Genomic DNA, 228,755 nt, shown 5'->3' on the forward strand with positions numbered 1-228,755 from the left:
TCACCATCATGCAAGGCATCCCGTGCATCCGCATTGACGACAGCCGCGAAGGTCAGAAACTCAAGAACCAGAGCAGTCGCCGAATCCTGCCGATACATCCAGAGCTGCTGAAGTTCGGACTACTGGAGCACGTCGAAGCTGTCAGAGTTGCCGGCCACTTTCGGTTGTTCCCCGATCTGGAAGCAACACGAGGAAAGTATGGCCATGCCCCGTCGAAGTGGTTCAGCCGCTACAAGACCAAGCTGGGGATCAACGATCCGCGGAAGACTTTCCACAGCTTCCGACACACCTTCATCGATGACTTACGGGAGGCCGGAGTTCAAGACTCACTGATCAAGCGGATGGCTGGGCATGAGGACAGCTCAGTCACCTTTGGAGTTTATGGAAGTCGCTTACCACTGAAAGCGATGCTGGAGGCGGTACAGAACTTACAGCCGATACATTCAACCCAAACTGCAGTCCACCCCTTGACATTTTCGAATTCACAGATTGACAAAGAGTCCCAACTTGCAATAGTATCTCCTCCGTTGTCAGCGACCTGACAACACTCCCCAAATCGAAGCCTCCAACGCGACCATTGCGGAAACGCAGTGCATTGCATGGAGGCTTTTTGTTTCTGGGATTCAGCATCAATCCAAACACCGGCAACCAACCGAGGAATTGCCTATGAACTGAACTTGAAGAAGGAGAAAGATATGGACAACTGCGTCACCCCCGCCTGCGATACGCCCAGCGCCACCCCCCACAATACCGCACTCAGTCACGCTGAAATCCACGATGCACTCGTTGAGAAGCGAGCCGTTATAGTTGGCTGCTTCGTCGTTGACAACGAGACTGGCGAGATCATCGGTGAGTACGCCCAGACCCTAGCTTCCCATGCACTCTCTCGCCCGAGTCCCCACAGGGCGCCTGACGAAGTCCTGAGCGTCGATGAATGGGAAGACTACCTGAGACAACACGTCGACCGTCGCAAGCTCCCTCCCCACACCACTCATGCGCTGTACTACGTACAGGACACGGCACTGGGTGAGCACTTCCGAAAGAGCGGAGACTACCGAGTCAGCAAACCGATGATGATGCTGTTACTCCAGCTCCACGAACTTGTGCTGTACCGCAATGTGATTGTTATGTCGCAGACCGACCTGTCGACACATCTTGCGGTGGCCGAATCGAACCTGTCTGCAAAACTGGCCAAGCTTGTCGAAGCTGGGTTACTCAAGGTATTCACCTCCCGCAATGGCGACATGCGGAAAGGTGAAATCAAGCTCTTGATCAATCCGTGGCTAGTGTTCCGTGGCTCAGACGCACTCCGGGATAATGCAGTTAAAACTTGGTATCGCCACCAGATGCGACGGGACAGCCAAGCAAGAGATCATGACCACGTTGCTGCCGTGCCAATTGCTGCATAAGCTTTCGTAGCTTTTCTGAATAACTTAGGGAAAAGTCGGGCTACAGCCCCCTAGAATCAAGGGGGTTGCAAATTTCCTTATATAAAAGAGAGAGCGAAGCGAGCGAATCCTTGAGCGAACGACGACAGTCGGGAGGCGAAGCCTCATAGCTCAACTGGCATTCCCCATTTAGTTGAAAGTTGAAATAGATTTCAACAAATTAAAAGAAGTACACCAATGACTCGTCGATGAGTCACCTGTATTACGCCCCAACCTTCGGTCAAGAGTTATCGCACCAAAGAATATAGACATATTTATAAAAACAAAATTATTGAATTAATTCAAGAGTGAAAATACCAGTCGTCAACGACTGGTAGTCATATCGCACGGAAAGCGAAGCTTTGCACAGGTTAGTCTAAAGACTGACTACACCATGAATAATAGGGGATTTGTTAATTAACAAATAAATCCCCCAAACTTCAATAGTGTTACTACCGTAAATTTTACCATCCTGCCGGCAACGACAGGGGAATATCCCCTTGACCTACGGTCAATGGTCGACTCCTTCGTTGTCTCCTTTCGCACAATAGAAAAAGAGCAAGAGCAGACGGGGATTGATTTCATCAATTTATTATTCCCCGTCATCACTTTAAGTTGGATCAGCCTTGAGGAGTAGTCAGCCCCAAGCTGGCGCTTGAAGTGTCATCGCCCTAGAAGAGGTCACCACTTGGACTTCGTCCGCCATGGGATAGCTATCCCACGTGGGTTAGTGATCCAGCCTACCGGCTGATAGGGGGAGATAATAAATTGAGAATCAATCTCCCCCGCTCCTATCTCTTGATCTTCGATCTTACTGTGCAAAAACATCGGCTGAAGGCCGGGGTGTAGTCTGTACCTCAGGTTTTCCTGAGGTAGTTAGTACCCTTACGTTAGTACCCCTTAAACCCCGAAAAACCATACATAAATTGTACGCTTACAGCGAGCCTGTTAAGGCGATCCAATCTGTGGCACGTCTGTAGCCCTGATTCTACGGGCCTCCCTTCTCAAGTTGGTTGAGCAAAACGCTTTTTCTTTCTTCTGAGTCAGTTTTTCAAAATTGAAGAATAGTGCGAGGGAAGTTGGACAGATTCACGCCAGCATCATGAAACCTCACACCACGTCAATAGGTTGTGAATACCATTAGTCATAATTAGGTGGCAATGTCATATCTGTGTCGGTCGTAATAGGATTGTCATTTCAGTGGAGAGTCGATAGAGTGCTATCCACACACACAAATATTGTTGGAGCGCCAGACCATGAACGTAGTGGCGTATTATCGGGTATCCACTCGTGGGCAGGGTGAATCAGGGTTAGGTCTGGAAGCTCAACGGCAGTACATCGAACAGGCCGCTAAGGCGAATGGCTGGACTGTAGTGGCTGAGTATGTGGAAGTGGTCTCCGGGGGAGTGCCACCACTCCAGCGTCCAGAGTGGTCTAGGGCTGTCGCCCATAACCTTACCGTGATAGCAGCGAAGTTAGACCGGATCAGCCGTGACGTTGAACACATCGCCTCCCTGATGAAGCGTGTTCAGTTCAAAGTTGCCACCATGCCGCATGCTGATAGTTTCCAGCTCCATCTGTTCGCGGCTCTTGCAGAACAGGAACGCCAGTTCATCCGAGCTCGGACTAAAGAGGCCCTAGCAGCCCTTCAGGAGCGTGCAGACTCTGGCGATGTGGAATCCCAACAGAAGATCGAACGTCGCAATACAGCAGGCTCCAAGACGCTCTCTGGTGCTACACGTGCAAAGGCTCGTGAGTCCGTAGCCGGTCGAGTGGCTGGCTTCCATTCTGATGTTCAACACCATATCGAAGCGTGCCTGTTCCGTGGAGTGTCCACGTTCGCCGCTGTTGCTGAGTGCCTGAATAGCAAGGGTGTGAATGCTTCACGTGGTGGCCAGTGGAACGCTACACAAGTTCGTCGTGTGATGACTCGCCTTCAGCTTTCGCTCTGACGTGCAATGGCTTGCAAACGGCTAACGTTGAGGTCGAGAGTGCCACAACTTATTTATTATTTACAAAGCTTCAGCGAGGCCACCCGGTCGCGTTGTTGAATGGTGCTCGCAAAAATCAGCATTTGCGAAATGCCGTCCGGGGTTATTATTTGTACCCCCACCCCCTTTTTAAAACACCCCACCCCCATATGCGATTCCCTGGCGACGGCGGGTGGGTTATTCTTTTTCACCTTCACTACAGGGAGTTCCCATGAGTCGTCGATTTGTGTGGGTTGTTGCTGTTCTCGCTCTTTCCTTTGTCGCCGTGCTGATCTTCACCTACATCAGTACCTTTGGAGTCCACCGATCCCTCGATCAAGGGGTTTGGGGCGCCTTTGGAGATTACTTCGGGGGTATCCTGAATCCCATCTTTGCCCTCTTTGCGTTCCTCGGGGTGCTGTCATCACTTGATCTTCAAACAAGGCAGATCAAACAGCTTGCTCGGGATAAGCATGCAGACGAAATCTTGCAGGTAATCAAGGATATCGATGCACGTCTTACTAAACTACAAGAGACGTATGTTGGGCATACTTCTGGAATCGAACTGCATATTACGCATATGGTTGCGGAGTCTGAAAGAGTGGCTAAAGGAGGTGCGGCGTCTTCCACTTACAAAAGCTTCGTGCAGATTTCAAATGAGCCGGGAGCGGTTCTTGAGGCCGCTGTACGAGAGATGGCAATGCAGATCGATACAATGTGCCGATTTATGCAGAGTTATCCTCGCTCAGAAGAGAATAGTTACGCTCCTATGATTGATTACTACGCAACTAAAGCTTCTCGCCTGACTCCAATGCTCAAAGACATAGGAATCCTCTCAGATTCCGCTTCAAAATTTTTCGAAGCAAGAGCAGCAGGTACGTCAAGGAACAAGTGCGATGTAGCTCTTAATCCCGTGCAGGGTTAAAGCGCCAAACAGTGAGTGGCATCACTCCGCTTTCTATTATGCGACCGAATAGAATTCGAGCTGTAAAGCGCTTAGGAGGTATTTTTCGTGCGATTGGCTACGATGGCAGTCCTGACGTAAGAGAAACGAGTCTAGGCCCCTTCCAGCTCGTTATACAGCCCTATGTGCTGACGTAGAGCCCCACCGCTGCAAGGACTTCTATTTCAGCAGGAAGAAGGCCGCAACTGCCAGCACAATTACAGTGATTATGAAAATCTGGTCACTACGTTTCTTGCGAGCAGATTCATCAGCGTTCACCTTCTTGTAAGTCTCAACGTCACTCAATCCCTGCATCTTGTAGCCAAGAACCTGATCAATTTGTTTCTGAATCTTTTGGTTGTGGCTGGCGTTGCTGTTGGCTACGAGCCCCCAGACGATCAACCATAGGCCGAATGTTGGAATGCACAGCAGTAGGTGCAGGATGTGGTTTGTGGCCTTCTTCTGGCTTGCAAGTACAAAAATTTGCTCGTTCATGGCAGCTCCAAATCTGACAAGTGATGAACCTGGATAATCGCCTACCAGCCCGTTACATGACCATCATAATGTCACGATTAGTGTGTTCACGATTAGAGCACATGCCATGACCATTGGGAAATGCCATCCCCACCCAAATCCCCATCGCTACGCCGCCAGTTTGGCCACCGAATCCGTGAGCTTCGCGAAGGTAAAGGCATGAATCAGGAAGCCTTCGCGGACAAATGCGGTTTTGCCCGTACATACATGTCTCGGATTGAGACAGGCGGAGCCAATCCAAGCCTAGATGCAATTAAAGTCTTAGCCGACGCATTAGAGGTTGACCTATCAACATTGCTTGCGGGCCTCTGACCTCTACTATGCTGCTCAGTGCAACTCTCCAACAGGTTTCGCGTCAGCCTTTCCATCGATAAGCGGAACAATAATAAAACTCTCATGTTTCCATGGAGCCCCTGACACTTTCGAACCAGCTTCGTTACTTGGATTTTTAGCTATTCCTGGCTGCTGCCTATCGCCACTGAAAGTGAAGATAAACACAAGCACTGTAAGTATCAATATCACTGTCATTCCAAAACTAGAGACACGAAAGAGTACTCGTTCCGCAGATCCAATTGGGACAGTAACCATTCTACTGTACTCAGCCATCGGCAAGAATCGATACAAACGTGAATGCCATTCACTTCGAAGCCTTCTCTGAAGACGCAAGAAGTGAATACCTGAAGCAATTACCATTGCAACATATATTGCTACCATTACCGACAACGACACCAACAGCCAGCTCTGTGTAGATGTTGTTGCTTTTGCTGCAAGCAGGCCAAGTCCAACAGCAAATGCACCTGCGACTGCTGTAACCACCTGCCTAGTAGAGTCTGCTAGCTTGGCAGTTTCATCCGAAACAGACTTTCTCAGCTCAGCCAAACTCTTTAGCGTCTCCTTGCTTATCTCAGATACCGCCAATCTGTATGCGATCTTCGCAGCAGAAAGAGCAGATAAAATATTCTCTCTCACGCATTCAACAGCAGGCGCTTCCTTACTCGAAGACCTTGCAACTTCAGCGGACAACAATATCTGTCTTGACTCTACCTCTCTATCACTGTCAAAAACCCACGATACCGCACGCTGCAGACCAACAAAGGACGCCTCAGATAGCTTTTTTAACAATTCCGGCTCATCAGCAGAGAAAGAAAGCTTTAGCCTTGGCGGCCCATTAAATTTCAACTCATCCCCACTCTCATTGATTTCATTCGGCAGAATAGCCAGAAGTTTACAGATAGACATATTAGCCCAAACTTCGAAAGCGGGGTTATCAAACTCAACATCATAATCAGCTAGCAACCAAGAACCAATATCCCTAGGAACAAGATCCTCGGCCCCATAATTCTTCAGAAGCGTCCTTGGATTTTTCTTGATTGCCTCAGGCAAAAAGTAGCCATTGTTATTCCAAGGAGTAAATATCCTAGACTTTGTCGCAAAGGCTTTTTTTAGATAGGAGATCTCCCATCGCACTGCCTCCAAGTCACTCTCGAGGCTTTGCCTAAACCCTTCCAATGTCAAAAGCCGAATGCAATTAACTCTTGAAGCAGGTTTGTTTATAACTACTCGAAAGGGCGCCAGCTCTGCCGCTAACTCATCCCTTCCCCAAACATTTTGTTCCGAGTCACTTATCGAGAACCCCCATGACAACAACTCTAATTCAGAAATTATCGCTCGCACATCATCAAGCGTTAACTCTGAAACAGAAACCGTGCTCTCGGACTCAAATAGAATCGCACGACGTTCCGTGTGCAGCTCATCAAGGAGCTCAGCTAGAGCTATCACGGAGAATCCTATCCTCAGTCACTTTTCGAGTAGTAACTGTAATTTTCTCTCCGCCGCCCTTCTGTGGAACTCGCTCCACTGTTGCCCCTGCGTCGTCTGGATAGGTGATCGTGACCCCTTCTGTGGTCTTAACCTTCCGCATTGGAGGCTTAGTTAACACTCGACGATCTGGCTTAAATCTAAGACCATCCAATCGCATCTTCTTTATGGTCTTCCTGGCCTGATTCTGCAGACGTACACGTGTCTCTTCTTCTTCAGGAAAACCAGCTGCGGAAATTACCGCATCAACTATAGCGTCCTCATCAACTTCCTGTCTCTCACGCAACAACCCAACAGCATGTGCTATTGCACGAGGAACGTTTTCCTCTGGGAGCAAATTTTTGCATGCATTGAATGTTTGCCTAACCGCCTCCTTCACTGCCGAACTAAGCTCTTCATCACTACGAGTTCTGGTTACATCCAGAAAACCCGCGAAGTAATCACTTAACTCTGGCGAAGGCCTTGCTCTATCTAGCGTGGATATTTGAAGTTCGGCAACTCCGTTGCTAATCCTAACAATTGCGGCCTTTTGAATGGCCCTTTTATCACCAATGAAGGCCTGAACAATTTTCCTCAGAAGACTTCCATCTTTTCCATTGGCTTGCTCAATAACCTCCCGATAATCATACTTAATTAAGCTATAGATCCTCTTCCCTTCATCACCGCACGTGAGTTCAAATACAAAAAATGCACCATCCCGACTTCCACCAACATGCTGTAAGGAAAATGCACGAGAGAGTTCTTGTGCCCCCCGCTCAAAATCCACCTCCCCGACAGCTATTTTTTCTAGCCTCAGCTTTGTAAAAGAATCTTCAGAAAAACTATAAACAGCGTCTTTATCAGTATCTCTGATCCTTTCAATAAAAAACTCTTCATGCTCTATTGTTCTTTTCTTCTCAGCAACAAAATTCCCATCACCCACTACATGAAGAATCATGTTGCTAATCTTTAAATCCTGATACTCCTCATCAGTCAAAAAAGACATAAACCCCTCCTTGATCGGCAGACTAACAATCCAAACAGTACGCGCTAATGTGCCAATCTTTAATAGCGAACGCAGACGCGAGCACTGCCATTAGGATTCCACCATACCGCGACACAAAAAATATTAAACCATACTAAAAAGCGTGATCCGTGCAGCAGCACGCCTTACATATCACTTTCCGAATTCCTTACCTACCATTAAGTTACGAATACCTTTCGACCAGAACTCCCTCATACGGAAAATATATTCAGCGGCCGCTTGTTTCGCCTCCTTCTTTGAAAAGCCAGAATTCACCAACCTCGAGAAAACAACATCAAGATAGATCGACTCCCATCTAGGCAACTCCGCTGGCAACTCGATCAACACCTTAGGATTGGCCAGCCCTTCACTTACTTTAATTCCACTTGATGCAGGCTGAAGGTAGACGCCTTTTGCCTTCACAATTCCATCCATCAAAGCAAACTGCTTTCTCGCATCAAACCTAAACATCACGCTTAGCTCTAGCGGACGACTGAAGTCGAGATGCAAATTCACAGACCAATTCTTGAATCTCTTGATAGCCCAAGTAGACACAACATCCCCTGGCGGCAACCCTTGATGCAGTAATATTAGATCCTGCAATGCTGGGCAATTTTCGCAATCAACTATCAAGACAGGAATAAGCCTTCCATCTCCAAAGAAAGGAGCAGCAATGGCACCATCACCAACAATTGGAATCAGTTGTGCCTTCTTCATTTTTGCTCAACTGCCCCCACTACTTCAGGAATAATATAAGCCGTAACTGTAATCCTTGAATCTGAGGAATGAGCATCCACTGAATAGCTATCTATAATTTTTTCTCGATCAAAGCTATCTGGAAGCATGAAGGTAACCCAGCCTGAAATAGAAGATTTTGCCGATATATTCAGCGGCGGCTCCAATCTAGAAAGCCCATCTTTTTCGCTGCTCCGCACTCGTAAATCAGGGGAAAGAATAATAGATCTAACCTCATCCGAATCATCGACATACGAAACCCGCAAGTCTATTCGTTGAATTGTGCAGGGCATACTTGCTGAGTTGTTATATAGCACAGCGAACGACGCGAACTTCCCTTCCAACCCGTCAGTCCACTTATAGCAGCTAATGAGGTAAGGCTTTATCTCTCTGAACTTCTCAGAGTGATCACTCAGGCTAATTCTCAAGGACCTCTTGGATACTGCAAAGCCTCTCCAAGATACCACCAGCGAAGCGAACGAGAAAAGTAAAGCAGCCAATGCAATGGCTGTCTCTGTCTCCGACTTGCTCCAGTCAATAAGCGGGTTGATCATTCGAAATGCAGCTCCATAAGGCCCACCCAGAGATAGGCCTCATACGGGGACAAAGAATCAGCCCAGCAGTCACTCGTAGTACGCAACAGCCCCTTTGAGCTGCTCTGCGAAGCTGTAGATGTCATCTAGGGAAGTAATGGGATGTCGAGTTTCGTTCTTCTCGTGATCAAAGATCCCTATGTACTTCTGACTGCGGTTGAAGTGGAGGCGGCAAATCGGCTTCCGATTGTTATCGTCCAGCAACACGCCGAAATAGCTTTGCGTGTCGCGGTGAACAATTCGCTTTGCATCAACTACTGCCCGGACAATCGCCTTGACGATGTGGAAGCCTTCCAGTTCATCCAGTGTCGTCTGAACCCGATCTTCTTCCTGCTCGTTCGCTGCTTCGTTAGTTACGGTTGTCTCTGCCGGGGCTACCGCAAACGATGGTTGGAGGGCTCCGCTCATAGCGGACTTGAGGCGATCATTCACCTGATCCCCGAGGAACTGGGCCGCTGCTTTTCGGGTGAGCGTGGCGAACTGCTCCCTCACCTTCTGCGTGATGATCCCGTCGTAAACACGGGCCGCGAAGAACTTCACAAAGTCGTCGTCAGGCTGGTTGAACTGAGCAGCCATCTCCCGCTTGATCTGACTGACGTACTTCAGCTCGCCAGCAGCATTGATGATCGAGTCAACATCAAACGCTGCCTTGGTGATCTTCTGAAGCTCCGGCAGAATGTGTTCATCAACGTCCAGTAGATCGAGCTCCAGAAACGGCTTCTCGTCCATCTTGTTGGGTGCATCGAGGTCCGTGAAGAACTTGTAGACCTGGCCATTGGTGAGGATAGAAATTCGGGCGCTGGTGACGTGGAAGTATCGGAACAACTGGCTTGCATGGTTGATGTGCAGCGGCTCACCGATCTTCTTGCATTCGATCAGAATCTGAATCTCGCCATTTTTCAGAATGGCGTAATCGATCTTCTCGCCTTTCTTGGTGCCGATGTCGCAGACGTACTCAGGCGTCACCTCAGACGGGTCGAACACATCGTAACCAAGCACTGAGTTGATGAAGGGCATTACCAACGCCGTCTTGGTGGCCTCTTCGGTTTGAATCGCCCCGCCTTGCTGCCGGACCTTGGCAGATAACGCATTCAGTCGCTCTATGAATTCCATGTCACGCTCCTTGCTGAGGACGACTTCATCGTAGTGACAGGCGGCATTACTGGCAATTGGCAAGTACTGCTCCGAGCCAAGCCATGCGAGAAGCTCAGGACGGGCGAACAGACTTGAGCCGTGGCGATCACTGACGATCAATTACTATTCGTCTTCCTCTTCGTCATCGTCATCTTCATCTTCATCTTCAGTGAACCCGCCTCCCCCGTCCACGAAGGATTGGCAACCCTCGTTGAATGAAGGTGAATCCGTACTACAGGCAGAGTCATCGTCAATATCATTTGACTCTGCCCATTCATAGCCTGCTTGGTGACCCGAACAATCATCAAGGCAATCGTTGCCGTCGAAGGTGGCGCCATGGGCCACTCCGAACGCTGCCAACAGCACAAGAACGGATAACGCACGCATACGGCTTCCTCCCTGAACGTCACGCTTACCAAGAAAGCATGAGGCATTGCACGAAGATAGCTGCCAGTCGAGGGGTACTGAATTGAGCTTTGAAGATACAGACGAAGCGGATACGATGCGCTGCACGGTGCACCACTTAGGTGTACCAAAACGCTGTCACACACTTCGATTTTTGGCGAGAAAAGTCTTTTAGAATTAAAGACTTAGGAATTGGAGGTGACCCCACCAGCCACACCCCGGCACACGATTTCACCGCTGCGGCTGCTCCCTTCCGGGCCTGACCGGGTTCACGGCTGATCGTTGCGGGGGGACCGGCAGGGCCACCATCACACAGCTCGCCAGATCGGCGAGCCGCGCCATTGTACCGGCTCTTCGCCAACTTACAACCGCTAAAAACGGTTTCCTTACAAGCACTTGCGAATCAGACCTGGAAGCGCCCCACCAACTGGGCCAGGCCGCTGGAAAGCTGGGAAAGGTGCTGGCTGGCCTGGGTGCTCTGTTCCGAGGTTTGCGCAGCCTCGTTGGAGAGGTCGCGGATATCGCTGATATTGCGGGCGATCTCTTCGGTAACGCTGCTCTGCTCTTCGCAGGCAGTGGCGATCTGAGCCGCCATGTCGTTGATCCGCTGAACCGAGTCGCCAGTATCCGTCAGCGCCTGGTCGACACCAGCCGCGCGCTCTACGCTGTCCCTCGCTTTCAGGCTACCCGTGCGCATGGCCTTGACCGCTTCCTGCACGCCAGCCTGAAGACGCTCGATCATCAATTGGATGTCCTTGGTTGAATCCTGCGTCCGGGCCGCCAGGGCTCGCACCTCGTCTGCAACCACGGCGAACCCCCGTCCTTGCTCGCCAGCCCGCGCGGCTTCAATGGCGGCATTCAGCGCTAGCAGGTTGGTCTGGTCAGCGATGCCCTTGATTACCGCGAGTACGGCACCGATGTTGGCAGTTTCCTGCTCCAACGTGCTGATGGTTGCAGATGCGTTCTCCACCTCCATCGCCAGTTGGCGGATGACGGCGACAGTAGCCCCTACCACCTGCGCTCCCTCCCGGGACTGCTCCTCGGCGAAATGCGCCGCATCCGCCGCGTTCTGCGCATTGCGCGCCACTTCGTGAACGGCCGCGCTCATTTCAGTGGCGGCGGTGCTTACCTGATCCACGGCAGCATGCTCGCTGCTGATCAGGCGATCGTTCGCCGCCGCGAGCCCGGCCAGGCTGCGCGCCGAATCGGCTACTTCTCCAGTCACACGGCTGACTTCACGGATCAGCGGTTGAAGCTTGTCGAGGAAACGGTTGAAGGCTTGGCTGAGCTTGCCCAGCTCGTCCCGCGACAAGACCTCCAGGCGCACACGAAGGTCGCCGTCCCCATCGGCAATCTGCTCGATGCGCTCCAGCAAGTTGTGTAACGGCCGGGTCACCAGCATCGGGAAGCCGATGACTAACACGACGCAAAGAACCAGGCCGAAGGCGATGGCCAGCCCCTGCTGCCAGGTGCGGGCCTCCCCCTGCAAGATAGCCGCCTGCCCTTCGACGTTGGCGGCCTTGTCTTCCAACTCTCCGAGTTTGTCGATGGCATCGCGCATGGACGCGAACTGACGCTCGCTGTCACCGAAACTGAGAGCACTGGCCGCAAACGGGTCCTGGGCAGACAGGCTCACCACCTGCTGCGAAGTCGCCTTCCACTGGGAGTAGCCACGATCGAAGTGGGCCACCAATTGCTGGGCTTCGGGGCTGGAATCCATCGCGGCGTACTTGTGCACCCGGTCATAGGCCTGCTGCAGATTTTCGGCATGGCCGGCCTTGAGTGCCTGTGCGTGTTCACCGGCCGCCTCGTCCAGTAAGCTGCGCTCGGCGATGAAGGCCTGGTAGAGATCGCGGTCGGCATTGAGCAGCAGACTGATGGCAGGCAGGTAACGATTGGTCAGTCGCTTGCTCGAGTCGGCCACCTTGCCAATTCCCTGCATACCGAGACCGCCTACCAGCACCATGAGAAGGGCCAGCACCAGGATCGGCAAGGCGACTTTCCAGCGGAAACCCAGGTTGGCAAAGGCACGTAGCATGGCGGCTCTCCTTAGCGCTTGTTACATCTAGGGCAAGCGTAGTCGCTCAAGAGAGTTCAGGGCCCACGAGCGACGCTGCGGACTTCGAGATTTGGAGACGTTGGTCCAGAGATGCCAGTGACGACCTGTCGTCGGCTGCCGAGACCGACGGCAGGTTGCGTCAAATCGACGCAAAGCCGGGCATCGAGCACAGGCTCACTGGCCCTTTTGTGCTAGCTTGCCCAGCGGTCGCGGCTCGCAGCTACAACCCGTGCCGCACTTCCAGTCGCTCCGCTGGTCTCATCAGGGCCGGCGCGACCGGCCCGGCCACAAGCCAGACACTTATTGAATGGAGCAACACCATGGCACTCACCAAAGACCAGCTGATCTCTGACATCGCAGAAGCCACCGACACCACCAAGGCCGCCGTGCGCGCCATGCTGGAACAGCTCAGCGAGATCGTCAGCGATTCCCTGGAGAACAGCGATGAGATCACCCTGCCGGGCATCGGCAAGCTGAAGGTAGGCGAGCGTCCGGCCCGCACCGGCCGCAACCCGCAAACCGGCAAGGCCATCGAGATCGCCGCGAAGAAGGTGGTCAAGTTCGTTCCGGCCAAGGCCCTGACTGACGCGGTCAACAAGTAAATAAAAAAGGGGCGGACCATCTGGCCCGCCCCTTCTCATGCCCAGAAGTACGGATCAGCTCAAACTGGCCAGTTCTGCCAGGAATTGTTCCTCATCCAGCACCCGGACCCCCAGCTCATTGGCCTTGGCCAGCTTGGAGCCGGCACCGGGACCGGCCACCACGCAGTGGGTACGCGCCGACACCGAACCCGCCACCTTGGCGCCCAGCGCCTCCAGCTTTTCCTTGGCCACATCCCGGCTCATGACTTCCAGGGTGCCGGTGAGCACCCAGGTCTGCCCGGCAAGAGGCAGTCCTTCCACCGCTTTCCTCTCGCTATCCCAGTGCATGCCGAATTCACGTAACTGGGCTTCGATTGCCTGGGCGCGAAGGACATTCTCGTCGACGGCAAAGTACTCGCGCAGCGCCTGCTTGGCCTTTTCGTTCAGGCCCTTCATCACACTCAGGTCCAGCCAGTCGCGACTAAGGACTATGAGGCCTTCCAGGCTGCCGGTCTTATCCGCAAGGTTCTTCGCGCCAGTGCTGGCAATGCCGGAGACATTGAGCTTTTCGATGAAGCCGGCAAAGGTGGCACAGGCGGCAAATTCTGGGCTGAGACCGCCCTCTTCCTGCAACTCGACGCCACGCTCCAGCAAGCTGCGAATCACCTTCTGGTTGTGGTCATCGGAGAAGAACGCGTGGATTTCGTGGGCAACTTCCAACCCCACGTCCGGCAAGTAGGTGAGTACGTCCGGCAGGGCCTGCTGGATACGCGCAAGGGACCCCAGGGCGCGAGCCAGCAGCTTGGCAGTTTCCTCACCCACATCAGGAATACCCAGTGCATAGATGAAGCGCGCTAGCGGCGGCTTGCGACTGTCGGCAATTGCGGCCAGCAGATTGCGGGTAGAAAGGTCGGCAAAACCTTCCAGCTCCACCACCTGCTCGTACTTGAGGGTGTAGAGATCAGCCGGCGAGGCAACCAGGCCAACGTCCACCAGTTGCTCGACGATCTTGTCACCCAGCCCCTCGATGTCCAGGGCTCGGCGCGAGGCGAAGTGGATGATCGCCTGCTTCAACTGGGCGCCACAGGCCAGACGACCGACGCAGCGATACACAGAACCTTCGCTGGTCGTCTCCTTGCCCTTGCCACGCTTGATGAGCTGCGTGCGTTCCACCGCCGAACCGCAGACCGGGCATTGCTCAGGGATATGCACCGGACGCGCATCGGCCGGGCGCCGCTCCAGTACCACCTGCATCACTTGCGGGATCACGTCGCCCGCGCGACGGATGATCACGGTGTCGCCGATCATCAGGCCCAGGCGCTCGACTTCATCCATGTTGTGCAAAGTGGCATTGGACACGGTGACACCGGCCACCTGCACCGGCTTCAGGCGCGCGACCGGCGTTACGGCGCCGGTACGGCCAACCTGGAATTCCACGCCCAGCAGTTCAGTGAGCTCTTCGCGCGCCGGGAACTTGTGGGCCAGCGCCCAGCGCGGCTCGCGGGCGCGGAAACCCAACTCCCGCTGCCAGGCCAGGTTGTTTAGCTTGTAGACCACGCCATCTATCTCATAGGCCAGGCCGTCACGGCGCTCGCCGATGTCGCGGTAGTAATCCAGGCAACCCTGAGCACCTTTCACCAGCTTCAGCTCACGACTGATGGGCAATCCCCAACCCTTGAGCGCCTGGAGAACGGCGTACTGATCGTCCGGCAGCTCACCCTCGACCCGCCCAAACCCATAGGTGCAGAACTCCAGGGGGCGACTCGCGGTGATCTTCGAGTCCAGCTGACGCAGGCTGCCCGCCGCAGCATTGCGCGGGTTGGCAAAGGTCTTGGCACCCAGTTCGAGGTTGCGTGCGTTGAGCGCATCGAAGCCGGCCTTGGACATGTAGACCTCGCCACGCACCTCCAGGACGGCCGGCCAGCCAGTTCCCTGCAGCTTTAGCGGCACATTGCGGATGGTGCGCACGTTGCTGCTGATGTCTTCTCCCGTGGTGCCATCGCCACGGGTCGCGCCACGCACCAGCACGCCGTTCTCGTAGAGCAGGCTCACCGCCAGGCCATCCAGCTTGGGTTCGCAGGTGTACTCCACTTGCGGACCATCCCCGAACAGGTCGCCACCCGGCAGGAGCTCACCCAGCCCCTCGCGCACGCGGCGATCGAAATCCTGCAGATCCTGCTCTTCAAATGCGTTGCCCAGGCTGAGCATGGGCACCTCATGGCGCACTTCACCGAAGGCCGACAAGGCCGCGCCGCTGACCCGCTGGGTCGGGGAATCCGGCGTCACCAGCTCGGGATGTTCAGCCTCCAGGGCTTGCAGTTCGCGGAACAGACGGTCGTACTCGGCATCGGGCACGCTCGGCTCGTCCAGCACGTAGTAACGGTAGTTGTGCGCATCCAGCTCGGCGCGCAGCGCGAGGATGCGTTCGGCGGCGGTTTGGGCATCGGTCATGGTTCTAGCTCTTTCTCTTGAAACAAAAAGAGCAGCCGGGGCTGCTCTTTCGTTGACTGCGCGACGGATCAGCGCTTCTGGGTCAGGTGCTTGCGCTCGAATTCGACGATGCGCTGGCGGTAATGCTCAATCGTTTGCGCAGTCATCACACTGCGCTGGTCATCCTTCAGCTCGCCATTCAGCTCCTGGGAGAGCTTGCGCGCGGCGGCAACCATTACATCGAAGGCCTGCTTCGGATGCCGTGGACCCGGCAGGCCGAGGAAGAAGCTCACGGCGCGAGTGCTGAAGTGGTCGATGTCATCCAGGTCGAACGTGCCGGGCTTGACGCCGTTAGCCATGGAGAACAGCACCTCGCCATTACCGGCCATGCTTTCGTGGCGATGGAAGATGTCCATGGAGCCGAAGCGCAGGCCACTTTCCAGAATGTTCTGCAGCAGGGCCGGGCCTTTGAAGCCAGCTTCGTCGCGGGCAACGACGTTTATGACCAGGACTTCCTCGACCGGAACTTCCTGAGCCTGCATCTGCGGATGGGCCTTGCCGTTCTTCTTGCCTTCATCGACGGGGTTGAGCAGGGTCGGCACCGGCTCGTCGAGGTTCAGGTCGCCCTGCTGCGGCTCGCCGCGGCGTTTCCCGGCCTCGCGGGCGCTCAGGGAAGGCAGGTCTTCCTCATCCAGGGAAGGCTCCTGATGTGAGCGATCCTTGACCCGTGACGGGCCGAGGAGGTTCGGATCTTCATCGTCATCCGCGGCATTGGAGAAGCTGCGATCCAGCTTGAACTTGAGTTTCCCCTTACCACCACTCATGCGGCGCCAGCCATCGAACAGAATGCCGGCAATTACGATGATGCCAATGACGATCAGCCACTCGCGCAGACCGATATCCATGTAGTCCTGTGTCCCCTAGTGAAAATGCAAACAAACGATGGTGAAGAAAGGACATCCCGTCCCCTGAAACGTGGCGCCCAACTCCATGTTCTGAATGGCGTTTTCCACGTGCGACAAAATTGGGCATAAAGCTAGCACGACCAGCCCAGCAGAGAAACCTCTGATAGAGGCTTACTCCGAAGCCAACGCGAATTTGATCTCCGGTCGTACCCGGAGTTCGCATCCGCCGGGCAACTAGGCCTCTACCATCGACATTGCCTCCTCCACATCCACCGCCACCAGGCGCGAGCAACCGGGCTCGTGCATGGTCACACCCATCAGCTGATCGGCCATTTCCATGGCGATCTTGTTGTGGGTGATATAAATGAACTGCACTTTCTCGGACATTTCCTTCACCAGACGCGCGTAACGACCCACGTTGGCGTCATCCAGTGGCGCATCCACCTCGTCCAGCATGCAGAAGGGGGCGGGATTGAGCTGGAAGATAGCGAACACCAGCGCCAGCGCGGTGAGCGCTTTCTCGCCGCCGGACAGCAGATGGATGGTGCTGTTCTTCTTGCCGGGTGGACGCGCCATGATCGCCACCCCGGTATCCAGCAGGTCCTCGCCCGTCAGCTCCAGGTAGGCATGGCCGCCGCCAAATACCTTCGGGAAAAGCGCCTGCAGCCCGGCGTTGATCTGGTCAAAGGTTTCCTTGAAGCGGTTACGGGTTTCCTTGTCGATCTTGCGAATGACGTTTTCCAGCGTTTCCAGGGCCTCTACCAGGTCATCGTTCTGCGCGTCCAGGTAGCGTTTGCGCTCGGATTGCTGCTGGTATTCGTCGATGGCGGCGAGGTTGATCGGGCCGAGACGCTGGATACGCGCGGCAAGTCGCTCGAGCTCCTCTTCCCAGGCGCTTTCGCTGGCATCGGCAACCAAGGTCGCGAGCACCCCATGCAGGTCGTAGCCATCCTCATGGAGCTGGTCCTGCAAAGTCTTGCGACGGACCGTCAGCGCCTGCCACTCCAAACGCTGCTGTTCCAGTTGGCCGCGCAGCAGCTGAGACTGCTGCTCGGCCTGAGTACGGCGCTTCTCGGCGTCGCGCAGTTCGCGATCCGCATCTTCCAGGGCCAGCCGGGCCAGCTTCAGTTCTTCCTCAACGCCCAGCCGCTTCTCCAGCAGCTCCTCCAGTTTCAGACGCAGCTCCTCCAGCGGCGCGGCGCCCTCCTCAAGATTGAGGCTGAGTTGCTCGCGACGCTCATTGAGGCGCTCGAACTGCAGGCTGAGGCGCTCGAGGGCCTGACGCGTGGAGTCGTGTTGTGCCTTGAGCGAGCCGACGCGCACTGCCAACTGGTGAGCGTGATCCTTGTGCTGACGCGCCTCCTGGCGGATACGGTCGAGGCGTTCACGCAGGCCATCGCGCTCGGCCAGCAATTTTTCCCGCTGTTCCGTGTCGCTGGCCATGGCGTCCAGCGCATCCTGCAAGGTGAGGCGAGCCTCACCCAGTTGCTCGTGCTCCAGGGCGCGCTGTTCACCCAGCTCGCGAAGTTCTTCCTCCAGGCGGCGGCGACGCAGCGCCAACTGCTCGACTTTCGCCTGCTGAGCGGACAGTCGAGCCTTGAGCTCACCCAGACTGCGAGATTCGTCTTGCAACTGGCGGCGCTGCTGCTCGCGGGACTCTTCCTGTTGGCGCTGGCCGTCGCGAAGCTGCTGCAGGCGCTCGTCCAATTGTTCCAGGGCGGCTTCACGCTCTTCGCGCTCGGCGTGCAGACGCTCGAGTTCCTGGCCACGCGCCAGCAGGCCACTCTCTGCCTCACTGGCTCGGCGTACCCGAAGGAAGTTGCGCCCGACCCAGTAACCATCGCGGCTGATCAGGCTTTCGCCGTCTCCCAGACTGCCGCGACGGGCGAGTGCCTGCTCCAGAGTTTCCACCGGCAGGACCTTTGCCAGCCAAGGCGCCAGGTCCACCGACGTCTCGACCTTGTCCAGCAAGCTGCCAGGCACTCGTGCCCCGCCCTTGCCAGCGCTGGCCAGACGCAACTCGCCCTGACTGAAGCCGGACAGGTCGAGGTCATTGAAATCATCCAGCAGCACTGCCTGTAGATCGGCGCCGAGTACGGTTTCCACCGCCAGCTCCCAGCCCTGCTCCACCCGCAGGCCCTCAGCCAGTCGCGGGCGCTCTGCCAGTTGCTGCTCGCGCAACCATTCGGCGGCGCCCTTTCCCGGGTTGAGCGCGGCTTGCTGCAGGGCTTCCAGCGACGCGATACGGCCATTCAGGCGCTGTAGTTCACCCTGGGCCTGCTGCTGGGCCTGGCTGGCCTGCTGCAATTCTTCGCGCAGAGCCTCCAGGCGCTCCATCAAACCTTGCTCGGCAGCCTGGAGCTCCTCCAGGCGCATCTCGCCTACCGCGAGCTCCTCGAGCATCTCCTGGATTGCGGCATCTTCCGGGTCGGCCGCCAGTTGGGAAGCTTCGTCATTCAGGCGACGTTCGCGATCCAGCAGGCGCTCCAGGCTGTGCTCCAGTTGCTGGATGCGCGACTGCTGGACCTCCGCCTGGCGACGCGGCTCCGCGCTGCGCTGGTTGAAGCCATCCCACTGCTCCTGCCAGGCGTGCATGCCGGTCTCGGACTCTTCGAGCTGGGCCGCAGCCTCTTCGGCCGCGGCAGCGCTCATTTCCTGCTCAGGGCCAAGCATGTCCAGCTCTTCGCCCAGCGTGGCGAGCAGCGTGCGGTCGTGGCCCAGATGGGATTCGGTTTCCTGGCGGGCGCGCTCGGCCTCACGCAGGTCGTCCTGCAACTGCCGCAGGCGCTGCTGGCCGTGCTGGATGCTTTGCTCCACACGGGCGATATCGCCGCCCACGGAATAGAAGCGCCCCTGCACCAGGTTGAAGCGTTCGGACAGTTCGTGGTGTCCATCGCGCAGGCGCTCGATGCTGGCGTCTGCGTTGCGCTGCTCGGCCACCAAGGCCTCGAAGCTGATTTCCTGGTTGCCGATTACCGCTTCGCGCTGGCCAACCTGCTCGTTCAGCGCCCGCCATTTCAAGGCGGCGAGCTGGGCCTTGAGCTGGCGCTCTTCGGCCTTGTACTCCTGGTACTTCTCGGCGGACTGGGCCTGCCGGTGCAGGCGCTCCAGCTGGCGCTCCAGCTCCTCGCGCAGGTCGGTCAGGCGAGCGAGGTTTTCCTGGGTGCGGCGAATTCGGCTTTCTGTCTCGCGACGGCGCTCCTTGTATTTGGAAATGCCGGCGGCTTCTTCGATGAAATTGCGCAGGTCCTCAGGCTTGGCTTCGATCAGCTTGGAGATCATCCCCTGCTCGATGATCGAGTAGCTGCGGGGGCCGAGACCTGTGCCGAGGAAGATATCGGTGATATCCCGGCGGCGGCACTTTGTACCATTGAGAAAGTAGGTGTTCTGGCCGTCGCGGCTGACGCGGCGGCGAATGGAAATCTCGGCGAAGGCGGCGTATTCGCCCACCAGGGTGTTGTCGGAGTTGTCGAAGATCAGCTCGATGCTGGCCTGGGCGACGGGCTTGCGCGTATTGGAGCCATTGAAGATGACGTCGGTCATCGATTCGCCACGAAGGTTCTTCGCCGAACTCTCACCCATTACCCAGCGAACAGCATCGATGATGTTCGACTTGCCGCAACCATTGGGCCCCACCACGGCGGCCATATTGCTGGGGAAGCTGACGGTGGTCGGGTCCACGAAGGACTTGAATCCGGCTAGCTTGATGCACTTCAGCCGCATCGGTGTGCTCCGCTCAACGTTCGGCCAGGGCTGCGAGCACCAGCTCACAGTTCTGCTTGCCGTAACCCAGCAGCACTTCACGGATCTTCGCCTGGTCGCGGGCGATCACTGCCAGCAGCAGGTCATCGAACACCGCGCCGAGGTTGCCCATCTGGCCGCGACGACGCTCCAGGGCCATGTAGTAGGTGCGGGCGATGGCCGGCTGCAGGTTGTCCAGGGTCTGTTGCAGGTACGGGTTGTCGGCGAAGGGATAAGCCGCCTGCATGATGGCGAAGCTGGAGTCGACGAACGCGAGGATGTCTTCCCGCTGACGCGCTTCGACAAGGCGCTGCTGGATCGCTCGGAACGGCGCGAGGTCTTCCTCGCTACGCCAGTGCTCGGCAACCGCGTAGCCCAGGAGGATGTAAAGCTCCATCACCAGGGTATAGAGGCTGCGCACATGCTGCTGGGTCAACTCGGACACCTGGGCGCCACGACGCGGCAGGATGGTGATCAGGTGACGGCGCTCCAGGATCAGCAGCGCTTCGCGTACCGACCCTCGGCTGACATTCATGGCCAGGGTGACTTTCTGTTCCTGGATGCGCTCACGTTCTTTCAGCTCGCCGCGAATGATGCGCTCGGCCAAATGCTGGGCAATCTGCTCGGAGAGGCTGTCCGGTGCCTTGAACGTCATGGTTTTCCTTTGAACTGGGGAACATTGTGCGCTGCGCTGGAGCTTTCCCGCGCCAAAGCTCAGGCGCTGACAGTACTACGGGTACGGGCAGTGGGTGCAAGAGCGAACAGGGGAAATTTCCGACTCTGCCGCAGGACGCGGACAGGGCCCGCAGTCTATCACAAGGAGACAGCAGCTCTCGCAGCGGCGAATTCACTCACCAATCGCCACCGACCGGCCCCACCCGACTCAAGGGCGGGCCTCCCGCCTGTATGGCGAACGAATTCGCCCCTACGAAAAGCACCCTGCCGGCCCTTACCTACACTTAAGACAGGTGGCACGAAATGCGCCTGCGCCCTGAGACAGAGCGGACGCAGCGTGCTAATAACCGAAACAGATGAAGATTTCCTGACTTTCGAGTCAAATATTTATTGACCCAAAAGTCAGACCTCTCTAAATTTGCCGTCATACGAGCCCTCGTAAAAACAATAAAGTGCCTGGAGGTCGTCCTTGATCCAGTTTTTACTCAATCGGGAGCTGCGCACCGAGCATGCCCTCGATCCTAATGTCACGGTGCTCAACTACCTGCGTGAGCATGTCGGCAAACCCGGTACCAAAGAAGGCTGCGCCTCGGGCGACTGCGGCGCCTGCACCGTGGTTGTCGGTGAGCTTGACGGTGATCGCGTCCGTTACCGCACGCTCAACTCCTGCCTGACTTTCGTATCCTCGCTGCACGGCAAGCAACTCATTACCGTCGAAGACCTCAAGCACCGTGGTCAACTGCACTCCGTGCAGCAGGCAATGGTGGATTGCCACGGTTCCCAGTGCGGTTTCTGCACCCCTGGCTTCGTCATGTCGCTGTTCGCCCTGCAGAAGAACAGTGATGGCTTCGACAAGGCCCAGACCATGGAAGCCCTGGCCGGCAACCTGTGCCGCTGCACTGGCTACCGCCCGATCATCGACGCCGCCGAACAGGCCTGCTGCCAGAAGCAGCCCGACCAGTTCGATGCCGCCGAAGCCCAGACCGTTGCCCAGCTGAAGTCCATTGCACCGCGCGATACCGCTGAACTGAACAGCGGTGACAAGCGCTGCCTGGTTCCGCTGACGGTCGCCGACCTGGCCGACTTCTACGTCTCCAACCCGCAGGCCCGCCTGCTGGCCGGCGGCACCGACCTGGCCCTGGAAGTCACCCAGTTCCACCGTGAACTGCCGGTGATGATCTACGTCGGCCATATCGAGTCCATGAAGCGCATCGAGGAGAACGGCAACTTCATCGAGATCGGCGCCGCTACCCCGCTGTCCGACTGCTACGAAACGCTCTCCCGCGAGTACCCGGACTTCGGCGAACTGCTGCACCGCTTCGCCTCCCTGCAGATCCGCAACCAGGGCACCCTGGGCGGCAACATCGGTAACGCCTCGCCCATTGGTGATGCCCCGCCGCTGCTGATCGCCATAGGCGCCGAGATCGTCCTGCGCAAGGGCAACCAGACCCGCATCCTGCCGCTGGACGAGTACTTCCTCGATTACAAGGTCACCGCCCGCCAGGAGTCCGAATTCATCGAGAAAGTGCGCGTGCCGCGCGCCCGCAATAACCAGGCCTTCCGCGCCTACAAGGTGTCCAAGCGCCTGGACGACGACATTTCCGCCGTCTGCGCAGCCTTCAACCTAGTGATCGAAAACGGTGTCGTGCGTAAGGCCCGCGTCGCCTTTGGTGGCATGGCCGGCATTCCCAAGCGCGCCAGCGCCTGTGAGCAGGCCCTGATCGGCGCCGCCTGGTACCCGGGTACCGTCGAGCGCGCCTGCGAGGCCCTGGCCAAGGACTTCACCCCGCTCTCTGACTTCCGCGCCAGCAAGGAATACCGCCTGCTGACCGCCCAGAACCTGCTGCGCAAGTTCTTCCTCGAGCTGCAATCCCCAGAAGTCGAAACCCGGGTGACCGCTTATGTCTAACCATTTCCATCACAAGACCCAGGAAGAACTGGCGGAACTGTTCCGTGCCGACATCACCACCGGCGTGGGCCGCAGCGTCAAGCACGAGAGCGCGCCCAAGCACGTCTCGGGTGAAGCCGTGTACGTCGACGACCGCCTGGAATTCCCCAACCAGCTGCACGTTTATGCACGCATGAGCGATCGCGCCCATGCGCGCATTACCCGCATCGATACCAGCCCTTGCTACCAGTTCCCGGGCGTGGCCATCGCTATCACTGCCGAAGATGTGCCCGGCCAGTTGGACATCGGCCCGGTGGTCGCCGGCGACCCGCTGCTGGCGGACGACAAGGTCGAGTACGTTGGCCAGGTAGTACTGGCCGTAGGCGCCGACAGCCTGGAAACCGCCCGCAAGGCGGCCATGGCCGCGATTGTCGAGTACGAGGACCTGGAACCCGTACTGGACGTAGTCGACGCGCTGCGCAAAAAGCATTTCGTGCTGGACAGCCACCAACACAAGCGTGGTGATTCCGCCACCGCGCTTGCCGGGGCGAAGAACCGCATCCAGGGCACCTTGCACATCGGTGGCCAGGAACACTTCTACCTCGAGACCCAGATCTCCTCCGTCATGCCCACCGAAGACGGCGGCATGATCGTCTACACGTCCACCCAGAACGCCACCGAAGTGCAAAAGCTGGTGGCCGAGGTACTGGGCGTGCCGATGAACAAGATCGTCATCGACATGCGCCGCATGGGCGGTGGCTTTGGCGGCAAAGAGACCCAAGCTGCCGGCCCAGCCTGCCTGTGCGCAGTGATCGCACACCTGACCGGTCGCCCGACCAAGATGCGCCTGCCACGCATGGAAGACATGACCATTACCGGCAAGCGTCACCCCTTCTATGTCGAATACGACGTGGGCTTCGACGACAACGGTCTGCTCAGCGGCATCCAGCTGGAACTGGCGGGCAACTGCGGCTATTCGCCCGACCTGTCCGGCTCCATCGTCGACCGCGCGATGTTCCATTCGGACAACGCCTATTTCCTCGAAAACGCCACTATCAATGGTCACCGTTGCAAGACCAACACCGCCTCGAACACCGCTTATCGCGGGTTTGGCGGCCCGCAGGGGATGGTCGCGATCGAAGAGATCATGGATGCGATCTCGCGCCATCTGGGCAAGGATCCGCTCGAAGTCCGCAAGCTGAACTACTACGGCAAGGACGAGCGCAACGTCACCCACTATTACCAGACCGTTGAGCACAACATGCTCGCCGAGATGACCGAGGAGCTGGAGGCCAGCAGCGAGTACGCCAAGCGCCGCGAAGAAATCCGCGCCTTCAACGCCAAGAGCCCGGTGTTGAAGAAAGGCCTGGCGATGACCCCGGTGAAATTCGGCATCAGCTTCACCGCCACCTTCCTCAACCAGGCCGGTGCGTTGGTGCACATCTACACCGATGGCAGCATCCACCTGAACCACGGCGGGACCGAGATGGGCCAAGGCCTGAACACCAAGGTCGCCCAGGTGGTGGCCGAAGTCTTCCAGGTGGATATCTCGCGCATCCAGATCACCGCGACCAACACCGACAAAGTGCCTAACACTTCGCCGACCGCCGCTTCCAGCGGCACTGACTTGAATGGCAAGGCCGCGCAGAACGCCGCTGAAACCATCAAGGGTCGTCTGGTGGAGTTCCTCGCCAATCACTTCAAGGCGACCACCGAGGACGTGCAGTTCAAGAACGACCAGGTACGCGTTCGCGACCACTTCCTCTCCTTCGAGGAAATGATCCAGCTCGCCTACTTCAACCAGATTTCGCTCTCCAGCACCGGGTTCTATCGCACGCCGAAGATTTTCTACGACCGCGATAAAGCTTCCGGCCGCCCCTTCTATTACTTCGCCTATGGCATGGCCTGTGCCGAGGTCATCGTCGACACCCTGACCGGCGAGTACAAGATGCTGCGCACCGACATCCTGCATGACGTGGGCGCCTCGCTGAACCCGGCCATCGACATCGGCCAGGTTGAAGGTGCCTTCGTCCAGGGCATGGGCTGGCTGACCATGGAAGAGCTGGTGTGGAACGCCAAGGGCAAGCTGATGACCAGCGGCCCGGCGAGCTACAAGATCCCGGCCATCGCCGACATGCCCATCGACCTGCGGGTGAAACTGGTGGAAAACCGCAAGAACCCCGAACAGACGGTGTTCCACTCCAAGGCCGTGGGCGAGCCGCCCTTCATGCTCGGCATTGCCGTCTGGTGCGCCATCAAGGACGCCGTGGCGAGCCTGGGGGACTACAAGGTGCAGCCGAACATCGATGCGCCGGCCACTCCCGAGCGGGTTCTCTGGGGCGTCGAGCAGATGCGCAAACTCCAACAGCCGGCTCAGGCCGCCGCCCAGGCGGAGACCGAGCTCGCGTAACCCGCAGGAGCCGGCTTTCTGGCGAAAGCGATTCGCCAGCAAGCTGGCTCCTACATAGAAAAAACGGTGCAGAACAATGACAACATCCACCGATCAAACGAAGACCAAACAGCAGGACGGCGATGCCGTGCTGCTGGAAACGCTGCCGGCCCCGGTTCGTCCCAAGGACGACTGGAGGCTGTCGCGGACCACCAGGCCACTGCGTAGCTGGAGACTGAGCAAATGAGCTGGATCAGCGCCCTCGCCGACCTTCAGCACCGTGGTGAACCCTGCGTGCTGGTGACCATCATCGAAGAGCGTGGCTCGACTCCGCGCAACGCCGGCTCGAAGATGGTCGTCACCGCCGAGCGGATCTTCGAGACCATCGGTGGCGGTCATCTCGAGTTCAAGGCGATGGAGATCGCCCGCGAGATGCTCGAGAATCGCAGCCAGGACACGCGCCTGGAGCGCTTCAGCCTGGGCGCCAGCCTCGGCCAATGCTGCGGTGGCGCCACCGTACTGTTGTTCGAACCCATGGGCCAGCCCCAGGCACATATCGCCGTATTCGGCGCCGGCCATGTCGGCCGTGCGCTGGTTCCGCTGCTTGCCAGCCTGCCCTGCAAAGTGCGCTGGATCGACTCGCGGGAAAACGAATTCCCCGAGCAGATTCCGTCTGGCGTGGAGAAAGTGGTCAACGAGGAAGTGATCGACGAGATCGACGAGATGCCCAAGGGCAGCTACTTCATCGTCATGACACACAACCACCAACTGGACCTTGAACTGACCGCCGAGATCCTCAAGCGCGATGACTTCGCCTACTTCGGCCTGATCGGCTCGAAGACCAAGCGCGTCAAGTTCGAGCATCGGCTGCGCGAACGCGGCTTCGCCGCCGAAACCATGCAACGCATGCGCTGCCCGATGGGCATACAAGAGGTCAAAGGCAAACTGCCGGTGGAGATCGCCATATCGATCGCCGGAGAAGTCGTCGCCACCTATAACGCCAACTTCGGTGCCGAAGTGAAGAAAGGCGAAACGGTCGCCAAGCTGGTCCCCGCCTCGCGCCGGGAACAGGCCTGAAATTTTCCTTCGCCCATCGGGAGAAGGTGACGCGTAATGCCGGGTAGGGGGAGCCGCGTGACAGGGCGCCCCCTACTCCGGCCCCTCCCTCAGGCGAGAACGCAAGAATCGCAACGCTAACGAACGAGACTGACATGACCAGCCACGTAACCGCCTACCGCTCCGCCATCCTGCACAGCATCGCCGACCCCGCCCTGGTCGGCGTCGAGCAGTCCTATCAGTATTTCGAGGACGGCCTGCTGGTGGTGGAAGACGGCCGCATCAAGGCCCTGGGCGACGCCAAGTCCATGCTGCCGGGCCTGGACGCCGGCGTCGAGGTGCACGAGTACCGCGATGCCCTGATCACTCCCGGCTTTATCGATACCCACATCCACTTCCCGCAGACCGGCATGATCGCCTCCTACGGCGAGCAACTGCTGGACTGGCTGAACACCTACACCTTCCCCACCGAGAAACAGTTCGCCGACAAGGCCCATGCCGCTGACGTCGCCGGCATTTTCATCAAGGAACTGCTGCGCAACGGCACTACCACTGCGCTGGTGTTCGGCACCGTGCACAAGGAATCGGTGGACGCCTTCTTCGAGGCTGCGCAAGCGCTCGACCTGCGGATGATCGCCGGCAAGGTGCTGATGGACCGCAATGCCCCGGACTACCTCACCGACACCGCCGAGTCCGGCTACGCCGACAGCAAGGAGCTGATCGAGCGCTGGCACGGCAAGGGCCGACTGCACTATGCGGTAACCCCGCGCTTCGCCCCCACCAGCACCCCGGAGCAATTGGAGCTGGCCGGCAAGCTGTACGCTGAGTACCCGGGCCTGTACATGCACACCCACTTGTCCGAGAACCGCAAGGAAATCGAATGGGTCAAGGAGCTGTTCCCCGAGCGCAAGGGCTACCTCGATGTATATGACCATTACAAGCTGATAGGCCAGCGCTCGGTGTTCGCCCACGGCGTGCATCTCTGCGACGACGAGTGCAAACGATTGGCGGAAACCGGCTCAGCAGTAGCTTTCTGCCCCACCTCCAACATGTTCCTCGGCAGCGGCTTGTTCGACCTGCAGAAACTCGAAGAGCACGGCGTACGTGTGGGACTGGGCACCGATGTCGGCGCCGGCACCAGCTTCTCCCAGCTGCAGTCACTGAACGAGGCCTACAAGGTTATGCAGCTCCAGGGCAAGAAGCTCGACCCGTTCAAATCCCTCTACCTGGCCACTCTGGGTGGCGCCCGCTCGCTCTACCTGGACGACAAGATCGGCAACTTCCAGGCCGGCAAGGACGCGGATTTCGTGGTCCTCGACTACAAGGCCACCCCGCTGCTGGATTACCGCATGCAGCAGGCCCGGAGCCTTCCGGAAAAGCTGTTTGCCCTGACCATCCTCGGTGACGACCGTACCGTGAAGGAAACCTTTGCAGCCGGCCGCAGCGTGCATCAACGCAGCTGAGGGGCAGCGCGATGAGAGAACCTCGCTTCGGCGGGGTTTTCTTTTGGGCTCCGGATTCGCGAATGAATTCGCTCTCCAACAGCGTGGCATTGGCGCGTAATCCTGTAGCGAATTCATTCGCGACGAAAACGGCACAATTCATTGCCCGCCAGCCCCCAAAACAAAAAGCCCCGCATCTGCGGGGCTTTCTTTTCCGAGCCGGAATCAGGCGCTGCGGGGCGTGCCGCGACCGGGCTTCTTCTTGGTCTGCAACAGGTGCGAGAACACCGCGTGCAGGTCGTCCGAAGCACCGCTTTCGTCCAGGTTCAGCTTGTCGTCGATGTGATCCATGTGATGCATCATCAGCATCACGGCGCGCTCTGCGTCGCGGGACTCGATAGCGTCGATCAGGCGATTGTGTTCATCAAAGGAACAGTGCGAACGACTGCCACTTTCGTACTGGGCAATGATGAGCGAGGTCTGGGACACGAGGCTGCGCTGGAAGCTCACCAGCGGGGCGTTCTTCGCCGCCTCGGCCAGTTTCAGGTGGAACTCGCCGGAAAGACGGATACCGGCGCCACGATCACCACGGGAGAAGCAGGCCTGCTCCTCGAGGACCATTTGCCGCAGTTCCTGCAATTGCTCGGCAGTGGCGTGCTCTACCGCGAGCTCGGTGATGGCACGCTCCACCAGACGGCGGGCGTAGAAAATCTGCCGGGCTTCCTCGACGCTGGGACTGGCCACTACGGCGCCACGATTCGGCCGCAGCAGCACTACGCCTTCATGGGCGAGTCGCGAGAGGGCACGACGAATGATCGTGCGGCTGACGCCGAAAATCTCTCCCAAGGCTTCTTCGCTCAGCTTGGTACCGGGCGCGAGGCGCTGCTCGAGAATGGCATCGAAAATATGTGCGTAGACGATGTCGTCCTGGGTGCCGCTGCGGGTGCTTTTGGCGGTGCGCGGCTGCTTCTTGAGTGGCTGCAACTGTTCGTTCATGGGGGCTCGCGTCAAAGGGGGTCGGCGGTCTTCCAGGGCCCTTTTTGCCCCTTTCCGCCGGGCTGAACGGGTGGATCAGCGAGGGAAATCAGGGAAAAAGCGAATGATATTGTACACAATCATCGCACCTTGAACAGTTTCGCCGCAGCTCGAACCCCATTCCTGACCGGTTGCACAGGTTTTTCCAGCAGTTCTCGATTTGCGTGTCGAGGATCGGCTAGAGCCTCAATACAGCGGTTTCCCTACATTTTTTTGTCATAAGCGCGTCTCGCACGGTGCCATTTCGTGCTTTCGACGCCATCGTCAGGCAGCCATCCCTCATTCGCAAATTCTCATAACTCTTTGTTTTTAAACGACTTGATTAGTTCGTTAGGCTGCAAATTGTCGCAACAAAACCTAACCAATGAGTCAGCTTTACGGATTGGTGCGTTTTTTCGAACATTGAAAACATTATTTGTTTTTTTTGTATACAAAGGCATAATCGCGCCGTGACTTCCTGACCCAGCGGTCAAGTATTGGAGGAAGTGCACCACTCACGCCATCCGCCTCAGTTAGTCCGGAGCCAACTCCAGGCTCTGGGTGAACAAAACAAAAGAGATGAGGAGTACCACGCTGTGGAAAGCATCAAACAACAAGAACAAGGAACGTACGCCGCAACACCGCCCGCCAACGGTCTGCTTGAACGTCTATTCAAGCTCAGCCTTCACGGCACCACCGTGAAGACCGAACTGGCTGCCGGACTGACCACCTTTATCACCATGGCCTACATCATTTTCGTCAACCCGAACATCATGGCCGATGCCGGGATCGATCATGGCGCAGCCTTCGTTGCCACCTGCCTTGCCGCAGCCTTCGGTTGCCTCCTCATGGGCCTCTATGCCAACTGGCCGGTAGGCCTCGCCCCGGGCATGGGCCTGAACGCCTTCTTCACCTACACCGTCGTCAACACCATGGGCTACAGCTGGCAAATCGCCCTCGGGGCGGTGTTCCTCTCCGGCGTGCTGTTCATGATCCTGACCTTCTCGCGCATTCGTGAATGGCTGCTGAACAGCATTCCGAGCAGCCTGCGATTTGCCATGGGCGCGGGTGTCGGCCTGTTCCTCGGGCTGATCGGCCTGAAGACTGCCGGCATCGTCGTCGCCCATCCGGCGACCCTGGTGCACATCGGCGACCTGACCTCCCCCGGTCCGCTGCTGGCCGCCATCTGCTTCCTGATGATCGCCGTACTGGAGTACCGCCGCGTGTTCGGCGGCATCCTGATCAGCATCCTCACCGTTACCCTGATCGGTGTTGGCCTGGGCATCGTCAAGTTCGGCGGCGTGTTCTCCATGCCCCCGAGCCTGGCCCCGACCTTCATGGCCATGGACATCACCGGCGCGTTCAATGTGACCATGGTGAGCGTGATCCTCGCCTTCCTCTTCGTACACATGTTCGACACCGCCGGCACCCTGATGGGTGTGGCCCAACGTGCCAACCTGGTGCAGGAAGACGGGCGCATCGAGAACCTCTCCCGGGCCATGAAGGCGGACAGTGCCTCCAGCGTGTTCGGTGGCGTGCTCGGTGTGCCGCCGGTGACCAGCTACGTGGAAAGTGCCGCAGGCGTGGCCGCTGGTGGCCGCACCGGCCTGACCGCCGTGACAGTGGGCATCCTGTTCGTCGCCGCCATGTTCTTCGCGCCCCTGGCCGGCATGATCCCCGCCTACGCCACCGCGGGTGCCCTGATCTACGTTGCGATGCTGATGATGGGCGGCATGGCCCACATCGACTGGAAGGAACACACCGAGACCATCCCGGCCATCGTCACTGTGATCATGATGCCGCTGACCTTCTCGGTCGCCGACGGCATCGCCCTGGGCTTCGTGACCTACGTGGCAATGAAGGCCTTCACCGGCAAGTACAAGGATGTGTCGGTGAGCCTGTATGCGCTGTGCGCCATCTTCGTGGCCAAGTTCATCTTCCTGTAATCACAGGCACCGCTTCACCAGGCCCTGTCGCTCTGCGCCAGGGCCTTTTCATTTGTATAGAGAAGGCGCAGTCATGTGCCAGCTACCCTACTCGCTACCCCCCGATACTTCCCGTAGGAGCGAGCTCTGCTCGCGAACAGTTCGAGCGCGAGCCGTGTATGACGAGCGCGCTCCTGCAGGGCAATCGATAGCGCGACCAAAGGGGACTCATGCAGCGCCATCCCGGAGTGCTGGCTTCCAGAGCTCGACGCGGGACCGCCGCGTTGTCTGACGGCGACGGAGCGAAGCGATTTACGACCACTGGCCAACAACATGCCAGTTGCCGCCTAGACTCTTCCCTGATCCGACATTCGCCCATGCACCTGCGCAGCCCCTTCGGGGCTGGCGCACCGCTTCTGTCTTGTCGTTTATTGCTCCCTTGCGCATCTCCCCGTGATGCGCTTAAGCCCGGCCTTGTGCTGGGCTTTTTTTTACGCCGCAGTTTCTTGCAGGCATAAAAAAGGCCCGCAGTGTGAACGGGCCGTAAAGACTCCAGTGAGTCGAGGGTAACGAGAAAGGTGAACTAGCTACCGCGGTAGGTGGAGTAGCTATAGGGGGAGATCAGCAGCGGGACGTGGTAGTGATCCTGCTCGGAGGAAATGCCGAAGCGCAGGACGACCACATCCAGGAAAGCCGGCTCGGCCAGCTTCACGCCACGGGCGCGGTAATAGTCGCCAGCGTGAAAATGGATCTGGTAGACGCCGCTCTGGTAATCGGCACCCTGCAGCAGGGGCGCGTCGCAGCGGCCATCATCGTTGGTAGTGGTAGTGGCAACCAGCTCCAGGCCTGCGCTCTCGACGCGGTAGAGCTCGATCTTGATGTCACGGCCAGGGCAGCCGTGGGCGGCATCCAGTACATGCGTGGTCAAACGTCCCATTGCTCGCTGGGCGTCCACCGGGCCGTTGCTCTGGCCGCGATCGGAACGCCACACCTCCTCTGTTTGTTCATATAGGTGCGTGGTCAGGGGCCTAGGCCCCTGTACGGTGCGCAGAATAACATGCGCCCCACAGAATGTAAGACATAAATCAAAAAAATTGTACACAATAATAACATCAAATTCGGATCAACCATTGCCGATCCGCGCTAGCAGGGGATTTTCATGTAGCCACCGTCCTCCGGGCCTTTGCTCCTCGACACCTGACCATATGGGCAGGTTTCTTGCTACCACCCCGGTTGACGAATTCAGCGAATTTTTGATTTACAAAACGCATGACAGTTTGTATACAATCACCCCATCCACGGTCGCGCACCACTTTCCCGGGCTGTCGCTGATCGATTCAACAGACGAGAAGGAAGACTGCAGTGAGCGCTGAGTACCCACGCGACCTGATCGGTTACGGCAACAACCCACCCCATCCGCACTGGCCTGGCGAAGCCCGCATCGCCCTGTCCTTCGTTCTCAACTACGAAGAAGGCGGTGAGCGCAACGTGCTCCATGGCGACAAGGAATCCGAAGCCTTCCTGTCCGAAATGGTGGCAGCCCAACCGTTGCAGGGCGTGCGCAACATGAGCATGGAATCCCTCTACGAGTACGGCAGCCGCACTGGCGTCTGGCGCCTGCTTAACCTGTTCAAGAAACACGACATCCCGCTGACCATCTTCGCCGTGGCGATGGCTGCCCAGCGTCATCCGGATGTGATCCGCGCCATGGTCGAGGCCGGCCACGAGATCTGCAGCCACGGCTATCGCTGGATCGACTACCAGTACATGGACGAGGCCCAGGAGCGCGAACACATGCTCGAGGCCATCCGCATTCTCACCGAACTGACCGGTGAACGCCCGGTAGGCTGGTACACCGGCCGCACTGGCCCGAACACCCGTCGCCTGGTGATGGAGGAAGGCGGCTTCCTCTACGACTCCGACACCTACGACGACGACCTGCCCTACTGGGACGCCGCCAGCACCGCGGAAAAACCGCACCTGGTCATTCCCTACACCCTGGACACCAACGACATGCGATTCACCCAGGTGCAGGGTTTCAACAAGGGCGATGACTTCTTCGAATACCTCAAGGATGCCTTCGACGTGCTCTACGCAGAAGGTGCCGCCGGCGCGCCGAAGATGCTGTCCATCGGCATGCACTGCCGCCTGCTGGGCCGTCCGGCGCGCCTCGCGTCCCTGGCACGCTTCATCGACTACGTGAAAGGCTTCGATCAAGTCTGGTTCGCCCGCCGCGCCGACATCGCACGCCACTGGCACGCCACCCACCCTTTCAAAGAGCAAGCGAAATGAGCCGCTTCCAGACCCTGACTCCATCCAGCCTGTCCCGCGATGCCTTCGTAGAAGCCTTCGCCGACATCTATGAGCACTCGCCCTGGGTCGCCGAGAAAGCCTTCGACCTCGGCCGGGACGACCGCATCAACGAAATCGATGGCCTGCACCAGCGCATGGCCGACCTGTTGCTCAGTGCCAGCCATGAAGCCCAGCTGGCGCTGATCAACGCTCACCCGGACCTGGCCGGCAAGGCAGCGGTCCGAGGCGAGCTGACCGAAGCCAGCACCAGCGAACAGGCCGGTGCCGGAATCCACGAATGCACGGCTGAAGAGTTCGCACGCTTCACCGAGCTGAACGACGCCTACAAGGCCAAGTTCGGGTTTCCTTTCATCATGGCGGTGAAAGGCAGCAATCGGCACCAGATCCTGGCGGCCTTCGAGGAGCGAATCCACAACTCTCCCGAAGCCGAATTCTCCAGGGCGCTGGCCGAGATCAACAAGATCGCGCTGTTCCGCCTGCAGCAAATGTAAGCCGCAGTCGCACCGCCCCTATTCAAGACCGGGCGGGCCACGGCCCGCCCATCGGCTCTCCGCCGCAGAGTAGAGCCAGGGGGGAGGATGGAATCACCACCTCCCCTACCGGCCCCTCCCTCTCGGGGGATGGGAACCAGCAACGAACAAGTAGAACAGCCATGCGAACCCTGAAGATCGAGCCCCTGACCAAAGAAGCCTTCGCCCCGTTCGGAGATGTGATCGAAACCGATGGCAGCGAGTACTTCATGATCAACAACGGCTCCACCCGCCGTTATCACAAGCTGGCGACGGTCGAAACCGCCCAGCCGGAAGACAAGGCAATCATCAGCATCTTCAGTGCCGAATCCCTTGAGATGCCTCTGCGCATCCGCATGCTGGAACGACATCCGCAGGGCAGCCAGGCCTTCATTCCGCTGCTCGGCAACTCCTTTCTGGTCGTGGTCGCGCCACTTGGCGATGTACCTGTACCGGGTTTGGTCCGTGCCTTCCTCTCCAATGGCAGGCAGGGCGTTAATTACCATCGCGGCGTCTGGCACCACCCGGTGCTGACGATCGAAAAGCGGGATGACTTCCTGGTGGTTGATCGCAGCGGTTCTGGCAACAACTGCGATGAGCATTTCTTCACTGAGGACGAGCAGCTCCTCCTCGACCCCCACCACTAATAAGAGAAGCCCAATGATCGGCGTGCTGGTCAGCGGGAAAAGAGGTAAACACTGTGGAAGCACATTTGACCGAATGGCTGAACCTGAGCATTCGCTGGGTTCACATGATCACCGGTATCGCCTGGATCGGCGCATCCTTCTATTTCGTCTGGCTGGAGAACAACCTGAATCGCGCCAATCCGCGCGACGGTCTGTCGGGTGACCTCTGGGCCATCCACGGTGGCGGCATCTACCACCTGGAGAAATACAAGCTCGCTCCGCCGAAAATGCCGGACAACCTGCACTGGTTCAAATGGGAAGCCTATTTCACCTGGTTGTCGGGCGTCGCCCTGCTGACCGTGGTGTTCTATATGAACCCGACCCTGTACCTGATCGCACCCGGCGTGGACATCGCCCCGGCTGCCGCCGTCGCCATCGGCATCGGCTCGCTGATCGCTGGCTGGTTCATCTACGACTTCCTCTGCGACTCGCCGCTGGGCAAGACCCCTGCCCTGCTCGGCCTCGTCCTGTTCCTGCTGGTGATCGGCGCTGCCTGGGGCTTCACCCATGTGTTCAGCGGCCGTGGTTCCTACATCCATGTCGGCGCCCTGATCGGCACCATCATGGTCGGCAACGTGTTCCGCATCATCATGCCGGCACAGCGCGCCCTGGTTAAGGCCATCGAAGAAAACCGCACCCCGGACCCGGTCCTGCCGGCCAAGGGCCTGTTGCGTTCGCGCCACAACAACTACTTCACCCTGCCGGTGCTGTTCATCATGATCAGCAACCACTTCCCGAGCACCTACGGCAGCCAGTACAACTGGCTGATCCTGGCCGGGATCGCAGTGATCGCGGTACTGGTGCGCCACTACTTCAACACCCGCCACGACAGCAACAAGTTCGCCTGGACCCTGCCGGCCGGTGCCCTGGGCATGATCTGCCTGGCGTTCGTCACCGCGCCGAACTACAAGGCCGCCGAACCGAGCCTGGCTGTTGAGCCGGCCCATCAGGAACAAGCCGCTCCCACCACCAGCACCGCCGCCGCTCCTGCACAACCGGCTGAAAAACCGGCCCAGGCCAGCACTACCGGCAATGACTTCGGCAAGGTCCACAGCGTGATCCAGGAACGTTGCGCCGTCTGCCACTCCGCCAAGCCCAGCAGCCCGATGTTCACCTCGGCGCCGGGCGGCGTGATGCTCGACACCCCGCAACAGATCCAGATGCTCGCACCGAAGATCCAGGCTCAGGCAGTCGCCAGCCAGATCATGCCGCTGGGCAACATCACTCAGATGACCCAGGAAGAGCGTGACTTGATCGGCCGCTGGATCGCCCAGGGCGCCAAGACCAACTGAGCAACGGCGAGGCTCCTGATAACCCGGGACCTCGCGCACGACCACGGCGGGTGATGCCCCAAGCTTTACCCGCTTTCAAGCCTGCCCCCAGGCGGGCTTTTTTTCTTCCTCGCAGTACCCGCATGACCCCGGCCGGGAGTCACCCTCCCGGCTTGCAACATGAATACCCCGGCAGGCCGCCCCCACGAGGTGCGGCATTGCCAAGCGACTTACAAGAACAAAAGCGCCCGAGGTGTTGCATGACCACTCCGACAGAGCGAGAAATCGCCCTTTCGCCCGCTGACCAGCGCCTGCCCCTGATGCAATTGCTGCTTGTCGGCTTCCAGCATGTCCTGCTTATGTACGGTGGCGCCGTTGCCGTGCCCCTGATCGTCGGCCAGGCCGCCGGCCTCTCCCGTGAAGAAATCGCCTTCCTGATCAACGCCGACCTGCTGGTCGCCGGTATCGCCACCATCGTCCAGTCCATCGGCATCGGCCCGGTCGGTATCCGCATGCCGGTGATGATGGGCGCCAGCTTCGCTGCCGTCGGCAGCATGGTGGTGATGGCCGGAATGCCCGGCGTCGGTATCCAGGGGATTTTCGGTGCCACCATCGCTGCGGGTTTCTTCGGCCTGCTGCTCGCCCCCTTCATGTCACGCATCGTGCGTTTCTTTCCGCCCCTGGTGACCGGCACCGTGATCACCTCCATCGGCCTCACGCTCTTCCCGGTAGCAGTCAACTGGGCCGGCGGCGGTAACGCGGCAACCCATTTCGGTGCCCTGGAATACCTCTCCATCGCCGCTCTGGTGCTGGGGACGATCCTGCTGGTAAACCGTTTCCTCAAGGGCTTCTGGGTCAATGTCTCGGTACTGATCGGCATGGCCCTGGGTTATGCCCTTGCCGGCGCCTGCGGGATGGTCGACCTGAACGGGCTGGAGGAAACGCCCTGGTTCCAGCTCGTGGAACCCATGCACTTCGGCATGCCGAAGTTCGAGCTGGCCTCAGTGCTGTCGATGTGTCTGGTGGTGGTGATCATCTTCGTCGAGTCCACCGGCATGTTCCTGGCCCTGGGCAAGATCACCGGTCGCGAAGTCTGTCCCAATGCCCTGCGCCGTGGCCTGATGTGCGACGCCGGCGCCTCCTTCCTGGCGGGCTTCTTCAACACCTTCACCCATTCTTCGTTCGCCCAGAACATCGGCCTGGTGCAGATGACGGGTGTACGCAGTCGCTACGTGACGGTCGCCGCCGGTGCCTTCCTGATCGGCCTCAGCCTGCTGCCGAAAGCCGCCTTCCTGGTCGCATCGATCCCGCCTGCGGTACTGGGTGGTGCCGGTCTGGCGATGTTCGGCATGGTGGCCGCTACCGGCATCAAGATCCTTCACGAGGCGGACATCAGCGACCGGAGAAACCAACTGCTCGTCGCGGTGAGCATGGGCATGGGCATGGCACCGGTGGTACGCCCCGAGCTCTTCGCCCAACTTCCCCACTGGATGGAGCCCATCACGCACAGCGGCATCGCCATGGCCACTGTCAGTGCCCTCACCCTGAACCTGCTGTTCAACATCCTGGGTGAAAAGGAACGTAGCCGGCACTGCGCTGCGCACTGAATTTGCTCCCATCCGGCTGTCCCCATGAGGTGCAGCCGGAACTCCAAAGCCCGCCTACCCGGCGGGCTCTTTTAACCCTAACCCCGGTGACGGCCGCGTTCGCGCGCTGCCGTTAAGGACAGGTCTTTTCCGCTTTCAGCTCAACAACAAAAAGAAGGAGTACCCGAATGCGTCGTTACACCAGCCTGGCGCTTGGCGCCGCCTTGTTGGCCACTGGCCAGACCGGCTTCGCCGCCGAGGACGGCAAGATCTTCGAATGGATGAACAACAGCGTTGGTTTCCGCTATGGCCAGCAGTTCACCAACCCGAACAACCCGAACAAGTTCGCCAAACGCATCTACAGCTTTACCCACGCCGATGGTTACAAATACGGCAGCAACTTCTTCAACCTGGATGTGTTTCTCTCCGACAGCCGCGACCCGCGCAAAGGCACTGATCATGGCGGCAGTGAGGTCTACGCGGTTTATCGTCACCAGCTATACGTTTCACGGGTGTTCGACCAGCCGCTGGGCACGGGTCTGATCAAGGACTACGCCTTCACCTTCGGCTTCGACGCCAACCGCAACAACAACCTGGCCTCGGCCAATAAGCGAGCCCTGGTGTTCGGCCCGACGCTCAAGTTCAACGGCGCCGCCGTTCTCGACCTGAGCCTGATGTACTACCGCGAGAAGAACCACTCGGGCATCCCCAGCGCCAAGCATCCTGACCACACTTTCGACGCCACCTACATGGTCAACCTGACCTGGCTCAAGCCTTTCCAGCTCGGCGACCACGACGCCAAGTTCCAGGGATTCGTCAACTACGTCGGCGAAAAGGGCGAAGACTACTTCGACAAGGACACGGCCCCGGAGACCCTTATGCGTACCTCGCTCATGGTCGCCGCGATGCCCGGCGCCAAGCGCAAGCCGAACCTGTGGCTGGGTGTCGGCTACGAGTATTGGCACAACAAGTTCGGCGTCGACGGTGGGCGTGGCAGCCGCACCTCGACGCCGACGGTGAATCTGGAATTCACCTTCTGAACCGAGTCTCGCCGTAAGGCGTTCAATCCCCTTTGCGACCCGGAGGGAGGCCAGTCGCCGTGAGGGCCAGTTGATTCGCGACGGGCTGTACAGCGGCTCCCGGTCCGTTACACCGGGAAATCCGCAGACCCGCATCGCGATCGATCCGGCTCCCACACTGCTGCGAAAGGCTTGTGCCATGGATTGGCTCTCCTCCCCTTTCAACCGCGGGGATGGCGCATTGCGCCTCCCCCGGTCTTTTTCCCGGTGAATCAGAAGTGCGCCTTGACCAGCAGGCTGGCGGTGTTCTGGTCGGTGCCATCGAGGATGACGTCACCCAGGAAGCTGTCGTTGTCGATACCGTACTTGTCCTTCCAGTAGTCGTACTCGAAACCGACGTACAGCTGCTTCTCACCCCAGCCCATGGCCTTGCCCAGGTCGTATTTCACCTGCGGATTGAAGTGCAGGTTCGCGTGGTAAGTGCCGCGGCTGTTTTCGTCGTTGTCCACGACCCAGTCCATGAAACCGTCGATCAGGATGTCGGAGTTGCCCACCGGAATGGTGTAGCTCCAGACCGGAGTGATCTGCCAGACGTTGTCGCCGGGACGGCTGCCATCGGTGGTGCGGTTGTAGAAGTTGACCTGGAAGTAATCGAAGCCGGGAATGGCGAGGTCGAAGCCTGGGCCGATCAGGTAGGACTCGACATCGCCTTCGCCGAACTCGTAGGTCATGGCGAGCAGTACGTCGGTTACAGGACCGAACTGGATCTTCTGATCGAAGATCTTGCCAAGGGAAAGGCGCGGCTGGAATTCGCCGTAGTAGGTGTTGTCACCCACCTGCGCATCCTTTTCGCCGTTGTAGAAGATCTTGTCCACGAAGAAGAAGTTATCGCCGTACTTCCAGCCATCCGCGTGCTCGAAGGTGACGGTTTGCTGGATTTCCGGATTGACCTTGAAGTTCTGACCGTAGAGGTAGGTCAGGCTGTTGTTCTGCCAGAACAGAAGGTCACCGGCGATAGCCTGGCCGCCCCCGAGCAGGCCGGTCGAGAGGGCGAGGCAGTGCGGCAGATACTTGGCATTCATGGTTTTTCCCTTGTTTTAGTGGGTTTCAGGTTTTTCCGCCCCGCACCCACCCGTAGCCCGCCCCGGTTTCCGGGCAGGCTGCAGGCAGGTTCGGGATTGGAGGGAGTTGCGCGCGCCGTGCGTCAGCCGATCAGGCCGAGGCGGTATTGGCGGGCGATGCCGGACGGGCTGTCTTCAGCGTTGCGCTGTTTGGCTACGTCCAGGGAGTTCCGTCTGGCCTCGGCAATCGAGGACAGGAGTGCGAGTTCGTCTACGCCCGCATACGTGGGCGACTGGCCGACACCGAACAGGCTGCCAAGGTCAGCTGCCAGGGCACTGATAGCGGACGGATGCGCAAGCAAAGGGTGTGGACTTGAAAAACGGGATCGCCACGCCTGCGGCTGGCGGTCGGGACCGCATCTGAGGTTGTAGCGAACCTCGCGGAGGTCGAATGAACTCATGGGTAAAGCCTGCCTATTGTTTTTGTCGGTCGTGGGCTTACAGGGTGGCGGTGAGCCCCCTCATGCAGTTGCTTCATCAGGAAAAGCTGATCTGGCGGTCAGGTTTTCCGAATTATATACACTCTGTGAACATCCCAAACAACAGTTTCTTTCAGAATTGTGTACAAAACTTCAGGCGATCTTCGCGCAGAAGACACGGAGCGCCTCTGGAATGGTGCTTCCGGTTCGGAAGGCGTCAGGGGTTTCCCTTCTCTTTCTGGCGCTTCAGGAAATCGATCTTCCACTGCTCCATCCCGAGGTATTCGGAGTCCAGGTTGGCTTCCACCTGATAGCGGGCCTTGAGTGCATCCACTTCCTGGCGGTGCTCTGCGAGAAAGCGATCGAAGCGTGCGATCAGTTCCGGGTACTTGAGACTGGAGAGATTGAACGTGCCGCGGGTATGGGGAAGTTTCGGGTCGAACACCAATGCCCCGGGTCGGGCACGTATGTTGTCCAGGTAGTAGGTGGCCACCACCACGTTGTAATAGGCACCGTCAGCTTCCTGCTTCATGGCCTGCTTGATCATCTGCCCCAGGTCCGTACTGCGAACCACCTGGGTCTGCCCCGCGCCTATGCGGTCCTGATAGGTCCAGGGCGTCCAGCCGTCCACCACCGCCAGCCTGGCCAGATGGTCCACACTCTGCCCCTGGCGTTTGGGCGCAACCAGAACACCGTCCACGTACTCCACCACTGGCTGGCTGTAGCTGATGCTCTTGCCGTTCTTCAGATCGCCCGCCCAGTTGGGGTTGTCGGGGTACTTCAGATCGATGCTGCCATTGAGCAAATGCTTGGTGAGTTGATTGACCGGCAGCGCCTGATACTGGATATCCAGCCCGGCACTGCGCGCGAACAGATCCAGCAAGTCGCGGGCAAAGCCCTGGTACTCACCCTGGTCGCTGACCCAGTAGTGGGGTTGGAAGGACTGCTGCTCGACCCCGATCACGTAGGTCTGCGCCAGGGCGCCATTCGCGGACAGAAGGCCGGCAGCCAGCCAGCCGAAAACCCGAGGTTTCATGACCTCCTCCTTGTTTTCCATTGCGCGGGAAAGACAGGAGCGGGATGGCCCGCTCCCGGTTGTGGGTTACTCGCCGAGCACCAGTTGGCGCGCCAGTTCGTTGTGGCGCTCCAATACGCGCGGCAGGTCCACGGTCACCACCTGGCCATCACGCACGACCACCTTGCCGTTGATCACACTGGTGGACACATGGGTCGGGGTGCAGAACACGAGCGCCGCCAGCGGATCGTGGAGCGCGCCTGCATAGGCGATGTGATTGAGGTCGAAGGCGACGAAGTCGGCCGCCATGCCCGGCGCCAGGGCACCGATGTCATCTCGGTTGAGCACTTTCGCGCCACCCAGGGTTGCGATTTCCAGGGCCTCGCGCGCAGTCATGGCGTCCGGACCGAAACCGACCCGCTGCAGCAGCAGGGCCTGACGTACCTCGCCGATCATGCTGGCACCGTCGTTGGAGGCGGAACCGTCCACACCCAGACCAACCGGCACGCCGGCATCACGCATACGGCGCACCGGGGCGATACCGGAGGCCAGGCGCATGTTCGAGCAGGGGCAGTGGGCAACGCCGGTACCGGTCCGCGCGAACAACTCGATGCCGTGTTCGTCCAGCTGCACGCAGTGGGCGTGCCAAACGTCGTGACCAACCCAGCCCAGATCCTCGGCGTACTCGGCCGGAGTCATACCGAACTTCTCGCGGCTGTAGGCGATGTCGTTGACGTTCTCGGCCAGGTGGGTGTGCAGCGAGACACCGTAGTGGCGTGCCAGCACGGCGGCTTCACGCATCAGGTCGCGGCTCACGGAGAATGGCGAGCACGGCGCCACCACGACCCGCAACATCGAGCCGTGGGAGGCGTCGTGGTAATCCTCGATCAGGCGTTGGGACTCCTTGAGGATGTCCGCTTCCTTCTCCACCACGGAGTCCGGCGGCAAACCGCCCTGGCTGCGACCGACGCTCATGCTGCCGCGAGCCGCGTGGAAGCGCATGCCGATCTCCCCGGCGGCGTGGATGCTGTCATCCAGCTTGCAGCCGTTGGGGTAGATATAGAGATGGTCGCTGGAGGTGGTGCAGCCGGAAAGAATCAGCTCGGCCATGGCGGTCTGGGTAGAAACGCCGATCATTTCCGGGGTCAGTCGCGCCCAGATCGGATAGAGGTTGGTCAGCCAGTTGAACAGCTCGCCATCCTGAGCTGCCGGTACCACACGAGTCAGGCTCTGGTACATGTGGTGGTGCGTGTTGACCAGGCCGGGAATGACGATCTTGCCCTTCATATCCAGCACTTCGTCGGCGGACTGCGGCAGTTCGCTGCTCGGCCCGACCTGCACGATGCGGTTGTCCTCGATGAACATCCCGCCCTGCCGGATTTCCCGGCGCTGGCCATCCATGGTCACCAGCAGGTCGGCGTTCTTGATCAAGAGTGTCTTTGCCATTCGGCTCTCCTTGTAGGGTGCGCCATGCGCACCGTTATACGGACAGAGGGGTTTCGGTGCGCACGGCGCACCCTACGCGCGGCGTACATAAAGCTTGGAGCTTGGGAAAGGGTTCCGGTCAGCCGCCGGTCATGCTCATGAAGCGAACGACTTGCACTTGCTCGGCGGCGTCGAAGTGATGCCGTTCGGGCTTGAGCCTGAGGGCATCGATCAGCGCCACACGCAGCCTTTCCCGGTCTCCGGGATGGCGACGGATCAGTGCCTTGAGGTCCAGGGCGCCTTCGTGGCCCAGGCAAAGCACCAGCTTGCCTTCGGCTGTAACGCGCACACGGTTGCAGTCGCCGCAGAAGTTGCGGCTATGGGGCGAAATGAAACCGACCTGGGTTTCAGTGCCGATTACCTGGTAGTAGCGCGACGGGCCGCCGGTGCGATAGCTGCTGGGCAGCAACTGGAAGCGCTCGCCAACGCGCTCACGCACTTCTTCCGAGGTGCACAGGGTGACCTTGCGCTCGTGGCTGGAGATGCTGCCCAGGGGCATCTCCTCGATGAAACTGATGTCCAGCCCATGCTCGACCGCGAAGGCGACGAGGTCCTGTACCTCATCATCGTTGCGGCCTTTTTGCACCACCGTGTTCAGCTTGATCCGGCGAAAGCCCGCCTTGCGCGCCGCTTCAATCCCTGCCAACACCTGGTCGAGGCGGTCACGCCGGGTAAAAGCGGCAAAGCGCTCGCGCTGCAGGGAGTCGAGGCTGATATTCAGACGGGTGACACCGCTTCGACGAAGGTCGGCGGCCATGTGTGCGAGCTGGGAGCCATTGCTGGTGATGGCCAGGTCTTCCAGTTCCTCGCGGGCACCGAGCCGCGCCAGAAGAGATGTCAGCCCCTTGCGCACCAGCGGCTCGCCGCCAGTGATTCGGATGCGTTTCACACCGAGGCCGATGAAGGCATCGGCGACCGCATAGAGCTCTTCGAGGCTGAGAATCTGCGCGCGGGGAGCGAAGACCATGTCCTCGCTCATGCAGTAGGTGCACCGGAAGTCGCATCGGTCAGTGACCGAGAGGCGCAGATAGGAAATTCGACGCCCGAAGGGGTCGAGCAAGTGGTTGTCTTGCATGGGTGAAGTCTGCCGCAACACGCACCGGACAGGGTACCGATGACATGGACGGATGCAGAATGGAAACAGAATCAAGTTATTTTGTATACAGGAAATTCATCCAGTGGCTCGCTTGAGAGCCCTTTGATGCCGGTGATACCATGCGCGACCTCTCTCCGACCGGCCTTCCTGGCGCTTCGGTGAGCCAATAAAGGAGCCGATGTGAGTAGCATTCGCGAGCGCAACAGAGACCTCATCCTGCGCGCGGCCAGCGAGGAATTCGCCGATAAAGGGTTCGCCGCCACCAAGACGAGCGACATCGCGGCCAAGGCCGGCCTGCCCAAGCCCAACGTCTACTACTACTTCAAGTCGAAAGAGAACCTCTACCGCGAAGTTCTCGAGAGCATCGTCGAGCCGCTCCTGCAGGCGTCCGCGCCCTTCAACCAGGCCGGCCATCCACACGAAGTACTCACGGCCTACATCCGCTCGAAGATCCGCATCTCCCGCGACCTGCCCTACGCATCCAAGGTGTTCGCCAGCGAAATCATGCATGGCGCGCCGCACCTCTCGCCGGAACAGACCGAGCAGCTTAACCTGCAGGCCAAGCACAACATCGATTGCATCCAAGGTTGGATCGACCAAGGCCTGATGGCCAAGGTCGACCCCCACCACTTGCTGTTCAGCATCTGGGCCGCAACCCAGACCTACGCTGACTTCGACTGGCAGATTTCCACTGTCACCGGTAAATCCAGCCTCAGCGACGCCGACTACGACGCCGCCGCGGAAACCATCATCCGCCTGGTGATAAAGGGCTGCGAAGTGGAAGAGAAGGTTCAGGCGAAGAGCGCCTGATACCGACACCACCGGAACCCTGTAGGGGCGAATTCATTCGCCAAGGGCTGCGCAGCGGCCCCCTACCCCTCTCCGCTCCACACCGATAATCCGGATATGGCAGTCCTTCGGACTGCTTGGCGAATGAATTCGCCCCCACAAAAAGCATTTCGCCCCCACAGGACAGGTACCGGTTGGCACCAACCCTGTGAGGGCGAACTCATTCGCCGAGGGCTGCGCCGCAGCCCCCTGCTGACGGTCAGGCCGCGCCGGCGTCCGCCTTCAGGCCGGCCGATTCCACGGCACTGACTGCGCATTGCTCGTCGATATCCGACGTATCGCCGCTGATGCCAATGGCGCCGATCACGGTCCCTTGGCCGTCGCGAATCAGTACACCGCCCGGCGCTGGAACCAGATTGCCATCGGCCAGGTTGTTCACCGCACCAATGAAGGCCGGGCGCTGCTGAGCGTCCGCAGCGATCAGGCGCGAGCCCTTGCCCAGGGCCACAGCACCCCAGGCCTTGCCGATGGCGATCTGCGGACGAAGCATGCTGGCGCCGTCCTGGCGCTGCAGGGTGATCAGGTGGCCGCCAGCATCCAGCACGGCAATCGTCAGCGGCGCGGTGCGCAGCTCCCGACCAACGGCCAGGGCGTGATTGGAAATGCTCACAGCGGTTTCCAGGGTCAGGGTGGTCATTTTCAAGCGTTCCTCGTGAGTGGTTGAACCTTGTGCGGCGTCGTCCGGGCCAGGGTTGGCGCACTCCTGTATCCACGCGGGCATTTTCCAGCCCGTCCTGCGACGCATCCGAAAGCTGTATCTCACTATCCCACCGAACACAAAAAAATCAATAGATAGATACAATCACAACATTTTTTGTATACAGTATTTCCATCAGCGTTCTGACTATGGCTGGAGACGCCCATGAAACGGGCGTTTTAAAAGAGTCGTCGCCCTGCGACCTTTAGCCTCACAAATGGCCTTGACCCTTCAGTCAGACGATGAATAGAATCGAGCCACGTCGCTTGTATACAATTTTCACAAGAAAGAGGCACAAAACATGGCCAAAATGAGAGCAATCGAGGCTGCCGTCCTGGTGATGCGTCGCGAAGGCATCGACACCGCGTTCGGCATCCCCGGCGCCGCCATCAACCCGCTGTACGCAGCCCTGAACAAGATCGGCGGCATTGACCATGTACTGGCCCGTCACGTCGAAGGCGCCTCGCACATGGCTGAGGGTTACACCCGCACCAACGCGGGTAATATCGGCGTCTGCATCGGCACTTCCGGCCCTGCCGGCACCGACATGGTCACCGGTCTGTACTCGGCATCCGCCGACTCCATCCCGATCCTCTGCATCACCGGCCAGGCTCCGCGTGCCCGTCTGCACAAGGAAGACTTCCAGGCCGTCGATATCACCAGCATCGTCAAGCCGGTCACCAAGTGGGCAACCACCGTTCTCGAGCCGGGCCAGGTTCCCTATGCGTTCCAGAAGGCCTTCTACGAGATGCGCAGCGGCCGTCCGGGCCCGGTGCTGATCGACCTGCCGTTCGACGTGCAGATGGCCGAGATCGAATTCGACATCGACGCCTATCAGCCGCTGCAGGTGCTGAAGCCGTCCGCCAGCCGCATCCAGGCCGAGAAGGCCCTGGCCATGCTGAACGACGCTGACCGCCCGCTGCTCGTAGCGGGTGGCGGCATCATCAATGCCGACGCCTCTGCCAAGCTGGTCGAGTTCGCCGAACTGACCGGCGTACCGGTCATCCCGACCCTGATGGGCTGGGGCACCATCCCTGATGACCACCCGCTGATGGCTGGCATGTGTGGTCTGCAGACCTCGCACCGTTACGGCAACGCCACCGTGCTGGAATCCGACCTGGTGTTCGGCATCGGCAACCGTTGGGCCAACCGCCACACCGGTTCCGTCGACGTCTACACCCAGGGCCGCCGCTTCATCCACGTGGACATCGAACCTACCCAGATCGGCCGCGTGTTCACCCCGGACCTCGGCATCGTTTCCGACGCGGGCTCCGCACTCGACGCATTCCTGGAAGTCGCCCGTGAGTGGAAAGCCGCTGGCAAGCTGAAGGACCGCAGCGCCTGGGTCGAATCCTGCCGTGAGCGCAAGCGCACCATGCAGCGCAAGACCCACTTCGACAACGTGCCGGTCAAGCCGCAGCGCGTGTACGAAGAGATGAACGAGTTCTTCGGCAAGGACACCTGCTACGTCAGCACCATCGGCCTGTCGCAGATCGCCGGTGCCCAGTTCCTGCACGTCTACAAGCCGCGCCACTGGATCAACTGTGGCCAGGCGGGCCCGCTGGGCTGGACCGTTCCGGCCGCCCTGGGCGTGGTCAAGGCCGACCCGACCCGCCCGGTCGTGGCGCTGTCCGGCGACTATGACTTCCAGTTCATGATCGAAGAGCTGGCCGTGGGTGCGCAGTTCAACCTGCCCTACATCCACGTACTGGTGAACAACTCCTACCTGGGCCTGATCCGTCAGGCGCAACGCGGCTTCGAGATCGACTTCTGCGTGCAGCTGTCCTTCGAGAACGTCAACGCTCCGGAACTCAACGGCTACGGCGTGGACCACGTCGCAGTGGTCGAGGGTCTGGGCTGCAAGGCGATTCGCGTGTTCGACGCCAACGATTTGCAGGCAGCCTTCGCCAAGGCCAAGCAACTGATGGAAGAGTTCCGCGTGCCGGTCGTGGTCGAGGTCATCCTGGAGCGTGTCACCAACATCTCCATGGGTACCGAGATCAACGCCATCAACGAGTTCGAGGAGCTGGCCCAGTCTGGCGCCGACGCTCCGACCGCCATCTCGCTGCTGGATTGATTGCCGTCTTCCCCTCTCCTATTCGTGGTGGGAGAGGGGCTTTCACCTCCCCTCCTCCCGTCTACGGGAGAGGGGAACCAGAAGGAGACATTCATGCCCCGTTTTGCCGCCAACCTGTCCATGCTGTTCACCGAAGTGGACTTCCTGGATCGTTTCGCCGCTGCCGCCGAAGCCGGCTTCAGCGGTGTCGAATACCTCTTCCCCTACGACTTCCCGGTAGAGGAAATCCGCGCACGTCTGGACGCCAACAAGCTGGAACAGGTGCTGTTCAACCTGCCCGCCGGTGATTGGGGCAAAGGCGAGCGTGGCATCGCCTGCCACCCTGACCGCGTGGAAGAGTTCCGCGCTGGCGTGGACAGGGCCATCGCTTACGCCAAGGTACTGGGCAATACCCAGATCAACTGCCTGGCCGGCATCCGTCCGCAGGGTTACGACTGCGCGACCGTCGAGAACACCTTCGTTGAAAACCTCAAGTTCGCCGCGGAGAAGCTCCAGGCAGCCGGCATCAAGCTGGTGATGGAAGCCATCAACACTCGCGACATCCCCGGCTTCTACCTGAACAACACCAAGCAGGCGCTGGCCATTCGCGAGAAGGTCGGCAGCGCCAACCTGTTCCTGCAGTACGACATCTACCACATGCAGATCATGGAAGGAGACCTGGCGCGTACCGTCGAGTCCAACCTCGCCGCGATCAACCATGTGCAGCTTGCCGACAACCCTGGCCGCAACGAGCCGGGCACCGGCGAGATCAACTACCGCTTCCTCTTCGCGCACCTGGACCGCATCGGCTACCAGGGCTGGATCGGCTGTGAATACAAGCCGGCCACCACCACCGCTGCCGGCCTGGGCTGGCTGAAAACCCATAACGCCATCTAAAAAAGAGGTAATCCACATGGCCAAGATCGGATTCATCGGCACCGGCATCATGGGCAAGCCCATGGCTCAGAACCTGCAGAAAGCCGGCCACACCCTGTTCTTCTCCGAGCACTTCGACAAGGCTCCGGCCGACCTGCTGGGTGACAACGGCGTCGCCCTGGCCAACCCGAAAGAGGTTGCCCAGGAAGCCGAATTCATCATCGTCATGGTGCCGGACACCCCCCAGGTCGACGACGTCCTGTTCCGTAAGGACGGCGTGGCTGAAGGCGTTGGCGCCGGCAAGGTCGTGATCGACATGAGCTCCATCTCCCCCACCGCCACCAAGGTCTTCGCCGAGAAAATCAAGGCGACTGGCGCCGCTTACCTGGACGCCCCGGTATCCGGCGGTGAGGTAGGTGCCAAGGCCGCGACCCTGAGCATCATGGTCGGTGGCTGCCCGAATGCCTTCGAACGCGCCCTGCCGCTGTTCCAGGCCATGGGCAAGAACATCACCCGCGTGGGTGGCAACGGTGACGGCCAGACCGCCAAGGTGGCCAACCAGATCATCGTTGCCCTGAACATCCAGGCCGTAGCCGAAGCCCTGCTGTTCGCCGCCAAAAATGGCGCCGATCCGGCCAAGGTACGTGAAGCCCTGATGGGTGGCTTCGCTGGCTCCAAGATCCTGGAAGTCCACGGCGAGCGCATGATCAAGGGTACCTTCGATCCGGGCTTCCGCATCAGCCTGCACCAGAAGGACCTGAACCTGGCACTGTCCGGCGCCCGCGAACTGGGCCTGAACCTGCCGAACACCGCCAATGCCCAGCAAGTGTTCAGCACCTGCGCGGCCCTTGGTGGTAGCAACTGGGACCACTCCGGCCTGATCAAGGGCCTGGAGCACATGTCCAACTTCTCGATTCGCGAGGAGTGATGTTTCGTAGGACGGGTTGAGCGTCAGCGCCGCCCATCGAGCCGGCAGCTCCCGCGATGGCCAGCGCCCGCTTTCCCCGTCCTACGACCCCCTTTCGACCCTCCTGGTCCGCGGTGACACGGCGCCAACGACCAGGAAGGTCGATTCCAGTCCCGAACCGCTGCGTGCGGCGGTTCGGGACTGTAATCGGCCTGAAGGCCAGGTATGCAGATGCCTGGCAGACAGACTACAAAGGACCTGTTCAAGATCGAGCGAGCTAGAGAAGAACAAGGCGAGAATGGCTGGAGACGCGGAGTTTACGAGCCGTAAATGAGCAGTCCGGAGTCATCTCTCAACGCAGTTATTCCGACGCGCAGCCGATCTTGAGCAAGTTCCAACAAGAATCCAGCGCCACGGAGCCTGCCATGTCCCTCGATCCCAAAGCCTTCCTGCGCGACCTGTTCGCCACTGCCATCGCCGCCGCACATCCACGCCAGGTCCTGGCCGACCACTTGCCCGCCGACCGTTCCAGTCGCGTAATCGTCATCGGCGCCGGCAAGGCAGCCGCGGCCATGGCAGAGGTTATCGAGCAGGAATGGCGGGGTGAAATCTCCGGCCTGGTGGTAACCCGCTACGGCCATGGCGCGAACTGCAAGAAGATCGAAGTGGTCGAAGCCGCCCACCCAGTACCTGACGCCGCCGGCCTGGAAACCGCCAAGCGTGTGCTCGAACTGGTGAGCAACCTCAACGAATCCGACCGGGTGATCTTCCTGCTCTCCGGCGGCGGTTCCTCGCTGCTCGCCCTGCCCGCCGAGGGCCTGACCCTCAAGGACAAGCAGGCCATCAACAAAGCCCTGCTGAGGTCCGGCGCCTCCATCTCCGAGATGAACTGCGTGCGCAAACACCTCTCGGCGATCAAGGGGGGCCGCCTGGCGAAGGCTTGCTGGCCGGCAACCGTCTATACCTATGCGATTTCCGACGTACCGGGCGACGAGGCCACCGTGATCGCCTCCGGCCCCACCGTAGCCGACCCGACCACTTCAGCCGAAGCCCTGGCGATCCTCGCCCGCTATGAAATCGACGTACCACGCCACGTGCACGCCTGGCTGCAGGACCCTCGCTCGGAAACCGTCAAACCGGGTGATCCCTGCCTGTCCCGCAGTCACTTCCAGTTGATCGCTACCCCCCAGCAGTCCCTCGATGCCGCCGCCGAGAAAGTCCGCGCCGCCGGCCTCACCCCGCTGATCCTCGGCGATCTGGAAGGCGAATCCCGCGAAGTCGCCAAGGTGCATGCCGGCATCGCCCGCCAGGTCGTACTGCATGGCCAGCCGATCAAGCCGCCGTGCGTGATCCTCTCTGGCGGCGAAACGACTGTGACCGTACGCGGCAGTGGCCGGGGCGGGCGTAACGCCGAGTTCCTGCTGAGCCTGACCAATGCCCTGAAGGGCCTGCCGGGCGTCTACGCCCTGGCCGGCGACACCGACGGCATCGACGGTTCCGAAGACAATGCCGGCGCCATCATGACTCCCTGCAGCTACGCCCGCGCCGCCAGGCAGGAGCTGTCCGCCAGCGACGAACTGGACAACAACAACGGATACGGGTATTTCGCCGCACTCGGTGACCTCATCGTCACTGAACCGACCCGTACCAACGTGAACGACTTCCGCGCCATCCTGATTCTCGAGAGCCCTGAAAATGACGCCTGACAAGAAAGTAAAAATCCTCGCCACCCTCGGTCCGGCGATCAAAGGCATCGACGACATCCGCCAACTGGTGGAAGCCGGCGTCAACCTGTTCCGCCTGAACTTCAGCCACGGCGAGCACGCCGATCACGCCCAGCGCTATCAGTGGGTGCGTGAGGTCGAGCGCCAACTGAACTACCCGATCGGCATCCTGATGGACCTGCAAGGCCCGAAACTGCGCGTCGGCCGCTTCGCCGACGGCAAGGTCAACCTTGAGCGTGGTCAGGCCTTCCGCCTGGATCTGGACAGCACTCCCGGCGACGCTCGCCGAGTCAACCTGCCTCATCCGGAGATCATCGAAGCCCTGGAGCCCGGCATGAACCTGCTGCTGGACGACGGTCGCCTGCGCCTGCAAGTGACCGCCAGTCACGCCGATGCAGTGGAAACCACTGTGATCGCCGGTGGCGAACTGTCCGATCGCAAGGGCGTCAACGTGCCGGAAGCAGTGCTGCAGCTCTCGCCGCTGACCGCCAAGGACCGTCGCGACCTGGACTTCGGTCTGGACCTGGGTGTGGACTGGGTCGCCCTGTCCTTCGTACAGCGCCCTGAAGACATCATCGAAGCTCGTGAGCTGATCAAGGGCCGCGCCTTCCTCATGGCCAAGATCGAGAAGCCCTCGGCCGTCGTGCATCTGGAAGAGATCGCGCGCCTCTGTGACGCCATCATGGTCGCCCGTGGTGACCTGGGCGTCGAAGTGCCGGCAGAGAATGTGCCGCGCATTCAGAAAGACATCATCCGCACCTGCCGCCAACTGGGCCGTCCGGTTGTAGTCGCCACCCAGATGCTGGAATCCATGCGCTTCTCCCCTGCCCCGACCCGCGCCGAGGTGACCGACGTCGCCAACGCCGTGGCCGAGGGCGCCGACGCTGTGATGCTGTCCGCTGAAACCGCTTCCGGCGACTACCCGCTGGAGACCGTGCAGATGATGAGCAAGATCATTCGCCAGGTGGAGAACGGCCCGGACTTCCAGAACCAGCTCGATGTCAGCCGCCCGCAGGCCGAAGCTACCGCGTCCGACGCCATCAGCTGCGCCATCCGCCGAATCAGCAGCATCCTGCCGGTAGTCGCACTGGTGAACTACACCGAGTCCGGCAGTTCCAGCCTGCGCGCTTCCCGCGAGCGGCCCAAGGCGCCGATCCTCAGCCTGACGCCGAATCTCCATACCGCACGTCGCCTGACCGTGGCCTGGGGTATCTACTCGGTCGTCAACGAACGCCTGCACAAGGTCGAAGAAGTCACCAGCACTGCACTGGAGATTGCCCAGGCCCAAGGCATGGCCAAGCGTGGCGATACCGTGGTGATCACCGCGGGCGTGCCTTTCGGCCAGCCGGGCAGCACCAACAGCCTGCGGATCGAGACCTTGAATTGATGTGAAACATCCGGAGCGACGGTTTCCGAAGAGAACCCGCGCTCCACGCACCGGCTTCGATGCCGGGCGATAACAGAAATCCCATCTGGCTACTGCCAGTTAATCGGCGCCTACTCACCGGGGCGCCTCATTTTTTTGCAAGCTGCCATGTACCGACTGCCCCTACGACCCGAAGTCCGTAGCTGGGCTTCTGCCCAGTTGAACGGTTTCAGCCAGATATTCCTCCAGCGCCACCCCGGTTGCGGCGCGCTGATACTGCTTGCCATCGCGGTGGGCGCTCCCAACTTGCTGGGCGGCGCCCTGCTCGGCGGAGCTGCTTCCTGGCTCACCGCAGTACGCCGCCGCTATGCCCCCGACGACATCGAGGCCGGGCTCTACGGCTACAACGGTGTGCTGCTTGGCCTGCTACTGAGTGCGCGCTTCGAACCCTCGCTCTACCTGGCGCTGCTGATCCTCTGCGCCAGCGGCTTGTCCAGCCTGCTGCTCAACGCCCTGCTCAAGGCAGTCCGCCAGCACAACTGGCTTCCCGCCTATACCGCACCCTTCGTCGGTCTCGGCTGGATACTGCTGGCCCTGGGAGGACCGCTGGAACTGACACCCACTACCACCGCTGGCACTACGCTGCATTCCGGGTGGATAGACACGCCTATGGCGATCATCCGGGGCATCGGCCAGGTGATATTTCTCGACCAGCCAACAGCCGGCGCGCTGGTACTGGGAGCTCTTTTCCTAGCGGGATGGCGAGTGGGGCTCTGGGCGCTGCTGGGATCCAGTACTGCGCTGGTCCTGGCGCTTCTCCAGGGAATGCCGATGCAGGCGGTGCTGGTTGGACTGTTCAGCCTCAACGGAGCGCTGATCGCCCTTGCACTGGGCAAAGATCTGCGTCGCCCCTGGTGCGCACTGGCCGGCATCCTACTGGGCATTGCCCTTCAACCCGGTTTCGCCGCCCTTGGCCTGCCAGCCATGACCGCTCCCTTTATCCTTGCATGCTGGCTGGTGCTGGTGGCCAAGCGAATGATGGGGCTGGCACAACCTGCGCCGTCGCGAACCTTGTAGCTGGAACCTGGCTGGATGAGCCGGCCGCAAAAAGAAAAAGCCCGGCTTGTGGCCGGGCTTTTTCATTGGTTCTGAAACGCTTCAGGCGATCTTCGCCAGCAAGTCACGCGCTTCCTGTTTCTGCTGGTCGTCACCTTCACTGATGACCTCGTTGAGGATGCTGCAGGCCGCCTCAATATTGCCTTGCTTGATGTACGCAAGCGCCAGGTTCAGCTTGGTGAGGTTCTCCTGACGGGCATCCAGCATGTCCAGTTCTTCCAGGCTGACCATCGGATCGACGAACTCGGCCGTGAGCTCGTCCAGGTTCTCGGCCTGTGGCAGCTCTGGCAGCTCGCCGAAGGGGCTCAGGGTATCGGCGTCCAGGGTCAACTCGAAGACTTCCGGCAGCTCCTGGAGATTGGTCGGGAAGCCCAGGTCGTCCTCCACGGTCGCGAAGGCCTGGACCACAGTTGCCTTGCGCTTGGGCTCGGCCGTCTTGAACGGGCTGACCTGCTCCCAATCGGCATCCAGCGGATAGCCATCGAAATCGGATTGCGCGCTCTCGATGTGCTCGTTGCTGGCCTCGGCCAGAGCCGGAGCTGCTTCATCCAGTACGAACACCGGCTCGCTCGGAGCCACCGCACCCAAGTCTGCATAACGGGCACAAATAGCAGCCAGGCGCCCTGCATCGGCATGCAGATCTCGCAGGGCAGCTTCTTCGAGGGTGAAGGCAACCGTGTCACGCAACTCGCCCAGCACTTCCAGCAGGCGGTAGCGCAGATCCAGGCGCTGGGGTTCCAGCGCAACGGCCGGACGCAGCACGGCGAGGGCTTCGCGCCAGCGGCCATAGGCGATATAGATGTTGGCGCCTTCCAGTGCATCGGGATTGAGCTTGGCAGCGGGCATCGCGACGACCATCGGCGATGCTGCGACGGCTGCGACCGGCACCAGTTTCGGCATTACCGGGGCAACTGGCTGTACCTCTTCGTGGCGATGCTGGAAGGCCACCTTGGCCTTTCCGGTGGTCTGGGCTTCTTCCAGCTCCTGCTCCTGGGCCTCGCGACGGGAGCGGCGCAGCAGCACCCAATCCAGAAGGAACAACAGCACCAGCCCGGACACCATGATCGCCCACCAGACTGGACTGATACCGGAACTGCCTGTTTGCACCGGCGCCAGCACAGTCCGTTCCGTGGCCTGGGCGGCAGGAATGATCGCAGGAGCGGGTACTGGCTGAGCTTGCGGAGCCTCACCTGCCACCGGGGCAGTAGTGATCTGCTGGACTTGCTGCTGCAGCGAGGTCATCTGCTGGTCGCTGCCGCTCAATTGCTGCTGCATAGCATCCAGCTTGGCCTGGAGTTCGGCGATGTGCTGGCGCAGTTCTGCGCGTTCGGCTTCGCCCTGGGCGATGCTGGAATCCACTCGTTGCTGGGCCTGGGTCAGTTCGTCCAGTGTCGATCCGGACGGAGCGGCGACCACCGGTTCCGGTGCCTGAGCCTGGTTCGGCACAGCGACCGGCGCTGCTGCAACAGGAACGCTGGCCTGCACAACGCTATCCGGCAGCAGCAAGGACTGGCCGGCATGCAGGCGATTAAGATCACCATCCGGGAATGCCTGAGGATTGAGGGAGTAGATGCCATCCAGCATTTGCTGTTGGCTCATGCCACTGCCCGCACTGAGGCGTTTGGAGATCGCCCAGAGACTGTCACCCCGTACAACCTTGTATTGCCTGCCTTGGGTGGCGGCGGGTGCTGGCTTGGGTTGTACCTTTGCGACCGGAGCAGTTGCGAAAACTGCCTCACGGACCGGTGTAACCGGTGCGCTGCTTGCAGTGTAGGCCGAACCGGGCGGATCCAGCAGCAGGGTGTATTCGCGCAGCAACTTGCCATTGGGGCGAGCCACTTCGACGATGAAATTCAGGTAGGGCTCGCGAACCGGCTGGTTGGAAACCACGCGGATGCGGCTGCCCGAGCCACGGATCACCGGGCTGAAGCGAAGGTCGTTGAGAAAGATGAAGCGGTCGACACCGGCACGCTCGAAGTCATCGGCCGAGGCCAGTCTGACTTTGATTTCGCTGTCGTTGAGATCGCCGACTTCGAGCAATTCGATTTCGGCATCCAGTGGCTGGTTCAGGGCGGAATGCAAGGTGATTTCGCCTAGCCCCAGTGCTGGCACCAGGCCTGAATAAAGTGCAGAGCCTGAAGCAAGTGTCAGCAGGAGCTTGTGAACCCTCGCCATACGTCCTCCCCGGTCACGCACATCCGCGAAATGCACCTCTGATGTCCCGCCCGGGCATCCTCGAAGTGACGCGAAAACTCGTTGACCTCAAACCACAATGATAGCGGGATGCCACTCCTTATCCATCCCACGCAACACCAGACATGACGGGCGTCCTGCTCCCTCACCCAGCATAATGGCAGCTGGCCACAAACTTATTCTGTAGCTTACTCCACTATAGGAAAGAATTCGCGAGGGTCTTGACAAAAATTTTATCGTGCGATTTGCACGCTCATACCCTTGCAGAGCGCACGCCCCAGGCAGGCACCACCGCCAACAGGAAGAGTAGCGCAACCAGCCAGAAGCTCTGTTCAAACGCCAGTGCCTCAGCCGCGGCATTCCCCCCCTCGGCAGCATGGCGCCACTCCAGGAAGAAGGTAAGCAGGTTGACCCCGAAGGCGCCACCCAGTTGGCGGACGAAGGTGATCGCGCCGGCGCCCAGCGCCAGCTCTTCTGCATTCAGGACATCCAACGCTCCCGTGCTCATGGCGGGCAGGAGCAACCCGAGGCCGAGGCGGCCGACACAGGCCCACCCGCACAGCTCCAGGAATGCAGCACCTTGCCCAGCCAGTCCCAAGGCAGCTGACGAAACCGCGAACACCAATAGGCCGAATACCAGCATGGAGGCTGCCGAGAGGCGGTCGCTGGCCCAGCCACCGACGAAAGACGCCAGCCCCAGCACCACGCCGGTCGGTAGCAGGAGCAGACCCGCCTTGCCGGCACTGTACCCTTCCACCGTCTGCAGGAAGAGAGGAATCAGGTAGGTGGAGCCGTACAACCCCAGCCCGAGCACCAGTGCGACCCAGCTTGCCTTGCGGAACGCGGCATGACGCCAAAGCTGCAATGGCAGCAGCGGCCGCTCGCAGGCACGACTGCGCCGCAGGAAGGCCACAGCGCATCCCAGGCCTAGAAGTCCTGGCACCCAGGCGCTAGGCGCCATCCAGCCGAAACGCTGAGCCTCGGCCAAGGCTCCAAGCAGGGCGAAGAGCGCAACGCTGAGCAAGATGAAGGCGCGGAGATCCACGCCAGGCGTATTGCGGTCGCGCACGCTGGGCATCAGCCACTGGGCCCCGAGTAAGGCCAACAGGCACAGCGGCAAGGGAAGCCAGAACACCGCCCCCCAGCCGAAGTGATCGATCAGATAGCCACCGACGGTTGGTCCGAGGGTTGGCGCCACCATGATGCCCAAGCCATAGATACCCAGCGCCAGGCCACGACCGCCTTCGGAGTAGACGCGAAAGATGAGTACCATCGCCAACGGCTGGATGATGCCGGCACAGGCGCCCATGACAATGCGCAGGGCAATCAGCTGCCAGGCCGCATCCGCAACCAGCGCCAGCAATGACGCTACGCTGAACAGACCAAGCCCGAGCTGCACGGTACGCCGCGCGCCCAGCCGAGACTGGCACCAGGCGGCCAGTAGCAAACCAGCCGTCATCGCGGCGAGGAACCCGGTTGAAAGCCATTGAGCCAGCGGCCGTCCGACGTTGAAGTCGAACATGATCGCCGGCAGTGCGACGTTGATGCTGGTGGAAGCGAGAATCATCGCCATGCTGCCGAGCATCAACAGGCCCAACAGCCATTGCGGATAGCGTGCGCCGAAGCGCTGGTGCAGCGCTTCCAGATCCTGCCCCATCAGAGGCGGTCCAGGTTCGCCAGAATCCGTGCGTGAACCTGCTGGCAATGGCGCAGCTCTTCATCGTCGATGCCGTCGAAGAGCTCCTGGCGCAATTGGCTGGAGATGGCTTCGATCTTCTCGATCAGGGGGCGGGCCGGTGGGCACAAGGCGATCTTCTTCGCCCGCCGGTCTTCGACGACGGCCATGCGCTGGATCAGGCCCTGGGCCTCAAGGCTGTCCAGCAGACGGGCCAGGGTCGGGCCTTCGACGCCGACGCTCTTGGCCAGCTCGCGCTGGGTCGGGGACTCTTCAAAACGGGATAAGTGAAGCAGCACAAGCCAGCGCGCCTGGGATAGGCCCATGCCAGCCAGACGGCGGTCGAGTTCTGCGCGCCATGCGCGGGACATCTGCGCGAGCTGCATGGCGAAACGGTGTTGATCGGGGTAGGACATCGATTATGACTCGGACTTCTTATACTAATAATTAGCCAGCTAACCATAGCCGAAAGCCGCGAGCAAGCCCCCCGCCCCTACCACTTCACATACTGGTCCTCGACGAATCCCCACATTCTTTCGATCTGGACTGGCGCGCGCCCCGCCGGGCGCAGGGTGCCGCTGAAGCGACCGAAGACCTGCTTGAAATTGCTTGCAATGAAACCCAGATTCAAGCGCTCCTCGTGCAGCCCCTCGCCCTCGAAAGTCAGCTCGACCTGACCATCGTGAGAGGTCATGCTCCAGGTCCCTAGCGGCCGCTCGCGATCGAAGCTGAAGCGCACCGTATCGACCTTGAGCATTTCCCCGTCCAACCAGAAGCAATTCTCGGTGAAGCTGGTCTCGTTCACCCCACAGGAGAGGTTCAGACCGACCCGCACCCCATCGGCCAGCCCGGACAGGCAGGCCCAGTTCCAATTGGTTTCCGGGCGCATGTAGCCCGCCGACCAGTCGTGATGGGCAAAGGCGCCGATCTGCGCAAGATCGAAGGTGCCCAGGGTGCTGCTCACCTGACCCTGGCAGGCGACACCCGCCACCTTCTGCGCATAGACCCAACCATTCGCAGCGGTCGGCGTGCAGATGCACATGGGCTGGAAGCCAGGCTCCCGCTCACTGAACCAGGCGTCGATGCGGGTGCCGTCGTCGAGCTCCACCAGCAGGCGCTTCTGTGCCGAATCCGCGCGGTTCTCCAGGCGCAGCAAGTTGCGTCCCTGGCGCAGTTCGCACACGCCGTCATCCGGCGTTTGGGAAAAGGTGGTCCCGAACCCCAGCGGCAACTTGAACTGCCGCTCGATCATGCGGCCGCTGGCCGGGTGGAAGAGATAGACGAAACCAACGCCCACCAGGCTCAGATTGGCCAGGGCACACCCGCCGATCAGCTCGTCGCTGAGCAACCCGAAGTACTGGAACTGGTGGAAGCGCCGCCATTTCGCCAGAGCCCCCAGGCGACGCCCCATGGGCGAGCGGAAGTCGAAATCGCGGTAGTTGATGAGGTCCGGTGCAGCGGGAAAGATGCCGTAGTGCGGTTGGCCGTCGGCCTGGATCAGCTTGTCCATGCGGATCGCTCGAAGCGGGAGGAGCGGCGATGCTAGCACCGGCCGCCGCGCCGGACAGTCACGACGCGCGCCATCGGAAGCGACTATCTATGCCACGACCCGATTACGGCCGAATGCCTTGCCCTCGTACAGTGCCCGATCGGCATACTCATACAGCTCGTAGAGCTTGCCTAATGGCATACCCGGCAGCGGATGAATGCAGGCCACGCCAATGGACATGGTCAGCACCGGCGCGGTAGGAGAGGCTTCATGCCGGATGGACTGACCCTCCAGGGCCGCACGCAGCTTTTCGGCGCAGCGACGCGCGTCCTGTTCGTCGATGTCGTAGAGCAGCACGGCGAATTCCTCTCCCCCCAGGCGCACCGCCATATCGAGCGGACGACGCGCGGTTTCTTCAAGTACGCGCGCCACCTGTTGCAGCACCTGGTCGCCAGCCTGGTGGCCGTAGCGATCGTTGTAGGCCTTGAAGTGATCGACGTCGCAGAGCAGCAGCGCCAACCCGTGCTGCTCCCGCTGGGCCTGCCGCCACAACCGTTCGAGCTGGCGATTGAAGCTACGGCGGTTGTACAGGCCGGTGAGGCTGTCGTGGTCGGCCAACACCCGCATCAGGCGGCTGATGAGAAAATGCTCGCGAGATTTGAACTCCAGCAGGTAGCAACCGACGGCGCCGGCCAGATTGCCGAACAGCAGGAACAGCAGATTGTTCACCAGTCTTGGCCAGGGCAACCCGGCCCAGAGCTCCAGCCCGACATAGGCCAGCAGCATCACCAGGGAAACCCCCAGCGCCTCCACGAGACGTAGCCCCACGAGGAAATAGGCCGCCATGCAAACCAGCAGCAAGCCCTCATAAGGAAAGGACGGATCGCTGCGATGGGCGATGGCCACCACCGCCGCCGCACCTATGCCAAGGGAGCCGATGCAGACCAGGCTGAGTGGCGCCAGCAGGTGGCGCTGGCGACGCTGGAGCATCAGCACGCCGCAGACCAGAAGCAATCCCAGCACACCCAGGCGAACCGCCAGCATCCACCAGCGTTCCTCGCTGCTGATCAGGTAGAAATCGAGCACGGCGAACGCCAGCCAGATCAACAGTCCGACGCTGAGGGCAATGCGTTTGAGATCGAAATTCTCTTCGAGGAAATAGTCGCGATACTCGCGCTCCAATGAGCGCGTGAAGCGCAGATGCCGAAACCCCAGCTCGAGCTGATCGGCATAGGGATTGGGGCGAACGTCATTTAGCCAGGCAGTATTGCTGTAGGACACAACTACCTCTTCTGTCGGAGGCCTCTGACGCACATTAGCCGGTCGTGCACTGCGTCACAAGTTCGTCGTTTTGCACCGCCAGTTTTTCGGCGCACCGTGACCGGCCCCACGGTTCGCCTTGCCCGCTCGACTCAGTTCTCGAATTCCGCCTGCAAGGCTGCCCGCACGCAATGCAGCACGCCGTCGGGCACGCGACCGGCGAACACCTGTGCCACTTCCGCGACTGGCGGCAGCTCGCCCTCGCCGTCGAGGAAGGCGTCCTGGATCTCACCCAGCAGGTCCTCCGGCAGGTCCAGCGCCTGCTCCAGGCTCAATTGCTGGTTGCCGATGGTCTCTGCCAGCAGGCTGTAGACATTCTTTTCGCTGCAATTGAGTTGGCGGGCGATCTGCGCCGGGGTCATGCCCGCACGCGCCAGGCTCACCAGCTCATGCCGCAGGTCGGTGACAGCCCGCGGGGCTTCGGCGACACCGTTCAGCACTTCGAGGAAAGCCTCCCCGTAGCGCTCCAGCTTACGCGCGCCAACGCCGCTGACCTGTGCCATGTCGGACAGGCTGCGCGGCTTGCTGCGGAGCATTTCCAGCAGGGTCGCATCAGGGAAGATGACGTAGGGCGGCACACTGTGCTCTTCCGCCAGCTTGCGACGCAGCGCACGCAGGGCTTCCCACTGCTCGCGCTCTTCGCCACGCACCAGTTGGCTGGCGGCACTGGCAGCCGGCTTGGGAGCTTTGGTCGACAGGTCGCGGCGCAGTTCCAGTTGTACTTCACCGCGCAGCAGCGGGCGGCATGCCTCGGTCAGACGCAAGCCACCGAAGCCCTCCAGATCCACATCCGCCAAACCACGGGCGACCAACTGACGGTAAAGGGTGCGCCATTCGCCTTCGGAGAGGTTCTTGCCCATGCCGAACACGGACAGATGCTGATGGCCGGAGGAGCGCACTTTCTCGTTGTCACGCCCCAGCAACAGGTCCACCAGGTGGCCGACGCCATAGCGCTGGCCGCTGCGGTGAATGGCCGACAGGGCCATGCGTGCCGGCTCGGTAGCATCCCAGGTCTGTACGCCGTCCGTGCAGATGTCGCAGTGGCCGCAGGGCTGTGGCAGCACTTCATCGAAGTAGGTCAGCAGCGCCTGGCGGCGGCAGCGGGTTTCCTCGCACAGGGACAGCATGGCATCCAGCTTGTGCTGCTCGATGCGCTTGTGACGTTCGTCGCCCTCGGAGTTGCTCAGCATCTGCTTGAGCAACAGCACGTCCTGCAGGCCATAAGCCATCCAGGCGTCAGCCGGCAGGCCATCGCGACCGGCGCGGCCGGTTTCCTGGTAATAGGCCTCCAGGGACTTGGGCAGGTCCAGGTGGGCGACGAAACGCACGTTGGGTTTGTCGATGCCCATGCCGAAGGCGATGGTAGCGACCATGATCAGCCCTTCCTCATTGAGGAAGCGTTTCTGATGATAAGCCCGCAGGTCGTTGGACAGCCCCGCGTGATAAGGAAGCGCAGGGAAGCCCTGCTCGGAGAGGAAGGAGGCCACCTCCTCCACCTTCTTGCGCGACATGCAGTAGACGATGCCGGCATCGCCGCGACGTTCGGCGAGGAATCCCAGCAACTGCTTGCGCGGCTGATCCTTGGCGACGATGCGATAGAAGATGTTCGGCCGGTCGAAGCTGGAGAGAAAACGCTCGGCGTTCTGCAGGTGCAGCCGCTGGACCATCTCCTCACGGGTACGCATGTCGGCCGTCGCGGTCAGCGCCATGCGCGGGACATTGGGGAAGAGTTCGGCCAACTGGCCCAGTTGCAGGTATTCCGGACGGAAGTCATGCCCCCACTGGGACACGCAGTGAGCTTCGTCGATGGCGAACAGGCCGATCTGCAGGCGCTGCAGGAACGCCAGCATGCGCGGCTGCACCAGGCGCTCGGGGGCGAGATAGAGCAGCTTGATCTCGCCGCGGCGAATACGCTCGGCAATATCCCGCTGGGCCTCGGCCGACAACATGGAGTTCAGCGCCACGGCCGGCACGCCCAGTTCGTCGAGGGTGGCGACCTGGTCCTCCATCAGCGCGATGAGCGGCGACACCACCACCGTCAGGCCTTCGCGCAGCAGTGCCGGCACCTGGAAGCAGAGCGACTTGCCACCGCCGGTCGGCATCAGCACCAGGGCATCGCCACCCGAGGCCACACGTTCGATGATCGCGGCCTGGTTGCCGCGGAATGCGTCGTAGCCGAATACGTCTTTGAGTATGCGCAGTGCCTGGTCGAGCATGGGGGTCTCCGGAACAAGCCGCGCATTATACGTCAGCCACGCCGGCAAGATGGCCACGCCCATCGCCCACGCCTTTTGCCGCCAACCTCGCACTAGACTAGAATCCAGCGTCGTTTATTCCTCAAGGTAGTCCCACGATGTCCTTCGCTGAGCAACTGTCCCGCCTGCAAGCTTTTCTCGACGCCGATGACCTGCACGAGGAGGCTCTGGACTATGTGGCCACCCATGGCTACCTGACCGCCCTGTGTATCTGCCCGGACCAGGTGCCCGAGCGCGAGTGGATCGACGCCCTGTTCGCCGAGCCGCCGCACTACCGCAGCGACGCCGAGCGCGAAGAGATCGAATCCACCCTGCTGGCCCTCAAGGCCCACATCGCCCGTCAACTGGCCAGCGATGAAGACCCCGAGATGCCCTGCGACCTGGACCTGGGCGAGGACCCGGACGACTCCGACCTGCGCGGCTGGTGCATCGGCTTCATGGAAGGTGTGTTCCTGCGCGAGGAAACCTGGTTCGAAAGCGCCGAGGAAGAAGTCAGCGAACTGCTGCTGCCGATCATGGTGGGTTCCGGCCTGTTCGACGAGCAGCCCGAATTTGCCGACATCGCCAAGGATCGCGACCTGGTGGACGAGATGATCGAGCAGATTCCTGAACTGCTGACCGCCCTGTTCCTGCTCTGCAACGCCCCGGAAGAAAAGCCTGCCCTGCTCAAGCCCCGCCACCACTAAGGCCGCGCGGATGGCGCATAGCGATATCCAGCAGCAGCGCCACCCGGCGCTGCGCATGATCCTCCTGATCATCGGCTGGCTCAGCGTCGTCCTGGGCGTGATCGGCATCTTCCTGCCCGTACTGCCCACTACGCCTTTCCTGCTGCTCGCCGCTGCCTGCTTTGTACGCAGCTCGCGGCGGTTTTACCTCTGGCTCGTGGAACACCCGAAGCTCGGCCCCTGGATACGCGACTACCTGGAAGGCCAGGGCATACCCCTCAAGGGCAAGGTCTATGCCCTGCTTCTGATGTGGGTCAGCATCACCCTCTCCTGCCTCCTCGTGCCCCTGCCCTGGGCGCGCGGCTTCATGCTCACCAGCGCAGTGCTGGTGAGCATCTACATCCTTCGCCAGAAAACCCTGCGCAGCCACTGACACCAGCCCCGGCAAATCATCGATTCCCGCCTAGACTCTGAGCATCCTGGGCGGAGAGACGGCTGATGCGGCAACGGTGGGCGGCAATCGGACTGCGGCACCCCTCGTGGCTGGCATGGCAAGGCAGCTGCCTGCTCGTTGGCCTGCTGCTCTGCCTGGCCAGCGTGCTGGCCAACTGGGACTTCGAGCTGATCCTGCAGAACGCCACCAAACGCTATGGCGACCTGGGCCCGGCGAAAGCCCGCATCGTCGCCTGGAGCGAGCTGATCCAGGCCAGCGTCGACTTGCCCGAGGCCGAGAAGCTCACGGCCACGAACCGCTTCTTCAACCGCCAGCTCCGCTTCAGCGACGACATCCGCACCTGGCGCGAGAACGACTACTGGGCCACCCCTGTCGAGGCGCTGGTCAAGGGTGCCGGCGACTGTGAGGACTACTCCATCGCCAAGTACTTCACCCTGCGCCGCCTCGGCATACCCGCCGAAAAGTTACGCATCACCTACGTCAAGGCATTGCGCCAGAACCAGGCGCACATGGTGCTGACCTATTACAAGACCCCCACCGCCGATCCCCTGGTACTGGACAACCTGATCGGCGAGATACGTCCAGCGTCCCAGCGCACCGACCTGCTGCCGGTGTACGCCTTCAACGCCGAAGGCCTCTACACCGGAGCCAAGCGTGCCGGCGACACCAAGAAACTGTCGCGCTGGCAGGACCTGCTGAAAAAAATGAGAGCCGAAGGCTTCGCCATAGGAGAGGGTTAGCCCATGTCGTTACTCAAGCAACTGTTCCTGGCCATCTGCCTGCTGCTGGCACTGGCCTTCGCCGGCAGTTTCCTCGCGGGAGTCGAAAGCTCCCGCGAACAGCTGCTCAGCCAGTTGCGCTCCCATGCCCAGGACGCTGCCACCGCGCTCGGCCTGTCGATGACGCCCCATGTAGACGATCCGGCGATGATCGAGCTGATGGTCAGTTCGATTTTCGATAGCGGCTACTTCGCCAGCATTCGCGTGGTGCGTATTCCCGATGGAGGTGTGATCGCCGAGCGCCGTACCACCACCAGCAGCGATCAGGTACCCAACTGGTTCGCCCATCTGGTCAACCTGCGACCGCAGGGTGGCGACGCGCTGATCATGCGTGGCTGGCAGCAGGCGGCGCGGGTCGAAGTGCTGAGCCACCCGCAATTCGCCCTGGCCAAACTCTGGGACAGCGCCATTGGCAGCCTGGCCTGGCTGCTGCTCTGCGGCCTGGTCAGCGCATTGGCCGGTGGCTGGCTGCTGCGCACCCAGTTGCGGCCGCTGGACAACATGGTGCAGCAGGCCGAAGCCATCAGCCGTCGCGAATTCCTCGCCCTGCCCAAGGTGCCCCGTACGCCGGAACTGCGCCGCGTAGTGCTGGCGATGAACCAGATGGTGGACAAGCTGCGCAACCTTTTCGCCGAAGAAGCCGCGCGCAGTGAACGCCTTCGCGAAGAAGCCTATCAGGACAGCCTCACGGGCCTGGCCAACCGTCGGCAGTTCGATATCCGCCTGGCCAACCAACTGGTCCCCAATGACCAGAACGCCGCTGGCTACCTGCTATTGCTGCGGGTCAACGACCTTGGTGGGCTCAACCAGCGCCTCGGTGGCCAGCGTACTGACGCGCTTATCCGCGATGTCGGGGAAATCCTCGAGAACCTGGTGCAACAGCGAGGCAATCCGGAATGGCTGGCCTCGCGCAGCCGGGGCGGCGAATTCGCCCTGCTCTCTCCCGGCGTCACCGGCGAAGACACCGAGCAACTGGCCGCAACACTCGCCGCCCAGCTGGAAAACCTGCATGCGATCGGCGCCAGTGACCGCAGCCCGGTCGCCCTGCTCGGCATCGCCGCCTACCGGCCGGGAGAAGACATCCAGCGCGTCATGGGCCGCGCGGACCAGGCCCTGGCCCAGGCAGCGCAGAGCACGGAACGCCCCTGGGTGCGCCTGGACGATTTCGACGTCACGCCGGGACAGAGCCTTCACGACTGGCGGGCGTGGATCGACGAGGCGCTGAACAAGGGCAAGCTGCGCCTATACTTCCAACCCGTGAGCCTGTGCGCCAATACCGCTGAAAGCCTGCACCACAAAGTGCTGGCGCGACTGCTCGACCCTCAGGGTGAAGCGGTGCCCGCAGGTCGTTTCCTGCCCTGGATCGAACGCCTCGGCTGGGCCGCGCGCTTCGACCTGGCGATGCTGGAGCATTGCCTGGCACACCTTCAGCAAACGCAATCGCCCATCGCCCTGAGCCTGTCCGCTGTCAGCCTGCAGCCGGGAGAACACCGCGAACGCCTGCTCGCCTTGCTCAAGGCCCACCCACAACAGGCGACACTGCTCACCCTGGAGCTGGACGAACGCCACCTACCACCGGCCAACGAACTCGGCCAGGTCTGCCAGGCGATCCGTGAAACCGGCTACAGCGTCGGTCTGCAGCATTTCGGCGGACGCTTCAGCCTGATCGGCAACCTCGCCCACCTGGGCCTGGCTTACCTGAAGATCGACGGCACCTACATCCGCGCCATCGATCAGGAAAGCGACAAGCGCCTGTTCATCGAAGCCCTGTTCCGCGCCACCAACAGCATCGACCTGCCGCTGATAGCGGAGATGGTGGAAACGCAGGGCGAACTGGATGTGCTGCGGGAACTGGGAATCCAGGGCGCCATGGGCCGCCTGATCGGCGCACCGGCTCCATGGCATGAGTGAGTGGGTGTTTCTGTAGGAGCGAGCTTGCTCGCGAAAGATCGCGCTCGGACTGTTCGCGAGCAAGCTCGCTCCTACAAATTCGGCGGCGACCGCTCAATACGGCAATAGCGAATCGTCCGGCACCAGCGCCCCCAGATCCACCACCTGCGAACGGGCGTATGCACGTTGCTGGAGTTTGCGACGCGCGGCTTCGGGCAAGTCGATATAACTCATCACCCCGCGGGTCACCAGCACCTGCACAAGGTCCTCGACCACCCGTACCAGTTCCAGGTCGGAGTGCTGCAAGGACAGCAGATGGTCGTGCAGGCTGCGGCTGGCGAACCAGCTCTGCACTTCCGGATCGTTCGCCGGCATGCTCTGGGTCATGTTGTCGAAGGGTTCGTGCTCCACCCGCAGCACCCGGCCCTTCTCATCACGCTGTACGAAAACCATAGGTCCCTCCCCTGTTCCACTCCAGATTCAGGCCCGCCCCGAGACGGGCCCCGATTACATTCAGGCGTCCACCTTCAGCGAGCCATCATCGAGCATGTGCGAGATCACCGACGCAGCATCCGGCGCCCCATAGGCCGCCATCAGGTTCACGCCTTGCAACACGACGGTCTGGCCGGTGCCGCCTGCGGCTGCGGCAGTGTTGCTGTCCACCGTGATGGTGGTGTTGGCACCGAAGGCCATGGTCAGGTAGTCGTCCAGGCTACCCACATTGCTGTGTTCACCGGTCAGCAGCTGCGACAGGTCCAGCTTGTCCACCCCCGGCGTGAAATCGTTGATGGTGGTGATGCCGGTTTCGCCAGGCAGCCACTTGAAGGTGTCCGCCCCGGCGCCACCACTCAGTTGGTCATTGCCGCCGTTCCCCGCAAGCACGTTGTTGCCGCTGTTCCCGGCTAGCACGTCATCGAAGCGCGAGCCGAGCAGGTTCTCGACATCGATCAGCGTATCCAGGCCACCGCCGCCGGTGTTCTGCTGGCCGGTCAGAGCCAGGTTCACCGCTACACTGGAGGCCGCATTGAAGTACGACGCGGTGTCGGTACCCAAGCCGCCATCGAGGATGTCATTGCCGGCACCTCCAACCAGCACGTCGTTCCCTGCCAGCCCAGTCAGATGGTCATTACCACTCGTACCCTGGATCACATCGTCGCTGGCCGTACCGACGAAGTTTGTACTGGCCTCGAGGTCCACCTGCAGTGCCTGGGTTGGCGAAGTGTCACCGTCGGCATCGCGAACGCCCACCTGGAAGTTCAGGCTGGTATCCAGCGTATTGGCTTCCGCCGTGATGAAGCCCACGTCGGACACCTTGAGCACATCGTTGTCAGTTGCCGACGAGGTGAACGTCACCCGGTCGCTCACATCCGACGCACCACCCGCGCCGATGGTGGAGTTGAAGTTGATGGCGGCCGACGAGCTGATGCCTTCGACACTGGTGAGGATTTGCGCGCCGTAGATCTGCCAGTTTTCGCCCGGAGCATTGAAGTCGCTCTTCTCGATGACGATGGCACCGTCATTGTTGTCCAGCACGATGCCATAGGCCGCCAGCGCCACACTGTTGGCCGTCATGATGTCAGCACTGCTCACCACCAGCGCGCGGGTAGTTTTCGCACCACCGGCACCGACCAGTTTGAGCACCACGACCAGGTCTTCTCCGTTCACCCCATCGAACTTGAGGAACATACCTTCGGCCCGGGCGCTGGGTTCCACACCCAGGTTCCCTTTCGGGTTGCTGGTGTAGAAGTTGAGGTCCAGGACTTCACCCTTGCCCAGCGTGTCCCCGGCCACGCCGTTGTCCGAATTGCTCACGCTGACCCAGGAAGCGGCCTGGCTGAAGAGCTCACCATCGGTGAAGGTCGAGGTGGTGGATGTCCCGGCAAGCAGATTGTTGCTGCCGGTACCGCCGCCAGGTTCGGCATAGCTGGTGTACTGCACGAAGAAGTCGTTATCCAGCTCCACCACCGCGACCGCCGGCTGCGTCGAATCCGGAACCGTGCTGTTGACCTCATAGCCCGTAATGCTCAATGAGGTGCTGGTCTTGAAGATGGTGAACCCCTGGATCGGTTCATCCATCGCGACACTGTAGGTGCCGTTGACCTTGTCGAAAGTCAGCGTGCCATTGGCCTGTTCCAGCGTTCCCGGACTGGCCGGGTTCGGAGCGTAGTTGAAGGTAATGTCGAAGGATGCACTGGTGGCCGACTCGGACACCCAAGTCACTGCGCTGGACGAAATCGCCACGCCCCCAACGGTGCCGCTCAGACTGATGGCTGTGAAGTCCGAGTCAGATGCCGAGAAGGGCCCACTGCCACGGGTGTCTCCACCAGTGCTGTAGACGAACACACCCGAAGCACCGGCTACGCTGTCGCCGTTGGAGAACACCAGATTCGAGGTCTGCAGGATGGCGGGGATGTCGTCCTCCACCTGAATCAGCAGGTCGCCGGCCAACGGCAGGTTGCCGCTGCCGTTGCTGGCCTGCAGCGCCCCCGTCAGGTTGAGAGTCAGTATCTGGTCATCGCCACCTGCGCCGCTGGGATGATCGAGCGCACCCAACAGGGAGAAGGTGTAAACACCATTGCTGGCCACCTGCAACGTGAACACGGTATCGGCACCCGCCTTGGCAACCAAGGTGTCATCCACGCGTGAGTAAGTGATCGCAACACCATCGGACGTCAGCACGGGCATTGCTTGCGGGGTCGCGGCCACGCTGAACTGCGCACCAACCGGAGTGCCGACCAGCAGTTCGCCGAGGTTTCCGGTGACCACCGTGGCCTGGGCGTCACCGTCGGTGATGCCACTGGGCAGCTCATCCTCGTCTACTCGACCGATTACCGGCGAAGCGTCTTCGATCCGCACCGTCAGCGAGGCGCTCGACGGGTCGCCGTCCTTGTCGATGATGTTGTAGGTGAAGCTCTCACTGGTGTCGGCGGCCACGTTCTTCGGTGCGACGTAGGTCCACGCACCCGTGGTGAAATCGAAACTCAGCTTGCCGCCACCGGGTGTGGTGATTGCATTCAGCAGACTGCCGGAAAGCGTACCTCCCGTACTCAGGCTGATCGTACTGGCCCCATTCCAGGTGTAGGTGGTGGCGCCGATCTGGATGGACTGGATACGGCCCGCGCCATCAGCACCGAAGGCATCGTCATCACCGCCACCCACTGCGTTGTCGCTACCCAGCAGGACGTTGCCGGACACCACCCCGCCGACGATCTGGCTGGCCAGGGTTTCGACCAGGTCCTCGAAGGCGCTCACCATGATGGGAGCGCCGGAGCCATCGACGTCCACATCCTGCAGTCGCGGGGTATTGATACCGTTGCCCACACCGATGGTCGTGACGTTGATGCCGTTGTTATCGACGAAGCTGTTCCACTGGGTCGCCACCGCCGAGGTCAGGGATGTGTCGCCCGGACCGGTCTGCTCGTTCGGATTGCCATCACTGATGAAGAAGACCTGGTTGCTCCAGCTCGACAAGGGCGTATAGACCGCCATGGTCTGCTGGATGGCCGCAGTGAAGTCGGTGTTGCCGGAGAACGGACGTGCACCGCCTTCCGCCGGATTCAGGCTGTTCACCAGATTAGTGAAGGCAGTGACATCAGTCACCACCGGGTAGGACGCGGCGGTACCGGAGAACGCCACCAGCTGGATACGCACATCGCCATCGGTGGTGCCGAACAGCGCCTGCCCGGCATTGCGCACCGCATTCAGCATGGTGTTCAGCTCGGTGTTGTCGATGCTGCCGCTGAAGTCCAGCACGAATACCACGTTGAAGTCCTGGCCACTGCCCTCGGCCACATCGGCGCTGTCGCTCTTACCCTGCGGCGTATCGTCGTCGACCTTGATGTCCAGGGTGCCGTTGGTGGAGTCGCCGTCCTTGTCAGTGACCTTGTAGGTCAGGGTGAACAGTTGGTCGTTCTCCTCACCAGCCAGTGCATGCTGTATCGGCGCGAGCTGGGTCACACCATATGCACCAGTGGAGCTGTTCAGGGTCACCTCGATGACCGTGGTGGTGCCCTGCTTTATCAGCAACGTGGTGCCGGACTTCAGATAGGTGAAGCCGTCGGGAGCCCCCATGGTCAGCCACTGAACATCGCCGGCACCATCGGCACCGAAGTCGAACCCGACACTGCCTGTGGTATTCGCCGAATCCGGGTCGTCGCCGGAGCCATCTGCGATGCCGCCAGGAAGGGCGTCGTCGTCCAGTTGGACCACGACGTTGCTGGACACGGCTGGTGCGTCGTCGCGGAAACTGATGGCGCTGCCAAGATCGAGGGTCGCGCTGTCCTTGTCGCCGTCCCCATCGGTGATGGTGGCGGTCAGGGTAATCAGGTCGGCACTGGACAGGCCAGCCACCTGGTCAGGGCCGCTGTCCGGCGAATGAACGATTGCGCGCTGCTGGTCCAGGGTTACCGTGCCGTCGGCGGCAACGCTCAGGCGGAAGGCGACCTGTCCTCCGCCGCTGACCACGCCGACGATGTCCGAGCCAACCTTGGACAGCAGGATGCTGTTGCCCGTCGCGGTGTCCCGCAGGCCGCTGTCCACGCCAGGCAACTTAACGTCCAGGCTATAGGTGGTGGCGTTGCTGGCGGCCGCACCGTCAGCGCCGAATACCGCCGTGAAGGCCCCGGCGAAGCTGGTGCTGGCATTGAGGTTCAGGACGGTCTCGTCCACCTGCACGCCCAGCGCACCCAGCCCTTCCACGCTGATATCAGGTACATCGTCGACAATGCTGACAGTCAGGATGCCAGTGCCGGTGTTGCCGTTGGCGTCGGTCACCTGGAAGGTGAAGGTCTCGGTGAACTGCAGGTTGTTGCCGTTATCGCCCGGATTGACCTTGGGCGCGGAGAGCAGGCTATAGGTGTACGAGCCGTTGCTGTCGAGCACCAACTGGCCGTACTGCCCGGTGCCCGCCCCGACACCCAGGCTAAAACTGTAGGGCCCGTTGCCGCCACTGCCCACCAGAGTGCCACTGGCAAATTCGTCATTGCTCGACGGCGTGCTGCCAAAGCTCAGAGCGGCTTCACGCACATCCTGATCCGAGCCGGCCTGAACACTACCGACCACTGTGTAGTTGGACACATTGATGGTCAGAGTCGTGGTGCTGAGATCGCCATCGGCATCGACGATGGTGTAGGTGAAGGTATCCACTGCGCCAGCCTGGCCCACCGAGTTGGCATGGCTGGTGTAGGTGTAACTGCCGTCAGCATGCAGCACCAGGGTACCCAGGCCAGTATCGATGGGCACGCCGACACTGCCGGAGGCCGCGGTCGTCGTATCGCCACCGGTACGCACCCCCACTACGCCCGTGGTCGGCGACGGACGCCCATCGGCACCGAACACATCGGCCACCGATCCCAGACCGGCACCACTGACGACATTGCCATTGACGCTGCCGCCCTCGCTGACCGATGCACTGTCAGCCTTAGCCTTGGACAGATCGTCGACGATCTCGATAGTCGCGGTGGCGGAGGCGCTGGCCAGACCATCGTTCACGCTGACCTGGAAGCCATCCGTCTCCGGACCAGCTGCATCGGTGGTGGCTTCGGTCAGGGTGTAGCTGAAGCTGTAAGTGCCGTTGCTGTAACTGGTGATCTGCACCGTGCCGTGGTCGGTACTGAAGCTCTGACCGACCAGGCTGCTGAAGCTGCTGGTGGTGAGGTCCACGGTCAGGCTGCCGACACTGAGAGTCTTCAGGTTGGCCAGGCCATCGGCGTCGCCCACGGTGAAGCTGCCGGTGGTAATGTTGCTGCCATCCCCGGCGCTGGAACCATCCGGCAGACCTTTCTCATAGACCTTGGCCAGGTCGCCGCCAGCGTTGGGCGTGCTGACATCGACCGTCGGGATGTCGTTGCTACCGGTGATGATGATGGTCAGCGTCGAGCTGCTCGGGTCTTGGTCGGCGTCCCGCATGGAGTAGGCGTACTGCAGGGTCACTTGCTCGCCCTGGTCGAGACCCTCCACCGCGGCCGAGCCGTTGGCCAGCGCGAAGCTGTAGCTGCCATCGGCATGCAGGGTGACCACGCCATAGGGGGTGTTCACCAGCAGGCTGCCGTTATCCTCAGGTGTGGCACCTACCACGCCGTTCCAGCTGGTGAAGGACTTCGGCTGGTCGGCACCGCCGACGTCGTTGTCCAGCACATTACCGCTGACACTCGCGGGGCTGCCGTTTTCGGTCAGGCCACGGCTGTCCGGGGTGGCGTTGGGTACGTCATCGACGATCTCGATGCTGACATTGGCCGAATCATTGGCCAGGCCATCGTTCACCGTGACCTGGAAGCCGTCCGTCTCCGGACCAGCCGCATCGGTGGTGGCTTCGGTCAGGGTGTAGCTGAAGCTGTAAGTGCCGTTGCTGTAACTGGTGATCTGCACCGTGCCGTGGTCGGTACTGAAGCTCTGACCGACCAGGCTGCTGAAGCTGCTGGTGGTGAGGTCGACGTTGAGGCTGCCGACACTGAGGGTCTTCAGGTTGGCCAGGCCATCGGAGTCGGCGACGGTGAAGCTGCCGATGGTGATGTTGCTGCCATCCCCGGCGCTGGAACCATCCGGCAAGCCCTTCTCGTATACCTTGGCCAGGTCGCCGCCAGCGTTGGGCGTGCTGACATCGACCGTCGGGATGTCGTTGCTACCGGTGATGATGATGGTCAGCGTCGAGCTGCTCGGGTCTTGGTCGGCGTCCCGCATGGAGTAGGCGTACTGCAGGGTCACCTGCTCGCCCTGGTCGAGACCCTCCACCGCGGCCGAGCCGTTGGCCAACGCGAAGCTGTAGCTGCCATCGGCATGCAGGGTGACCACGCCATAGGGCGTGTTCACCAGCAGGCTGCCGTTATCCCCCGGCGTGGCACCGGCCACGCCGTTCCAGCTGGTGAAGGACTTCGGCTGGTCGGCACCGCCGACGTCGTTGTCCAGCACATTGCCGCTGACACTCGCGGGGCTGCCGTTTTCGGTCAGGCCACGGCTGTCCGGGGTGGCGTTGGGTACGTCGTCGACGATCTCGATTGTCGCGGTAGCGGAGGCGCTAGCCACACCATCGTTCACCGTAACCTGGAAGCCATCCGTCTCCGGACCGGCCGCATCGGTGGTGGCTTCGGTCAGGGTGTAGCTGAAGCTGTAAGTGCCGCTGCTGTAGCCGGTGATCTGCACCGTGCCGTGGTCGGTCGTGAAGCCCTGCCCCACCAGGCTGCTGAAGCTGCTGGTGGTGAGGTCGACATTGAGACTGCCGACGCTCATGGACTTCAGATCGCCCAATCCATCCGGATCGCCAACGCTGAATGTGCCATTGACCTGGGAGCTGCCATCCCCGGCGCTGGAACCATCCGGTAGGCCCCTCTCGTAAACCTGGGCCATGCCCCCCTGGACTTCCGGGAAAGCGACTTCAACCGTGGGTGTGTCGTTGCTACCAATGATCGTGAGGGTAAGGGTCGAATCGCTGGCGTCACCATCGGCATCACGCATGCTGTAAGCGTAGTGCAGGACTACCTGCTCACCCGGGGCCAGTGCTTCCACCGCCGCCGAGCCATTGGCCAGCGCGAAGCTGTAGCTGCCATCGGCATTCAGGGTGACCACGCCATAGGGGGTGTTCACCAGCAGGCTGCCGTTATCCCCCGGTGTGGCACCGGCCACGCCGTTCCAGCTGGTGAAGGCCTTCGGCTGGTCGGCACCGCCGGCATCGTTGTCCAACACATTGCCGCCCAGCGTAGCGGAGACGCTGCCTTCAACGATGCTGGCGCTGTCGGCATAAGCCTTGGGTGTATCGTCGTCCACATTGATGATCAGGCTACCCGTGGCGCTATCGCCGTCGGCATCCGTCACCTTGTAGGCAATGCTGAAGCTCAGATCGTTTTCGTCATACCCGTCCGGATGCATGATCGGGTTGTTCTGAACGACGCTGTACGCACCGGTCGCCCAGTTCAGGGCCAGGGTGATGACGGTCAGGCCGCCCTGCTTGATCAACAGATTGTCGCCGCTCTTCTCATAGCTGAACCCAGCGGGCGCGCCGCTGGTGAGCAGCGTGACCGAACCGGGGCCATCCGCGCCAAAGCTGTGCCCCAGTGTGCCGGTGACATTCGCGGTATCCGGCGAGACGTCGCCAATGCCATAAGCGTTGCCACCTGGAAGGGCATCGTCATCCAGTTGCACCACGGGACTGGTGCTGACCACAGGCGAGTCGTCATCCACCTTGATGTAGAGCGAACCACCAGCACGGTCGCCATCGCGGTCGACGATCTTGTACTCGACCTCGAAGGTCAGGTCGTTCTCGTCATCTCCCTCGGGATGCATGATCGGTGCGTTCTGGGTAACGCTGTAGGCGCCAGTGAGCTTATCCAGGGTGATGGTGATGACGGTCACGTCGCCCTGTTTGATCACCAGGCCACCTGCGACTTCCACGTAGGTGAAGCCGTAGGGCGCGCCGCTGGCCTGCAGTTCGATCCCACCGGGGCCATCAGCGCCGAAGTCATGGGCGATGATGCCGCTGGTATTGCTGGTATCCGGCGAATTGTCGCCCACACCATAGGGGTTGCCGTGAGGCAGGGCGTCGTCGTCGAGGCTGACCTTCACATAGGGATCGATATTGGGTGCGTCATCCCTGAAGCTGATGGCGTTGCCCAGGTCGAGGGAGGCGCTGTTCTTGTCGCCGTCACCGTCGGTGATGGTGGCGGTCAGGGTGATCAGGTCGCTATCAGACAGGCCGACGGCCTGGTCCGGGCCGGTATTGGGGGTATGGAAGATTGCCCGCGACTGTTCCAGGGTAACCGTGCCGTCCGCAGCCACGCTGAGGCGGAAGGCCAGTTGCCCACCGCCGACCACGCGCCCGACGATATCCGTGCCCTCCTTGAACAGCAGGATGCTGTTACCCGTCGCGGTGTCCCGCAGGCCACTGTCCACACCTGGTGACTTCACTTCCAGGCTGTAGGTGATGGGATTACTGAGGGCTGCACCGTCGGCACCAAAGACCGGCAGGAAGGCACCAGCAAAGTTGCTGCTGTCGGCGACACCGAGCGTGGTTTCGTCCACCTGCAGATCGAATCCTTCCGTCCCCTTCACGCTGATACTGGGCACATCGTCGACGATGTCGATGGTGAGCGTTCCGGTGCCGGTGTTGCCGTTGGCGTCGACCACCTGGAAGGTGAAGGTTTCGGTGAACTGCAGGTTGTTGCCGTTGTTACCGGGGTTGACCTTGGGTGCGGAGAGCAAGGTGTAGGTGTAAGAGCCGTTGCTGTTGACCACCAACTGGCCGTACTGGCCGTTGCCGGCGCCAACACCCAGGCTGAAGCTGTAGGGCCCGTTTCCACCATTGGCGACCAGGCTGCCACTGGCGAATTCGTCATTGCTGGCCGGCTCGCTGCCGAAGCCAAGCGCGGCTTCTCGCACATCATCGTCCGAGCCAGCCTGTACGCCGCCCACCACGGTGATGTTGGACACATCGATGGTCAGGGTCGTGGTGCTGAAGTCGCCGTCGCCGTCGACGATGGTGTAGGTGAAAGTATCCACCGTGCCGGCCTGAGCCAGGCTATTGGCGTGGCTGGTGTAGGTGTAACTGCCGTCGGCATGCAGCACCAGGGTGCCGAAGGCGGAGGTGATGCTGTCGCCCACACCGCCGGCAATCGGTGTCGAAGTGTCACCACCGGCACGCACGCCCACCACACCGGTGGTCGGCGACGGGCGCCCATCGGCACCAAAGGCATCGGCCACCGACCCCAGCCCTGCGCCCGTAACCACATTGCCGGTCACGCTTGCGCCTTCGCTGACCGAGGCGCTATCGGCCTTGGCTTGCGGTACATCGTCGACGATCTCGATAGTCACCGTGGCCGAGGCGGTAGCCAGGCCATCGCCCAGATTAATAAGGAAGCCGTCCGTCTCCGGACCAGAGGCATCGATTGTCGTGCCGGTCAGGGTGTAGCTGAAGCTGTAGGCGCCATCGCTGTAGCCGGTGATCAATACGGTGCCATGAGCGGTGGTGAAGCTTTGTCCCACCAGGCTGGCGAAACCGCTGGTGGTGAGGTCCACGGTCAAGCTGCCGACGCTGAGGGTCTTGAGGTTGGCCAGGCCGTCGGAGTCGGCCACGGTGAAGCTGCCGGTGGTGACTGTGCTGCCGTCACCCGCGCTGCTGCCGTCCGCAAGGCCCTTCTCGAATACCTGGGCGAGGTCGCCTTCCGCATTGGGGCTGCTGACTTCGATGGTGGGAATGTCGTTGCTGCCGACGATGGTGATGGTCAGCGTCGAACTGCTCGGGTCACCGTCGCCGTCCTGCATCGAGTAGGCGTATTGCAGGGTGACCTGTTGGCCTTCGGTCAGGGCCTCCACTGCCGCCGAGCCGTTGGCCAGCACGAAGCTGTAGCTGCCGTCGGCGTTCAGGCTGACCACGCCGTAGGGGGTGTTCACCAGCAGGCTGCCGCCTTCGCCGGGCGTAGCACCGGCCACGCCGTTCCAGCTGGTGAAGGCCTTCGGCTGGTCGGCACCGCCGGTGTCGTTGTCCAGCACATTGCCGGACAGGCTCGACGGCTCGCCATTCTCGGTGAGGCTGCCGCTGTCCGGGGTGGCGGTTGGTACATCGTCGACGATCTCGATGCTCACGCTGGCCGAGGCAGTAGCCAGCCCATCGCCCACATTAATAAGGAAGCCGTCCGTCTCCGGACCGGCGGCATCGGCCGTCGCGCCGGTCAGGGTGTAGCTGAAGCTGTAGCTGCCATCGCTGTAGCCGGTGATCAATACGGTGCCATGAGCGGTGGTGAAGCTTTGTCCCACCAGGCTGGCGAAACCGCTGGTGGTGAGGTCCACGGTCAAGCTGCCGACGCTGAGGGTCTTGAGGTTGGCCAGGCCGTCGGAGTCGGCCACGGTGAAGCTGCCGGTGGTGACTGTGCTGCCGTCACCCGCGCTGCTGCCGTCCGCAAGGCCCTTCTCGAATACCTGGGCGAGGTCGCCTTCCGCATTGGGGCTGCTGACTTCGATGGTGGGAATGTCGTTGCTGCCGGTGATGGTGATGGTCAGCGTCGAACTGCTCGGGTCACCGTCGCCGTCCTGCATCGAGTAGGCGTATTGCAGGGTGACCTGTTGGCCTTCGGTCAGGGCCTCCACTGCCGCCGAGCCGTTGGCCAGCACGAAGCTGTAGCTGCCGTCGGCGTTCAGGCTGACCACGCCGTAGGGGGTGTTCACCAGCAGGCTGCCGCCTTCGCCGGGCGTAGCACCGGCCACGCCGTTCCAGCTGGTGAAGGCCTTCGGCTGGTCGGCACCGCCGGTGTCGTTGTCCAGCACATTGCCGGACAGGCTCGACGGCTCGCCATTCTCGGTGAGGCTGCCGCTGTCCGGGGTGGCGGTTGGTACATCGTCGACGATCTCGATGCTCACGCTGGCCGAGGCGGTAGCCAGGCCATCGCCCACATTAATAAGGAAGCCGTCCGTCTCCGGACCGGCGGCATCGGCCGTCGCGCCGGTCAGGGTGTAGCTGAAGCTGTAGGCGCCATCGCTGTAGCCGGTGATCAATACGGTGCCATGAGCGGTGGTGAAGCTTTGTCCCACCAGGCTGGCGAAACCGCTGGTGGTGAGGTCCACGGTCAGGCTGCCGACGCTGAGGGTCTTGAGGTTGGCCAGGCCGTCGGAGTCGGCCACGGTGAAGCTGCCGGTGGTGACCGTGCTGCCGTCACCCGCGCTGCTGCCGTCCGCAAGGCCCTTCTCGAATACCTGGGCGAGGTCGCCTTCCGCATTGGGGCTGCTGACTTCGATGGTGGGAATGTCGTTGCTGCCGGTGATGGTGATGGTCAGCGTCGAACTGCTCGGGTCACCGTCGCCGTCCTGCATCGAGTAGGCGTATTGCAGGGTGACCTGTTGGCCTTCGGTCAGGGCCTCCACTGCCGCCGAGCCGTTGGCCAGCACGAAGCTGTAGCTGCCGTCGGCGTTCAGGCTGACCACGCCGTAGGGGGTGTTCACCAGCAGGCTGCCGCCTTCGCCGGGCGTAGCACCGGCCACGCCGTTCCAGCTGGTGAAGGCCTTCGGCTGGTCGGCACCGCCGGTGTCGTTGTCCAGCACATTGCCGGACAGGCTCGACGGCTCGCCATTCTCGGTGAGGCTGCCGCTGTCCGGGGTGGCGGTTGGCACATCGTCGACGATCTCGATGGTCACCGTGGCCGAGGCAGTAGCCAGCCCATCGTCCACATTAATAAGGAAGCCGTCCGTCTCCGGACCGGCGGCATCGGCCGTCGCGCCGGTCAGGGTGTAGCTGAAGCTGTAGGTGCCATCGCTGTAGCCGGTGATCAATACGGTGCCGTGAGCGGTGGTGAAGCTTTGTCCCACCAGGCTGGCAAAACCGCTGGTGGTGAGGTCCACGGTCAGGCTGCCGACGCTGAGGGTCTTGAGGTTGGCCAGGCCGTCGGAGTCGGCCACGTTGAAGCTGCCGGTGGTGACCGTGCTGCCGTCACCCGCGCTGCTGCCGTCCGCAAGGCCCTTCTCGAATACCTGGGCGAGGTCGCCTTCCGCATTGGGGCTGCTGACTTCGATGGTGGGAATGTCGTTGCTGCCGGTGATGGTGATGGTCAGCGTCGAACTGCTCGGGTCACCGTCGCCGTCCTGCATCGAGTAGGCGTATTGCAGGGTGACCTGTTGGCCTTCGGTCAGGGCCTCCACTGCCGCCGAGCCGTTGGCCAGCACGAAGCTGTAGCTGCCGTCGGCGTTCAGGCTGACCACGCCGTAGGGGGTGTTCACCAGCAGGCTGCCGCCTTCGCCGGGCGTAGCACCGGCCACGCCGTTCCAGCTGGTGAAGGCCTTCGGCTGGTCGGCACCGCCGGTGTCGTTGTCCAGCACATTGCCGGACAGGCTCGACGGCTCGCCATTCTCGGTGAGGCTGCCGCTGTCCGGGGTGGCGGTTGGCACATCGTCGACGATCTCGATGGTCACCGTGGCCGAGGCAGTAGCCAGCCCATCGTCCACATTAATAAGGAAGCCGTCCGTCTCCGGACCGGCGGCATCGGCCGTCGCGCCGGTCAGGGTGTAGCTGAAGCTGTAGGTGCCATCGCTGTAGCCGGTGATCAATACGGTGCCGTGAGCGGTGGTGAAGCTTTGTCCCACCAGGCTGGCAAAACCGCTGGTGGTGAGGTCCACGGTCAGGCTGCCGACGCTGAGGGTCTTGAGGTTGGCCAGGCCGTCGGAGTCGGCCACGTTGAAGCTGCCGGTGGTGACCGTGCTGCCGTCACCCGCGCTGCTGCCGTCCGCAAGGCCTTTCTCGAATACCTGGGCGAGGTCGCCTTCCGCATTGGGGCTGCTGACTTCGATGGTGGGAATGTCGTTGCTGCCGGTGATGGTGATGGTCAGCGTCGAACTGCTCGGGTCACCGTCGCCGTCCTGCATCGAGTAGGCGTATTGCAGGGTGACCTGTTGGCCTTCGGTCAGGGCCTCCACTGCCGCCGAGCCGTTGGCCAGCACGAAGCTGTAGCTGCCGTCGGCGTTCAGGCTGACCACGCCGTAGGGGGTGTTCACCAGCAGGCTGCCGCCTTCGCCGGGCGTAGCACCGGCCACGCCGTTCCAGCTGGTGAAGGCCTTCGGCTGGTCGGCACCGCCGGTGTCGTTGTCCAGCACATTGCCGGACAGGCTCGACGGCTCGCCATTCTCGGTGAGGCTGCCGCTGTCGGGGTGGCGGTTGGCACATCGTCGACGATCTCGATGGTCACCGTGGCCGAGGCAGTAGCCAGCCCATCGTCCACATTAATAAGGAAGCCGTCCGTCTCCGGACCGGCGGCATCGGCCGTCGCGCCGGTCAGGGTGTAGCTGAAGCTGTAGGTGCCATCGCTGTAGCCGGTGATCAATACGGTGCCGTGAGCGGTGGTGAAGCTTTGTCCCACCAGGCTGGCAAAACCGCTGGTGGTGAGGTCCACGGTCAGGCTGCCGACGCTGAGGGTCTTGAGGTTGGCCAGGCCGTCGGAGTCGGCCACGTTGAAGCTGCCGGTGGTGACCGTGCTGCCGTCACCCGCGCTGCTGCCGTCCGCAAGGCCTTTCTCGAAGACCTGGGCCAAACCGCCCTGGGCATCCGGGCTGCTGACTTCGATGGTGGGAATGTCGTTGCTGCCGACGATGGTGATGATCAGGTTCGCGGTGCTCTGGTCACCGTTGCTGTCCTGTATGCCGTAGCCAACGCTGATGTTGACGCTCTGCCCTTCCGCGAGCCCCTCCACCGCCGGGGTGCCGTTGTTCAGTACGAAGCTGTAGCTGCCGTCGGGGTTCAGGGTCACTACCCCATAGGGAGTGTTCAGCAACAAGCTGCCACCGGGGCCTCCAATGGCGCCGGGGGCCTGCCAGGACATGAAGGTGGTGGGCAGGTCCGGACCGCCATCGTCATTGTCCAGCACATTGCCCTGCACACCGTCCTGGTCTTCGCTGACGCTCTGGGTGTCAACCACGGCAGTGGGTACGCCGTTGACCGGCACAACTGCTGGAACCACCAGCGGGATGTCAGGTATTCCGGTATCCGGTTGCGGGAACTCCACGGCGAAGGCGATGGGACCTGTGGGGAAACCGATGTTGGGGTCGACGCTGCCGGCCGTTTCCCCTAGCAGCACAAAGGAGTGGCCGCCACCAGCGTTACCACCGCCAGCGCCGCCACCGGGACCAGCTGCAGTGGCCTCGGCGGCCTTGGTCGGGTCGACGCCTGCTTCGATAGCGGCCTGGAGTTTCTCGACGTCGGTCAGGTCCTGCTGGCTGGGAGTGGCCGGTGCGCTGTCAGTGCCGGGCTGGGTCGCATCGGGTGCTCCGGCCAGCAGCGCGTTGTTCAGCGGCATGCTGCTGTCGCGGCCGAGCACCAGTTCCTGGCCGTTGGCCAGAGCCACGGCCACCGCGCCTTGGGCGCCAGTGACCAGTTGCTCACCCGCGAAAACCCGGTCGCCTTCGGTGAGCAAGCGGCGCGAACCGTCCGCAGCGACTGCGAAGACTTCCCCTACGACCTGCCGAACGACCCCGATTGATCCAGCCATGACTCCTTCCTCCCGCACCGCGTGCTGCCAGACGGACAGCGCCGTTCCCAGTCAATGAGGGGTCACAGCACGTCCGAACCAAAACTACGGGAACGAGAAGAAGCATCAGAGGAAGCGGGAAAAGCCAAAAAAACCACGCAATGTCAATAAAACGTCACGCAGCCCGCCGACGGCCATTTACGCCGGACTTACCCCGCCCTGAGTTTCTTGATTTGTGCTTGACCGCATTACGCAACCGCAGGTGGGTCCGGAAAGGCCCAAAACATGCGATCTGCTGGCAAAAAGATGTCTTGGATTTCCGACGAGTGCATAAGAATTTTTCCTGATAAAGGTTGTGAAAAATTCTTCTTAGCCAAACGGAAAGTTGTTCTTAGCTCTGATGTTACAAGCCTGAAACGGTTTCATATGGATTTTCGCCAATTTTTCGGCGCCAGGACGCAATGTATTAACAAGGAGAACGACAAGAAATGCGCACTCTCACCCCCCTGTGGTCCGGCATCCTGCTTGCCATGGCAACCACGCAAATCCACGCCATGACGCTCACGGACGCCATCCAGAGCACTCTGGACAAGCACCCCGAGCTTCTCGCCAGCGCCCAGAATCGACTGGTCGCCGATGAAGAAGCCAAAGTCGCCAAAGGTGGGTACTTACCGACCGTCGACCTGATAACCGGTGTGGGGCGGGAGCAAACCGACAACCCGACAACCCGTGCCCTCGGCGATCACAACAAGGAAACCCTGAATTTCCGCGATGCCGAGTTGAGGCTGCGGCAAATGCTGTTCGACGGTTTCAACACGCCCAACGAGGTGGCGCGCACCAAGTCCGTGGTCAACTCCCGTGCCTACTTCACCTTGGGTACCGCCGAAAGCCTGGCGCTGCGCACCGTGGAGGTTTACCTGGAGGTGCTCAAGCGCCGCGAGATGGTGATCCTGGCAAAGAACAACTTGATGGCCCACGAGCGCATCCACGACCAGATCGGCTTGCGCAGCGAACGCGGCGTGGGCAGCACAGCCGACTTCGACCAGGCTGAAGCGCGCCTGGCCCTGGCCAAGAACAACCTCTACACGGAGGAAGTGAACCTGGCCGATGCGGAAGCCAATTTCTACAGCGCCGTCGGCGTTCCCGCCGACGAGTTGGTGGAACCAACCAGCATCAAGGGCGAAATGCCGACCGACCTGCTGGCCGCGCGCCAGGGCGTAATGGATAGCAACCCTTTGCTGAAATCGGCCCAGGCCGATGTGCAGGCTGCCGAGAGCCAGTACGAATCGGCCAAGGCGCCCTTCTACCCGCGTCTCGATGCCGAGCTGGCCACCACCGCCGACGACAACGTGCAAGGCGACGAGGGCCACTACAACACCTGGCGGGCCGGCGTCGTGATGAATTACAACCTGTTCAACGGCATGCGTGACAAGTCCCGTCTGCAGGCAGCAGCGCACCAGATCAACCAGTCCATGGATATCCGCAACAACGCCCTGCGGGTGCTCAACGAGAACCTCTCGCTGGCCTGGAACGCCATGGAAAACGCCCGTAAGCAGACCCCGGAAGCCCGCGCCTACGCCGACTACACCGCCCGTGTCCGCGAGGCCTACCAGCAGCAGTTCGGACTTGGCCAGCGCACCCTGCTGGACCTGCTGGACAGCGAGAACGAACTCTTCACCGCCAACCGCCGTTACGTGGAAGTGCGCTACACCGAAGAGTTCTCCATGTACCGGGTGATCTCGGCCATGGGCGACCTGCTGCGTCGCCAGAAAGTCGTTGTCCCGGCCGAAGCCGTCGCCCTTTCCGAAGTGAAGAGCGAAGCCCGGCTGCCGGACATGAAGTGAGCCAGCATGGGAGTTCAGGACCATGACCACCATGGAGCGGACTGACAGTCCCCGCGACCCGCGCCAGGGTCATGACGATCCGCTGCTCGACGGCCTGCTGATCCTCTGTCGCCTGCACGGCCGCCCGGCCAGCCGCTCCAGTCTGAGCAGTGGCTTGCCCCTGCCGGGCCAGCGCCTGTCCGCCGAATTGCTGCCTCGCGCGGCTGCTCGCGCTGGCCTGCAAGGGCGCCTGCTGCGTCGCGAACTTGCATCCATCTCGCCACTCAACCTGCCGCTACTGTTGCTGCTCAAGGGCGGCCGAAGTGCAGTGCTGACCCGGCTCGATGACCAGCGCGCACTGATCCTGCCATGCGAAGCCGACGGCGGTGAGCAATGGGTGCCGCGCGAGATCCTGGCGCTGGAGTACGGCGGCCAGGCCCTGTTCGCGCGTCCGCGCCACGAACTGGAGGAAGCCCATGCACCGCTGGTGCCACGGGTGAAATCCTGGTTCCGCGACACTCTTCGCCTGTCCCGCTGGCTCTATGCCGACGCCATGCTGGCGAGCCTGTTGATCAACCTGCTGGGCATGCTGGTGCCGCTTTTCGTGATGCAGACCTACGACCGCGTGGTACCCAACCAGGCCACCGCAACCCTCTGGGTGCTGACCATCGGCCTGCTGATCGGTACCGGCTTTGACCTTCTGTTGAGGGTGCTGCGCGCCAACCTGCTGGACAGCGCCGGCAAGAAGACCGACGTGGTGCTCTCGGCCACGCTGTTCGAGCGCATCATCGGCATGTCGATGAAGGCACGGCCCGCCACCATCGGCGGGTTCGCCCAGAGCATCCATGACTTCCAGGGGCTGCGGGAATTTCTTACCGCGGTGACGCTCACCAGCCTGATCGACCTGCCGTTCTCGGTGCTGATGCTGCTGGTGATCGGCCTGCTCGGTGGGCCACTGGTGGTGATCCCGATTCTCGCCTTTCCGCTCACCGCGATCTTCGCCTGGATCATCCAGACGCGTCTGCGCGACACGGTGCAACGCAGCCTCACCCTGGGCGCCGAACGCCAGGCGCTGCTGATCGAAACCCTTTCCGGCCTGGAAACCCTCAAGGCCTGCGGCGCCGAAAGCGAGCGCCAGCACCGCTGGGAGCACACTCACGGCGCCCTGACCCGACTCGACAGCCACGCCCGCTTCCTGTCCGCACTGGCCACCAACGGCACCCTGTGCATGCAGCAGTTCGCCGGCCTGGCGATGATCGTCGCCGGTGTCTACAGCATCATCGCCGGCAACCTCAGCGTCGGCGCCCTGGTGGCCTGCTACATGCTCAACAGCCGCGTGCTCTCGCCCCTCGGGCAAATCGCCGGACTGATCACCCGCTACCAGCAGGCGCAACTGACCATGAAGTCCACGGACGCGCTTATGGCCCTGCCACAGGAGCGCGAGGCCACCCAACAGCCGCTGGAACACCAGACGTTCAAGGGCAACCTGGAAGTGCGCCATGTCGAGTTCCGCTATCCGGGGCAGGCCGCGTCGGCGTTGAACAAGATCAGTCTGCGCATTGCCGCTGGCGAACGTGTCGGCATCATCGGCCGCAGCGGTTCGGGCAAAAGCACCCTGGCGCGCCTGGTCCTCGGTTTCTATGCGCCGGACGAAGGCCAATTGCTGCTGGATGGCATCGACCTGCGGCAGACCGATATTGGCGACCTGCGCCAGCAGATAGGCTACGTCAGCCATGACCTGCCGCTGCTGGCTGGCAGCCTGCGCGACAACCTGACCCTGGGTGCACGCCACGTCCATGACGAGCGCATGCTGGAAGTGGCGGAAGTGACCGGCGTCGCCGAGCTCGCCCGGCAACACCCGCAAGGGTATGACCGGCCGGTGGGCGAACGCGGCCAACTGCTCTCCAGCGGCCAGCGCCAGGCCGTACTGCTGGCTCGCGCGCTGCTGCTCGACCCGTCGCTGCTGGTGCTCGACGAGCCTACCAGCGCGATGGACAACTCGAGCGAGGAACAACTGCGCCAGCGCCTGTCGACCTGGTCGGCTGGCAAGACGCTGGTCCTCATCACCCATCGCAGTTCGATGCTGGCTCTGGTGGATCGCCTGGTAGTGCTCGACAACGGCCAGATCGTTGCCGACGGGGCCAAGGACACGGTGATCGAAGCCCTGCGCAAGGGCCACATCGGTCAGGGCAACGCCTGAGGAGACACAGCATGGCCAGCGCAGAATCACCCAACCGCTACTTCGGCCGCCGCGATCGCAGCGACGCCGAGTTCATGCCGGAAGTGGCCGGCGCCATGGCGGAGGATTCGCCGCGGGCGACCCGCGTCACCGTCTGGGTGGCCTGCACCCTGCTGCTGGTGGCGCTGGTCTGGGCCTATTTCGCCGTGCTCGATGAAGTCACCACGGGCGAAGGCAAGGCCATCCCCTCCAGCAAGGTCCAGATCATCCAGAACCTCGAGGGCGGCATCGTCTCCGAGATTCTCGTGCGCGAAGGCCAGGTAGTGGACAAGGGCACCGTGTTGCTGCGTCTGGACGACACCCGCTTCAGGTCCAACAAGGGTGAGAGCGAAGCGGACCGCCTTGCGCTAATGGCCAAGGTGGAACGTCTCTCAGCGGAGGCCGAAAGTCGTGAGATGGCACTACCCGAAGAGATTACCCGCGACGCACCGCAACTGGCCGAGGACGAGACGTCCCTCTACCGGGCACGCACCGATCGCCTGGAAAGCGAACAGCGCATCCTCAGCGAACAACTCAGGCAGAAGAAACAGGAACTGGCCGAATTCCGTTCCAAGAGCCAGCAATACCGCTCCAGCCTCGGGCTGATTCAGCAGGAGCTGAACATGTCCCAGCCGCTGGTGAAGGCCGGTGCCATCTCCCAGGTGGAAATCCTTCGCCTGCAGCGCAGCGCCGTGGAAACCCGTGGCGAACTGGAAGCCACCAACCTGGCCATTCCCCGCGCCGAATCGGCCGTGTCGGAGATCGAGCGGAAGATGGAAGAAAGCCGGCTGTCCTTCCGTTCCGACGCCTTCAAGGAACTCAACGAAGCCCGCACCGAACTGTCGAAGATCACGTCCAACAGCAAAGCCATCGACGACCGCGTCAGTCGCACCACCGTGGTATCGCCGGTGCATGGCGTGATCAAGCAGTTAAAGGTCAACACCATCGGCGGCGTGGTCCAGCCCGGCAGCGATCTGGTGGAAGTGGTGCCGCTGGAGGACAGCCTGCTGATCGAGGCGCGCATCCGCCCGCAAGACGTGGCCTTCCTGCACCCTGGCCAGAAAGCCATGGTCAAGTTCACCGCCTACGACTACACCATCTACGGCGGCCTCAAGGCTGGGCTGGAGCTGATCAGCGCCGACACCATCCAGGATGAGGAAGGCAAGAGCTTCTACCTGATCCAGGTGCGCACAGAGAAGAATCATCTGGGCAAGGACGATCACCCGCTGCTGATCATCCCTGGCATGGTCGCCACGGTGGACATCATCACCGGCCAGAAGAGCGTGCTGGACTACCTGCTCAAGCCGGTGCTGAAAGCCCGTCAGGAAGCGATGCGCGAGCGCTAGGCCGTGAACGAACTGTAGCGTGGAAGTCGCTTTTCATTTCCACCATTCGACGCTGAGCTGAACACCGCTGGTGGATGAAAAGAGCGTCATCCACCGTACGAATTTCCTGTGGTAGCCAATTCATTCGCGATGCGGAACCACGGACCGCTGCGCGGCCCTTCGCGAATAAATTCGCTCCTACATGAAGCAGGCCGTGCCAATGACCGGGATCGGCGCTCGTCATGAGCCGTGATTCTTCCTGAAGGTCTCTTCCCCCATCGCCTCGATCTGCCCCTGGATCAGCGCATCGAACGGTCGCAGCAGGTTGTCGTAACGCGCCGGCGCTTCGAGGATGTCGAGGGCGGCAACGATGGCTTCGATCGTGGACAGCGCCCCGGCCATCGGTGCCTTGCGCAAGCGGTAGCGGGAGGTCAGCCCGGCCGGCAACGTCACACGCGGCAGCGCTTCGAGTTCGGGGTTGAGGTAGAGCAATTTGCGCGCCTTGCGCCAGGTTCCGTCGGGCACCACGAGGAGCAGCGGACGCGGATCGTCGTCGGCCACTTCGGCCACAGGGCGGGCATCATCGCCGGGGAACAGCAGGCAGGCGCGGTACCGGGTATCGGCGAGTGTCTCGGCCAGATCAATGAATCGCTCGCCCACGCGCAGCTCCGCATTCGCCAATCCAAGGGCCGCCAGGCGCGCGGTGTTCAGGGCATGGTTCACCTCGCTCGGGTGCTGCAACAACAGCACCCGGGTGCGGCTGGGCAGATGCGGAATCAGCGGGCACAGGCAATGGGTTTCGGGGCGCTGGCAGCGGGGGCAGTGCGGGCGGGGCATGAAGGATCTCCTGAGAGGAGCATTCTGCCACAGGGCATCCGGACGACATGCTGTAAGGGCCATATCAATTGCCGACCGGACCGCAGGGCCGGCCTGCGGAATTGCAGAGGATGCTGTGCATCCCTTGGCGAATGAATTCGCCCCTACAAGGAACCCACCTGCACCGGCCTACCGATTGAACCGCTCCGCCAGGCTGTGCAGGTAGTCAGCCATGCGCTCCAGATCCTGACTGATGGCGGCGCCTTCCTGGGCCTGTCCCGCGCTGTGGTCGGAGAGCTGCGCGATGCGGGTGATCTGCCGACTGATGTCCTCGGCCACATGGCTCTGCTGCTCGGAAGCGGCGGCCATCTGCTGGCTCATTCCGGTGATTCGGGTCACCGCCTGGCTGATGCCTTCCAGGGCTTCGCGCACAGCCTGCACGCTGTTCACGCTGTCGCGGGAGATGACCTCACCACGACTGGCGGTGGCGACCGCACGATCGGCACCGGCACGCAGTGACGCGATGATCTCGTGGATCTGCTCGGTGGACTGGCGGGTGCGTGAGGCCAGGGTACGTACCTCGTCCGCCACCACGGCGAACCCCCTGCCCTGCTCACCCGCCCGCGCCGCCTCGATGGCGGCATTGAGCGCCAGCAGGTTGGTCTGTTCGGCAATGGCGGTAATCACGTCTGCCACACTGCCGATGGACTGGGTGGACTCGGCCAGATCATGCACTGCACGGCCGATCTCACTCACCGCTTCGGCCATGTGGCGCATGGCATCCAGGCTTTCGCCGGCAAGGTCGTTGCCCTGACGGGCCAGCCGCTCGGCTTCCTCGGCGGCGTGGGCGGTGTGACTGACGTTGTGGGAAACCTCCTGGATAGTCGCTGCCATCTCGTTGATGGCCGTGGCCGACTGATCCGTCTCACTACGCTGCTGCTCCAGCAACTCGGCTTCCGAGCGGGACAGGCGCGCGGCCTCGGCAGCTCGCTGCTTGACGCTCTCGCCGGCATCTTCAAGGCGCGTCAGGGCCGTCTGCAGGCGCGCCTCTTCACTGATCATGGCCATGTCCAGCAATGCCTGGGCACCCCGGCTATCGGTGTAGGTCAGGGCCACCAGGCCGCTGGTGAAGGCCTTGGGATGCCCGGCCAACGTGCGGCGGATGGTCTGCCGATAGCGATACAACTGGAAGGAGCCGAGCACGAGCATTGTCACCAGGGTCAACAGCAGCGACGGCCAACCCTGCAGCGACAGGTTGCCGCCCAAGAGCACCAGGGTGGCCAGTATCACCGGCCAGGAGCGCATGAAGTCGTAGCTCCAGTATTCCAGTTGCGGCACCGGCGACTTGCCAGCCCGCAAACGGGCATAGAGCGCATCGGCCCGAGCGATCTGCTCGCGGCTGGGCACCGAGCGAACGGACTCGAAACCGATCATCCGGCCCTCTTCGTAGACAGGTGTGACGTAGGCGCTGACCCAGTAGAAGTCGCCGTTTTTCGAACGGTTCTTCACCAGCCCCATCCAGGGCTTGCCCTGCTTGAGGGTCTCCCACATATGGGCAAACACCGGCGGCGGCATGTCTGGGTGGCGAACGATGTTGTGAGGCTGGCCGATCAGTTCTTCGCGGGTGAAACCGCTGATGGCGACGAAGGCATCGTTGCAGTAGGTGATCTTGCTGTTGAGGTCCGTGGTGGATATCAGCCTTTCATCGGCGCTGAACGTACGCTCCCGCTGGCTCACGGGCAGATTCTGACGCATGGCTGACATCTCCTTGTGAATGGGCGCTTTGCCACTCGTCCCGGTAAAAGAGGTCTAGCACGGCGAACACGAAAACCCACAAGAACTGTGAGGTCACCCCCACGACAATGTGATGCGCGTCGCAATAAATCCGTGAAACTCAACGCAGGTTCAACTGCGCCCGCAGCAGGTCGCGGAAGGTGAGGATCAGCGGCTCCTTGGCCCGCCCCCGGCGCAGGATCATGGAGAACGGCGCCTGGTAGCCGAAGGTCGCCGGCAGCAGTGCTCGCAGACTCTTCTGTTCGACCCAGGGTTGCGCGTAGTGCTCCGGCAGGTAACCGATGTAGGCGCCGGAAAGCACCAGGATCAATTGCGCCTCCATCGACTCCACGGTCGCCGCACTGTGCTTGAAACCATGGCGCGCCAGTTCCGCCTGGCTCCAGTAGCCGCGCCCGACCATACGCTGCTGGGTGATGAGCTCAGCGGGAATGCGCCGCTCGTTGTACAGCGGGTGGCGTTCACTGCAGTAGAGCCAGTGCTGTTCGCGATAGAGCGGCTGGTAGACCAGGCCGTTCATTCGCGTGGAGAAGGCGCCGATGGCCAGGTCCAGGCGGTTATCCAGCACGCCGAGTTGCAGGTCATAGGGGCTCATCACCGAGAGGTGCAAGTGCACCGCCGCGTGTTCCTGGCTGTAGGCGCCGATCACTTCGGCCAGTGGCAATGCCGGATCGCTCACTGTGGAGTCGAGTACCCCGAGGTTCAGCGTGCCGCGCAGCTCGCCCTTGAGGGACGCGGAATAGCGCTCGAAGCTTTCCAGTTCTCCCAACAGACGCAGGGTTTCCTGATAGTACAGCTCGCCTTTGCTGGTCAGGCTGAACCCACCGCGCCCGCGATGGCAGAGGGTCAGGCCCACCTGCCCTTCCAACTGGCTCATGTAGGTGCTGATGGCCGAAGTCGAGAGGTTCAGCTCCTGCTGCGCGGCGGCGAAGCCCTGGTTACGCACCACGCTGGCGAAGATGCGCAGGAGTTTCAGGTCGGGCATGGCGGTGGACATGGGGGGCACTCTCGGTTCCAGGTGCAAACGAACGATGTAGGGGCGAATTCATTCGCCAAGCAGGACGCAGTCCTGCCCCTTCCCTGGAGCCGATCGGGGCAGCTGCGCAGCCCTTGGCGAATGAATTCGCCCCTACAAGGAACCACGCCCCTGTCGGCAAGCGGCCATCTTACCCGCTCCCGATAGTTTAGAAATCCTTGAAGTAATTATTTGCCGCCAGCGATTTTTCCCTGATGGCACTGTCACCAGAATCCGCCCACTACCTACAACCACAACAACCGTGAGGCCACCCCGTGGACAAAAAACTCCATCAGCCCCTGGGCGGCAATGAGATGCCCCGTTTCGGCGGTATCGCCACCATGATGCGCCTGCCGCACATCCAATCCTCTGAAGAACTCAATGCCCTGGATGCCGCTTTCGTCGGCGTTCCGCTGGACATCGGTACTTCCCTGCGTTCCGGTACCCGTTTCGGTCCGCGTGAAATCCGCGCCGAATCGGTGATGATCCGCCCGTACAACATGGCGACCGGCGCTGCCCCCTTCGATTCGCTCAACGTGGCCGACATCGGCGACGTGGCCATCAACACCTTCAACCTGCTCGAAGCCGTGCGCATCATCGAGCAGGAATATGACCGCATCCTCGGCCACGGCATAGTTCCGCTGACCCTGGGCGGCGACCACACCATCACCCTGCCGATCCTGCGTGCCATCAACAAGGTGCACGGCAAGGTGGGCCTGGTACACATCGACGCCCACGCCGACGTCAACGACCACATGTTCGGCGAGAAGATCGCCCATGGCACCACCTTCCGCCGTGCCGTGGAAGAAGGCCTGCTGGATTGCGATCGTGTTGTGCAGATCGGCCTGCGTGCCCAGGGTTACACCGCCGAAGACTTCAACTGGAGCCGCAAGCAGGGCTTCCGCGTGGTGCAGGCCGAAGAGTGCTGGCACCAGTCGCTGGCTCCGCTGATGGCTGAAGTCCGCGAGAAAGTTGGCGGCGGCCCGGTTTACCTCTCCTTCGACATCGACGGCATCGACCCAGCCTGGGCGCCCGGTACCGGCACCCCGGAAATCGGTGGCCTGACCACCATCCAGGCGATGGAAATCATCCGTGGCTGCCAGGGCCTGGACGTCATCGGCTGCGACCTAGTCGAGGTCTCCCCGCCTTACGACACCACCGGCAATACCTCGCTGCTGGGCGCCAACCTGCTCTACGAAATGCTCTGCATCCTGCCGGGCGTAGAGCGTCGTTGAGTCCGGCCATGAGCGAAAAGCAACACGTCCTGGAGGCCGCCAGCATGCTGGTGGCCGCCTTCGCCGCGAACGATACCGAAGCCTACTTCGCCGCCTTCAGCGAAGACGCCAGCTTCGTCTTCCACACCTGCGACAAGCCGCTGCCGACCCGCGCCGCCTATCGCGAGCTGTGGGAAAGCTGGCAGCGCGAAGATTTCGAGGTGCTGGCGTGCGAATCCATCAACCCCGTGGTGAGCCTGCAGGGCGACGTGGCGATTTTCTACCACGACGTCGCCACACGCCTGCGCATCCAGGGTGAAGAAATAGAAAGCCGCGAGCGGGAAACCATCGTTTTCCGTCGGCAACAAGAAAGCGGCCGCTGGTTGGCCTGTCACGAGCACTTGTCGGCTATGCCGGAGCATCTGCCCCCGACCTGACGAGGTTCCCTGGGAGAGTAAGAAATGCATAACAACAAAAACGATCACGCAGTCACCCGAATAGAAACACATGGTGTCGAGCAGATTCCCGATCATGAACGGGATGCCGGCCCCCTGGACCTGTTCCGCCTCATCTTCGGCGGCGCGAACACCTTCGCCACCGCTGTGCTCGGCAGCTTCCCGGTGCTCTTCGGCCTGTCTTTCGAGGCCGGCTTCTGGGCCATCCTGCTGGGCGTGCTGGTAGGTTCGCTGATCCTCGCTCCCATGGGCGTATTCGGCGCGCTGAACGGCACCAACAACGCGGTGTCCTCGGGCGCTCACTTCGGCGTGCATGGTCGTATCGTTGGTTCCTTCCTCTCCCTGCTCACCGCCATCGCATTCTTCTCGCTGTCGGTCTGGAGCTCCGGTGACGCCCTGGTGGGCGGCGCCAAGCGCCTGTTCGACCTTCCGGAAACCGACCTGACCCTCGGCCTGGCCTATGGCTTGTTCGCCGTGCTGGTGCTGGTGGTGTGCATCTACGGTTTCCGTTTCATGCTGCTGGTGAACAAGGTTGCCGTGTGGGCCGCCAGCGTCATGTTCCTGCTGGGCATCTTCGCCTTCGCCGGTCCATTCGACGCTGCCTACGCCGGTTCCGTGAACCTCGGCCAGGAAGGCTTCTGGGCCGCCTTCATCGGCGCCGCCCTGCTGGCCATGAGCAACCCGGTCTCGTTCGGCGCCTTCCTGGGCGACTGGTCGCGCTACATCCCGCGAGAAACCTCGAAGCAGCGCATCATGCTGGCGGTTGTCGCCGCGCAGTTCGCCACCCTGATCCCCTTCCTGTTCGGCCTGGTCACCGCGACCATCGTTGCCGTGCAGGCCCCGGACTACATCGCCCAGAACAACTACGTCGGCGGCCTGCTGGCCGTTTCCCCGGCCTGGTTCTTCCTGCCGGTGTGCCTGATTGCGGTGATCGGCGGCATGTCCACCGGCACCACCTCGCTCTACGGCACCGGCCTGGATATGTCCTCGGTCTTCCCGCGCCTGCTCAACCGCGTGCAGGCCACCGTGATGATCGGCGTGCTGTCCATCGGCTTCATTTTCGTCGGCCGCTTCGCCTTCAACCTGGTGCAGAGCGTGTCCACCTTCGCCGTGCTGATCATCACCTGCACCAGCCCCTGGATGGTGATCATGATCCTCGGCCTGATCATCCGCCGCGGTTTCTACTGCCCGGACGACCTGCAAGTCTTCACCCGTGGCCAGTCCGGTGGCCGCTACTGGTTCACCAACGGCTGGAACTGGCGCGGCATGGGCGCCTGGGTCCCGAGCGCCGTGGTCGGCCTATGCTTTGTGAACCTCCCGGGCCAGTTCGTCGGCCCGCTTGGCGAGCTGGCCGGTGGCATCGATATCAGCCTGCCGGTCACTCTGGGCACGGCCGCCCTGCTGTACCTGGTACTGCTGGCGATCTTCCCGGAACCGGCCGCCGTCTACGGTCCCAAAGGTCCGCGTTGGGTCCCCTCGGGCAAGACTTCCCAAGTATCCGCTCAGGTTTCCCCTGAAGCCGCGTAACAACGAAGAAACAGCTCCATCTTTTTTGCGACTGCCTAACAACAACAACCACTGCAAAACGCCTTGAAGGAGTTACACGATGACCAATCGTCCGCTGAAACTGTTTGCCCTCGCGGGCCTCTTCGCCGCCACCCTGAGCGGTGGCGCGATGGCCGCTGACGGCAAACCTTCGTTCGTGAGTTCGGGAAGCTTCCAGGTCTGTTCCGACCCGACCTTCCCGCCGCTGGAGTTTTTCGAGAAGACCGGTGACCGCGAGCCCAGCGGTTTCGACGCGGATTTGATCCGCGCGCTGGCCAAGCACTGGGGCGTCAAGCCGCGGTTCATCGTCACCGAGTTCACCGGCCTGCTTCCGGGCCTGGATGCCAAGCGCTGCGACGCGGTCATCAGCGGTACGCTGATCACTCCGGAGCGAGTCCAGAAGCTGAACGCCGTGCCTTACCTGGCCAGTGCCACCATCGTCTTCGGCAGTGGCAAGGGTGACCTCAAGCTGAACAGTCTGGACGACCTGTCCGGCAAGGTGGTGGCCGTTCAATCCGGCACCCGCTACGTGACCATCATGGAGAAGCTCAACGCCGACCTGAAGGCCGCCGGCAAGACCCCGGCCGTGCTGCAGACCTACCCGAAAGGCAGTGACGTCGCCCAGCAAGTCCTGGTCGGCCGCGCCGCCGCCGGCCTGTCCCAGGACACCGAGCTTGCGTATCGCGAACTGCAGACCCCGGGCCAGTTCAAGACCCTCTACGCATTCCCCGAGAAGGACATCTTCGGCGCCTACATGCGCCCCAACCCGGAAGACAAGCAGGCCGTTCAGGACGCCGTGTCTGCACTGAAGGCCGATGGAACCCTCAAGGCCATCGCCGAGAAATGGAAGCTCGATCCAGCCAACCTGGAAACCGCCGCGCAGTAAGCAAGGCCAACCGCCCGCCCCTCTCCCGTATGCGGGAGAGGGTGCGAAGGCACGCTTCCATTCACGCAGGACACGTACATGAACTTCGATGTGACTGTCTTCTGGGACGCCCTGACGTCCTGGCACTTCTTCCGCGGCGCCTGCATCACCCTGATCCTGGCGCTGGTGTCCCATTCGGTGGGCATCCTGATTTCCATTCCCTGCGCCCTGGCCCTGGACGGTCCGCCGAGCGTCTGGCGCAGCACCCTGCGCGGGGTTCTCAGCGTCTTCCGTGGCGCGCCGACCCTTCTGCAACTGCTGTTCGTGTGGAACGCACTGCCGCAATTCTTCCCGGTGTTCCGTGAAGAGTGGTTCACCCCCTTCATCGCCGCCTGGATCGCGCTGTCCCTCAACGAAGCCGCCTACCAGGTGGAAATCAACCGCGCTGCACTGAAGGCCGTCGACAAGGGGCAGTACGCCGCCGGCCACGCCCTGGGCCTGTCGCGCTGGCACACCTTCCGCTACGTCATCATGCCCCAGGCCGCGCGCATCGCCGTGCCGCCAACGGCTAACGAATTCATCACCCTGCTGAAGATCACCTCGCTGGCCTCGGTCATCTCCCTGCAGGAACTGATGGCGGTCACCTCGCAGACGGTATCCACCACCTTCCAGTTCTCCGAGTACTACGCCGTCGCCCTCGTTTACTACCTCGTCATGGTCTACACCCTGACCTGGATGCAAAGCGGCCTCGAACGACGCCTGTCCTGGGATGCCCAGGGTGGTGCCAGCAGCAAATCCGTCGGCCTGGTGCAACGCACCCTGGCTCGTATGCGCCGTATCTGAGGAGCCCGCCATGAACGAAATCATTCGTCTGCAGAACGTCGGCAAGCACTATGACGATTTCCAGGTGCTGCAGGGCATCAACCTGTCGGTACGCCAGGGCGAGAAGATCGTCATCTGCGGCCCGTCGGGCTCTGGCAAGTCGACCCTGATCCGCTGCATCAATCGCCTCAATCCCCATGACAGCGGCACCATCACGGTCGAGGACCAGGACATCTCCACCAAATCCGGAAGCGACCACGTGCGCCGTGAAGTCGGCATGGTGTTCCAGAACTTCAACCTGTTCCCGCACATGACAGTGCTGGAGAACTGCACCCTGGCCCCGATGAAGGTGCGAGGCATGGGCCGCAAGCAGGCCGAGGAACTCGCCCTGCGTTACCTGAACCGGGTGCACATCGGCTCCCAGGCACACAAGAAGCCCGGCCAACTGTCCGGCGGCCAGCAGCAACGGGTGGCCATTGCCCGTGCCCTGTGCATGAACCCCAAGGTCATGCTCTTCGACGAGCCCACCTCGGCGCTGGACCCGGAAATGGTCGGCGAAGTACTCGAAGTGATGACCGAGCTGGCCCTGGACGGCATGACCATGCTCTGCGTGACCCATGAGATGGGCTTCGCCCGCAAGGTGGCCGACCGCGTGGTGTTCATGGACGCGGGCCAGATCGTGGAAACCGCCACCCCGAACGAGTTCTTCGATAACCCGCAGCATCCGCGAACCCGCGCATTCCTCTCGCAGATCCGTCACTGATGAACGCACAAAACGAAGCCATCCTTCGCCGTGACCTGGCGGCCGCCTACCGGCTGGCCGCCCTGTTCGACTGGGATGACACCCTCTACACCCACTTCTCGGTGCGCTTGCCGGGCGTGGAGCCGCGCTTCCTGATCAACCCGTTCGGGCTGATGTTCGAGGAAATCCGCGCCAGCGACCTGATAGTCGTGGACATGCACGGCCGCGTGCTGGAAGGCAACGCCGACTACAACATCGCCGGTTTCACCATTCACAGCGCGGTGCACATGGCCCGCGCCGATGCCCACTGCGTGATCCACACCCATACCCTCGCGGGTATGGCGGTGGCCGCCTCGGACAACGGCCTGGCCCAGCTCAACCAGATCAGCGCCGAGTTCCATCAGCGGGTCGGCTACCACACCTACGAAGGCATTGCCCTGGACCTGGGTGAGCGCGAGCGCCTGGTGGACTCCCTCGGCGACAACATCGCCCTGATGCTGCGCCACCACGGGCTGCTCAGCGTCGGCGCCAGTGTCGCCGATGCCTTCTACGTCATGTACTACCTGAACAAGGCGTGCGAAATACAAGTCGCCGCCTCGTCACTGCGCGGCATCCGCGAGATGCCGAACGAGCTCAGCGTGCACGCCTGCGAACAGTTCCAGGCCTGCGAATGGCAACGCCAGCTGGTCTGGGAAGCCTGGCTGAGAAAGCTCGAAAGGGACTGCCCGGAATACAAGGACTAAGACGAATACAAGAGGCGCAGTGTGAAGCGTTGCGCGCCTTGCAACACCTGTCGCGGCCTCAAAGTCGCGGCAACAACAATAGAAAGAGAGACCTGTAATGGCTTTGGATATTTTCGTAGTACTCCTATACGTAGCTGCCATGCTCGCACTGGGCTGGTACGGCATGCGCCGCGCCAAGACCCGTGAAGACTACCTGGTTGCCGGACGCAACCTTGGCCCGGGCTTCTACCTCGGCACCATGGCTGCCACCGTACTCGGCGGCGCCGCCACCATCGGTACCGTTCGCCTGGGCTACGTCCATGGCATTTCCGGTTTCTGGCTGTGCGCCAGCCTCGGCTTCGGCATCATGGGCATCAGCCTGTTCCTGGCCAAGCCGCTGCTGAAACTGAAGATCTACACCGTGACCCAGGTGCTGGAACGTCGCTACAACCCGACCGCTCGCCATGCCAGCGCCGCCATCATGCTGGTGTACGCGCTGATGATCGGCGCCACTTCCACCATCGCCATCGGCACCGTGATGCAAGTCCTGTTCGGCCTGCCGTTCTGGGTGTCCGTGCTGATCGGCGGCGGCATCGTGGTTGCCTACTCCACCATCGGCGGTATGTGGTCCCTGACCCTGACCGACATCGTGCAGTTCATGATCATGACCATCGGCCTGGTATTTATCCTGCTGCCGATGACCATGAGCGACGCGGGTGGCTGGGATGCTCTGGTGGCCAAGCTGCCGGAAAGCTACTTCTCCCTGACCGCCATCGGCTGGGACACCATCATCACCTACTTCCTGATCTACTTCTTCGGCATTTTCATCGGCCAGGACATCTGGCAGCGCGTGTTCACCGCTCGCAGCGAGAACGTCGCCAAGGTCGCGGGTACCGCCGCAGGCGTGTACTGCGTGCTCTACGGCCTGGCCGGCGCCCTGATCGGCATGGCCGCCAAGGTGCTGCTGCCTGACCTGGACAACGTCAACAACGCCTTCGCCACCATCGTCGACACCACCCTGCCGGACGGCATCCGTGGCCTGGTAGTCGCCGCTGCCCTGGCCGCCCTGATGTCCACCGCCAGCGCCGGCCTGCTGGCCGCCTCCACTACCGCTGCCCAGGACCTGTGGCCGCTGCTGGGTGGCAAGGCCGATGACGAAGGCGACGCGCACAAGAACCGCCTGTTCACCCTGCTGCTGGGTGTCGTGGTACTGGGCATCGCCCTGGTCGTGAGCGACGTGATCAGCGCTCTGACCCTGGCCTACAACCTGCTGGTCGGCGGCATGCTGATTCCGCTGCTGGGCGCCATCTACTGGAAGCGCGCCAGCACCGCCGGCGCCATCGCCAGCATGATCCTGGGCAGCGTCACCGCCTGCATCTTCATGTTCACCGACGGCCTCGAAGCCAACACTCCGATCTACTACAGCCTGGCTGTAGGCGCGGTGAGCTTCGTTGTGATCAGCCTGCTGTCCCGTCGCTCGGAAACTGCCGGCGAACTGGCCTGACTTGCACTGCCGCCTCTCCCCGGAGGCGGCATTTCCGGCCCCGGTCCGGCCCCCGCCGACCGGGGCTTTTTTTATTCGGGGCCGAGAGAACCTAACCTGTAGGGGCGAATTCATTCGCCCCTACAGGTTCAGCCCCTAGGCAATCAATGCACGGAGCACCCCATGAAAATCGTCCGCCGCGACCAATGGTTCGAAGTCGAGCACTGCTACGACGGCATCAGCCTGATCAGCGAGCCCTACGTGCGGCCGTTCTACCGCTGCAACCTTTGGCATATCCAGGGCCGCGACAAGGATGTGCTGATCGACTCCGGCTCCGGTCTGGTCAGCCTGCGCGAGCAGCTGCCCTGGCTCACTCAGCGGCCGCTGCTGGCGGTGGCCAGCCACACCCATTTCGACCATATCGCCGGCCACCACGAGTTCCCCGAGCGCCTGGTGCACCCGGCGGAGGCGGACATCCTCGCCGCCCCCACCGGGGCCAATACCCTGTCGGCGGACTACGTCGGTGATGAGATGTTCGAGGCGCACCCCGATTGTCCGCTGTGCTACGCGGAGTACCGTGTGAAGGCGGCTCCGGCAACGCGGTTGATCGATGAGGGCGATGTGCTGGACCTGGGTGACAGGGTCCTGGAGGTGCTGCATACCCCCGGTCATTCACCGGGCGGCATCAGCCTGTGGGAAGCGAAGACGCAAACGCTGTTCAGCGGCGACATCGTCTACGACGGTCCGCTGATCGATAACGCCTATCACTCGAATCTTGAGGATTACGCGAAAAGCCTTACACGGCTGCGCGACCTTCCGGTGCGCACCGTGCATGGCGGTCATTTCCACAGCTTTTCCGGTGAGCGCCTGCGCCAGCTGGCGAACAACTGGCTCAAGGCACACGAGTAAGCCGGTTACCCTTTCGGGCGGCGCTGCTCGGCGAGACGGCGCTGCTCTTCACTACGGACCGGAATGGGTTGCAGGCGCGGTGCCTCGATGAGGCCCAGCGCGACACCCAACTGCCACATCCACGCATCTAGCCGCTTCTTCATGCTTGCCCCCCTTTCCCGGAAGTTGGTCGGGTGGCCCTTGCTTCTTGGACCACCCTTGTCTGGAGCTTAGTTGCTCCGGGCAAGATCCAAAATACGCTCACCCGGAAATTTCCTACTGATCTGAATCAAACCGCTGAACGGTACAAGGGACGGCGCCTACAAGCATCTTCCATACGATCATGCCTCCCGAATGCAAATGCCGATGGATATCGCTTCGCTCGTGGACTACCCATCCATAACTCAACGCAGGGGGTGCTACGCGCACCAGATTGCCGGCGAGCAGATGCATCGGTGCGCACAGCGCACCCTACACTGGAATCGGCGACGATGACCCATCGCGCCGCTCCTGCTGCAGGTCGATCCAGGCGCGCAAGTTGGCCCCAAGCATGCCCTTGCGCCACATCAGCCAGGTGGTGGCGCGATCGAATGGCGCGCCCAACTCATGCACCCGCACCTCTTCCCTGCCCGGCAGGCTGTTCAACATCGAACGTGGCACCAGGGCAATGCCGCCGCCAGCGATTACACAGGCCAGCATGCTGTGGTAGGACTCGATTTCCATCGGCGGCGACATCGGCACCCGTGAAGCCACGAACCAGCCCTCCAGGCGTCTGCGGTAGGAGCAACTCTGGCGAAACGCATAGACTTCCAGCCCTGCCACATCCTCGGCCGAGCGCACCGGACCGTGGCTGGCCTCGGTGATCAGCACCATCTCTTCTTCGAACATCGGCAGCCCATCCAGCTCGGCGAACTCCACCGGGCCATCCACCAGGGCAGCATCCAGGCGACCGCCCAGCAGGCCATCCAGGAGTTCACCGCTGGGAGCGGTCTGCACTTGCAGGTTCACCGCCGGCCAAGTGCGGTGGTAGCGCACCAGCATGGGCGGCAAGTGGATGGCGGCCGTGCTGAACATCGAACCAATGACGAAATCCCCCGCTGGCTCGCCGCCGCGCAAGGCCGCCTCGGCTTCCGCCTGCAGGGCGAACATGCGTTCGGCGTATCCCAGCAGCACCTTGCCCGCCGGCGACAGGGTCAGCCGCTGCCGTTCACGCAGGAACAGCTCCACCCCCAGGTTCTCTTCCAGCTGCTTGAGGCGCGTGGAGAGGTTGGATGGCACCCGGTGCAGGCGGGACGCGGCGCGGGTAATGGAGCCCTCCTCGGCCACGGCCTGGAAGATGCGGAGCTGGCTGAGTTCCATGAATTCACCATTCAATAAAAGAGAACAACTGCATTCTTTTTTATTCGTTTTTCATGAACAACACCAGTACTTAGGATGGAATCCCGATGATCTGCTTCGGAGCCCTTTCCATGTCCCCGCTGATCCGACTAATTGCCTGCTTCACGGCCCTGTTGGTGGCCATGGGGGTCGGCCGCTTCGCCCTCACTCCGCAGCTCCCGCACCTGATCGCCGAAGGTCAGGTGAGCCTGACCGGCGCCAGCCTGGTGGCGGCCGCCAACTACCTGGGCTATCTGGTCGGCGCCCTGGACGCCTTCCGCTCCAGCTCGTCGCGCCAGGCACGACTGCGCCTGGTCCTGGGGCTCTGGGCCACCGTATTGCTGACACTGGTTTCAGTGCCGGCCGACGGCTTCTGGTCCCACGCGCTGCTGCGCTTCGGCCTGGGCGTGAGCAGTGCCTGGGTGTTGGTGGTAGTCACCGGCCTCAGCCAGCGTATAGCCGCCGAAGCCAATCGGCCGCGCCTGGGCAGCCTGGTCTTCGCTGGTCCCGCCTTCGGAGTGATGCTGACCGGGCTCCTGGCCCTTGAACTGAACCTGCAAGGCCGGGGCTCCACCGCTATCTGGCTCGCCTTCGGTGGCCTCGCCCTGGTGCTCACCCTGATTGTCCAGCCGCTGCTACCACATCAGCAGCCGGCCACGACTGTGACCGAACAACCCGCACGGCAACGACCACGCGCGTTGTATACCCTGCTCGCCGCCTATGGCCTGGTAGGCCTGGGTTACATCATTCCCGCCACCTTTCTTTCGCAGATGGCTGCCGCGCGTTTTCACGGGCAATGGCAGGCGGACCTGTTCTGGCCTGCCTTTGGCCTGGCGGCTGCACTCGGTGTTCTGCTGGTCAGCCAGCGCCGTCAGCGACCGGGTGGCACCCGCCGCTGGCTGGTAGTCGCGCTCTGGCTGCAGGCTGCGGGTACCCTGGCCTGCGCTCTGCCGGGCATGGCCGGGTTGGTTCTGGGAGTGATCCTCAGTGGTGGCCCCTTCCTCGCCGGCATGCAACTGGTGATGCAGCAAGCGCGCGAACTGGACCCGCATGGCCACGCCCGCAATGTCGGCCTGCTGACCGCTGCCTTCGCCCTGGGCCAACTGGCAGGCCCGTTGCTGGCGGCCTTGAGCAGCCACCTTTCCGGCGGGCTGCAACCGGCACTCTATGTAGCCGGCGCGGGGCTGATGCTGGCGGGGGGATTGATGATAGGGACCTGGGGTCGGAAACCTGTGGGGGCGAATTCATTCGCCAAGCAGGCCGAAGGGCTGCCCCATTGAGGTTGAGGGGCTGCTACGCAGCCCTTCGCGAATGAATTCGCCCCCACAAAAGGCAGGCACCAACGAGGAGAGTATCTAGGTCCCGGTCTTGATCTTGGTCCAGGTGCGGGTACGGATGCGCTCCAGCTTCGGCGGCAGCATCTCCACCGAGAACAGCTTGGCCTGCACCTCCGCCGGCGGGTAGACGTTGGGGTTGTCGCGCAGCTCGGCGGAGATCAGCGAGTCTGCCGCCTGGTTCGGGTTGGCGTAGGCGACGTGGTCGGAGATCGGCGCCACCACTTCAGGACGCAGCAGGTAGTTGAGGAAGGCGTGGGCCTGCTCGACGTTCTTCGCATCCTTCGGAATCGCCAGCACATCGAACCAGGCCGCGGTGCCCTCCTTGGGGATGCGGTACTCCACCTTCACGCCGTTACCGGCTTCCCGCGCACGGGCGGCCGCCTGCATCGCACCGCCAGACCAGGCGAGGGCCACGCAGACCTCGCCATTGGCGAGGTCGGTGACGAACTTCGACGAGCTGAAGTAGGTGATGTTCGGCCGGAGTCTGACCAGCAATTCCTCGGCCTTCTGGTAGTCCTCGGGATTACGGCTGTTGGGCGACAGGCCCAGGTAATGCAGGACTTCAGGAATCACTTCGGTGGGCGAGTCGAGGAAGGCAACGCCGCATTGCTTGAGCTTGGCCAGGTTGTCCGGGTTGAAGATCAGCTCCCAGGAATCCACCGGCGCGTTTTCGCCCAGCACAGCCTTCACCTTGTCGACGTTGTAAGCAATGCCGTTGGTGCCCCACATGTACGGCATCACGTACTGGTTGCCCGGGTCCTTGGCGGCCAGGACCTTGAGCAGCGCCGGGTTGAGGTTCTTCCAGTTCGGCAACTTGCTCTTGTCCAGAGGCTGGAACACGCCGGCCTTCATGTAGTTGGGCAGGAAGCTGTCGCTGGGTACCACCAGGTCGTAACCCGAATGGCCGGAGAGCAGCTTGGCCTCCAGCAATTCGTTGCTGTCATACACGTCGTACTGGGGCTTGATGCCACTGTCGGCCTGGAAATTCTTCAGGGTATCCGGAGCGATGTAGTCGAACCAATTGTAGATACGCACCTGGGATTCGGCGGCAGCATTCAGCGAGGCGCCCAGCAAGGCACCGGCCAGCAGGATTCGAGTCTTCATTGCGCAGCCCCTTCGTAGCCCTGCAGGACGTTCACCGCGTTCACACCGATGGCTTCCACCGCGTAGCCGCCTTCCATGATGAACAGCGTCGGCAGGCCGAGGGCGGCGATGCGCTGGCCCATGCGGATGTAATCCGGCGAGTCCAGCTTGAACTTGGAAATCGGGTCGTCCTTGTAAGTGTCCACGCCCAGGGAGATCACCAGGGCATCCGGCGCGTAGGCAGCGATCCTTCGGCAGGCGTCGTCGAGGGCGGCGGACCAGCCGTCCCAGTCGGTGCCGTGGGGCAACGGGTAGTTGAGGTTGAAGCCTGCGCCCGCACCTTCACCGCGCTCGTCGGCGTGGCCCAGGTAGTAGGGGTACTCCACCAGCGGGTCGCCATGGATCGAGGCGAACAGGACATCGGCGCGGTCGTAGAACAGTTCCTGCGTGCCGTTGCCGTGGTGGTAGTCGACATCGAGGATCGCCACTCGTTTCGCGCCCTGGTCGAGGAAGGCCTGAGTGACGATGGCGGCGTTGTTGAAGAAGCAGTAGCCGCCCATGAAATCGCTGCCGGCATGGTGGCCCGGCGGCCGGCAGAGGGCGAAGGCGGTGTTGGCGCCCTGGCGCATGTGGTCCTGGGCGGTCAGCGCCACCTGGGCAGAGCTGTACACGGCCTGCCAGGTGCCGGCGGTGATCGGCGCTTCGGTGTCGAAGCAGTAGTGGCCGAGTTGGCCATGCAGCGCGGTGGGGATGGGGCCATCGCGGCGCAGACGGCGTGCCGGGAAGGTGGTGGGGAGCATGTCGCAGCTATGGCCTTCGGCGGCCCAGCGATCCCAGGCACCCTTGAGGAACTCCACATAAGCCGCGTCATGCACGCGCAGGACCGGCTCCAGGCCGAAGTCCTTCGGCTCGATCACTTCGCCGATTTCCTGCTGACGGACCCGCGCCAGCACGGTGTCTGCGCGGCTAGGCATTTCGAAGCAGGGCTGGAGCTTGCCGTCGACCAGTTCAGACTGGCCGAAATGGAGACGGTGATCGTCGCTATAGACTGTCAGCATGGGAGGCACCTTATCGGTCTTGTTATTGATGGGGGGATTCTGTGCGGAACCGGGGGTGTTTGCGCAGTGGCAAGGACGGCCAATAGGGGATTGATATGGCCAACTTTCCTGGCCGGACACCCTCTCTCCCATCCCCTCACCCTGAAGTGGGGAGGGGTGACTCGCGCCTGATGTCTTGAATGTGCGGCGCTGAACCCTGCTCCCCCATCTACCCCCGGAAATGACTCGGCGGCTGCCCACTCCAGCGCTGGAAAGCATGGCGCAGGCTGGCGGTTTCGCTGAAGCCGAGTTCTTCGGCGATGCGGTAGATGGGCATGTCACCTTGCTGGAGCATTTCCTTGGCACGGGTGAAGCGCAGTTCGTCCAGCAGTTGCTGGTAGCTGGTCTGCTGCTGGGCCAGGTGACGGCGCAGGCTGCGCGAGGAGCAGTTCATCTGCCGGGCCAGCTCTTCCAGCCCTGGCGGGTCCTGCAGACGCGCGGCAAGCAGGCCGCGAACGCGTTCCAGCCAGGCGCGGCGGGCAGCGAACTCGACATTCTGTCGGCGGCACTGTTCGAGCATTTCCTTGTGGGTCACCGGGTCGGCGAGCGGTAGGCGGCGTGCCAGCCAGGCAGCATCGAACCCCATGGCGCTGCGAGTGGCGCCAAAGCTCACCGGGCAGCCGAAGCCACGCGCATAGGGTCGCACCATGCCACTGCCGGCGGGGTAATCCAGCTGCACTGCGCGCAGTGGCAAAGACTGCCCCAACAGGTCGGCGAAAGTGACCTTGAGCGAGCCCAGGCACACCTCGGTGTTGAACGCCCGCAGGGATTCATCTTCGCTGTAGCCACAGGCACTGAGCCACGCAGTGTCGCCGTCCTGCTCCAGGGCAAGTCGAAAGTAGGTGCCCAGCAGCACCGGGTAACTGAGGCCGACGCGCAAGGCATCGCCGAAGGTCGGTGCGGAAAGCATCGCGTAGCCGAGCAGGCCATAGGCGGAGATGCGCGTGCGCAGTCCGAGGGTCAGGCCCAGAGCGGGGCGCGGCATCAGGCGCACGGCGTTGGCGTAGACCTGCTGCTCCTGTTCCGGATTGATCAGCCGCTGCAACTCGAGCAGGTCCTGCTCGCTGATGCCGCTGCCGGCCAGTACATCGGCGGTTTCGATGCCCTCCTCCTGCAACAGCGCGGCGGTCAGCGCCGACATGTGCAGGGAGTTGAGCCAGGTGGCGCGGGAGAACGTGTGCTCGACCATGATCCTTACTGGATTGCCTCGGTAAGTTCCCGCTCCTGGCGCCGGTACGGGAAAACGTCGATCACCTTGCCGGAGCGGATTGCCACCTGCAGGGTCTTCCAGTACTCGGCGTCATAGAGGTCGCCATGGAGCTTGGCGAACAGGCGGCGTTGGCCGATATCAGCAAAAAGGAAGCGCGGGAACTCCTCGGGGAACACATCGTTCGGCGCCACGGAGTACCAGGGTTCGGCGGAAAGCTCGTCCTCCGGATAACGCGGTGGCGGAATGACGCGGAAGTTCACCTCGGTGAGGTAGCAGATTTCGTCATAGTCGTAGAACACAACGCGGCCGTGACGGGTGACGCCGAAGTTCTTCAGCAGCATGTCGCCGGGAAAGATGTTCGCCGCCGCCAGTTGCTTGATGGCCAGGCCATAGTCATAGAGCGCCTCGTGCACCTGGGCATCGCTGGCGCTTTCCAGGTAGATGTTCAGCGGGGTCATGCGGCGCTCGGTCCAGCAGTGGCGGATCAGTACCACATCGCCCTCCAGCGCCACGGTGGACGGCGCGACCTCCAGCAGTTCGGCCAGGCATTCCGGCTCGAACTTGGATCTGGGGAAGCGGAAGTCAGCGAACTCCTGGGTATCGGCCATGCGCCCTACCCGGTCGACGTTCTTCACCAGGCGGTACTTCTCGATCACGGTGTTGCGATCCACCGTCTTTGCGTGGGCGAAGCGGTCCTTGATGATCTTGAACACGGTATTGAAGCCCGGCAGCGTGAACACGCTCATCACCATGCCGCGTACACCGGGCGCCATGATGAAGCGGTCGTCGGTGTTGGCCAGGTGGTTGATCAACGCACGATAGAACTCCGACTTGCCGTGCTTGTAGAAGCCGATGGAGGTGTACAGCTCGGCGATGTGCTTGCCCGGCAGTATGCGCTTGAGGAAGCCGACGAACTCGGCCGGCACGGCGACATCCACCATGAAGTAGGAACGGGTGAAGGAGAAGATGATCGACACTTCGGCTTCGTCGGTGATCATGGCGTCGGCCTGGATGCCACGCCCCTCGCGGTGAAGCAGCGGGATTACCAGCGGCCATTGCTCGTCGCGGGTATAGATGCGGCCGACCAGGTAGGCGCCCTTGTTGCGGTACAGCGGGGACGCAAAGAGTTCGATGCACAGCTCCGGGTCCTTGCACACCCAGTCCGGCAGGTTCTCGCGCAATTGGGCTTCGAGGCGTTCGATGTCGCCGGCGCGGTCGTCGTAGGGCACATCGAAGCGGAAGTCGTCGAGTATCGCCGACAGCGCCGCATGCAGCCGGCCCTCGGGGCGATAGCTGCGGGTCTGGGGCGCGCGTTCATGTACGCGCAAGGAAGGCCGTGTGGTGTGAATGAACATGCAGCCGTCGCTGATCAGGTCATGGCTGAACAGGCTGCAGAAAATCGAGTTGTACCAGGTCTCGGACAACTCGTCGTCGAAGCGCACGTCGATCAGACCGATGTAGGCGCTCTTCACCAGGGGCCAGAGCTGTACATCCAGCAACTCGTCCATCGCATAGGCCCCACGGAGCCGCTCGCTGGTTTCGCCAACCTTCACTTCGTAGAGGGCGATCCGCGCGGCCGCCGCAAACTGCGTTGCCTGCCATTGTGCCTCCTCGAATCGGGCACGGGCGCCATCGGTGATCTGGCGGAAATGCTCACGGTAATCATCGAAACCATCGAGGATCAGTCGGGCGATGCCTTCGGCCGGCCATTGCTGCGCCATGGTGATTTCTCTGCTGCGGAAACGGGAAAGCCGAGCTTAGCCAGAAAAAAGTGCCCGTTGTAGGGGCGAATTCATTCGCCAAGGGCGGCGTAGCAGCCCCTAGCGACGGTATAGGGCAAACCTGCGGCCTGCCTGGAGATTGCAATCGCCCCTAGAGGAGTCCTCTCGCCTACCTAGGCGATTCCCCTCTCCCGCAGGCAGGCCTCCACCATCTCGATGAACACCCGCACCTTGCGGGTGCGACGGCGATGGGCCAGATAGAGGACATGGACCCAGGGCCCGAAGGCGTCAGGTTCCAGCTCGTAGTCGGACATCACCCGAACCAGTTGGCCACTGGCCAGGTAGGGTGCCGCACTCCATTGCGGCACCACCTGCAACCCATGACCGCCTAGCAGGCAGGCGAGCAGGAAGTCGTAGTTGTCGCTGGTCATTCGCGGCGTGGGCTGCGATACACGGATGCGTTCCTCACCACGCCACAGCCACCAGTAGTGTCGGTTGAGCAGCGGGTGCTGGAAGATCAGCCAGTCATGCTGCTGGTAGGTGTCCAGCGACACGGGAAGCCTCTTGCGCTCCAGATAGGCGGGGCTGGCGCAGAGGTAGATGCGGTTCTTGGTCAACGGCCGGGCGATCAGCCCAGGCAGGTCGGTGGGCCCGTCGCGCAGGGCCAGGTCGTAGCCGCCGTCAATCAGGTCGACAAAGGCGTCGTTCAGGTCCACGTCCAGGCGCACCTGCGGATGTTCGCTCATGAAGCGGCAGCACACCTCACTGAGAAAGGCCGGGCCGAAGGACGGCGGCGCCGTGAGGCGTAGGGTGCCGCGCAATTCGTCCTGCAGTTGGTCCACTTCTTCCCCGGCCAGTTGCAGTTGCATAAGCGCCTGCCGGGCACCTTCCAGGTAAATGTGGCCGGCTTCGGTCAGCGCCATGCGACGGGTGGTGCGTTCGAACAGGCGCACGCCCAGCTCGCTCTCCAGGTGCCCCACTGCCTTGGTCAGCGCGGACGGCGTCTTGCCGATCTGCTCCGCGGCACGGCTGAAGCTGCCGTACTCGGCAGTGGCGACGAACATGTTGAGCGCGCTGAGCTTGTCCATTGATCTGTTCCGGATCGGCACAAAAGTTGTGCGAGAACATAGCATTCTGCCGCTTCACCGGCTTGGTTAGGCTCTCCGGCAGACCAACAAGAACCGGAATCACCTGATGAAAACCTTCGCCCCTAAACTCCTGGCCGTCGCACTGGCTTGTTCCTCGATGGAAAGCTTCGCGGCGGTCGATCTCATCCTGCATAACGCCAAGGTCTACACCGCCGAACCCGGCCAGGCCCTGCAACAGGCCGTGGCCGTGGAAGACGGCAAGGTGCGCGCCGTCGGCAGTAACGCCGAAATCCTGCGCCTGAAGGAGTCCGGCACCCAGGTGATGGACCTCGGCGGCAAAGTGCTCATGCCGGGCTTCATCGACTCACACTCCCACGCGATTTTCGGCGGCCTGGAACTGGACTCGGCCTCCATGGGCGGCCAGCTGATTCCCGTGGCGGAACTGGAGCAGCGCCTGCGCCAATGGCGCGACAACGGCAAGGCGCGGCATGGCGACGCGCTCAGTGTCAGCGGTCTGCCGTCAGCTGCCTGGAGCCAAGTGGCTGAACTGGAACAGCGCTTCAACCGGGGCGAATGGGCCGACGTGCCGATCTTTTTCCTCGGCTGGGACCATCACACCGGCTGGGCCAACCAGGCCATGCTCAAGCGCGCCGGCATCGATGCGGCCAAGGTGAAAGGCCTGAAGGGCGAAGCACAGGCCACCATTGGCCACCATCCCGATGGCCGCCCCAATGGTTTCCTTGCCGATGCCGGGCTGGACCCGGTGATGGCGCAACTCCCACCCGCCTCGGCCGAGCAACTGCTGAAGGCCGCGCGCTCGGCACTGCGCTACAACCTCAGCCTGGGCATTACCGCGTGGATGGACCCGGCGGCCAACGCCGCGCCGGGGGAGCCCCTGTTCGATTTCAAGCCCACCGCCCAGACCCTCGGCGTGTTGCCGGCCTACAAGGCGCTGGCGGAAAAGGGTGAGCTTACGGCCCACGTCGCCGCCCTGCTGGTGGCCAACCCGAAGAGCAAGCCGGCCGACCTGGACACTCTCGACCAGGTGCGCCAGCGATTCCAGGGCGTGCCCAACCTCACCCTGCCCGGCATCAAGGTCTTCGCCGACGGCGTGGCGGAGGTCCCGGCACAAACCGCCGCGATGCTCGATCCCTACAAGAACTCGAACAAACGTGGCGAACTGCTGATCGACCCGGCGCACTTCGGCGATCTGGTCAGCGCGGCCGACGCCCGCGGCTGGCTGGTGCATGTTCATGCCATCGGCGACCGCGCAGTGCGTGAGTCGCTCAATGGCATCGAACAGGCGCGTAAAGACCGCCAGAGCGGCATCGCCCATTCAGTCACCCACTTGCAGATGGTCAACCCGAAGGAGTTTGCGCGCTTCAAGCCGCTGGATGTGATCGCCTCCATGCAGCTCTACTGGGCCAGCGCCGATGAGGTCAGCATCGACCTGGTGCAGCCCTACATCAGCGCCATGGCCTTCCAGTTCCAGTACCCGGCCCGTTCGCTGCTGAAGAACGGCGCCACCATCTCCGGCGCCAGCGACTGGCCGGTAACCACGCCGGAACCCTGGAAGGCGATCAGCCGCAAGGGTCCGAAAGGCGTACTGAACGCCGCCGAGGAAATCGACCGGGAAACCATGTTCCAGGCCTACACCCTCAACTCTGCCCGCACCATTGGCCTCGAAAAGCAGATCGGCTCGCTCTCGCCCGGCAAGCAGGCCGACCTGATCCTCCTCGACCGCGACGTGTTCCAGGTCGAACCCGAAGCCCTGCAGGGCACCCAGGTACTGAAAACCTGGTTCGCCGGTCGCGAAGTCTTCAACGCCGCCCTCTAAACACAAGAAACCACCTGCTCCGCATTCGTCCCCGCCATCTGGCGGGGCGGGCGGAGCCTTGCCTGCGTCTGCCCGAACAATCACAACAACGGGAAACCCTCGATGAAACGCTTCACGCTCCTTGCGCTCGCCCTGGCTCCGCTCGCCTGCCAGGCCATAGAACTGAACGACGATTTTTCCTTGCAAGTCGACCTGGCGCTGGTCAGTGACTACCGCACCCGTGGCATTTCCCAGACCCAGAACGACCCGGCTGCCCAGGCTAGCGCCACCCTGCTCCATAGCAGCGGCCTGTACGCCGGGATATGGACCTCCAACGTCGACTTTGGCCTTGGCCTGAAGACCCGCCAGGAAGTGGACTACTACGCCGGCTGGTACTGGCAGGCCACCGATGAAGTGAACCTTGACCTCGGCTACATCAAGTACAGTTTTCCGAAGGAAGGCCAGTTCAACCAGAGCGAGGCCTACGCCATCCTCGGCGCCTACGGCTTCAAGTTCGGCGCCCAGTACTCCAACGACGCGAAGAACCTGATCGGCGAAAAGCAGGACACGTTCTACAGCTACGTCAGCTACGAGTACGCCCTGCCCCTGGATGTGGGCCTGAAGCTGCGCTACGGGCGCAACGACTTCAAGGACCCGCTGTTCTGGTCTGCCCGCGGCGAAAGCTCCAATGCCTACCACGAGTGGGAAGCCAGGCTGACCCGCGACTTTGTCGGTGTCACCTGGGGCATCGCCTACATCGACACCGACCTGTCCGAGTCCGAATGCACCAGTTATTACGGCTTCACCGATGTGTGCAGCTCGACCTGGGTGGCGAGTGTGAGCAAGCATTTCTAGGTCAGGGTGAGGTCTCCCTGTAGGAGCGATTTCAATCGCGAAGCAGGCCGCAGGTCTGCCCCTCAATTCCAAATGGGGCAACGTTGCTGCCCTTCGCGAATGAATTCGCTCCTACAACCAGTGCGCAGGGCGAAGATCGCTCTTCATTGCCGCCATCAGTTCCGCGCCAGACTCCAATGGAGGATCGGTGAAGCATGATCCACCTTTGCGAATCCCACCCTCCGCCCCCAGCGGCAATTCGTATTCAACCGTTCACGCCAGCCCACGCTGCTCCAGAAAGCCCGCCAGGTAGTCGATGAACGCCAGCACCTTGCCGGTGGCACGGCGGTGGCTGGGGTAGACCGCGAGAATCTGCGGGCCAAAGGCGTCCGGGTCGATCTCGTAGTCGGCCATCAACCGCACCAAGCGGCCATCGGCGAAGTAAGGGGCGCCACTCCACAGAGGTGCGTGAAACAGTCCGCCGCCAGCCAGCGCATTGGCCAGCAACAGGTCGTAGTTGTCGCTCTCCAGACGCGGTGCGGCGGGCTGCAGGAGGCTAAGCCGCTGGCCGTCCTTCTCCACCCACCAGTACGTTCGGCTCAACGCCGCGTGCCGGTAGAGCAACCAGTCGTGCTGGTCGAGGGTTGCCGGGGTTACCGGTACCGGATTGCGGGCCAGGTAAGTCGGGCTGGCGCACAAGGCCAGGCAGTTGCGCCCGACAGTCTTGGCGATCAGCCCGGGCTGGTCGCCGCGTCCTTCGCGCAAGGCCAGGTCGTAGCCCGCATCGACGAGATCGATGAATGAGTCGGAAAGATCCACCCGCAACCGAATTTGCGGGTACTCGGCAAGGAACCCCGCGCAGACCTCATCGAGAAAAGCGCGACCGAAAGCCAGTGGCGCAGTCAATCGCAGGCTGCCGTAAAGACCGTGCTGCAACTGGCCGACCTCTTCCCCCACCTCATGCAGGCGCTGCAGTACCTGGCGCGCGGTTTCCAGGTAGACCCGCCCGGCTTCGGTCAGCACGGTGCGCCGGGTACTGCGTTCGAACAGCCGCACGCCGAGCTCTTCTTCCAGGTGGCTGACGGCCTTGGTCAGGGCCGAGGGAGTCTTGCCGAGCTGCTCGGCGGCGCGGCTGAAACTACCGAACTCCGCCGTGGCGACGAACATGGTGATGGCACCGAACTTGTCCATGGTTTTTCCATTCAGGAAAAAAGGTTTTGCACGTTTCGGGCGTTCTGCCAGCCCTGTCGAGTCGCTAGTCTCGCTGCCAGATCAATAAAAACAAGAGGTTCACCAATGAAAGGTTTCAAGCCCACCCTGCTGGCAGTGGCGCTGGCTTTTTCCTCGATGGAGTCCATGGCGGCCGCCGACCTGGTGCTACTCAATGGCAAGCTCTACACCGCCGATCCCTCCAAGCCTTCTGCGCAAGCCATGGCGGTGGCGGACGGCAAGGTGCTGAAGGTGGGTAGCGACGCCGAGATCAAGGCGCTGGCCGATGCGTCCACAAAAATCATCGACCTGGCCGGCAAGCGCCTGCTGCCTGGACTGGTGGACACCCATTCCCATGCCATTTTCGGTGGCCTGGAGATGACCTCCGCGAACATGGAAGACGAGGTGGTGGAACCTGCCGAGCTGGAAAAACGCCTGCGAACCTGGCGTGACGATGGCAGTGCCCGCCATGGCGATGTGCTGAACATCGCGGGCATGAGTTCGGCGTACTGGAGCCGTGCGGAAGAATTTCGCCGCATTTTCAACAACGGCGAATGGACAAAGGTGCCGGTAGTGTTCAGCGGCAGCGATCATCACACCGGTTGGGCCAACCAGGCCATGCTGGATCGCGCCGGCATCGACGCGAAGCTGGTCGCCTCCCTGCCCGAAGCCGAACGCGGCCCCCTGGGCATCGACAAGGATGGCAAACCCAACGGCTTCGCGGTGGATGCCGGCTGGGACCGCATTGCCGCCTCCATGCCGTCGGCCAGTGCAGAAGAAATGCTGCGAGCTGGCGAGGCCGCCGTTAAATACAACAACAGCCAGGGCATCACCGCCTGGATGGACCCGGCAGCCAACGCTGCGCCGGGCGAAGCGGTGTTCGCCCTCAAGCCCACGGAAAAGACCGTCGGCGTGTTGCCGGTGTACAAGGCGCTGGCCGACAAGGGTGAGCTGAACGCGCATGTCGCCGCCTTGCTGGTGGCCAACCCGAAGAGCCGTCCCGCCGATCTGGATACCCTCGACAAGGTGCGCAAGCAGTTCCAGGGCATCTCCAACCTGAGCCTGCCCGGCATCAAGGTCTTCGCCGATGGCGTGCTGGAGTACCCGGCCCAGAGCGCCGCGTTGATCGATCCGTACAACAACTCGCAGAAGAAAGGCGAGCTGCTGATCGACCCGGCGCACTTCGGTGAGTTGGTCAGCGCAGCCGACGCCCGTGGTTGGCTGGTGCATATCCATGCCATCGGCGACCGCGCCGTGCGCGAGTCCCTCAACGGCATCGAGCAGGCGCGCAGGGACCGCCAGAGCGGCGTCACCCACTCCATTACCCACCTGCAACTGGTAAACCCCAAGGAATTCGCGCGATTCAAGCCGCTGAACGTGATTGCCTCGATGCAACTGCTGTGGGCCTCAGGCGACGACTACACCCTGGACCTGGTGAAGCCCTACGTCAGCGCGTTCGCCTTCCGCTATCAGTATCCGGCCCACTCGCTGCTGCAACAGGGCGCGACCATTGCCGGCGCCAGCGACTGGCCGGTTTCCTCGCCCAATCCCTGGCAGGCCATCTACCAGGCAGTGACCCGTGAAGGGCCCAAGGGCGTGCTCAACGCCGACGAGCGCATCGACCGCGAAACGATGCTGCAGGCCTACACCCTGAATGCCGCCCGCACCATCGGCCTGGAACAACAGATCGGTTCCCTCGCGCCCGGCAAGCAGGCCGACTTCATCATCCTCGACCGCGACGTGCTCAGCGTCGACGACAAGGACCTGGCCGAAACCCGCGTCCTCAAGACTTACTTCGGCGGCCGCGAAGTCTTCGACGCGGCGCTCTGACAACCAGCACCACCCGCTCCCCGCTCTGCTCCCGCCCCAAGGCGGGGGCCGGGCGGAGCCTTGCCCGCATCTGCCAGAACAATCACAACAACGGGTATCACCATGCGCCGCATCACGCTCCTCGCCCTCACCCTGGCCCCGCTCGCCTGCCAGGCCCTGCAACTGAACGATGATTTTTCCGTGCAAGTCGACCTGGCCGTGCTCAGCGACTACCGCACCCGTGGCATTTCCCAGACCCAGAACGACCCGGCCGCCCAGGCCGGCGCGACGCTGCTCCACTCCAGCGGCCTCTATGCAGGTGCCTGGACCTCCAACGTGGACTACGGCTTCGGCCTGAAGACCCGCCAGGAAGTGGACTACTACGCCGGCTGGTACTGGCAGGCTACAGACGAGGTGAACCTGGACCTCGGTTACATCAAGTACAGCTATCCGAAGGAAAGCCAGTTCAACCAGAGCGAGGTCTACGCCATCCTCGGTGCCTATGGCTTCAAGCTCGCCGCCTTCTACTCCAACGACGCATCGACCGTGTTCGGCGAAGACCAGGACGCGCTCTACAGCTATGCCGGCTACCAGACCAGCCTGCCCCTGGAGGTCGAGCTGGAACTGCGTTACGGGCGCATGGACTTCAAGGACCCGATGTTCTGGTCCACCGGTGGCGACAGCACCGACAGCTACCACGAGTGGGAGGCGAAGCTGACCCGGGACTTCCTAGGGGTTACCTGGGGTCTGTCCTACATCGACACCGACCTGTCCGAGTCCGAATGCGCCAGCAACTACGGATTCACCGACGTGTGCACTGCAACCTGGGTGGCCAGCGCGAGAAAGACCTTCTGATGGCTCTTGTGGGGGCGATTTCAATCGCCAGACGTACCGCAGGTTCGCCCTAGTCCGACGGAGGAGGCAGCTACGCTGCCTTTGGCGAATGATTTCGCCCCTACAAAGGGAGCGCCCCCCAGCCGGTACATCCCCAAACTGTTCCGCCAATTTGAAAGCAAGTTGTAGATTGCGCCGCCACCCGAGGCGGCGCATCGTGCCGGCTCCAATGCCTGGAGCCTGTCATGAAACCCGCCGATCTCGTCCGCCTGCTGAGCCTCGCCGCCATCTGGGGTGCCAGCTTCCTGTTCATCCGCATGCTGGTGCCGGAAATCGGAGCGCTACCCACGGCCTTCCTGCGGGTACTGCTGTCGGCTATCGGTCTTGCCGTGCTCCTCGCGGTGCTGCGCAGCAACTGGGACTTTCGCGGCAAGCTGGGCAAGACCCTGATAATCGGCATCGTCAGCTCCGGGGTTCCGGCGGCCATGTATGCCCTGGCGGCAAAAGTGCTGCCGGCCGGCTACTCGGCCATCTTCAACGCAACGACGCCGCTGATGGGTGTTCTGATCGGGGCGTTGTTCTTCAGCGAGAAGCTCACCGGCACAAAAGCCCTCGGGGTACTGATGGGCCTGGCCGGGGTAGCGGTGCTGACCCGCACCGGCCCCGTGGCCTTCGATGCCCAGCTGCTTTGGGGTGCGGCCGCCTGCCTGGTGGCCACCACCTGCTACGGCTTCGCCGGTTTCATGACCAAGCGCTGGATTACCGAAGCGGGCGGCATGGACAGCGGAATGGTCGCCCTCGGCTGCCAGATCGGCGCCACTCTCTGCCTGGTGCCGGTGTTCGCCTGGGATGCGCCGAGCATGCCGCTGGCGCCCCTCCTGCAACCTGTCACCTGGCTGGCCCTGGCCGCTCTGGGATTCATCTGCACCTCGTTCGCCTACATCCTCTACTTCCGACTGATCGCCAACGTCGGCCCGGTGAAGACCATGACCGTGACCTTCCTGATCCCGCCGTTCGGCGTGTTCTGGGGCGTGCTGCTGCTCGATGAGTCGGTGTCGATGGCGCACCTGCAAGGCGGCGTGCTGATCGCCCTGGCGTTGTGGCTGGTGCTCAAGCCGGCGCCGGTGCCGGCTGCGGTGAAATCGGCGGGATAGTTTTCTGTAGGGGCGAATGAGTTCGCCCCTACAAGGTGAATCCCCCAACACATTCACCTTGGCAGGATCAACGCCCCGTCTTGATCGCACTCCAAACACGGGTCCGTACGCGATCGATCTTCGGTGGCATGGACTCCAGGGCGAAGAGGTTCTTCATCACGTCGGCCGGCGGGTAGATGGCCGGGTCGGACTTGATTTCGGCTTCCACAAGAGAGTCGGCCGCGGCATTGCCGTTGGCGTAGTGCACCGAGTTGCTGATGCCAGCCATCACATCCGGACGCAGCAGGTAGTTGAGGAAGGCATAGCCAGCCGCTTCATCGGGCGCATCGGCGGGCATGGCGACCATGTCGAACCACATCGGCGAGCCTTCCTTCGGCGTCGAGTACTGGATATTCACACCGTTGTTGGCTTCCTTGGCGCGGGTGGCGGCCTGCAGGATGTCGCCGGAGAATCCGACGGCCACACAGATGTCGCCGTTGGCCAGGTCGCTGACGTACTTCGAGGAGTGGAAGTAGGTGATGTACGGGCGCACCTTCATCAGCTCGGCTTGCGCCGTCTTGTAGTCCTCGGCTTTCTGGCTGTGGTGCGGCAGGCCCAGGTAGTTGAGGGTGATGGGCAGTAGCTCCGGGCCATTGTCGAGTACGGCGACGCCGCACTTGGCGAGTTTCTCCATGTTCTCCGGCTTGAAGAACAGGTCCCACGAATCTACCGGGGCGTTGTCGCCCAGCACGGCCTTGACCTTGTCGACGTTGTAGCCGATGCCGGTACTGCCCCAGAGGTAGGGGAAGCCGTACTGGTTGCCAGGGTCGTTCACTTCCAGCGCCTTGAGCAGCACCGGATTGAGATTCTTCCAGTTGGGCAGCTGGTTCTTGTCCAGCTTCTTCAGGGCGCCGGCCTGGATCTGCTTGGCCATGAAGTGGTTGGAGGGCACCACCACGTCGTAGCCGGATTGGCCGGTCATCAGTTTGCCGTCGAGGGTCTCGTTGCTGTCATAGACGTCGTAGCTGGCCTGGATGCCGCTTTCCTTGCTGAAGTTGGCGACGGTGTCCGGGGCGATGTACTCGCTCCAGTTGTAGATCTTCACCGTATCGGCCGCCTGGGCGGCGGCGGACATGGCCAGCGTCAGAAGGAGGGGCGCGAAGGAACGTGTCATTGTCTTTTTGTCCTGGCTGCTTGTGGATCGAGACCCCGTCGTGCGGGGCTTCCAGCTTCTCCATCACCGCCACCAGTGACAATGCGCGGCAAGTCCCAGCGTGCCCGCGAGGAAGCCTGACCTGGAGCAAAACCAGGCCATTGGCGGCGTCTACACTTCTGCCTTGACCGGCCCGCCTGCCTGGGGCCGTGCAGCGCAAGGATGGTCGCCATGCTCCAGTCCGTCTCACCGAAGAACGATCTCCCCCTCGACGCCGAACCCGAAGCCACTCCACGCAAGGGCCTGTTCAGTCCCTTCACCATTGCCGCCTTCCGCATCATCTGGATCGCCAACCTGTTCGCCAACCTGGGTACCTGGGCGCAGTCGGTGGCCGCCGCCTGGGTGGTCACCGAGGCGCACGCCAGTCCCTTGCTGGTCGCGATGATTCAGGTCGCCTCGGCCCTGCCCCTTGTGCTCATGTCGATCCTCTCAGGCGTGCTGGCAGACAACCACGACCGGCGCAAGATCATGCTCGCCGGACTTTGCTTCGAGATGAGCGGCGCCATCTTCCTCAGCGCCATTGCGTTCCTCGGCTATCTGGACCCGATCCTGCTGATCGTCTCCATCCTCTGGATCAGCATTGGCGGCGCCATCACCATCCCGGCCTGGCAGGCGGCGGTGAGCGAGCAGGTGCCAGGAGAAATGCTGGGCAATGCGGTGCTGCTCAACAGCGTCAACTACAACGTCGCCCGCGCCGCAGGCCCAGCCCTGGGCGGCCTGATGCTCAGCGCCGTGGGCCCGGCCTGGGTGTTCCTGTTCAACTGCCTGTGCTACCTGGGCCTGATAGGCGCGATCTGGCAGTGGCGCCGCAGCATTCCCGTTCGTTCCCTGCCACCCGAAGGCCTGATACAGGGCGTGGTAGCGGCCCTGCGCTTCACCCAGTACTCCAGCGTCACCCGCCTGGTCATGCTGCGCTCGTTCTCTTTCGGCATTTCCGCCAGCGCCGTCTGGGCACTGCTTCCGCTGCTGGCGCACCGCAACCCGGATGGCGACGCCACGGTATACGGCTACATGCTCGGCGCCCTTGGAGTTGGCGCCATCAGCGGCAGCCTGCTGGTCAACCGTGGACGCCTGCTGATCGGTACCAGCAAGCTGATCAGCCTGGCCGGCCTGTTATTTGGCGTGGTGATGCTGGCGCTGGGCTCGCTGGACAGCCTCTGGGTGATCTTCCCAGCCCTGCTTTTGGGCGGCATCTGCTGGATCGCAGCAGTGGCCAGCTATAACTCGGCGGTGCAGATTCTGGTGCCGGACTGGGTCAAGGCCCGCGCCCTGGCGCTGTACCAGACGGCGATCTATGGCGGGCTGGCGCTCGGCTCTTACCTCTGGGGCCACCTGGCGGAAAGCATGGGTGTGAAGGGAGCACTGTTCAGCGCCGGCTGCCTGATGATCGCCTGCGCCTTCCTGCTCTACCCACGCCGCCTGCCGGAGCTGGACGCTTCCAGCATCGCCCACGCCGACAGCCCGCAGCCTGGCCAACCGAGCTTCTCATTCGATCCGGATCGGGGCTCCGTGCTGGTGACGATCGAATACCGCATTCCCCAGGAACGCACCCGCGACTTCGTCCGCGCCAGCCGCCCGCTTCGCCGTCTGCGTCTGCGCAACGGCGCCGAACGCTGGGCGCTCTATCGCGATGCCAGCGAACCGGAGCTGTGGCAGGAAACCATGGTGGTGGAGAACTGGCTGCAGCACCTGCGGATGCTCGACCGCCTGACCATCGCGGACAAGGCGATCATCGACAACCTGGCCATGCTGCACGAAGGCGATGGCCCGCCTCGCGTGCGCCACGGAGTGAGCTATGAGTCGGGGAGCTATGAACCTGCGCAGACGTAGGTTGGTGCAGGCGGCGTTACGTCAGAGCGCAGCGAAGCCCGACACTGCGAGGCCCAAAGCCTGAATGTTGGGCCTCGCGAAGCTCGGACCAACCTACTGTTGCAGCTCCTGCTCGGTGAACAGGCCATCGAACAGCATGCTGGAGAGATAGCGCTCGCCCGAGTCGGGCAGGATCACGACGATGGTCTTGCCCTGCATTTCCGGGCGTTCCGCCAGGCGCGCAGCGACGGCCATCGCAGCACCGGAAGAGATACCGCAAAGAATCCCTTCCTCACGCATCAGGCGCAGAGCCATCGCCTTGGCGTCGTCATCGGTGCACTGCTCGACGCGATCGACCATGGCCAGATCGAGGTTCTTCGGCACGAAGCCGGCGCCGATGCCCTGGATCTTATGCGGGCTTGGCTTCACTTCCTCGCCGGCCAGGGTCTGGCTGATAACCGGAGAAGTCACCGGTTCCACCGCTACGGACAGGATTGGCTTGCCGCAGGTCTGCTTGATGTAGCGCGACACGCCGGTAATGGTACCGCCGGTGCCCACGCCCGCCACCAGCACATCCACCGCGCCCTCGGTGTCGTTCCAGATTTCCGGGCCCGTGGTCTTCTCATGGATGGCCGGGTTGGCCGGATTCTCGAACTGTTGCAGCAGCAGGTATTGCCCGGGGTTGGCGTTCGCCAGTTCGTTGGCCTTCTCGATAGCACCTTTCATGCCCTTTGCCGGCTCGGTCAGCACCAGTTCGGCCCCCAGTGCCTTGAGTACCTTGCGACGCTCCAGGCTCATGGAGGCCGGCATGGTGAGAATCAGCTTGTAACCACGCGCGGCGGCAACGAACGCCAGGCCGATACCGGTGTTGCCGGATGTGGGCTCCACCAGCGTCATGCCGGGCTTCAGTCGACCCGAGGCCTCCGCGTCCCAGATCATGCTGGCGCCAATGCGGCACTTCACCGAATACGCGGGGTTGCGGCCCTCGATCTTGGCGAGGATGGTCACGCCACGCGGGCCCAGGTGATTGATGCGAACCAGCGGGGTGTTACCGATGGCTTGCGAGTTATCGGCGTAGATACGGCTCATGGCGGAATCCTTGTCATGGCGGAAAAGTGCCCAAGCCTAAGGCCGTGACATTGGAGCGTCCAGCGCCCCGCCAAGCCGGTTCGAGGGCATTCCTGCCATTCAGTGACTGAATGAAGCTTCTGCGTTCACAGTCGACTCGTGCGCGCGTTATATTCAGCTCTTTACCAAATACTGAACCGTCCGGTATTCCAACCGGAGTCTTACGTCCGAGGATTTACTGATGAAGTTCGAAGGCACCCAGTCCTACGTCGCCACCGACGACCTCAAGCTCGCGGTGAACGCCGCCATCACCCTGCAGCGCCCGCTGCTGGTCAAGGGTGAACCGGGTACCGGCAAGACCATGCTGGCCGAGCAACTGGCCGCCGCCTTCGGCGCCAAGCTGATCACCTGGCACATCAAGTCGACCACCAAGGCTCACCAGGGCCTGTACGAGTACGACGCGGTGAGCCGTCTGCGCGATTCCCAGCTGGACTCCGACAAGGTCCACGACGTTCGCAACTACATCAAGAAAGGCAAGCTGTGGGAGGCGTTCGAATCCGAAGAGCGCGTCATCCTGCTGATCGACGAAATCGACAAGGCCGACATCGAGTTCCCCAACGACCTGCTGCAAGAACTCGACAAGATGGAGTTCTACGTTTACGAGACCAACGAGACCATCAAGGCCAAGCAGCGCCCAATCATCATCATCACCTCCAACAACGAGAAGGAACTTCCGGACGCCTTCCTGCGCCGCTGCTTCTTCCACTACATCGCCTTCCCCGACCGCGACACGCTGCAGAAAATCGTCGACGTGCACTACCCGAACATCAGCAACTCGCTGGTGGCCGAGGCCCTGGACGTGTTCTTCGATGTGCGCAAGGTCCCTGGCCTGAAGAAGAAGCCTTCCACTTCCGAACTGGTGGACTGGCTGAAGCTGCTGATGGCAGACAACATCGGCGAAGCCGTGCTGCGCGAACGCGACCCCACCAAGGCCATCCCGCCGCTGGCTGGTGCCCTGGTGAAGAACGAGCAGGACGTGCAACTGCTGGAACGACTGGCCTTCATGAGCCGCCGCGCCAGCCGCTGAGTGCCGATTCCCCCCTCTCCCTCCGGAGAGGGTCGGGATGAAGGAAGCCCGGCCGAACGCAGGAGATTGAAGCCATGCACCACGGCAGTTGCCTGTGCGGCGCAGTGAAATACGAGATCGACGCGCCCATCGAATCCGCCACCCATTGCCATTGCAGCCAATGCCGCAAGGGCCACGGTGCGGCCTTCGGCACCTACTTCACCGTGCACTGGAACAGCTTCCGCTGGGTGCAAGGCGAGGACATGGTTGGCGAGTTCCACTCCTCTCCCGGCGTGACCCGGACCTTCTGCCGGCAGTGTGGGTCGACCCTGCAGTGGTACAGCCAGAGCGCCAACCCCGACTGGGTTGGCGTCACGCTGGGCACGCTGGATTCACCGCTGAGCCCCATCCCGCAGAAGCACATCTACTCGGAATCCAAGGCCGACTGGTACGCCATCGCCGACGGCCTGCCCCAGGAGCCCCGCTCCTGAGGCCCTACAGATAAACAACGAGGGTGCAGCCATGCTGCTCAACCTGTTCAACGAAATGCGTGCAGCCAAGGTGCCGGTCTCGGTCCGCGAGCTGCTGGATCTGATCAACGCGTTGAAGCACAACGTGGTATTCGCCGACATGGACGAGTTCTACTTCCTCGCCCGCACGGTGCTGGTCAAGGACGAACGCCATTTCGACAAGTTCGACCGAGCCTTCAGTGCCTACTTCAAAGGCCTGGAAAAGCTCGACGACTACCTCCAGGCGCTGATTCCCGAGGAATGGCTGCGCAAGGAGTTCGAACGCATGCTGACCGACGAGGAAAAGGCGCAAATCCAGACCCTGGGCGGCCTCGACAAGCTGATCGAAGAGTTCAAGAAGCGTCTGGAAGAGCAGAAGGAACGCCATGCCGGCGGCAACAAGTGGATCGGCACCGGCGGTACCAGCCCCTTTGGCTCCGGCGGCTTCAACCCCGAAGGCATTCGCGTGGGCGATGCCGGCAAGCGCCAGGGCAAGGCCGTCAAAGTCTGGGATCAGCGTGAGTACAAGAACCTCGACGACCAAGTGGAACTCGGTACCCGCAACATCAAGGTCGCCCTTCGCCGCCTGCGCAAGTTCGCCCGCGAAGGTGCGGCAGAAGAACTGGACCTGGAAGGCACAATCGACCACACCGCGAAGGATGCCGGCCTGCTCAACATCCAGATGCGCCCGGAACGCCGCAATACTGTGAAGCTGCTGCTCCTGCTGGATATCGGCGGCTCCATGGACGCCCACGTGAAGGTCTGCGAAGAACTGTTCTCCGCCTGCAAGACCGAGTTCAAGCACCTGGAGTACTTCTACTTCCACAACTTCATCTACGAGTCAGTGTGGAAAAACAACCTGCGTCGCACCTCCGAGCGCACCTCCACCCTCGACCTGCTGCACAAGTACGGTCCCGACTACAAAGTGGTTTTCGTCGGCGACGCCGCCATGGCCCCTTACGAAATCACCCAGGCCGGCGGCAGCGTCGAACATTGGAACGAAGAGCCGGGCTACGTCTGGATGAAACGCTTCATGGAGAAATACAAGAAGCTCATCTGGATCAACCCCTACCCCAAAGACACCTGGAACTACACCTCCTCCACCAACATCGTCCGCGAACTGATCAACGAGCAGATGTTCCCACTGACCCTGCAGGGGTTGGAGGACGGGATGAAGTTTCTGTCCAAATGAGCAACGGGCCCTGCGGGGCCCGTTCTGCTTTGTTGCCAAAGCCGCTAGGCTTGGCGCGTATTCCTTCGAAACGAGTCGATCATGCAAGACATCTCCCTGCAGGACACCGCCGCGCCGGACGGCGTCTGCTATGGCTGCGGCGGTCGCAATCATCATGGACTGCAAATCAAGAGCCACTGGCACGAGGACGGCGTACACGTCGTGGCCGAACACATGCCGGATGCCAAGTACTGTGGCTGGCCGGACCTGGTGTATGGCGGGCTGATCGCCATGTTGGTGGACTGCCACTCCAACTGGACCGCCATGGCCTACCACTACCGCGCCGAGGGCCGCGAGCCCGGTAGCCTGCCGCGCATCGAGTGCGTCACCGGCAATCTCGGCATCAAGTTCATCAAGCCGACGCCCATGGGCGTGCCGCTGCTGCTGCGCGCCCGGCTGGAGGGCGAAGCGGGCCGCAAGACCCGGGTGATCTGCGAGGTTTATGCGGGAGAGTTGCTGACCGCCGTTGGCGATTCCGTATTCGTCCGGGTGGACACCGGTCAACTGGCTGCCTCGGCCCATAGTCGCGAGTCTTGAGCAACGCGGGAGCCCAGCGGAGTCAGCCAAAGGCGTCGCCCCGGCTCAGCCATTGCGCAGCGGAGATCGCTGCGGGCGCTTCGCCCTCGCGAGCCTGCGCGCGGTATCCACGAATGGAGTAACGATCAGGCTGTAGATCGTCAGGTAGCGGTCGTGGTCCTTTTCCAGGGTGCCGAAGCGAAGATCCTCAGGCCTGGAGGTGGTGACGTAGAGCGTGCCGAACATCCAGTCCCAGATCGACAGGTTGGTGCCGAAATTCTTGTTGAAATGCCGGGGCGCGTCGCTGTGGTGGATCTGGTGCTGGGCCGGGCTGTTCAGCACATGCTCGACCACGGGACCGAACGACAGCCAGACGTGGCTGTGACGCAGATTCGCCGCCAAGGCATTGCAGATGAACACCAGGTAGGTGACGCCAAACAAGGTGTAGCGGCTGATCTCGCCGCCGCAGGTGTACCAGAAGGCGCCAATGTAGACGCCCAGGACCACGCCGGTGGCCACTTTCTCGACAATCTTCTCAACGAAGTGGACGCGGCTCGCCGTCGCCGGCACCAGCACGGGCGCCGAGTGGTGAACCTTGTGGAAGGCCCAGAGCCAACGGGAATGAAAGGCCCGGTGAGCCCAGTAGTGCACGAAATCCTTCACCAGGAATACGCCCAGCCCGAATAGCAGGGAAAGCCCAAGGTTCTCGCCCAGTTGCGGGCGCGCCCCCCAGAGGTTGGTAAAGAAGGCGACGTAGTCTCCAGAACGGAGTATGAGCGGGTCGACCAGCCCGACTATGGGTAGGACCACGGCGACCTTGAGGATGCCGCGGACGAAGTAGTAGCGGTAGTCGAGCAGCGCCGAGCGGTGGAAGTACACCTGGCGACCGCCGATGAACTGCCAGAAGGAGTTCGCCTTGGTAAGGCCACGGTGCTTCCTGAAGCGGAACAGCGCATAGGCGATGCAGTACGAAATGCCGAGGAACAGCACGCCGAAGCGGCCATTCAGGTCGAAGATGCCGGCGAATTGCTGGACGACCGGGTCGATCACCCATTCGGCCAGACGGTCATAGGCATGCGAGAGAGCATCCATGAAAGGCTGGCCTCAATCTAAAGGACGGGCATATTAAATCAAATTGGGAATCATCTACGAATTCGCCTTGTTCGCATTGCGTACAGGCGACCACCGGCATTAGTCAGCCGATGCAGCGTTGACCTTTGCTTGTCGGACGGGACAAGCCCGCAACCAGCAGCGCTACAGCGGGCCTCGAATGGTGGACGGGTGGTGCGCAGTCCACCCTACCGCTCCATGCTGGCAGCGGGAGCGAACTCATTCGCGATTCAAATCGCTCCCATCGTCCGAATGTGTGCAGGGCTCAGAGCCTGTGCCGCTGCTGCACGTTCCTGTTGCGGCCCACACCGGCTGCGGCACCGATAAGCAGCAGGATGCTTTCCACCACCCAGGCCAGCAGCACTCCAGAGCTGAGGCCCCAGGCAATGGCTTCGGGCTTGAGCAGGAGTTGGTAGCTGTAGACCGCGAGGGTTTCCTGACGCAGTTCGGGGTTTGCAGTGGCCAGGACATGCCAGGCGCGCTGGTACCATGGGCCTTGCAGAGCCTGCCATTCCCGTTGCATGAGGTCATTGCGAGCTACAAGGTGGGCGACGCTGTCGGCATCGCTGCGCATGACCTCGTCCGTGCTTGCGCGGTAATGCTCCACCAGGACGTTGAGGTCGCCCTGGAAAAAGCGCTGTGCGGTCTCGCGGAACCCCTTGAGCCCCTGTTCCGCCTCCAGTCGATGGGCGTCAACGCGCTTGGCGTAGTCATCGATGAAACCTGGCACTTGTACGCCGATCAGCAGGCCGAGAGTGAAGAGGACCAGTCGCAGGTAGCTTCGCAACATTCCCTGATTCTCCGCGTCAGGCCCGGCCCTGGGTGACGATCTCGCCACGGCGCCAGAGGATCCACTCGCCCGGCTGGTAGATGTTCCAGGTTTCGTTGTCGGTCAGGGGCTCGGTGGCGATCACCGTGACCACGTCGTTGGGCGTGGTTTCGGCCTGGAAGTCCACGATCAGGTCGGCGTCCTTCAGGCGTGCCGGACCGAAGGGCGCTCGGCGGGTGATGTGGGCGAGCTTGGTGGAGCAGAAGCTGAACAGCCAGTCGCCGTCACTGAGCAGACAGTTGAATACGCCTTTCTGGCGATACTCGAAGCATGCCTGGATCAGCACCGGCAGGAGAATTTCCGCCATCACCGGCTCGGGGAAAGCACCGCGCACGCGGTTCAGAAGGTCGCAAAAGGCGGCTTCGCTATCGGTATCCCCCACTGCACAGTAAAAGCCCTTTGGCGGTTCGAAACCGGCCAATTGGCCGTTATGCGCAAAGCACCAGTTGCGCCCCCAGAGTTCACGCACGAAGGGATGGGTATTGGACAGACAGACCTTGCCAACGTTGGCCTGGCGGATGTGGCCGATCACCGTTTCGCTCTTGATCGGGTAGCGCTGCACCAGGCGCGCCACTTCGGACTCCACGCTCGCCGACGGGTCCTGGAACAGGCGCAGGCCTCGTCCTTCATAGAATCCGATGCCCCAGCCATCGCGGTGCGGGCCGGTGCCGCCGCCGCGCTGCATCAGGCCGGTGAAGCTGAAAACGATATCGGTGGGGACGTTGGCGCTCATGCCGAGCAATTCGCACATGGTTCAGGACTCTGGCGTCAGGCGTTCTGGGGATTGGAAATACTTCCCGGGCCGGGAAGTCGATCAGAGCGCTCCAGGCCGGGGTGGCCCATGCTGAACGCCCTGTGGCCGAGTCGCAAGGTCCGGCAGGTCAGAGGCGGGGCTCGATGCGCAGTCGGCGGTCGCCATTCTGGTCGAGGCGGGTGTCCGCGTCAGGTCGGCTATCGCGCATCACCTCACGCAAGGTCGGCTCGTCAGCGGCCTGCTGGGCGGCTTCTCGCTCGGCGCGGCGCGCCTTGAGCTTGTTCTCGATGGGCCAGCGGATACCGGCGAATACCAGGTACAAGGCCAGGGCAATGATGCTGTACATGGTCAGGTCGAGGGTCGCCTTCCAGGCGTTGTTGCCGACCTTGAAGACCACGTCGAGCGCAGTGATGGCCACAGCCGGGGCGAACAGGTCCTTGGCCGGGTCGACGATGGTCGGTGTCAGCAGCAACACCGCTACCAATAGGCGCAGCGGCTCGCGCAGCCAGCGCCACATCCAGCCGGTAAGGCGAAACCAGACCAGCAGACAGCCGAGCGCGGCGACTCCGTAGGCGGCCCAGGCGAGCAGGTAGTCGTTTTCAGTCATTGGCGTCCGTGGCAAGGCTGGCAAAAGGGCGCTTATGATAAACGCTTTTCGCGGTTCCGGCGCTCCTGCCGTCGCCGTACCGCCTGCCCTCGAGAGTGCCCATGCCCCAAGCCCCCATCGCCCGTATCGAACCCGGTGACGACCCCTACCGCTGGCTGGAGGAACGCGACGCGCCCGACGTACTCGCCCACCTCGAAGCAGAGAACGCCTGGCTGGAAACCGAGCTGGCCGAACAGAAGGATCTGCGCGAAGCGCTGTTCCAGGAAATCAAGGGTCGCATCCGCGAGACCGACCTGTCGCTACCAGTGCCCTGGGGCCCCTGGCTCTACTATCAGCGCACCACCGCTGGCGACGAGTACCCCCGTCACTACCGCTGTCCGCGTCCAGCGGACGGCTCGCTGATCCTGGACGAAGATGCCGAGGAATTGCTGCTGGACCCGAACCTGCTGGCGAACGGCGGGTTCCTTTCGCTCGGCGCCTTCAGCGTCAGCCCGGATCATTCGCGCCTGGCCTACAGCCTGGATACCAGCGGCGACGAAATCTACCAACTGTTCGTCAAGGACCTGGGTACGGGAGAAGTGACCGCCCTGCCCTTCGAGCAGTGCGACGGCAGCATGACCTGGGCCAACGACAGCGCCACGCTGTTCTTCGGCGAACTGGACGAAACCCACCGACCGCATCGCCTGCACCGCCACCGCCTGGGTGAAGCCAGCGCCGAGCAGGTCTTCGAGGAGGGCGACGGGCGCTTCTTCCTGCACTGCTATCGCGCCAGCTCCGAGCGCCATTTGATCCTGCTGCTGAACAGCAAGACCACCAGCGAAACCTGGGTGCTGGATGCCGATACCCCGAACGGTGCCTGGACCTGCCTGGCACCCCGCGAAGAGGACCACGAGTACTACGCGGACCACGGCAAGCTGGACGGACAGTGGACCTGGCTGATCCGCAGCAACCAGACCGGCATCAACTTCGCCCTGTACAAGGCGTCGGAGGCCGCGCCCGCCCGCAGCCACTGGCAGGAACTGATCGCCCACGACGAAACACGCATGCTGGAAGGCGTCAGCCTGAATGCCGGTGGTTACACCCTCAGCCTGCGTGAAGGTGGCCTGCCATTGATCCAGGTGCACCCTGAAGGCGGCGCACCCTACCCACTACAACTGCCGGACGCCGCCTACAGCCTCTACGTACAGGACACACTGGAGTTCGACAGCCCGGTGATTCGTCTGCGTTATGAGGCACTGAATCGCCCAGCCCAGGTCCGCCAGCTTGACCTGGCCAGTGGAGCGCAGGTGGTGCTCAAGGAAACCCCGGTAGAGGGTCCCTTCGATGCGGACGCCTACGTCAGCCAGCGTCTCTGGGCCACGGCGGCGGACGGCACACGCATTCCCATCAGCCTGGTTGCCCGCCGCGACAGCCTGGGCATGCCCGCCCCGCTCTACCTCTATGGCTACGGCGCCTACGGCGAAAGCCTCGATCCCTGGTTCTCCCATGCGCGCCTCAGCCTTCTGGAACGCGGCTTCGTCTTTGCCATCGCCCATGTGCGCGGCGGAGGCGAACTGGGCGAGGCCTGGTACCGCGCCGGCAAGCTGGAGCACAAGGCCAATACCTTTGGCGACTTCATCGCCTGCGCTGAGCACCTGATCGCCGAGGGCTACACAACCCCGGCACAACTGGCGGTCAGCGGCGGCAGCGCTGGCGGCCTGCTGATCGGCGCCGTGCTCAACCTGCGCGCCGACCTGTTCGGCGCGGCCATCGCCGAAGTCCCCTTCGTCGACGTCCTCAACACCATGCAGAACCCCGATCTGCCGCTGACAGTGACCGAGTACGACGAATGGGGCGACCCGAATGAGCCGGAGGTATACGCGCGCATCAAGAGCTACGCGCCCTACGAGAACGTTCGCGCCCAGGCGTATCCGGCGATGCTGGTGGTGGCTGGCTATAACGACAGCCGCGTGCAGTACTGGGAAGCGGCCAAGTGGGTCGCCCGCCTGCGCGCGTCTAAGACCGACGGCAACCCCCTGCTGCTCAAGACCGACCTTGGTGCCGGACATGGCGGAATGAGCGGCCGCTACCAGGCGCTACGCGATGTTGCGCTGGAATATGCGTTCCTGCTGAAGGTGCTTGGCCTGCTCCCGCAGTAATCAGGGATTACCTGTGCCGGTGCCCAGTCCCCTGGAGTTGCGTTCCAGTTGCTGCTCCAGCACCGGGATCGACTGATCGCGCTGTTCCATGGATTCGCGCAGGCGCTGTTCCTGGTCCGGCCGCTTCATCATCTGCGGGCTGCCACTCTGCGGCGCGGGGCTGGTAACCGCGCGCGGCACCACCTGGGGATAAGGCTGCGGACTGACGGTACCGGGCGCCCCTGCCGGCGCCTGCAGCGGCGCCCGCAGCAGAGGTGGGTTCTGTGCCGTTGCCGCACCGGTCATCAGGGCCAGCGCCAGCATTAGTGGAACTCGGGAACGGATCATCGTGCCGGCCTCCTGCTCATCACCCTGATCAGTCTAATCCCCGCACGCCGGGGTGTTCCCCCATGCGACGGGCTGTCGGCGATCGACCGCGCCCGGAACTAGACTTTTCTCAGATGCAGGCACCGGAGCTGGCGATGAGTACGCCCCCCTCAGCAAACAAGCTGGACAAGCTGCTCGCCGACGAGCGCAAACGGCGCGAACACAGCTATCGCGAGCAGGCACTGAAGCTGTTCCCCTGGGTATGCGGCCGCTGCGGTCGCGAGTTCAGTGGCAAGCGCCTCTCCGAACTAACGGTGCATCACCGCGATCACAACCATGACAACAACCCGCCCGATGGTTCGAACTGGGAGCTGCTCTGTCTCTACTGCCATGACAACGAGCACGCCCGCTACACCGACCAGCAGTGGCAAAACGATGAGAAACCCGGTGCGCGGCAAGGGCCGCGTGCCACCTACAAGGCATTCGCCGACATTGGCGACCTGTTGAAGCGCGAGGAATAGCCCGCTGGGCCGTTCGTAACCGAGTCCACAAGGAGATCACGATGAAGATCCTGATGGTACTGACCTCCCACGACCAGTTGGGCAATACCGGCAAGAAGACCGGATTCTGGCTGGAGGAGTTCGCCGCGCCCTACTTCGCATTTCGCGACGCGGGCGCCGAGGTGGTACTGGCCTCGCCCAGGGGCGGGCAGCCACCACTGGACCCGAAGAGCGACGACCCGGAGGCGCAGACTGAAGCGACCCATCGCTTCCGCGAGGATGACGAAGCGCGCCGTGCGCTGGCCAATACCCACATGCTTGCCGGGCTGGCGCCGGCTGACTACGACGCCCTCTTCTATCCTGGCGGCCATGGCCCGATGTGGGACCTGGTGGACGACCTCCATTCCATCGTGCTGGTCGAAAGCTTCTACGCCGCCGGCAAGCCGGTGGGTGCCGTGTGCCACGCGCCGGCCGTACTGCTGAATGCCAAGGCACCGGACGGCGCGCCGCTGGTACAGGGCAACGCGGTAACCGGCTTCGCAAACTCCGAGGAAACCGCCGTTGGCCTGGCCGAGGTAGTGCCCTTCCTGTTGGAGGACGCGCTGAAGGAGAAAGGCGGCCATTACTCCAAGGTGGCGGATTGGCAGCCCCATGTGGTCACCGACGGAAACCTGATCACCGGGCAGAACCCGGCATCGTCCGAGGCGACGGCGGCCGCCATTCTGGAACTATTGAGCGGTCGACGGGGGGAGATATAGGCATCCCGCGAGGGGGCGCTTGTGGGAGCGAATTCATTCGCGATACAGGCTGCGCCAAGCACGGCCATTCGCGAATGAATTCGCTCCCACGATGTAAAGCAACAATCAACGCAACAGTTTGGTATCCAGCACGTCCGACGCGCCGCCCATGATGTTCTCGCTGATCTCGATGAAGTCCTTGGTGCTGGCCTTGTCCAGGCGCATCAGGCCACGGGCGACATCGTCCATGGAACGCTGGCCGTCGGTGCGCAGGCGGATTTCCTTGTCCAGGTCCTGAAGCAGCAGGACGGCGCGTGCGGTGACCGGGCCGCTGGCGTGTTCGCCGCGCAGGCTGTCTACTTTCTTGCTCCACTGGCGCAGTTGCTTGCGAATGGCTTCGTAGCGATCGTCGCCCAGGCCGCCAGCGCGGCGCATCAGTTCGATGGCGTAGTACTCGGCCACGCCTTCGCTGATCCAGTCGCTGCGGTCGGTATCGCTTATGCGGCTAAGTACGTGCACCAGTTCATGCACCAGCGAACTGGTGCCGTTCTCGCTCACCAGCGGACGCGCCGAGTGCATGAATAACGAGTTGGGTGCCGACAGGCCGCCACGCCACATGGGGTCGTTGGCGCCGACGATCAGCAACTTGCCCGGCTCGCGGGGGAAAACTTCCTGGGCATGGGGCCAGACGAAGGTCAGCATCGTCAGGATGTCCATGCGCCGCATGCCCTCGCCCACCGGAGCGCTCACGGTGACGTCGGTATTGCCCAGCGTGGCGCGGCGGCTTCCCAGCTTGCCGGCCAGGATCCAGCCGGTGGGACGGTCGAGCATGCGCTCGGGGTTGTCGATGCGGAAACGGTTCTTGCCGATGCGCGGCCAACCGGTTTCCACCGATTCCCAGTCCTTGGGCAGATCGAACTGCAGGCGCGCCACCAAGTCGACGCCGTCCGCCAGGTCCAGGCGTGCGGCAGGCACCAGGTCGTCGCCACGCAGCAGCGCCCAGTCGGGGGTCATGCGGGCATCGAAGCGGCCGTCGCCACGAGGATGGCTGATGCGTACCTTGTAGCTCAGGCTGGCCTTGCCCTTTCCGGGTATCCAGGTGCCATGGCCGGGGTCTTCCTGGCTCCAGTCGCCGCTGGCCTTGAAGTCGCTGTAGTAGCCCTTGTCACCCAGGTCGAAACGCAGTCCACGCACGCCGTCGCCCTTATCCAGCACCAGGCTGACTTCGGCCTGGTCGCTCTCGGGCAAGAAGCGAACCTGATAGTCGAGATCGACCTTCTTGGCCGCCCACAACGGGGCGCTCAGGGTCAGCAGGACGGTGGACAGCAGAAGCTGGGAACGGGCGGACATCGAGGATGGCTTCCTTGGTGGGTGTGACGGTCAGTCCCTGAGACTCGAAAGACGGCGGTTTGATCCGTGACCGGCCCGGCGGCTCATTGAAAAAGTGAGCGAGTCGGCCCGTTTTCAACCGCCTGCTAGCCGGCGCGGAAAATCAGGTAGTCCTCCCAATCATCCTCCGCCACGCTGCTTTCGCTCAGCATGCGACCGGATTGGGAAATACCTGCCTTGTGCACCGCTTCGGGGTCATTGCAGATCAGGTGGTGCCACGGCGGCAGGTCCTTGCCCTCGGCCACCAGGCGGTAACCGCAAGTGGGCGGCAACCAGCGGAACTCGTCGGCCTGCGCCGGGGTGAGCTGGATGCAGTCGGCAACGAACTGACGACGATTAGCGTAGTCGGTGCAGCGGCAGGTATTGAGATCCAGCAACTTGCAGGCGATACGCGTGTAGTAGACGCTGCCGTCGTCCTCGTCTTCGAGCTTCTGCAGGCAGCACAGGCCACAGCCATCGCAGAGGGATTCCCACTCCTCCTGATCGAGCTGTTCGAGGGTCTTGCGCTTCCAGAAGGGTTCGACTTTGGCGGCCATGGTATGCGGGGGGGTTGGTTCGGGGGGCGGTATTCTAGTCGCGTCCAGGGTGTCGGCCAAGCAGAGCTGACGCGCGGCTCGTCAGTAGCCGCGCTCGAAGTTGACTTGTCCGCGCAGGGTCGCGCCGGAGCGATAGCGGCTGAGGTTCTCGACGAACAGCCGGGCCATGGCACTGGGCAGCGTCGGTGCAGAGCTGTGGCCGGTGACCAGCAGGTTGGGCGCGCCCCAGAACGGATGCCAGGCGGGCAAGGGTTCTTCGCGGCAGACGTCGATCACCGCCCCGGCCAGTTGGCCGGCCTCCAGCGCCGCCACCAGGTCATGGTCAACGACCGCCACACCACGTCCGGCGTTGATGAACAACGCGGTCGGCTGCATGCAGGCGAAGATTCTGGCGTCGTAGATGTCACGGGTAGCCGGGGTGTCGGGCAGCAGGTTGACCACGCAGTCGGCCCAGGCCACCTGCTCGGCCAGTGCCTCCATGCCGGAGACCCGTTCGAAAGGTTCGAACTGGCGCGGCTCGCGGGCGATGCCATGCAGTTCGATGCCGAAGGGTTCGAGGAACCCGGCAACGCTCTGCCCGATGTCCCCCGCACCGACGATCAGCACCCGCTTGCCCTCCAGGCTGCGTGGCAGGCGGTTGTCCCAGCGCTTCTCGGATTGTGCGGCAACCCGCGAGAAGAGCTGCCGTTGGTGAGCAAGAAGGTAGGTGAGCACGTACTCGGCCATGACCTGGCCGAAGATGCCAACGGCACGGGTCAGCCGATAATCCGTGGGCAGGTCGGTGGCCAGCAGCGGGGTGATGCCGGCCCAGGTGGATTGCATCCACTCCGGCTTGCAGCCCTTGCGCAGAAGCTCAGCCATCAGGTCGGGCTCGCCCAGCCACACCGTGCACTCGCGCGCGGCGTAAAGCAGGCGCTCCACCTCGCTGCCGCCGTGAAGCTGCAGACCGGACTCGGTGCGCAGCAGGTCGGCGTAGAGGGCGAACTCGGATTCGGCGATGAGGATCTTCATCAGATGGGGTCGTTCATCCGCAGGAGTTCTTCCGGCAGGTGCTCGATGTACTCATCCTGGGCCGGCGGCATCTGCAAGTGATAGCCCTGCTTCTCGATGTTCTCCAGCACCTTGCCGATGTCTTCACGGGCCAGTTGGCGCTCGGGGCTGAGCACCAGGTCGAAGGTGTGCTGCGGGGCGCCAAAGGCGGTGAGCAGACCTTCGGGCACGCGGCTCAGGGCTTCACGCTTGTCGACATAGAGGTACATCTCGTTCTTGCGCGGGCTTTTGTAGATGGAGCAGATACGTTTCATGATCGGGCTCGTGGGGCAGGCCGTGCGAGAGGCACGGCGGAAAGGTTCATTGGCCGGCCGCGGCCAGGGTATCCAGCAGGGCCTGGCCCATCAGCTCACGGCGCCAGCCACGCAGCCCTTCAGGCAGGGTATAGGGGCCGTTGGGGAAGCCGGTTTTCAACAGGGCCTCCAGGTGTTTCTTGCGCAGCATGAGTTCAGGAGCCATCCCCAGGCGCTCTGCCTCGGCCTGACCGACAGCGCGCAGCGTTTTCAGCAGCGCCGAAGCCTCGGGCGGCAACGGCTCGGGCAGTGCCTCGGGCCACTGGTCAGGCGGTGTCTCGGCGGCATCGCGGATCAGTTTGAGCAGCGTATTGCCGTCCTGGCGCACGGTACGCGGGTGCATGTCGTCGATTCGCGCCAGCGCCACGAGGTTGTCCGGCTGGAAGCGCGCCAGCGGCCATAGGCTGTGCTCGCGCAGGATCCGGTTGCGCGGCTGGTCGCGCAGGCGGGCCTCGATCTCGCGCCAGGCGCAGAGCTCGCGAAGTACGGCCAGTTGGGCGCGGGAGAGCTTCCACGCCAGCTTGGCCTCGCGATAGAGCTCTTCAGGAAGGATTTCTCGACGCAGGTTGGCCACCAGTTCGGCACCATCCTCCAGCACCCAGTCACGCTTGGGCTCGGTCAGGCGCGGCTTCAGGGCGGCATAGAGCTCGGCCAGGTGCTGCACGTCCTCGGCGGCATAGCGCACCTGCATGTCGGTGAGCGGTCGCTGCAGCCAGTCGGAACGGGTTTCGTCCTTGGGCAGGTCGATGCCGAGCACCGCCTGCACCAGACGCGAATAGCCCATGGAATAACCGATGCCGAGATAGCCGGCAGCCAGTTGTGTATCCAGCAGAGGCTGCGGCATGGCACCGGTCAGGCGCAGGAAGACTTCCAGGTCCTCGCTGCAGGCGTGCAGCACCTTGAGCACCGCCTGATCTTCCAGCAGCTCGGCGAAAGGCGACCAGTCCCGAATCAGCAATGGGTCGACCAGGTACGCCCGCTCGCTGTCACCGATCTGCACCAGGCCGGCCTTGGGATAGAAGGTGTCGACCCGCATGAACTCGGTGTCCAGGGCCACGAAGGGCAGGCGACGCCACTCGGCGCAGTGTTTGGCCAGCGCAGCGTCGTCGCGGATCCAGATAATGTCGATGGCCACAGGGCTCTCCTTGAATCAGTGGCGCGCAGTATATATCGCGCAGCGTGCTCGCTTCGCGCCTTGCATCGCCCCCGCCCCGCCGCTGCCATTTGCGCGGGGCGGGCAAACGCCTAGGCCAGCTCGGCGCCGAGGCGTTGGCGCAAGGCTTCGGAACTGCGCTGCATGGGCAGGCGCAACTCATCCTGGATCAACCCCTGAATCGCCAGCAGGCTTTTCACCGGCGCCGGATTCGGCTCGGCGAAGGCCAGGCGAATCAGCGGCTGCAATTTCTGGAAGATCGCGCGCGCGGCCTCGAGTTCACCCTTGCCTATACATTCGGCCATGTGCACGAACTGTCGCGGATGGATATGCGCCGATGCGCAGATCGCACCGCGGCCGCCCATGCAAAGGGTGGTGAAGATCTGCCCGTCTTCGCCCGTCAGCACGTCCAGCTCGCCATCGGCGATCAGCGCTTGGGTGGTTTCCGGGTTGCCGCCGCAATCCTTGATGGCTGCCACGCGGGGATGGCGGGCGAGTTGGCGCAGGGTCGCCAGCTCCATGCGCACGCCGGTGCGATAGGGAATGTCGTAGAGGATCACCGGCACGGTCGAGGCATCGGCGATGGCACCGAACCAGGCCAACAAGCCGTCCTGGGATGGACGGATGTAATAAGGCGCCGGAACCAGCACGCCGGCAATTGGCCGCCGTTGCACCTCGCTCTGGAACTCGAGAACCTCCGCCAGGTTGTTTCCTGCCATCCCCATTACCAGTCGGTCACCAGGCACTTCTTCCAGCAGCGTATCCAGCACCGCCAGTTGCTCCACCTTCGACAGCGCGGCCGCCTCTCCCGTGGTGCCGCAGGCCACCAGACCGGCGACGCCTTCGCCCAGAAGATGCCGGGCCAGGCGGCGCAAGGCCGGAAAGTCGATGGCGCCATCGTTGAAGGGGGTTACCAGGGCAACCCAGATTCCAGAAAACACAGGCATTGCAGATCTCCATTGGCTGACCGTCAAAGTCACCGTCGGAGGGATACAGGGAGGAAATTCGAGGGAGGATCGACCTACTTCGCGCCTACTGTCCTGTCAGCCCATCTGACGGGACAGCGCGCCCCGGTCAAATGAGCGACTGTTTCTTCGATTTACCTGCGGCAACGCCAATAGCCGACGCCTGGGCCGGGAAGACCAGGGCAGAAGCGGCGAAGAAGGCGATGGCAGGCATTGAATGCTCGGGTGAGTGCAGCGAGGGCCAGATACTGCGCAGGCGGCCCCGGCACTGTCAACTGCGCTCTGTCTAATGCGGCAACATTCAGCCCTGGCGCCTGTGGCAGACGACTGCTAAAAAAGCCCGCGCAGAAGAACAAGGCTCCGGCCGCCATCCCACCTCAATGGATACAAGAAGATGAAGAAGCTGCTGGGCGTGTTCGCCCTGCTGATCGTCGCCCTGACGGTCTATCTCGCGATTACCCCCTCCCCCATCGATCCGCAGGCATGGGAGGCCCCCAAGGCACCGACCATGACCGGCGTACTGGAACCCAACGACACACTGATGAAGGCCGAGCTCATTGCCCAGGGTCAGATCCATGGCCCGGAGGACACCGCCATCGATCCCCAGGGACGCCTCTATGCCGGCCTGCATGACGGCCGCATCGTGCGTATCAGCGACAAGGGCGAGATCGAAACCTTCGCCGAAACCGGCGGCCGCCCCCTGGGCATGGACTTCGACGCAACCGGAAACCTGATCGTCGGCGACGCTTACAAGGGCCTGCTGCGCATCGACCCGCAAGGCAAGATCAGCGTGCTGACCACCGAGGCCGAAGGCGTGCCGTTCCGCTTCACCGACGACCTGGATATCGCCCAGGACGGCCGCATCTACTTCACCGACGCCTCCAGCAAGTTCCAGCAACCGGACTACCTGCTCGACCTGCTCGAGGCCCGCCCCCACGGCCGGCTGATGCGCTTCGACCCGGCCACAGGCAACACCGAAGTGCTGCTCAAGGACCTGTACTTCGCCAACGGCGTGGCGCTGTCCGCCAACGAGGACTTCGTGCTGGTCAACGAAACCTATCGCTATCGCATCACCCGCTACTGGCTGAGCGGCGAGAAGGCCGGCACCCATGACGTGTTCATCGACAACCTGCCGGGCCTTCCGGACAACCTGCAAGGTGATCACCAAGGCACCTTCTGGGTCGCCCTGCCCACCCCGCGCAAGTCCGATGCCGACTTCCTCCATACCCAGCCCTGGCTGAAGGCGCAGATCGCCAAGCTGCCGCGCATGTTCTGGCCCAAACCGGTGTCCTACGGTTTCGCTATCCAACTGAACGAGAAGGGCGAGATCGTCCATAGCCTGCACGACACCAGCGGCACCCACCTGCGCATGGTGACGTCGGTCAAGCCGGTGGGGGACTACCTGTATTTCGGCAGCCTCGACAATGACCGGATCGGGAAATTGAAGATTCGTTGAACACCGAGGCGAGCCTTGCACTGCTTGGCGAATGAAATGGCTATGTCTGCATTGCATATTGCAAGCAGCTGCATTGCCCGTAGGAGCTGGCTTGCCAGCGAATGACCCCGTTTCGCTGGCGAGCCAGCTCCTACAAGGTTCGCGCCGGGGGCGGGCATGAAGTCACCCCTCGCCCTTCAGGGAGAGGGGCTGGTGGGGTTCGCTACGCTCAGCACCAACCTACGGCAGGACTGCGTCCTGCTTGGCGAATGAATTCGCCCCTACAGGGTTCGCGCCGGAGGTGGATAAGAAGTCACCCCGTCAGGATTCGTGGCGTCACCGAGCTGCTGCCCCAGCAACCCCTCCATCCGCTCGCGAGTCTCGGCCATCAGCTCACCGAGCCGCTCCGGGCCGTACCGGCTGGCATCGATGGGCTCGCCCACGTGCACTTCCACCTTCTGCCCAAGGTTCAGGCGGAAGGTGCGGGCCGGCAGCACGCGGTGGATGCCGCGGATGGACACGGGAATGATCACCGCATCGGTATCCAGCGCCAGATGGAAGCAGCCCTTCTTGAACTTCAGCAGACGGCCATCGGCGGATCGGGTGCCCTCAGGCGCAGCCCAGAGGACGATGCCGCTTTCCATCATCTGCCGAGCGGTGGCCAGATCAGCCAGGGCCTGGCGCCGGTTGTGCCGATCGATGGAGGGGAATTCCGCCGCACGCATGGCCGGGCCGAGGAAGGGAATGCGGAACAGCTCCTTCTTCGCCAGCATGCGGATCGACCCCGGCAGCGCGACGAAGCTGGCCGGAATGTCGTAATGGCTGGAATGGCTGCAAAGAACCAGATAGCGGCGGCCATCATTGAAATCAGGTATCGCGCCGTGCACCGACAGGTCCATGCGCACCAGGCGCAGAAGCAGGCGTGACATGGCACGGGTATAGCGGTCCACACAGGCGCGGTCGAGGCGCCCCAGCGGCGCGCGCATCAGCACAAGGCAGCAGTAGTAGAAGACCACCGAAAGAGTCCCCAGGATCACGCCCAGACGGCGGATCAGCGAGGCACGTTCACTCAGAATTTGCAGGCTTGGCATTTAGCTCTCCCATCTTCTCCCCGGGCGACTTCATGCGCGGGTGACCTTATGATGCCGATTGTCATCGTTTCGACACACTTGGCACGCCAGCCTCCTGACCAAACGCCTCCGCCACGGACCCGCCCCCATGGACAAGAAAGACCTGCAGATCATCGAACTCCTGCAGCAGGACGCCTCCATCTCCCTTGCGGAGCTCGCCGAAGCGGTGAATCTTTCCCCCACGCCCTGCTGGCGACGCCTGCAGAAACTGCGTGAGGACGGGGTAATCCGTAAACAGGTGACGCTCTGCGATGCCGAGCGGCTCAACCTAGGGGTCACGGTATTCGTCACTATCCGCACCAGCCGCCACAGCGACGACTGGACCCGACAATTCATCGAAGGCACCCGCGACATTCCCGAGATCGTCGAGATCTACCGCATGACCGGCGATGTCGACTACCTGCTGAAAATCGTGGTACCGGACATCAAGGGTTACGACGCGGTATATAAGCGCCTGATCCGCGTCGCGGACCTGTCCGACGTCAGCTCCGGCTTCGCCATGGAAGTGATCAAGCACACCACGGCACTGCCGCTCGGCCACCTGGCGCTGTAGAACGAAGGTTGCCTTCCCGATCCGGATGCATGACTGGAAATATTTTTCCAAATTCTCCTATTTTGTAGATTTATTTCCTACACGCAAACCAACTCTCGCAAATCAAAGCAAAGAATTTCCCCGCCCCCACCCGTAATCTTTCTTCCACTCCAGACGCCGCCATCGCCAGGCAGGCGCATACTTTTCGCTATCCGGAATCAGAGGAAACACCAGGTGGACGACCGCAAGCTGCACCTTGAAACACTCCTGGCCCATGAAGGTCGCGAACGGGGCCGGGTCGGCGGCACCGTCAATACACCGGTCTATCGCGCCTCCACGCTGCTCTTCCCCACCGTGGAAGCCCTGCACGCGCAGAGCGGCACCCTCAATACCTACGGACGCCATGGCAACCCCACCACCCGCTCCCTGGAACATGCCCTGGCGGGCCTGGAAGGCGCCTTCGGGGCAATGCTCACCCCCAGCGGCCTGAGCGCCCTTACCACCGCCCTGCTGGCGACCCTCAAGCCCGGCGACCACCTGCTGATGACCGATTCGGTGTACGACCCGACTCGCGCCTTCTGCGACGAAACCCTGAAGCGCTTCGGCATCGAGACCACCTACTACGACCCGCTGATCGGCGGCGGCATAGCCGAGCTGATCCGTCCGAATACCCGTGTGGTGTTCCTCGAATCTCCTGGCTCCCTGACCTTCGAGGTACAGGATGTGCCGGCCATAGCCGAGGTCGCCCATGCCCACGGTGCCCTGGTGATGCTCGACAACACCTGGGGCACCCCGGTGCACTTCGCTTCCTTCAAGCACGGCGTAGACATCTCCATCCACGCCGCCACCAAGTACATCGTCGGCCACTCGGACGTGCTGATGGGCGTAATCATGACCACCGAGGCGCTGTTCCCCCAGGTGCGCGGCTTCTACAAGCAGCTCGGCCTGTCGGTCAGCGCCGACGATGCCTACCTTGCCCTGCGCGGCCTGCGTACCCTGTCCACGCGCCTGGAACGCCACCAGCGCAACGCGGAAAAGGTCGCGCAGTGGCTGGCCGAGCAGCCGGAAGTGGAACGCATCCTCTATCCCGCCCTACCCGGCGCCCCCGGCCATGAGCTGTGGAAACGCGACTTCAGCGGCGCCTGCGGTCTCTTCGGAGTGATGTTAAAGGCGATGCCAGAGCAAGCCGTGCGCGCCATGCTCGACGGCATGAACCTGTTCGGCATGGGCTTCAGCTGGGGCGGCTTCGAGAGCCTCATCCTGCTGACCAATCCCAGCGCCCATCGCAGCGCGACGACCTGGAAGGCCGACGGCCCGCTGATACGCCTGCACATCGGCCTGGAGCATCCGGACGACCTGATCGCCGACCTTGACGCTGGCTTCCAGCGTCTTCGCGCCATCTGCCGTTGACCCCGCGGGCGGCGCGGGCTCCGCGCCGCCGCCAATAGCGCGCGACAGCCAGTGCGGGCGTCCTTATGATGCTTGCCACAACAATGGTCACGACAAGGAACCCGCCATGTCGCTCGCACAGCTCATCAGCCCTGCCCAACTCAGTGCCCGCCAGGATGAACCGGGCCTGATCATCCTCGACTGCCGCTTCTCCCTCGACGATCCGGCCTACGGCCAGCGCAGCTACAACGAGAGCCACATTCCCAAGGCCCGCTTCGCCGACCTGGAACGTGACCTTTCCAGCCCAGTGATCCGTGGCGTGACCGGCCGCCATCCGCTGCCGGACCCGACGGCTCTGGCCGGAAAACTGCGCGACTGGGGCATCGCTGCCGACAGCACCATCGTGCTTTACGACGACGGCCCCGGCGCATTCGCCGCGCGCGCCTGGTGGCTACTGGCCTGGCTGGGCAAACGCGACGGCGTATTCCTCCTGGATGGCGGCCTCAAGGCCTGGCGAGATGCAGAACTGCCGCTGACCGCCGTAACACCAACGGCGCAGGCCGGCACTTTCTCCGGGCAACCCGACGCCAGCCTGCTGGTCGACGCCGACGACCTCCAGCAGCGCCTGGGCAATGCGAATCTGACCCTGCTGGACGCCCGCGCGCTACCCCGCTTCAAGGGAGAAGTGGAGCCCATCGACCCGGTCGCCGGCCATATTCCGGGCGCCCAGTGCGCCGCCTTCACCGATAACCTCGGCAGCGATGGTCGCTTCCTCCCGGCCGACGCCCTCAAGCAGCGCTTCGCCACCCTGATCGGTGATCGTCCACTGGACGAGTTGGTGGCCTATTGCGGCTCTGGCGTCACTGCCTGCCACAACCTCTTCGCCTTGAGCCTCGCCGGTTACCCTCTCGCACGGCTCTACGCCGGCTCCTGGAGCGAGTGGATCACCCAGCCTTCGCGGCCGCTGGCCACTGGCGAATAAGCCCTGAATGCCAGCGCACAAGGGACCTGGCGGCCCTTGTGCGCTGGCTGTTTTTTAATCACAGGCAGCTATATAGACAATAACCAGAAGCCTGAAACAGTTTAAAAACAGGCCTTTACAGCAGGAATATCGCACTAGACTTCAAATCGAGCGGCTAACTCCGCTCCCGGTGGGGCTCTTTCCTAGAACGATGAGAAGCTGCCAAAACGCCCCGGCCCCGCCGGCACCTTTCGCGAGGGCCATATGGGAATTGCCGCCAGCGATCTCCGCCAGCATGTGATACGACCGACGCTGCTCTACCTGCAGCGCCCCTCCCCCACCGCCGAAAGCCTGCTGCTGGGCGCCGCCGCCTGCCAATCCGCCCTCGGCGCTGCCCTGGACTGCGGTGCGGGACGCGGCCTCTACCGCATCAGCGACGAACGCCACCAGCAACTCTGGGACCAGCACCTGGCCCATGACCCGGAACTCGCCAGCCAGGTACGCGGGTTGGCGAGCCAGCATGCCTTTCTCACCGCTCCGCACCTGGAACTGATCGTCAACCTGCGCTACGCCACTGCTATCGCCTGGATGCTGGTGGAATCGACCGTTCTAGTACTTCCCGCCGCAGATGACCTGATCGGCATGGCGATGATCTGGCGCCAGGTCTTCCAGCCCGACGGCAGTCCACGGGAGTTCATCGACGCCTGGCAGCGCCATGTCGGAGGGCTCTGCCAGGTCGCCTGATCATTGACCAACCAGTCAGGAACAAGCGTACCAAGCGCTCTGCACGATCGACGAAAATGCCATCGTTTTGCCTTTTGTTCGACAATCTTACAATACTTATTGCCGTACTTTTCCAAGCTGGCCAGGCCGGTGGATTCCTGTTAGCGTGCCGCCCTTTGCACGACCGATCAGGAGTTCACCGTGATAAGCAGAGTCCTCAAGACCGCCCTCGCCCTGGCCGTCAGCGCCGCTTCCAGCTACAGCCTGGCCGCTGGCTTCGCCCTCAACGAGCAAAGCGTGAGTGGCATGGGCACCGCCTTCGCCGGCCGTTCGTCCTCCGCCGACGACGCCACCACCGTGTACGGCAACCCCGCCGGCATGTCGCGCCTGAAGCGCGAGCAGGTCAGCGTCGGCGCCGCCGCCATCTTCGCGAAGACCGATATCGACGACGCTCGCGGTACTTTCGGTGGCAGCAACGATGGCGACATGGTTCCCACCGTGGGCGTTCCCATGGGCTATTACGTCAAGCCGATCGATGACAACTGGACCTTCGGCCTCGGCATGTACGTGCCCTTCGGCCTGATCACCGACTACGAAACCGGTTTCGCCGGCCGTTACTACGGCGACAAGAGCGAAGTGCGCGTGATCACCCTGCAGCCCACCGTCAGCTATCGCATCAACGACCAGCTGTCCGTCGGCTTCGGCCCCACCATCAACCGCATCGACGGCGAGCTGACCTCCTCCGTGCTCAACCCGCTGTCCCCGGGCCGCAACGACGGCCGCGTGAAGGTCAAGGGCGACGACACCGCGCTGGGCTTCAACGCTGGCATCCTCTTCGAGCTGGACCCGCGCACCCGCTTCGGCCTGACCTACCACTCCAAGGTGGACTACAAGCTGAAGGGCGACACCACCGTTTCCGGCAGTGGCCCGGTACTGGCCAGCTCCGCCGGCAAGTACGATGCCTCGTTGGACCTGGAGACCCCGGAATCGGTCGACTTCTCCGTCACCCACGACCTGAACGACGCCTGGACCCTCTACGCCGGCAGCACCTGGACCCGCTGGAGCCGCCTGGAAGAAATCAAGGTGGATAACGAGGGGATTCGCGGACTGCTGGCACCGGCCCTCGGCACCATCACCGAAGAGCAGGACTGGCGTGATACCTGGTCCTACGCCGTAGGTGCGGCCTACAAGCTGAACCAGCAGTGGACCCTCCGTGCAGGTCTCGCCTACGACCAGTCCCCGGCCCGCAATGAGCACCGCTCGCCGCGCATCCCGACCAATGATCGCAAGATCTTCAGCCTGGGCGCCGCCTGGAGCCCCAACGACGACGTGACCGTCGACGTGGCCTACTCCTACCTGAAGGAAGATGACGCCGACATCAATCAGGTCAGCGCCTCCAAAGGGGCCTATCGCGCCACCTTCCAGAACAGTGCCCACGGCCTGGGTGCGCAGTTGACCTACCGCTTCTAAGCAGGAATCAGCGCCACAAAAAAGCCCGGACTTGTCCGGGCTTTTTTCATGGTTCGCCAATCACGGCCGGCTTGCCAACGCCTGCTCCACGGCCTTCAGCAGATCAGGGTCGTCGGGCTTGGTCAGGCTGGAGAAGTGCGCAATCACCTTGCCCTGGCGATCCACCACGTACTTGTAGAAGTTCCAGCGCGGTTTCTGCCCTGACTGGGCGATCAGTTCCTTGTAAAGCGGTGTCGCCTCGTCACCAGTGACGTGCTGCGGCTGGGTCATGGCGAACGTCACACCATAGTTGACGTAGCAGACCTTGGCGGTTTCCTCGGTACTGGCGGCTTCTTGCTTGAAGTCGTCCGAAGGCACGCCGAGCACTTCCAGCCCCTGGTCCTTATAGCGCTTGTAGAGCGCTTCAAGCCCTTTGAACTGCGGGGTGAAACCGCAGTGACTGGCGGTGTTGACGATCACCAGCGGCTTGCCGGCGAAGCGCTGGCAAAGGTCGATGGTGTTCTTGGAACGAAGTTGCGGCAGCTCGTGCTGCAGCAGCGAAGGACATTCGGCAGCCATGGCCTGGCCGCCGAGCAAGGCAAGCGACAGGAAGAGGATGGGCGAGGCTTTCATGGCGGACTCCGGCGCAGGTCGATTGATCCGCTTAAGCTACTGCCAAGTGCAGCGCCTAGCAATTGAAGCCCAGCTGCATCAACGCCAGCCCACCCTGCTCCCAGCCCCACCAGCCCAAGGCCAGCAGCGAGCCCGCGAGCAGGGCGCCAAGTGCCCAGCCCAGGTACAGGCTCATGCGGCCCCGGCGGGTTGAAGGCGCGCCACCGGCTGTTCGCGCACCGGCCAGTTCAGCACGGCGGCCAGCAGGCTGAGGAAGATGGAAATCTGCCATACCAGTTCATAACTGCCCGTGTGGTCATAGAGGTAGCCACCCAGCCAACCGCCGAGGAAGGCGCCGAGCTGGTGGAACAGGAAGACGATACCACCGAGCATGGACAGGTTGCGCACGCCGAAGAGGGTCGCGACCGTGCCATTGGTCAGGGGGACTGTAGACAGCCACAACAACCCCATGGCCATACCGAAGGCATAGGCGCTCCAAATGCTCAGCGGCGAATAGACGAACGCCACGATCACCACGCCACGCAGCAGGTAAAGCCCGGTAAGCAGCTTCGGTTTGGCGTGACGGCCTCCCAGCCAGCCGGCGATGTAAGTGCCGAACACGTTGAACAGCCCTACCAGCGCCAGCACCGTGGTGCCCACCGAAGCTGGCAAGTGTTGGTCAACCAGGTAGGCCGGCAGATGCACGCCGATGAATACCACCTGGAAGCCACAGACAAAGAAACCGAGGGCCAACAGCCAGAAACCGCTATGCGATGTCGCCTCGCGCAGGGCTTCGCCCAAGCTCTGTTCATGGGCCTGGGGCGGCGGCGGATTGTCCTTGAGTAGCCCTACCAGCGGCACGATCAGCGCCACCAGCAGGCCCAGCGCCAACAGCGCGGACGACCAGCCTAGCCAGCCGATCAACCCGAGGGTGCCGGGCAGCATGGCGAACTGGCCGAAGGAGCCGGCGGCTGCGGCGATGCCCATCGCCATGCTGCGCTTATCCACAGGCACGGCGCGCCCTACCACGCCGAGAATCACCGAGAAGGAGGTGCCCGACAGGCCGATACCGATGAGCAGACCGGCACTGAACGACAGCGACAGGGCCGAATCGGCGAACCCCATCAGCACCAGGCCCAAGGCATAGAGCACGCCGCCCACGATCACCGTCTTCGCCGCGCCGAAGCGGTCGGCCAGAGCCCCGGTGAAGGGCTGCGCCAGACCCCAGATCAGGTTCTGCAGGGCGATGGCGAAGGCGAATACCTCGCGGCCCCAGCCGAACTCGCTGCTCATCGGCGCCAGGAACAGGCCAAAGCCATGCCGAATGCCCAGGGAAAGCGCCAGGATCAGTGACGCCCCAAGAAGAACCCAGCCACTCGTACGCCATACCGATGTCATAGAAAATCCTTTACGGGTACATACCCGCTTTCCATCGAAAGAATCAGCTGATGTGTTCCAGATCATCCAGCAGCGCCATCAGCGCCGCTCGCTTCTCCAGTCCTATGCGTTGCCCCAGTTGCACCTGTACCTGTTCCCAGGCCCGCAGCGCTTCATCGAGCCTGGCGTGCCCGGCAGCGGTTAGCGAAACCAGACGATTGCGCTGGTCCTCACCGCCCTCCAACTGCACCAGCCCCTTGCCTTCAAGCACCTTCAGATTGCGCCCGAGGGTGCTGCGATCCAGACCCAGGGCTTCCGCCAGGCTGGTGATGCTGGGCTGATCCAGCCGCGCCAGGTTCTTCAACAGCGAATACTGGGCGACGTTCACCCCAACGCCCTCGAGAGCATCGTCGTAGAGCCGGGTCACGCTTCGCGTGACGCGGCGCAGCTTGGTACAGAGGCATTGGGTCGGCAACATGAGATACGTGTATATACCCGCAACTGCCTGATCGTCAATCCAAGCCTGCCGTTCGACGCCCGCTGGCCGAAGGTGATTGTCCCAATTGCCAGAGGCTGTCGTAGCCGCTGCCAAGGATCTCGCGTGGCCTGCCCCGTATAAACCGGGCCATCAACGCACGCCGAGGTCACCATGCCCAGCTACAAAGCCCCGCTGCGCGACACGCGCTTCCTGCTCAACGAAGTCTTCGACTTTCCCGCCCACTACCGCGCCCTGGCCAATGGCGGCGAAGCGACCCCTGACATGGTCGACGCCATCCTCGGCGAATGCGCACGGCTCTGCGAAGAAGTGATCGCCCCGCTCTACCACAGCGGCGACGAGGAAGGTTGCCACCTGGAAAACGGCGAGGTACGCACACCCAAGGGTTTCAAGGAAGCCTACGACGCCTATGTCGCCGGCGGCTGGCAAGGCCTGTCGCACCCGGTGGAATACGGCGGCCAGGGCTTGCCGATGAGCCTCGGTGCTCTTAAGCAGGAAATGCTCGGCACCGCCAACTGGCCGTTCTCCATGTATCCGGGCCTCTCCCTCGGCGCCATGAACACCCTGATGCAGCACGGCACCGAGGAACAGAAAAGGACCTACCTGGTGCCTCTCACCGAAGGCCGCTGGGGCGGCACCATGTGCCTGACCGAGCCCCAGTGCGGCACCGACCTTGGCCAGGTGAAGACCCGCGCCGATGCCAATCCCGACGGCAGCTATTCCCTGACCGGTACCAAGATCTTCATCTCCTCGGGCGAGCACGACCTCACCGAGAACATCGTGCACATCGTGCTCGCCCGACTGCCGGATGCGCCGAAAGGTACGCGCGGCATCTCCCTGTTCATCGTACCCAAGTTCCTTCCCGGCACCGATGGCGGCCTGGGCGAGCGCAACGGGGTGAGCTGCGGGGCGCTGGAGAAGAAAATGGGCATCAAGGCCTCCAGCACCTGCGTGATGAACTTCGACGGTGCCACCGGCTTTCTCATCGGTCCGGCGAACAAGGGCCTCGAATGTATGTTCACCTTCATGAACAGCGCCCGTATCGGGACTGCCATCCAGGGCGTGGCCACCGCGGAACTGGCCTATCAGGGTGCCCTCGCCTACGCCCGCGAACGCCGCTCCATGCGCGCCCTGTCCGGCACCAAGGAACCCGACTCCGTCGCCGACCCACTGATGGTCCACGGCGACGTACGACGCATGCTACTGACCCAGAAAGCCGTGGCCGAAGGTGGCCGTGCGCTGGTCTACCTCGCTACCCAGTACGCCGACCGCATGATCGAAGGCATCCTGCACAAGGACGAACGGCAGTACGCCCACTGGGATGACAAACTCGGTTTCCTCACGCCGATTCTCAAGGGCTGCCTGACCGAGCTGGGCCTGGAAAGCGCCAACCTCGGCATGCAGGTGTTCGGCGGCCATGGCTACATCCGAGAACACGGTATGGAGCAGATCGTCCGCGACGCCCGAATTGCCACCCTCTACGAGGGCACCACCGGCATCCAGGCCCTTGACCTGCTGGGCCGCAAGGTGCTGCTGATGACCCAAGGCAAGGCCGTGCGTGACTTCACAGGCGAGCTCGCCCGTTTCGCCATCGAACTGCTGAAGACCGAACCCGCCATGCGCGGACGAGCCCTGGTGCTGCTCAGGATGGCCGCGCAATGGAACTGGCTGACCCTGCGCATCGCCCTGCGCGCCCGCAAGGACCGCGACCTGGTGAGCACCGCCAGCCACGACTTCCTGATGTACTCCGGCTACGCCGCCCTGGCCTATGCCTGGGCCCTGCAAGAGCGCGCGGCCCGCGTGCGGCTGCGCGAAGGTGGCGCGGACTCCGCCGAGTTCTACCGCGCCAAACTGGCCACCAGCGACTTCTACTTCGCCCGCCTGCTACCTCGCGCAAAAGGGCACGCGACGGCCATGCTGAAGCCGACTGGGACGGTGATGGGACTGGCGGGCGAGCATTTTGTATTTGAGTGAGATCGGGGGAATCGCGGGGAATTTTCGGAAGGCAACGAAGCTGATTGCATAGAAGATCGAGCCTTTCCACATCAGAGGAAAGGCCATGGAAAGGCTCGAGTTTGCCAGGCGGCTTCGGGTAGAACAGACGGATGCGGAGCAGCGGCTTTGGCAGCATCTGCGCGCAAAGCGGTTACTCGGAATGGAGTTTCGGCGGCAGAAACCCATTGGACCCTACATCGTCGAATTCATCTGCCAGGAACGGATGCTGGTGATTGAAGTGGACGGCGGGCAGCACCCGGAAAGTAAGTCCAATGAAGCGCGAGACACCTGGTTCGTCGTGCGGGTATTCCGGGTCCTGCGGTTCTGGAACCACGAAGTGCTGCAGGAAACTGAAGCCGTGCTCGAAGCCATCCGATTGGCAGCGGAGGAAGCATTTCCCGGCAATCCCCTCTCCCCCGGCCCCTCTCCTCTTCAGGGAGAGGGGCCGGGGGAGAGGGCAGATCAGGCGAACAACGCCACCCCCACCAACACCCCCACCTCCACCAACTCCACCATCGCTCCCGCCGTATCCCCGGTCGTGCCACCCAGGCGTTGCATGAACCGCCCGCGCAGCCAGCCAAACAGCGCCAGCGCCGCCACCAGGGCGATCCAGGCGGGCCAGCCCAGCAGCAGAATCAGTGCCCCCTGAACCGCCAACCACATCGGCAATTCGCGGCGCGGGAGATGTTCGGCAATCGCCTGTCCCAGGCCGCCGGGACGGACGTAAGGGGTGGTAAGGAACAGCAGGGGCAACATCCCTCGCGCCAGCCAGGGCGCCAGCAACAGGGGCAGCCATTGCCCTGCCTGCAACAGGGCCGTCAATGCAGCGAACTTGAGCAGCAGCACCACCACCAGCACCACCACCGCGATCGGCCCGCTGCGTGGGTCCTTCATGATCGTCAGGGTGCGTTCGCGGTCGCCGTAGCCACCTACCCAGGCATCGGCCGTGTCCGCCAATCCGTCCAGATGCAGGCCGCCCGACAATCCGATCCAGAGTGCCAGCAACAGGGCCGCCGACAACAGCGGCGGATGCCCGTCCAGCAGCCAGGCACCGCCCAACAGCAGTGCGCCGAGCAGCAATCCGACCGGGGGATACCAGAGCAGCGACCGGCCGATCTGCGCCGGCTCCGGCATACCCGGCAGACGCACGGGCAGACGGGTGAGGAATTGCAGGGCGATCAGCAGGGGCGTCATGGGCGCTCCCGCAGACCGTGTACGTCGAAGGTCAGGCGGAACAGCTCGCCATGGGCCACTTCCACCTGCATCAACCCGGTGCGCGGCAACTGCCGGGCGCGGGCCACCAGGATGCGGATCACACCGCCATGGGTGACCAGCAGCACCCGCTTTCCGGCGAAGCGCTCCAGCAGACGCTCACCGGCAGCCAGCACCCGAACCTCGAAGTCCAGCAGGGTTTCACCGTCCGGCGGGGTGAAGCTATAGGGGTCATTCCAGAACTGGCCAAGCCCCTCGGCGTGATCCTCCATCAATTCGGCGGCGCTGCGGCCTTCCCATTGACCGAAGTGCAGTTCGCGCAGGTCGGAATCGAAATGCAGCGGCAGGCCAAGCTGCAGCTCCAGCTCGCAGGCGAACGCGGCGCAACGTTGCAGGGGCGAACTCACCAGCACGTCCCATGGCCCGGCACCGACGATGCCCGCGCGCATCTGCGTCCAGCCTTTGTCGGTCAGGGCGTCGTCGAGGCTGCCACGAAAGCCGCCGCCCCGTTCGGTTTCACCATGCCTCAGGAGGTCGAGCTTCATTCCGGCCGGTCCGAAACCGAAGCTTCGGCGAAGGTCGCCATGCCGCCATGGAGTTCGCAGGCCAGGCGCAATAGCGGCAGTGCGATGGCGGCCCCGCTGCCTTCGCCCAGGCGCAGGCCCAGGTCCAGTAGCGGCTGAGCCTCCAGTGCCTCGAGCACGGCGACGTGACCCGGCTCGGCGGAACGATGGGAGAACAGAAGCCACTCGCGACAGGCGGGGTTCAGGCGCACGGCGCATAGCGCCGCCACGCTGCAGATGAAGCCGTCCACCAACGCCGGCAGGCCCAGCTGGGCGCAGGCGAGGTAGGCGCCGGTCAGCGCCGCTACTTCGAAGCCGCCGAGGCGGCGCAGGGTTTCCTGCGGGCTGTCGCAGCCTTCGCGATGCAACGCCAGGGCATGTTCGATGACCTGGATCTTGTGGGCCACTCCCTTGCCGTCGAGACCGGTGCCTGGGCCAGCCATCGCGGTGGCGGGCAGGTCCAGCAGGGCACAGGCCAGGGCGCTGGCGGTGGTGGTGTTGCCGATGCCCATTTCGCCGCCGACGTAAAGATCGGCGCTCGCGCCCAAGGCGCGCTCGACGCTGGAGCGGCCGGCTTGCAGGGCGATCAGGCACTGGGCGGCGGTCATTGCCGGTTCGCGGGCGAAATTCGCGGTGCCGGCGCCCACGTGCAGGTGCAGCACACCCGGCAGGGGTTCCAATGGCAACGCTGTGCCCAGGTCCACCAGTTCCAGGGTTGCGCCGAGGCTTTTGGCCAGCACGCTGATGGCGGCACCGCCGCGGACGAAGTTGCGCAGCATCTCGCCGGTCACCGCCTGTGGATAGGCGGACACGCCCTCTTCCACCACGCCGTGGTCACCGGCGAAGACCGCGAACCAGGGGCGATCGATGCACGGCCGCTCGCGCCCTTGTTGGGCGGCGAGCGTGATGGTGAGGTCCTCGAGTTGACCGAGGGCGCCACGGGGCTTGGTCAGCTGATCCTGCCGGGCCTGGGCCTTGGCACGAGCGATGGGATCGAGGGGCTGGCAGGGGGCCTGCCACCAGTGCAGCGGAGTCATAGGGAATCTCCCTTGAGGATCATGGGCAAGCCGGCGACGGTGAAGATCACCCGTTCGCTGCGTTCGGCCAGGGCCTGGTGCAGCCAGCCGGCCTCGTCGACATAGCGACGGGTCAGCTCGCCCAGGGGCACGACGCCCAGGCCGGTTTCATTGCTTACCAGCAGCACGCGACCGGGAAGCCCGGCGATGCAACCGAGCAGCGCTTCGCGCTCTTCGTCCAGCCGCGCCGGATCGTCCAGCATGAGCAGGTTGGTCAGCCAGAGCGTCAGGCAGTCCACCAGCAGGCAGGTATCGTCGGCGGCGCTCTCGCGCAGCACTCGAGCGAGTTGCGACGGTTCTTCCACCAGCCCCCAGTGCTCCGGACGGCGGGCACGATGATGGGCGACCCGCGCGCTCATCTCGCCGTCCAGCGGCTGGCTGGTGGCGATATAAATGACCTTGAGGCCGCTTTCAGCAGCGAGCTTTTCCGCCAACCGGCTTTTGCCGGAGCGGGCACCGCCGAGGATGAGTTCAAGCATCGTTAAACCTCGTCGTTCGTGGGGCTGGCCCTAGATAGGGAGCACGGCCGTAGGAGCCTGCTTGCTGGCGAAGGTTGCGCCGAAGGTCCGCCAGCAAGCTGGCTCCTACAGGGACAATCCGCACAGTAATTGCAGCCTCCGCGTATCCAGATGCTGCTCTACCAGGTCTGCCAGGCGTTCGATATCGCGCTCGCGTAGTGCGTTGTAGTCCACCGCCTGGACAGCGGCGAGACCGGCCCAGCGCAGGATGGCGGCACTGGCGGCGGAGGATTCGAACAACCCGTGCAGGTAGGTGCCCATGATCTGGCCGTCGACACTGCGGGCGCCATCGGTGCGGCCGTCGTCCAGCACCACCATGGGGTTTTCCAGGCCAACGCCGGTGGTGACGCCAGCGTGGATCTCGTAGCCGCTCACCGCCGCGTCTTCCAGGCGGAGGGTGCCAGCGACATTGCGTAGCTGCTTCTCCGGCTCCAGCACCGTGTCGATGTCCAGCAACCCAAGGCCGACGCTCTCCCCTGCCGGACCTTCCAGGGCGTGAGGGTCGACGATGGTGCGTCCGAGCATTTGGAAACCGCCGCAGATTCCGAGCACCTTGCCGCCATAGCGCAAGTGACGTTGCAGCGCCTGATCCCAGCCGTGCTCGCGCAGCCGTGCAAGGTCGGCACGCACGCTCTTCGAGCCGGGAAGGATGATCAGGTCTGCTGGCGGAATGGGCTGGCCGGGGGCGACGAAGGTGAGCTGTACCTGTGGGTGCAATCGCAGCGGATCGAAGTCCGTGTGGTTGCTGATGCGCGGCAACACCGGCACCGCAACCCGCAGCACATCGCCAGTCTTGGCGGACTGCCGCTGGTCGATGGCGTCCTCGGCTTCCAGGTGGAAGTCGGTGAGGTAGGGCAGAACGCCGAGCACCGGCTTGCCGGTGCGTTGCTCCAGCCAGTCCAGGCCCGGCTCGAGGAGGGCGATATCACCCCGGAAGCGGTTGATGACGAAGCCCTTCACCCGCGCCTGTTCGCTTTCCGACAGCAGCTCCAGGGTGCCCACCAGATGGGCGAACACGCCACCGCGATCGATGTCGGCTACCAGAATCACCGGGCAGTCGACCGCTTCGGCAAAGCCCATGTTGGCAATGTCGTTGGCGCGCAGATTGATCTCCGCCGGGGAGCCGGCACCCTCAACCATCACCACGGAATACTGGCTGCTCAGGCGCTGGTGGGACTCAAGCACCGCTGCCATCGCGACCTTCTTGTAGTCGTGATAAGCGACCGCATTCATGCTGGTGACGGCGCGGCCATGGATGATCACCTGGGCGCCAATATCGGTATTGGGCTTGAGCAGCACCGGGTTCATGTCGGTATGCGGCGCCAATCCGCAGGCCAGGGCCTGCACCGCCTGGGCACGACCGATTTCGCCACCGTCGGCGGTCACCGCGCTGTTCAGCGCCATGTTTTGCGGCTTGAAGGGCACCACCGCGATGCCCCGGCGCTTGAGCCAGCGGCACAAGGCCGTCACCAGGGTGCTCTTGCCCGCATCGGACGTGGTGCCCTGCACCATCAGGGTCGTCATGGGCGCTCCTTGGAAAAATCTGTCAGAGCCCGGTCGAGGCGTGCCCAGCCGGCTTCGTCCGGCGGCAGACCAAAGCGCAAGCTGGGTGGCGAGGTGAAAAGCCGGGTAAGAATGCCGCGAGCGGCGAGAAATTCGTGCAGGGCCAAAGCGTCGTCGCGGAGCAGGCGCTGGAACAACGCGGTGCCGCCAGCGGGAGGCAGGCCGCAATCACGCAACAACGTTTCCAGACGCAAACCATCGCGCAGCAAGGTTTGCCGCTGAACCGTTTGTCCCGCTTCATCTTGCAACAGCGCCTTGGCCAGGGCCCGGGCCGGACCGCTGACCGCCCAGGGGCCGAGCCATTCGTTGAGTCGATCCAGCAACGCTGTTTCGGCCAGGACGAAGCCCAGGCGGATTCCCGCCAGGCCGAAGAACTTGCCAAAGGAACGCAGCACCACCAGCCCCGGCAACGGGCAATGACTCGCCAGGCTCTGCTGCGGCGTGCAGTCCATGAAGGCTTCGTCCACCAGCAGCCAGCCGCCCCGCTCGGCAAGACGAGCGCGCCAGCCCAGCAGGGTTTGCGGCGTCAGTCGCTCGCCAGTGGGGTTGTTCGGGTTGACCACCAGCACCACGTCGAAACGCTCCAGCTCACGCTCGGCGGTTTGCGCATCCAGCGCCTCCAGCTCGTGACCCTCACGGCGCCAGGCATGGGCATGCTCGGCATAGCAAGGCGAGATCACCCCTACCCGGCTGCGCTCACGGAGGCGCGGCAATGCCTGGATCGCGGCCTGGGAACCGGCCACCGGCAGTAGCGACTCGCAGCCGTAGTAACGCCGGGCCGCGTCTTCCAGGCCGTCCTCCAGCTCGGGCAGACGCGCCCAGGCCGCGACCGGAATGGCCGGCAATTCCCAACCATAGGGGGCGATGCCGGTGGAAAGATCGAGCCAGCCCGCTTCGGCAATTCCGTAACGCCGCGCCGCCGCGCGAAGTCGTCCGCCATGTTCAAGCAAGGAGCCAGCCTCCGATGATCAGCGCCGCGAGCCAGAGCATCACGCCCTGGCGCACCAGGTCGATCGCACGACGGATGTCTTCGGCGCGAGCGGCCGGACCTTCGCCCAGTACCGGGCGGTCGTGCAGTTCGCCGTGATAGACCGCCGGGCCACCGAGGGCCACGCCCAGGGCGCCCGCGCCAGCGGCCATCACCGGCCCGGCGTTGGGGCTATCCCACTGCGGCGCTTGCCGGCGCCAACAACGCAGGGCCAGGCCGGTTTTGCCGAGCACGGCGTAGGTCAGGGCCACCAGCCGGGCCGGGATGTAGTTGAGGACGTCGTCGATGCGCGCAGCAGCCCAACCAAAGCGCTCGTATCGCTCGTTGCGGTAACCCCACATGGCATCCAGCGTGTTGGAAAGGCGGTACAGCACCACACCGGGCGCGCCCGCCACGGCGAACCAGAACAGCGCAGCGAACACGGCGTCACTGCCGTTCTCCAGCACCGACTCGGTAGCGGCGCGGGCCACGGCCCCTTCGTCCAGCTCGCGGGTTTCGCGACTGACCATGTAGCCGACGCACTTGCGTGCTTCCGGCAAGTCCCCCGCTTGCAGTGCGTTGGCTACCGGCTCTGCGTGCTCGTTGAGGCTGCGCAGGCCAATGGCGGCGTAGAGCGCAATGACGCCCACCAGCCAACCGATATAGGGCAGTTCCGAAAGCAGCCAGGCAGCGAAGGTCAGCGGCAACACGGCAAGTACCCAGGCACTCACGCCATGACTGCGCCAGCCACGCCCGCCCGTGTTGAAGCGTTGCTCCAGGCGGTTGGCGAGCCTGCCGAAGGCCACCAGCGGGTGCCAGCCCCTGGGCTCACCGAACAGGGCATCCAGCGCCACGGCGCCGAGCGTGAGGAAACCCAGGCTCATGGGCGCTCCCCCCACTGGTTCTCGAATACCAGATCCGCCAGCGGACGTGGCTTGGCCCAGCCCTCGAGCGCAAGCATGGGGGCCGGATAAAACGCATTCACCGGGCCAAGGCAAAGCACCGCAACAGGCTTGCTGCCCGCCGGCATGCCCAGCAGTTCGGCGAGGGCATCCGGCTCGAACAGCGACACCCAGCCCATTCCCAGGCCTTCGGCGCGGGCCGCCAGCCAGAGGTTCTGGATGGCGCAGGAAAGCGAGGCCAGGTCCATTTCCGGCAGGGTGCGGCGGCCGAACACATGGGCTTCACGGCCGTCCATCAAGGCGGCCACCAGCAGTTCGGCACAATCGCGAATGCCTTCTACCTTGAGTTTCATGAACTCGTCGGAGCGTTCACCCAGGGCTTCGGCGGTGCTTATCCGTTCGGCGTCCACCAGCGCGTGAATACCATCGCGCAGCCCTTGCGAGGTGATGCGGATAAACCGCCAGGGCTGCATCAGCCCGACACTGGGCGCATGGTGCGCCGCCTCCAGCAGCCGGGCCAGTACCTCGGGCAGAACCTCACCGCCGCTGAAGTGGCGCATGTCGCGGCGTTCGGCAATGGCGCGGTAGACCGCTGCCCGTTCGTCAGGGCTGAAGGCATGCTCGCTCATGGTCGGAACAGCTCCACGGCCGCCCGTGGATTGGACGGCAGGTAGAAGTGAATGTAGGAGGCGGTCAGTCGGCCACTGCGGAACACCGCCTCGGCCACCGGTTTGTCGTTCGGGCACAGGGCGCGCACCAAGGGTTCCTGCGGCGAATCCAGCAACGAATGGTGGAAGGTGTGGCCGCGCAGGCTGCCTTCCGGCAGTGGCGCTTCCTGAAGGGCCAGGGCCGCCAGGCGCTTCTGCAGGGTGGCGCGGCCGGGCAGCAGGCCAACCAGCTCGGCGCATTCACCTCCTGCATCGGTCAGGGCGTCCAGCAGGTAAAGCATGCCACCGCATTCGGCGAGGATCGGTTTGCCAGCGCCGTGGTGCGCGCGGATGGCCTCAGCCATGGCGCGGTTACCCTCCAGCTGGCGCAAATGCAGCTCGGGGTAGCCGCCCGGCAGGTACAGGCTGTCCACCTCGGGCAGGCACTCATCGGCCAGTGGCGAGAAGTACACCAGTTCGGCGCCAAGCTGCTGCAGTAGGTCGAGGTTGGCCTGGTAGAGGAAAGCAAAGGAGGTATCCCGCGCGATGCCGATACGCACGCCGGCCAGTTCCTTGCCGAGCGACTGCAGTTCGGGTGCGGCGAAACTCACCGCTGGCGGTAGCGCCACTTCTGCGCTGGCGGCCAGGGCGTCGGCGGCGGCGTCCAGGCGTGCATCCAGGTCGGCCAGTTCCTCGGCCTGCACCAGCCCCAGGTGGCGACTGGGCAGCTCCACATCCGCGCTGCGCGGCAGCGAGCCATACCAGCGAATCCAGTCCGGCAGGCTGTCGCGGATCAGGTCGCTGTGGCGCTGGCTGCCGACGCGATTACCGAGCACACCGGCAAAGGGCAGGTCCGGCTGGTAGGTGGCCAGGCCCACAGCCAGAGCACCGAAGGTCTGCGCCATGGCGGCACCATTGATCACGCCGAGTACCGGCACACCAAAATGGCGAGCCAGGTCGGCGGCGGACGGCGAGCCGTCGAACAGGCCCATCACGCCCTCGATGAGGATCAGATCAGCCTCTCCGGCAGCTTCCCAAAGCAGGCGGCGACTTTCCGCCTCGCCCACCATCCACAGGTCCAACTGGTAGACCGGTGCGCCGGACGCGCGGGCGAGGATCATCGGGTCGAGAAAGTCCGGCCCGCACTTGAACACCCGCACCCGCTTGCCCTCGCGGGCGTGCAGGCGAGCGAGCGCTGCGGTGACGGTGGTCTTGCCCTGGCCGGAGGCCGGGGCGGCGATCAGAAGTGCGGGGCAGCTCCGAGTGAGGTCAGACATGGCAAAACCTCTCCCCTTCCCTCTCCCTGAATAGAGAGGGGGTAAAAACAGCGGCAGTGCCTGACATCAGAACTCCACACCCTTCTGGGCTTTCACACCGGACTTGAAGGCGTGCTTGACCAGAGTCATTTCGGTAACGGTGTCGGCGGCGTCGATCAGGCCCTGGGGCGCGCCCCGGCCGGTGGCGACGACATGCTGGTGTTCGGGGCGGGACTCGATGTCGCGCAACACGTCGTCCAGCTCCAGGTAGCCATGCTTGAGGGCGATGTTCAGCTCATCCAGTACCACCAGGCCGATCTGCGGGTCGTCCATCAGTCCGCGCGCGACCGTCCAGGCGGCGCGCGCCTTCTCGATATCACGCTGGCGATCCTGGGTATCCCAGGTGTAGCCCTCGCCCATCACGTGGTAGCTGACTTCTTCTGGGAAACGACGGAAGAAATTCTCTTCACCGGTGGACATACCGCCCTTGATGAATTGCACCACGCCCACCTTGAGGCCGTGGCCGAGGGCACGGGCGACCATGCCGAATGCCGAACTGCTCTTGCCCTTGCCGTTGCCGGTGTGCACCAGCAGCAGGCCGTACTCGTCCTGGGCCTGGGCGATCTTTTCGTCGACCACGGCCTTCTTGCGTTGCATGCGCGCCTTGTGGCGGGCGTCGCGGTCTGCGGATTCGGTCATCGTGAGTACCTCGTCACAGGGCTTGATAGCGGACGGTGAAGTAAACAGCTTGCCCCGGCTGGTTGTAGTCCAGCGCGGTTTCGTAGTCGGCATCCAGCAGGTTGGTCACCTTGGCCTGCAGGCGCCACTCCTCGGTCAGCCAGTACTCACCGCGCAGGTCGACGGTGGCATAGCCGGCGACGCGTTCGCGATTGGCCAGGTCGTTGTAGCTGCGACCCTCGGCATGCACAGTGGCCCCGACGCCAAATTGACCGATACGCCGGTCCAGATCGAGATTGAATACTTCCCTGGCGCGACGCGGCAGTTCATTGCCGGCGTTGGTGTCGGCGCTGCGGTTCTCGGTGTCGAGGAAACTGGCGTTGGCGTTCCAGCTCCAGCCCAGCCATTGACTGCCCAGCACCAGTTCGAGTCCGTCGATGCGCGCCTTGCCGATGTTGTTAGGGCCACCATAAAGACCGAGGGTGGAATCGTAGGCGATCAGGTCGTCCACATGAGTGCGATAGGCATTGATCGACCAGTGGCCCCACTCGTGCTGCCCGGCAAGGCCGGCCTCGAAGCTTTCCGAAGTTTCTGCGTCCAGGTCGGGATTGCCATATCCGGGGTAGTAAAGCTCGTTGAAGCTGGGCGCCTTGAAGGCAGTGCCATAGCTCAGGCTGAAGCGCACCGCATCGGTCATCGCATAGCCCCAGGCGGCATTGCCGGTGTCGTGGGTGCCAAACTGTTCGTTGTCATCACGACGCAGGCTGAGCTGCCAGTCCTGGCGTCCGTGCTCTCCCAGGTACTGGGCAAACCAGCCCTTGTTCAGGCGCGAGTCCTTGTCGAATACGGTTGAACTGCTGATCCGGTCGCGCTGCCAGTCGTAGCCCAGGGTCAGTACGTGCCCTTCGGCCAGGGTCAGGTCGTTGAGCCATGAGGCACTGTCGCGCTTGGAGTCGAAGCGCGCATCGAAGACACCGTCGGTGCGGCTGGTGGTCTTGTCTTCGCTGCGACCGGCCTGCAGGGTCACATCCCAGATTTCCGCCGGACTGAAACGCGCGCGGCCGCCCAGCAGCTCCTGACGGTTGTCTGCATTGGCGTTGTGCCCGCCCAGGGGGTGGAAGTAGCCGAACTGGTCGATATCGTCGTAGTCGTTGTGGGCCTTGGCGCGCATCAGCGTGCCATCGAGTTCCAGGCCGTTCTCGAAGCGATAGCCTGCACGCAGGCTGCCGGAAAGATTGCGGTAACCGTCGGCATCGGGCTCGTAATAGTCGCTGACCTGCCGGCGCGAGTTGATGCCGTCGGTGTCCTGGCTGCTGACGCCGAGGTTGTACCAGCCCTTGTCGTCACCACCGGAAACGCCGGCGCTGCCTTCATAGCTGTCGTGGGTGCCATAGCCCGCGGAGAACCAGGGCTTGGCCCCGTCCTTGCCGCCCTTGCGGGTGAAGATCTGGATGACACCGCCAATCGCTTCCGAGCCATAGAGGCTGGAGCGCGGGCCGCGAACCACTTCGATGCGTTCAATCAGCTCAACCGGCAGGTCCTGGAAGGCGGTGAGGCCGGCGCTGACCGAGCCCACCTTGACACCATCGATCATCACCAGCACGTGGTCGGATTCGGTGCCGCGCATGAACAATGTGGTGTTCTTGCCAGGGCCACCGTTGTTGCTGAGGGTCACGCCCGGGACTTTTTGCAGCAGCTCAGGCACCGAACGCGCTTGGCTGCGCTCGATCTCTTCGCGGTCGATCACCGTACTGGCGGCCAGGCTGGCGCGCACCGGTCGTTCGCTACGGGTCGCGGTAACCACTTGCTCGTCCAGCGTCAGGGGCGCTGCAACCAGCAAGGGAGAAATGGAGGAACTGCCGAGCAGCGCAAGCGCCGCCGGCCTGATGAAAGGCTTGCGAATCAAGGTATGGATCTCCGTCGTGCCACCCGCGCGACATCTCTAAAGGGAACTGCATGCGGACGACTCCGCGATGCCCTGCTTGCGACAGGCCGGTCTCCGGGCTTGCGAGTGGAGCCGAAACTCCCGTGCCGCGCCTTCCCATGCCTGGGGCACAGTGGCCGATTGCGGCGTTCTACTCGCCTACCGTTGCGGGGGCAGCGCCGGATTCTTCGAAGGAATGGACCGGCTTCCCTGTTTCACCCCTTCAGCAATAGCCGAGGGGCACCTGAGGCAGCGGCGAAGGTTAGAGGGTGCGCGGGGTAGCGTCAAATGCTAGCGGACACGTGCCATTCAGTGCCTCGGATTGAAGCCGGCGGGTTTGGCGGCCAGCCAGTCGACGAAGGTGCGCAGGCGCTCGTCACCCATCAGGGCCTCCCGGCTGTTGTAGTTCAGGGCCAGCTCCTTCTCGCTGAACAGCTTGTGGATCTGGTTGTGGCAGGGCCTGCACACCCAGAGGGTGGCGGTGATGCGCTCGTTCTTCGCGTAGCGCTTTTGCACGTAGGGCTTGTCGTGCAGAGCCTTGGGGATCAGGTGATGACGGGTGAGCGCGGCAGCCCGGCCACACAACTCGCAGGCGTCGGGCTGGGGCGGCAGGCGGATCGGTTCGGGCATGCCCGTCAGCGCTTGCGGCAGAGCGTCAGGCCATCGCCCACGGGCAGCAGCGACAGGTCGATACGCTCATCCGTCTTCAAGGTCAGGTTCAGGGCCTGTATGGCACGAGTGTCGACGTCGTCCGGCTCGGACTCCAGCACGCGGCCACTCCAGAGTACGTTGTCAAAGAGGATCAGCCCGCCCTGGCGCACCAGGCGCAGGGCCTCGTCCAGATAGGCCGGATAGTTGGCCTTGTCGGCGTCGATGAAGATCAGGTCGAGGCTGCCATCTTCCAGGCTCGCCAGGGTATCCAGTGCCGGCGCCAAGCGAAGTTCGATGCGTTCGGCCAGCCCCGCCTCCTGCCAATAGCGACGAGCGATAGCGTTGTAGTCACCTGGCAGGTCGCAACAGATCATCCGGCCGTCAACGGGCAATTCCGCGGCCATGCACAGGGCGCTGTAACCCGTGAAAGTGCCCACTTCGAGAATGCGACGAGCGCCGGTGAGCTTGACCAGCAAGGCCATGAACTGGCCCTGCTCCGGCGCGATCTGCCAGCGCGCCATGGGCATGGCGGCGGTTTCGGCGCGCAGCCGCTGCAACAGCGGCGTGTCCCGTAGCGAAACATCGAGGAGGTAGCCGTAAAGGGCGTCGTCGAGGTTCAGCGTGCGGTTGGTCATGACAACCTCAGTGGGATTGGGCCAGGCGTGGATCGAAGATTACGCGCTTGGCGCTGAGATAGCTGCGTTGCCAATAGCTGTTCGACAGGCTGTCCAGACGCACCGTTCCGCCCGTGCGCGGCGCGTGTACGAAGCGCCCCTCACCCACGTAGATGCCGGCATGGCTGACCTGCCCGCCGCCATTGGTGGCGAAGAACACCAGATCGCCGCTTTGCAATGCATTGAGGCTGATGCTGGGCGTACGCATGGAGATCAGTTCGCGCGTGGAGCGCGGCAGGGCGATGCCCGCGGCGTCGCGGTAGACGTAGCCGATCAGGCCACTGCAGTCGAAACCGCTGTCCGGGGTGTTGCCGCCCCAGCGATAGGGCGTGCCCACCAGGCCCAGGGCACGGAACAGCACGTCTTCAGCCGCAGGGGAGAACTGCTGGGAGGGCGCGGCAATGACAGGAGGAGAGTAAGGCGGCGGCGCCTTGCTCGCACAAGCGGTGAGCAACGAGGCCAGGGCAAGAATGGCGAGGCGGTTCGGTGCGAGCATGGCAAGTCAGTCCTGACTTGAGGAATGCACGCTAATTTGCTGATCTCACAGTGATATTGCAAGAGAAAGCTACACACCCGAACAGAAAAAGTTCCCTGACCACACTCGGAAAGCGATTTTTTTTGCATTCAGGTAAACCCCGGACAGAAAAAAGCCGAGGCGGCCACTAAGGGCCGCCTCGGCTGTTTCGACTCGAATCCGACTGGATCAGCGATGCAGCGGGTGGCGAGTCGGGGTATTCATGGCCAGGACGCGCTTGGCTTCCATGTAGCTGGCCTTCCAGTAGCGGTCGTCGAGGCTGTCGACGCGGACACCACCGCTGCGGCTGCTGCTGGAGTGGATGAAGCGGTCATCGCCGATATAAATGCCGGCGTGACTGACGCGGCCACGGCCACGATTGTTAAAGAACACGATGTCGCCGGGCTTCAGCTCGCTACGAGCGATCACCGGAGCATCCAGGTTGATCATTTCGCGAGTGGAACGCGGCAGCTGGATACCAGCCTCTTCCTTGAACAGGTAACCGACGAAACCGCTGCAATCGAAGCCGGTCTTCATAGAACGGCCGCCAAAGCGGTACGGAGTACCCACCAGCTCGAAACCGCGCTCAAGCAGGCCATCGGCCAGGGACGGCATCTGGTAGGGCTCGTCGTCGGTGAGGTTGGCAAGATCCAGGGCGGTGGGCCCACGATCCGCCAGCAGCGAATCGGGTGCGCCGTCGGCTACGGGGGCCTGGGCCTGGGATTGCGGTTGCTGCTGCACATTGCCTGCGCAAGCGGCGAGAAACAGAGCGAAGGTAAGAGGCACGAGGGGTGCGAAGCGCTTCAGCATGGGCACGACCGTGTCGAATGATTTCTGATGAAGGCGCGACTATGCCCTCTATCAAATCCATTTGCAAATTTAATCGCCCGAAATGTGACTCAGCAGTCCTTGCAAAACATCTAAGGCCTTTCCTCTGAGGTGGACATCGACGACGGGGCTCAGGTCGGTGAGCGCCGGATTGATTTCCACGGTGAAACCGCCTGCTTGGCGGGTGCGGATGACGGGCTCGATGATGTAAGGAAAGCTCGCCGTGGTTCCCACCGAGATCACCGCATCGAATCCCTTGCGTAGCTCGGCGTAGAGACTGTCGATGGCCTGCTCTGGGAGCATTTCTTCGAACAGCACCACGGGTGGGCGGAGAATACCACCACATTCATGGCATTTGGGAGGCATTTCTCCTGCCAGATGTCGGGCAAGGTCAGAACTTTCCGCCCCGCAGGACTGGCAGTAGAGCGGCGACAGCTCGCCGTGGATCTCGATCAGCCGCTCCGGCGGCGAGCCCGCCTGGCGGTGGTAGCCATCGATGTTCTGGGTCAATACCCAGCATTCGGGCTTGAGCCGCTGCAACTGTGCAATCGCTTCATGACCGGCGTTCGGCCGGGCGCCCAGACAGGCGCGGCCGAGCTGGGCGAGGTACTTCCAGCAGAGGGCCGGGTTGCGCCGCAGCATCGGCCCGGAGAGTGCTTCCTCTATAGGCAACCCCTCCTCCGTGACGCCGTTGTAGAGCCCGCCCAATCCACGATAAGTGGGCAACCCCGAATCAGCTGACAGCCCGGCTCCGGTGATCACCAGGATTCGCTCGGCCGCCTTGATGGCTGATGCCACGTGCTGGATATCCGACATGCTCCCCTCCTCTGCCGGCCGGCGCCGAGCGCCCGTTACGGTTCAGTGATTGACGGTGTGGGCCAGCATCCACGAAAGCTGGCAGAGCGGGCGACCGCTTTCGGCATGCCACTGGTTGAAAGCTGCCTGGACCTGGGCCAGGTCTTTCTGGCTGGTGGGCGCCTTATCGATGATGTCCTGGGCCTTGAGGGCCGCGACCATATCATCGGTCGGAATGAAGGTGTCCTTGCCGACCATACGCAGGAAGCGCGGCGCCGACAGCCCGCCCAACTGGTTGCCATGCTTGGCCAGGTACTTCCACAGGCCAACGATATCGGTCACCGGCCAGTCGGCGATCAGGGCGCCGAAGCTGCCTTTCTCTCGTGCCACATCCAGCACGAACTGGGCATTGCGCGGCACGCTCTTGAGCTTGCCGAGGTGGCGGATCAGTCGCGCGTCCTGCATCAGACGCTCCAGATGCTCGGCGCCCATCAGCACCACTTTTTGCGGATCGAAGCCAAAGAAGGCCAGCTCGAAGGCCGGCCACTTGGCGTCCACCTGGCTGTGCTTTAAGCCCGCACGGAAGACGCGAAGAGCAATCAGCGACAGATAGCGGTCATCGCTGAGCGCACGCAATTCGGCGTCACCGAGCGGCTGCGGCAGGCGTGCCTCCAGGGCTTCGGCCGAGCCGAAGCGGTTCAGGCAGTATTCGTGGAGCCAGCGGTAGTCGCGCATGCGTTGTCCTTTCGATGCGGAAACGATTCCCTGTAGGAGCCTGCTTGCTGGCGAACCTTCGCGAGCAACCTTTCTCCTGCAAGGGCACGATCAGATGTTGATCACTTCCAGCGTACGCGGTGCCGCGGTCTCGTCGATGCGCAGGCTGGCGAAGTCGAACAGGTTGCGGTCAGCCAGCTGCGAAGGCACTACGTTCTGCAGGGCACGGAACATGATCTCGGTACGCCCCGGCGACTTACGCTCCCACTCCTGGAGCATTTCCTTGACCACCTGACGCTGCAGATTCTCCTGGGAGCCGCAGAGGTTGCACGGGATGATCGGGAACTCCTTGAGAATGGAGTAGGCCTCGATATCGGCTTCATTGCAGTAGGCCAGCGGACGGATCACCACGTTGCGGCCGTCGTCGGCACGCAGCTTCGGCGGCATGGCCTTGAGGGTGCCGCCATAGAACATATTGAGGAAGAAGGTCTCGAGGATATCGTCGCGGTGGTGACCCAGGGCCATCTTGGTCGCACCGATCTCGTCGGCGAAGGTATAGAGGGTGCCACGACGCAGGCGCGAGCAGAGCGAGCAGGTGGTCTTGCCTTCCGGAATCTTCTCCTTCACCACCGAATAGGTGTCCTTTTCGATGATGTGGTACTGCACACCGATGGATTTCAGGTAGGCCGGCAGGACATGCTCGGGGAAGCCGGGCTGCTTCTGGTCCATGTTCACGGCCACGATCTCGAACTTGATCGGCGCGACCTTCTGCAGGTACAGCAGCACGTCCAGCATGGTGTAGCTGTCCTTGCCTCCGGACAGGCAGACCATGACCTTGTCGCCATCCTCGATCATGTTGAAGTCGGCGATGGCTTCGCCGGCCAGGCGGCGGATGCGTTTCTGCAGTTTGTTCTGGTTGACCGAAAGGGTGCCCATGGTGCTCTGAAATCCGGGGGGAATGCGAAAAGCTGGCTATTTTACGCACAAAGCGAGCGCGACCCCAGCCCCATCATCGCCCTGTGCTAGGCTCCGGCGGATGAACAGTGACCTCGATCCCGCCCTGGACCTCAGCGACCAGCTCCTCGAACTCTTGCGCGGGGCCCCCGAGGGGCTGAGCGAGTACCAGTTGATCCAGGTCCTCAAGGCCCGCCACTCCACCCACATCCCGCACTTGGAACTTACCGACAAGCTGGTGCTGTTCCGTACGCACTTCCTGGTCTTCAACGCGCTCTACCGCCTGCGCGACCAGCTGAACGGCACCGGCCTTGCGCAGCTGGCCATCAGTCCGCTGTGCGTGCAACTGCTGCCCTATGAGGCTGGGGCCACCTCGGCCCTCAGCGAGCTGGACCCGCTGCGCGACTATTACCTGGACTTGGGTAACCTGCGGCACACGACAGAGGAAGATGTGGAACGCCTGCTGGCCAGTTTCTGGACCCGCATGCAGGGCAGTGAAGAGAAGCTCGCGGCACTGGAGCTGTTTGGCCTGCACAGCGGCAGCCAGCCTCTCAGCCTCGCGGTGATCAAGCAGCGCTACCGCCAGTTGGTGAGCCAGCACCACCCCGATCGCGGCGGCAGCACCTCGCGCCTGCAATCGATCAACAAGGCCATGGAAATACTCCAACGCTATTACAGCTGACGCTGAATCTTCGATTCGCTCTAAGGCGTCGCCGAATCGCCTGCCTATACTGCGACATAAGGTCGCATAGGTCGGCCGGGCACCGGGTGGCGCTGGCTACGCGCCCCCGGCGCTTCGCTGGGGGGCGACCTCATAATAATGAGGAGGTGTTCAGCATGATCCACCACGTTTGGGGGCTCTTCACCCATCCCGATCAAGAGTGGCAAGAGATCCGTGGCGAAGAGGAAAGCGTCAGCCACATGTACCTCACCCACGTCCTGATCCTTGCTGCAATTCCCGTGATTTCTGCCTATATCGGCACCACCCAGGTCGGCTGGGTACTGGGCAAGGGCGATCCCGTGATGCTCACCCAGGCCAGCGCGTTGCAGATGTCCATCATGTCCTATCTGGCGATGCTCGCCGGCGTGGCAGTGATGGGCGGATTCATCCACTGGATGGCGCGCACCTACGACGCCAATCCTAGCGTTACCGAGTGCATCGTCTTTGCCGCTTACTGCGCGACCCCGCTGTTCATCGGCGGTCTCGCGGCGCTCTACCCGCACCTCTGGTTCGGCGCAACAGTAGGCACATTAGCCATCTGCTACACGGTCTACCTGCTGTACGTGGGCATACCGACTTTCATGAACATTCCGAAAGACGAAGGCTTCCTGTTCTCCAGCTCGGTGCTGGCAGTGGGCCTGGTGGTGCTCGTGGCGATGATCGCCTCCGCCGTGATCCTCTGGGGCTTCGGCCTGGGGCCGGTGTACACCAGCTGAAAACCCTCGTTGACCAGAAGGCCGCCTGCGGGCGGCCTTTTCTTTTGGCCGGGAATGACCGCTCGGCGTCACCACCTTTGGGCAGCAAACGCTTTGCGGCATAATTCCGCGCCAACGGAGTGCCCTATGCCCGAGCAGCTACTTGCCCGCGTCGAGGCCTGCTATCAGCAGGCCGAAGCCTTTTTCAAATGCCGGTTTCCCCGCCCCGAAGTGAGCTTCAAGCTACGCGGGCAGAAGGCCGGCGTCGCCCATCTGGACGAAAACAAGCTGCGTTTCAACCCGCAGCTCTACCGCGAAAACCAGGAAGACTTCCTGCGCCAGACCGTCGCCCACGAAGTGGCGCACCTGGTAGCCCATCAACTGTTCGGCCCCCGAATCCAACCCCATGGCGAGGAATGGCAGCTGATCATGCGCGGGGTCTACGAACTCCCCCCAAACCGCTGCCACACCTATGAGGTGAACCGGCGCAAGGTGACGCGCTACCTGTACCGCTGCGCCTGCCCCGACGGCCATCCTTTCTCCGCCCAGCGCCACGCCCTGGTGACGCGCGGGCGCCGCTACTACTGTCGGCGCTGCCAGGTGACTCTGGTGTTCAGCGGGGAACAAAGCCAGGTTTAGGACCTGTGGCGGACCTGTGGGGACGAATTCATTCGCCATGCAGGCCGAAGGCCTGCCCACCGGAGGCCGGGGACCGCCATGCGGTCCTCAGCGAATGAGTTCGCCCCCCACAAGGTTCCTGCTTCGCCCCGTCAACCCACCACCTTCGCCGCCTTCAGCCCCTCGATCTGCTCGGCGCTGAGCCCCAGCGCGGCCAGCACTTCAGCGGTATGCGAGCCCAACGGGCCGCCGGCATGGCGCGGCGCGGGCAGGCCGGCAGAGAACCTGATCGGACAGCCGATCTGCTTCTGCGCAGGCAAGCCTTCGCGCGGAACCTCCACCACCAGGCCGCGGGCCTTGATCTGTGGATGATCCACCGCCTCGGACAGCGGCAGCATCGGCTCCACGCAGGCGTCCAGCTCGGCGAAGACCTCGACCCACTCGGCGAAGTCGCGCTTTTCGAATTCGATCTCGATGGCCCGTTTCAGCTCCTGCTGGTCTTCGGGCCTGGGCGACAGCCCCTTCGCTGCCAGCTCGGGACGGCCAAGGGCGGCGCAGAACTGCTGCATGAACTGCGGCTCCAAGCTTCCTACAGAGAACCAGCGGCCATCACGGGTACGGTAGTAGTCGTAGAAGCTGCCGCCATTCAGGGCCTGGTTCTCCATGGCCGGTTCAACACCCGCACCGAGATAGCTGGCACCCGCCATGCCGTGCAGGGCGAAGGCGCAGTCGGTCATGCTGACGTCCACGTGCTGCCCCTCCCCTGTCACCTGGCGATGGATCACAGCCGCGAGCAGGCCCATCACCCCATGCAGGGAGCCGCCGCCAATATCCGCGAGTTGTACGCCCAGCGGCAGCGGTCCGCTGTCGCGGCGTCCGGTGTAGCTGGCGATACCGGCCAGGGCCAGGTAGTTGATGTCGTGTCCGGCACGGTCGCGATAGGGGCCGGTCTGGCCATAGCCGGTGATGGATAAATAGATCAGCTTCGGGTTGATCGCCTTCAGCGCTTCATAACCCAGCCCCAGCCGTTCCATGACGCCTGGACGGAACTGTTCCAGGACGATGTCGTATTCCTGCACCAGTTGTCTGACCAGCTCCACCGCCTCCGGCCGTTTCAAGTCCAGGGCAATGCTGCGCTTGTTGCGGTTCAGATAGGCGTGGCTGGTGGACTGGCCGCCGTCGTGGGGCGGCAGCACACGCACCAGGTCTGTACGCGTAGGCGACTCCACCCGGAGCACATCGGCGCCCATGTCAGCCAGCAGCAACGAGGCGAAGGGCCCCGGCAGCAGGGTGGAGAAGTCGAGGATTTTCAGCGAAGACAAAGGGCCTTTCATGGCAACTCCTGATGCGTATGTTCTGGCGGTCATTCCCAGTGCAACGCCTGGTGTGCATCGAGACGGTCGACCGCCGGGGCGTAACGGGCCTCCAGCACGTTGCGGCGAATCTTCATGGTCGGGGTCATGCAGCCGTTATCCACCGTCCAGGGCTCACGCACCAGCAGCAGATGGCTGACGCGCTCATGGGGCAGCAGCCGGTCATTGAGTTGTTCGAGGGTGGTCAGCAGGTCCGCCTCCACCTGGGCGCGGGCCTGCTCGCGGGCGGCCGGGCTCAGCTCGATCAACGCCAGCGGCTGGTCCAGGCCGCTGCCCATCAGACACACCTGCTCGACCCAGAGATTCTTGGCGATTTCGCCCTCGATGGGGGCCGGCGCCACGTACTTGCCCTTGCTGGTCTTGAAGATGTCCTTCACCCGACCGGTAATGCGCAGGTAGCCGTCGTCGTCGACATGCCCCTTGTCGCCGGTATGCAGCCAGCCATCGCGCAGGGTTTCTGCGCTCTTCTCCGGCTCCAGGTAGTAGCCGCTCATCAGCGATGGGCTGCGGTAGAGGATTTCTCCGTCATCGGCGATGCGCAGGTCGTTGTCCGGCATCACCCGGCCCACCGTGCCGAAGCGCACCTGCCCCGGCCGATTGAAGTTGCCGTAGGCGAAATTCTCGGTCATGCCGTAGCCCTCGCAGATAGTCAGGCCGATGCGCCGATACCACTCCAGCAACGCCACCGGAATGGGCGCCGCACCGCTCACCAGCACTCGCGCGCGGTCCAGCCCCAGACCGCGGCGGATCTTCCACGCCACCAGAGCCCCCAGCAGCGGAATGGCCAGCAAGCGGTCGAGTCGCCCCTGGGGTAGCCGCTCCAGTACGCCCTGCTGGAAGCGCGTCCACAAGCGTGGAACCGAGAAGAACTGGGTTGGTCGCACCTGACGCAGGTCTTCAGCGAAGGTTTCCAGGGATTCGACGAAAGCGATTTCACCGCCGCAATAGAGGCTGTTGGTTTGCACCAGGAAGCGTTCGGCGGCATGAGACAGCGGCAGGTAGGAAAAGAACCGGTCGTCCGGCCCCAGCCCCATTTCCCCTACCGAGCGGCTGGAGGCGAAGGCGAACGCCCGCGCCGTCTGCATCACGCCCTTGGGCTGGCCGGTGGTGCCGGAGGTATAGAGGATGCTGAGCAGTTCGTCCGGGCGCTGCTCATGGGTTTTACTCATGGGTTCGTAACGCGACAGCAAATCGCCCCAGGCATGTTCGGCGCGCAGCGTCGGATAGGGCATGGCGATGCGTGCCACGCTGTCGGGAATGCCGGATTCCAGGCGCTCGGCATCATCCAGCTTGCCGAGGATGATCACCTTGCATGCGGAATGGCGTAGCACGTACTCGATGCTCTCGGCCGATTGCAGCGGGTAGAGCGGCACGCTGACCAGTCCGGCGAGCATGATCGCCATGTCGCTCAGGATCCATTCCGCGCAGTTCTTCGCAAGTATTGCCACCCGGTCGCCCGGCTCGCAGCCCAGGGCCCGCAGTGCGCTGGCCAGGCGCCGGGCGCGGTCGTCGGCCTCGCGCCAGGTGATGGGATGCCAGGTCCGCGCCACCGGCTGGCGCAGCCAGACGCGGTCTGGCGTGGTCGCCACCCAGTGGGTGAAACGTTGCAACGGCAATGCTTCGCTCATCCTTCGCCCCTCTTATTGTTGTTATCGGCTCGCTGCCCAATGGCCCATCACTCTAGAGCTTGAACACTCTTCGTGCGTTGCCGTGAAGGAATTTTCCTTTCACATCCTCCGACAGCCCCATCTCCTCTACCTGCTCCATGCAACGCGAGAGCGACAACTGCGGAAAGTTGCTGCCGAATAGCACCTTGTCCTGGCCGTAAGTCTTCATGTACTGGATCAACGCCTGCGGGTAGTAGCGCGGCAGGTAGGCAGAAGTATCGATATAGATGTTGTCGTGCTTCCAGGCGACGCCAATCATTTCCTCGGTCCAGGGATGGCCGATATGCCCAGCGACGATGCGCAGCTCGGGGAAGTCCAGCGCCACCTCGTCCAGGTACGGCACGGGCCGGCCGGTTTCCGAGGGCATCAGCGGGCCGGTGTGGCCCACCTGAGTGCAGAAGGGGATGTCCAGCTCGATGCACTTCGCATAGAGCGGGTAGTAGAGCCGGTGGTTGGGCGGCAGTTTCCACAGCCATGGCACTACCCGCAGCGCCTTGAAACCCAGCTCATTCACGGCGCGGTCCAACTCGCGCAGGGCGGCCATGGGCTTGCTCATGTCCACCGCTGCAACCCCGACGAAGCGATCGGGGAAGGCGCGGGTGTATTCGGCCACTTCTTCGTTGGTGCTTACCCAGCGTTCAGGACGGCACCAGGCGCTGACCATCAGCTTGTCGATGCCGGCACGGTCCATTTCGGCAACGGTTTGCTCGGGACTCAGGCCCTTGTCGAGCAGGGACGTGGTTCCGGACTTCTCGAACAGCCGCACTGCCTCGGGTATCAGCTCGCGGGTTCGGCCAGTAGCAAGCTGGGCCCAGGCATCGATGGCGCCTTTTGCGTGAGTCATGACGATTGCCTCAATAGTGTCTGTTCAAGGTGCGCACGGCACACCCTACGGGGCACATTTGTACGGTGCGCCACGCGCACCGCCCGCCATCCTCAGAGCTTCATCCCGCGGCTGATGATCTCTTTCATGATTTCCGAAGTGCCGGCGAAGATGCGCTGGATACGCGCGTTCGCGTACATCTTGCAGATCGGGTACTCCCACATGTAGCCCCAGCCGCCATGCAACTGCACGCCTTCGTCCACCACCTTGCACAGCAGTTCTGTGGTGAACAGCTTGGCCTCGGCGGCCACCTCGGGAGTGAGCTTCTTCTGGTTGTGGTCCATCACGCAGCGGTCGGTGAACACCTGCGCGACGTCGATCTGGGTACGCATCTCGGCCAGCTTGAAGCGGGTGTTCTGGAAGTGCGCTACGGGCCGATCGAAGGCCTTGCGCTCCTTCACGTAGTCGATGGTGGTGAGCAGCGCGGCCTCGGCGCCGGCCACTGCACCGCAGGCATTGGTCAGCCGCTCCTGAGCGAGCATGTTCATCAGATAGAAGAAGCCACCCTTGGCATCGCCCAGCAGGTTTTCCTTCGGCACCTTCACGTTATTGAAGAACAGCTCGGCAGTGTCCTGGCTCTTCATGCCCAGCTTCTTCAGGTTGCGACCACGCTCGAAACCCTCCATGCCCCGCTCCACCAGGAACAGACCCATGGCGTGCTTGTTCGCCGGGTCGGTCTTGGCGGCGACGATCACCACGTCCGCCAGCAGCCCGTTTGAGATGAACACCTTGGAGCCGTTGAGCAGGTAATGGTCACCCTTGTCGATTGCGGTAGTGCGCATGCCAGCCAGATCGGAGCCAGCGGAAGGTTCGGTCATGGCCACAGCGAGGATGGTTTCGCCGCGGATGATTCCCGGTAGGAAGCGCGCCTTCTGCTCGGCGTTGCCGTACTCGGCGATGTAGGGGCCGCAGAGGGCCGAATGCAGAGGAATCATGAAGCCCGGCTCGTTGATGTAGGCCAGTTCCTCGCACATGATCTGCTCGTAACGGAAGTCCTTGAGCCCGGAACCACCGTATTCCTCGTCCGCCCAAGGCAGCAGGAAGCCCATCTCCCCAGCTTTCTTCCACACGCTGCGGTCGACCACGCCGGCCGCTTCCCACTCGTCCTGGTGCGGAACCACTTCCCTTTGCAGGAAGGCTCGGAAAGCCTCGCGGAACAGATTGTGTTCGGTCTCGAAATGAATGCGCTGCATGGGGTTGCCTCCCTGGGCCGAAGTCGTGCCGCAGGTTAGGCGCCAGCGCCTTGCGCCCTCAATGACGCAAGCGCTCAGAGCGAATTGACTCAATCGACCAGATACGCATTCAACCGAACAGCTTGCCCAAAAGCGACGACATCAGGCTCTTGCGCCCAAGTTTCTTCACATAAGGCACGTAGTCCTGGTCTTCCTGCTTGACGTGGCTGACCAGCCAGAGGCCGATGAAGATTCTTGCCTTGGCCGCTACCTTGGCGGGAGCCTCACCTGATTCAAGCTTCTTGAGCAGGTCCTGGGCCCGCGCCTTGAAACTTTCATGGGTGGCCCGATGCGCCTCCAGCATCGGATATCCAGCCTGCTCCATCAGCGACTCTTCGTAAGTGTTGTGGGAAATGGCGTAGTGGATCAGGCCATGCACTACGAGTTCGAGCCCCTGCGAATCGTCGCGGGCGACCCCTTCCTCGATCTCGGCGAAGTAGTCGAAGAGACGCTTGTGCTGCTCGTCAATGATCGAGATCCCGGTCGAATAATCCGACGACCAGGCAAGATTCATGCTGTTCATGGTGTTGTCCTTAGTACCAAACGGCGCAGAAAGAGGCACAGCGCCTGCAGGCACCCACCCCGTGAAGGGCGAGAATGTTCCTTTGGCGCCAGCGCACCGGGCTTGACCCAGATCAAGTCGAAGAGCCATTCGGCAGGACAAAGAAAGCCCGGCTACGGGGAGCCGGGCTTGAGAAAGTCTCCTCGCGGGGAGGAGAACGCTGTAGCAGTCGTCGATCAGGCAGCGGTCTGCGGAGCGGCAGGAGCTTCGGACTTTCCGCTGGAAGCCAGCTCACGCTGCAGAGTGTCTTCGTCCAGTTGCTTGCACCACTTGGCGACCACGATGGTGGCAACGCCGTTGCCGATCAGGTTGGTCAGGGCACGGGCTTCGGACATGAAGCGGTCGATGCCGAGGATCAGTGCCAGGCCGGCAACCGGCAGGTGGCCAACGGCGGACAGAGTGGCGGCCAACACAATGAAGCCGGAACCGGTGACGCCGGCGGCGCCCTTGGATGCGATCAGCAGCACAGCCAGCAGGGTCAGCTGGTGAGTGATGTCCATGGTGGTGTCAGTAGCCTGGGCGATGAACACCGCAGCCATGGTCAGGTAGATGGAAGTGCCATCCAGGTTGAAGGAGTAGCCAGTGGGGATCACCAGGCCGACCACGGACTTCTTGGCACCCAGTTTTTCCATCTTGTTCAGCATGCGCGGCAGGGCCGACTCGGAAGAAGACGTACCGAGTACGATCAGCAACTCTTCGCGGATGTAGCGGATGAAGCGCAGGATGCTGAAGCCGTGGGCACGGGCGATACCGCCCAGGACCACCAGGATGAAGAACACGCAGGTGATGTAGAAGCACAGCATCAACTGGCCAAGCTGCACCAGCGAACCCACGCCGTACTGGCCGATGGTGAAGGCCATGGCACCGAAGGCACCGATGGGGGCGACCTTCATGATCATGTTGATGATGCCGAACATGACCTGGGCGATGCGATCGATGAATTCCAGCACCGGCTTGCCGTAGTCACCCATGCGCTGCAGGGCGAAAGCGAAGATCACGGAGAAGAACAGCACCTGCAGGATGTCACCCGAGGCGAAGGCGCCAACGATGGTGCTGGGGATGACGTTGAGCAGGAAGGCAATGGTGCTCTGCTGTTCGCCGGCAGCGGTGAAGGCGGCAATGCCCTTGGTGTCCAGGGTGGCCGGATCGACATGCATGCCGACACCAGGCTGGACGATGTTGACCACGACCAGGCCGATGATCAGCGCGATGGTGGATACGATTTCGAAATACAGCAGCGCGTAGCCGCCGGTCTTACCCACTGCCTTCATGTCCTGCATGCCGGCGATGCCGCTGACCACGGTGCAGAAAATGATGGGCGCGATGGCCATCTTGATCAGTTTGACGAAGCCGTCACCCAGGGGTTTGAGCGCAACACCGGTCTCCGGATAGAAGTGACCCAGCAGGATGCCGATGGCGATGGCGACGATGACCTGGACGTACAGGCTCTTGTAGAACGGTTGGCGGGACATGGCAGTGTTCCTTTCAAGTGATCCCGACCTGTTCCGTAAGGCCTGGCGTCACTGTGATCGACATATCTCCCTGTCTGGGAGACTTTTGTTGTTGTGCGGTCCAGTCGAATGGACGGCAATCTCTCCATAGCAGCCGTTGTGCCAAGTCCTCTGATTTTAATAAAGTCTTATATTTCAATGACTTGAAAGAGAAACAAACCCAGCCCAACGCATCCCTTGGGCGGATTTCCGCCAGGACCCCAGGGGGATTTCCGCCACTTGCGCCCTTGTGGCCGCCTCCAGCCACGCCCTAACATCGGCCTCCCTGACCACGGATCAGCCCCATGCGCGAGCGCACAATCGCCAGCCATTTCGTCCGGGCCGCCTTGTGCGGCGCCATGCACCATGGCGTGGATTGCACCCCCTTGCTGCGTGCCGCCGGCATTCAGCCGGCCCTGCTGGACGAACCGCGGGCCCGCGTGGCTCCTGAACAGTTCGCGCGACTGATGCAGCTGCTCTGGGAAGTGCTCGACGACGAGTACATGGGCTTCGGCCAGCAGCGCAGCAAGCGCGGCACCTTCGCCATGATGTGCCACGCAATCATCCATTGCCGCAGCCTGGAAAAGGCCCTCGTGAGGGGTACCCTTTTCTACGGGCTGTTCCCTGATGCCCCGCGCATCCAGCTGGAACGGGACGGCGATTTCGCCGTCCTGACGGTGGACGACGCGCTGCTCCGCGACCCGGACCACTTCCTGGTGGAAAGCCTGCTGGTTATCTGGCATCGGTTGGGCAGTTGGCTGATTGGCCAGCGCATCCGGCTGGAGGAAGCCACCTTCAGCTATGCCAAACCGGCCCACGCGGCCGAGTACGAATTGCTCTTCCCCACCAGCCGCCACTTCGGGGCGCCGCGCATCAGCCTGCGCTTTCATTCGCGCTACCTGGCCATGCCGCTGCTACAAGACGAGCGCACCCTCAAGCACTTCCTCGAACACTCCCCGGCCGACCTGCTGGCCCGTCCCGATGGCGGCGACAGTCTGACCAGCCAGATCCGCCGCCTGCTTGGCCGCGACTGCCGTACCTGGCCAGACTTGGAAGCGGTGGCCCAGCACCTGCACATCAGCCCGCAGACCCTGCGTCGACACTTACGGGAGGAGGGTTCGAGCTTCCAGGAACTGAAGGACCACCTGCGCCGCGACCTGGCCATCTACCACCTGGGCCGGGATGAACTCTCCATCCAGGACATCGCCGAACAGCTCGGCTTCTCCGAACCATCGGCATTCCATCGGGCGTTCAAGAAGTGGACCGGACTGACGCCGGGGGCGTATCGGGCGCAGGAGACCTAAATCGGCCCGGAATGTGGATGGGCTGTAGGGGCGAATTCATCCGCCAAGCAGAACGCAGTTCTGCCGCAGGGTGGGCTTCAGCCGATTTCAGAGCAACGGAAACCGAATCCTGAACTCCGCCCCGCCCAACGGGGACTCCTCCAGGAACAGTTCGCCGTCGTAGCTTTCGATGATGTCCTTGATTACCGCCGTACCTATGCCCTGCCCCGGATGCTGGGCGTCCAGCCGCTCGCCGCGCTTGAGGATGCGCTCGCGCTGATCCAGCGGCACGCCGGGGCCGTCGTCCTCCACCTTGAGTTCGCAATGACCGCCGCGCACACGGGCACTGACGCGAATTTCCCCCAGACACAGGCGGAACGCGTTCTCCAGCAGGTTGCCGAGCATCTCCAGCAAGGCTCCCTGCTCCATAGGGATCATCAGGTCCTGGTCGAAATCCCGCTCCACACGCACACGCTTCTCCCGATAGACCTTGTCCAGCGCATCGCAAAGGGTGTCCAGCAGCGGCGCCAGACGCACCCGGTGACGTACCAGGCCACTCTTGCGCAGTGACGCCCGCTGCAGCTGGTAGCCGATCTGCTGGCTCATGCGCTCTATCTGACTCTGCAGCACCCGCGCCTGCTCGCGGTTGTCCGACCGGGCGGCGATGTTCTCGCTGACGCCCTGCAGCACGGAGAGCGGCGTCTTCAGACTATGGGCAAGGTCGTCCAGCGAATTGCGATAGCGCTCGCGCTGACGGCGTTCGCTATCCAGCAGGCGATTGAGGGACTTGGTCAGGCGCAGCAGCTCACGCGGGTGGTCGTCACTCAGGCTGTCACGGCTGCCGGATTCCACCTGGTCCAGCTCGGCACTGAGCCCGCGCAGGCTGCGAAAGCCCCAGGTCAAGCCGAACCAGAGCAACCCCAGCAGCACCAATAGCGCTCCCCCCAGCCAGAGGTAGAGCTGCTGGAGGAATCCGTCGTACATGGACTGGTAGTCGCTAACCGGCTGCATGGTGACGACGCTGTAGGCGGCGCGCTGCCCGCGCAGCAGGTCCACCTCCACGTCGTAGACGAAGAACTCGCGCCCCTTGGCATCCGCGACCCTGAGAAACTCGTGGCCCTGGCCGTCGTAGCGCGGCCGGTAGGTCACCTGCTCATCCCGCGATGAAAGGGACTGCCAGACCTTGGCACCTTCACTGTCGTAGATGTAGCCAAGCTGACTGGCCTCCAGGTTGTCGAACTCCTCGTTGGGCAGCTTGTCGGGCATCTCCAGCTGGCCGTTCTCCACACGGGCCGCCGCGATCAGCGCACTGGCATCGGCGGCCAGCCGCTGCTCGATGGACTGGTCGAGGGCGATCACGAAGGCGCCCCGCAGCGCTGGCAGCAATGCGAGCATGAACAGCACCGCCATCGCGGCGGCACCCAGCATAAGTCGCAGGCGCAGCGACCATCCCATCGGGCGGTAGAAATTCCGCCATGCCTTGGTCATCGGCAGCGCTCGGTGAACAGGTAGCCCTGGCCGCGCACAGTGTCGATCGGCTTGAATCCGCTGCCGCCCTCCAGCTTGCGGCGCAGGCGACCGACCAACACTTCGATCACATTGGGATCACGCTCCTCATCATTCGGATACAGCTGCTCCATCAGCCGCTCCTTGGCCACAACCTGCTGGTGATGACGCATCAGGTATTCGAGGATGCGGTATTCGTAGGCTGTGAGCGCTACGGGTTCACCGTCCAGTTGTGCCTGCTTGCGGTTCAGGTCCAGTAGCAGCGGACCCGCCTCTATCGTTGACTGAACGAACCCCGAAGAACGCCGCAACAGTGCATTCAGCCGTGCCTCCAGTTCCTCGAACTGGAAAGGCTTGACCACGTAATCGTCAGCCCCGGCGGCCAGCCCCTCGACCTTGTCCTGCCAGTTGCCACGGGCGGTGAGAATGAGGATGGGGAAGCTCTTGCCCTGGCTGCGCAACTGACGGATCAGATCCAGCCCGCTCATGCCCGGCAGGCCGAGGTCAACCACTGCCAGGTCATGGTTGTATTCCGCCGCGCGATATAGCGCTTCCTCGGCGTCGGGCACCGCATCCACGACATGTCCCTGCTCGCCGAGACGGGTGTAGAGGTGATGGCGCAGCAGCGCCTCGTCTTCCACAACCAGCAGTTTCATGGGCCGCTCTCCGTATCAATGAGGCGGCCGGGCAAATGCCCGGCCCGTTGCATGGAACGCATCAGAACTTGTAGTTGGCGCCCAGGTAGGCCTGGCCGCTGCTATGCAGATCCAGGGAGCCCAGACGCGGACCTCCGTGTTCACCCATGTCGGTGCTGACGTTGGTACGCAGGTAGCGGTAGCCGGCCTCGATCGACGCATTCTTGCTCAGGTCCTGGAGAATACCGGCCTGCAGACCGGCAGCGTAGTTGATGTTGCTGTCGCGGCTCATGGCCTTGCTTTCCTGCTCCAGCTTGACCAGGCCGAGGGTCGCACCGCCGAACAGCTTGGTGTTGTAGTCACCCACCGGCACGAACACATCGTAGCTGCCGAGGAGGTTCTGCTGGCGCAGCTTGTAGCCGCTATTGGTATCGGAGAAGTTCTCGTAGGTCATGTAGTAGCGGCCGCCGTCGGTCTGCTGGCCGGCACGTACACCCCAGGTGCCAGTCTTGTGGATGACCTTGTCCAGATTGGGATTGTTCAGGTTCGCGTTCAGCGAATCGGACTTCTGGATGTTGTTGTTGGTCTGCCCCCAGGTCAGACCGACGAAGTTGTCCGCGGCCTGGGCGCCGGCGGCAGCAAGGGCCAGGGCAGAAGCGAGGGCGATATGGCTGAAGGTACGGTTCATGGTGGGATTCCTTTTCGAGTGGTCGTGTAGTTGCTGAACTCGGGGGCTAGATTGCCCACCAGCCACTGAACCGCCGCTGAACCCTTCTTGAACCTGAGCTGAACGAAACTTCTTACCCCTCCTGAAGCCCTTTCCGCTGGCCTCGTCGGCGGGCATTTAGCCCTCAGCCCCTGAATCGCAGACAAAAAAAACGGGAGCCCATCCGGGCTCCCGCACTCAATTCAGAGAAAATGTCCGGAACCGGCACTGCCAGGTTTCCAGACTACAACCTCACCTGCGTTCCAGAAGAAACGCCCGCGTAGTCTGGCAAAAACCTGGGGCGGGCTTCCGTTTCGCTTTGTTTGCCATTTGCAAACATATGTAAACGCGCGGGCCGCTGGCCCATTCCAGCGGCGCCGGGCAGAATGCCGCCATGAACCCGAAACACCCCGCCTGCTGCAGCCCCTTCGACTCGACCTGGCCCTTCTCTGAAGCCTTGCCGGGCGTAGTCATGCGCTCCTGTCGCTTCGATCCGGACTTGCTCAGCGCCGACGACTTTCCGCGCAGCGCCGTCCCCGCGCCCACCAATATCCAGCGCTCGGTGGCCAAGCGGCAGACAGAATTCCTCGCTGGCCGCCTCTGCGCCCGTACTGCCCTCCTCGCCCTGACTGGCCGTGCCGACGTGCCTGCCCTTGGGGAGGACCGCGCACCGGTCTGGCCCGCCGGCATCACCGGATCGATCAGTCATAGCCACGGGCTGGCCACCGCGCTGGTCGCCAATCACAACCAGTGGCGCGGCCTGGGCCTGGACCTGGAAGAACCCATGAAGGCCGAGCGTGCCCTGCGCCTGGCGGAAGAAATCCTCACCCCTGCCGAACTGCAACGGCTTGATAGCCTTACGCCCGACCAGCAGGCCCAGCGCATTACCCTGACCTTTTCCATCAAGGAAAGCCTGTTCAAGGCCCTCTACCCCATCGTGCAAAAACGTTTCTACTTCCACGATGCCGAACTGCTGGGCTGCGACAACGCACGAGCACGCCTGAGGCTGTTGATCGGCCTGTCGGAAGAATGGAAGGCAGGAAGTGAACTCGAAGGCTGGCACTGCGAGTTCCAGGGACGAGTGCTGAGCCTGGTGGCAGTCGCCGCCTGAGACGAGCCGCTGGCAAAAAACCTCTGTGGGCGAATGAATTCGCCCACAGAGAATGTGGCCCCACGGGCCGTCTTACAACGTCTCCGCCTCGCTCTGCCGCCGCGGCCACACCAGGCTGAAGCGCGCACCACCCAGCGTTTCGCTGCGACCGATCTGCGCGCGGCCGGCGTGCCAATAAATGATGCGTCGCACGATGGACAGCCCCAGACCGTGGCCACCGGAGGCGCGGGTACGGCTGTCGTCCAGGCGCATGAAGGGTTTGAAGATCTTTTCCCACTGGCTTTCCGGCACGCCCGGGCCGTCGTCCTCGACGTCGATGCGGCAACGCTTGTGGCCGATCTGATAGTTCAACTGAACCCGCGATTCGGCATGGCGCATCGCGTTGCTCACCAGATTCTGCAGGGCGCGATGCAGGTAACGCGGTTCGGCCTCGACCCAGGCGCCGTCAGTGCCAACATTCAGGCACAGACCACGCTCGATGCGCACATTGGCGCGCAGGTGGGAAAGTTCGGCGATCACCTGGTCGAACAGGGCATCCAGGTCCACTCGCTGGAAATGCAGGGCCGGCGAGCCCTGTTCCAGGCGCGCGTAGGTCAGCATCTCGTCCACCAGCTTGTCCAGTTCCTGGATGTCACCGTCCATACCATCCATGTACTTGCGCCGGGCACTCTCACTCTCGGCGTCGGCGATCATCTCCAGACCAAAGCGCAGCCGCGCCACCGGGGTACGCAGCTCATGGGATACAGCGCGGATCAGCTCCCGCTGCAGCATCAACAAGCGCTGCAACTGCTCGGCCATGCCATTGAACGCTGCTGCCAGACGCCCTACGGAATCCGCGCCCCTGGCCGGTACCCGTGCATCCAGCTTGCCCTGGGCAATATCGGTGGCGGCGCTTTCCAGGCCCATCAGACGATGCTCCAGCTGGCGCACCAGGAAGTAGACGGTCAGACCGATAAGAGTGAGGCCGAGGAAACCGATCAGCACCAGCAATTGCGGCGGATAGGGATTCATCTGGTGCAGCGGGCCCATCTCCAGTACCCAGGGAGTGTCCACCATGCCGGCAAAAACACGGATGGAATCGCCATCCTTGCCCAGGGCCATGACCGTGTCGCCCTCATCCACCCGGCGGCGCTGGTCGATGTCGAGGTCGGCGCTCCTCAACGGGATCAGGCGCAGATCAAAGCCGAACTGCTTGTTCTCCTTGAGGGACGCCAGGCGTTGGGGCTGTTCGTTCACCGGGAAACGCACCAGCTCATCCATCAATAGGTAGACGGTGGCCCGCGCCAATTGCTCGCTGATCTGCTCCACCTCGCCGGTCAGCAACAATCGCTCGCTCATGCTGACCAGGCCGTAGACTCTCGCGGCGTGGGGGCCCGTCTGCTCGACCAGCACCTGGCCGCGTACCAGACGGCTGCGTGCGCTGTTGTCCAGCTTCGCGTTGTCCATGGACTCCAGCTCCAGGGGAATGCCCAGCAGGCGCCCCCAGAGCACCACCGCACGGCGGCGTTCCACGTTGTTCATGGGCTGGAGGTTGTCCGCCATCAGGCGGAAGGTGCCGCGTGCCAGGCTCTCGCGGTACTGGTCGGAGCGCACCTCGTTGACCTGGTGAATGGTGAACACGCCGAGTAGCGCCACCAGCACCAGCGTCACCAGCATGCCGCCATAGATACGCAGGAAGATCGAATTCATGGACTGTCGCCCGGACGCAGCGGGCCGCCAACCGGCCCGTCAGAGGCCTTCGGCAGCCTCTCTTACAAATAGGTAGCCCTTGCTGCGCACTGTCTTGATCAGGCGCGGGTGCATCGGGTCGTCGCCGATCTTTGGGCGGATACGCGAAATGCGCACATCGATGGAACGATCCTGGCCGTCGTACTCGATGCCGCGCAGGGAGTTGAAGATCTCCTCGCGGGACAGGATGCGCCCGGCATTCACCGCCAGCAGCCAGAGCAGGTCGAACTCGGCACTCGTCAATTCGATGCTGCGCTCACTGAGCCAGGCCTCGCGCATGGCGTTGTCGATGACCAGCGGGCCGAACTCCAGCCGTCTCTGGTTTTCCGCCACGGGCGCTTCGGCCACCGCCTCGCTTCGCCGCAACAGGGCGCGAATGCGCGCGAGCAGCACACGCGGGCGCACCGGCTTGCAGACGTAATCATCGGCGCCGAGCTCCAGGCCGAGTACCTGGTCCATATCATCGGTGCGCGCAGTGAGCATCAGGATCGGGCCCTCATATTGGCCACGCAGCTTGCGGCAGATAGACAGGCCATCCTCGCCCGGCAGCATCAGGTCCAGCACCACCAGATCGGGGCGCTCCCTCAGAATGCGCGCCACGGCCTGGCCACCATCGGATTCGATGGCCACCTGCAGGCCATTGCCTTCCAGGTACTCTCGCGTCAGATCGGCCAGTCGCTGATCGTCTTCGACTATGAGGATTCGCCAGGCTTCTTGCTCCACCACGCACTCCCGTAGACAGCGTCCAGACCATCATGAAAAGGGTCGCATTGTATCAATGCCGGACCGATAGCACAGCGCATGCCAATCAGATACGGAAACACAAGATATTGTGTTAGCTTGCGACGCCATCGACAGCGCCGCCACACCTCGAAAAACGCCCATTCGGCGGCGACGAACGGCAGAGCCTAGAGCCACCGGGCCTTTGCCTCCGTTACTCCGCAGTCACCCACAAATCACCCACAACTTATCCACAGGCTAGATGTTGTGGGTCGCCTTGCAATACCCCCAACAGCGCATTATCTTGTACCCCCATCGAGCCCAGCCCCTACATATTGGGGTGAGGGCGTACCACCGGACACAATTAGAATCAAGCGCTAAAGGCTTTTTCAGGGCCTGACCACCGGTGCGTCATTTGCGGTAATTCACCCACCATTCGCCTCAGGCGAGCGGTGCCGGCCCAGGACACAAAGAACGTGACTGGGGGCCGGAAGCAGGTGCGACGTGAGTAGCGTCCACCACTAGGTATTGTGTTTGTCACGGCGGTTTAACACCGTGACGTTTGACTTGTAGGGCCAGGAAGGCACTTGAGTCCTGTCCTTCTGCCTCGTAGCTCCACGTTTCGCGTTCGGCGTCCCGCCGTGCGCATCGCGTTGTGAAAGGGAATGAAGGCGACTCGGGCGCTCTTACATAAATCAGAACATGGAGAACCCCATGCAGACCGACACCACTCGCGAGAACCCGCAGGCCGCAGCGCCGCAGGCAGCAGATTCCAACCAGGATCTGGCCGCCACTGCGCCTGGCCAGCTGCGCGTGATCAAACGCAACGGCACTGTCGTCCCGTACACCGACGACAAGATCACCGTTGCCATCACCAAAGCGTTTCTCGCCGTGGAAGGCGGTACTGCCGCTGCTTCTTCGCGTATCCATGAAACCGTCGCCCGCCTGACCGAGCAGGTCACCGCGACCTTCAAGCGTCGCATGCCCTCCGGTGGCACCATCCACATCGAGGAAATCCAGGACCAGGTCGAACTGGCCCTGATGCGCGCCGGCGAGCAGAAAGTCGCTCGCGACTACGTGATCTACCGCGAATCCCGCGCCCAGGAGCGCTCCAAGCGCAGCGCCTCCAGCGACGTAGCCCAGCCGCACCCGAGCATCCGCATCACCCGCGCCGACGGCAGCCAGCAGCCGCTGGACATGGGCCGCCTGAACACCATCATCAGCGAAGCCTGCGAAGCCCTGGCCGAAGTCGACGGCTCGCTGATCGAGCGTGAAACCCTGAAGAACCTCTACGACGGCGTAGCCGAGAAGGACGTCAACACCGCCCTGGTGATGACTGCCCGTACCCTGGTAGAGCGCGAGCCGAACTACTCCTACGTCACCGCCCGCCTGCTGATGGACACCCTGCGCGCCGAAGCGCTGGGCTTCCTCGGTGTTGCCGAGAGCGCCACTCACCACGAGATGGCCGACCTCTACGCCAAGGCCCTGCCGGCCTATGTGGAAAAAGGCGTCGAGTTCGAACTGCTCGACCCGCAGCTGAAGACCTTCGACCTGGAAAAGCTGGGCAAGGCCATCAACCACGAGCGTGACCAGCAGTTCACCTACCTCGGCCTGCAGACCCTGTACGACCGTTATTTCATCCACAAGGACGGCATCCGCTTCGAACTGCCTCAGGTCTTCTTCATGCGCGTGGCCATGGGCCTGGCCATCGAAGAGAAGCAGAAAGAAGAACGCGCCATCGAGTTCTACAACCTGCTGTCGTCCTTCGACTACATGAGCTCGACCCCGACCCTGTTCAACGCCGGCACCCTGCGTCCGCAGCTGTCCTCCTGCTACCTGACCACCGTGCCGGACGACCTGTCGGGCATCTACAACGCGATCCACGACAACGCCATGCTGTCGAAATTCGCCGGTGGCCTGGGCAACGACTGGACTCCGGTCCGTGCGCTGGGCTCCTACATCAAGGGCACCAACGGCAAGTCCCAGGGCGTGGTTCCGTTCCTGAAAGTCGTGAACGACACCGCCGTAGCCGTGAACCAGGGTGGCAAGCGCAAGGGCGCCGTCTGCGCGTACCTCGAAACCTGGCACATGGACATCGAAGAGTTCATCGAGCTGCGCAAGAACACCGGTGACGACCGCCGCCGTACCCACGACATGAACACCGCGAACTGGATTCCCGACCTGTTCATGAAGCGCGTGTTCGACGATGGCCAGTGGACCCTGTTCTCGCCGTCCGAAGTACCGGACCTGCACGACCTGACCGGCAAGGCCTTCGAAGAGCGCTACGAGTACTACGAAGCCCTGACCCAGTACGGCAAGATCAAGCTGTTCAAGACCATCCAGGCCAAAGACCTGTGGCGCAAGATGCTCTCGATGCTCTTCGAGACCGGCCACCCGTGGCTGACCTTCAAGGACCCGTGCAACCTGCGTAGCCCGCAGCAGCACGTGGGCGTGGTCCACAGCTCCAACCTTTGCACCGAGATCACCCTGAACACCAACAAGGACGAGATCGCGGTCTGCAACCTGGGCTCGATCAACCTGGTCAACCACATCATCGACGGCAAGCTGGACACCGCCAAGCTCGAGAAGACCGTCAAGACCGCAGTGCGCATGCTCGATAACGTTATCGACATCAACTACTACTCAGTCCCGCAGGCTCGCAACTCGAACCTCAAGCACCGCCCGGTTGGCCTCGGCATCATGGGCTTCCAGGACGCCCTGTACCTGCAGCACATCGCCTACGGCTCCGACGCTGCCATCGAGTTCGCCGACAAGTCCATGGAAGCGGTGAGCTACTACGCCATCCAGGCGTCCTGTGACCTGGCCGACGAGCGCGGCGCCTACGAGACCTTCGACGGCTCCCTGTGGTCCAAGGGCATCCTGCCGCTGGACTCCCAGCAGATCCTCATCGAGGCCCGTGGCCAGAAGTACATCGACGTCGACCTGACCGAGTCCCTCGACTGGGCCCCGGTTCGCGAACGCGTCAAGAAAGGTATTCGTAACTCGAACATCATGGCCATCGCGCCGACCGCGACCATCGCCAACATCACCGGCGTATCGCAGTCCATCGAGCCGACCTACCAGAACCTCTACGTGAAATCGAACCTCTCCGGCGAGTTCACCGTGATCAACCCCTACCTGGTACACGACCTCAAAGCCCGTGGCCTGTGGGATCCGGTCATGGTCAACGACCTGAAGTACTACGACGGTTCCGTGCAGCAGATCGAGCGCATCCCGCAAGACCTGAAAGACCTGTACGCCACCGCGTTCGAAGTCGAAACCAAGTGGATCGTCGACGCCGCCAGCCGCCGTCAGAAGTGGATCGATCAGGCCCAGTCCCTGAACCTCTACATCGCCGGCGCCTCGGGCAAGAAACTGGACGTGACCTACCGCATGGCTTGGTACCGTGGCCTGAAAACCACCTACTACCTCCGCGCCCTGGCCGCCACCAGCACCGAGAAGTCGACCATCAACACCGGCAAGCTGAACGCCGTATCGGCGGGTGGCAGCGAAACCCTGCAAGCCGCTCCGGCTGCAGCACCGGCTCCGGCTCCGGTGCCCAGCGCGTGCTCCATCGATAACCCCGACTGCGAAGCGTGCCAATAAGCGCGCGTCGCTGAGCGGCGTCCGCGTTGTTGCCCGGCTGGCCGGCCCCCATCACGTACATACGTACGCTCAGGGGTTCCAGCCAACCGGGCGCCTAGCGGTCACTCGCACAGCACCACGCTCGACCGGGAGTGAAATTCCCCTCCCCTCTCCCACTGGTAGAGGGGCCGGGGTGAGGGAAACCTCAGGCAGCACAGATATTCGAACAATCACATCCACAAACCGGGTGTGCACAGGCCAGGGCAATCCACCGCCCCGTCCTTGATCCAACGCTTTCGCGTGCATCCATCCACGCACCCAAACACCCAGGCCGGCATAGACCGGTCCGCAGACCAGGAGAGGAACAATGCTCAGCTGGGACGAATTCGACAAAGAAGACCCCACCGAAGCCAAGGCAGCCCCCGCCGTTGCCCAGGCCGCAGCCAAGAACATCGACAAGCTCGACGACGAAGCCGCTGGCTCCGTTGAAGACGCCCGCGCCGTATCGGCCGACGACTCCGACGCCGTAGCCCGCGCCAAGAAGGCCCTCGACGCCCTCGACATCCAGGAAGGCCTGGACGACCTCGAAGGCTCCGCCGCGCGCGTGCAGGTTGGCGACAAGCAGATGATCAACGCCCGCGCCGACCTCAACCAGCTCGTACCCTTCAAGTACGACTGGGCCTGGCAGAAGTATCTGGATGGTTGCGCCAACCACTGGATGCCGCAGGAAGTGAACATGAACGCCGACATTGCCCTGTGGAAGAGCAAGGACGGCCTCAGCGAAGACGAGCGCCGCATCGTGATGCGCAACCTCGGCTTCTTCTCCACCGCCGACTCCCTGGTTGCCAACAACCTGGTGCTGGCCGTGTACCGCCTGATCACCAACCCCGAGTGCCGCCAGTACATCCTGCGCCAGGCGTTCGAAGAGGCGATCCACACCCACGCCTACCAGTACTGCATCGAGTCGCTGGGCATGGATGAAGGCGAGATCTTCAACATGTACCACGAGATTCCGAGCGTCGCGAAAAAGGCGTCCTGGGGCCTCAAGTACACCCGCTCGATCTCCGACCCCGAGTTCAAGACCGGCACCCCAGAGACCGACCGCCAGTTCCTGCGCAACCTGATCGCTTACTACTGCGTACTGGAAGGCATCTTCTTCTACTGCGGCTTCACCCAGATCCTCTCCATGGGCCGCCGCAACAAGATGACCGGCACCGCCGAGCAGTTCCAGTACATCCTGCGTGACGAGTCCATGCACCTGAACTTCGGCATCGACGTGATCAACCAGATCAAGATCGAGAACCCGCATCTGTGGGATGCCCAGATGAAGGACGAAGCCACCCAGATGATCCTGCAGGGCACCCAGCTGGAAATCGAATACGCTCGCGACACCATGCCGCGCGGCGTACTGGGCATGAACGCCGCGATGATGGAGGACTACCTCAAATTCATCGCCAACCGCCGCCTGACCCAGATCGGCCTGAAAGAGGAATACCCGGGCGCGACCAACCCGTTCCCATGGATGTCCGAAATCATGGACCTGAAGAAAGAGAAGAACTTCTTCGAGACGCGCGTCATCGAGTACCAGACCGGCGGCGCGCTGAGCTGGGATTGAATCCGGGTCACGTAGTTTTTCAACAAACACTGAAACTTTTTCACTGAATGTTGAAACGGATGCACCGAGAAGGTGCACAGTCGATGCCCTGGGGAGGGTAGCGGCGCCGGCCATCCCAGGATGGCCTCGTTGTACGGTCAAGACCATTAACCCCAAAGGAACTGGGGTCGAAGGAGTACGAGAAAGGGCCGGTGGGTAATGCTCACCGGCCCTTTTTCATTGGTGAGTAGCTCCGACTTCGGCCGACAGCAGCCAGCCACCAAGGCAGTAGTCCTCCCCATAGCGGACGGTCGCACTCGGCCAATAGCTGCCTTCCAGGGCTGCAATATCTTGGGTCACCCACGAGCGGTATCGATAACACCGCGCGCCAAGTTCTGACCTGACGGCGATCAGACATTCCTCGCGGAGCCTGATCGTCATCAACGGCGCAGCAAGCGCTGATGATCACTTCGAAGGACGTGCGGTGCAGTGAAGAACACTGACCGGAACATGCGGGCTTGGAGGCTACTGCTTCTGCTCCATGGCCTGGCTAATCTTGCTGAACGCCACCACCAGCAAACCGATCAACGCTTGCGGCCCAGCGCGCTGAGGCAGGGAAAACCCTTCGGCGACATGCCACACATTTCAGCTATGAATGTGGCCCCACCCAAGTGAATGGCTGCCGGCGACTCAAACCGTCGGCACCGTGCCGCCATCAATCACGAACTCGCTGCCTGTGATCGACGCCGAGCGCGGCGAAGCCAGGAAGGCAATCAGTTCGGCCACCTCGAGTGGCTTGGCCGGTCGGCCCAGAGGTATGCCGCCCAATGCGTCCATGACAATCTGCTTACCCCCTTCATAGTCAGTGCCCGCGTTCTGCGCCAGGCGCTCGGCCAAGGCCACCGATGCTTCGGTTTCGACCCAGCCAGGCGACACCCGAACCACCCGTACGCCTTGTGGCGACACTTCTTTGGACAGGCTTTTGCTGTAGGTGGAAAGTGCCGCCTTGGCCGCCGCATAGGCCGTGGTCGCTTCGGGCAACGGCAGGCGGCTCTGGATGGACGTCACGTGGATGATCACGCCGGCTTTGCGCTGCAGCATGTCCGGCAGCAGCGCACGATCCAGGCGCACGGCCGGAAGCAGATTCAGGCTCAGTTCGTTCTGCCACTCATCCTCGCCCAATGCGGCAAACCCGCCGCCGGGAGCGGTGGAGCCGCCCAGCACGTGCACGATGATATCCACGCCACCCAGGCGCTCCCGGACAGCCGCCGCCAACGCCTCACAACCTTGCGCGGTTGTCAGGTCCGCGGCGAAAAACACCGCCTGCGGCGTGTCCTCGGTGGCTTGCCGTGCCGAGGTCAGCACCTGGGCACCCTCTTCCAGCAACAGTTTTACAACAGCGCTGCCAACGCCTTTGGTGCCACCGGTAACCAGAATTCGTTTGCCGCTCAGATCAAGGTTCATGGCCTGTCTCCTCTCGCTTGGGTTGTTGGATTGAACGAGAGCAATGTTGGCGCGCCATAAATTGTTTGCTCAACTGGGACAACGGTTAACGAGTAATCCCAAAATTCAGGACAATCCCATGTCGGACCCGCGCGTCAGCCTCAACGAACTGGAAGCGGTCATGGCCGTTGCACGCCGGGCGTCGTTTCGCCAGGCGGCCATCGACCTCGGAATTTCAACCACGGCATTGAGCCACACCATCGCCAAGCTGGAAGCGAGCCTGGAAACGCGCTTTTTCAATCGCACCACACGCAGCGTGTCGCTGACCGAAGCGGGCGAGATGTTCATCGAACAGGTGGGGCCGGCCTTGCGGGATGTGCGTGCCGGGCTGGACGCGGTGCGCTCGCACAACGCCGGGCCGTCGGGTGTGCTGCGTATCAATGCGTTCGCCAGCGCCGCCCGCGCTGCGCTGCTGCCACTGGTGCTGGAGTTCTTGCGACGCTATCCACAGGTACACGTCGACCTGGTCACAGAGGGGCGCCTGGTCGACATCGTTGCCGATGGGTTTGACCTCGGCGTGCGGGCGACGAATCTGGTGCCCAGCGACATGATCGTCATCGCCTTGGGTCAACCGCAACGCTACGCGGTGGTGGGCACACCCGCCTACTTTGCCGCCCATGGCCGGCCGCTCACCCCAACAGACCTGCTCCAGCATCCGTGCTTGCGTATCCGTTTACCCAACGGGGCGATTTTCCCGTGGCAGTTCGAGCGCGATGGCGAGGTTATCCGCCTGGATGTGCGCGGCCCGCTCACCCTGGACGAACCTGGCGTGGCCAAGGCCGTGGTGCAGGCAGGCATCGGGCTCGGTTTTTTCATGGAGCAGGACGTCATGGAAGAAATCGAAACGGGTCAGTTCGAACGGGTGCTGCAAGCCTGGACCCCGCCGCGCGACGCCCTGTGCCTGTACTACGCCAACCGCCGCAACCCGTCGGCCGCGCTCAAGGCCTTCATTGCCCTGGCCCGTGCGGGCGTTTAGTCCGCGATGGGTATCAGGCAATCAAACCCAGCGTCAGTCCTTTCAGCGTCGCCGCCGCCCGGGTGGAACACCCCAGTTTGCGAAAGATGCTTTCCATGTGCGTGCGCACGGTACTTGGGCTGATGGCCAGATTGCGCGCAACTTCCTTGTTGCTGGCGCCCTGACTGATCTCCAGAAGGATGCGGCATTCACGTGGGGTGAGCAGCGGGTTCTTGGGCTGGGTGAGGGTGCGTTCGCCACGGGCGGCGGCGATCACCGCATCGCAGATTTCACCGTCGAAGACGCCGCGACTGGCCTCCTGTTTAAGCAGCCTGGCAGCATCGGCTTCGCTGTGCGCGACACGCCAAGGCCTGGTACCGCGCAACGCTACCCAAGCGACGGCAGTGGCCAGCAAGCGGTTCTCGGCGCACAGTGCCTCCGCCGCTGTGCCTCGGTAGTAGCCGCTGCCGTCGAGGCGTTCGTAAACATAGGAAGCGATCTCGCCCGGCGCGCTCAGTTCGCGGATCGACCGAGTCGCTTTGTGCGTCCAGTACGGCACCAAGTGCACACGCTCCGCAGCGCCGTAGGGCAGCGGCCCGGCGGTGTTCCACACGTGGTTGGAAACGGCGGCCCGGCCCAGTCCATGGATAAGCGCGGCCTTACCGATTTCCGCCCGTCTGGACTCGGCCACGCCCCACAAGCGAGCGGCCTCTACGGCGATATGGGCCACCTGCCGCGAATGCCCCGCCAGCCACGGCAGCTTCAAATCGATCACATCACCCACCAGGCTCAGGCAAACGGGGCGTTCGCTGTCCGAGACGCCCTGAGTGTCAGCGGTGGCGTCCAACCCGGCCAACCAGCCCTTCGCATTGTTCACCAGCAACGCCGCGAGGTCGGCTGGGTAGCGCCGGTCAGCCTGCTCATGGATCCACTTCAACGCCGCCTCCACCCCATGGGCGCGGCTGAGAATGTCCAGATCCCCGGCGAGCACCACCTGGTAGGCCGCCTCTGGGATGTGCTCATGGGTCAACCCCAGTGGCCGGCCGCTGCCATCGAAGGTTTCGAATACCCGGCACAGCGCGGTCTCCACTGCGTCGCCCAGCTCCAGCGTTCTGGCAATTTCGCCGGCCACTTCGCAGTGCACCACGGCAAGCGGCGCCGCTTTGTGCACGGCGTTCATGTCGGCGGCGCTCAACGTGCCGTCCAGCATGGCGCGGCGGCCGTCCACATCGTCGCCAAGCAGGTGGGCAAACCCGTCGGCATTGGCCGTGCAGCCCGACCAGCGCAGCAAGGCCACCTGCTCCACCACCCTCATCTGCTCGGCGCCTGCCTGTCTCGCTTGCGCCAGCTGCCTGGCCAGGCGAGCCACGCGTAGGGAGTGTCCCAGCGGTTGGCCCATGCTGAGATCACCGACCTGGGCGATGGCCGCCAGTGCCGCGCCTAAGGAAATGTCGTATCGATGCGTGCTATCCATGAAAACTCCCTGGCTCGGATAAATGACCGATACCCGCAGTGCAGGCCCGTCAGCAAACTGGAGCTCCCTACACAGGAGTCATCCCGATGAAAACAATCAACGCTCAACTCGCTACCGTCGCCCTCGCCCTGGCTACCACCTTCAGTGCAGGCGTCAGCCACGCCGAGAGTACCCTGCCTTCCGTGGTGATCGTACATGGCGCATTCGCCGATGGTTCGGACTGGGCCAAAGTGGTTCCGTTACTACAGGCCAAAGGCGTTGCGGTGACCGTCGTGCAGAACCCGCTCACCTCCCTCGCCGATGACGTCGCCGCCACCCAACGCGCACTGCGCAACCAGCCAGGCAAAGTGGTGCTGGTCGGCCACTCGTGGGGCGGCACCGTGATCAGTGAAGCGGGCAACCAGCAGAACGTCAGCGCGCTGGTCTACGTCGCCGCGTTCGCACCCGACGCCGGGCAGATCAGTGGCGAACAAGGCAAAGGCGCACCGACCCCGCCAGGTATCAGCCAGATCAAGCCCGATGCCAACGGGTTTCTCTACCTGACGCCGGAAGGCATGGCCAAAGACTTCGCCCAAGACCTACCGGCTGAACAGACGGCCGTGATGACTGCGACTCAAGGGCCGATTCGTGCGTCCGCATTCGAGGACAAAACCACCGTTGCAGCATGGAGGACCAAGCCGTCCTGGTACGTACTGGCCAGCGAAGATCGCATGATTCACCCGGATGTCCAGCGCTCGTCCGCCAAGCGCATCGGCGCCCAGCTGACCGAGTTGCACAGCAGCCATGTGCCGCAGCAATCGCAACCTGCCGACGTCGCCGCGGTGATTCTCAAGGCGGTGGAAAGCGTGGGCCATCAGTGATCGGCGCGGGTGACGCACTGCACTCCGTAGCACTTGGGAGCTGAACGGGAAAGGTTGCGGATAGTCGAATCATCGACGCATTGCCTGAGTCCGCTTCTGGCCGATTCTGTTGAAAAAGTAGCTGCCGCCCCATGCCGCCGGCAAAATCACGCGCTCAGTGAGCGTGGGGGCAGGCAGCATGATGGGACAGTTACCGGGAGGACAGCAGCGCCTGTTCTACTCGTTCAACTTGGAAGAGCACCTCCCGCCCCAACACCTCCTGCGCAGCATCGACCAGTGCCTGGATCTCAGTGACCTGCGCCCACCTGGCGGATTTCTACAGCCCCATTGGGCGACCGTCGATTGATCCGGAGTTGATGGTGCGCATGCTGGTGGTCGACTACTGCTACGGCATCCGTTCCGAGCGCCGGCTATGCGAAGAGGTGCATCTGAACCTGGCCTACCGCTGGTTCTGCCGGCTGGGCCTGGAGGACGAAGTGCCCAATCACTCGACCTTCTCGAAGAATCGTCACGGCCGCTTCCGTGACAGCGGCCTGTTCCGCTGGTTGTTCAATGGGGTGCTCCGGCGCTGAATGGCCGCTGGGCTGGTCAAAGGTGAAGGCTTCGCCGTCGACGCCAGCATCATCAAGGCGGATGCCAGCCGGCAACGCGGGGTGCCGGGCGATGAGATCGATTGGCGCGATTCGGCGCTCAGCACCCGCGCCGTGCGCGAGTACCTCGAAGCCCTCGATGAGGATGCGCTGGCCGAGGCCCTGCCCAAGAAGATTTCGCTCACCGATCCGCAGGCGCGGTGGACCGCCGCGCCAGGCGGCCCAGCCTTCTTTGCCTACGCCACCCTCGACACCGCGCACGGCGTGATCCTGGATGTGGAAGCCACGCCGGCGCATCGGACCGCCGAAGTCGAGTCGACCAGGACGATGGTGGAGCGCGTCGAAGCGCAGTTCGACCTCACGCCGGAACGGCTCATCGGTGATACCGCCTATGGCACTGTCCCGATGCTGGCCTGGATGGTCGAAGAGAAGGACATCAAGCCGCATGTGCCGGTGTGGGACAAGACCGAGCGCAAGGACGACAGCCTCTCCAGCAATGACTTTCACTGGAATCAGGAGGCCAATGAATACCGCTGCCCAACCGGCAAACCGCTACGCAGTGAATGGCGCACCTTCACCCAACAGAGATCGCGGGTGACCAAGGCCAACACCATCATCTACCACTCCAGCCGAGCCGACTGCGCCACCTGCCCACTGAAAGCCAAGTGCTGTCCCAATACGCTGATCCGCAAGGTCGTGCGCAGCATCCATGAAGCTGCCCGCGACGTAGCGCGACGCATCGCCAAGACGCCGGAATAACTCCGCTCCCGCTGCGAGCGCAAGAAGGTGGAGATGCTCTTTGCCCACCTCAAACGGATCATGAAACTCGACCACATACGGCTGCGTGGCCTGACGGGTGCGACTGACGAGTTCACCTTGGCCGCGACGGTGCAAAACCTGCGACGCATGGCAAAGCTTTTGCCTCAAGGGCCACTGCTCACGGGATAGGTACGCCTACTGCGAGCAGAAACCCTCGAATTAACCCGCAAACCTGAGCCCGGTGGCTCAGTGAAACGCCGAAAGGCAACTTGGAGTGGCTGGTAGCCACTTCGAACGCTGGCACACCTCGCCGGCTGGCTGCCGCAGAACCGCCTTTTTCAACAGAATCGGCCGGGAGCTGCCTCTCAGCAGCGGAAGCAATTGCCCCTCAGCAGCCTCATTGTCGCGGTCTGCCCCCGACTGTTTGGGGAGGCCTAGCCTTCACGTCATCGAGAGACCTATCAGCCTGAAGGACTTTAGGCTGAGCGACTAGTCTTACTGATTGAACTTCAGATTGGCATCCGCCTCGCGTGCTCAGCGTAGGCGTTGAGGGAAATCCCTCATTGTCTGGCGGTGTTGCACCTTTCTAGCATTGCTCTCGGTAATCGACCCGATCGACGGAGAAGAATCATGACTACCGTACCGACTGACGACAAGCGCCCGACCCCTGACCCGGCCGAGGACAATGCTTTTTTCCCTTCGCCGTACTCTCTCAGCCAGTTCACGTCATCCAAATCCGACCTCAGTGGAGCCGACTATCCGACCCCCTATCGCGGAGGGCGTTGGAAGGTCTTGATGATCGGGGCCGATGAGCGCTATTTGCTGACGGACAACGGCACCCAGTTTTCGACGGGAAACCACCCCGTAGAGACATTGCTGCCCATGTACCATATGGATAAAGCCGGGTTTGCCTTCGACATCGCGACCCTGTCCGGAAACCCGGTCAAATTCGAGTTCTGGGCCATGCCCTCCGAAGACGCCGAGGTGAAAGGGCAGTACGCCAAGTATCGCGACCAGTTCAAGACCCCGCTCAAACTGGCTGATGTGATCGAGCAGAAGCTGGGCGAAGACTCCGACTATATCGGCGTGTTCATTCCTGGCGGACACGGGGCCTTGATCGGTCTGCCCAGGAGCGAAGATGTGAAAAAGGTCCTTCAATGGGCTTCGGCAAACGACAAGTTCGTGATCTCCCTTTGTCATGGCCCTGCGGCTCTGCTCGCAGCAGGCATCGGTGAAAGCCGGGACACCTGCATCTACAACGGCTACAAGATCTGCGCGTTTCCCGATGATCTGGACGCGAAGACCCCTGACATCGGTTACATGCCCGGCCATCTGACTTGGAAATTCGGGGAGGAACTGAAGGCGCTGGGTCTTGAGATCATCAACCAGGACATCTCGGGTGCAACCCACCAGGACCGGAAGCTGCTCACCGGCGACAGCCCGCTCGCGGGCAACGCTCTGGGTAAGCTGGCGGCCGCCGCGTTGCTGAAAGAGGTCGCAGCGGGGTGACTCAGGACATGGCCGAGGCGGCATTTCGAGCCGCCCTTGCGATCGAGAGTGCTCAAACGCTTTCGGTGATCCAGGAGTCAGTCCGCGCCTCTGCCATGCCGTTTGGTTACGACCGCTTCGTCCTGTTTTCCGCTACATCGGCACGAGACGAAGTGGTCGAACGCATCTACTGGGTCGAGGGTAACTGGTTCGATGACCAGGCTACGGTCGACGCACAGACCTATGTCCGGCGTTGTCCGGTAACGCGCCATATCCTTGAGGCCCGTGAGCCCTTTTACTGGAGCAAGGTGAAGGGCAACGGCGGCGAGCTTTACCGGGTGGTTCGCACTCCGGTGGGCCCCGGCATTCATGGGTTGCAAATACCTGTATTCGGTCCACTGGGGCTTGAAGGTGCCATGAGCCTTGGCGGAGAGCGGGTGGATGCGACTCATCGAGTTCGCCTAGCGCTGAGCATCGTGGCCACGGCTGCGTTTTTCTCCGCTCGCCGGTTGCTGGAGTCGCCAGTGGGCGAGGTATACAGAAAACTTTCCGAGCGTGAGCGCGAAGTCCTAGCGTGGATTGCTGCAGGAAAACGTCAGGCGGATATTGCCGCAACGCTCGGTCTGTCGGAGCGTACGGTGGAAAACCATTTGCGTTCGGCGCGTCGCCGTCTTGGCGTTGCAACAACGGCCCAGGCCATCAGCTTTGCCATACGCAACGGTGATCTGGAGGGCTAGGAGGGGCTAGGATGAGCGCGTGTGCGCTGATAACCGGAGCAGCCTGCCTTATGCCATGTCCGCTTTTGGCCAATTCTGTTGGAAAAGTCCAACCTTAATTTTTGCCCGAGAAAGTAGGCTCCTTACGTTGAAATCTGAGCCAAATTCCGGCACTGAACTGCCCCAGTTTTTGCGTAGCGACACGTCAATCGTGCGATTTTCGGCTTTGCGTGAGCGAGCCTGGACGACACCCACTTTTTCAACAGAATCGGCCGGTAGCTGACATTCGGGACTGGCAGCTTTCGGCTGTGGATTCAATTGGTCGACGCAAAGCCCCGCTGAATGCTTTAGCCAATCCGTTGCATCCATCGGTGGAATCCGCAATTGGCTGGCTGCCAGTCGAACGCAACTCAGCAATGTCACGGCCAAGCCCCGGCCTCGAGGCGACACAGGCTGATCACACCCGATCAGCCTGTGTCGCGGAGGTTGAGGCGTAATGCCGCCGCGCCGTCACTCAGGAATTGAGCGCGGCATCGGCCGTCATCTGCTGGTCACCGGCACCCGCATGGCGGCGCACTTTGAACCAGGCGGCATACAGCGCTGGGACAAAGAAGATTGTCAGCAATGTCGCCACGGTGAGGCCGCCCATGATCGCAATCGCCATCGGCCCCCAGAACACGCTGCGCGTCAGCGGGATCATTGCCAGCACGGTAGCCAGCGCCGTCAGCATCACCGGGCGGGCCCGGCAGATGGCAGCATCCAGCACCGCATTCCACGGGTCACGGCCCTGCGAAATCTCGATCTGCACCTGGTCGATCAGAATCACCGAGTTACGCATGATCATCCCCCCAGGGCGATTCACTTACCTCCCGGCGATCGGGCCTATGCCGAACGCTGGAAAGCCATCAAGTTCGCCTTCCCCAAACGCCTGACCAACGCCGAACCTCGCACCGATACCCAACAAAAGCGTGGGGAACGCGGCATCTGGCAGCGGCGCTATTGGGAACACCTGATCCGCGACGACCTCAATGACCAACGGCACTTCGATTGCATCCACTTCAACCCGGTGAAGCATGGCCATGTGCGGCATGCGCAGGAATGGCCGTTTTCGAGTTTCGATCGCGCGGTGAAAGACGGGATTTATCCGGCGGATTGGGCAGGGCATGAATCGGACGCCGAGGGCGGGCGTTGGAGGGAGTGAACGGGTGGATGAAGCCCGGCGCATTGGTGGATGAAAAGAGCGTCATCCACCCTTGCAGGGTCACACTTCTCCAACTCCACTCAGCCAAATCCCACACCCCAACTGCATTGCCGCTTCCCCACCCTGCCCATAGCCTCTGTCCCCGGCGCCTAAGAAACGCTTACTCACACAGCGGACCAACCGCTCCCGAAAGCTCAGCGGCTTTTTTGTGCTCGCGGCATACTCGCACCCGCACAAAACCTCTGCTCTGTCGGGAGTGGGCTAATACAAGACCCGTAAGGGGAATACGCCCGGCCTCTGTGTGGGTTTCTTAACTCCCGACGCCAACAGCCTTAAGAAAGCTGCTCACACAGAGGTAATGGATATGCCCGAGTTTCCCGAGTTTCCCCAGTTTCACCCCGCCCCTCCCCCGGACGCCGAAGTCCTCCTGCCCGCCACCTTCATCCGTCACAAGCGCCAGCTACGAGCCGTGCTGCTGGATGAAGAACCCTGGTTTTCCGCTAGCGATCTGGCCCGACTGATCAACCACGCGCCGTTGCCCGAGCGGGTGTCTCGCAACCTGGATGAAGATCAATTGCAGCGCGTCTGGATGCGCAACAGCCATGGCGACTTCGAGCAGGAGTTGCTGGTCAGCGAGTCCGGCGTGTACACCGTGCTGATCCTCTACTACCACCGGGAAGAATCGCTGCATCCGCCAATGGCTCACCCGCGAGGTGATTCCTCGCCTGCGGGAAGAGGAACGCTTCCACGCCCAGCGACCCTATCGCGAAGTGATCCAGGGGCAGGAGCGGACTGCTCGCAGAGACCGGAGATGCCTGCCGGAACAACGGCACTCCATCACTCTTTGACTACCTGCCCACCAGTTCCGAAACAGACCACACTTTCCGCTAATCGAAGCGACTGGCGAGGCATTCAATCGGCGTCGCCCCCCTAATGCGACGCCAAGAACTCCTCAGGCGGATGGATCCATGACCTCAGCATGCCTGGGCAGGCCGATGGAAATCAGGGCAGCCAGCAGCACAAAGGCTGTAGATACCCACAGACAGGCCTCCAGCCCATAGGCCTGGAAGATCCAGCCGGAAAGCAGCGTGCCCAGCAAACGACCGAGGGCGTTGGACATGTAGTAGAAGCCCACGTCCAGCGACACACCATCCTCCTTGGCGTAGGAGACGATCAGATAGCTGTGCAGCGAGGAGTTCACCGCGAACAGCACCCCAAACAGCATCAGGCCGCCAAGCAGCACCGGCTGCGCTGACCAGCCTGCCGAAAGGCCGATGGCGATGGCTGCCGGCATCGCTGCCAGCATGCTGGCCCAGACAAAGGCAGCGCGGCCATCCGGCACGTGACCATGCTGCTTGCCAGTGATCGCCGGGGCGAGGGACTGGACGATGCCATAGCCGATGATCCAGGCGGCAAGGAAGCCACCGACCAGCCAGAAGTCCCAGCCGAATACCGTACTCAGGTAGACCGGCAGTGCCACCACGAACCAGACATCGCGGGCACCGAACAGGAACAGCCGCGCGGCCGAGAGAATGTTGATCGCCCGGCTCTTGGAGAGGATGTCGCGAAACTTCGGCTTGGCCTTGGCCTTGCCCAGGTCCCTTTTCAGCATGACCAGGCTACCGAGCCAGATCAGCGCCAGCACCGTCGCCATGGCCAGTACCGCCCCCGCGAACCCCAACAGGGCCAACAGCGCCCCGCCAAGGAAGAACCCCACGCCCTTCAGGGCATTCTTCGAGCCGGTGAGGATCGCCACCCACCTGTACAACGTGCCCTGCTGGCTGTCCGGCACCAGGAGCCTGATCGTGCTCTTGGCGCTCATCTTGTTGAGGTCCTTGGCAATACCCGACAACGCCTGGGCGCCCATCACCCATGGGATGGTGAGCCAGGCCGGCGGCACCGCGAGCATCAGCAGCGCGATGACCTGCATGCCGAGGCCGATGTTCATGGTGCGGTTAAGGCCCAGGCGGGCACCCAGGTAGCCACCCACCAGGTTGGTGATGACGCCGAAGATCTCGTAGAACAAGAACAGCGCGGCGATCTGGAGTGGCGTGTAGCCCAGCGTGTGGAAGTGCAGCACCACCAACATGCGCAGCGCGCCATCGGTGAGGGTGAATGCCCAGTAGTTGCCGGTCACCAGCAGGTACTGGCGGACTTCAGTGGAGAGGCCTGACAGCACCTTCATGATCGCCGTTTGCTCCCTCTTAACCTGCCAGACCAACCAACTTCGCCAGTTCAACGGCCCGGTTGGCGTAGCCCCATTCGTTGTCATACCAGGCATAGAGCTTCACCTGGGTGCCGTTGACCACCATGGTCGATAGCGCGTCGATGATCGAGGAACGCGGGTCGGTGCGGTAATCGATGGACACCAGCGGACGTTCCTCGTAGCCGAGGATGCCCTTCAGCTCATACTCGGCAGCCGCCTTGAGCAGTTGGTTGACCTCCTCCACCGAAGTCGCTCGCTCCACTTCGAATACACAATCGGTCAAGGATGCGTTGGCCAGCGGTACACGTACTGCGTGACCATTCAGGCGACCACGCAGCTCGGGGAAGATTTCAGCGATGGCGGTGGCCGAACCCGTCGTGGTGGGGATCAGGCTCATCCCCGAAGCACGGGCGCGGCGCAGATCCTTGTGTGGCTGGTCGAGAATGCTCTGGGTGTTGGTCAGATCGTGGATGGTGGTGATCGAGCCGTGACGGATACCGAGGTTCCCGTGGATCACCTTGACCACCGGGGCCAGGCAGTTGGTGGTGCAGGACGCGGCGGTGACGATGCGATGCTGCGCCGGGTCGAACAGATGCTGGTTGACACCCATGACCACATTCAGCGCGCCTTGCTCCTTCACCGGCGCGCACACTACTACGCGCTTCACGCCCTGATCCAGGTAAGCCTGGAGCACTGCGACGGTCTTCATCTTGCCACTGGCCTCGATCACCAGATCGCAGTCGGACCAATCGGTGTCGGAGATGGCCTTGTTGGCAGTGACCTGGATGCGCTTGCCGTCGATCATCACACCGTCGCCCTCGGCGCTGGCTTCGCGCTGCCAGCGACCATGTACCGAGTCGAAGTTGATCAAATGGGCATGGGTGGCGGCGTCGCCCGCAACGTCATTGATGCGGACGAACTCAAACTCCGGCCAGTCCCATGCCGCCCGCAGCGCCAGGCGACCGATACGACCGAAACCGTTGATACCGACTTTGATGCTCATGCTCGTGCTCTCGTATGAATGCTGGATCAGATGGAACGTTGGTTGACGCGTTTGGACAGCTCTTCAGCCGACTCCTTGCGCTCGGAGTAGCGGTCGACCAGGTAGTCCGAGCGCTCACGCAGCAAGAGGGTGAACTTCACCAGCTCCTCCATGACGTCCACCACACGGTCGTAGAAAGAGGACGGCTTCATCCTCCCCGCCTCATCGAACTCCAGGTAGGCCTTGGGCACCGAGGACTGGTTGGGGATGGTGAACATGCGCATCCAGCGACCCAGCACGCGCAGCTGGTTTACCACGTTGAACGACTGCGAGCCGCCGCAGACCTGCATCACCGCCAGGGTCTTGCCCTGGGTCGGACGCACCGCGCCCATGGCCAGAGGAATCCAGTCGATCTGTGCCTTGAACACCGCGCTCATCGAACCGTGGCGCTCTGGCGAGCACCACACCTGCCCCTCCGACCAGAGCACGAGTTCACGCAACTCCTGCACCTTGGGGTGGCTGTCCGGCACGTCATCGGGCAGCGGCAGCCCGGACGGGTCGAAGATGCGTGTCTCGGCGCCGAAGTGCTGGAGCAGGCGCGCGGCCTCCTCCGTCAACAGGCGGCTGAAGGAGCGCTCGCGGGTCGATCCGTAGAGCAGCAGGATGCGCGGCTTATGTGTGGCCGACAGCATGCTGCCCAGCTTGTCCAGGGTCGGCAGGTCAACCAGGTCGGCATCGAGGTTCGGTATGTGGTCGTCGGTCATGGATCTAATCCTCAGCAACAAGCAGCAACGCGTTCGGGGCGGTCGCCCATGCCTTCCAGGCGCTCCGAGTCAGGGCTCAGCCATTGCCTGTTGGCGTCCAGCACCGTGGTAAGCACGCGATGCACCCAATCGGGCAAATTGGGATGAAGGCGGTAGTACACCCACTGGCCCTGGCGGCGATCCGCCAGCAACCCACAGGTGCGGAGCTGGGCCAGGTGACGAGAAATCTTCGGTTGGCTCTCATCCAGGGCACAGGTGAGTTCGCAGACACACAGCTCTTCCTCGCGGGTAATGAGCAGCATCACGCGCACTCGGGTCTCGTCGGCAAGGCATTTGAAAACGGTGGTCGGGGTCAGATGGTCGGTCATGGCGCTCTCAACGTTTGGTTTTCACCAGAACGAACACCTTGATGCGTTCGTTGATTTCACGGGCGGCGTTAGCGACACAGACGAACAGCACGCGGGTCCTGGATCTCATGGCCATACCCTGTTCATATATGTTTTTTCGAATATATGATTTTTCGAATATTCGGTAAAGGCTTACAGGACGGAATGCGTGGGAGCCATGCGCACTTCTCATGAGCTGTCACAGCTTTACATGTGCATGATTGTGCACATATATTCTCGGCATGCAAACGCCCACTATCACCCGCTCCCATGCCATCGAAGCAGCCATCGAGTCGCTGGATGGCGCCTTCTTCAAAGCCCTCTGCGAACCTTCCAGGGTGGCCGTGCTCAAGCGCGTGATGCAACTTGGCCGCGCAGACGTCAGCGAGATCGCCGCTGACCTTCCCCAGGAACGCTCGGTGGTATCCCGCCATCTCCAGGTACTTCTGGACGCAAATATCGTACGGGCGACTAAGGCCGGACGGCAGGTGTTCTACGAGGTAGACGGCCCGGCCATCGTCACTCGCCTGGAAACCATCCTCCAACACACCCGAAGCATTACGTCGCTGTGCTGCCCTGGTGGATCGTAGGCCTTTCTATTTGCATCAATAGGTGCATGAGTACGCATACATGAACACAAAGATTTCAACTCAGGACGTGATCGTCATCGGTGCAGGACAGGCGGGATTGGCATGCGGATGGCACCTGCAACAGCGGGGACTCAAGTTCCTCATTCTCGATCAGCAGCAGCACCCTGGCGGCAACTGGCGCAACTACTACGACAGCCTGGAGCTCTTTTCGCCAGCGGCCTATTCGTCTCTGCCTGGCCTGCCATTTCCTGGCACCCCCACGCGCTACCCGAGCCGGGACGAAGTGGTGCACTACCTGGAGCACTATGCGAATCGGTTCCAGCTGCCCATTCGACAGAACACCGAGGTGAGGCAGGTGCAGCGCTTGGGAGACGAATTCGAGGTGAGGTCAGCAGAGCATGAGTGCTTCAGCGCGAAAGCCGTCATCGTTGCCTCAGGGGCATTCAGCCGCCCGTACACCCCTGCCATACCGGGGCTCGACAGCTTTCAAGGCCGCCAGATGCACAGCGCCGACTATCGAAAAGCCGAGCCCCTGGGAGGTCAGCGGGTGGTAGTGATCGGCGCGGCAAACTCGGCCGTGCAGATTGCCTACGAGCTGGCTCAGGTAGCCAACACCACGCTGGCGACACGCGAGGCAATCCGCTTCGTCCCCCAGCGATTCCTGGGGATCGATTTCCACGCCTGGTTGAAGTGGACAGGCCTGGAGAAGACCCGCTGGCTGAGCGACCAGAGCACGCCGGTACTGGATGACGGCACCTACCGCAGGGCCTTGAGAACGGGCTTGTTACACCGGAAGCCGATGTTCACTGCCGTTGTTCCTGATGGGGTGACGTGGGCAGACGGACAACATGAAGCAATCGATAGCCTGATCTTCGCCACGGGCTACCGTCCAAATGTGCCGTTTCTGGATGGACTACCGGTGCTGTCTCAGGACGGCCACATCCTCCAGCGCCAAGGCATGGCGCTTGAAGTGCCCGGCCTGTACTTCGTGGGACTGCCTCGACAGCGCAACTTCGCGTCCGCCACCCTGCGCGGCGTCGGAACGGACGCCGCGCATATCCTTCCGTCGCTGCTGCGTCACCTGGGCTTGTCCACGTGCGTAGGTGCGGCAGCTGAACTGAGTTAGCGAACTGCCTGATCTCACTGGCAGCCAGCAGCCTCTGGCATTGATCGGGCTTGTGGCGCGCCACCCTCAAACTCTCCGATCTGAACACGTGAATTGCTTGACCGGGACGGATGACGCACCAGCTCATTTTGCCTAGGTAAAGAACCTCGAGCCTGGACTCTGCAGCGCCTGATGCCGATAGGAAAACTCCGGATCCACATGATCGATAGTGCCCAGGATCTGCTCGGGCGAACCCAGTGCCGGCGCCATGGTCCAGCGCTCAATGCGATCATTGCCGATGCGCAGCATGCCGGAGTGCGAGTTCTTGTCCCGATCCACTTCCGGCTCCGGGTCGTAGAAGCCCAGACTGAAACGTACCCGCTCGATGTCTGCCGGCGCCCCCGTCAGGAACCACCAGCCAGGCCCCACACCATGTCGCGCGGCGTACTCCCGAAGGGTTTGTGGTGTATCCAGCTCGGGCGCCAGGGTGATGGAGTACAGATGCACCTGTCGTCCGAGACGCGCGCCCAGAAGCCGCTGCACCTGCAGCAGGTTCGCGGTGGCGGTAGGGCAGATGCCGGCGCAGGAGGTGTACATCATGTTGATCGCCACCACCTTTCCGCGAATCAGGTCATCGTAGAAACGCACTGACTTGCCGTATTGATTAGTGAGCAGCACGTTGGGCAGCTGGCTGGCGGTACGGTTGGGGCGATCGGTCCTCCCGCCACTGGAAACACTCAAGCCGAGCGCTGTTCCCACGCCAACCACGCCCAGGAGCCCGGCGCTTACCAGCAGATTTCTTCTCGTGTTCATGAGGCGACACTCCTAAGCATTTGGCTCTTCGTCCTGGTCGTCTTCAAGGTCCCAGCGGACCATCATGGCGTGGTCCTCATGGATCACGTTGTGGCAGTGCATGACGTACTTGCCCTTGAAATCCCGGAAGCGAAACAGCACGACCATGGTCATGGTTTGATCGAGCACGAAGGAATCCTTGCGACCTCGCTCATGTATGGGAATCGGCACCTGGACGCCATCGACCAGCTTCTTGAGCATGATCCCTTCCTCTAAGTGCGAGTGAATCGGGTGAGACCACCCACCTCCCGTGCTAGCGAACTCCCAGATTTCCGCGCTCCCCTGGCGAACCCGCGCCTTGGGACGGTTGACGTCTACCAGTTGCCGATTGACCTGCCACAGCCCATTGCGCCGATCAAACTCCCACCGCCTTACAGGCAGCTTCTCCAATTCTTCGGGTGAAGGGATATCCGGTAGCGGACGTAAGAACCGGGGTACCTGGCTGAGGTCCTGCTCGGGCGGGTGGCGATCAACGATGAACTTCATCACGCGGGTGCCGGGCGCTCTGGAGTCCCTGGGCTTTCGCGTACTGTCCTGGCGCAGCCGGTTGGTCAGATAGAGTTCGGTGCCGATGGGGTACCGGGAAAAGTCGACAACAATATCGGCCCGCTCGGCCACCCCCAGCCTGACATGAGTGAAATTGAACAGCGCTTCGGGCAGCAGGTTGCCGTCGTTGGCGATATAGGTGAACCGCTGGACGACATTGCTCGAATTCACCAGGTAGAGGTCGTAGAACCGGCTGGGGCCACTGTTGAGCAAGCGCAGCCGGTACTTGCGGGCCGCAACCCGCAGTACCGGCTCGATCTTCCCGTTGATCACCACCTTGTCGCCCAACACGCCTTCGGCATGGAGTTGGTCGTAGAACAGCTGCCCGTCAGGCATCGGCGTGAAGCGACGGTCGCCGAAGGCCAATGGATAGTCGTAAGGGTGGCTGGGAAGTCTCAGGGCACTGGGGCTTGGATCGCGTTCATTGCCTGAGTCGATATGATCGAACAGCAGGTAGAAGCCGATCAGCCCTCGATACACGTTGGGGGCGGTGTAGTCCAAGGTGTGGTCATGGTAGAAGAGCGTTCCCAGCGCCTCTCGATAGTCACCGATACCGTTCTGCAACTCATCGTACCCAGCGTAGATGTTGGGGTAGAAATGATCCTTGAACGTCCCTCTCCCCTGCCTGGAACCTGACCTGCTCAGCGTCGGCCCCGCCTCATACCGGCTGTAGTAGTCCCCCGGAAATCCATCGCTCTCCGAGGGCGTGTGTCCATTGTGCAGGTGAGTGGAAATCTCCGGCGTACCGAAGCCGACATGATTTTGAGGCAGATCGTTATAGATGCGGCATATCACCGGATGCCCGTAAGTGGCGAAGATGGTTGCGGGAACGGTGGCGTCGGGATTGCTCCCTCGATACGCCCAGACTTTCTGTTTGGGCAAATCGGGGTGGGTTACCCATTCAGCGTTCTGTACCACGCGCAGCTCGTACAACTCGGGAGCCCCTAGAACACCGGTCAACTCTTCGTAACGCTGATGCGCGTCACGTCCTGCCTCGCCTGCCTCGGTGTTGGGCTCGATGGTCGGCGCAGGAGTGAACGCCTCGGTATGCGCCACCGGCACGATGACCGGCGGCAGCTCCTCCATCCAGGGCCGGGTCGCTGGGCTGGGCGGAAAGATCGGCTGTGGCGTGGTCACCCATTCGACCGCCTGGCCAGACTGACTGGCCGGGAGCCATGGCGCCGCCAAGGCAGCCGCTGATAGTTTGAGAAAAGTTCGCCGGGCTGTGTCGCCCTTGTTCTGCTGTCCTGGGAAATTGCCCTTGTTGCTCCGTTTGCTGGTTCGCATTTGGTTGTTCCATCACCCCATCCTCAACGCACGCCCTCTCTTACCGCCCTAGCCACGGTTAGTTGAATATCCTCTCCCCTGCGCCAAATCTCAGCACTGCATGTTCGCTTCTTGTTGAGCGAATGATGTCTCATCATTCAGTAAAAGCAGCTTTACCGGCGTGGGGCAGACCGCCTGTCTGGCAATGTGCCACTCAGCAATATCAGGAAACAAATCAATTAGTTATAGAGAAATTAATAACATTAAAAATTTATTGCCATTTTTATGACGCCCAATTAATCAAATGTCCGAATGTGCCTCCACAAGCACCAACTGCGCGCCGTACTACTGAACAAGGAACCCTGGTTTGCCGGCAGTGATTTCGCTCAACTGATCAACCTCTCGCCACTGCCCGAACGGGTGTCGCGCAACCTGGATAAGGACGAGCTGCAACGAGCCTGGATGCGCAACAGCCATGGCGATGTCGAGCAGGCAATGTTGATCAGTGAGTCCGGCGTCTACGCCGTGCTGATCCTCGACTACCACCCGGAAAACCGCTGCATACGCCAATGGCTCACCCGCGAGATGATTCCACGCTTGCGGGAGAGGAACGCTTCGACGCCCAGCGCCCCTATCGCGAGGTGATCCAGTGGCAGGAGCGGCAGCTGCAAGTGCTGCACTGGCAGGGCAAGGCATGGCTGCACCTGGGCGATTGCCCGGACCTCCTCCGACACCTGCTTTTGGTGATTGGCTAAACCGTAGGTTGGTCCGAGCGAAGCGAGGCCCAACGATGACAAGTCGTTGGGCCTCCTGGTGCAACGGTCAGGCTTTTGCGCTCGCCAAGCCCATCTGCCAGAAGTCCGCTTCCAGGCGCGACGCAGTGGCGAACACTTCCACCAACTCCTCGAAACGCCGCTCCGTCATGCTGCGCGCCGCGAGTTCGTCGAGGTGTTTGCGTGCCGCTGCGGCCACGCCCTGATACGCCTCGCCTGCGTACTCGCCAATCCACTCGCGATAGGGATGATCACCCAGCGCCGCAACGCCATCGGGCGTCAGGTTGCGGCCGATCTCGGCATAGCCGATCACGCAGGGGGCCAGGGCCACATGAAGTTCCAGCAGGTCTCCTGCAGCACCACAATCAAGCACGAAACGGGTATACGCCACGGTCGCCTGATGCTCCGGCGCCGACTCGATGTCTTTCTGCGAGAGGCCCCACCGCGCGCACAACCGCACATGCAGGTCGGTCTCGTCGAGGATTGCCGCCAGCCCCGCCTGAGCCGCCCGAATGTCCGCCGGGGTACGGCTCTTGTATGCGGCCAGCGCCCAGGCCCGGGCGAACTGGATCAGGAACAGATAGTCCTGCACCAGATACGTCTGAAACGCAGCTTGTGGCAGTGCCCCCGCTGCCATCTGACGCACGAATGCGTGATCCACATAGCTGTTCCAGTCGGCTGTCGCGGCGGCTTTCAAACGGTCGAAGATATCCATGGTTCAACTCTCGATTTCATAAACGGCGTCAAACTACTCGAGTTCGAGCGCCACGGTACGTAATTGTGTGACAGCCCGCGACCGCTTCATCGAACCAGCACGCAGGTTGGGTGGAGCCTGCGGTACCCATCAGCCAAATCACGATGGTTTGGCTTCTACCCTAGCGGGACGCCGCCCGCGCCATCCTATGAGTGGTCCCATCCGAGTCCGCGAGCTGTGACTACACTTCCGAGTCGCGGATAGAGCGTCGGACAGCTCAGCGAGTCCGCATGGATGTCACTCAAGGAGGAGAACCCATGGAGACCCAAAGGCTCTCGGTGGCCCGCAATACCTTGCTTCGCGTCTATTCCGGGGTGGAACGCCGGATGCTGTATCTGGCGGCGGGCAATGACCTTGGCTGTTCGCTCTGGCTGTTCTGGCACAAGTGCGACGCCTTCTACCTCGTCGATCCGGAAATGGGCAAGGGCGTCAACTACGACACCCTCATCAACGAGCTTACCCAGGGAACGGCCCCCCACATGCCTGGCGTCCGTCTGGCTGTCGACGGCTATGAGGAAGGGTTTTGGGAAAATGCGTTGCCGGGTCGGCGCTACCACGTGTACGACCCGCGAACGCCCAACATCAGGAAGCGGCTCTGCTTCGTCTGTGCGGGTACGACCGACTGGCTACGCTCCACCACCTCCCGCTACAACGTAGTGCTCTGCAAGGACTACATGGGCATCACCGAGGGCCCCGACTCCAACTTCCCTTACGACGAGGTCTGGGGACGTCTGAACCACCACGGCATCTTCGGCGAAACCATTGGCGCAGACCGTTCCGGGGAGGAATCCGACTTTGCCAAGTACCGCTACCTGGGTTTCCGTTCCTTTCTGAAGGTCATCGGAGACGACGACCGGCCACTCGGCTTCGGCGCGGGTCTGGTGCTATTCCGGAAGGAGAACGACGCCAACACTGCGGCGTTTAGCAGGGGAATACGCAATCTGGAACGGGTAACCAGGCTCGCGAAGGGCATTTTCAGCCCGTTCCTCGGCGAGTGCGACTTCAGTCCCGACGCCATCAAGGACAAGGCTGGCTACGCAGGTCTGTTCGACTTGATGACCAACAAGGGGATCGGCAACTGGAACGCACTGTACGAGGATGGCCGGTTTGAAAACTGGCTCGTCGAGTTCATGGCCGGACAGGGCGTGACGATAGACCTGGATCTGCTGTTCGACATGATCGGCCCGCTCAAGATCAAGGCATGGGGCGGTTGGTGAGCCTGTCGATGGGACGTCCCCAGGTCATCAGTCACGCAAAGCCCCGCGCCAGCACGATATCGAACACGCCACGCCGCAGCTCGCCGTCCTGTTCCAGCTCGATGGTGTTGGTGAAGCGATCGTGGGCCCAGGGGTCGCCGGCAATAAAGGGGTCGCCCTTGAAGTAAAGCTGCAGGGTGACCGGTACATGGAGCGATTCCATGATCCGGAAGTGGATGTGTGCGGGCCGCATGATCCCGCCGTATTTTTCCAACCCCGGCAGGTTTGGCGGCACGGGGTAGCGACCGGGCATGACGGTCTCGATGCGGTACTTGCCCTGCGCGTCGGTATAGAGCATGCCGCGCAGTTTGAAGTTGCCCTTGTCGGTGTAGTTGCCGGGCTTCTCGGTGTCGTACAGGCCGGCACCGTTGGCCTGCCAGACCTCCACCAGCGCGTTCGGGATGGGAGTACGGCAATCGGCGCTGAACACCGTACCAGTCACCACCAGGCGCTCCCCTGGCTCCTCTGGCCCAGCCAGCTTCGATTGGAACGGCGCACCGAAGCGGTAGTAGGGGCCGAGAATATCGCCCTGGGTCACCGGGCAGCCCTGCTCGGCGAAGACAGACCTTGCCAGCAACCCGCCTCCCAGCAGCACCGCGCCGCCGCCGAGAAAATGTCGCCGCGAGATGCCTGCTGATGAATGTTTCTTCACGCCCGCCTCCTCCCGGTATGACCCGGTCGTAGTGACGACGGCACGCCAGGGGACGAGGCGTGTACCTGATGAGTCTAGCCATCGGCCAGTACCCCGCCAGATGCAAAAATTGCGACCCCGGGCCTGAACGGAATCACGACTGCACAGCGCCTTGCCGGGACGATACCCTTGCCACCGTGCAGCATCGCCAAAACCACAAGAAGGAACGTCTCGATGTCCAGTTCCCATCATCACAGCGATCAACACCGGCGCCTGGTGCTCAAGGCGTTGCTTTGGCTCACCCTGTTCGGTGGCGTGTGCTTCTCGGCGATCAACATCATGCGCGAGAACTGGATACTCGCCGTGCTAGAGCTCTCCTACTCCTTCATCTCGCTGTACTGCCTGCTGGTCATCAACCGCAGCGAGAATCTGCGCACGCTGACGATCATCTACCTCGTGCCGTTCTTTACCTTGATGATGGTGATCCTTTTCCAGCCGCGCACGTCCTTCTCTGTATTCGCCTGGATCCAGACCATTCCGATCATCTTCTATCTGTTGCTCGGCCTGCGCCTGGGCCTGTGGGGGTCGCTGCTGTTCATCGGCATAGGTCTGTTCGCCTTCAGCCAGCGCTTCACCTCGGACAACCAGGTGACCAACATCCTGATCCTCGCCAACCTCGGCGCGGCCGCCCTGTCAGTAACGCTGTTCTCACACATCTACGAGCGCAGCCGCCTGCGCAATGAGCAGCGCCTGACCGAGTTGGCTACCACTGACAGTCTGACCGGACTGGCCAACCGGATGAGATTGGCCGATGTATTCGAACGCGAAATCAACCACGCCAAGCGCAATCGCACACCGCTCGCGCTGGTATTCCTGGATATCGACCACTTCAAGCTGATCAACGACCGCTATGGCCACAAGGCAGGCGACAAGGCCCTGTGCCATTTCGCCCAACTCTTGTCAGGGCGGTTGCGCAGCGGAGACCTGTTCTGTCGCCTGGGCGGCGAGGAGTTCGCCGTGCTGCTGCCCAACACCAGCGCCGAGCAAGCCGCAACCATCGCCCACAGCCTGTGCGAACGCCTGGCTGCCACGCCTTTGGAACTGGAAGGTCGGCCGCTGCCCATGACGCTCAGCGCCGGCGTTGCCAGCTTTGGCGAAGACGGCGAATTGCTCGACGAACTGATGCAGGTGGCGGACCGACGCACCTATTCCGCCAAGCGCACCGGACGCAATCGGGTCGTCACCGAAGACGGCCACGAGCAACCCCTCGCCGCCACCTGAGACACGTTGAGCAGCTCCACCCATCCTGCGATCTATGGCCGTTCGTTCCATCCCCCAAGTGTGGGGGCAGTACCCGATCTAACCTCTGGTTGTTGTCGATCCACCGGAGTGAAGCGATGAATACGAACGAAAAACCGAACCTCGACAAGCTCAGCCTGAAACCCATCGATCCATCGGAACCAACGCCGTCCGCAAGGGGCAAGGCGAAGTTCCAGATCGAAACGCGTCAAGGCGGTGATCGACGCAAGATGGGGGAGCGCCGCGAGTCCATCCGCTTCGAGGCGGACCGCCGGCAAACCAACAGACGCGGCAAAAGCAGCGACCCCTGGGACCAGAGCATCGACTTCTCATGAGTAGCGCAACTCGCTGATATCGATGGCGACCAGCAGCTGCTCTTCGATGGCCCGGTTGTTCGCATCGCGACGGTAGGCCCTTCGCTTGCCGGGCATGCGCAGCCCCTGGGCCTCGATGTAATCGTGGACGTACTGGGCGGCGGGTAATGCGCCACTCACGTCGACTTGATAGTCGTGGCGACGCAGCAGGAAGTCTTCACCGAAATAGAAGTCCTGTAGCGGGCAGTGGGTGGCGACGCCCCCAGGGAAAGGGAAGTGCACCCGCAAGCGCCGCCATTGCTCGCCGCCCTCATCCCAGGGCGCGACCTCTTCAACCTTCACCCCCGGAAGCGTGAAGAGAAATGGCATGGTCAGGTAATTCCACAGCGCATAGCCATTGAAGTAGGCGCGGTGAAGCGGGTCCCAGACTGTCGTTTCCCCGTGGTCCTGGAACGAAGCCCGAGGATCGAGACGCTCCGCCCGCAACTGCCCATCGGTGGTTTCAATCGCGATCCGGCTCGGCACATACGCCGTGCGCTGGTTCGGCGCACCGAACGGTATCACCGACGCTCTCTGCTCATGCAACCAGACGGTCATGCGGCGCGGCTCGCTGTCCTGGGTGAGCCCCTTCATGCCCCAGAGCAATCCACCGGTCACGATGCTGGTATCCACCCTGGTGAATTCGCGCCAGCGCTCCCGCCCGCCATGGGCCGTCAATACCCGCTCCAGCAATTCGCTGTCCTGCCCATTCATGACAATGGTCCTCTCAATACGGGGCCGATCCGCCGGTCCCATTGATGGAAAGCGAAGACCAGGGCCGGGCACTGCGCCAGGAGGTTTTGCCGGTTTGGGGCTTCCAACCAGAAGGCGGGAAAATCACGGGCGGCTTTAGACGATCTGCATCGAAATTCGTACGTTCTGTACCCAAAGGACAAGCGCCGGCGGCAACACTATCTCCACACCCCACGCAGTCCGCGAGGGATCAGGAGGAGATGACTCATCAACGGCTCGAATGTGATCGGAAACTGATGGCCCCTGGCGTGAGGGGCACGGAACAACGACTCGGTTGTTCTCACGCAGGTTGCACGTTGAACCCTCGTCCCATGGCCACTCAATCAGATTCGCCGGGACGCCCTTAGCCAAGTTACGGGAAGCCAGATCAATGAAAACTCTCGATATCACCAGCCAAGCAAACCACACCCAAACGACCAATCTTTCGCTCGGGACCTCCATCACGGCGGTCGGCATCTACGGCATCTATTTCGCACTCGCCGTCATCTACTTCTGGTTCGGTGGCATGAAGTTCACGCAATACGAAGCAGAAGGACTGGTACCACTCGTGAGCAACAGCCCGCTACTGGGCTGGCTCTATGACGTGTTCAGCGTGCGAACCTTCTCCACCCTGCTCGGGTTCCTCGAAGTGTCCATCGGCTTGCTGATTGCGGGACGCTTGCTGTCGCCAAAGCTTTCGCTGGTGGGCGGCGCCCTCTCCGCCGGATTGTTCTTCACCACGCTGAGCTTCATGTTCTCGACCCCCGGTGTGATCGAGCCCAGCGTCGGCTTCCCCGGCATCAGCGTCGCGCCTGGCCAGTTCCTCCTCAAGGACATCGGACTGCTCGCTGCCTCCATCTTCGTCGCCGGCCACTCGCTCACCAGAATCGAATCCCGCTGAGCTTGCCGGAACCAAGGCCTGGAGCACCAAGGTGCCCAGGCCTTCGCTGTTTCCCCCTAAAACCGTGCCCCATTCACCTGCCTCCGAGCACTCTGCGCGAAGTGGATTGCCCAGGCGAAGGTGAGCTGCTAAAAGCGGAATCGTCATTCATAAAGCCGATACCGCCATGAGCGAAAGTGAAAAATCGAATAGCCGCCTGTTCGACCTCGACCTGCTGAGGGCCATCGTCACGGTGGCCGACTGCGGCAGCTTCACCACCGCTGCCGCCCGTCTGCATTCGACCCAATCCACCATCAGCCAAAAGATTCGCCGCCTGGAAGAAATGGCCGGGCATCGCTTGCTGGAACGCGGCAACCGAGATGTGCTGCCCACCGATGCCGGCGAAACCCTGCTGGGTTATGCACGGCGCCTGCTGGCTCTCAACGACGAAATGGCCGAGGCGCTGTCCGGCGCCACGGTTGCCCTGACGGTGCGCATCGGCGTACCGGACGACTTCGCCACCGGGCGTACCACCGAGCAATTGGCCGCCTTCAACCGGCGCTACCCGCAGGTGAAGCTGGAGGTCACCAGCGGTCTCAGCCGTGATCTCAGCGCCAGCTACGACCGTGGTGAGCTGGACCTGGTGCTCCTCAAGCAGCGTCAGAACAGTCGCGAAGCAGTGGCCTGCTGGCCGGAAAAAACGCGCTGGGTGGACAGCGCCAACAACCCCTGCATCGACCTCGACCCGCTCCCGATCGTCACCTTCCCGCCGCGCGGGGTTTACCGCGACGAGATGATCAGCGCCCTGGAATCCGTGGGCCGGCGCTGGCACATCAGCTTCACCAGCTCGAGCCTCTCCGGCATCCAGTCGGCCATCGCCGACGGCATGGGCATCGGCCTGCTGCCGCTGCGCGCGGTGACGGCAGGCCACGCCGTAGTGCCGAAGAACACTGGGTTGCCATCGGTGGATGTGTTCGAAGTCGCCCTGCTCCATCGTCCTGCGGCGGACCCGATGGTGCAGGAGCTCGCCCGCGTGCTGACTCGGGTCCTGGCCCAGGACACTCGAGGCTGAGCGGCGGCCGAATTCACATTCGAAATATGAATACGGCGGATTCCAACATTTAATTTGTGCATGAACACGCCACTGGATATCGTGGTTTTCAGCGACGGTCGCACCCTCCCCGGAGCGCACCGATCTGCACGAATTGTCGCCTCGGCGCCATGCGCGCCAGGCAGCAAGACAACAATGAGGAAATGCCCCATGTCCAAATCCAGCTACTACGCGCCGCACGGCGGGCACCCGGCACAGACCGAGCTGCTTACCGATCGCGCGATGTTCACCGAAGCCTATGCCGTTATCCCCAAAGGCGTGATGCGTGACATCGTCACCAGCCACCTGCCCTTCTGGGACAACATGCGCATGTGGGTCATCGCCCGCCCGCTGTCCGGTTTCGCCGAAACCTTCTCCCAGTACATCGTCGAACTCGCCCCCAACGGCGGCAGCGACAAGCCTGAGCAGGACATCAACGCCGAAGCGGTGCTGTTCATCGTGGAAGGCGAGCTGAGCCTGACCCTGCAGGGCCAGGTCCACACCATGCAACCGGGCGGCTATGCCTTCATCCCGCCGGGTGCCGACTGGAAACTGCGCAACACCAGCGGCCAGCACACTCGCTTCCACTGGATTCGCAAGCACTACCAGAGAGTCGATGGCGTACCGCTGCCGGAAGCCTTCGTCACCAACGAGCAGGACATCGAGCCGAAGGTGATGCCGGATACCGAAGGCCGCTGGAGCACCACCCGCTTCGTCGACATGGCCGACATGCGCCATGACATGCACGTCAACATCGTCAATTTCGAGCCGGGCGGCGTGATCCCCTTCGCCGAAACCCACGTGATGGAACACGGCCTGTACGTGCTGGAAGGCAAGGCGGTGTATCGCCTGAACCAGGACTGGGTCGAAGTCGAAGCCGGCGACTTCATGTGGCTGCGCGCCTTCTGCCCGCAGGCCTGCTACTCCGGTGGCCCTGGTCGCTTCCGCTACCTGCTGTACAAGGATGTGAACCGCCACATGCGTCTGACCCTGAACCAGCCGCATTGATGATTCACCTCGACGGGAGCCCAAGGGCTCCCGTCGTCGTTTCTGCCTTCAATGAATTGCATAACTGCACTTTGTGTAGGAGCGAGCTTGCTCGCGAAAGGTCGGCTCAGAAGGTTCGCGGGCAAGCTCGCTCCTACACGTTTCAAACCGCCTGAACGATCTGCTCCCGCAACCACTGGTGCGCCGGGTCGCGATGGGAGCGTTCGTGCCACAACATGGCCATCTCGTAGCCCGGTACTTCCAGGGGGGCCTCCACTACCTGCAGGGCGGTGCTGCCCCGCACCAGACGCTCGGGCAGCATGGCCACCAGGTCGGTGCTCTCCAGCACAGAGCGCAGGAAGAGAAAATGCGGCACCGACAGCACCACCCTCCGCTCCAGCCCATGCTCCGCCAAGGTCTCGTCGGTGATGCCATGGAAGCCGCCACCATCAGGCGAGACGATCACCTGCTCCAGGGCGCAGAACTGTTTCAACGTCGGTCGTCGCTTTAGCCCCGGATGGTCGATACGACCCGCCAGCACATAGCGTTCGGCAAACAGTGTGCGGCGTCGCAGGTTGTGCGGCGAGCCTTCGACCGTATGGAAGGCCAGGTCGATTTCCCCTTGCTCCGCCTGCCGAGCGATGCGCGTCGGCGCCATTTCCACCACGGCCAGCCGGGTACCCGGTGCCCGCGCCCGTAGCCCGGCCAGGGCCGGCAGCAAGATGGACGACTCACCGTAGTCGGTGGCCGCCACACGCCAGGTCTGCTGAGCCTCGGCCGGGTCGAAGGCAGTGGCCGGTGCCACCGCCCGTTCCAAGGACTCCAGCGCCTGCCGCAAGGGCTCGCGCAATTCCTCGGCGCGCGCCGTCGGGCGCATTCCACGTGGCCCGGGCAGCAGCAGCGGATCGTCGAAGACCTCACGCAGTTTGGCCAGATGCACGCTCACCGAAGGCTGGGAGAAGTTCAGCCGCTCCGCCGCGCGGGTCACGTTGTGCTCGGCCAGCAGCACGTCGAGGGTCACCAGCAGGTTGAGGTCCAGCCGCCTGAGATTATTCATTGCAATACCTGGAATACTGGATATTCATTTCCAATATACCTGGCGGAGCACCATCCTGCGCCCATCCCGCACTGGAGGTTTTCCCCATGAATGTCCTGATCGTATTCGCCCACCCTGAACCTCGCTCCCTCAACGGCGCCCTTCGGGATTTCGCCGTGCAACGCCTCGAAGCCGCTGGCCACCGGGTGCAGGTCAGCGACCTCTATGGAATGGGCTGGAAGGCCACGCTGGATGCCGATGATCACCTCGACTACCAGCCGGGCGTGCCGTTCTCCCCGTCCGGGGACTCCCGGCAGGCGTTCGCCAATGGCCGGCAGAGCGACGACATCGCCCGTGAGCAGGAAAAACTGCGCTGGGCCGATGCGCTGATCCTGCAGTTTCCGATGTGGTGGTTCACCATGCCGGCGATCCTCAAGGGCTGGGTCGAACGCGTCTACGCCTATGGTTTCGCCTACGGCGTGGGCGAGCACTCCGACAGCCGTTGGGGCAATCGCTATGGCGAGGGTAATCTGGCCGGCAAGCGCGCCATGCTGATCGTCACCACCGGCGGTTGGGACTCCCACTACAGTTCACGCGGGATCAACGGCCCCATTGATGACCTGCTGTTCCCCATCCAGCATGGAATCCTCCACTACCCTGGCTTTGATGTACTGCCGCCCTACCTGGTCTACCGCACCAGCCGCATGGACGAAGCCCGCTTCGCCGCCGTGCGCGAGGAACTGGGTGAGCGCCTGGACACGCTCTGGCAGACGACTCCCATCCCCTACCGCAAACAGAACGCCGGCGATTACGAAATACCCGCCCTCACCCTGCGCCCCGATCTCGCCCCGAGCCAGAGCGGTTTCGCAGCCCATCTCGGCCAGGACTGAATCGCCTCTGCAAGACTGATGAAGGGGCGCTTGCTGCGCCCTGAACTGCCCCTGTCCATCCATCGAGGCTTCCGGTAAAAACACTCGGGTAGCGTGGAGCACCCCCGATGATGGACAGGAGCGAAATAACAACAATGAAAACCACGACATCGCTACGGGCCTTCCTACCGGCCCGTGCTGCATCCGGCCTTGCCCTCTCGCTCGTGGTCAGCCTGCTGGCGGGTTGTGCGCCCCTGCCGCCCCAATCCAACTTCACGCAAGCGGTGCCTCCGGCGGACTTCAGTATCCAGTTCAACGCAGACCCCGCCGTGTGGGGCGCGTACGCCTCACTCGTGGGGCATCGCTACACACCTCAACAGCAGGACGTACCTGGCTACGAGCTTTCCTGGAGCACGCCTGGCCAGGAAATCCGCGAGACGGCGCGAAGCTCCGCCGGCGACGTGCTGTTCAGCCGCACCGTTCGCCGCGGCTCCCGCGCGGGACAATTGATCAGCAACCTGAACGGCGTCGAATGGGAGGGCACGCTCGAAGCCGATGGTTCCGTGCTGTTTCTCGGTGTCGCGCCCTACCGCATCCGTCAGTCCCCCGATGGCGCCTATGTGCATGAGATCGTCGAAGCGAGCGCAGAGGGCAAGGTGACGAAAGTCCTGTTCTCCACGCCCTATCCGCAGGAGAACGCCCCCACGCAGTCGACTGCCCAAACGACCCCGCCGGCACCTGCCGCGCAGCAGCCCACCGCTGAACACGCTGCCCCGCCCCCGACAGCAACCAGCACAGGGCAATCGACCCCCTCCGCAGATCAAGTTCATTCAGCCCTGACCGCCGCTACAACCGCCGTCAAATCCGCGCCTTCGGTATCGGCCGAAACCCAGGCCAGTTCAGCTGTTGCCGACAGCACGGACAGCGCAGCACAAGACGCCCAGGTGGCCGCCTTGATGGCCCAGCACACAGCCATGATCCAGGAGATGGGCATCGAGGAAGAAGTGAATGCCCAGGCCGCCGAGATACTGGCCCAGGTCGAGCGAGAGAACGCCGCCAGCCGACCAGCGCCCGCAAGCACCGACGACCCGGCGCTGGCCGCGACGCCTGCTGCCCCGGCTCAGGCCAATGGCCTGCTCACTAAAACGGTCAATGGTGTGGATTACAGCGTGAGCCCCAGTCTGCCGGTCCCCATCAAGGGCACCTACGAATACGAGGGCAACGGGGAGCCGGTTGTCGAGATTCATGACGGCGATATGGCGAGTGCGTTTCAGCCCCACGGCGATCCGAAAATCCCCATCACTGCATGGATAGCCAAGGCACCCGATGGCTCGGATCTCAAAGAGGAAGGCGTAAACGGTCGCTATCAGGTGATGCTGGTCATTCAGTATGGCGCCGGCGGCGGCGGCAACTATCCGCAGGACAGTTACTCGCTGCTACCGGTGGTGGTCGCCCCCGACCTGGGCAAGGCTTTCATTCTCGGCGAGCGCATCAAGAACAGCCTGAACTGATACCCGCCTCCGCACTCACTGCGCTCCGAACATCGTCGTCCAGTAGATGCCCGCGTCACTCTTCGGGTCCACCGCGTACGCGGCGCCGAGTTCGCGGAATTGCGGGTTCATGAGATTGGCGCAGTGGCCGGGGCTGGCCAGCCAGCCGTCTACCACCTTGCTGGAGGTGTCCAGGCCGGCGGCTATGTTCTCGCCGATCAGTTGGGCGGAGTAGCCGGCCAGCTCGGCGCGGTCGCCGGGGGTACGGCCATCGCGGTCCTTGTGGTCGAAGAAGTTCTGGTTGGCCATGGCGCGGGTATGTTCCAGCGCGGCACCGGCCAGGGTGGCATTCCACGTCAGCGGCGGTGCGGCGGCGAAGGATTGGGTGCCGCATTGGCGGGCCTGGTTGCGAGCGGTGTTGATCTGCGCCAGCAGCTTCTGCCCTTCAGCCTGCCAGTCGCCCAGCCCGCCGGCCAGCAATGGCCGCGCCAGCACGATGCGCCAGTCCTGACCCTCGCGGCTCACACCGACATCGACGAACTGCGGGTCCAGCACCACCTGGCAAAAGCTTTCCTTCAAGGCCTTCATGGCCGCCGAGGCGTCACGCGGGCCGGAGAGGTTGATGGCCTGCACGTTGACCAGGGGATAAGCCGTTCGCGACAGCGCTTGCTGGAGGTCGCCAATGCTGCCGGCCGGCAGGATCAGGCGCGGGTCAGCCTTGAGCGGGGGTAGCTCCATCGACGCCTGGCCGGCACAAGGCTGTACCTGGCCGCGATAGACATTGATGGAATCGACCAGTTGCGTCTCCTCACTCGCCACCGCGGTGCTGGCCAGCGCCAGTCCCAGCGACAGCACACCAAGGCGCAGAACGGATGACATGACCTCCATGGAAACCTCCCTCAAGCTGATTGCGCTCAATGATGCGCGATTCCGCCCCATCCTGTGCACTCTCCGTGGCAATTAGCGGCGCGCAGGTAAAAGAAAATCCGCCATGTGGTTACTCGTCCTGCAATGCCCTGAATAAGGGTTTGTTACTCGATGCCGCCCTCCAGTTCCCCCTTTTCAAGCAGCCGTGCGCCGGCTCCAGAGCATGAAGACTGGGCACACCGAGAATGGCGGAGCTGGGGAGATGAAATCAGGAGGTGGCATTCGACAGAAGCGCGAGCTTGCAGAGAGAGGGGACCGGCAGCTGGCCAGGATCCTGGTCGCCGCGACGGGCCCGCATCTTTCAATGGCATTCGATGCGGTTACGACCGCCCCGCTTGGCGCGATAGAGCGCCATGTCGCTGCGTGACAAGGTGGCCTCGGCGCTGACATCGGTGGGGTGGATAGTGGCAATACCAACGCTGACGGCCAGGGCCAGGCGCTCGTCGCCGTGAGGCAGCGGTGTGCGGTCCAGCTCCTGCTGGACACGTTGGGCGAAGATCATGGCTTCGCCTACGGAGGCATTGCTCAGCGCCACCGCGAACTCTTCGCCGCCCATACGCCCGGCGGCGTCAGTGCGACGCAACTGGGCACAGAGAATCGCCGAGAAGTGCCGCAGCGCGAGGTCTCCCACGGAATGGCCCCAACGATCATTGATTGACTTGAAGTGATCGAGGTCGAACATCAGGATTGCCGCGCAATAGCCGACCGAGCGCTGCACACGCGCCAGTTCGCTCTCGAGCTGCTGCATGAAATGTCGGCGATTGGAGAGCTGGGTCAGCGAATCGGTGGTAGCGAATACCTGCAGTTCGGCTTCGATCAGCTTTCGCTCGGTAATATCGGTGATAAATCCGTGCCAGAGCACGCTGCCGTCCGCCAGGGGCCTGGGCCGCGCATCACCCTGCCGCCAGGACGCGCCACAGCCCGGGAGCTGAACCCGGTATTCCAGGTGCCACGGCTTGAGGTCCCGCGCGGAAGTCTCAAGCGATCCGAGGTAAAGCGCGAGGTCGTCCGGGTGGATGATCGCATGCAGCGCGTCCGCGCTCTGCTCCAGTTGCTCCGGCGTCAGCCCGTAGATTTCGCGAACCCCGGCGCTGACATAGGAAAAGTACGAGTGCCCATCCAGCCGTCGCCGGTACTGGAAGACCATGCCCGGAATCTCGTTGGTCAGGTCTGTCATCAACGCAGCGGTCTGCTGCATCTTTTCGGACAGTGCCCGCATGGCGGTAATGTCGGTGGTCGTGCCTACCATGCGCAGCGGTTTGCCGAACTCATCGCGCTCAACCACCTTGCCGCGACTGCACACCCACTTGTAGCTTCCGTCCCGGCAACGCAGCCGGTGTTCCACTTCGTAGGCTTCGGTACGTCGCTCGAAGTGGGCCTGAATGGTTGCCTGCACGTAAGCCAGATCGTCCGGGTGGACGCGGGTGTAGCTCTCCTCGATGCGATTGCCGACCTCGTGGTCCGCGTACCCCAGCAAGGCTTTCCAGCCGGTGGAGTAGTGGATTTCGCCGGTCACCGCATTGCGATCCCAGATTCCGGTTCCACTTCCGGCGATGGCTGGCGCCAGGCGCCGCTCGCTTTCCTGCAGACGCTCCAGCTCCCGTCGATCCGACTCCTCACGTACCAGCACCCCAGCTGCAAGTTCAGCGAGATCGCGCAGCCCCTGGTGCTGCTCGACATCCAGATCTCGGGGCTGGTCGTGCAACAGGTAGAGCACGCCGAACAGGGCGCCATCCGCCCCCGGCAAAGAGCAGGCAGCGAGAAAGCGCAGGCCGGGCAAGACCTTCACCAGGTCGTGATTGCGCAAGTGCTCGTCCCTGTGGATATCAGGCACCACGAGCAGCGCATCGGTTTGGGTGACGTGAAAAAGAGGCAGGTGGCCATCCGGCAATGGGTCGACGAGTGTCCAGCCGTCACAGGCGCAAACCTGCTGGAGCCCCCTGTTGCCAGTGGTCAGGAGCGCGGCCCTGACGCCGAAATGTCGCCTGGCCATGCGGACCAGGCCGTCGAATCGCTCATCTCTGGCGCCTTCCGGCGCGTTGGAACTGCTGGGCAACTGCATTCGGACTCCGCCTCGCAGGGGCTGCTACACCACCTGGCGCCTATTGGCCTGGTGATATGCAATCTAACCATAATGGCCAATTGGTGCCAGATTCTCCGCACGGGCGGGCTGACGAGTTGGCTGGCAGCTTCCCCCGTCGCCCCAGTAGAATCGCCACCCGTTTCCCCCAACGAACCAGCGAGAGAGCCGCCATGGGCGCCCAGTGGAAAGCCAAACCCAAAGAAGCCGCCGCCAACGCCCGAGGAAAGATCTTCGGCAAACTGGTGAAAGAGATCATGATCGCCGCGCGTAACGGCGCCGATCCGGACATGAACCCCAAGCTGCGTCTCGCCGTGCACCAGGCCAAGAAGGCCTCCATGCCGAAAGACACCCTGGAGCGCGCCATCAAGAAAGGCGCTGGCCTTTCCGGTGAAGTGGTCAACTACGAGCGCACCCTCTACGAAGGTTTCGCCCCGCACCGCGTGCCAGTAATCGTCGAGTGCCTGACCGATAACGTGAACCGTACCGTCGCCGAAGTGCGGGTGCTGTTCCGCAAGGGCCAACTGGGCACCTCCGGCTCGGTTGCCTGGGACTTCGACCACCTGGGCATGATCGAGGCAGAACCTGCCAGCGCCGATGCCGACGTGGAAGTGGCCGCCATCGAGGCCGGTGCCCAGGACTTCGAAGCCGCCGATGAAGGCGCCACCCTCTTCTACACCGACCCGACTGACCTGGACGCCGTGTGCAAGGCGCTGCCGGAATTCGGCTTCACCGTGCAATCGGCCAACCTGGGCTACAAGGCGAAGAACCCGGTGAGCCTGTCCGGTGCCGAGCTGGAAGAAGTGGAAGCCTTCCTCGACGCGCTGGACAACCACGACGACGTGCAGAACGTCTATGTCGGCCTGCAAGCCAACTGATCCGGCAAGCCGCCGGCAGTTCCACGAGGAGCATGCCGGGCAGGCCCGTGACGAAGCGCTGCGTCTATTGGCGCAGCGCGACGCCATGGGCCCGCGCTGGCTCGCCTGGGTAGCCACAGAGCTGTACCACCTCAAGCCGTCGGCCTTCGCCAATATGGTGCGTCGTGAGCTGGAACGCCTGAATACGGCGGACCTCCAGTTCGGCCAGGCATCGAAAGAGCTGCATTGAGCGCATCGGCGCCCAACGAATCCGACATTGGGCCGCGCTCCGCTTGGTGCCAGCCTACGATTGGGTTTGAACCGCCCGGCGCAGGCTGAAGCTCCAGCCCTGCTGCATCCCCAACGCCGCAACGAGAATCGCCGCCACGCCCACCCACTGCAACAGTTCGAGGTGTCGGCCGAAGGCGAACCAGTCGACGAAGATCGCCGCGATCGGATAGATGAACGACAGTGCGCCAGTCAGGGCCGTCGGCAGTTTCTGTATGGCGCCGTAGAGCAGCACATACATCACGCCGGTGTGGATCACGCCGAGTGTCAGCAGGATGGACCAGGAATCAGTGCCCTGCGGCAGGCTGGATAGATTCGCCACGGGCGCCAGCAACAGCACCCCGGTGGTGACCTGAATCAGCGCGATCAGGTGCGGTGGCACCCCGCTCAGCCGCTTGATGATCAGCGCCGCAATCGCATAGAGCAACGCCGCGCCCAGGGCCAGGGCAATGCCCGCCAGGTAATCACCGCCACTTTCGCCCTGCCCGCCGTGGGCGCTGACGATGGCCAGCATTCCCAAGAACGACACGGCAAGCCAAGCCAGCTTCTGCACGGTGATCTTCTCACCGAGGAACAGTGCTGCCAGCCCGACCAGCATGAACGGCTGGACGTTGTAGATCGCCGTGCCGATGGAGATAGACGCTCGCGAGTAGGAGGCGAAGAGCAATACCCAGTTGCCGACGATGGCCACGCCGCTGAGTACCGCAAGGAGGAAGGTGGCTCGGGTAAGGATGCCGGGGCGCAGGAAGCCCATCGCCGCGCAGATGACCAGCAAGGTCAATGCGCCGAACAGGCAGCGCCAGAACACCACATCCAGCACCGGCTGCCCGGAAAGCATCACCAACCAGCCAATGGTGCCGGAGATGAGCATGGCGGCGACCATTTCCAACGAACCGCGATGTATTGATTTGTCCATGATGGGCTCCTCTGTGTGGCGCACAGTATGACGAGCCACAACGGGCAGATTCCATGCGATAGAAAAGGCTAATTTCGCCATCTACCTTTACTATCAAGGCACTTTTATCCGTTCACCTAACGAGGCCGCCATGACCGACGACATCGACCAGTTGCTGATCTCCGCCTTGATGGAAGACTCGCGCCGTTCCCTCAAGGCCCTGGCGCAGATCAGCGGCCTTTCCTCCCCCAGCGTCGCGGAGCGACTGCGCAAGCTGGAAGAACGCGGTGTGCTCACGGGTTACACGGTGGAGGTGGACCCGAAGGCCTTTGGCTACCAGCTCCAAGCCATCGTGCGAATCCGTCCCCTGCCCGGCCAGTTGCAGGTGGTGGAACGCAAGATCCAGGACATTCCGGAGTTCACCGAGTGCGACAAGGTGACCGGCGACGACTGCTTCATCGCACGGCTGTGCGTGCGCTCCATGGAACAGCTCGACACGCTGCTGGACCGCATCAACGTCTATGCCGAAACCAGCACCGCCATCGTCAAGAAAACCCCGGTGAAGCGACGGCTGCCGCCGATGGCGTGAAACACCGCGCAGCAGGTTTTGCCGCGCGGCGCTCCATTGAGGAACGCTGCCCGGCAAGTCGGTGCCCGGCGCCAACTGGCCAGAGCGGCGTAGCGCGTTACTCGCTCTTCCGCACCCCCAGCTTTTCCACCAACGCCTTGGCCAGCGCATGGTCGGAGAACGGGTTCTGGCCGGTGATCAACTCGCGATCCACCACCACGTTGGGACTCCAGGCCGTGGCGTAGGCCATGTCGCCGCCAGCACCTGCCATCGCCTTGGCCGGGTAGAAGAGGATGCGGTCGCCGTTGAGGGAGCTTTCGAATACCTGCTCTTCCGGGTCGGCGAAGATCGTCATGCGGTAGCCCTGGTAGAGCCAGTTGCTCGCCGCCGGCTTCTCGCCACGGGCGAGGGCCGCCTGGTAGCTGGCGGGATCGTCCTGGGCCGAGAGCAACGCAATGGGCCCGTGGCAAATGGCAGCGGTGGGCTTGCCGGCCTGGTGGAAGTGACGCAATAGCGCTCCCACTTCGGGGTTGTTGGCCAGGTCGATCAGCGGCGCGTGGCCACCGGGAATCAGCAACCCGGCATAGCGGTCCAGGTCTCCGGCGAGTACTTCTTGCAGCGACAGGCTGTCGTTCATGCCTGGCAGGCCTTCGACCACATTCTGGATGCGCTTCATTTCCGCTGCGTCTCCGCCGAAGTACTGCGGATCGATGGAGCGTTTATCCACGCTCGGTGCGTTGCCCCTGGGGGTCACCAGTACCAGCGCGTAGCCCGCCTTGAGCAAGTGGTCCGCGGGTACGCCGAACTCGTTGAGGTAGAAGCCGGTGGGGTACTGCTTACCGTCCTTGAGTGGCAACTGGTTCTCGCTGGAAAGCAGCACCAGCACCTCGCCCTTGGGCGCCGCATTGGCCGTGCCGGCCAGCATCGCGCCGGCAAGGGCCAGCGCCAGGGTGGAAACCTTGGTCATGTTGAATCTCCTGATCAGTTGAACGGTGCCAAGTCCAGCGGACGGGCGAGGCGTACCTGGGTGGGCGCGGCCAGCCAGTCGGCAGTGGCGGCGCGATACGCCTGGTAATGGGCGCTCTGGCGATGGGCTTCGACGGCAGCCTCATCGGCGTATAGCTCGAAGAGGTCGAAAGCCAGCACCTCGCCCTCGTGGATGAACAGGTCGTAACGCAGGTTGCCGGGCTCAGCCCGGGAGCGCTCGACCATCACTCGCAGGGCCCGCTCCACCGCGTCGCGGTGCTCGGGTCTGGGGCTGATGGTGGCGAAGATGCTGATGGTCATGGGGTCTCCTGGATATCAGCGCGTCAGTGGCCGCCATCCTAGGCAAGGCACTAAGATTCGATAATTCGAAAGCTTCTATTTCTGGCATCCAAAAAATGAATATCACCAAGAAGGACCTGAACCTGCTGCTGGTCTTCCACGTGCTCTACCAGGAACGCAATGCGTCGCTGGCGGCCGAGCGCATGGCCCTCAGCCAACCGGCCTTGAGTCACAAGCTGAACAAGCTGCGCCACCAGTTCGGCGACCCGCTTTTCGTCCGCGCCCCCCGCGGTCTCACGCCCACGCCCCGCGCCCATGAGCTGGCGCCCCAGGTGCAGCGCCTGGTGGGCGAGCTGGAAGCCTTCTACGAGCTCTGCGACGGACAGGACTTCCTCGGCCGCGCCGAGCGCCTCCATCTCTACAGCACGGACTATGTGGAACAGACGCTGCTGCCGAAGCTTCTGCCGAAGCTGCGCAGCCAGGCGCCGAACCTGGTTCTGGTCACCCACAACACCCGTGGCCAGCTCCCTCGCGACGAGCTGGAGAAAGGCACCTGCGACCTGGCGATTGCCGGCTTCTACACCGACCTCCCAGGCACCTTTCACCAGCAGCGCCTGCTGAGCGAGGACTTCGTGGTCCTGGCCTCCCAAGGCAACGCGCGCCTGGCCAACGGTCTGGACCTGGACGCGTTCCTCGCCTGCGAGCACCTTCTCACTACCCTTACCGGTGACCTCGATGGCCTGGTGGATCGGGCCCTGCAGGCCAGGGGACTGAGCCGCCGGGTCGCCGCCGGGCTGTCCAGCTTCATCGCACCGACCCGGCTGATTCGCGGCACCGACCTGCTGCTCACCTGCCTGCGCTCACTGGCCGAAGAAGCCGTGGATCGCGACCCCGACCTGCGCATGCACCCGCTGCCGTTGACGCTGCCACGGGTGGAGGTTATGCAGATCTGGCATGAACGGACCGACGCCGACCGGCTGCGCCGCTGGTTCCGCAAACAGGTCCAGCAGGTGGCCGATTCCATCGCGCGCTAGCCCTCGGGTGGCTTCGCGCCAGACCCGGCTCTGGAGTATCGTCGCCAGATCTTGATCACAGAAGGCAGGTGGGCGATGGCAGCCCTGGATGACAACCCGGCTCCGCAGGACGCGACCGGTAACAAGAACGACGGTTCCGCTCCCATTGCGCGCAAGGCCGGCACCCGTGGCGATGCCGCCGTGATCGCCACCTTGCTGCCCTACCTCAAGCCCTACACCGGCCGCATCGCCCTGGCGCTGGGGCTGATTTTCGCCGCCAAACTGATCAACCTCTACGTGCCGATCGCCCTCAAGCAGATCGTCGATGGGCTCAATGTCGAGCCCAGCCTCCTGGTGCTGCCGGTTGCCCTGTTGCTGGCCTATGGCGCCTCGCGCATCGGCGTCACCCTGTTCACCGAACTGCGCCAGGTGGTATTCGCCCGGGTCATGGCGCGGGCCTCGCGGCAGATCACCCTCAAGGTGTTCCAGCACCTCCACGGGCTGAGCCTGAAGTTCCACCTGGGCCGGCGCACCGGCGGCGTCGCCCGTGACGTCGAGCGTGGCGGGAGTGCCATCTCCGACCTGCTGGACTGGACGCTGTACACCATTGTCCCGACCCTGCTCGAAGTGCTGCTGGTCACTGCAGTGCTGGTCTGGGCGTACGACTGGGGCTTCGCCTTCATCACCCTCGCCACCCTGGTTGCCTATGGCATCTGGACGTTCGCCATCACCGAATGGCGCACCCGCTACTACCGCGCAGCGGTGGAGGCGGACACCCGCGCCAATGAGCGCGCGGTGGATTCGCTGCTCAACTACGAGACGGTGAAGTACTTCAACAACGAAGCCCACGAGTCGACACGCTACGACGAGAACCTGCGCCACCTGGAGAACGCCAAGGTCAAGGCCACCAAGTCCTTGGCGCTGCTCAACCTGGGCCAGACCTCCATCGTCGCCATGGGTGTCACGGCCATGATGTGGCGTGCCGCCGCGGGCGTCGTGGCCGGCGAACTCACCATCGGCGACCTGGTGCTGGTGAACACCTACCTGCTGCAGCTGTCCGCCCCGTTGTTCATGCTCGGCATGATGTACCGCGAGGTGAAGCAGGCGCTGACCAACATGGAGCGGCTGTTCGGTCTGCTGGACGAGCGCCAGGACGTGCAGGACGCGCCGGGCGCCACCCCGCTGCAAACCACCCGGCCACGGGTGCGCTTCGAGAACGTGCACTTCGGCTATGACCCGCGCCGGGAGATACTCCACGGCGTGGACTTCGAGATTCCCCCCGGCGGCACCGTGGCAGTGGTCGGCCATTCAGGGTCTGGCAAGTCCACCCTCGCCCGGCTGCTCTACCGCTTCTACGACATCGATGCCGGGCACATCCGCATCGACGGCCACGACCTGCGCGAACTGACCCAGGGCTCGGTGCGCAGCGCCATCGGCATCGTTCCCCAGGACACCGTGCTGTTCAACGACAGCATCTACTACAACATCAGCTACGGCCGCCCCGGCGCCAGCCGCGAGGAGGTGGAGGCCGCCGCCCGCGCCGCGCATATCCACGACTTCATCCTGCGCCTGCCCGATGGCTACGAGACCCCCGTGGGTGAGCGCGGCCTCAAGCTCTCCGGCGGCGAAAAGCAACGTGTGGCCATCGCCCGCGCCCTGCTGAAGAACCCCGCCATCCTGATCTTCGACGAGGCCACCTCGGCACTGGACTCCAAGTCGGAAAAGGCCATCCAGACCGCCCTGGACCGCATCCAGGTCGGCCGCACCACGCTGGTCATCGCCCACCGTCTGTCCACGGTGATGGATGCCGACCAGATTCTCGTGATCGACGCCGGCCGCGTGCTAGAAAAAGGCACTCACCGCGAGCTGCTGGAAGCCGGCGGCACCTATGCGCAGATGTGGATGTTGCAGCAGCAGGAGCCGGAGGTGAGCCCCATCCCATAGAGGCAGCATTTGTAGGAGCGAGCTTGCTGAGTCTGCTCTTTCGCGAGCAAGCTCGCTCCTACCTGAAGCAATGCGCCCTATTCCTCGCTTTCCAGCACATCCCCCGCCCAGCTCAGGGCCGCGACCACGGTAGGAAAACCGATGGTGCTGGTCAGCGCGAGCAAGGCATGGTGGATATGCGCCGGACTGGCGCCGGCCTCCAGGGCCCGCCGGGTATGGCTGTGGACAGCCCCTTCGGAATGGATCGCCGCTGCTGCGGCGAGCTGGATCAGTTGCAGGCTGAGTTCATCCAGGGGGCCGGCCTGGCGCACCACAGCGCCGAGGGTTTCCACCGCCTGGAAGTACGCCGGGTGTTGTTTCTTCAGGCGCTTGTAGGTTTCAAGACCGTGTTTGCGTTCCATGGGAATACCTCGCGTGGGCATGCCCTTTCAGCTTAGGCAAGCCTGCCTCGACTAAGGTGAATGAACCCGCCCCGCGGCAGAGAGGACATCCACTGTGTTCAAGAGCCCCATCGCCGATCGCGTTCCGACATCAGCATGCGGCGCAGCCTGATCGGCGGCGTCCTGCTCGCCATTGCGCTCTATCTGGGAGCCGGCACGCTGCTGTTCGCATTCCAGCGTTCGCTGCTGTATTTCCCGCAACCCCGTGCCATTGGCGGTCCGGACCGGCTCCTGATGCTGCCTGTGACGGACCAGCAGATCGCCGTCACGGTGCGTCCGCTGGCCAGCTCCAAGGCGCTGATCTACTTCGGCGGCAATGCCGAGGACGTGTCCCGCAGCCTGCCGGACTTCGCCGAAGCCTTTCCCGATCACGCGCTCTACCTGCTGCATTACCGGGGGTTCGGCGACAGCACCGGACGGCCCACGGAGGCCGCCATCCTGCACGATGCCCTGAAGCTGTTCGACAAAGTCAGCGCTCTGCACAGCGAAGTGGCCGTGGTCGGCCGCAGCCTGGGCAGCGGCGTGGCCATTCACCTCGCCAGCCAGCGCCGGGTCGCGCGGCTGGTACTGGTCACGCCCTACAACAGCATCCTGGAGCTGGCCCAGCGGCAATTCCCGATCTTCCCGGTTCGCTGGATGCTTCAGGACAAGTACGAGTCCTGGCGCTACGTCCCGGCCATCGCCGTGCCCACCCTGCTGATCGTCGCGGAGCGCGACGAAGTCATCCCGCGCTGGAGCAGCGAAAAACTCTTCGCCCAGTTCCGCTCGGGCGTGGCGCGGAGGGAAGTGATCGTTGGGGCCGGCCACAACGACATTGGCGGCCGACCGGAGTACCTCAGTTTGATTCGCAGCGGAATCTAGGCTTTGGCGGACGACGGACTGAGCATCTTGATTTCGCGGACATCGAAGTCCCGCTCAAGGTAGTCCATGCGGTTTTCGTGGAAGCTCTGCATGTGCGGTAACGCGCAATGAAAGTCGAAGGCGGCGCGGCTCTGCCAGACCTCGAAGAAGATGAACAGGCTCGGGTCCTGGGCATCACGCAGCATGTGGTACTCGACGCAGCCCTCCTCCGCCCGGCTGGGTTCGACATAAGCGCGGAATAGCGATTCGAACTCGTCGGCTTTCTCGGGACGTGTATGGGCATGCAGGATAAAAGCGTGGGGTTGGCTCATGGCATCGGCCTCGCGGGTGACGTGATTTTTATCAACCCTATCGCAAAGCACACCCATCAATTCATGACTTTACCGCAAGTATCAATTGCGCCCCGGGCGGTGTTTCCGCAAGGGTGCGACCGGTAGTCTGCCGCCACATCGACTTACGGAGGCTACTGCCATGAAAAAGATTCTGTTGCTCAACGGCGGCAAGAAGTTCGCCCACTCGGACGGCCGCTACAACGCCACCCTGCACGATGCCGCGCTGGCCTTCTTCGACCGCGCCGGCTTCGACATCAAGGAAACCCAGATTGACTCCGGTTACGACGTTGCCGAAGAGGTGCAGAAGATCCTCTGGGCCGACGTCGTGATCTACCAGATGCCCGGCTGGTGGATGGGCGCTCCCTGGACCGTGAAACGCTATCTGGACGAGGTGTTCACTGCCGGTCACGGCAGCCTCTATGCCAACGACGGCCGCACCCGCTCGGACGCTTCGCAGAAGTACGGCAGCGGCGGCCTCATCCATGGCAAACAGTACATGCTGTCGCTGACCTGGAACGCACCACAACAGGCCTTTGACGACCCCACCGACTTCTTCGAGGCCAAGGGTGTGGACGCCGTCTACTTCCCCTTCCACAAGGCCAACCAGTTCCTCGGCATGAGCACCCTGCCCACCTTCCTCTGCGTGGATGTGATGAAGCGTCCGAGCATCGAGGAGGATGTGAAGCGCTATGAAGAGCACCTGGCCGAAGTGTTTGGCATCACCGCCTGATCCGCGCAGACGTTCGTAGGTTGGCGCCAAGTGCAGCGCGGCCCAACGTGGCCCAAGGCAACCGACGCGTTGGGCTTCGCAGGCTCAGCGCCAACCTACCGGGCCGCTGTGCGGCCCTTGGCGGATGAATGCGCCCCTACAGCAGCACCTTGCCGGCATAGGCCGCGGCTGCAGCGATCACCAGCACCAACAGGCCAATCAGCACCTTGTTCGGCGACTGTCGCACGGCTTCAGAGGGGGCGACATTGTTCTGCGCCGCCGCGCGCAGTGGGTTGGCCACTTGTTGACGAGCTGCCGGGCGTGGCAGCGTAGCCTTCGGGATCTGCGCCACGGGCATGAACAGCGTGGCGTCCTCGTCCACCACCTGCGGTGCAGCCACCTTGGGGCCGATCACCAGCAGGGTCACAGAGCCCATGCGAATCTGATCACCTGGCTGCAACACGGCGGTGCTGACCTTCTGCTGGTTGACGAAAACGCCGTTGGCGGAAGCGAGGTCCTTGACCTCCAGCACATCGTCCTTGAGGAAGAACTCGCAGTGCCGGCGCGATAGTTCCTGGTCGCTGAAGCACAGCTCACACTTCACCGAGCGCCCGAAGGTCAGGGAGCCGGTGACGTGGTACTTCTGCCCTTCGTGCTCCCCCTTGATCACCTGCAGGAACCAGCGTGCCGAGGCTTGCGCCTTGGGGCTGGCCTTGGCCGGGTCCACCAGCAGGAGTTCGAGTTGGCCGATACGCACGAGGTCGTCGGAGCGCAACTGGAAGCGTGCACCGATACGCTCGCCATTGACGAAGGTGCCGCCAGGCGTGCCGCAATCGCTCAGGTAGTACTGGCCGTGATCCTGGCGGATCTCCGCATGGAACAGGCTGATCTCCGGGTCCGCCAGCACCAGGCTGTTGCGACTGTCCTGACCGATGGTGAAGCGCTCATCCACCAGCCAGATGGGCGCCTGGCGGTTATCCGCGAAGTGAATTCGTAGCATTTGAGGTCCTTGGAAGCAGGGCACAGGGCAATGATAGCCATGTGCCTGCAATCCTGACCTTG

At 62.4% G+C, this 228,755-nt stretch carries 200 protein-coding genes, 1 other RNA gene, 5 pseudogenes and 1 riboswitch (1 of these 207 running past the window's edge); of the genes and pseudogenes, 94 read left to right on the forward strand and 112 right to left on the reverse strand.

The window, feature by feature from the left end; translation table 11 throughout:
* The 4 genes from D6Z43_RS10280 to D6Z43_RS10295 form a co-directional block, all read left to right on the forward strand.
* Positions 1-542, forward strand: partial view of a site-specific integrase gene (locus D6Z43_RS10280; protein WP_120651834.1) — the 3' end only. It extends 859 nt beyond the left edge of the window; only the last 542 of its 1,401 coding nucleotides appear in the window; its start codon lies off the left edge, out of view; its stop codon occupies positions 540-542.
* A gap of 153 nt (positions 543-695) precedes the next feature.
* On the forward strand, positions 696-1,409 hold the full coding sequence (locus tag D6Z43_RS10285; protein ID WP_120651835.1) for a hypothetical protein: 714 nt from the start codon (positions 696-698) through the stop codon (positions 1,407-1,409).
* 1,274 nt (positions 1,410-2,683) lie between these two features.
* The gene (locus tag D6Z43_RS10290; RefSeq protein WP_120651836.1) at positions 2,684-3,379 is read left to right on the forward strand and encodes a recombinase family protein; all 696 of its coding nucleotides are present in this window, start codon (positions 2,684-2,686) and stop codon (positions 3,377-3,379) included.
* A 250-nt stretch (positions 3,380-3,629) separates the two neighbouring features.
* Complete coding sequence (locus D6Z43_RS10295; protein ID WP_120651837.1) at positions 3,630-4,322, forward strand: hypothetical protein; 693 nt, start codon at positions 3,630-3,632, stop codon at positions 4,320-4,322.
* A gap of 198 nt (positions 4,323-4,520) precedes the next feature.
* On the opposite strand, the gene D6Z43_RS10300 is transcribed toward D6Z43_RS10295, so the two are convergent.
* Positions 4,521-4,835: a hypothetical protein gene (locus D6Z43_RS10300; protein ID WP_120651838.1), complete on the reverse strand. Its 315-nt coding sequence runs from the start codon at positions 4,833-4,835 to the stop codon at positions 4,521-4,523.
* 120 nt (positions 4,836-4,955) lie between these two features.
* On the opposite strand from D6Z43_RS10300, the gene D6Z43_RS10305 reads away from it, so the two are divergent.
* Positions 4,956-5,186: a helix-turn-helix domain-containing protein gene (locus D6Z43_RS10305; protein ID WP_120651839.1), complete on the forward strand. Its 231-nt coding sequence runs from the start codon at positions 4,956-4,958 to the stop codon at positions 5,184-5,186.
* A 15-nt stretch (positions 5,187-5,201) separates the two neighbouring features.
* Here the strand turns inward: D6Z43_RS10305 and D6Z43_RS27870 are convergent, their stop codons facing one another.
* From D6Z43_RS27870 to D6Z43_RS28765, 9 genes and pseudogenes are all read right to left on the reverse strand, one after another.
* On the reverse strand, positions 5,202-6,653 hold the full coding sequence (locus tag D6Z43_RS27870) for a hypothetical protein (RefSeq protein ID WP_162945830.1): 1,452 nt from the start codon (positions 6,651-6,653) through the stop codon (positions 5,202-5,204).
* Positions 6,637-7,677, reverse strand: a complete 1,041-nt coding sequence (locus D6Z43_RS10310; protein WP_120651840.1) for a nucleoid-associated protein — start codon at positions 7,675-7,677, stop codon at positions 6,637-6,639. Before D6Z43_RS10310 ends, D6Z43_RS27870 begins: the two co-directional genes overlap by 17 nt.
* Before the next feature lie 171 nt (positions 7,678-7,848).
* Positions 7,849-8,412, reverse strand: coding sequence for a hypothetical protein (locus tag D6Z43_RS27875; RefSeq protein WP_162945831.1), 564 nt, complete (start codon positions 8,410-8,412; stop codon positions 7,849-7,851).
* On the reverse strand, positions 8,409-8,984 hold the full coding sequence (locus D6Z43_RS27880; RefSeq protein WP_162945832.1) for a hypothetical protein: 576 nt from the start codon (positions 8,982-8,984) through the stop codon (positions 8,409-8,411). Before D6Z43_RS27880 ends, D6Z43_RS27875 begins: the two co-directional genes overlap by 4 nt.
* 69 nt (positions 8,985-9,053) lie before the next feature.
* Complete coding sequence (locus D6Z43_RS10320; protein WP_120651842.1) at positions 9,054-10,136, reverse strand: type I restriction endonuclease; 1,083 nt, start codon at positions 10,134-10,136, stop codon at positions 9,054-9,056.
* Positions 10,137-10,280: 144 nt separating this feature from the next.
* A complete protein-coding gene (locus tag D6Z43_RS10325) occupies positions 10,281-10,544 on the reverse strand; it encodes a hypothetical protein (protein WP_178083604.1) in 264 nt (87 codons plus the stop codon).
* A 220-nt stretch (positions 10,545-10,764) separates the two neighbouring features.
* Positions 10,765-10,861, reverse strand: an RNA gene (gene ffs, locus D6Z43_RS10330) — signal recognition particle sRNA small type.
* Between the two features lie 104 nt (positions 10,862-10,965).
* Positions 10,966-12,123, reverse strand: coding sequence for a methyl-accepting chemotaxis protein (locus D6Z43_RS10335; RefSeq protein WP_371924414.1), 1,158 nt, complete (start codon positions 12,121-12,123; stop codon positions 10,966-10,968).
* Between the two features lie 3 nt (positions 12,124-12,126).
* A pseudogene (locus D6Z43_RS28765) lies at positions 12,127-12,600 on the reverse strand (MCP four helix bundle domain-containing protein); the annotation flags it as partial.
* 341 nt (positions 12,601-12,941) lie between these two features.
* Between D6Z43_RS28765 and D6Z43_RS10340 the strand changes: the two are divergent.
* On the forward strand, positions 12,942-13,223 hold the full coding sequence (locus D6Z43_RS10340) for an HU family DNA-binding protein (protein ID WP_120651844.1): 282 nt from the start codon (positions 12,942-12,944) through the stop codon (positions 13,221-13,223).
* Positions 13,224-13,277: 54 nt separating this feature from the next.
* Here D6Z43_RS10340 and ligA read toward each other — a convergent pair whose 3' ends face one another.
* The 4 genes from ligA to D6Z43_RS10360 all read right to left on the reverse strand — a co-directional run bounded on the left by ligA (position 13,278) and on the right by D6Z43_RS10360 (position 20,933).
* Positions 13,278-15,653, reverse strand: a complete 2,376-nt coding sequence (ligA, locus tag D6Z43_RS10345) for an NAD-dependent DNA ligase LigA (RefSeq protein WP_120651845.1) — start codon at positions 15,651-15,653, stop codon at positions 13,278-13,280.
* A gap of 68 nt (positions 15,654-15,721) precedes the next feature.
* Positions 15,722-16,537, reverse strand: a complete 816-nt coding sequence (gene zipA / locus D6Z43_RS10350; protein WP_120651846.1) for a cell division protein ZipA — start codon at positions 16,535-16,537, stop codon at positions 15,722-15,724.
* Between the two features lie 234 nt (positions 16,538-16,771).
* A complete protein-coding gene (gene smc, locus D6Z43_RS10355) occupies positions 16,772-20,260 on the reverse strand; it encodes a chromosome segregation protein SMC (RefSeq protein WP_120651847.1) in 3,489 nt (1,162 codons plus the stop codon).
* 13 nt (positions 20,261-20,273) lie between these two features.
* The gene (locus D6Z43_RS10360) at positions 20,274-20,933 is read right to left on the reverse strand and encodes a GntR family transcriptional regulator (RefSeq protein ID WP_120651848.1); all 660 of its coding nucleotides are present in this window, start codon (positions 20,931-20,933) and stop codon (positions 20,274-20,276) included.
* A 489-nt stretch (positions 20,934-21,422) separates the two neighbouring features.
* Between D6Z43_RS10360 and xdhA the strand changes: the two genes are divergently transcribed.
* From xdhA to guaD, 5 genes are all read left to right on the forward strand, one after another.
* The gene (gene xdhA, locus D6Z43_RS10365; protein ID WP_120651849.1) at positions 21,423-22,862 is read left to right on the forward strand and encodes a xanthine dehydrogenase small subunit; all 1,440 of its coding nucleotides are present in this window, start codon (positions 21,423-21,425) and stop codon (positions 22,860-22,862) included.
* Positions 22,855-25,251 (forward strand): xanthine dehydrogenase molybdopterin binding subunit, encoded by a 2,397-nt coding sequence (gene xdhB / locus D6Z43_RS10370; protein WP_120651850.1) that lies wholly within the window; start codon positions 22,855-22,857, stop codon positions 25,249-25,251. Before xdhA ends, xdhB begins: the two co-directional genes overlap by 8 nt.
* Before the next feature lie 76 nt (positions 25,252-25,327).
* Positions 25,328-25,477, forward strand: coding sequence for a hypothetical protein (locus D6Z43_RS27885; protein ID WP_153917083.1), 150 nt, complete (start codon positions 25,328-25,330; stop codon positions 25,475-25,477).
* The gene (gene xdhC, locus D6Z43_RS10375) at positions 25,474-26,307 is read left to right on the forward strand and encodes a xanthine dehydrogenase accessory protein XdhC (RefSeq protein WP_120651851.1); all 834 of its coding nucleotides are present in this window, start codon (positions 25,474-25,476) and stop codon (positions 26,305-26,307) included. Before D6Z43_RS27885 ends, xdhC begins: the two co-directional genes overlap by 4 nt.
* A gap of 134 nt (positions 26,308-26,441) precedes the next feature.
* Positions 26,442-27,749: a guanine deaminase gene (gene guaD, locus D6Z43_RS10380; RefSeq protein WP_120651852.1), complete on the forward strand. Its 1,308-nt coding sequence runs from the start codon at positions 26,442-26,444 to the stop codon at positions 27,747-27,749.
* Positions 27,750-27,953: 204 nt separating this feature from the next.
* Here the strand turns inward: guaD and D6Z43_RS10385 are convergent, their stop codons facing one another.
* Complete coding sequence (locus D6Z43_RS10385) at positions 27,954-28,724, reverse strand: GntR family transcriptional regulator (protein WP_120651853.1); 771 nt, start codon at positions 28,722-28,724, stop codon at positions 27,954-27,956.
* Positions 28,725-29,338: 614 nt separating this feature from the next.
* On the opposite strand from D6Z43_RS10385, the gene D6Z43_RS10390 reads away from it, so the two are divergent.
* On the forward strand, positions 29,339-30,688 hold the full coding sequence (locus tag D6Z43_RS10390; RefSeq protein ID WP_120651854.1) for an NCS2 family permease: 1,350 nt from the start codon (positions 29,339-29,341) through the stop codon (positions 30,686-30,688).
* A 562-nt stretch (positions 30,689-31,250) separates the two neighbouring features.
* Here D6Z43_RS10390 and uraH read toward each other — a convergent pair.
* Complete coding sequence (uraH, locus tag D6Z43_RS10395) at positions 31,251-31,604, reverse strand: hydroxyisourate hydrolase (RefSeq protein WP_120655236.1); 354 nt, start codon at positions 31,602-31,604, stop codon at positions 31,251-31,253.
* Between the two features lie 425 nt (positions 31,605-32,029).
* On the opposite strand from uraH, the gene puuE reads away from it, so the two are divergent.
* The 6 genes from puuE to D6Z43_RS10425 all read left to right on the forward strand — a co-directional run bounded on the left by puuE (position 32,030) and on the right by D6Z43_RS10425 (position 38,072).
* Positions 32,030-32,959 carry an allantoinase PuuE gene (gene puuE, locus D6Z43_RS10400; RefSeq protein ID WP_120651855.1) on the forward strand — a complete coding sequence of 310 codons (930 nt, stop codon included), beginning with the start codon at positions 32,030-32,032 and terminating at the stop codon, positions 32,957-32,959.
* The gene (gene uraD, locus D6Z43_RS10405) at positions 32,956-33,471 is read left to right on the forward strand and encodes a 2-oxo-4-hydroxy-4-carboxy-5-ureidoimidazoline decarboxylase (RefSeq protein WP_120651856.1); all 516 of its coding nucleotides are present in this window, start codon (positions 32,956-32,958) and stop codon (positions 33,469-33,471) included. Before puuE ends, uraD begins: the two co-directional genes overlap by 4 nt.
* 161 nt (positions 33,472-33,632) lie before the next feature.
* Entirely contained in the window at positions 33,633-34,136 is a 504-nt protein-coding gene (locus D6Z43_RS10410; RefSeq protein ID WP_120651857.1) for an ureidoglycolate lyase, read from the forward strand.
* A 53-nt stretch (positions 34,137-34,189) separates the two neighbouring features.
* On the forward strand, positions 34,190-35,467 hold the full coding sequence (locus D6Z43_RS10415; protein WP_120651858.1) for a urate hydroxylase PuuD: 1,278 nt from the start codon (positions 34,190-34,192) through the stop codon (positions 35,465-35,467).
* A gap of 239 nt (positions 35,468-35,706) precedes the next feature.
* Entirely contained in the window at positions 35,707-37,053 is a 1,347-nt protein-coding gene (locus D6Z43_RS10420) for a nucleobase:cation symporter-2 family protein (protein WP_120651859.1), read from the forward strand.
* A 167-nt stretch (positions 37,054-37,220) separates the two neighbouring features.
* A complete protein-coding gene (locus D6Z43_RS10425; protein WP_120651860.1) occupies positions 37,221-38,072 on the forward strand; it encodes a nucleoside-binding protein in 852 nt (283 codons plus the stop codon).
* Between the two features lie 251 nt (positions 38,073-38,323).
* Here D6Z43_RS10425 and D6Z43_RS10430 read toward each other — a convergent pair whose 3' ends face one another.
* The 5 genes from D6Z43_RS10430 to moaA form a co-directional block, all read right to left on the reverse strand.
* Positions 38,324-39,133: an outer membrane protein OmpK gene (locus D6Z43_RS10430; RefSeq protein ID WP_120651861.1), complete on the reverse strand. Its 810-nt coding sequence runs from the start codon at positions 39,131-39,133 to the stop codon at positions 38,324-38,326.
* 122 nt (positions 39,134-39,255) lie between these two features.
* A complete protein-coding gene (locus tag D6Z43_RS10435) occupies positions 39,256-39,573 on the reverse strand; it encodes a hypothetical protein (RefSeq protein ID WP_153917087.1) in 318 nt (105 codons plus the stop codon).
* 235 nt (positions 39,574-39,808) lie between these two features.
* On the reverse strand, positions 39,809-40,627 hold the full coding sequence (locus D6Z43_RS10440; RefSeq protein WP_120651863.1) for an ABC transporter substrate-binding protein: 819 nt from the start codon (positions 40,625-40,627) through the stop codon (positions 39,809-39,811).
* A 66-nt stretch (positions 40,628-40,693) separates the two neighbouring features.
* Entirely contained in the window at positions 40,694-42,052 is a 1,359-nt protein-coding gene (locus D6Z43_RS10445; RefSeq protein ID WP_120651864.1) for an 8-oxoguanine deaminase, read from the reverse strand.
* A gap of 118 nt (positions 42,053-42,170) precedes the next feature.
* Positions 42,171-43,166, reverse strand: coding sequence for a GTP 3',8-cyclase MoaA (gene moaA, locus D6Z43_RS10450; RefSeq protein ID WP_120651865.1), 996 nt, complete (start codon positions 43,164-43,166; stop codon positions 42,171-42,173).
* A gap of 201 nt (positions 43,167-43,367) precedes the next feature.
* Here moaA and D6Z43_RS10455 point away from each other — a divergent pair, with 201 nt between their 5' ends.
* Positions 43,368-43,997, forward strand: coding sequence for a TetR/AcrR family transcriptional regulator (locus tag D6Z43_RS10455; protein ID WP_120651866.1), 630 nt, complete (start codon positions 43,368-43,370; stop codon positions 43,995-43,997).
* Positions 43,998-44,235: 238 nt separating this feature from the next.
* On the opposite strand, the gene D6Z43_RS10460 is transcribed toward D6Z43_RS10455, so the two are convergent.
* Positions 44,236-44,673: a heme-binding protein gene (locus D6Z43_RS10460; RefSeq protein WP_120651867.1), complete on the reverse strand. Its 438-nt coding sequence runs from the start codon at positions 44,671-44,673 to the stop codon at positions 44,236-44,238.
* A 361-nt stretch (positions 44,674-45,034) separates the two neighbouring features.
* Here D6Z43_RS10460 and gcl point away from each other — a divergent pair, with 361 nt between their 5' ends.
* From gcl to D6Z43_RS10490, 6 genes are all read left to right on the forward strand, one after another.
* Complete coding sequence (gene gcl / locus D6Z43_RS10465; RefSeq protein ID WP_120651868.1) at positions 45,035-46,810, forward strand: glyoxylate carboligase; 1,776 nt, start codon at positions 45,035-45,037, stop codon at positions 46,808-46,810.
* 93 nt (positions 46,811-46,903) lie between these two features.
* On the forward strand, positions 46,904-47,686 hold the full coding sequence (gene hyi / locus D6Z43_RS10470) for a hydroxypyruvate isomerase (RefSeq protein ID WP_120651869.1): 783 nt from the start codon (positions 46,904-46,906) through the stop codon (positions 47,684-47,686).
* 16 nt (positions 47,687-47,702) lie between these two features.
* Positions 47,703-48,593: a 2-hydroxy-3-oxopropionate reductase gene (locus D6Z43_RS10475; protein WP_120651870.1), complete on the forward strand. Its 891-nt coding sequence runs from the start codon at positions 47,703-47,705 to the stop codon at positions 48,591-48,593.
* A 404-nt stretch (positions 48,594-48,997) separates the two neighbouring features.
* A complete protein-coding gene (locus D6Z43_RS10480) occupies positions 48,998-50,278 on the forward strand; it encodes a glycerate kinase (protein WP_120651871.1) in 1,281 nt (426 codons plus the stop codon).
* Positions 50,268-51,683, forward strand: coding sequence for a pyruvate kinase (gene pyk / locus D6Z43_RS10485; RefSeq protein WP_120651872.1), 1,416 nt, complete (start codon positions 50,268-50,270; stop codon positions 51,681-51,683). Before D6Z43_RS10480 ends, pyk begins: the two co-directional genes overlap by 11 nt.
* A gap of 147 nt (positions 51,684-51,830) precedes the next feature.
* Positions 51,831-52,739 carry an urea transporter gene (locus D6Z43_RS10490; protein ID WP_120651873.1) on the forward strand — a complete coding sequence of 303 codons (909 nt, stop codon included), beginning with the start codon at positions 51,831-51,833 and terminating at the stop codon, positions 52,737-52,739.
* Between the two features lie 81 nt (positions 52,740-52,820).
* Here the strand turns inward: D6Z43_RS10490 and D6Z43_RS10495 are convergent, their stop codons facing one another.
* From D6Z43_RS10495 to recQ, 6 genes are all read right to left on the reverse strand, one after another.
* Positions 52,821-54,860, reverse strand: a complete 2,040-nt coding sequence (locus D6Z43_RS10495; RefSeq protein WP_256660983.1) for a FimV/HubP family polar landmark protein — start codon at positions 54,858-54,860, stop codon at positions 52,821-52,823.
* 364 nt (positions 54,861-55,224) lie between these two features.
* Positions 55,225-56,628, reverse strand: coding sequence for a DHA2 family efflux MFS transporter permease subunit (locus D6Z43_RS10500; RefSeq protein WP_120651875.1), 1,404 nt, complete (start codon positions 56,626-56,628; stop codon positions 55,225-55,227).
* A complete protein-coding gene (locus D6Z43_RS10505) occupies positions 56,628-57,062 on the reverse strand; it encodes a MarR family transcriptional regulator (RefSeq protein ID WP_120651876.1) in 435 nt (144 codons plus the stop codon). Before D6Z43_RS10505 ends, D6Z43_RS10500 begins: the two co-directional genes overlap by 1 nt.
* Before the next feature lie 77 nt (positions 57,063-57,139).
* On the reverse strand, positions 57,140-58,156 hold the full coding sequence (locus D6Z43_RS10510) for a DUF2804 domain-containing protein (protein ID WP_120651877.1): 1,017 nt from the start codon (positions 58,154-58,156) through the stop codon (positions 57,140-57,142).
* Between the two features lie 87 nt (positions 58,157-58,243).
* Entirely contained in the window at positions 58,244-59,416 is a 1,173-nt protein-coding gene (locus D6Z43_RS10515; RefSeq protein ID WP_120651878.1) for a diguanylate cyclase, read from the reverse strand.
* A gap of 131 nt (positions 59,417-59,547) precedes the next feature.
* Positions 59,548-61,671, reverse strand: a complete 2,124-nt coding sequence (gene recQ, locus D6Z43_RS10520) for a DNA helicase RecQ (protein ID WP_120651879.1) — start codon at positions 61,669-61,671, stop codon at positions 59,548-59,550.
* A 137-nt stretch (positions 61,672-61,808) separates the two neighbouring features.
* On the opposite strand from recQ, the gene D6Z43_RS10525 reads away from it, so the two are divergent.
* From D6Z43_RS10525 to lapD, 4 genes are all read left to right on the forward strand, one after another.
* The gene (locus D6Z43_RS10525; protein ID WP_120651880.1) at positions 61,809-62,396 is read left to right on the forward strand and encodes a YecA family protein; all 588 of its coding nucleotides are present in this window, start codon (positions 61,809-61,811) and stop codon (positions 62,394-62,396) included.
* A 10-nt stretch (positions 62,397-62,406) separates the two neighbouring features.
* Complete coding sequence (locus tag D6Z43_RS10530; protein WP_120651881.1) at positions 62,407-62,808, forward strand: YbaN family protein; 402 nt, start codon at positions 62,407-62,409, stop codon at positions 62,806-62,808.
* Between the two features lie 65 nt (positions 62,809-62,873).
* The gene (lapG, locus tag D6Z43_RS10535) at positions 62,874-63,569 is read left to right on the forward strand and encodes a cysteine protease LapG (protein WP_256660985.1); all 696 of its coding nucleotides are present in this window, start codon (positions 62,874-62,876) and stop codon (positions 63,567-63,569) included.
* Positions 63,570-63,572: 3 nt separating this feature from the next.
* On the forward strand, positions 63,573-65,519 hold the full coding sequence (gene lapD, locus D6Z43_RS10540) for a cyclic di-GMP receptor LapD (protein ID WP_120651882.1): 1,947 nt from the start codon (positions 63,573-63,575) through the stop codon (positions 65,517-65,519).
* A gap of 93 nt (positions 65,520-65,612) precedes the next feature.
* Here the strand turns inward: lapD and D6Z43_RS10545 are convergent, their stop codons facing one another.
* Genes D6Z43_RS10545 through D6Z43_RS10555 form a run of 3 tightly spaced genes read right to left on the reverse strand, consistent with a single transcriptional unit; the run spans position 65,613 to position 80,446 of the window.
* Entirely contained in the window at positions 65,613-65,951 is a 339-nt protein-coding gene (locus D6Z43_RS10545) for a tryptophan synthase subunit beta (protein ID WP_120651883.1), read from the reverse strand.
* 60 nt (positions 65,952-66,011) lie between these two features.
* Positions 66,012-79,058: a DUF5801 repeats-in-toxin domain-containing protein gene (locus D6Z43_RS10550; RefSeq protein WP_120651884.1), complete on the reverse strand. Its 13,047-nt coding sequence runs from the start codon at positions 79,056-79,058 to the stop codon at positions 66,012-66,014.
* Positions 78,956-80,446, reverse strand: a complete 1,491-nt coding sequence (locus tag D6Z43_RS10555; protein ID WP_120651885.1) for a retention module-containing protein — start codon at positions 80,444-80,446, stop codon at positions 78,956-78,958. The genes D6Z43_RS10550 and D6Z43_RS10555 overlap by 103 nt, the downstream gene beginning before the upstream one ends.
* A gap of 467 nt (positions 80,447-80,913) precedes the next feature.
* Here D6Z43_RS10555 and D6Z43_RS10560 point away from each other — a divergent pair, with 467 nt between their 5' ends.
* The 3 genes from D6Z43_RS10560 to D6Z43_RS10570 are packed head-to-tail and all read left to right on the forward strand — an operon-like array spanning position 80,914 to position 85,812.
* Positions 80,914-82,269, forward strand: a complete 1,356-nt coding sequence (locus tag D6Z43_RS10560) for a TolC family outer membrane protein (RefSeq protein WP_120651886.1) — start codon at positions 80,914-80,916, stop codon at positions 82,267-82,269.
* Positions 82,270-82,291: 22 nt separating this feature from the next.
* Positions 82,292-84,448 (forward strand): type I secretion system permease/ATPase, encoded by a 2,157-nt coding sequence (locus D6Z43_RS10565; protein WP_120651887.1) that lies wholly within the window; start codon positions 82,292-82,294, stop codon positions 84,446-84,448.
* Positions 84,449-84,459: 11 nt separating this feature from the next.
* Positions 84,460-85,812: an HlyD family type I secretion periplasmic adaptor subunit gene (locus D6Z43_RS10570; protein WP_120651888.1), complete on the forward strand. Its 1,353-nt coding sequence runs from the start codon at positions 84,460-84,462 to the stop codon at positions 85,810-85,812.
* A gap of 219 nt (positions 85,813-86,031) precedes the next feature.
* On the opposite strand, the gene D6Z43_RS10575 is transcribed toward D6Z43_RS10570, so the two are convergent.
* From D6Z43_RS10575 to D6Z43_RS10585, 4 genes and pseudogenes are all read right to left on the reverse strand, one after another.
* Positions 86,032-86,628, reverse strand: coding sequence for a tRNA-uridine aminocarboxypropyltransferase (locus tag D6Z43_RS10575; protein WP_120651889.1), 597 nt, complete (start codon positions 86,626-86,628; stop codon positions 86,032-86,034).
* 168 nt (positions 86,629-86,796) lie between these two features.
* A complete protein-coding gene (locus tag D6Z43_RS10580) occupies positions 86,797-87,816 on the reverse strand; it encodes a methyl-accepting chemotaxis protein (protein WP_371924415.1) in 1,020 nt (339 codons plus the stop codon).
* A 234-nt stretch (positions 87,817-88,050) separates the two neighbouring features.
* Positions 88,051-88,371: pseudogene (locus D6Z43_RS28770) on the reverse strand (PAS domain-containing protein); the annotation flags it as partial.
* A 130-nt stretch (positions 88,372-88,501) separates the two neighbouring features.
* Complete coding sequence (locus D6Z43_RS10585) at positions 88,502-89,395, reverse strand: LysR family transcriptional regulator (RefSeq protein WP_120651891.1); 894 nt, start codon at positions 89,393-89,395, stop codon at positions 88,502-88,504.
* Between the two features lie 293 nt (positions 89,396-89,688).
* Here D6Z43_RS10585 and speB point away from each other — a divergent pair, with 293 nt between their 5' ends.
* The 9 genes from speB (at position 89,689) to D6Z43_RS10630 (ending at position 98,170) form a co-directional block, all read left to right on the forward strand.
* On the forward strand, positions 89,689-90,648 hold the full coding sequence (speB, locus tag D6Z43_RS10590) for an agmatinase (protein WP_120651892.1): 960 nt from the start codon (positions 89,689-89,691) through the stop codon (positions 90,646-90,648).
* Positions 90,649-90,656: 8 nt separating this feature from the next.
* Positions 90,657-91,064: a nuclear transport factor 2 family protein gene (locus D6Z43_RS10595; protein ID WP_120651893.1), complete on the forward strand. Its 408-nt coding sequence runs from the start codon at positions 90,657-90,659 to the stop codon at positions 91,062-91,064.
* Between the two features lie 24 nt (positions 91,065-91,088).
* Positions 91,089-92,609, forward strand: coding sequence for a cytosine permease (locus D6Z43_RS10600; RefSeq protein ID WP_120651894.1), 1,521 nt, complete (start codon positions 91,089-91,091; stop codon positions 92,607-92,609).
* 79 nt (positions 92,610-92,688) lie between these two features.
* Entirely contained in the window at positions 92,689-93,513 is an 825-nt protein-coding gene (locus tag D6Z43_RS10605; RefSeq protein WP_120651895.1) for a transporter substrate-binding domain-containing protein, read from the forward strand.
* A gap of 78 nt (positions 93,514-93,591) precedes the next feature.
* On the forward strand, positions 93,592-94,335 hold the full coding sequence (locus tag D6Z43_RS10610) for an amino acid ABC transporter permease (RefSeq protein ID WP_120651896.1): 744 nt from the start codon (positions 93,592-93,594) through the stop codon (positions 94,333-94,335).
* A gap of 10 nt (positions 94,336-94,345) precedes the next feature.
* Positions 94,346-95,077 carry an amino acid ABC transporter ATP-binding protein gene (locus D6Z43_RS10615; protein WP_120651897.1) on the forward strand — a complete coding sequence of 244 codons (732 nt, stop codon included), beginning with the start codon at positions 94,346-94,348 and terminating at the stop codon, positions 95,075-95,077.
* Positions 95,077-95,799 carry a class II aldolase/adducin family protein gene (locus tag D6Z43_RS10620; protein ID WP_120651898.1) on the forward strand — a complete coding sequence of 241 codons (723 nt, stop codon included), beginning with the start codon at positions 95,077-95,079 and terminating at the stop codon, positions 95,797-95,799. The genes D6Z43_RS10615 and D6Z43_RS10620 overlap by 1 nt, the downstream gene beginning before the upstream one ends.
* A gap of 97 nt (positions 95,800-95,896) precedes the next feature.
* Positions 95,897-97,282, forward strand: a complete 1,386-nt coding sequence (locus tag D6Z43_RS10625; protein WP_120651899.1) for a sodium:solute symporter — start codon at positions 95,897-95,899, stop codon at positions 97,280-97,282.
* A gap of 162 nt (positions 97,283-97,444) precedes the next feature.
* Positions 97,445-98,170, forward strand: a complete 726-nt coding sequence (locus tag D6Z43_RS10630; RefSeq protein WP_120651900.1) for an MBL fold metallo-hydrolase — start codon at positions 97,445-97,447, stop codon at positions 98,168-98,170.
* Positions 98,171-98,175: 5 nt separating this feature from the next.
* On the opposite strand, the gene D6Z43_RS27890 is transcribed toward D6Z43_RS10630, so the two are convergent.
* Entirely contained in the window at positions 98,176-98,313 is a 138-nt protein-coding gene (locus tag D6Z43_RS27890; RefSeq protein ID WP_162945833.1) for a PA1414 family protein, read from the reverse strand.
* 307 nt (positions 98,314-98,620) lie between these two features.
* The gene (locus tag D6Z43_RS10635; protein WP_120651901.1) at positions 98,621-99,508 is read right to left on the reverse strand and encodes a LysR family transcriptional regulator; all 888 of its coding nucleotides are present in this window, start codon (positions 99,506-99,508) and stop codon (positions 98,621-98,623) included.
* 110 nt (positions 99,509-99,618) lie between these two features.
* Between D6Z43_RS10635 and D6Z43_RS10640 the strand changes: the two genes are divergently transcribed.
* Positions 99,619-100,806 (forward strand): MFS transporter, encoded by a 1,188-nt coding sequence (locus D6Z43_RS10640; protein ID WP_120655238.1) that lies wholly within the window; start codon positions 99,619-99,621, stop codon positions 100,804-100,806.
* Between the two features lie 75 nt (positions 100,807-100,881).
* Here the strand turns inward: D6Z43_RS10640 and D6Z43_RS10645 are convergent, their stop codons facing one another.
* The 5 genes from D6Z43_RS10645 to D6Z43_RS10665 form a co-directional block, all read right to left on the reverse strand.
* On the reverse strand, positions 100,882-101,967 hold the full coding sequence (locus D6Z43_RS10645) for an extracellular solute-binding protein (RefSeq protein WP_120651902.1): 1,086 nt from the start codon (positions 101,965-101,967) through the stop codon (positions 100,882-100,884).
* Positions 101,964-103,004: a histone deacetylase family protein gene (locus tag D6Z43_RS10650; RefSeq protein ID WP_120651903.1), complete on the reverse strand. Its 1,041-nt coding sequence runs from the start codon at positions 103,002-103,004 to the stop codon at positions 101,964-101,966. The genes D6Z43_RS10645 and D6Z43_RS10650 overlap by 4 nt, the downstream gene beginning before the upstream one ends.
* Before the next feature lie 208 nt (positions 103,005-103,212).
* Positions 103,213-104,232, reverse strand: a complete 1,020-nt coding sequence (locus D6Z43_RS10655) for an AraC family transcriptional regulator (RefSeq protein WP_120651904.1) — start codon at positions 104,230-104,232, stop codon at positions 103,213-103,215.
* Positions 104,233-104,237: 5 nt separating this feature from the next.
* Positions 104,238-105,974 carry a bifunctional isocitrate dehydrogenase kinase/phosphatase gene (aceK, locus tag D6Z43_RS10660; protein ID WP_120651905.1) on the reverse strand — a complete coding sequence of 579 codons (1,737 nt, stop codon included), beginning with the start codon at positions 105,972-105,974 and terminating at the stop codon, positions 104,238-104,240.
* 173 nt (positions 105,975-106,147) lie between these two features.
* Positions 106,148-107,062 carry a LysR family transcriptional regulator gene (locus tag D6Z43_RS10665; RefSeq protein WP_120651906.1) on the reverse strand — a complete coding sequence of 305 codons (915 nt, stop codon included), beginning with the start codon at positions 107,060-107,062 and terminating at the stop codon, positions 106,148-106,150.
* A 106-nt stretch (positions 107,063-107,168) separates the two neighbouring features.
* Here D6Z43_RS10665 and D6Z43_RS10670 point away from each other — a divergent pair, with 106 nt between their 5' ends.
* Complete coding sequence (locus D6Z43_RS10670) at positions 107,169-108,899, forward strand: amidohydrolase (protein WP_120651907.1); 1,731 nt, start codon at positions 107,169-107,171, stop codon at positions 108,897-108,899.
* Between the two features lie 102 nt (positions 108,900-109,001).
* A complete protein-coding gene (locus tag D6Z43_RS10675) occupies positions 109,002-109,733 on the forward strand; it encodes a TorF family putative porin (protein WP_120651908.1) in 732 nt (243 codons plus the stop codon).
* A gap of 252 nt (positions 109,734-109,985) precedes the next feature.
* Here D6Z43_RS10675 and D6Z43_RS10680 read toward each other — a convergent pair whose 3' ends face one another.
* Positions 109,986-110,903 carry a LysR family transcriptional regulator gene (locus D6Z43_RS10680; protein WP_120651909.1) on the reverse strand — a complete coding sequence of 306 codons (918 nt, stop codon included), beginning with the start codon at positions 110,901-110,903 and terminating at the stop codon, positions 109,986-109,988.
* Between the two features lie 105 nt (positions 110,904-111,008).
* Here D6Z43_RS10680 and D6Z43_RS10685 point away from each other — a divergent pair, with 105 nt between their 5' ends.
* From D6Z43_RS10685 to D6Z43_RS10695, 3 genes are all read left to right on the forward strand, one after another.
* Entirely contained in the window at positions 111,009-112,751 is a 1,743-nt protein-coding gene (locus D6Z43_RS10685) for an amidohydrolase (RefSeq protein ID WP_120651910.1), read from the forward strand.
* Between the two features lie 102 nt (positions 112,752-112,853).
* Entirely contained in the window at positions 112,854-113,585 is a 732-nt protein-coding gene (locus tag D6Z43_RS10690) for a TorF family putative porin (RefSeq protein WP_120651911.1), read from the forward strand.
* A gap of 224 nt (positions 113,586-113,809) precedes the next feature.
* Positions 113,810-114,718, forward strand: coding sequence for a DMT family transporter (locus D6Z43_RS10695; protein ID WP_120651912.1), 909 nt, complete (start codon positions 113,810-113,812; stop codon positions 114,716-114,718).
* 67 nt (positions 114,719-114,785) lie between these two features.
* Here D6Z43_RS10695 and D6Z43_RS10700 read toward each other — a convergent pair whose 3' ends face one another.
* Entirely contained in the window at positions 114,786-115,871 is a 1,086-nt protein-coding gene (locus D6Z43_RS10700; RefSeq protein WP_120651913.1) for a polyamine ABC transporter substrate-binding protein, read from the reverse strand.
* Between the two features lie 210 nt (positions 115,872-116,081).
* Here D6Z43_RS10700 and D6Z43_RS10705 point away from each other — a divergent pair, with 210 nt between their 5' ends.
* Positions 116,082-117,740, forward strand: a complete 1,659-nt coding sequence (locus D6Z43_RS10705; RefSeq protein ID WP_120651914.1) for an MFS transporter — start codon at positions 116,082-116,084, stop codon at positions 117,738-117,740.
* Positions 117,741-117,833: 93 nt separating this feature from the next.
* Here D6Z43_RS10705 and cysK read toward each other — a convergent pair whose 3' ends face one another.
* Complete coding sequence (gene cysK, locus D6Z43_RS10710) at positions 117,834-118,808, reverse strand: cysteine synthase A (RefSeq protein ID WP_120651915.1); 975 nt, start codon at positions 118,806-118,808, stop codon at positions 117,834-117,836.
* A 220-nt stretch (positions 118,809-119,028) separates the two neighbouring features.
* On the opposite strand from cysK, the gene D6Z43_RS10715 reads away from it, so the two are divergent.
* The 4 genes from D6Z43_RS10715 (at position 119,029) to D6Z43_RS10730 (ending at position 122,130) form a co-directional block, all read left to right on the forward strand.
* Positions 119,029-119,874, forward strand: coding sequence for a MoxR family ATPase (locus D6Z43_RS10715; protein ID WP_077524947.1), 846 nt, complete (start codon positions 119,029-119,031; stop codon positions 119,872-119,874).
* 74 nt (positions 119,875-119,948) lie between these two features.
* Entirely contained in the window at positions 119,949-120,344 is a 396-nt protein-coding gene (locus tag D6Z43_RS10720; RefSeq protein WP_120651917.1) for a GFA family protein, read from the forward strand.
* 31 nt (positions 120,345-120,375) lie between these two features.
* On the forward strand, positions 120,376-121,554 hold the full coding sequence (locus tag D6Z43_RS10725) for a VWA domain-containing protein (protein ID WP_120651919.1): 1,179 nt from the start codon (positions 120,376-120,378) through the stop codon (positions 121,552-121,554).
* Positions 121,555-121,635: 81 nt separating this feature from the next.
* The gene (locus tag D6Z43_RS10730; RefSeq protein WP_120651921.1) at positions 121,636-122,130 is read left to right on the forward strand and encodes a PaaI family thioesterase; all 495 of its coding nucleotides are present in this window, start codon (positions 121,636-121,638) and stop codon (positions 122,128-122,130) included.
* A 45-nt stretch (positions 122,131-122,175) separates the two neighbouring features.
* Here the strand turns inward: D6Z43_RS10730 and D6Z43_RS10735 are convergent, their stop codons facing one another.
* From D6Z43_RS10735 to D6Z43_RS10750, 4 genes are all read right to left on the reverse strand, one after another.
* Positions 122,176-123,201, reverse strand: coding sequence for a sterol desaturase family protein (locus D6Z43_RS10735; protein ID WP_120651923.1), 1,026 nt, complete (start codon positions 123,199-123,201; stop codon positions 122,176-122,178).
* A 283-nt stretch (positions 123,202-123,484) separates the two neighbouring features.
* Complete coding sequence (locus tag D6Z43_RS10740) at positions 123,485-124,009, reverse strand: DUF2937 family protein (protein WP_120651925.1); 525 nt, start codon at positions 124,007-124,009, stop codon at positions 123,485-123,487.
* Positions 124,010-124,025: 16 nt separating this feature from the next.
* Positions 124,026-124,799 (reverse strand): class II glutamine amidotransferase, encoded by a 774-nt coding sequence (locus D6Z43_RS10745; protein WP_120651927.1) that lies wholly within the window; start codon positions 124,797-124,799, stop codon positions 124,026-124,028.
* 130 nt (positions 124,800-124,929) lie between these two features.
* A complete protein-coding gene (locus D6Z43_RS10750) occupies positions 124,930-125,409 on the reverse strand; it encodes an MFS transporter (protein WP_120651928.1) in 480 nt (159 codons plus the stop codon).
* 95 nt (positions 125,410-125,504) lie between these two features.
* Between D6Z43_RS10750 and D6Z43_RS10755 the strand changes: the two genes are divergently transcribed.
* The gene (locus D6Z43_RS10755; RefSeq protein WP_162945834.1) at positions 125,505-127,547 is read left to right on the forward strand and encodes a S9 family peptidase; all 2,043 of its coding nucleotides are present in this window, start codon (positions 125,505-125,507) and stop codon (positions 127,545-127,547) included.
* Here D6Z43_RS10755 and D6Z43_RS10760 read toward each other — a convergent pair whose 3' ends face one another.
* The gene (locus D6Z43_RS10760) at positions 127,548-127,874 is read right to left on the reverse strand and encodes a hypothetical protein (RefSeq protein ID WP_120651932.1); all 327 of its coding nucleotides are present in this window, start codon (positions 127,872-127,874) and stop codon (positions 127,548-127,550) included.
* 128 nt (positions 127,875-128,002) lie between these two features.
* Here D6Z43_RS10760 and D6Z43_RS10765 point away from each other — a divergent pair, with 128 nt between their 5' ends.
* The gene (locus D6Z43_RS10765) at positions 128,003-128,374 is read left to right on the forward strand and encodes a YajD family HNH nuclease (protein ID WP_162945896.1); all 372 of its coding nucleotides are present in this window, start codon (positions 128,003-128,005) and stop codon (positions 128,372-128,374) included.
* A 41-nt stretch (positions 128,375-128,415) separates the two neighbouring features.
* Entirely contained in the window at positions 128,416-129,111 is a 696-nt protein-coding gene (locus D6Z43_RS10770) for a type 1 glutamine amidotransferase domain-containing protein (protein WP_120651949.1), read from the forward strand.
* Between the two features lie 105 nt (positions 129,112-129,216).
* On the opposite strand, the gene D6Z43_RS10775 is transcribed toward D6Z43_RS10770, so the two are convergent.
* The 6 genes from D6Z43_RS10775 to dapA all read right to left on the reverse strand — a co-directional run bounded on the left by D6Z43_RS10775 (position 129,217) and on the right by dapA (position 134,458).
* Positions 129,217-130,440, reverse strand: coding sequence for a hypothetical protein (locus tag D6Z43_RS10775; RefSeq protein ID WP_120651951.1), 1,224 nt, complete (start codon positions 130,438-130,440; stop codon positions 129,217-129,219).
* 125 nt (positions 130,441-130,565) lie between these two features.
* Entirely contained in the window at positions 130,566-131,015 is a 450-nt protein-coding gene (locus tag D6Z43_RS10780; protein ID WP_120651953.1) for a YcgN family cysteine cluster protein, read from the reverse strand.
* An 81-nt stretch (positions 131,016-131,096) separates the two neighbouring features.
* Positions 131,097-132,026: a D-2-hydroxyacid dehydrogenase gene (locus D6Z43_RS10785; protein ID WP_120651954.1), complete on the reverse strand. Its 930-nt coding sequence runs from the start codon at positions 132,024-132,026 to the stop codon at positions 131,097-131,099.
* Entirely contained in the window at positions 132,026-132,319 is a 294-nt protein-coding gene (locus tag D6Z43_RS10790) for a YcgL domain-containing protein (RefSeq protein ID WP_120651956.1), read from the reverse strand. Before D6Z43_RS10790 ends, D6Z43_RS10785 begins: the two co-directional genes overlap by 1 nt.
* A gap of 46 nt (positions 132,320-132,365) precedes the next feature.
* Positions 132,366-133,493 (reverse strand): ribonuclease D, encoded by a 1,128-nt coding sequence (rnd, locus tag D6Z43_RS10795; RefSeq protein ID WP_120651958.1) that lies wholly within the window; start codon positions 133,491-133,493, stop codon positions 132,366-132,368.
* A gap of 110 nt (positions 133,494-133,603) precedes the next feature.
* Entirely contained in the window at positions 133,604-134,458 is an 855-nt protein-coding gene (dapA, locus tag D6Z43_RS10800; protein WP_120651960.1) for a 4-hydroxy-tetrahydrodipicolinate synthase, read from the reverse strand.
* A gap of 412 nt (positions 134,459-134,870) precedes the next feature.
* Between dapA and D6Z43_RS10805 the strand changes: the two genes are divergently transcribed.
* The gene (locus D6Z43_RS10805) at positions 134,871-135,932 is read left to right on the forward strand and encodes an SMP-30/gluconolactonase/LRE family protein (RefSeq protein ID WP_120651962.1); all 1,062 of its coding nucleotides are present in this window, start codon (positions 134,871-134,873) and stop codon (positions 135,930-135,932) included.
* Between the two features lie 260 nt (positions 135,933-136,192).
* On the opposite strand, the gene D6Z43_RS10810 is transcribed toward D6Z43_RS10805, so the two are convergent.
* Complete coding sequence (locus D6Z43_RS10810) at positions 136,193-137,002, reverse strand: 1-acyl-sn-glycerol-3-phosphate acyltransferase (RefSeq protein ID WP_120651964.1); 810 nt, start codon at positions 137,000-137,002, stop codon at positions 136,193-136,195.
* A 127-nt stretch (positions 137,003-137,129) separates the two neighbouring features.
* On the opposite strand from D6Z43_RS10810, the gene D6Z43_RS10815 reads away from it, so the two are divergent.
* From D6Z43_RS10815 to D6Z43_RS10835, 5 genes are all read left to right on the forward strand, one after another.
* Complete coding sequence (locus D6Z43_RS10815) at positions 137,130-137,594, forward strand: Lrp/AsnC family transcriptional regulator (RefSeq protein ID WP_120651965.1); 465 nt, start codon at positions 137,130-137,132, stop codon at positions 137,592-137,594.
* A gap of 213 nt (positions 137,595-137,807) precedes the next feature.
* Positions 137,808-138,983 carry a cystathionine beta-lyase gene (gene metC / locus D6Z43_RS10820; protein ID WP_120651967.1) on the forward strand — a complete coding sequence of 392 codons (1,176 nt, stop codon included), beginning with the start codon at positions 137,808-137,810 and terminating at the stop codon, positions 138,981-138,983.
* A gap of 106 nt (positions 138,984-139,089) precedes the next feature.
* A complete protein-coding gene (locus D6Z43_RS10825; protein ID WP_120651969.1) occupies positions 139,090-139,944 on the forward strand; it encodes a sulfurtransferase in 855 nt (284 codons plus the stop codon).
* A gap of 243 nt (positions 139,945-140,187) precedes the next feature.
* Positions 140,188-140,667 (forward strand): hypothetical protein, encoded by a 480-nt coding sequence (locus D6Z43_RS10830; RefSeq protein WP_120651971.1) that lies wholly within the window; start codon positions 140,188-140,190, stop codon positions 140,665-140,667.
* A 180-nt stretch (positions 140,668-140,847) separates the two neighbouring features.
* On the forward strand, positions 140,848-142,116 hold the full coding sequence (locus D6Z43_RS10835) for an OmpP1/FadL family transporter (RefSeq protein ID WP_120651973.1): 1,269 nt from the start codon (positions 140,848-140,850) through the stop codon (positions 142,114-142,116).
* A 60-nt stretch (positions 142,117-142,176) separates the two neighbouring features.
* Here the strand turns inward: D6Z43_RS10835 and D6Z43_RS10840 are convergent, their stop codons facing one another.
* From D6Z43_RS10840 to D6Z43_RS10850, 3 genes are all read right to left on the reverse strand, one after another.
* Positions 142,177-142,728 (reverse strand): glutathione peroxidase, encoded by a 552-nt coding sequence (locus D6Z43_RS10840; protein ID WP_120651975.1) that lies wholly within the window; start codon positions 142,726-142,728, stop codon positions 142,177-142,179.
* Positions 142,729-142,899: 171 nt separating this feature from the next.
* Positions 142,900-144,105, reverse strand: coding sequence for an MFS transporter (locus D6Z43_RS10845; RefSeq protein ID WP_120651977.1), 1,206 nt, complete (start codon positions 144,103-144,105; stop codon positions 142,900-142,902).
* A 43-nt stretch (positions 144,106-144,148) separates the two neighbouring features.
* Positions 144,149-144,562, reverse strand: coding sequence for a MarR family winged helix-turn-helix transcriptional regulator (locus D6Z43_RS10850; protein ID WP_120651978.1), 414 nt, complete (start codon positions 144,560-144,562; stop codon positions 144,149-144,151).
* A gap of 171 nt (positions 144,563-144,733) precedes the next feature.
* On the opposite strand from D6Z43_RS10850, the gene D6Z43_RS10855 reads away from it, so the two are divergent.
* Together D6Z43_RS10855 and D6Z43_RS10860 are read left to right on the forward strand one after the other, a co-directional pair.
* On the forward strand, positions 144,734-146,554 hold the full coding sequence (locus D6Z43_RS10855; RefSeq protein ID WP_120651980.1) for an acyl-CoA dehydrogenase C-terminal domain-containing protein: 1,821 nt from the start codon (positions 144,734-144,736) through the stop codon (positions 146,552-146,554).
* An 85-nt stretch (positions 146,555-146,639) separates the two neighbouring features.
* Positions 146,640-146,942 (forward strand): annotated as a pseudogene (locus D6Z43_RS10860) (endonuclease domain-containing protein); the annotation flags it as partial.
* Positions 146,943-147,037: 95 nt separating this feature from the next.
* Here the strand turns inward: D6Z43_RS10860 and D6Z43_RS10865 are convergent.
* The 18 genes from D6Z43_RS10865 to ttcA form a co-directional block, all read right to left on the reverse strand.
* Positions 147,038-147,769, reverse strand: coding sequence for an adenosylcobinamide-GDP ribazoletransferase (locus D6Z43_RS10865; protein WP_120651982.1), 732 nt, complete (start codon positions 147,767-147,769; stop codon positions 147,038-147,040).
* Positions 147,766-148,332: an alpha-ribazole phosphatase family protein gene (gene cobC / locus D6Z43_RS10870; protein WP_120651984.1), complete on the reverse strand. Its 567-nt coding sequence runs from the start codon at positions 148,330-148,332 to the stop codon at positions 147,766-147,768. The genes D6Z43_RS10865 and cobC overlap by 4 nt, the downstream gene beginning before the upstream one ends.
* Complete coding sequence (cobT, locus tag D6Z43_RS10875; RefSeq protein ID WP_120651986.1) at positions 148,329-149,387, reverse strand: nicotinate-nucleotide--dimethylbenzimidazole phosphoribosyltransferase; 1,059 nt, start codon at positions 149,385-149,387, stop codon at positions 148,329-148,331. The genes cobC and cobT overlap by 4 nt, the downstream gene beginning before the upstream one ends.
* Positions 149,384-149,905 (reverse strand): bifunctional adenosylcobinamide kinase/adenosylcobinamide-phosphate guanylyltransferase, encoded by a 522-nt coding sequence (cobU, locus tag D6Z43_RS10880; RefSeq protein WP_120651987.1) that lies wholly within the window; start codon positions 149,903-149,905, stop codon positions 149,384-149,386. The genes cobT and cobU overlap by 4 nt, the downstream gene beginning before the upstream one ends.
* Positions 149,906-150,010: 105 nt before the next feature.
* Positions 150,011-151,468, reverse strand: coding sequence for a cobyric acid synthase (locus D6Z43_RS10885; RefSeq protein ID WP_120651989.1), 1,458 nt, complete (start codon positions 151,466-151,468; stop codon positions 150,011-150,013).
* Positions 151,465-152,457 carry a threonine-phosphate decarboxylase CobD gene (gene cobD / locus D6Z43_RS10890; protein ID WP_120651992.1) on the reverse strand — a complete coding sequence of 331 codons (993 nt, stop codon included), beginning with the start codon at positions 152,455-152,457 and terminating at the stop codon, positions 151,465-151,467. Before cobD ends, D6Z43_RS10885 begins: the two co-directional genes overlap by 4 nt.
* Positions 152,450-153,358: an adenosylcobinamide-phosphate synthase CbiB gene (gene cbiB / locus D6Z43_RS10895; protein ID WP_120651994.1), complete on the reverse strand. Its 909-nt coding sequence runs from the start codon at positions 153,356-153,358 to the stop codon at positions 152,450-152,452. Before cbiB ends, cobD begins: the two co-directional genes overlap by 8 nt.
* Complete coding sequence (gene bluB, locus D6Z43_RS10900; protein ID WP_120651996.1) at positions 153,355-154,005, reverse strand: 5,6-dimethylbenzimidazole synthase; 651 nt, start codon at positions 154,003-154,005, stop codon at positions 153,355-153,357. The genes cbiB and bluB overlap by 4 nt, the downstream gene beginning before the upstream one ends.
* Positions 154,002-155,300: a cobyrinate a,c-diamide synthase gene (locus tag D6Z43_RS10905; RefSeq protein WP_120651998.1), complete on the reverse strand. Its 1,299-nt coding sequence runs from the start codon at positions 155,298-155,300 to the stop codon at positions 154,002-154,004. Before D6Z43_RS10905 ends, bluB begins: the two co-directional genes overlap by 4 nt.
* Positions 155,301-155,366: 66 nt before the next feature.
* Positions 155,367-155,978, reverse strand: a complete 612-nt coding sequence (gene cobO / locus D6Z43_RS10910; protein ID WP_120652000.1) for a cob(I)yrinic acid a,c-diamide adenosyltransferase — start codon at positions 155,976-155,978, stop codon at positions 155,367-155,369.
* Between the two features lie 13 nt (positions 155,979-155,991).
* Complete coding sequence (gene btuB, locus D6Z43_RS10915; protein WP_120652003.1) at positions 155,992-157,863, reverse strand: TonB-dependent vitamin B12 receptor; 1,872 nt, start codon at positions 157,861-157,863, stop codon at positions 155,992-155,994.
* Between the two features lie 66 nt (positions 157,864-157,929).
* Positions 157,930-158,144, reverse strand: a riboswitch (cobalamin riboswitch).
* Between the two features lie 46 nt (positions 158,145-158,190).
* On the reverse strand, positions 158,191-158,511 hold the full coding sequence (locus tag D6Z43_RS10920; RefSeq protein WP_120652006.1) for a hypothetical protein: 321 nt from the start codon (positions 158,509-158,511) through the stop codon (positions 158,191-158,193).
* A gap of 5 nt (positions 158,512-158,516) precedes the next feature.
* Positions 158,517-159,167 (reverse strand): O-methyltransferase, encoded by a 651-nt coding sequence (locus D6Z43_RS10925; protein ID WP_120652008.1) that lies wholly within the window; start codon positions 159,165-159,167, stop codon positions 158,517-158,519.
* Between the two features lie 7 nt (positions 159,168-159,174).
* Entirely contained in the window at positions 159,175-159,702 is a 528-nt protein-coding gene (locus tag D6Z43_RS10930; protein ID WP_120652009.1) for a C40 family peptidase, read from the reverse strand.
* 207 nt (positions 159,703-159,909) lie between these two features.
* Positions 159,910-160,530 (reverse strand): C40 family peptidase, encoded by a 621-nt coding sequence (locus D6Z43_RS10935; protein ID WP_120652011.1) that lies wholly within the window; start codon positions 160,528-160,530, stop codon positions 159,910-159,912.
* Positions 160,531-160,599: 69 nt separating this feature from the next.
* On the reverse strand, positions 160,600-161,364 hold the full coding sequence (locus tag D6Z43_RS10940; RefSeq protein WP_120652013.1) for an NAD-dependent deacylase: 765 nt from the start codon (positions 161,362-161,364) through the stop codon (positions 160,600-160,602).
* Positions 161,365-161,406: 42 nt separating this feature from the next.
* The gene (locus D6Z43_RS10945) at positions 161,407-162,078 is read right to left on the reverse strand and encodes a DNA-3-methyladenine glycosylase I (protein WP_120652015.1); all 672 of its coding nucleotides are present in this window, start codon (positions 162,076-162,078) and stop codon (positions 161,407-161,409) included.
* Positions 162,079-162,168: 90 nt separating this feature from the next.
* The gene (gene ttcA, locus D6Z43_RS10950) at positions 162,169-162,993 is read right to left on the reverse strand and encodes a tRNA 2-thiocytidine(32) synthetase TtcA (protein WP_120652017.1); all 825 of its coding nucleotides are present in this window, start codon (positions 162,991-162,993) and stop codon (positions 162,169-162,171) included.
* Between the two features lie 100 nt (positions 162,994-163,093).
* Here ttcA and D6Z43_RS10955 point away from each other — a divergent pair, with 100 nt between their 5' ends.
* From D6Z43_RS10955 to D6Z43_RS10965, 3 genes are all read left to right on the forward strand, one after another.
* Positions 163,094-163,693 carry a DNA-J related domain-containing protein gene (locus tag D6Z43_RS10955; protein ID WP_120652019.1) on the forward strand — a complete coding sequence of 200 codons (600 nt, stop codon included), beginning with the start codon at positions 163,094-163,096 and terminating at the stop codon, positions 163,691-163,693.
* Between the two features lie 155 nt (positions 163,694-163,848).
* Entirely contained in the window at positions 163,849-164,448 is a 600-nt protein-coding gene (locus D6Z43_RS10960) for a Yip1 family protein (RefSeq protein WP_028628964.1), read from the forward strand.
* 126 nt (positions 164,449-164,574) lie between these two features.
* Entirely contained in the window at positions 164,575-165,066 is a 492-nt protein-coding gene (locus D6Z43_RS10965; RefSeq protein ID WP_120652021.1) for a SprT family zinc-dependent metalloprotease, read from the forward strand.
* A gap of 131 nt (positions 165,067-165,197) precedes the next feature.
* Here D6Z43_RS10965 and D6Z43_RS10970 read toward each other — a convergent pair whose 3' ends face one another.
* The 6 genes from D6Z43_RS10970 to D6Z43_RS10995 form a co-directional block, all read right to left on the reverse strand.
* On the reverse strand, positions 165,198-166,379 hold the full coding sequence (locus D6Z43_RS10970; protein ID WP_120652022.1) for a CaiB/BaiF CoA-transferase family protein: 1,182 nt from the start codon (positions 166,377-166,379) through the stop codon (positions 165,198-165,200).
* A 29-nt stretch (positions 166,380-166,408) separates the two neighbouring features.
* Positions 166,409-168,046, reverse strand: a complete 1,638-nt coding sequence (locus D6Z43_RS10975) for an AMP-binding protein (protein WP_120652023.1) — start codon at positions 168,044-168,046, stop codon at positions 166,409-166,411.
* Positions 168,047-168,098: 52 nt separating this feature from the next.
* On the reverse strand, positions 168,099-168,929 hold the full coding sequence (locus D6Z43_RS10980; protein WP_120652025.1) for an amidohydrolase family protein: 831 nt from the start codon (positions 168,927-168,929) through the stop codon (positions 168,099-168,101).
* 92 nt (positions 168,930-169,021) lie between these two features.
* Positions 169,022-170,161: an acyl-CoA dehydrogenase family protein gene (locus tag D6Z43_RS10985; protein ID WP_120652027.1), complete on the reverse strand. Its 1,140-nt coding sequence runs from the start codon at positions 170,159-170,161 to the stop codon at positions 169,022-169,024.
* A gap of 109 nt (positions 170,162-170,270) precedes the next feature.
* Positions 170,271-170,723: a bacteriohemerythrin gene (locus D6Z43_RS10990; protein WP_120652029.1), complete on the reverse strand. Its 453-nt coding sequence runs from the start codon at positions 170,721-170,723 to the stop codon at positions 170,271-170,273.
* Positions 170,724-170,938: 215 nt separating this feature from the next.
* Positions 170,939-172,234 carry a dicarboxylate/amino acid:cation symporter gene (locus tag D6Z43_RS10995; protein WP_120652031.1) on the reverse strand — a complete coding sequence of 432 codons (1,296 nt, stop codon included), beginning with the start codon at positions 172,232-172,234 and terminating at the stop codon, positions 170,939-170,941.
* 323 nt (positions 172,235-172,557) lie between these two features.
* On the opposite strand from D6Z43_RS10995, the gene D6Z43_RS11000 reads away from it, so the two are divergent.
* The gene (locus tag D6Z43_RS11000; protein ID WP_120652032.1) at positions 172,558-173,556 is read left to right on the forward strand and encodes an AraC family transcriptional regulator; all 999 of its coding nucleotides are present in this window, start codon (positions 172,558-172,560) and stop codon (positions 173,554-173,556) included.
* Positions 173,557-173,643: 87 nt separating this feature from the next.
* Here the strand turns inward: D6Z43_RS11000 and D6Z43_RS11005 are convergent, their stop codons facing one another.
* The 3 genes from D6Z43_RS11005 to D6Z43_RS11015 all read right to left on the reverse strand — a co-directional run bounded on the left by D6Z43_RS11005 (position 173,644) and on the right by D6Z43_RS11015 (position 176,364).
* Positions 173,644-175,023, reverse strand: a complete 1,380-nt coding sequence (locus D6Z43_RS11005; protein ID WP_371924380.1) for an ATP-binding protein — start codon at positions 175,021-175,023, stop codon at positions 173,644-173,646.
* On the reverse strand, positions 175,020-175,697 hold the full coding sequence (locus tag D6Z43_RS11010; protein WP_077525528.1) for a response regulator: 678 nt from the start codon (positions 175,695-175,697) through the stop codon (positions 175,020-175,022). Before D6Z43_RS11010 ends, D6Z43_RS11005 begins: the two co-directional genes overlap by 4 nt.
* A 61-nt stretch (positions 175,698-175,758) precedes the next feature.
* Positions 175,759-176,364 carry an outer membrane beta-barrel protein gene (locus D6Z43_RS11015; protein WP_120652034.1) on the reverse strand — a complete coding sequence of 202 codons (606 nt, stop codon included), beginning with the start codon at positions 176,362-176,364 and terminating at the stop codon, positions 175,759-175,761.
* Positions 176,365-176,776: 412 nt separating this feature from the next.
* Here D6Z43_RS11015 and D6Z43_RS11020 point away from each other — a divergent pair, with 412 nt between their 5' ends.
* Positions 176,777-177,493 carry a 4'-phosphopantetheinyl transferase gene (locus tag D6Z43_RS11020; protein WP_120652036.1) on the forward strand — a complete coding sequence of 239 codons (717 nt, stop codon included), beginning with the start codon at positions 176,777-176,779 and terminating at the stop codon, positions 177,491-177,493.
* Between the two features lie 72 nt (positions 177,494-177,565).
* Here the strand turns inward: D6Z43_RS11020 and D6Z43_RS11025 are convergent, their stop codons facing one another.
* On the reverse strand, positions 177,566-179,182 hold the full coding sequence (locus D6Z43_RS11025) for an ATP-binding protein (RefSeq protein WP_120652038.1): 1,617 nt from the start codon (positions 179,180-179,182) through the stop codon (positions 177,566-177,568).
* A 39-nt stretch (positions 179,183-179,221) separates the two neighbouring features.
* A complete protein-coding gene (locus D6Z43_RS11030; RefSeq protein ID WP_120652040.1) occupies positions 179,222-179,944 on the reverse strand; it encodes a response regulator in 723 nt (240 codons plus the stop codon).
* Positions 179,945-180,655: 711 nt separating this feature from the next.
* Here D6Z43_RS11030 and D6Z43_RS11035 point away from each other — a divergent pair.
* A complete protein-coding gene (locus tag D6Z43_RS11035; protein WP_120652041.1) occupies positions 180,656-183,547 on the forward strand; it encodes a ribonucleoside-diphosphate reductase subunit alpha in 2,892 nt (963 codons plus the stop codon).
* A gap of 346 nt (positions 183,548-183,893) precedes the next feature.
* Positions 183,894-185,141, forward strand: a complete 1,248-nt coding sequence (locus D6Z43_RS11040) for a ribonucleotide-diphosphate reductase subunit beta (protein ID WP_028628950.1) — start codon at positions 183,894-183,896, stop codon at positions 185,139-185,141.
* Positions 185,142-185,810: 669 nt separating this feature from the next.
* Here the strand turns inward: D6Z43_RS11040 and D6Z43_RS11045 are convergent.
* Positions 185,811-186,584: an SDR family oxidoreductase gene (locus D6Z43_RS11045; protein ID WP_120652043.1), complete on the reverse strand. Its 774-nt coding sequence runs from the start codon at positions 186,582-186,584 to the stop codon at positions 185,811-185,813.
* A 118-nt stretch (positions 186,585-186,702) separates the two neighbouring features.
* On the opposite strand from D6Z43_RS11045, the gene D6Z43_RS11050 reads away from it, so the two are divergent.
* Entirely contained in the window at positions 186,703-187,599 is an 897-nt protein-coding gene (locus D6Z43_RS11050) for a LysR family transcriptional regulator (protein ID WP_120652045.1), read from the forward strand.
* A 13-nt stretch (positions 187,600-187,612) separates the two neighbouring features.
* Here the strand turns inward: D6Z43_RS11050 and D6Z43_RS11055 are convergent, their stop codons facing one another.
* Positions 187,613-189,052 (reverse strand): HD domain-containing phosphohydrolase, encoded by a 1,440-nt coding sequence (locus tag D6Z43_RS11055; RefSeq protein ID WP_120652047.1) that lies wholly within the window; start codon positions 189,050-189,052, stop codon positions 187,613-187,615.
* A gap of 86 nt (positions 189,053-189,138) precedes the next feature.
* Between D6Z43_RS11055 and D6Z43_RS11060 the strand changes: the two genes are divergently transcribed.
* The 4 genes and pseudogenes from D6Z43_RS11060 to D6Z43_RS11075 all read left to right on the forward strand — a co-directional run bounded on the left by D6Z43_RS11060 (position 189,139) and on the right by D6Z43_RS11075 (position 193,486).
* The gene (locus tag D6Z43_RS11060; RefSeq protein ID WP_120652049.1) at positions 189,139-189,912 is read left to right on the forward strand and encodes an alpha/beta hydrolase; all 774 of its coding nucleotides are present in this window, start codon (positions 189,139-189,141) and stop codon (positions 189,910-189,912) included.
* A gap of 178 nt (positions 189,913-190,090) precedes the next feature.
* Positions 190,091-191,450 (forward strand): annotated as a pseudogene (locus tag D6Z43_RS11065) (transposase).
* 441 nt (positions 191,451-191,891) lie between these two features.
* On the forward strand, positions 191,892-192,770 hold the full coding sequence (hchA, locus tag D6Z43_RS11070) for a glyoxalase III HchA (RefSeq protein WP_120652051.1): 879 nt from the start codon (positions 191,892-191,894) through the stop codon (positions 192,768-192,770).
* Complete coding sequence (locus D6Z43_RS11075; protein WP_120652053.1) at positions 192,767-193,486, forward strand: PA1136 family autoinducer-binding transcriptional regulator; 720 nt, start codon at positions 192,767-192,769, stop codon at positions 193,484-193,486. The genes hchA and D6Z43_RS11075 overlap by 4 nt, the downstream gene beginning before the upstream one ends.
* A gap of 48 nt (positions 193,487-193,534) precedes the next feature.
* Here the strand turns inward: D6Z43_RS11075 and D6Z43_RS27895 are convergent, their stop codons facing one another.
* The 3 genes and pseudogenes from D6Z43_RS27895 to D6Z43_RS27900 all read right to left on the reverse strand — a co-directional run bounded on the left by D6Z43_RS27895 (position 193,535) and on the right by D6Z43_RS27900 (position 194,630).
* A complete protein-coding gene (locus D6Z43_RS27895; protein WP_153917860.1) occupies positions 193,535-193,834 on the reverse strand; it encodes a hypothetical protein in 300 nt (99 codons plus the stop codon).
* Between the two features lie 145 nt (positions 193,835-193,979).
* Positions 193,980-194,315, reverse strand: a pseudogene (locus tag D6Z43_RS11080) (efflux RND transporter permease subunit); the annotation flags it as partial.
* Between the two features lie 12 nt (positions 194,316-194,327).
* A complete protein-coding gene (locus D6Z43_RS27900; RefSeq protein WP_162945835.1) occupies positions 194,328-194,630 on the reverse strand; it encodes a hypothetical protein in 303 nt (100 codons plus the stop codon).
* 400 nt (positions 194,631-195,030) lie between these two features.
* Here D6Z43_RS27900 and D6Z43_RS11090 point away from each other — a divergent pair, with 400 nt between their 5' ends.
* On the forward strand, positions 195,031-195,600 hold the full coding sequence (locus D6Z43_RS11090; protein ID WP_174235581.1) for a hypothetical protein: 570 nt from the start codon (positions 195,031-195,033) through the stop codon (positions 195,598-195,600).
* Between the two features lie 18 nt (positions 195,601-195,618).
* Here the strand turns inward: D6Z43_RS11090 and arsJ are convergent, their stop codons facing one another.
* The 4 genes from arsJ to D6Z43_RS11110 are packed head-to-tail and all read right to left on the reverse strand — an operon-like array spanning position 195,619 to position 198,986.
* Positions 195,619-196,851 (reverse strand): organoarsenical effux MFS transporter ArsJ, encoded by a 1,233-nt coding sequence (gene arsJ / locus D6Z43_RS11095; protein ID WP_120652054.1) that lies wholly within the window; start codon positions 196,849-196,851, stop codon positions 195,619-195,621.
* A gap of 19 nt (positions 196,852-196,870) precedes the next feature.
* Positions 196,871-197,875 carry an ArsJ-associated glyceraldehyde-3-phosphate dehydrogenase gene (locus D6Z43_RS11100; RefSeq protein ID WP_120652056.1) on the reverse strand — a complete coding sequence of 335 codons (1,005 nt, stop codon included), beginning with the start codon at positions 197,873-197,875 and terminating at the stop codon, positions 196,871-196,873.
* A 26-nt stretch (positions 197,876-197,901) separates the two neighbouring features.
* Positions 197,902-198,618, reverse strand: coding sequence for an arsenical resistance protein ArsH (gene arsH / locus D6Z43_RS11105; RefSeq protein WP_120652058.1), 717 nt, complete (start codon positions 198,616-198,618; stop codon positions 197,902-197,904).
* Between the two features lie 11 nt (positions 198,619-198,629).
* Positions 198,630-198,986 (reverse strand): metalloregulator ArsR/SmtB family transcription factor, encoded by a 357-nt coding sequence (locus D6Z43_RS11110; protein ID WP_120652060.1) that lies wholly within the window; start codon positions 198,984-198,986, stop codon positions 198,630-198,632.
* A gap of 260 nt (positions 198,987-199,246) precedes the next feature.
* Between D6Z43_RS11110 and D6Z43_RS11115 the strand changes: the two genes are divergently transcribed.
* The gene (locus D6Z43_RS11115; protein ID WP_120652062.1) at positions 199,247-199,594 is read left to right on the forward strand and encodes a helix-turn-helix transcriptional regulator; all 348 of its coding nucleotides are present in this window, start codon (positions 199,247-199,249) and stop codon (positions 199,592-199,594) included.
* A 40-nt stretch (positions 199,595-199,634) separates the two neighbouring features.
* Positions 199,635-200,720, forward strand: coding sequence for an NAD(P)/FAD-dependent oxidoreductase (locus D6Z43_RS11120; protein WP_120652064.1), 1,086 nt, complete (start codon positions 199,635-199,637; stop codon positions 200,718-200,720).
* A 132-nt stretch (positions 200,721-200,852) separates the two neighbouring features.
* Here D6Z43_RS11120 and D6Z43_RS11125 read toward each other — a convergent pair whose 3' ends face one another.
* The gene (locus D6Z43_RS11125) at positions 200,853-201,512 is read right to left on the reverse strand and encodes an SCO family protein (RefSeq protein ID WP_120652066.1); all 660 of its coding nucleotides are present in this window, start codon (positions 201,510-201,512) and stop codon (positions 200,853-200,855) included.
* Positions 201,513-201,524: 12 nt separating this feature from the next.
* On the reverse strand, positions 201,525-203,384 hold the full coding sequence (locus D6Z43_RS11130) for a multicopper oxidase family protein (RefSeq protein ID WP_120652067.1): 1,860 nt from the start codon (positions 203,382-203,384) through the stop codon (positions 201,525-201,527).
* Positions 203,385-203,675: 291 nt separating this feature from the next.
* On the opposite strand from D6Z43_RS11130, the gene D6Z43_RS11135 reads away from it, so the two are divergent.
* Entirely contained in the window at positions 203,676-204,008 is a 333-nt protein-coding gene (locus tag D6Z43_RS11135; RefSeq protein WP_256660988.1) for a Bro-N domain-containing protein, read from the forward strand.
* Positions 204,009-204,185: 177 nt separating this feature from the next.
* Here D6Z43_RS11135 and tenA read toward each other — a convergent pair whose 3' ends face one another.
* Entirely contained in the window at positions 204,186-204,851 is a 666-nt protein-coding gene (tenA, locus tag D6Z43_RS11140) for a thiaminase II (protein WP_120652069.1), read from the reverse strand.
* A 296-nt stretch (positions 204,852-205,147) separates the two neighbouring features.
* Here tenA and D6Z43_RS11145 point away from each other — a divergent pair, with 296 nt between their 5' ends.
* The gene (locus D6Z43_RS11145; RefSeq protein ID WP_120652071.1) at positions 205,148-206,107 is read left to right on the forward strand and encodes a hypothetical protein; all 960 of its coding nucleotides are present in this window, start codon (positions 205,148-205,150) and stop codon (positions 206,105-206,107) included.
* 31 nt (positions 206,108-206,138) lie between these two features.
* Here D6Z43_RS11145 and D6Z43_RS11150 read toward each other — a convergent pair whose 3' ends face one another.
* Positions 206,139-206,798: a twin-arginine translocation pathway signal protein gene (locus D6Z43_RS11150; protein ID WP_120652073.1), complete on the reverse strand. Its 660-nt coding sequence runs from the start codon at positions 206,796-206,798 to the stop codon at positions 206,139-206,141.
* A 213-nt stretch (positions 206,799-207,011) separates the two neighbouring features.
* Between D6Z43_RS11150 and D6Z43_RS11155 the strand changes: the two genes are divergently transcribed.
* Entirely contained in the window at positions 207,012-208,058 is a 1,047-nt protein-coding gene (locus D6Z43_RS11155; protein WP_120652074.1) for a GGDEF domain-containing protein, read from the forward strand.
* Positions 208,059-208,174: 116 nt separating this feature from the next.
* Entirely contained in the window at positions 208,175-208,411 is a 237-nt protein-coding gene (locus tag D6Z43_RS11160) for a hypothetical protein (RefSeq protein WP_120652076.1), read from the forward strand.
* On the opposite strand, the gene D6Z43_RS11165 is transcribed toward D6Z43_RS11160, so the two are convergent.
* Positions 208,406-209,143: a hypothetical protein gene (locus D6Z43_RS11165; protein ID WP_120652078.1), complete on the reverse strand. Its 738-nt coding sequence runs from the start codon at positions 209,141-209,143 to the stop codon at positions 208,406-208,408. The two genes, D6Z43_RS11160 and D6Z43_RS11165, sit on opposite strands and share 6 nt — an antisense overlap.
* 409 nt (positions 209,144-209,552) lie before the next feature.
* On the opposite strand from D6Z43_RS11165, the gene D6Z43_RS11170 reads away from it, so the two are divergent.
* The 3 genes from D6Z43_RS11170 to D6Z43_RS11180 all read left to right on the forward strand — a co-directional run bounded on the left by D6Z43_RS11170 (position 209,553) and on the right by D6Z43_RS11180 (position 212,139).
* Positions 209,553-210,062: a YkgB family protein gene (locus D6Z43_RS11170; protein ID WP_120652080.1), complete on the forward strand. Its 510-nt coding sequence runs from the start codon at positions 209,553-209,555 to the stop codon at positions 210,060-210,062.
* 166 nt (positions 210,063-210,228) lie between these two features.
* A complete protein-coding gene (locus D6Z43_RS11175) occupies positions 210,229-211,113 on the forward strand; it encodes a LysR family transcriptional regulator (RefSeq protein WP_120652081.1) in 885 nt (294 codons plus the stop codon).
* 189 nt (positions 211,114-211,302) lie between these two features.
* Positions 211,303-212,139 carry a bifunctional allantoicase/(S)-ureidoglycine aminohydrolase gene (locus D6Z43_RS11180; RefSeq protein WP_120652085.1) on the forward strand — a complete coding sequence of 279 codons (837 nt, stop codon included), beginning with the start codon at positions 211,303-211,305 and terminating at the stop codon, positions 212,137-212,139.
* Between the two features lie 142 nt (positions 212,140-212,281).
* Here D6Z43_RS11180 and D6Z43_RS11185 read toward each other — a convergent pair whose 3' ends face one another.
* On the reverse strand, positions 212,282-213,175 hold the full coding sequence (locus tag D6Z43_RS11185; protein WP_120652087.1) for a LysR family transcriptional regulator: 894 nt from the start codon (positions 213,173-213,175) through the stop codon (positions 212,282-212,284).
* An 86-nt stretch (positions 213,176-213,261) separates the two neighbouring features.
* Between D6Z43_RS11185 and D6Z43_RS11190 the strand changes: the two genes are divergently transcribed.
* Together D6Z43_RS11190 and D6Z43_RS11195 are read left to right on the forward strand one after the other, a co-directional pair.
* A complete protein-coding gene (locus D6Z43_RS11190) occupies positions 213,262-214,044 on the forward strand; it encodes an NAD(P)H-dependent oxidoreductase (protein WP_120652089.1) in 783 nt (260 codons plus the stop codon).
* A 134-nt stretch (positions 214,045-214,178) separates the two neighbouring features.
* Positions 214,179-215,534 carry a hypothetical protein gene (locus D6Z43_RS11195; protein WP_120652090.1) on the forward strand — a complete coding sequence of 452 codons (1,356 nt, stop codon included), beginning with the start codon at positions 214,179-214,181 and terminating at the stop codon, positions 215,532-215,534.
* A 15-nt stretch (positions 215,535-215,549) separates the two neighbouring features.
* On the opposite strand, the gene D6Z43_RS11200 is transcribed toward D6Z43_RS11195, so the two are convergent.
* Both D6Z43_RS11200 and D6Z43_RS11205 read right to left on the reverse strand, forming a co-directional pair.
* On the reverse strand, positions 215,550-216,401 hold the full coding sequence (locus tag D6Z43_RS11200; protein ID WP_120652092.1) for a CAP domain-containing protein: 852 nt from the start codon (positions 216,399-216,401) through the stop codon (positions 215,550-215,552).
* A gap of 340 nt (positions 216,402-216,741) precedes the next feature.
* Positions 216,742-218,502 carry a diguanylate cyclase gene (locus D6Z43_RS11205; RefSeq protein WP_120652094.1) on the reverse strand — a complete coding sequence of 587 codons (1,761 nt, stop codon included), beginning with the start codon at positions 218,500-218,502 and terminating at the stop codon, positions 216,742-216,744.
* Positions 218,503-218,693: 191 nt separating this feature from the next.
* Here D6Z43_RS11205 and D6Z43_RS11210 point away from each other — a divergent pair, with 191 nt between their 5' ends.
* Together D6Z43_RS11210 and D6Z43_RS11215 are read left to right on the forward strand one after the other, a co-directional pair.
* The gene (locus D6Z43_RS11210; protein WP_120652095.1) at positions 218,694-219,398 is read left to right on the forward strand and encodes a YebC/PmpR family DNA-binding transcriptional regulator; all 705 of its coding nucleotides are present in this window, start codon (positions 218,694-218,696) and stop codon (positions 219,396-219,398) included.
* Positions 219,376-219,627 carry a hypothetical protein gene (locus D6Z43_RS11215; protein ID WP_120652097.1) on the forward strand — a complete coding sequence of 84 codons (252 nt, stop codon included), beginning with the start codon at positions 219,376-219,378 and terminating at the stop codon, positions 219,625-219,627. Before D6Z43_RS11210 ends, D6Z43_RS11215 begins: the two co-directional genes overlap by 23 nt.
* Positions 219,628-219,681: 54 nt before the next feature.
* Here the strand turns inward: D6Z43_RS11215 and D6Z43_RS11220 are convergent, their stop codons facing one another.
* On the reverse strand, positions 219,682-220,581 hold the full coding sequence (locus D6Z43_RS11220; protein ID WP_120652099.1) for a DMT family transporter: 900 nt from the start codon (positions 220,579-220,581) through the stop codon (positions 219,682-219,684).
* A 130-nt stretch (positions 220,582-220,711) separates the two neighbouring features.
* Between D6Z43_RS11220 and D6Z43_RS11225 the strand changes: the two genes are divergently transcribed.
* Positions 220,712-221,149, forward strand: coding sequence for an Lrp/AsnC family transcriptional regulator (locus D6Z43_RS11225; protein WP_028630156.1), 438 nt, complete (start codon positions 220,712-220,714; stop codon positions 221,147-221,149).
* A 97-nt stretch (positions 221,150-221,246) separates the two neighbouring features.
* On the opposite strand, the gene D6Z43_RS11230 is transcribed toward D6Z43_RS11225, so the two are convergent.
* Together D6Z43_RS11230 and D6Z43_RS11235 are read right to left on the reverse strand one after the other, a co-directional pair.
* Entirely contained in the window at positions 221,247-222,095 is an 849-nt protein-coding gene (locus D6Z43_RS11230; RefSeq protein ID WP_120652101.1) for a type 1 glutamine amidotransferase domain-containing protein, read from the reverse strand.
* 14 nt (positions 222,096-222,109) lie between these two features.
* Positions 222,110-222,415 carry a putative quinol monooxygenase gene (locus D6Z43_RS11235; RefSeq protein ID WP_120652103.1) on the reverse strand — a complete coding sequence of 102 codons (306 nt, stop codon included), beginning with the start codon at positions 222,413-222,415 and terminating at the stop codon, positions 222,110-222,112.
* A gap of 95 nt (positions 222,416-222,510) precedes the next feature.
* Between D6Z43_RS11235 and D6Z43_RS11240 the strand changes: the two genes are divergently transcribed.
* Positions 222,511-223,428: a LysR substrate-binding domain-containing protein gene (locus tag D6Z43_RS11240; RefSeq protein WP_120652106.1), complete on the forward strand. Its 918-nt coding sequence runs from the start codon at positions 222,511-222,513 to the stop codon at positions 223,426-223,428.
* A 75-nt stretch (positions 223,429-223,503) separates the two neighbouring features.
* Positions 223,504-225,351, forward strand: a complete 1,848-nt coding sequence (locus D6Z43_RS11245) for an ABC transporter ATP-binding protein/permease (RefSeq protein ID WP_120652108.1) — start codon at positions 223,504-223,506, stop codon at positions 225,349-225,351.
* A 77-nt stretch (positions 225,352-225,428) separates the two neighbouring features.
* Here the strand turns inward: D6Z43_RS11245 and D6Z43_RS11250 are convergent, their stop codons facing one another.
* On the reverse strand, positions 225,429-225,752 hold the full coding sequence (locus D6Z43_RS11250; RefSeq protein WP_120652110.1) for a carboxymuconolactone decarboxylase family protein: 324 nt from the start codon (positions 225,750-225,752) through the stop codon (positions 225,429-225,431).
* Between the two features lie 135 nt (positions 225,753-225,887).
* Here D6Z43_RS11250 and D6Z43_RS11255 point away from each other — a divergent pair, with 135 nt between their 5' ends.
* Positions 225,888-226,652 carry an alpha/beta hydrolase gene (locus D6Z43_RS11255; RefSeq protein WP_120652112.1) on the forward strand — a complete coding sequence of 255 codons (765 nt, stop codon included), beginning with the start codon at positions 225,888-225,890 and terminating at the stop codon, positions 226,650-226,652.
* Here D6Z43_RS11255 and D6Z43_RS11260 read toward each other — a convergent pair.
* Positions 226,649-226,963 carry a putative quinol monooxygenase gene (locus D6Z43_RS11260; protein ID WP_120655240.1) on the reverse strand — a complete coding sequence of 105 codons (315 nt, stop codon included), beginning with the start codon at positions 226,961-226,963 and terminating at the stop codon, positions 226,649-226,651. The two genes, D6Z43_RS11255 and D6Z43_RS11260, sit on opposite strands and share 4 nt — an antisense overlap.
* Before the next feature lie 160 nt (positions 226,964-227,123).
* On the opposite strand from D6Z43_RS11260, the gene D6Z43_RS11265 reads away from it, so the two are divergent.
* Positions 227,124-227,714, forward strand: coding sequence for an NAD(P)H-dependent oxidoreductase (locus tag D6Z43_RS11265; protein WP_120652114.1), 591 nt, complete (start codon positions 227,124-227,126; stop codon positions 227,712-227,714).
* Between the two features lie 136 nt (positions 227,715-227,850).
* Here D6Z43_RS11265 and D6Z43_RS11270 read toward each other — a convergent pair whose 3' ends face one another.
* The gene (locus D6Z43_RS11270; protein ID WP_120652116.1) at positions 227,851-228,693 is read right to left on the reverse strand and encodes an FHA domain-containing protein; all 843 of its coding nucleotides are present in this window, start codon (positions 228,691-228,693) and stop codon (positions 227,851-227,853) included.
* Between the last annotated feature and the right edge of the window lie 62 nt (positions 228,694-228,755).

The sequence above is a fragment of the Pseudomonas sp. DY-1 genome (assembly GCF_003626975.1).
Classification (GTDB): domain Bacteria; phylum Pseudomonadota; class Gammaproteobacteria; order Pseudomonadales; family Pseudomonadaceae; genus Metapseudomonas.

Coding starts and splice junctions, on each gene's coding strand:
- D6Z43_RS10285 (WP_120651835.1), top strand. CDS start 696: ATGGACAACTGCGTCACCCCCGCCTGCGATACGCCCAGCGCCACCCCC.
- D6Z43_RS10290 (WP_120651836.1), top strand. CDS start 2,684: ATGAACGTAGTGGCGTATTATCGGGTATCCACTCGTGGGCAGGGTGAA.
- D6Z43_RS10295 (WP_120651837.1), top strand. CDS start 3,630: ATGAGTCGTCGATTTGTGTGGGTTGTTGCTGTTCTCGCTCTTTCCTTT.
- D6Z43_RS10300 (WP_120651838.1), bottom strand. CDS start 4,835: ATGAACGAGCAAATTTTTGTACTTGCAAGCCAGAAGAAGGCCACAAAC.
- D6Z43_RS10305 (WP_120651839.1), top strand. CDS start 4,956: ATGCCATCCCCACCCAAATCCCCATCGCTACGCCGCCAGTTTGGCCAC.
- D6Z43_RS10310 (WP_120651840.1), bottom strand. CDS start 7,677: ATGTCTTTTTTGACTGATGAGGAGTATCAGGATTTAAAGATTAGCAAC.
- D6Z43_RS27875 (WP_162945831.1), bottom strand. CDS start 8,412: ATGAAGAAGGCACAACTGATTCCAATTGTTGGTGATGGTGCCATTGCT.
- D6Z43_RS27880 (WP_162945832.1), bottom strand. CDS start 8,984: ATGATCAACCCGCTTATTGACTGGAGCAAGTCGGAGACAGAGACAGCC.
- D6Z43_RS10320 (WP_120651842.1), bottom strand. CDS start 10,136: ATGGAATTCATAGAGCGACTGAATGCGTTATCTGCCAAGGTCCGGCAG.
- D6Z43_RS10325 (WP_178083604.1), bottom strand. CDS start 10,544: ATGCGTGCGTTATCCGTTCTTGTGCTGTTGGCAGCGTTCGGAGTGGCC.
- D6Z43_RS10335 (WP_371924414.1), bottom strand. CDS start 12,123: ATGCGCGATGCCATCGACAAACTCGGAGAGTTGGAAGACAAGGCCGCC.
- D6Z43_RS10340 (WP_120651844.1), top strand. CDS start 12,942: ATGGCACTCACCAAAGACCAGCTGATCTCTGACATCGCAGAAGCCACC.
- ligA (WP_120651845.1), bottom strand. CDS start 15,653: ATGACCGATGCCCAAACCGCCGCCGAACGCATCCTCGCGCTGCGCGCC.
- zipA (WP_120651846.1), bottom strand. CDS start 16,537: ATGGATATCGGTCTGCGCGAGTGGCTGATCGTCATTGGCATCATCGTA.
- smc (WP_120651847.1), bottom strand. CDS start 20,260: ATGCGGCTGAAGTGCATCAAGCTAGCCGGATTCAAGTCCTTCGTGGAC.
- D6Z43_RS10360 (WP_120651848.1), bottom strand. CDS start 20,933: ATGACGTTCAAGGCACCGGACAGCCTCTCCGAGCAGATTGCCCAGCAT.
- xdhB (WP_120651850.1), top strand. CDS start 22,855: ATGTCTAACCATTTCCATCACAAGACCCAGGAAGAACTGGCGGAACTG.
- D6Z43_RS27885 (WP_153917083.1), top strand. CDS start 25,328: ATGACAACATCCACCGATCAAACGAAGACCAAACAGCAGGACGGCGAT.
- xdhC (WP_120651851.1), top strand. CDS start 25,474: ATGAGCTGGATCAGCGCCCTCGCCGACCTTCAGCACCGTGGTGAACCC.
- guaD (WP_120651852.1), top strand. CDS start 26,442: ATGACCAGCCACGTAACCGCCTACCGCTCCGCCATCCTGCACAGCATC.
- D6Z43_RS10385 (WP_120651853.1), bottom strand. CDS start 28,724: ATGAACGAACAGTTGCAGCCACTCAAGAAGCAGCCGCGCACCGCCAAA.
- uraH (WP_120655236.1), bottom strand. CDS start 31,604: ATGGGACGTTTGACCACGCATGTACTGGATGCCGCCCACGGCTGCCCT.
- uraD (WP_120651856.1), top strand. CDS start 32,956: ATGAGCCGCTTCCAGACCCTGACTCCATCCAGCCTGTCCCGCGATGCC.
- D6Z43_RS10410 (WP_120651857.1), top strand. CDS start 33,633: ATGCGAACCCTGAAGATCGAGCCCCTGACCAAAGAAGCCTTCGCCCCG.
- D6Z43_RS10420 (WP_120651859.1), top strand. CDS start 35,707: ATGACCACTCCGACAGAGCGAGAAATCGCCCTTTCGCCCGCTGACCAG.
- D6Z43_RS10425 (WP_120651860.1), top strand. CDS start 37,221: ATGCGTCGTTACACCAGCCTGGCGCTTGGCGCCGCCTTGTTGGCCACT.
- D6Z43_RS10430 (WP_120651861.1), bottom strand. CDS start 39,133: ATGAATGCCAAGTATCTGCCGCACTGCCTCGCCCTCTCGACCGGCCTG.
- D6Z43_RS10435 (WP_153917087.1), bottom strand. CDS start 39,573: ATGAGTTCATTCGACCTCCGCGAGGTTCGCTACAACCTCAGATGCGGT.
- D6Z43_RS10440 (WP_120651863.1), bottom strand. CDS start 40,627: ATGAAACCTCGGGTTTTCGGCTGGCTGGCTGCCGGCCTTCTGTCCGCG.
- D6Z43_RS10445 (WP_120651864.1), bottom strand. CDS start 42,052: ATGGCAAAGACACTCTTGATCAAGAACGCCGACCTGCTGGTGACCATG.
- moaA (WP_120651865.1), bottom strand. CDS start 43,166: ATGCAAGACAACCACTTGCTCGACCCCTTCGGGCGTCGAATTTCCTAT.
- D6Z43_RS10460 (WP_120651867.1), bottom strand. CDS start 44,673: ATGACCACCCTGACCCTGGAAACCGCTGTGAGCATTTCCAATCACGCC.
- gcl (WP_120651868.1), top strand. CDS start 45,035: ATGGCCAAAATGAGAGCAATCGAGGCTGCCGTCCTGGTGATGCGTCGC.
- hyi (WP_120651869.1), top strand. CDS start 46,904: ATGCCCCGTTTTGCCGCCAACCTGTCCATGCTGTTCACCGAAGTGGAC.
- D6Z43_RS10475 (WP_120651870.1), top strand. CDS start 47,703: ATGGCCAAGATCGGATTCATCGGCACCGGCATCATGGGCAAGCCCATG.
- D6Z43_RS10480 (WP_120651871.1), top strand. CDS start 48,998: ATGTCCCTCGATCCCAAAGCCTTCCTGCGCGACCTGTTCGCCACTGCC.
- pyk (WP_120651872.1), top strand. CDS start 50,268: ATGACGCCTGACAAGAAAGTAAAAATCCTCGCCACCCTCGGTCCGGCG.
- D6Z43_RS10490 (WP_120651873.1), top strand. CDS start 51,831: ATGTACCGACTGCCCCTACGACCCGAAGTCCGTAGCTGGGCTTCTGCC.
- D6Z43_RS10500 (WP_120651875.1), bottom strand. CDS start 56,628: ATGGGGCAGGATCTGGAAGCGCTGCACCAGCGCTTCGGCGCACGCTAT.
- D6Z43_RS10505 (WP_120651876.1), bottom strand. CDS start 57,062: ATGTCCTACCCCGATCAACACCGTTTCGCCATGCAGCTCGCGCAGATG.
- D6Z43_RS10510 (WP_120651877.1), bottom strand. CDS start 58,156: ATGGACAAGCTGATCCAGGCCGACGGCCAACCGCACTACGGCATCTTT.
- recQ (WP_120651879.1), bottom strand. CDS start 61,671: ATGCTCGACCAGGCACTGCGCATACTCAAAGACGTATTCGGCTACGAC.
- D6Z43_RS10525 (WP_120651880.1), top strand. CDS start 61,809: ATGTCCTTCGCTGAGCAACTGTCCCGCCTGCAAGCTTTTCTCGACGCC.
- D6Z43_RS10530 (WP_120651881.1), top strand. CDS start 62,407: ATGGCGCATAGCGATATCCAGCAGCAGCGCCACCCGGCGCTGCGCATG.
- lapG (WP_256660985.1), top strand. CDS start 62,874: ATGCGGCAACGGTGGGCGGCAATCGGACTGCGGCACCCCTCGTGGCTG.
- lapD (WP_120651882.1), top strand. CDS start 63,573: ATGTCGTTACTCAAGCAACTGTTCCTGGCCATCTGCCTGCTGCTGGCA.
- D6Z43_RS10545 (WP_120651883.1), bottom strand. CDS start 65,951: ATGGTTTTCGTACAGCGTGATGAGAAGGGCCGGGTGCTGCGGGTGGAG.
- D6Z43_RS10555 (WP_120651885.1), bottom strand. CDS start 80,446: ATGGCTGGATCAATCGGGGTCGTTCGGCAGGTCGTAGGGGAAGTCTTC.
- D6Z43_RS10560 (WP_120651886.1), top strand. CDS start 80,914: ATGCGCACTCTCACCCCCCTGTGGTCCGGCATCCTGCTTGCCATGGCA.
- D6Z43_RS10565 (WP_120651887.1), top strand. CDS start 82,292: ATGACCACCATGGAGCGGACTGACAGTCCCCGCGACCCGCGCCAGGGT.
- D6Z43_RS10570 (WP_120651888.1), top strand. CDS start 84,460: ATGGCCAGCGCAGAATCACCCAACCGCTACTTCGGCCGCCGCGATCGC.
- D6Z43_RS10575 (WP_120651889.1), bottom strand. CDS start 86,628: ATGCCCCGCCCGCACTGCCCCCGCTGCCAGCGCCCCGAAACCCATTGC.
- D6Z43_RS10580 (WP_371924415.1), bottom strand. CDS start 87,816: ATGCTCGTGCTCGGCTCCTTCCAGTTGTATCGCTATCGGCAGACCATC.
- D6Z43_RS10585 (WP_120651891.1), bottom strand. CDS start 89,395: ATGTCCACCGCCATGCCCGACCTGAAACTCCTGCGCATCTTCGCCAGC.
- D6Z43_RS10595 (WP_120651893.1), top strand. CDS start 90,657: ATGAGCGAAAAGCAACACGTCCTGGAGGCCGCCAGCATGCTGGTGGCC.
- D6Z43_RS10600 (WP_120651894.1), top strand. CDS start 91,089: ATGCATAACAACAAAAACGATCACGCAGTCACCCGAATAGAAACACAT.
- D6Z43_RS10605 (WP_120651895.1), top strand. CDS start 92,689: ATGACCAATCGTCCGCTGAAACTGTTTGCCCTCGCGGGCCTCTTCGCC.
- D6Z43_RS10610 (WP_120651896.1), top strand. CDS start 93,592: ATGAACTTCGATGTGACTGTCTTCTGGGACGCCCTGACGTCCTGGCAC.
- D6Z43_RS10615 (WP_120651897.1), top strand. CDS start 94,346: ATGAACGAAATCATTCGTCTGCAGAACGTCGGCAAGCACTATGACGAT.
- D6Z43_RS10620 (WP_120651898.1), top strand. CDS start 95,077: ATGAACGCACAAAACGAAGCCATCCTTCGCCGTGACCTGGCGGCCGCC.
- D6Z43_RS10625 (WP_120651899.1), top strand. CDS start 95,897: ATGGCTTTGGATATTTTCGTAGTACTCCTATACGTAGCTGCCATGCTC.
- D6Z43_RS10630 (WP_120651900.1), top strand. CDS start 97,445: ATGAAAATCGTCCGCCGCGACCAATGGTTCGAAGTCGAGCACTGCTAC.
- D6Z43_RS27890 (WP_162945833.1), bottom strand. CDS start 98,313: ATGAAGAAGCGGCTAGATGCGTGGATGTGGCAGTTGGGTGTCGCGCTG.
- D6Z43_RS10635 (WP_120651901.1), bottom strand. CDS start 99,508: ATGGAACTCAGCCAGCTCCGCATCTTCCAGGCCGTGGCCGAGGAGGGC.
- D6Z43_RS10640 (WP_120655238.1), top strand. CDS start 99,619: ATGTCCCCGCTGATCCGACTAATTGCCTGCTTCACGGCCCTGTTGGTG.
- D6Z43_RS10645 (WP_120651902.1), bottom strand. CDS start 101,967: ATGAAGACTCGAATCCTGCTGGCCGGTGCCTTGCTGGGCGCCTCGCTG.
- D6Z43_RS10650 (WP_120651903.1), bottom strand. CDS start 103,004: ATGCTGACAGTCTATAGCGACGATCACCGTCTCCATTTCGGCCAGTCT.
- D6Z43_RS10655 (WP_120651904.1), bottom strand. CDS start 104,232: ATGGTCGAGCACACGTTCTCCCGCGCCACCTGGCTCAACTCCCTGCAC.
- aceK (WP_120651905.1), bottom strand. CDS start 105,974: ATGGCGCAGCAATGGCCGGCCGAAGGCATCGCCCGACTGATCCTCGAT.
- D6Z43_RS10665 (WP_120651906.1), bottom strand. CDS start 107,062: ATGGACAAGCTCAGCGCGCTCAACATGTTCGTCGCCACTGCCGAGTAC.
- D6Z43_RS10670 (WP_120651907.1), top strand. CDS start 107,169: ATGAAAACCTTCGCCCCTAAACTCCTGGCCGTCGCACTGGCTTGTTCC.
- D6Z43_RS10675 (WP_120651908.1), top strand. CDS start 109,002: ATGAAACGCTTCACGCTCCTTGCGCTCGCCCTGGCTCCGCTCGCCTGC.
- D6Z43_RS10680 (WP_120651909.1), bottom strand. CDS start 110,903: ATGGACAAGTTCGGTGCCATCACCATGTTCGTCGCCACGGCGGAGTTC.
- D6Z43_RS10685 (WP_120651910.1), top strand. CDS start 111,009: ATGAAAGGTTTCAAGCCCACCCTGCTGGCAGTGGCGCTGGCTTTTTCC.
- D6Z43_RS10690 (WP_120651911.1), top strand. CDS start 112,854: ATGCGCCGCATCACGCTCCTCGCCCTCACCCTGGCCCCGCTCGCCTGC.
- D6Z43_RS10695 (WP_120651912.1), top strand. CDS start 113,810: ATGAAACCCGCCGATCTCGTCCGCCTGCTGAGCCTCGCCGCCATCTGG.
- D6Z43_RS10700 (WP_120651913.1), bottom strand. CDS start 115,871: ATGACACGTTCCTTCGCGCCCCTCCTTCTGACGCTGGCCATGTCCGCC.
- D6Z43_RS10705 (WP_120651914.1), top strand. CDS start 116,082: ATGCTCCAGTCCGTCTCACCGAAGAACGATCTCCCCCTCGACGCCGAA.
- cysK (WP_120651915.1), bottom strand. CDS start 118,808: ATGAGCCGTATCTACGCCGATAACTCGCAAGCCATCGGTAACACCCCG.
- D6Z43_RS10715 (WP_077524947.1), top strand. CDS start 119,029: ATGAAGTTCGAAGGCACCCAGTCCTACGTCGCCACCGACGACCTCAAG.
- D6Z43_RS10720 (WP_120651917.1), top strand. CDS start 119,949: ATGCACCACGGCAGTTGCCTGTGCGGCGCAGTGAAATACGAGATCGAC.
- D6Z43_RS10725 (WP_120651919.1), top strand. CDS start 120,376: ATGCTGCTCAACCTGTTCAACGAAATGCGTGCAGCCAAGGTGCCGGTC.
- D6Z43_RS10730 (WP_120651921.1), top strand. CDS start 121,636: ATGCAAGACATCTCCCTGCAGGACACCGCCGCGCCGGACGGCGTCTGC.
- D6Z43_RS10735 (WP_120651923.1), bottom strand. CDS start 123,201: ATGGATGCTCTCTCGCATGCCTATGACCGTCTGGCCGAATGGGTGATC.
- D6Z43_RS10740 (WP_120651925.1), bottom strand. CDS start 124,009: ATGTTGCGAAGCTACCTGCGACTGGTCCTCTTCACTCTCGGCCTGCTG.
- D6Z43_RS10745 (WP_120651927.1), bottom strand. CDS start 124,799: ATGTGCGAATTGCTCGGCATGAGCGCCAACGTCCCCACCGATATCGTT.
- D6Z43_RS10750 (WP_120651928.1), bottom strand. CDS start 125,409: ATGACTGAAAACGACTACCTGCTCGCCTGGGCCGCCTACGGAGTCGCC.
- D6Z43_RS10760 (WP_120651932.1), bottom strand. CDS start 127,874: ATGATCCGTTCCCGAGTTCCACTAATGCTGGCGCTGGCCCTGATGACC.
- D6Z43_RS10770 (WP_120651949.1), top strand. CDS start 128,416: ATGAAGATCCTGATGGTACTGACCTCCCACGACCAGTTGGGCAATACC.
- D6Z43_RS10775 (WP_120651951.1), bottom strand. CDS start 130,440: ATGTCCGCCCGTTCCCAGCTTCTGCTGTCCACCGTCCTGCTGACCCTG.
- D6Z43_RS10780 (WP_120651953.1), bottom strand. CDS start 131,015: ATGGCCGCCAAAGTCGAACCCTTCTGGAAGCGCAAGACCCTCGAACAG.
- D6Z43_RS10785 (WP_120651954.1), bottom strand. CDS start 132,026: ATGAAGATCCTCATCGCCGAATCCGAGTTCGCCCTCTACGCCGACCTG.
- D6Z43_RS10790 (WP_120651956.1), bottom strand. CDS start 132,319: ATGAAACGTATCTGCTCCATCTACAAAAGCCCGCGCAAGAACGAGATG.
- dapA (WP_120651960.1), bottom strand. CDS start 134,458: ATGCCTGTGTTTTCTGGAATCTGGGTTGCCCTGGTAACCCCCTTCAAC.
- D6Z43_RS10805 (WP_120651962.1), top strand. CDS start 134,871: ATGAAGAAGCTGCTGGGCGTGTTCGCCCTGCTGATCGTCGCCCTGACG.
- D6Z43_RS10810 (WP_120651964.1), bottom strand. CDS start 137,002: ATGCCAAGCCTGCAAATTCTGAGTGAACGTGCCTCGCTGATCCGCCGT.
- D6Z43_RS10815 (WP_120651965.1), top strand. CDS start 137,130: ATGGACAAGAAAGACCTGCAGATCATCGAACTCCTGCAGCAGGACGCC.
- D6Z43_RS10825 (WP_120651969.1), top strand. CDS start 139,090: ATGTCGCTCGCACAGCTCATCAGCCCTGCCCAACTCAGTGCCCGCCAG.
- D6Z43_RS10830 (WP_120651971.1), top strand. CDS start 140,188: ATGGGAATTGCCGCCAGCGATCTCCGCCAGCATGTGATACGACCGACG.
- D6Z43_RS10840 (WP_120651975.1), bottom strand. CDS start 142,728: ATGAAAGCCTCGCCCATCCTCTTCCTGTCGCTTGCCTTGCTCGGCGGC.
- D6Z43_RS10845 (WP_120651977.1), bottom strand. CDS start 144,105: ATGACATCGGTATGGCGTACGAGTGGCTGGGTTCTTCTTGGGGCGTCA.
- D6Z43_RS10850 (WP_120651978.1), bottom strand. CDS start 144,562: ATGTTGCCGACCCAATGCCTCTGTACCAAGCTGCGCCGCGTCACGCGA.
- D6Z43_RS10855 (WP_120651980.1), top strand. CDS start 144,734: ATGCCCAGCTACAAAGCCCCGCTGCGCGACACGCGCTTCCTGCTCAAC.
- D6Z43_RS10865 (WP_120651982.1), bottom strand. CDS start 147,769: ATGACGCCCCTGCTGATCGCCCTGCAATTCCTCACCCGTCTGCCCGTG.
- cobC (WP_120651984.1), bottom strand. CDS start 148,332: ATGAAGCTCGACCTCCTGAGGCATGGTGAAACCGAACGGGGCGGCGGC.
- cobT (WP_120651986.1), bottom strand. CDS start 149,387: ATGACTCCGCTGCACTGGTGGCAGGCCCCCTGCCAGCCCCTCGATCCC.
- cobU (WP_120651987.1), bottom strand. CDS start 149,905: ATGCTTGAACTCATCCTCGGCGGTGCCCGCTCCGGCAAAAGCCGGTTG.
- D6Z43_RS10885 (WP_120651989.1), bottom strand. CDS start 151,468: ATGACGACCCTGATGGTGCAGGGCACCACGTCCGATGCGGGCAAGAGC.
- cbiB (WP_120651994.1), bottom strand. CDS start 153,358: ATGAGCCTGGGTTTCCTCACGCTCGGCGCCGTGGCGCTGGATGCCCTG.
- bluB (WP_120651996.1), bottom strand. CDS start 154,005: ATGAGCGAGCATGCCTTCAGCCCTGACGAACGGGCAGCGGTCTACCGC.
- D6Z43_RS10905 (WP_120651998.1), bottom strand. CDS start 155,300: ATGTCTGACCTCACTCGGAGCTGCCCCGCACTTCTGATCGCCGCCCCG.
- cobO (WP_120652000.1), bottom strand. CDS start 155,978: ATGACCGAATCCGCAGACCGCGACGCCCGCCACAAGGCGCGCATGCAA.
- D6Z43_RS10920 (WP_120652006.1), bottom strand. CDS start 158,511: ATGCCCGAACCGATCCGCCTGCCGCCCCAGCCCGACGCCTGCGAGTTG.
- D6Z43_RS10925 (WP_120652008.1), bottom strand. CDS start 159,167: ATGACCAACCGCACGCTGAACCTCGACGACGCCCTTTACGGCTACCTC.
- D6Z43_RS10930 (WP_120652009.1), bottom strand. CDS start 159,702: ATGCTCGCACCGAACCGCCTCGCCATTCTTGCCCTGGCCTCGTTGCTC.
- D6Z43_RS10935 (WP_120652011.1), bottom strand. CDS start 160,530: ATGCTGAAGCGCTTCGCACCCCTCGTGCCTCTTACCTTCGCTCTGTTT.
- D6Z43_RS10940 (WP_120652013.1), bottom strand. CDS start 161,364: ATGTCGGATATCCAGCACGTGGCATCAGCCATCAAGGCGGCCGAGCGA.
- D6Z43_RS10945 (WP_120652015.1), bottom strand. CDS start 162,078: ATGCGCGACTACCGCTGGCTCCACGAATACTGCCTGAACCGCTTCGGC.
- ttcA (WP_120652017.1), bottom strand. CDS start 162,993: ATGGGCACCCTTTCGGTCAACCAGAACAAACTGCAGAAACGCATCCGC.
- D6Z43_RS10955 (WP_120652019.1), top strand. CDS start 163,094: ATGAACAGTGACCTCGATCCCGCCCTGGACCTCAGCGACCAGCTCCTC.
- D6Z43_RS10960 (WP_028628964.1), top strand. CDS start 163,849: ATGATCCACCACGTTTGGGGGCTCTTCACCCATCCCGATCAAGAGTGG.
- D6Z43_RS10965 (WP_120652021.1), top strand. CDS start 164,575: ATGCCCGAGCAGCTACTTGCCCGCGTCGAGGCCTGCTATCAGCAGGCC.
- D6Z43_RS10970 (WP_120652022.1), bottom strand. CDS start 166,379: ATGAAAGGCCCTTTGTCTTCGCTGAAAATCCTCGACTTCTCCACCCTG.
- D6Z43_RS10975 (WP_120652023.1), bottom strand. CDS start 168,046: ATGAGCGAAGCATTGCCGTTGCAACGTTTCACCCACTGGGTGGCGACC.
- D6Z43_RS10980 (WP_120652025.1), bottom strand. CDS start 168,929: ATGACTCACGCAAAAGGCGCCATCGATGCCTGGGCCCAGCTTGCTACT.
- D6Z43_RS10985 (WP_120652027.1), bottom strand. CDS start 170,161: ATGCAGCGCATTCATTTCGAGACCGAACACAATCTGTTCCGCGAGGCT.
- D6Z43_RS10990 (WP_120652029.1), bottom strand. CDS start 170,723: ATGAACAGCATGAATCTTGCCTGGTCGTCGGATTATTCGACCGGGATC.
- D6Z43_RS10995 (WP_120652031.1), bottom strand. CDS start 172,234: ATGTCCCGCCAACCGTTCTACAAGAGCCTGTACGTCCAGGTCATCGTC.
- D6Z43_RS11000 (WP_120652032.1), top strand. CDS start 172,558: ATGCGCGAGCGCACAATCGCCAGCCATTTCGTCCGGGCCGCCTTGTGC.
- D6Z43_RS11005 (WP_371924380.1), bottom strand. CDS start 175,023: ATGACCAAGGCATGGCGGAATTTCTACCGCCCGATGGGATGGTCGCTG.
- D6Z43_RS11010 (WP_077525528.1), bottom strand. CDS start 175,697: ATGAAACTGCTGGTTGTGGAAGACGAGGCGCTGCTGCGCCATCACCTC.
- D6Z43_RS11015 (WP_120652034.1), bottom strand. CDS start 176,364: ATGAACCGTACCTTCAGCCATATCGCCCTCGCTTCTGCCCTGGCCCTT.
- D6Z43_RS11020 (WP_120652036.1), top strand. CDS start 176,777: ATGAACCCGAAACACCCCGCCTGCTGCAGCCCCTTCGACTCGACCTGG.
- D6Z43_RS11025 (WP_120652038.1), bottom strand. CDS start 179,182: ATGAATTCGATCTTCCTGCGTATCTATGGCGGCATGCTGGTGACGCTG.
- D6Z43_RS11035 (WP_120652041.1), top strand. CDS start 180,656: ATGCAGACCGACACCACTCGCGAGAACCCGCAGGCCGCAGCGCCGCAG.
- D6Z43_RS11040 (WP_028628950.1), top strand. CDS start 183,894: ATGCTCAGCTGGGACGAATTCGACAAAGAAGACCCCACCGAAGCCAAG.
- D6Z43_RS11045 (WP_120652043.1), bottom strand. CDS start 186,584: ATGAACCTTGATCTGAGCGGCAAACGAATTCTGGTTACCGGTGGCACC.
- D6Z43_RS11050 (WP_120652045.1), top strand. CDS start 186,703: ATGTCGGACCCGCGCGTCAGCCTCAACGAACTGGAAGCGGTCATGGCC.
- D6Z43_RS11055 (WP_120652047.1), bottom strand. CDS start 189,052: ATGGATAGCACGCATCGATACGACATTTCCTTAGGCGCGGCACTGGCG.
- D6Z43_RS11060 (WP_120652049.1), top strand. CDS start 189,139: ATGAAAACAATCAACGCTCAACTCGCTACCGTCGCCCTCGCCCTGGCT.
- hchA (WP_120652051.1), top strand. CDS start 191,892: ATGACTACCGTACCGACTGACGACAAGCGCCCGACCCCTGACCCGGCC.
- D6Z43_RS27895 (WP_153917860.1), bottom strand. CDS start 193,834: ATGGATGCAACGGATTGGCTAAAGCATTCAGCGGGGCTTTGCGTCGAC.
- D6Z43_RS27900 (WP_162945835.1), bottom strand. CDS start 194,630: ATGCCCTGCCCAATCCGCCGGATAAATCCCGTCTTTCACCGCGCGATC.
- D6Z43_RS11090 (WP_174235581.1), top strand. CDS start 195,031: ATGCCCGAGTTTCCCGAGTTTCCCCAGTTTCACCCCGCCCCTCCCCCG.
- arsJ (WP_120652054.1), bottom strand. CDS start 196,851: ATGAAGGTGCTGTCAGGCCTCTCCACTGAAGTCCGCCAGTACCTGCTG.
- D6Z43_RS11100 (WP_120652056.1), bottom strand. CDS start 197,875: ATGAGCATCAAAGTCGGTATCAACGGTTTCGGTCGTATCGGTCGCCTG.
- arsH (WP_120652058.1), bottom strand. CDS start 198,618: ATGACCGACGACCACATACCGAACCTCGATGCCGACCTGGTTGACCTG.
- D6Z43_RS11110 (WP_120652060.1), bottom strand. CDS start 198,986: ATGACCGACCATCTGACCCCGACCACCGTTTTCAAATGCCTTGCCGAC.
- D6Z43_RS11115 (WP_120652062.1), top strand. CDS start 199,247: ATGCAAACGCCCACTATCACCCGCTCCCATGCCATCGAAGCAGCCATC.
- D6Z43_RS11120 (WP_120652064.1), top strand. CDS start 199,635: ATGAACACAAAGATTTCAACTCAGGACGTGATCGTCATCGGTGCAGGA.
- D6Z43_RS11125 (WP_120652066.1), bottom strand. CDS start 201,512: ATGAACACGAGAAGAAATCTGCTGGTAAGCGCCGGGCTCCTGGGCGTG.
- D6Z43_RS11130 (WP_120652067.1), bottom strand. CDS start 203,384: ATGCGAACCAGCAAACGGAGCAACAAGGGCAATTTCCCAGGACAGCAG.
- D6Z43_RS11135 (WP_256660988.1), top strand. CDS start 203,676: ATGTGCCTCCACAAGCACCAACTGCGCGCCGTACTACTGAACAAGGAA.
- tenA (WP_120652069.1), bottom strand. CDS start 204,851: ATGGATATCTTCGACCGTTTGAAAGCCGCCGCGACAGCCGACTGGAAC.
- D6Z43_RS11145 (WP_120652071.1), top strand. CDS start 205,148: ATGGAGACCCAAAGGCTCTCGGTGGCCCGCAATACCTTGCTTCGCGTC.
- D6Z43_RS11155 (WP_120652074.1), top strand. CDS start 207,012: ATGTCCAGTTCCCATCATCACAGCGATCAACACCGGCGCCTGGTGCTC.
- D6Z43_RS11160 (WP_120652076.1), top strand. CDS start 208,175: ATGAATACGAACGAAAAACCGAACCTCGACAAGCTCAGCCTGAAACCC.
- D6Z43_RS11165 (WP_120652078.1), bottom strand. CDS start 209,143: ATGAATGGGCAGGACAGCGAATTGCTGGAGCGGGTATTGACGGCCCAT.
- D6Z43_RS11170 (WP_120652080.1), top strand. CDS start 209,553: ATGAAAACTCTCGATATCACCAGCCAAGCAAACCACACCCAAACGACC.
- D6Z43_RS11175 (WP_120652081.1), top strand. CDS start 210,229: ATGAGCGAAAGTGAAAAATCGAATAGCCGCCTGTTCGACCTCGACCTG.
- D6Z43_RS11180 (WP_120652085.1), top strand. CDS start 211,303: ATGTCCAAATCCAGCTACTACGCGCCGCACGGCGGGCACCCGGCACAG.
- D6Z43_RS11185 (WP_120652087.1), bottom strand. CDS start 213,175: ATGAATAATCTCAGGCGGCTGGACCTCAACCTGCTGGTGACCCTCGAC.
- D6Z43_RS11190 (WP_120652089.1), top strand. CDS start 213,262: ATGAATGTCCTGATCGTATTCGCCCACCCTGAACCTCGCTCCCTCAAC.
- D6Z43_RS11195 (WP_120652090.1), top strand. CDS start 214,179: ATGAAAACCACGACATCGCTACGGGCCTTCCTACCGGCCCGTGCTGCA.
- D6Z43_RS11200 (WP_120652092.1), bottom strand. CDS start 216,401: ATGGAGGTCATGTCATCCGTTCTGCGCCTTGGTGTGCTGTCGCTGGGA.
- D6Z43_RS11205 (WP_120652094.1), bottom strand. CDS start 218,502: ATGCAGTTGCCCAGCAGTTCCAACGCGCCGGAAGGCGCCAGAGATGAG.
- D6Z43_RS11210 (WP_120652095.1), top strand. CDS start 218,694: ATGGGCGCCCAGTGGAAAGCCAAACCCAAAGAAGCCGCCGCCAACGCC.
- D6Z43_RS11215 (WP_120652097.1), top strand. CDS start 219,376: ATGTCGGCCTGCAAGCCAACTGATCCGGCAAGCCGCCGGCAGTTCCAC.
- D6Z43_RS11220 (WP_120652099.1), bottom strand. CDS start 220,581: ATGGACAAATCAATACATCGCGGTTCGTTGGAAATGGTCGCCGCCATG.
- D6Z43_RS11225 (WP_028630156.1), top strand. CDS start 220,712: ATGACCGACGACATCGACCAGTTGCTGATCTCCGCCTTGATGGAAGAC.
- D6Z43_RS11230 (WP_120652101.1), bottom strand. CDS start 222,095: ATGACCAAGGTTTCCACCCTGGCGCTGGCCCTTGCCGGCGCGATGCTG.
- D6Z43_RS11235 (WP_120652103.1), bottom strand. CDS start 222,415: ATGACCATCAGCATCTTCGCCACCATCAGCCCCAGACCCGAGCACCGC.
- D6Z43_RS11240 (WP_120652106.1), top strand. CDS start 222,511: ATGAATATCACCAAGAAGGACCTGAACCTGCTGCTGGTCTTCCACGTG.
- D6Z43_RS11245 (WP_120652108.1), top strand. CDS start 223,504: ATGGCAGCCCTGGATGACAACCCGGCTCCGCAGGACGCGACCGGTAAC.
- D6Z43_RS11250 (WP_120652110.1), bottom strand. CDS start 225,752: ATGGAACGCAAACACGGTCTTGAAACCTACAAGCGCCTGAAGAAACAA.
- D6Z43_RS11255 (WP_120652112.1), top strand. CDS start 225,888: ATGCGGCGCAGCCTGATCGGCGGCGTCCTGCTCGCCATTGCGCTCTAT.
- D6Z43_RS11260 (WP_120655240.1), bottom strand. CDS start 226,963: ATGAGCCAACCCCACGCTTTTATCCTGCATGCCCATACACGTCCCGAG.
- D6Z43_RS11265 (WP_120652114.1), top strand. CDS start 227,124: ATGAAAAAGATTCTGTTGCTCAACGGCGGCAAGAAGTTCGCCCACTCG.
- D6Z43_RS11270 (WP_120652116.1), bottom strand. CDS start 228,693: ATGCTACGAATTCACTTCGCGGATAACCGCCAGGCGCCCATCTGGCTG.